The organism is Streptococcus himalayensis, from assembly GCF_001708305.1.
GTDB classification, from domain to species: Bacteria; Bacillota; Bacilli; order Lactobacillales; family Streptococcaceae; genus Streptococcus; species Streptococcus himalayensis.
The window spans coordinates 75,001-305,686 of sequence record NZ_CP016953.1; the positions used below are offsets into that span (position 1 = coordinate 75,001).

The 230,686-nt window shown below is 41.3% G+C and carries 225 protein-coding genes, 2 tRNA genes, 2 rRNA genes and 9 pseudogenes (2 of these 238 running past the window's edge); 48 read left to right on the top strand and 190 right to left on the bottom strand.

Annotation, left to right across the window (positions count from 1 at the left end; all coding sequences use genetic code 11):
• The 20 genes and pseudogenes from BFM96_RS00305 to BFM96_RS00395 all read right to left on the bottom strand — a co-directional run.
• Positions 1-1,044: ribosomal RNA gene (locus BFM96_RS00305) — 23S ribosomal RNA — on the bottom strand; it reaches 1,861 nt to the left of the window's first position.
• A gap of 133 nt (positions 1,045-1,177) precedes the next feature.
• Positions 1,178-1,250 (bottom strand) — tRNA-Ala (locus BFM96_RS00310).
• Between the two features lie 54 nt (positions 1,251-1,304).
• A 16S ribosomal RNA gene (locus BFM96_RS00315) occupies positions 1,305-2,852 on the bottom strand.
• Together the 16S and 23S rRNA genes with 1 tRNA gene alongside form the textbook arrangement of a ribosomal RNA operon.
• A 276-nt stretch (positions 2,853-3,128) precedes the next feature.
• Positions 3,129-3,269 carry a hypothetical protein gene (locus tag BFM96_RS11175; protein WP_188595324.1) on the bottom strand — a complete coding sequence of 47 codons (141 nt, stop codon included), beginning with the start codon at positions 3,267-3,269 and terminating at the stop codon, positions 3,129-3,131.
• 27 nt (positions 3,270-3,296) lie between these two features.
• Positions 3,297-3,767: a sigma-70 family RNA polymerase sigma factor gene (locus tag BFM96_RS00320; RefSeq protein ID WP_373283974.1), complete on the bottom strand. Its 471-nt coding sequence runs from the start codon at positions 3,765-3,767 to the stop codon at positions 3,297-3,299.
• 378 nt (positions 3,768-4,145) lie between these two features.
• A pseudogene (locus BFM96_RS00325) lies at positions 4,146-4,346 on the bottom strand (transposase domain-containing protein); the annotation flags it as partial.
• A gap of 634 nt (positions 4,347-4,980) precedes the next feature.
• Positions 4,981-5,220, bottom strand: coding sequence for a membrane protein insertion efficiency factor YidD (yidD, locus tag BFM96_RS00330; RefSeq protein WP_068988909.1), 240 nt, complete (start codon positions 5,218-5,220; stop codon positions 4,981-4,983).
• Entirely contained in the window at positions 5,217-5,942 is a 726-nt protein-coding gene (locus BFM96_RS00335; RefSeq protein ID WP_068988911.1) for a pseudouridine synthase, read from the bottom strand. Before BFM96_RS00335 ends, yidD begins: the two co-directional genes overlap by 4 nt.
• Entirely contained in the window at positions 5,929-6,498 is a 570-nt protein-coding gene (scpB, locus tag BFM96_RS00340) for an SMC-Scp complex subunit ScpB (RefSeq protein ID WP_068988913.1), read from the bottom strand. The genes BFM96_RS00335 and scpB overlap by 14 nt, the downstream gene beginning before the upstream one ends.
• Positions 6,491-7,201, bottom strand: coding sequence for a segregation/condensation protein A (locus BFM96_RS00345; protein ID WP_068988916.1), 711 nt, complete (start codon positions 7,199-7,201; stop codon positions 6,491-6,493). The genes scpB and BFM96_RS00345 overlap by 8 nt, the downstream gene beginning before the upstream one ends.
• Positions 7,201-7,932: a site-specific tyrosine recombinase XerD gene (gene xerD, locus BFM96_RS00350; protein WP_068988918.1), complete on the bottom strand. Its 732-nt coding sequence runs from the start codon at positions 7,930-7,932 to the stop codon at positions 7,201-7,203. Before xerD ends, BFM96_RS00345 begins: the two co-directional genes overlap by 1 nt.
• The gene (gene cbpB / locus BFM96_RS00355) at positions 7,929-8,390 is read right to left on the bottom strand and encodes a cyclic-di-AMP-binding protein CbpB (protein WP_068988921.1); all 462 of its coding nucleotides are present in this window, start codon (positions 8,388-8,390) and stop codon (positions 7,929-7,931) included. Before cbpB ends, xerD begins: the two co-directional genes overlap by 4 nt.
• Positions 8,387-8,908: a metallophosphoesterase gene (locus BFM96_RS00360; protein ID WP_068988926.1), complete on the bottom strand. Its 522-nt coding sequence runs from the start codon at positions 8,906-8,908 to the stop codon at positions 8,387-8,389. Before BFM96_RS00360 ends, cbpB begins: the two co-directional genes overlap by 4 nt.
• Positions 8,884-9,879, bottom strand: coding sequence for a nucleoside-triphosphate diphosphatase (locus tag BFM96_RS00365; protein ID WP_068988929.1), 996 nt, complete (start codon positions 9,877-9,879; stop codon positions 8,884-8,886). Before BFM96_RS00365 ends, BFM96_RS00360 begins: the two co-directional genes overlap by 25 nt.
• A gap of 162 nt (positions 9,880-10,041) precedes the next feature.
• On the bottom strand, positions 10,042-10,836 hold the full coding sequence (gene racE, locus BFM96_RS00370) for a glutamate racemase (RefSeq protein WP_068988932.1): 795 nt from the start codon (positions 10,834-10,836) through the stop codon (positions 10,042-10,044).
• Positions 10,837-11,029: 193 nt separating this feature from the next.
• Entirely contained in the window at positions 11,030-11,272 is a 243-nt protein-coding gene (locus BFM96_RS00375; RefSeq protein ID WP_068988933.1) for a YneF family protein, read from the bottom strand.
• A gap of 49 nt (positions 11,273-11,321) precedes the next feature.
• Positions 11,322-12,572 (bottom strand): diaminopimelate decarboxylase, encoded by a 1,251-nt coding sequence (locus tag BFM96_RS00380; protein ID WP_068988936.1) that lies wholly within the window; start codon positions 12,570-12,572, stop codon positions 11,322-11,324.
• Between the two features lie 441 nt (positions 12,573-13,013).
• Positions 13,014-13,697 carry a Bax inhibitor-1/YccA family protein gene (locus BFM96_RS00385; protein ID WP_068988939.1) on the bottom strand — a complete coding sequence of 228 codons (684 nt, stop codon included), beginning with the start codon at positions 13,695-13,697 and terminating at the stop codon, positions 13,014-13,016.
• A gap of 18 nt (positions 13,698-13,715) precedes the next feature.
• Positions 13,716-14,204 carry an HDIG domain-containing metalloprotein gene (locus BFM96_RS00390; RefSeq protein ID WP_068988942.1) on the bottom strand — a complete coding sequence of 163 codons (489 nt, stop codon included), beginning with the start codon at positions 14,202-14,204 and terminating at the stop codon, positions 13,716-13,718.
• Between the two features lie 47 nt (positions 14,205-14,251).
• On the bottom strand, positions 14,252-14,989 hold the full coding sequence (locus BFM96_RS00395; RefSeq protein ID WP_068988945.1) for a TrmH family RNA methyltransferase: 738 nt from the start codon (positions 14,987-14,989) through the stop codon (positions 14,252-14,254).
• Positions 14,990-15,020: 31 nt separating this feature from the next.
• Between BFM96_RS00395 and BFM96_RS00400 the strand changes: the two genes are divergently transcribed.
• Positions 15,021-15,299: an acylphosphatase gene (locus BFM96_RS00400; RefSeq protein ID WP_068988946.1), complete on the top strand. Its 279-nt coding sequence runs from the start codon at positions 15,021-15,023 to the stop codon at positions 15,297-15,299.
• A gap of 78 nt (positions 15,300-15,377) precedes the next feature.
• Positions 15,378-16,301, top strand: a complete 924-nt coding sequence (yidC, locus tag BFM96_RS00405; protein WP_068988949.1) for a membrane protein insertase YidC — start codon at positions 15,378-15,380, stop codon at positions 16,299-16,301.
• A 62-nt stretch (positions 16,302-16,363) separates the two neighbouring features.
• Here yidC and BFM96_RS00410 read toward each other — a convergent pair whose 3' ends face one another.
• From BFM96_RS00410 to BFM96_RS00420, 3 genes are all read right to left on the bottom strand, one after another.
• A complete protein-coding gene (locus BFM96_RS00410) occupies positions 16,364-17,620 on the bottom strand; it encodes an ISL3 family transposase (RefSeq protein WP_068990592.1) in 1,257 nt (418 codons plus the stop codon).
• Between the two features lie 175 nt (positions 17,621-17,795).
• The gene (locus tag BFM96_RS00415) at positions 17,796-19,052 is read right to left on the bottom strand and encodes an ISL3 family transposase (protein WP_068988952.1); all 1,257 of its coding nucleotides are present in this window, start codon (positions 19,050-19,052) and stop codon (positions 17,796-17,798) included.
• Between the two features lie 169 nt (positions 19,053-19,221).
• Entirely contained in the window at positions 19,222-20,127 is a 906-nt protein-coding gene (locus BFM96_RS00420; RefSeq protein ID WP_068988955.1) for a DMT family transporter, read from the bottom strand.
• 345 nt (positions 20,128-20,472) lie between these two features.
• On the opposite strand from BFM96_RS00420, the gene BFM96_RS00425 reads away from it, so the two are divergent.
• Both BFM96_RS00425 and tnpB (BFM96_RS00430) read left to right on the top strand, forming a co-directional pair.
• Positions 20,473-20,658: a hypothetical protein gene (locus BFM96_RS00425; protein WP_068988958.1), complete on the top strand. Its 186-nt coding sequence runs from the start codon at positions 20,473-20,475 to the stop codon at positions 20,656-20,658.
• The gene (gene tnpB / locus BFM96_RS00430; protein WP_068988960.1) at positions 20,639-20,989 is read left to right on the top strand and encodes an IS66 family insertion sequence element accessory protein TnpB; all 351 of its coding nucleotides are present in this window, start codon (positions 20,639-20,641) and stop codon (positions 20,987-20,989) included. Before BFM96_RS00425 ends, tnpB (BFM96_RS00430) begins: the two co-directional genes overlap by 20 nt.
• 36 nt (positions 20,990-21,025) lie before the next feature.
• On the opposite strand, the pseudogene BFM96_RS10705 reads toward tnpB (BFM96_RS00430), so the two are convergent.
• From BFM96_RS10705 to BFM96_RS00480, 9 genes and pseudogenes are all read right to left on the bottom strand, one after another.
• A pseudogene (locus BFM96_RS10705) lies at positions 21,026-21,841 on the bottom strand (IS630 family transposase).
• Between the two features lie 57 nt (positions 21,842-21,898).
• Complete coding sequence (gene tnpB / locus BFM96_RS00445; RefSeq protein ID WP_068988960.1) at positions 21,899-22,249, bottom strand: IS66 family insertion sequence element accessory protein TnpB; 351 nt, start codon at positions 22,247-22,249, stop codon at positions 21,899-21,901.
• Entirely contained in the window at positions 22,230-22,415 is a 186-nt protein-coding gene (locus BFM96_RS00450; protein ID WP_068988958.1) for a hypothetical protein, read from the bottom strand. The genes tnpB (BFM96_RS00445) and BFM96_RS00450 overlap by 20 nt, the downstream gene beginning before the upstream one ends.
• Positions 22,416-22,767: 352 nt before the next feature.
• A complete protein-coding gene (gene gatB, locus BFM96_RS00455; protein WP_068988962.1) occupies positions 22,768-24,207 on the bottom strand; it encodes an Asp-tRNA(Asn)/Glu-tRNA(Gln) amidotransferase subunit GatB in 1,440 nt (479 codons plus the stop codon).
• The gene (gene gatA, locus BFM96_RS00460) at positions 24,207-25,673 is read right to left on the bottom strand and encodes an Asp-tRNA(Asn)/Glu-tRNA(Gln) amidotransferase subunit GatA (protein ID WP_068988967.1); all 1,467 of its coding nucleotides are present in this window, start codon (positions 25,671-25,673) and stop codon (positions 24,207-24,209) included. Before gatA ends, gatB begins: the two co-directional genes overlap by 1 nt.
• On the bottom strand, positions 25,673-25,975 hold the full coding sequence (gene gatC, locus BFM96_RS00465) for an Asp-tRNA(Asn)/Glu-tRNA(Gln) amidotransferase subunit GatC (RefSeq protein ID WP_068988970.1): 303 nt from the start codon (positions 25,973-25,975) through the stop codon (positions 25,673-25,675). Before gatC ends, gatA begins: the two co-directional genes overlap by 1 nt.
• A 761-nt stretch (positions 25,976-26,736) precedes the next feature.
• Positions 26,737-27,297 carry a cysteine hydrolase family protein gene (locus BFM96_RS00470; RefSeq protein WP_068988971.1) on the bottom strand — a complete coding sequence of 187 codons (561 nt, stop codon included), beginning with the start codon at positions 27,295-27,297 and terminating at the stop codon, positions 26,737-26,739.
• Between the two features lies 1 nt (position 27,298).
• A complete protein-coding gene (codY, locus tag BFM96_RS00475) occupies positions 27,299-28,087 on the bottom strand; it encodes a GTP-sensing pleiotropic transcriptional regulator CodY (protein WP_068988975.1) in 789 nt (262 codons plus the stop codon).
• A gap of 219 nt (positions 28,088-28,306) precedes the next feature.
• The gene (locus BFM96_RS00480; RefSeq protein ID WP_068988978.1) at positions 28,307-29,521 is read right to left on the bottom strand and encodes a pyridoxal phosphate-dependent aminotransferase; all 1,215 of its coding nucleotides are present in this window, start codon (positions 29,519-29,521) and stop codon (positions 28,307-28,309) included.
• A 148-nt stretch (positions 29,522-29,669) separates the two neighbouring features.
• Here BFM96_RS00480 and BFM96_RS00485 point away from each other — a divergent pair, with 148 nt between their 5' ends.
• The gene (locus BFM96_RS00485; RefSeq protein ID WP_068988981.1) at positions 29,670-30,122 is read left to right on the top strand and encodes a universal stress protein; all 453 of its coding nucleotides are present in this window, start codon (positions 29,670-29,672) and stop codon (positions 30,120-30,122) included.
• A 99-nt stretch (positions 30,123-30,221) separates the two neighbouring features.
• Here the strand turns inward: BFM96_RS00485 and BFM96_RS00490 are convergent, their stop codons facing one another.
• A complete protein-coding gene (locus BFM96_RS00490) occupies positions 30,222-31,172 on the bottom strand; it encodes an IS30 family transposase (RefSeq protein WP_068988984.1) in 951 nt (316 codons plus the stop codon).
• A 527-nt stretch (positions 31,173-31,699) separates the two neighbouring features.
• On the bottom strand, positions 31,700-33,079 hold the full coding sequence (locus tag BFM96_RS00495; protein ID WP_068988986.1) for a Cof-type HAD-IIB family hydrolase: 1,380 nt from the start codon (positions 33,077-33,079) through the stop codon (positions 31,700-31,702).
• A 67-nt stretch (positions 33,080-33,146) separates the two neighbouring features.
• On the opposite strand from BFM96_RS00495, the gene BFM96_RS00500 reads away from it, so the two are divergent.
• Complete coding sequence (locus BFM96_RS00500) at positions 33,147-34,109, top strand: asparaginase (RefSeq protein ID WP_068988989.1); 963 nt, start codon at positions 33,147-33,149, stop codon at positions 34,107-34,109.
• 187 nt (positions 34,110-34,296) lie between these two features.
• Here the strand turns inward: BFM96_RS00500 and BFM96_RS00505 are convergent, their stop codons facing one another.
• The 9 genes and pseudogenes from BFM96_RS00505 to BFM96_RS00540 form a co-directional block, all read right to left on the bottom strand.
• Positions 34,297-35,142 (bottom strand): undecaprenyl-diphosphate phosphatase, encoded by an 846-nt coding sequence (locus BFM96_RS00505; protein WP_068988992.1) that lies wholly within the window; start codon positions 35,140-35,142, stop codon positions 34,297-34,299.
• A 99-nt stretch (positions 35,143-35,241) separates the two neighbouring features.
• Positions 35,242-35,499, bottom strand: a complete 258-nt coding sequence (locus BFM96_RS00510) for a DUF896 family protein (RefSeq protein WP_068988998.1) — start codon at positions 35,497-35,499, stop codon at positions 35,242-35,244.
• Between the two features lie 8 nt (positions 35,500-35,507).
• The gene (gene glyS / locus BFM96_RS00515) at positions 35,508-37,547 is read right to left on the bottom strand and encodes a glycine--tRNA ligase subunit beta (RefSeq protein WP_068989001.1); all 2,040 of its coding nucleotides are present in this window, start codon (positions 37,545-37,547) and stop codon (positions 35,508-35,510) included.
• 1 nt (position 37,548) lies between these two features.
• Positions 37,549-38,466: a glycine--tRNA ligase subunit alpha gene (glyQ, locus tag BFM96_RS00520; protein ID WP_068989004.1), complete on the bottom strand. Its 918-nt coding sequence runs from the start codon at positions 38,464-38,466 to the stop codon at positions 37,549-37,551.
• A 1,205-nt stretch (positions 38,467-39,671) separates the two neighbouring features.
• Positions 39,672-39,762 (bottom strand): annotated as a pseudogene (locus BFM96_RS11485) (MFS transporter); the annotation flags it as partial.
• An 18-nt stretch (positions 39,763-39,780) separates the two neighbouring features.
• Complete coding sequence (locus BFM96_RS00525) at positions 39,781-40,122, bottom strand: SPASM domain-containing protein (protein WP_068989008.1); 342 nt, start codon at positions 40,120-40,122, stop codon at positions 39,781-39,783.
• Between the two features lie 172 nt (positions 40,123-40,294).
• Positions 40,295-41,446 (bottom strand): N-acetylglucosamine-6-phosphate deacetylase, encoded by a 1,152-nt coding sequence (gene nagA, locus BFM96_RS00530; protein WP_068989011.1) that lies wholly within the window; start codon positions 41,444-41,446, stop codon positions 40,295-40,297.
• 567 nt (positions 41,447-42,013) lie between these two features.
• Positions 42,014-42,703 carry a gamma-glutamyl-gamma-aminobutyrate hydrolase family protein gene (locus BFM96_RS00535; protein ID WP_068989012.1) on the bottom strand — a complete coding sequence of 230 codons (690 nt, stop codon included), beginning with the start codon at positions 42,701-42,703 and terminating at the stop codon, positions 42,014-42,016.
• A 190-nt stretch (positions 42,704-42,893) separates the two neighbouring features.
• Entirely contained in the window at positions 42,894-44,525 is a 1,632-nt protein-coding gene (locus tag BFM96_RS00540; protein WP_068989017.1) for a Na/Pi cotransporter family protein, read from the bottom strand.
• A gap of 228 nt (positions 44,526-44,753) precedes the next feature.
• Here BFM96_RS00540 and BFM96_RS10710 point away from each other — a divergent pair, with 228 nt between their 5' ends.
• The 3 genes from BFM96_RS10710 (at position 44,754) to BFM96_RS00555 (ending at position 50,762) form a co-directional block, all read left to right on the top strand.
• Complete coding sequence (locus BFM96_RS10710; RefSeq protein WP_083201717.1) at positions 44,754-48,935, top strand: SSURE domain-containing protein; 4,182 nt, start codon at positions 44,754-44,756, stop codon at positions 48,933-48,935.
• A gap of 102 nt (positions 48,936-49,037) precedes the next feature.
• Positions 49,038-49,724, top strand: a complete 687-nt coding sequence (locus BFM96_RS00550; RefSeq protein WP_067090350.1) for a response regulator transcription factor — start codon at positions 49,038-49,040, stop codon at positions 49,722-49,724.
• Positions 49,725-50,762, top strand: coding sequence for a sensor histidine kinase (locus BFM96_RS00555; protein WP_068989018.1), 1,038 nt, complete (start codon positions 49,725-49,727; stop codon positions 50,760-50,762).
• Positions 50,763-50,876: 114 nt separating this feature from the next.
• On the opposite strand, the gene htpX is transcribed toward BFM96_RS00555, so the two are convergent.
• Both htpX and BFM96_RS00565 read right to left on the bottom strand, forming a co-directional pair.
• Positions 50,877-51,779 (bottom strand): zinc metalloprotease HtpX, encoded by a 903-nt coding sequence (gene htpX / locus BFM96_RS00560; RefSeq protein WP_068989021.1) that lies wholly within the window; start codon positions 51,777-51,779, stop codon positions 50,877-50,879.
• A 1-nt stretch (position 51,780) separates the two neighbouring features.
• Positions 51,781-52,341 (bottom strand): LemA family protein, encoded by a 561-nt coding sequence (locus BFM96_RS00565; protein WP_068989028.1) that lies wholly within the window; start codon positions 52,339-52,341, stop codon positions 51,781-51,783.
• A gap of 575 nt (positions 52,342-52,916) precedes the next feature.
• Between BFM96_RS00565 and BFM96_RS00575 the strand changes: the two genes are divergently transcribed.
• Entirely contained in the window at positions 52,917-53,636 is a 720-nt protein-coding gene (locus BFM96_RS00575; protein WP_068989033.1) for a Type 1 glutamine amidotransferase-like domain-containing protein, read from the top strand.
• Between the two features lie 48 nt (positions 53,637-53,684).
• Positions 53,685-54,398 carry a 16S rRNA (guanine(527)-N(7))-methyltransferase RsmG gene (gene rsmG, locus BFM96_RS00580; protein ID WP_068989035.1) on the top strand — a complete coding sequence of 238 codons (714 nt, stop codon included), beginning with the start codon at positions 53,685-53,687 and terminating at the stop codon, positions 54,396-54,398.
• 53 nt (positions 54,399-54,451) lie between these two features.
• On the opposite strand, the gene BFM96_RS00585 is transcribed toward rsmG, so the two are convergent.
• From BFM96_RS00585 to BFM96_RS00620, 8 genes are all read right to left on the bottom strand, one after another.
• A complete protein-coding gene (locus tag BFM96_RS00585) occupies positions 54,452-55,288 on the bottom strand; it encodes an energy-coupling factor transporter transmembrane component T family protein (RefSeq protein WP_068989038.1) in 837 nt (278 codons plus the stop codon).
• Positions 55,281-56,957 carry an ABC transporter ATP-binding protein gene (locus tag BFM96_RS00590; RefSeq protein ID WP_068989041.1) on the bottom strand — a complete coding sequence of 559 codons (1,677 nt, stop codon included), beginning with the start codon at positions 56,955-56,957 and terminating at the stop codon, positions 55,281-55,283. The genes BFM96_RS00585 and BFM96_RS00590 overlap by 8 nt, the downstream gene beginning before the upstream one ends.
• A 223-nt stretch (positions 56,958-57,180) precedes the next feature.
• Positions 57,181-58,167: an oxygen-dependent tRNA uridine(34) hydroxylase TrhO gene (gene trhO / locus BFM96_RS00595; protein ID WP_068989044.1), complete on the bottom strand. Its 987-nt coding sequence runs from the start codon at positions 58,165-58,167 to the stop codon at positions 57,181-57,183.
• A gap of 211 nt (positions 58,168-58,378) precedes the next feature.
• Positions 58,379-58,927, bottom strand: a complete 549-nt coding sequence (locus BFM96_RS00600; RefSeq protein WP_068989047.1) for an ECF-type riboflavin transporter substrate-binding protein — start codon at positions 58,925-58,927, stop codon at positions 58,379-58,381.
• Positions 58,928-58,944: 17 nt separating this feature from the next.
• The gene (locus BFM96_RS00605; protein WP_068989050.1) at positions 58,945-59,793 is read right to left on the bottom strand and encodes an SAM hydrolase/SAM-dependent halogenase family protein; all 849 of its coding nucleotides are present in this window, start codon (positions 59,791-59,793) and stop codon (positions 58,945-58,947) included.
• Between the two features lie 314 nt (positions 59,794-60,107).
• Positions 60,108-61,484 carry a M20/M25/M40 family metallo-hydrolase gene (locus BFM96_RS00610; RefSeq protein WP_068989053.1) on the bottom strand — a complete coding sequence of 459 codons (1,377 nt, stop codon included), beginning with the start codon at positions 61,482-61,484 and terminating at the stop codon, positions 60,108-60,110.
• Between the two features lie 152 nt (positions 61,485-61,636).
• Positions 61,637-62,464 carry an amino acid ABC transporter substrate-binding protein gene (locus tag BFM96_RS00615; protein WP_068989054.1) on the bottom strand — a complete coding sequence of 276 codons (828 nt, stop codon included), beginning with the start codon at positions 62,462-62,464 and terminating at the stop codon, positions 61,637-61,639.
• Positions 62,465-62,573: 109 nt separating this feature from the next.
• Positions 62,574-63,362 carry an amino acid ABC transporter substrate-binding protein gene (locus BFM96_RS00620; protein WP_068989056.1) on the bottom strand — a complete coding sequence of 263 codons (789 nt, stop codon included), beginning with the start codon at positions 63,360-63,362 and terminating at the stop codon, positions 62,574-62,576.
• Positions 63,363-63,486: 124 nt separating this feature from the next.
• Here BFM96_RS00620 and BFM96_RS00625 point away from each other — a divergent pair, with 124 nt between their 5' ends.
• A complete protein-coding gene (locus BFM96_RS00625) occupies positions 63,487-64,266 on the top strand; it encodes an aminoglycoside adenylyltransferase domain-containing protein (protein ID WP_068989057.1) in 780 nt (259 codons plus the stop codon).
• A gap of 194 nt (positions 64,267-64,460) precedes the next feature.
• Positions 64,461-65,717, top strand: coding sequence for an ISL3 family transposase (locus tag BFM96_RS00630; RefSeq protein ID WP_068989058.1), 1,257 nt, complete (start codon positions 64,461-64,463; stop codon positions 65,715-65,717).
• A 118-nt stretch (positions 65,718-65,835) separates the two neighbouring features.
• On the opposite strand, the gene BFM96_RS00635 is transcribed toward BFM96_RS00630, so the two are convergent.
• From BFM96_RS00635 to hrcA, 14 genes are all read right to left on the bottom strand, one after another.
• The gene (locus tag BFM96_RS00635; protein ID WP_068989059.1) at positions 65,836-66,552 is read right to left on the bottom strand and encodes a YebC/PmpR family DNA-binding transcriptional regulator; all 717 of its coding nucleotides are present in this window, start codon (positions 66,550-66,552) and stop codon (positions 65,836-65,838) included.
• A 75-nt stretch (positions 66,553-66,627) separates the two neighbouring features.
• Positions 66,628-67,716, bottom strand: coding sequence for a nucleotidyltransferase (locus tag BFM96_RS00640; protein ID WP_068989060.1), 1,089 nt, complete (start codon positions 67,714-67,716; stop codon positions 66,628-66,630).
• Positions 67,713-68,447 (bottom strand): class I SAM-dependent DNA methyltransferase, encoded by a 735-nt coding sequence (locus BFM96_RS00645; protein WP_068989061.1) that lies wholly within the window; start codon positions 68,445-68,447, stop codon positions 67,713-67,715. The genes BFM96_RS00640 and BFM96_RS00645 overlap by 4 nt, the downstream gene beginning before the upstream one ends.
• A gap of 143 nt (positions 68,448-68,590) precedes the next feature.
• Positions 68,591-68,941: a ribosome silencing factor gene (gene rsfS, locus BFM96_RS00650; protein ID WP_068989062.1), complete on the bottom strand. Its 351-nt coding sequence runs from the start codon at positions 68,939-68,941 to the stop codon at positions 68,591-68,593.
• 22 nt (positions 68,942-68,963) lie between these two features.
• Positions 68,964-69,548, bottom strand: coding sequence for a bis(5'-nucleosyl)-tetraphosphatase (symmetrical) YqeK (gene yqeK, locus BFM96_RS00655; protein ID WP_068989066.1), 585 nt, complete (start codon positions 69,546-69,548; stop codon positions 68,964-68,966).
• Positions 69,545-70,177 carry a nicotinate-nucleotide adenylyltransferase gene (locus BFM96_RS00660; protein ID WP_068994075.1) on the bottom strand — a complete coding sequence of 211 codons (633 nt, stop codon included), beginning with the start codon at positions 70,175-70,177 and terminating at the stop codon, positions 69,545-69,547. Before BFM96_RS00660 ends, yqeK begins: the two co-directional genes overlap by 4 nt.
• A 45-nt stretch (positions 70,178-70,222) precedes the next feature.
• A complete protein-coding gene (yhbY, locus tag BFM96_RS00665; protein WP_068989071.1) occupies positions 70,223-70,534 on the bottom strand; it encodes a ribosome assembly RNA-binding protein YhbY in 312 nt (103 codons plus the stop codon).
• A gap of 18 nt (positions 70,535-70,552) precedes the next feature.
• Positions 70,553-71,659: a ribosome biogenesis GTPase YqeH gene (gene yqeH, locus BFM96_RS00670; RefSeq protein WP_068989073.1), complete on the bottom strand. Its 1,107-nt coding sequence runs from the start codon at positions 71,657-71,659 to the stop codon at positions 70,553-70,555.
• Between the two features lies 1 nt (position 71,660).
• Positions 71,661-72,188, bottom strand: coding sequence for a YqeG family HAD IIIA-type phosphatase (locus BFM96_RS00675; protein WP_068989076.1), 528 nt, complete (start codon positions 72,186-72,188; stop codon positions 71,661-71,663).
• A 113-nt stretch (positions 72,189-72,301) separates the two neighbouring features.
• Positions 72,302-73,432 carry a molecular chaperone DnaJ gene (dnaJ, locus tag BFM96_RS00680; RefSeq protein ID WP_068994078.1) on the bottom strand — a complete coding sequence of 377 codons (1,131 nt, stop codon included), beginning with the start codon at positions 73,430-73,432 and terminating at the stop codon, positions 72,302-72,304.
• A gap of 473 nt (positions 73,433-73,905) precedes the next feature.
• Positions 73,906-74,811 carry a hypothetical protein gene (locus tag BFM96_RS00685; RefSeq protein WP_068989077.1) on the bottom strand — a complete coding sequence of 302 codons (906 nt, stop codon included), beginning with the start codon at positions 74,809-74,811 and terminating at the stop codon, positions 73,906-73,908.
• A 238-nt stretch (positions 74,812-75,049) separates the two neighbouring features.
• Positions 75,050-76,873: a molecular chaperone DnaK gene (gene dnaK, locus BFM96_RS00690; protein ID WP_068989079.1), complete on the bottom strand. Its 1,824-nt coding sequence runs from the start codon at positions 76,871-76,873 to the stop codon at positions 75,050-75,052.
• Positions 76,874-77,231: 358 nt separating this feature from the next.
• A complete protein-coding gene (gene grpE, locus BFM96_RS00695) occupies positions 77,232-77,744 on the bottom strand; it encodes a nucleotide exchange factor GrpE (protein WP_083201796.1) in 513 nt (170 codons plus the stop codon).
• Positions 77,745-78,121: 377 nt separating this feature from the next.
• Positions 78,122-79,156, bottom strand: coding sequence for a heat-inducible transcriptional repressor HrcA (gene hrcA, locus BFM96_RS00700; RefSeq protein WP_068989085.1), 1,035 nt, complete (start codon positions 79,154-79,156; stop codon positions 78,122-78,124).
• Between the two features lie 267 nt (positions 79,157-79,423).
• Here hrcA and BFM96_RS00705 point away from each other — a divergent pair, with 267 nt between their 5' ends.
• On the top strand, positions 79,424-80,680 hold the full coding sequence (locus tag BFM96_RS00705) for an ISL3 family transposase (protein WP_068989088.1): 1,257 nt from the start codon (positions 79,424-79,426) through the stop codon (positions 80,678-80,680).
• A 131-nt stretch (positions 80,681-80,811) separates the two neighbouring features.
• The gene (locus BFM96_RS00710; RefSeq protein WP_068989090.1) at positions 80,812-82,626 is read left to right on the top strand and encodes a DUF2207 domain-containing protein; all 1,815 of its coding nucleotides are present in this window, start codon (positions 80,812-80,814) and stop codon (positions 82,624-82,626) included.
• A 405-nt stretch (positions 82,627-83,031) separates the two neighbouring features.
• On the opposite strand, the gene BFM96_RS00715 is transcribed toward BFM96_RS00710, so the two are convergent.
• From BFM96_RS00715 to manA, 9 genes are all read right to left on the bottom strand, one after another.
• Complete coding sequence (locus BFM96_RS00715) at positions 83,032-83,844, bottom strand: M15 family metallopeptidase (protein ID WP_068989092.1); 813 nt, start codon at positions 83,842-83,844, stop codon at positions 83,032-83,034.
• Entirely contained in the window at positions 83,762-84,460 is a 699-nt protein-coding gene (locus BFM96_RS00720; RefSeq protein WP_068989093.1) for a histidine phosphatase family protein, read from the bottom strand. Before BFM96_RS00720 ends, BFM96_RS00715 begins: the two co-directional genes overlap by 83 nt.
• 613 nt (positions 84,461-85,073) lie before the next feature.
• Complete coding sequence (gene recG / locus BFM96_RS00725; protein ID WP_068989094.1) at positions 85,074-87,089, bottom strand: ATP-dependent DNA helicase RecG; 2,016 nt, start codon at positions 87,087-87,089, stop codon at positions 85,074-85,076.
• 27 nt (positions 87,090-87,116) lie between these two features.
• The gene (gene alr, locus BFM96_RS00730; protein ID WP_068989095.1) at positions 87,117-88,220 is read right to left on the bottom strand and encodes an alanine racemase; all 1,104 of its coding nucleotides are present in this window, start codon (positions 88,218-88,220) and stop codon (positions 87,117-87,119) included.
• Positions 88,180-88,578 carry a holo-ACP synthase gene (gene acpS / locus BFM96_RS00735; protein WP_068989098.1) on the bottom strand — a complete coding sequence of 133 codons (399 nt, stop codon included), beginning with the start codon at positions 88,576-88,578 and terminating at the stop codon, positions 88,180-88,182. The genes alr and acpS overlap by 41 nt, the downstream gene beginning before the upstream one ends.
• A gap of 89 nt (positions 88,579-88,667) precedes the next feature.
• Positions 88,668-89,696: a 3-deoxy-7-phosphoheptulonate synthase gene (locus tag BFM96_RS00740; RefSeq protein ID WP_068989101.1), complete on the bottom strand. Its 1,029-nt coding sequence runs from the start codon at positions 89,694-89,696 to the stop codon at positions 88,668-88,670.
• Position 89,697: 1 nt separating this feature from the next.
• Positions 89,698-90,729 (bottom strand): 3-deoxy-7-phosphoheptulonate synthase, encoded by a 1,032-nt coding sequence (locus tag BFM96_RS00745; RefSeq protein WP_068989103.1) that lies wholly within the window; start codon positions 90,727-90,729, stop codon positions 89,698-89,700.
• Positions 90,730-90,749: 20 nt separating this feature from the next.
• Positions 90,750-93,269: a preprotein translocase subunit SecA gene (gene secA / locus BFM96_RS00750; RefSeq protein WP_068989106.1), complete on the bottom strand. Its 2,520-nt coding sequence runs from the start codon at positions 93,267-93,269 to the stop codon at positions 90,750-90,752.
• Positions 93,270-93,478: 209 nt separating this feature from the next.
• On the bottom strand, positions 93,479-94,423 hold the full coding sequence (gene manA, locus BFM96_RS00755) for a mannose-6-phosphate isomerase, class I (RefSeq protein ID WP_068994081.1): 945 nt from the start codon (positions 94,421-94,423) through the stop codon (positions 93,479-93,481).
• 276 nt (positions 94,424-94,699) lie between these two features.
• On the opposite strand from manA, the gene BFM96_RS00760 reads away from it, so the two are divergent.
• From BFM96_RS00760 to BFM96_RS00780, 5 genes are all read left to right on the top strand, one after another.
• Positions 94,700-96,892 (top strand): C69 family dipeptidase, encoded by a 2,193-nt coding sequence (locus BFM96_RS00760; RefSeq protein WP_068989107.1) that lies wholly within the window; start codon positions 94,700-94,702, stop codon positions 96,890-96,892.
• Between the two features lie 78 nt (positions 96,893-96,970).
• Positions 96,971-100,549, top strand: coding sequence for a ZmpA/ZmpB/ZmpC family metallo-endopeptidase (locus tag BFM96_RS00765; protein WP_068989110.1), 3,579 nt, complete (start codon positions 96,971-96,973; stop codon positions 100,547-100,549).
• A 235-nt stretch (positions 100,550-100,784) separates the two neighbouring features.
• Entirely contained in the window at positions 100,785-102,962 is a 2,178-nt protein-coding gene (locus BFM96_RS00770; protein WP_068989115.1) for a C69 family dipeptidase, read from the top strand.
• Positions 102,963-103,099: 137 nt separating this feature from the next.
• On the top strand, positions 103,100-106,375 hold the full coding sequence (locus tag BFM96_RS00775) for a CocE/NonD family hydrolase (RefSeq protein ID WP_068989120.1): 3,276 nt from the start codon (positions 103,100-103,102) through the stop codon (positions 106,373-106,375).
• A gap of 174 nt (positions 106,376-106,549) precedes the next feature.
• The gene (locus BFM96_RS00780) at positions 106,550-107,806 is read left to right on the top strand and encodes an ISL3 family transposase (protein ID WP_068988908.1); all 1,257 of its coding nucleotides are present in this window, start codon (positions 106,550-106,552) and stop codon (positions 107,804-107,806) included.
• 100 nt (positions 107,807-107,906) lie between these two features.
• Here the strand turns inward: BFM96_RS00780 and mraY are convergent, their stop codons facing one another.
• The 4 genes from mraY to rsmH are packed head-to-tail and all read right to left on the bottom strand — an operon-like array spanning position 107,907 to position 112,453.
• Positions 107,907-108,890 (bottom strand): phospho-N-acetylmuramoyl-pentapeptide-transferase, encoded by a 984-nt coding sequence (mraY, locus tag BFM96_RS00785; protein WP_068989126.1) that lies wholly within the window; start codon positions 108,888-108,890, stop codon positions 107,907-107,909.
• Between the two features lie 5 nt (positions 108,891-108,895).
• Positions 108,896-111,181, bottom strand: a complete 2,286-nt coding sequence (gene pbp2x, locus BFM96_RS00790) for a penicillin-binding protein PBP2X (protein ID WP_068989129.1) — start codon at positions 111,179-111,181, stop codon at positions 108,896-108,898.
• 2 nt (positions 111,182-111,183) lie between these two features.
• On the bottom strand, positions 111,184-111,495 hold the full coding sequence (gene ftsL / locus BFM96_RS00795) for a cell division protein FtsL (RefSeq protein ID WP_068989133.1): 312 nt from the start codon (positions 111,493-111,495) through the stop codon (positions 111,184-111,186).
• A gap of 7 nt (positions 111,496-111,502) precedes the next feature.
• On the bottom strand, positions 111,503-112,453 hold the full coding sequence (rsmH, locus tag BFM96_RS00800) for a 16S rRNA (cytosine(1402)-N(4))-methyltransferase RsmH (RefSeq protein ID WP_068989136.1): 951 nt from the start codon (positions 112,451-112,453) through the stop codon (positions 111,503-111,505).
• 199 nt (positions 112,454-112,652) lie between these two features.
• Here rsmH and BFM96_RS00805 point away from each other — a divergent pair, with 199 nt between their 5' ends.
• The 5 genes from BFM96_RS00805 to BFM96_RS00825 all read left to right on the top strand — a co-directional run bounded on the left by BFM96_RS00805 (position 112,653) and on the right by BFM96_RS00825 (position 116,334).
• Positions 112,653-112,841 carry a helix-turn-helix transcriptional regulator gene (locus tag BFM96_RS00805; protein WP_068989137.1) on the top strand — a complete coding sequence of 63 codons (189 nt, stop codon included), beginning with the start codon at positions 112,653-112,655 and terminating at the stop codon, positions 112,839-112,841.
• Between the two features lie 12 nt (positions 112,842-112,853).
• A complete protein-coding gene (locus tag BFM96_RS00810; RefSeq protein WP_068989138.1) occupies positions 112,854-113,219 on the top strand; it encodes a hypothetical protein in 366 nt (121 codons plus the stop codon).
• A gap of 19 nt (positions 113,220-113,238) precedes the next feature.
• Positions 113,239-113,769, top strand: a complete 531-nt coding sequence (locus tag BFM96_RS00815; RefSeq protein ID WP_068989139.1) for a DUF3278 domain-containing protein — start codon at positions 113,239-113,241, stop codon at positions 113,767-113,769.
• 262 nt (positions 113,770-114,031) lie between these two features.
• Positions 114,032-115,597, top strand: coding sequence for an ABC transporter substrate-binding protein/permease (locus BFM96_RS00820; RefSeq protein ID WP_068989140.1), 1,566 nt, complete (start codon positions 114,032-114,034; stop codon positions 115,595-115,597).
• Positions 115,594-116,334 (top strand): amino acid ABC transporter ATP-binding protein, encoded by a 741-nt coding sequence (locus tag BFM96_RS00825; protein ID WP_068989141.1) that lies wholly within the window; start codon positions 115,594-115,596, stop codon positions 116,332-116,334. Before BFM96_RS00820 ends, BFM96_RS00825 begins: the two co-directional genes overlap by 4 nt.
• 670 nt (positions 116,335-117,004) lie before the next feature.
• Here BFM96_RS00825 and BFM96_RS00830 read toward each other — a convergent pair.
• The 6 genes from BFM96_RS00830 to BFM96_RS00855 form a co-directional block, all read right to left on the bottom strand.
• Entirely contained in the window at positions 117,005-117,220 is a 216-nt protein-coding gene (locus BFM96_RS00830; RefSeq protein ID WP_068989143.1) for a capsule biosynthesis transcriptional regulator, read from the bottom strand.
• 103 nt (positions 117,221-117,323) lie between these two features.
• Positions 117,324-118,220, bottom strand: coding sequence for an SPFH domain-containing protein (locus tag BFM96_RS00835; RefSeq protein WP_068989145.1), 897 nt, complete (start codon positions 118,218-118,220; stop codon positions 117,324-117,326).
• An 89-nt stretch (positions 118,221-118,309) separates the two neighbouring features.
• The gene (ilvA, locus tag BFM96_RS00840; protein WP_068989151.1) at positions 118,310-119,560 is read right to left on the bottom strand and encodes a threonine ammonia-lyase IlvA; all 1,251 of its coding nucleotides are present in this window, start codon (positions 119,558-119,560) and stop codon (positions 118,310-118,312) included.
• A gap of 232 nt (positions 119,561-119,792) precedes the next feature.
• On the bottom strand, positions 119,793-120,815 hold the full coding sequence (ilvC, locus tag BFM96_RS00845; protein ID WP_068989152.1) for a ketol-acid reductoisomerase: 1,023 nt from the start codon (positions 120,813-120,815) through the stop codon (positions 119,793-119,795).
• Positions 120,816-120,870: 55 nt separating this feature from the next.
• On the bottom strand, positions 120,871-121,347 hold the full coding sequence (gene ilvN / locus BFM96_RS00850) for an acetolactate synthase small subunit (RefSeq protein WP_068989153.1): 477 nt from the start codon (positions 121,345-121,347) through the stop codon (positions 120,871-120,873).
• Positions 121,340-123,040, bottom strand: coding sequence for an acetolactate synthase large subunit (locus BFM96_RS00855; protein WP_068989156.1), 1,701 nt, complete (start codon positions 123,038-123,040; stop codon positions 121,340-121,342). Before BFM96_RS00855 ends, ilvN begins: the two co-directional genes overlap by 8 nt.
• Before the next feature lie 683 nt (positions 123,041-123,723).
• Between BFM96_RS00855 and BFM96_RS00860 the strand changes: the two genes are divergently transcribed.
• Positions 123,724-124,980, top strand: coding sequence for an ISL3 family transposase (locus BFM96_RS00860; protein ID WP_068989088.1), 1,257 nt, complete (start codon positions 123,724-123,726; stop codon positions 124,978-124,980).
• 313 nt (positions 124,981-125,293) lie between these two features.
• On the opposite strand, the gene BFM96_RS00865 is transcribed toward BFM96_RS00860, so the two are convergent.
• The 15 genes from BFM96_RS00865 to BFM96_RS00930 all read right to left on the bottom strand — a co-directional run bounded on the left by BFM96_RS00865 (position 125,294) and on the right by BFM96_RS00930 (position 136,121).
• Positions 125,294-125,893, bottom strand: coding sequence for a response regulator transcription factor (locus tag BFM96_RS00865; protein WP_068989158.1), 600 nt, complete (start codon positions 125,891-125,893; stop codon positions 125,294-125,296).
• Positions 125,874-126,980 carry a sensor histidine kinase gene (locus BFM96_RS00870; RefSeq protein ID WP_083201718.1) on the bottom strand — a complete coding sequence of 369 codons (1,107 nt, stop codon included), beginning with the start codon at positions 126,978-126,980 and terminating at the stop codon, positions 125,874-125,876. The genes BFM96_RS00865 and BFM96_RS00870 overlap by 20 nt, the downstream gene beginning before the upstream one ends.
• A gap of 1 nt (position 126,981) precedes the next feature.
• Positions 126,982-127,710 (bottom strand): ABC transporter permease, encoded by a 729-nt coding sequence (locus BFM96_RS00875; protein WP_068989162.1) that lies wholly within the window; start codon positions 127,708-127,710, stop codon positions 126,982-126,984.
• The gene (locus tag BFM96_RS00880) at positions 127,710-128,591 is read right to left on the bottom strand and encodes an ABC transporter ATP-binding protein (protein ID WP_068989164.1); all 882 of its coding nucleotides are present in this window, start codon (positions 128,589-128,591) and stop codon (positions 127,710-127,712) included. Before BFM96_RS00880 ends, BFM96_RS00875 begins: the two co-directional genes overlap by 1 nt.
• Before the next feature lie 68 nt (positions 128,592-128,659).
• Entirely contained in the window at positions 128,660-129,688 is a 1,029-nt protein-coding gene (locus BFM96_RS00885) for an acyl-CoA thioester hydrolase/BAAT C-terminal domain-containing protein (protein WP_068989167.1), read from the bottom strand.
• A gap of 313 nt (positions 129,689-130,001) precedes the next feature.
• The gene (locus BFM96_RS00890) at positions 130,002-130,517 is read right to left on the bottom strand and encodes an SP0191 family lipoprotein (RefSeq protein ID WP_068989171.1); all 516 of its coding nucleotides are present in this window, start codon (positions 130,515-130,517) and stop codon (positions 130,002-130,004) included.
• Entirely contained in the window at positions 130,514-131,122 is a 609-nt protein-coding gene (locus BFM96_RS00895; RefSeq protein WP_068989175.1) for an SP0191 family lipoprotein, read from the bottom strand. The genes BFM96_RS00890 and BFM96_RS00895 overlap by 4 nt, the downstream gene beginning before the upstream one ends.
• A 213-nt stretch (positions 131,123-131,335) precedes the next feature.
• Positions 131,336-131,635 carry a DUF2200 family protein gene (locus BFM96_RS00900; protein WP_068989178.1) on the bottom strand — a complete coding sequence of 100 codons (300 nt, stop codon included), beginning with the start codon at positions 131,633-131,635 and terminating at the stop codon, positions 131,336-131,338.
• Between the two features lie 65 nt (positions 131,636-131,700).
• Positions 131,701-133,365, bottom strand: a complete 1,665-nt coding sequence (locus tag BFM96_RS00905) for a DAK2 domain-containing protein (RefSeq protein ID WP_068989181.1) — start codon at positions 133,363-133,365, stop codon at positions 131,701-131,703.
• A 2-nt stretch (positions 133,366-133,367) separates the two neighbouring features.
• The gene (locus BFM96_RS00910) at positions 133,368-133,733 is read right to left on the bottom strand and encodes an Asp23/Gls24 family envelope stress response protein (protein WP_068989183.1); all 366 of its coding nucleotides are present in this window, start codon (positions 133,731-133,733) and stop codon (positions 133,368-133,370) included.
• A gap of 212 nt (positions 133,734-133,945) precedes the next feature.
• Positions 133,946-134,134 (bottom strand): 50S ribosomal protein L28, encoded by a 189-nt coding sequence (gene rpmB / locus BFM96_RS00915; protein WP_001140948.1) that lies wholly within the window; start codon positions 134,132-134,134, stop codon positions 133,946-133,948.
• A 107-nt stretch (positions 134,135-134,241) separates the two neighbouring features.
• Positions 134,242-134,910, bottom strand: a complete 669-nt coding sequence (locus BFM96_RS00920) for a hypothetical protein (RefSeq protein WP_068989185.1) — start codon at positions 134,908-134,910, stop codon at positions 134,242-134,244.
• 3 nt (positions 134,911-134,913) lie between these two features.
• Entirely contained in the window at positions 134,914-135,360 is a 447-nt protein-coding gene (locus tag BFM96_RS00925) for a LytTR family DNA-binding domain-containing protein (RefSeq protein ID WP_145939739.1), read from the bottom strand.
• A 341-nt stretch (positions 135,361-135,701) separates the two neighbouring features.
• Positions 135,702-135,800, bottom strand: a complete 99-nt coding sequence (locus BFM96_RS11420) for a hypothetical protein (protein ID WP_229676530.1) — start codon at positions 135,798-135,800, stop codon at positions 135,702-135,704.
• A 248-nt stretch (positions 135,801-136,048) separates the two neighbouring features.
• Positions 136,049-136,121: transfer RNA gene (locus BFM96_RS00930), tRNA-Thr, on the bottom strand.
• 134 nt (positions 136,122-136,255) lie between these two features.
• On the opposite strand from BFM96_RS00930, the gene adhP reads away from it, so the two are divergent.
• The 10 genes and pseudogenes from adhP to BFM96_RS00980 all read left to right on the top strand — a co-directional run bounded on the left by adhP (position 136,256) and on the right by BFM96_RS00980 (position 145,044).
• Complete coding sequence (gene adhP / locus BFM96_RS00935) at positions 136,256-137,272, top strand: alcohol dehydrogenase AdhP (RefSeq protein ID WP_068989187.1); 1,017 nt, start codon at positions 136,256-136,258, stop codon at positions 137,270-137,272.
• Between the two features lie 287 nt (positions 137,273-137,559).
• The gene (locus BFM96_RS00940) at positions 137,560-138,549 is read left to right on the top strand and encodes a PTS sugar transporter subunit IIB (protein ID WP_068989191.1); all 990 of its coding nucleotides are present in this window, start codon (positions 137,560-137,562) and stop codon (positions 138,547-138,549) included.
• A gap of 80 nt (positions 138,550-138,629) precedes the next feature.
• On the top strand, positions 138,630-139,430 hold the full coding sequence (locus tag BFM96_RS00945) for a PTS mannose/fructose/sorbose transporter subunit IIC (protein ID WP_068989194.1): 801 nt from the start codon (positions 138,630-138,632) through the stop codon (positions 139,428-139,430).
• Positions 139,431-139,445: 15 nt separating this feature from the next.
• Complete coding sequence (locus tag BFM96_RS00950; RefSeq protein WP_068989195.1) at positions 139,446-140,357, top strand: PTS system mannose/fructose/sorbose family transporter subunit IID; 912 nt, start codon at positions 139,446-139,448, stop codon at positions 140,355-140,357.
• Positions 140,358-140,508: 151 nt separating this feature from the next.
• A complete protein-coding gene (locus BFM96_RS00955; protein WP_068989199.1) occupies positions 140,509-140,880 on the top strand; it encodes a DUF956 family protein in 372 nt (123 codons plus the stop codon).
• Between the two features lie 210 nt (positions 140,881-141,090).
• The gene (serS, locus tag BFM96_RS00960; protein ID WP_068989201.1) at positions 141,091-142,368 is read left to right on the top strand and encodes a serine--tRNA ligase; all 1,278 of its coding nucleotides are present in this window, start codon (positions 141,091-141,093) and stop codon (positions 142,366-142,368) included.
• A 598-nt stretch (positions 142,369-142,966) separates the two neighbouring features.
• Entirely contained in the window at positions 142,967-143,152 is a 186-nt protein-coding gene (locus BFM96_RS00965; protein ID WP_068989203.1) for a hypothetical protein, read from the top strand.
• Complete coding sequence (gene tnpB, locus BFM96_RS00970; protein ID WP_068989208.1) at positions 143,133-143,483, top strand: IS66 family insertion sequence element accessory protein TnpB; 351 nt, start codon at positions 143,133-143,135, stop codon at positions 143,481-143,483. The genes BFM96_RS00965 and tnpB (BFM96_RS00970) overlap by 20 nt, the downstream gene beginning before the upstream one ends.
• A gap of 49 nt (positions 143,484-143,532) precedes the next feature.
• On the top strand, positions 143,533-143,739 hold the full coding sequence (locus BFM96_RS00975; protein ID WP_068989211.1) for an IS66 family transposase: 207 nt from the start codon (positions 143,533-143,535) through the stop codon (positions 143,737-143,739).
• Positions 143,642-145,044 (top strand): annotated as a pseudogene (locus tag BFM96_RS00980) (IS66-like element short variant transposase). The gene BFM96_RS00975 and the pseudogene BFM96_RS00980 overlap by 98 nt, the downstream one beginning before the upstream one ends.
• A gap of 138 nt (positions 145,045-145,182) precedes the next feature.
• Here the strand turns inward: BFM96_RS00980 and BFM96_RS00985 are convergent.
• The 13 genes from BFM96_RS00985 to fabM form a co-directional block, all read right to left on the bottom strand.
• Positions 145,183-145,953, bottom strand: a complete 771-nt coding sequence (locus BFM96_RS00985) for an acetyl-CoA carboxylase carboxyl transferase subunit alpha (protein WP_068989214.1) — start codon at positions 145,951-145,953, stop codon at positions 145,183-145,185.
• Complete coding sequence (gene accD, locus BFM96_RS00990) at positions 145,950-146,810, bottom strand: acetyl-CoA carboxylase, carboxyltransferase subunit beta (RefSeq protein WP_068989217.1); 861 nt, start codon at positions 146,808-146,810, stop codon at positions 145,950-145,952. Before accD ends, BFM96_RS00985 begins: the two co-directional genes overlap by 4 nt.
• Before the next feature lie 61 nt (positions 146,811-146,871).
• Positions 146,872-148,239: an acetyl-CoA carboxylase biotin carboxylase subunit gene (gene accC / locus BFM96_RS00995; protein WP_068989220.1), complete on the bottom strand. Its 1,368-nt coding sequence runs from the start codon at positions 148,237-148,239 to the stop codon at positions 146,872-146,874.
• 14 nt (positions 148,240-148,253) lie between these two features.
• Entirely contained in the window at positions 148,254-148,676 is a 423-nt protein-coding gene (gene fabZ, locus BFM96_RS01000) for a 3-hydroxyacyl-ACP dehydratase FabZ (RefSeq protein WP_068989224.1), read from the bottom strand.
• On the bottom strand, positions 148,673-149,137 hold the full coding sequence (gene accB, locus BFM96_RS01005; protein ID WP_068989227.1) for an acetyl-CoA carboxylase biotin carboxyl carrier protein: 465 nt from the start codon (positions 149,135-149,137) through the stop codon (positions 148,673-148,675). The genes fabZ and accB overlap by 4 nt, the downstream gene beginning before the upstream one ends.
• Positions 149,138-150,370 carry a beta-ketoacyl-ACP synthase II gene (gene fabF / locus BFM96_RS01010; RefSeq protein WP_068989228.1) on the bottom strand — a complete coding sequence of 411 codons (1,233 nt, stop codon included), beginning with the start codon at positions 150,368-150,370 and terminating at the stop codon, positions 149,138-149,140.
• A gap of 10 nt (positions 150,371-150,380) precedes the next feature.
• A complete protein-coding gene (gene fabG, locus BFM96_RS01015) occupies positions 150,381-151,115 on the bottom strand; it encodes a 3-oxoacyl-[acyl-carrier-protein] reductase (protein WP_068989233.1) in 735 nt (244 codons plus the stop codon).
• Between the two features lie 5 nt (positions 151,116-151,120).
• Complete coding sequence (gene fabD, locus BFM96_RS01020) at positions 151,121-152,041, bottom strand: ACP S-malonyltransferase (RefSeq protein ID WP_068989235.1); 921 nt, start codon at positions 152,039-152,041, stop codon at positions 151,121-151,123.
• A complete protein-coding gene (gene fabK, locus BFM96_RS01025; protein ID WP_068989240.1) occupies positions 152,034-153,008 on the bottom strand; it encodes an enoyl-[acyl-carrier-protein] reductase FabK in 975 nt (324 codons plus the stop codon). Before fabK ends, fabD begins: the two co-directional genes overlap by 8 nt.
• Positions 153,009-153,166: 158 nt before the next feature.
• Positions 153,167-153,388, bottom strand: a complete 222-nt coding sequence (locus BFM96_RS01030; protein WP_068989243.1) for an acyl carrier protein — start codon at positions 153,386-153,388, stop codon at positions 153,167-153,169.
• Between the two features lie 48 nt (positions 153,389-153,436).
• Positions 153,437-154,411, bottom strand: a complete 975-nt coding sequence (locus BFM96_RS01035; protein WP_068994088.1) for a beta-ketoacyl-ACP synthase III — start codon at positions 154,409-154,411, stop codon at positions 153,437-153,439.
• Positions 154,411-154,845, bottom strand: coding sequence for a fatty acid biosynthesis transcriptional regulator FabT (fabT, locus tag BFM96_RS01040; protein WP_068989245.1), 435 nt, complete (start codon positions 154,843-154,845; stop codon positions 154,411-154,413). The genes BFM96_RS01035 and fabT overlap by 1 nt, the downstream gene beginning before the upstream one ends.
• Before the next feature lie 87 nt (positions 154,846-154,932).
• A complete protein-coding gene (fabM, locus tag BFM96_RS01045) occupies positions 154,933-155,724 on the bottom strand; it encodes a trans-2-decenoyl-ACP isomerase (protein WP_068989248.1) in 792 nt (263 codons plus the stop codon).
• Positions 155,725-155,915: 191 nt separating this feature from the next.
• Here fabM and BFM96_RS01050 point away from each other — a divergent pair, with 191 nt between their 5' ends.
• Positions 155,916-157,274 carry an aspartate kinase gene (locus BFM96_RS01050; RefSeq protein WP_068989251.1) on the top strand — a complete coding sequence of 453 codons (1,359 nt, stop codon included), beginning with the start codon at positions 155,916-155,918 and terminating at the stop codon, positions 157,272-157,274.
• Between the two features lie 176 nt (positions 157,275-157,450).
• Here the strand turns inward: BFM96_RS01050 and BFM96_RS01055 are convergent.
• The 3 genes and pseudogenes from BFM96_RS01055 to BFM96_RS01065 form a co-directional block, all read right to left on the bottom strand.
• Positions 157,451-157,774, bottom strand: a pseudogene (locus BFM96_RS01055) (methylase); the annotation flags it as partial.
• Positions 157,775-158,269: 495 nt separating this feature from the next.
• Positions 158,270-159,205, bottom strand: coding sequence for a peptide-methionine (R)-S-oxide reductase MsrB (msrB, locus tag BFM96_RS01060; RefSeq protein WP_068989253.1), 936 nt, complete (start codon positions 159,203-159,205; stop codon positions 158,270-158,272).
• Between the two features lie 11 nt (positions 159,206-159,216).
• Positions 159,217-160,155 carry a dihydroorotate oxidase gene (locus BFM96_RS01065; RefSeq protein ID WP_068989256.1) on the bottom strand — a complete coding sequence of 313 codons (939 nt, stop codon included), beginning with the start codon at positions 160,153-160,155 and terminating at the stop codon, positions 159,217-159,219.
• 278 nt (positions 160,156-160,433) lie between these two features.
• Here BFM96_RS01065 and gdhA point away from each other — a divergent pair, with 278 nt between their 5' ends.
• Entirely contained in the window at positions 160,434-161,780 is a 1,347-nt protein-coding gene (gdhA, locus tag BFM96_RS01070) for an NADP-specific glutamate dehydrogenase (RefSeq protein ID WP_068989259.1), read from the top strand.
• Positions 161,781-162,445: 665 nt separating this feature from the next.
• Positions 162,446-163,345: a cation transporter gene (locus BFM96_RS01075; RefSeq protein WP_068989261.1), complete on the top strand. Its 900-nt coding sequence runs from the start codon at positions 162,446-162,448 to the stop codon at positions 163,343-163,345.
• A gap of 323 nt (positions 163,346-163,668) precedes the next feature.
• Here BFM96_RS01075 and BFM96_RS01080 read toward each other — a convergent pair whose 3' ends face one another.
• On the bottom strand, positions 163,669-164,526 hold the full coding sequence (locus BFM96_RS01080; RefSeq protein ID WP_068989263.1) for a mechanosensitive ion channel family protein: 858 nt from the start codon (positions 164,524-164,526) through the stop codon (positions 163,669-163,671).
• Between the two features lie 195 nt (positions 164,527-164,721).
• On the opposite strand from BFM96_RS01080, the gene sstT reads away from it, so the two are divergent.
• The gene (gene sstT, locus BFM96_RS01085; protein WP_068989266.1) at positions 164,722-165,933 is read left to right on the top strand and encodes a serine/threonine transporter SstT; all 1,212 of its coding nucleotides are present in this window, start codon (positions 164,722-164,724) and stop codon (positions 165,931-165,933) included.
• 57 nt (positions 165,934-165,990) lie between these two features.
• Here the strand turns inward: sstT and lacG (BFM96_RS01090) are convergent, their stop codons facing one another.
• The 14 genes from lacG (BFM96_RS01090) to rlmB form a co-directional block, all read right to left on the bottom strand.
• A complete protein-coding gene (gene lacG / locus BFM96_RS01090; RefSeq protein WP_068989267.1) occupies positions 165,991-167,403 on the bottom strand; it encodes a 6-phospho-beta-galactosidase in 1,413 nt (470 codons plus the stop codon).
• Between the two features lie 12 nt (positions 167,404-167,415).
• Complete coding sequence (gene lacG / locus BFM96_RS01095; RefSeq protein WP_068989268.1) at positions 167,416-168,819, bottom strand: 6-phospho-beta-galactosidase; 1,404 nt, start codon at positions 168,817-168,819, stop codon at positions 167,416-167,418.
• Between the two features lie 11 nt (positions 168,820-168,830).
• The gene (locus BFM96_RS01100) at positions 168,831-170,498 is read right to left on the bottom strand and encodes a lactose-specific PTS transporter subunit EIIC (protein WP_068989269.1); all 1,668 of its coding nucleotides are present in this window, start codon (positions 170,496-170,498) and stop codon (positions 168,831-168,833) included.
• Between the two features lie 9 nt (positions 170,499-170,507).
• Positions 170,508-170,819, bottom strand: coding sequence for a PTS lactose/cellobiose transporter subunit IIA (locus tag BFM96_RS01105; protein WP_068989272.1), 312 nt, complete (start codon positions 170,817-170,819; stop codon positions 170,508-170,510).
• Positions 170,820-170,841: 22 nt separating this feature from the next.
• The gene (locus BFM96_RS01110; protein ID WP_068989275.1) at positions 170,842-171,675 is read right to left on the bottom strand and encodes a PRD domain-containing protein; all 834 of its coding nucleotides are present in this window, start codon (positions 171,673-171,675) and stop codon (positions 170,842-170,844) included.
• A 176-nt stretch (positions 171,676-171,851) separates the two neighbouring features.
• Entirely contained in the window at positions 171,852-172,838 is a 987-nt protein-coding gene (gene lacD / locus BFM96_RS01115; protein WP_068989278.1) for a tagatose-bisphosphate aldolase, read from the bottom strand.
• Between the two features lie 10 nt (positions 172,839-172,848).
• The gene (gene lacB / locus BFM96_RS01120; RefSeq protein ID WP_068989281.1) at positions 172,849-173,364 is read right to left on the bottom strand and encodes a galactose-6-phosphate isomerase subunit LacB; all 516 of its coding nucleotides are present in this window, start codon (positions 173,362-173,364) and stop codon (positions 172,849-172,851) included.
• A 10-nt stretch (positions 173,365-173,374) separates the two neighbouring features.
• Positions 173,375-173,800 (bottom strand): galactose-6-phosphate isomerase subunit LacA, encoded by a 426-nt coding sequence (gene lacA / locus BFM96_RS01125; protein ID WP_068989284.1) that lies wholly within the window; start codon positions 173,798-173,800, stop codon positions 173,375-173,377.
• A gap of 156 nt (positions 173,801-173,956) precedes the next feature.
• Entirely contained in the window at positions 173,957-174,715 is a 759-nt protein-coding gene (locus BFM96_RS01130) for a DeoR/GlpR family DNA-binding transcription regulator (RefSeq protein WP_068989286.1), read from the bottom strand.
• A gap of 397 nt (positions 174,716-175,112) precedes the next feature.
• Positions 175,113-175,724, bottom strand: coding sequence for a Fic/DOC family protein (locus BFM96_RS01135; protein ID WP_068989290.1), 612 nt, complete (start codon positions 175,722-175,724; stop codon positions 175,113-175,115).
• Complete coding sequence (locus BFM96_RS11045; RefSeq protein WP_145939697.1) at positions 175,724-175,900, bottom strand: hypothetical protein; 177 nt, start codon at positions 175,898-175,900, stop codon at positions 175,724-175,726. Before BFM96_RS11045 ends, BFM96_RS01135 begins: the two co-directional genes overlap by 1 nt.
• Positions 175,901-176,972: 1,072 nt before the next feature.
• A complete protein-coding gene (gene rpsI, locus BFM96_RS01140; RefSeq protein WP_067086676.1) occupies positions 176,973-177,365 on the bottom strand; it encodes a 30S ribosomal protein S9 in 393 nt (130 codons plus the stop codon).
• Between the two features lie 19 nt (positions 177,366-177,384).
• Positions 177,385-177,831, bottom strand: a complete 447-nt coding sequence (rplM, locus tag BFM96_RS01145; protein WP_067086679.1) for a 50S ribosomal protein L13 — start codon at positions 177,829-177,831, stop codon at positions 177,385-177,387.
• Positions 177,832-178,056: 225 nt separating this feature from the next.
• The gene (gene rlmB, locus BFM96_RS01150; protein ID WP_068989292.1) at positions 178,057-178,785 is read right to left on the bottom strand and encodes a 23S rRNA (guanosine(2251)-2'-O)-methyltransferase RlmB; all 729 of its coding nucleotides are present in this window, start codon (positions 178,783-178,785) and stop codon (positions 178,057-178,059) included.
• Between the two features lie 142 nt (positions 178,786-178,927).
• Here rlmB and BFM96_RS01155 point away from each other — a divergent pair, with 142 nt between their 5' ends.
• Both BFM96_RS01155 and BFM96_RS01160 read left to right on the top strand, forming a co-directional pair.
• A complete protein-coding gene (locus tag BFM96_RS01155; RefSeq protein ID WP_068989295.1) occupies positions 178,928-179,887 on the top strand; it encodes an aromatic acid exporter family protein in 960 nt (319 codons plus the stop codon).
• 105 nt (positions 179,888-179,992) lie between these two features.
• The gene (locus BFM96_RS01160; protein WP_068989298.1) at positions 179,993-180,952 is read left to right on the top strand and encodes an aromatic acid exporter family protein; all 960 of its coding nucleotides are present in this window, start codon (positions 179,993-179,995) and stop codon (positions 180,950-180,952) included.
• Between the two features lie 408 nt (positions 180,953-181,360).
• On the opposite strand, the gene BFM96_RS01165 is transcribed toward BFM96_RS01160, so the two are convergent.
• The 5 genes from BFM96_RS01165 to pnp form a co-directional block, all read right to left on the bottom strand.
• Positions 181,361-181,756: a Mini-ribonuclease 3 gene (locus BFM96_RS01165; RefSeq protein ID WP_068989301.1), complete on the bottom strand. Its 396-nt coding sequence runs from the start codon at positions 181,754-181,756 to the stop codon at positions 181,361-181,363.
• A complete protein-coding gene (cysS, locus tag BFM96_RS01170) occupies positions 181,749-183,092 on the bottom strand; it encodes a cysteine--tRNA ligase (RefSeq protein WP_068989303.1) in 1,344 nt (447 codons plus the stop codon). Before cysS ends, BFM96_RS01165 begins: the two co-directional genes overlap by 8 nt.
• A 274-nt stretch (positions 183,093-183,366) precedes the next feature.
• Positions 183,367-184,140 (bottom strand): nucleoside phosphorylase, encoded by a 774-nt coding sequence (locus BFM96_RS01175; protein ID WP_068989306.1) that lies wholly within the window; start codon positions 184,138-184,140, stop codon positions 183,367-183,369.
• A 15-nt stretch (positions 184,141-184,155) separates the two neighbouring features.
• Positions 184,156-184,740, bottom strand: a complete 585-nt coding sequence (gene cysE, locus BFM96_RS01180) for a serine O-acetyltransferase (RefSeq protein WP_068989307.1) — start codon at positions 184,738-184,740, stop codon at positions 184,156-184,158.
• Between the two features lie 171 nt (positions 184,741-184,911).
• Entirely contained in the window at positions 184,912-187,101 is a 2,190-nt protein-coding gene (pnp, locus tag BFM96_RS01185; protein WP_068989308.1) for a polyribonucleotide nucleotidyltransferase, read from the bottom strand.
• A gap of 262 nt (positions 187,102-187,363) precedes the next feature.
• Here pnp and pepF point away from each other — a divergent pair, with 262 nt between their 5' ends.
• On the top strand, positions 187,364-189,175 hold the full coding sequence (gene pepF / locus BFM96_RS01190) for an oligoendopeptidase F (protein ID WP_068989310.1): 1,812 nt from the start codon (positions 187,364-187,366) through the stop codon (positions 189,173-189,175).
• Between the two features lie 673 nt (positions 189,176-189,848).
• Here pepF and rpsO read toward each other — a convergent pair.
• The 4 genes from rpsO to BFM96_RS01210 form a co-directional block, all read right to left on the bottom strand.
• Positions 189,849-190,118 carry a 30S ribosomal protein S15 gene (gene rpsO / locus BFM96_RS01195; protein ID WP_068989311.1) on the bottom strand — a complete coding sequence of 90 codons (270 nt, stop codon included), beginning with the start codon at positions 190,116-190,118 and terminating at the stop codon, positions 189,849-189,851.
• Positions 190,119-190,259: 141 nt separating this feature from the next.
• Positions 190,260-190,730 carry a DUF6773 family protein gene (locus tag BFM96_RS01200; protein WP_068989312.1) on the bottom strand — a complete coding sequence of 157 codons (471 nt, stop codon included), beginning with the start codon at positions 190,728-190,730 and terminating at the stop codon, positions 190,260-190,262.
• Positions 190,720-190,929 carry a helix-turn-helix transcriptional regulator gene (locus BFM96_RS01205; RefSeq protein ID WP_068989313.1) on the bottom strand — a complete coding sequence of 70 codons (210 nt, stop codon included), beginning with the start codon at positions 190,927-190,929 and terminating at the stop codon, positions 190,720-190,722. Before BFM96_RS01205 ends, BFM96_RS01200 begins: the two co-directional genes overlap by 11 nt.
• A 124-nt stretch (positions 190,930-191,053) precedes the next feature.
• A complete protein-coding gene (locus BFM96_RS01210; protein WP_068989315.1) occupies positions 191,054-191,782 on the bottom strand; it encodes a pseudouridine synthase in 729 nt (242 codons plus the stop codon).
• 446 nt (positions 191,783-192,228) lie between these two features.
• Here BFM96_RS01210 and def point away from each other — a divergent pair, with 446 nt between their 5' ends.
• The gene (gene def / locus BFM96_RS01215; protein WP_068989318.1) at positions 192,229-192,843 is read left to right on the top strand and encodes a peptide deformylase; all 615 of its coding nucleotides are present in this window, start codon (positions 192,229-192,231) and stop codon (positions 192,841-192,843) included.
• Between the two features lie 415 nt (positions 192,844-193,258).
• Here def and BFM96_RS01220 read toward each other — a convergent pair whose 3' ends face one another.
• From BFM96_RS01220 to BFM96_RS10735, 46 genes and pseudogenes are all read right to left on the bottom strand, one after another.
• Positions 193,259-193,645: a PBECR3 domain-containing polyvalent protein gene (locus tag BFM96_RS01220; protein WP_068989320.1), complete on the bottom strand. Its 387-nt coding sequence runs from the start codon at positions 193,643-193,645 to the stop codon at positions 193,259-193,261.
• Positions 193,646-193,731: 86 nt separating this feature from the next.
• Positions 193,732-194,472, bottom strand: a pseudogene (locus BFM96_RS01225) (CHAP domain-containing protein); the annotation flags it as partial.
• Entirely contained in the window at positions 194,444-194,578 is a 135-nt protein-coding gene (locus BFM96_RS11425; RefSeq protein ID WP_262981928.1) for a hypothetical protein, read from the bottom strand. The gene BFM96_RS11425 and the pseudogene BFM96_RS01225, both read right to left, overlap by 29 nt.
• Before the next feature lie 13 nt (positions 194,579-194,591).
• On the bottom strand, positions 194,592-194,795 hold the full coding sequence (locus BFM96_RS01230; RefSeq protein ID WP_068989329.1) for a phage holin: 204 nt from the start codon (positions 194,793-194,795) through the stop codon (positions 194,592-194,594).
• A 2-nt stretch (positions 194,796-194,797) separates the two neighbouring features.
• A complete protein-coding gene (locus BFM96_RS01235) occupies positions 194,798-195,181 on the bottom strand; it encodes a hypothetical protein (RefSeq protein WP_068989332.1) in 384 nt (127 codons plus the stop codon).
• A gap of 10 nt (positions 195,182-195,191) precedes the next feature.
• The gene (locus tag BFM96_RS01240; RefSeq protein WP_068989334.1) at positions 195,192-195,458 is read right to left on the bottom strand and encodes a hypothetical protein; all 267 of its coding nucleotides are present in this window, start codon (positions 195,456-195,458) and stop codon (positions 195,192-195,194) included.
• A 67-nt stretch (positions 195,459-195,525) separates the two neighbouring features.
• Positions 195,526-197,622 (bottom strand): DUF859 domain-containing protein, encoded by a 2,097-nt coding sequence (locus BFM96_RS01245; RefSeq protein WP_068989337.1) that lies wholly within the window; start codon positions 197,620-197,622, stop codon positions 195,526-195,528.
• Positions 197,622-201,458 carry a phage tail spike protein gene (locus BFM96_RS01250; protein WP_068989340.1) on the bottom strand — a complete coding sequence of 1,279 codons (3,837 nt, stop codon included), beginning with the start codon at positions 201,456-201,458 and terminating at the stop codon, positions 197,622-197,624. The genes BFM96_RS01245 and BFM96_RS01250 overlap by 1 nt, the downstream gene beginning before the upstream one ends.
• Before the next feature lie 3 nt (positions 201,459-201,461).
• Positions 201,462-202,961: a distal tail protein Dit gene (locus BFM96_RS01255; protein ID WP_068989342.1), complete on the bottom strand. Its 1,500-nt coding sequence runs from the start codon at positions 202,959-202,961 to the stop codon at positions 201,462-201,464.
• Positions 202,958-206,671, bottom strand: coding sequence for a tape measure protein (locus BFM96_RS01260; RefSeq protein ID WP_068989343.1), 3,714 nt, complete (start codon positions 206,669-206,671; stop codon positions 202,958-202,960). The genes BFM96_RS01255 and BFM96_RS01260 overlap by 4 nt, the downstream gene beginning before the upstream one ends.
• A 20-nt stretch (positions 206,672-206,691) precedes the next feature.
• Complete coding sequence (locus BFM96_RS01265) at positions 206,692-207,279, bottom strand: Gp15 family bacteriophage protein (protein WP_068989345.1); 588 nt, start codon at positions 207,277-207,279, stop codon at positions 206,692-206,694.
• Entirely contained in the window at positions 207,279-207,647 is a 369-nt protein-coding gene (locus BFM96_RS01270) for a hypothetical protein (RefSeq protein WP_068989347.1), read from the bottom strand. The genes BFM96_RS01265 and BFM96_RS01270 overlap by 1 nt, the downstream gene beginning before the upstream one ends.
• A gap of 2 nt (positions 207,648-207,649) precedes the next feature.
• Positions 207,650-208,108: a phage tail tube protein gene (locus tag BFM96_RS01275; protein ID WP_068989350.1), complete on the bottom strand. Its 459-nt coding sequence runs from the start codon at positions 208,106-208,108 to the stop codon at positions 207,650-207,652.
• Positions 208,109-208,112: 4 nt separating this feature from the next.
• A complete protein-coding gene (locus BFM96_RS01280; protein WP_068989353.1) occupies positions 208,113-208,520 on the bottom strand; it encodes a minor capsid protein in 408 nt (135 codons plus the stop codon).
• On the bottom strand, positions 208,520-208,870 hold the full coding sequence (locus BFM96_RS01285) for a minor capsid protein (RefSeq protein WP_068989354.1): 351 nt from the start codon (positions 208,868-208,870) through the stop codon (positions 208,520-208,522). The genes BFM96_RS01280 and BFM96_RS01285 overlap by 1 nt, the downstream gene beginning before the upstream one ends.
• The gene (locus BFM96_RS01290) at positions 208,870-209,196 is read right to left on the bottom strand and encodes a putative minor capsid protein (RefSeq protein ID WP_068989357.1); all 327 of its coding nucleotides are present in this window, start codon (positions 209,194-209,196) and stop codon (positions 208,870-208,872) included. The genes BFM96_RS01285 and BFM96_RS01290 overlap by 1 nt, the downstream gene beginning before the upstream one ends.
• A complete protein-coding gene (locus BFM96_RS01295) occupies positions 209,186-209,575 on the bottom strand; it encodes a hypothetical protein (RefSeq protein WP_068989360.1) in 390 nt (129 codons plus the stop codon). The genes BFM96_RS01290 and BFM96_RS01295 overlap by 11 nt, the downstream gene beginning before the upstream one ends.
• A gap of 36 nt (positions 209,576-209,611) precedes the next feature.
• The gene (locus tag BFM96_RS01300; RefSeq protein ID WP_068989363.1) at positions 209,612-209,866 is read right to left on the bottom strand and encodes a hypothetical protein; all 255 of its coding nucleotides are present in this window, start codon (positions 209,864-209,866) and stop codon (positions 209,612-209,614) included.
• A gap of 15 nt (positions 209,867-209,881) precedes the next feature.
• The gene (locus BFM96_RS01305; protein WP_068989366.1) at positions 209,882-210,766 is read right to left on the bottom strand and encodes a phage capsid protein; all 885 of its coding nucleotides are present in this window, start codon (positions 210,764-210,766) and stop codon (positions 209,882-209,884) included.
• Positions 210,767-210,783: 17 nt separating this feature from the next.
• Positions 210,784-211,347, bottom strand: coding sequence for a phage scaffolding protein (locus BFM96_RS01310; protein WP_068989369.1), 564 nt, complete (start codon positions 211,345-211,347; stop codon positions 210,784-210,786).
• A gap of 157 nt (positions 211,348-211,504) precedes the next feature.
• On the bottom strand, positions 211,505-211,717 hold the full coding sequence (locus BFM96_RS01315) for a hypothetical protein (protein ID WP_068989372.1): 213 nt from the start codon (positions 211,715-211,717) through the stop codon (positions 211,505-211,507).
• A 364-nt stretch (positions 211,718-212,081) separates the two neighbouring features.
• A pseudogene (locus BFM96_RS01320) lies at positions 212,082-213,224 on the bottom strand (phage minor capsid protein); the annotation flags it as partial.
• Positions 213,225-213,226: 2 nt separating this feature from the next.
• Positions 213,227-213,481: a hypothetical protein gene (locus tag BFM96_RS01325; RefSeq protein ID WP_373283960.1), complete on the bottom strand. Its 255-nt coding sequence runs from the start codon at positions 213,479-213,481 to the stop codon at positions 213,227-213,229.
• Positions 213,465-215,054 (bottom strand): phage portal protein, encoded by a 1,590-nt coding sequence (locus tag BFM96_RS01330; RefSeq protein WP_083201719.1) that lies wholly within the window; start codon positions 215,052-215,054, stop codon positions 213,465-213,467. Before BFM96_RS01330 ends, BFM96_RS01325 begins: the two co-directional genes overlap by 17 nt.
• Positions 215,055-215,065: 11 nt before the next feature.
• Positions 215,066-216,379: a PBSX family phage terminase large subunit gene (locus BFM96_RS01335; protein WP_068989375.1), complete on the bottom strand. Its 1,314-nt coding sequence runs from the start codon at positions 216,377-216,379 to the stop codon at positions 215,066-215,068.
• Positions 216,366-216,809, bottom strand: coding sequence for a KGG domain-containing protein (locus tag BFM96_RS01340; RefSeq protein WP_068989377.1), 444 nt, complete (start codon positions 216,807-216,809; stop codon positions 216,366-216,368). Before BFM96_RS01340 ends, BFM96_RS01335 begins: the two co-directional genes overlap by 14 nt.
• A 283-nt stretch (positions 216,810-217,092) precedes the next feature.
• Complete coding sequence (locus tag BFM96_RS01345; protein ID WP_068989379.1) at positions 217,093-217,488, bottom strand: hypothetical protein; 396 nt, start codon at positions 217,486-217,488, stop codon at positions 217,093-217,095.
• Between the two features lie 30 nt (positions 217,489-217,518).
• On the bottom strand, positions 217,519-217,917 hold the full coding sequence (locus tag BFM96_RS01350) for a hypothetical protein (RefSeq protein ID WP_068989382.1): 399 nt from the start codon (positions 217,915-217,917) through the stop codon (positions 217,519-217,521).
• The gene (locus BFM96_RS01355) at positions 217,917-219,014 is read right to left on the bottom strand and encodes a DUF4417 domain-containing protein (protein WP_068989385.1); all 1,098 of its coding nucleotides are present in this window, start codon (positions 219,012-219,014) and stop codon (positions 217,917-217,919) included. Before BFM96_RS01355 ends, BFM96_RS01350 begins: the two co-directional genes overlap by 1 nt.
• 67 nt (positions 219,015-219,081) lie before the next feature.
• Positions 219,082-219,462 (bottom strand): hypothetical protein, encoded by a 381-nt coding sequence (locus BFM96_RS01360; protein ID WP_068989388.1) that lies wholly within the window; start codon positions 219,460-219,462, stop codon positions 219,082-219,084.
• A 133-nt stretch (positions 219,463-219,595) separates the two neighbouring features.
• Positions 219,596-219,850, bottom strand: coding sequence for a DUF1372 family protein (locus BFM96_RS01365; protein ID WP_068994096.1), 255 nt, complete (start codon positions 219,848-219,850; stop codon positions 219,596-219,598).
• Between the two features lie 245 nt (positions 219,851-220,095).
• Positions 220,096-220,410 carry a hypothetical protein gene (locus tag BFM96_RS01370; protein ID WP_068989392.1) on the bottom strand — a complete coding sequence of 105 codons (315 nt, stop codon included), beginning with the start codon at positions 220,408-220,410 and terminating at the stop codon, positions 220,096-220,098.
• A 50-nt stretch (positions 220,411-220,460) separates the two neighbouring features.
• Positions 220,461-221,209, bottom strand: a pseudogene (locus tag BFM96_RS01375) (DNA-methyltransferase).
• A gap of 11 nt (positions 221,210-221,220) precedes the next feature.
• Complete coding sequence (locus BFM96_RS01380; protein WP_068989394.1) at positions 221,221-221,655, bottom strand: helix-turn-helix domain-containing protein; 435 nt, start codon at positions 221,653-221,655, stop codon at positions 221,221-221,223.
• Positions 221,652-221,855 carry a hypothetical protein gene (locus BFM96_RS01385; protein ID WP_068989396.1) on the bottom strand — a complete coding sequence of 68 codons (204 nt, stop codon included), beginning with the start codon at positions 221,853-221,855 and terminating at the stop codon, positions 221,652-221,654. The genes BFM96_RS01380 and BFM96_RS01385 overlap by 4 nt, the downstream gene beginning before the upstream one ends.
• Before the next feature lies 1 nt (position 221,856).
• Positions 221,857-222,132 (bottom strand): hypothetical protein, encoded by a 276-nt coding sequence (locus BFM96_RS01390; RefSeq protein WP_068989398.1) that lies wholly within the window; start codon positions 222,130-222,132, stop codon positions 221,857-221,859.
• 15 nt (positions 222,133-222,147) lie between these two features.
• On the bottom strand, positions 222,148-222,642 hold the full coding sequence (gene ssb, locus BFM96_RS01395) for a single-stranded DNA-binding protein (RefSeq protein WP_068989400.1): 495 nt from the start codon (positions 222,640-222,642) through the stop codon (positions 222,148-222,150).
• Positions 222,636-222,905 carry a hypothetical protein gene (locus BFM96_RS01400; RefSeq protein ID WP_068989403.1) on the bottom strand — a complete coding sequence of 90 codons (270 nt, stop codon included), beginning with the start codon at positions 222,903-222,905 and terminating at the stop codon, positions 222,636-222,638. The genes ssb and BFM96_RS01400 overlap by 7 nt, the downstream gene beginning before the upstream one ends.
• Positions 222,898-222,987: pseudogene (locus BFM96_RS11300) on the bottom strand (MazG-like family protein); the annotation flags it as partial. The pseudogene BFM96_RS11300 and the gene BFM96_RS01400, both read right to left, overlap by 8 nt.
• Complete coding sequence (locus tag BFM96_RS01405) at positions 222,981-224,003, bottom strand: DUF1351 domain-containing protein (protein WP_068989406.1); 1,023 nt, start codon at positions 224,001-224,003, stop codon at positions 222,981-222,983. The gene BFM96_RS01405 and the pseudogene BFM96_RS11300, both read right to left, overlap by 7 nt.
• Before the next feature lie 11 nt (positions 224,004-224,014).
• Positions 224,015-224,722 (bottom strand): ERF family protein, encoded by a 708-nt coding sequence (locus BFM96_RS01410; RefSeq protein ID WP_068989409.1) that lies wholly within the window; start codon positions 224,720-224,722, stop codon positions 224,015-224,017.
• 8 nt (positions 224,723-224,730) lie between these two features.
• Positions 224,731-224,871, bottom strand: coding sequence for a hypothetical protein (locus BFM96_RS11180; protein ID WP_188595261.1), 141 nt, complete (start codon positions 224,869-224,871; stop codon positions 224,731-224,733).
• A 262-nt stretch (positions 224,872-225,133) separates the two neighbouring features.
• Positions 225,134-225,424, bottom strand: coding sequence for an HTH domain-containing protein (locus tag BFM96_RS01415; protein WP_068989411.1), 291 nt, complete (start codon positions 225,422-225,424; stop codon positions 225,134-225,136).
• Between the two features lie 112 nt (positions 225,425-225,536).
• On the bottom strand, positions 225,537-225,872 hold the full coding sequence (locus tag BFM96_RS01420) for a hypothetical protein (RefSeq protein ID WP_068989413.1): 336 nt from the start codon (positions 225,870-225,872) through the stop codon (positions 225,537-225,539).
• A 326-nt stretch (positions 225,873-226,198) separates the two neighbouring features.
• Positions 226,199-226,459, bottom strand: a complete 261-nt coding sequence (locus BFM96_RS01425) for a hypothetical protein (RefSeq protein ID WP_068994100.1) — start codon at positions 226,457-226,459, stop codon at positions 226,199-226,201.
• An 11-nt stretch (positions 226,460-226,470) separates the two neighbouring features.
• Entirely contained in the window at positions 226,471-226,599 is a 129-nt protein-coding gene (locus tag BFM96_RS10735; RefSeq protein WP_082815638.1) for a ribbon-helix-helix domain-containing protein, read from the bottom strand.
• A gap of 62 nt (positions 226,600-226,661) precedes the next feature.
• Here BFM96_RS10735 and BFM96_RS01430 point away from each other — a divergent pair, with 62 nt between their 5' ends.
• A complete protein-coding gene (locus BFM96_RS01430; protein ID WP_068989415.1) occupies positions 226,662-227,192 on the top strand; it encodes a hypothetical protein in 531 nt (176 codons plus the stop codon).
• Between the two features lie 32 nt (positions 227,193-227,224).
• Here BFM96_RS01430 and BFM96_RS11185 read toward each other — a convergent pair whose 3' ends face one another.
• The 3 genes from BFM96_RS11185 to BFM96_RS01435 all read right to left on the bottom strand — a co-directional run bounded on the left by BFM96_RS11185 (position 227,225) and on the right by BFM96_RS01435 (position 227,870).
• Complete coding sequence (locus BFM96_RS11185) at positions 227,225-227,365, bottom strand: hypothetical protein (protein WP_188595262.1); 141 nt, start codon at positions 227,363-227,365, stop codon at positions 227,225-227,227.
• Positions 227,366-227,382: 17 nt separating this feature from the next.
• The gene (locus tag BFM96_RS10740) at positions 227,383-227,511 is read right to left on the bottom strand and encodes a ribbon-helix-helix domain-containing protein (protein ID WP_082815638.1); all 129 of its coding nucleotides are present in this window, start codon (positions 227,509-227,511) and stop codon (positions 227,383-227,385) included.
• 203 nt (positions 227,512-227,714) lie between these two features.
• Positions 227,715-227,870 carry a DNA-binding protein gene (locus BFM96_RS01435; RefSeq protein ID WP_068994103.1) on the bottom strand — a complete coding sequence of 52 codons (156 nt, stop codon included), beginning with the start codon at positions 227,868-227,870 and terminating at the stop codon, positions 227,715-227,717.
• 826 nt (positions 227,871-228,696) lie between these two features.
• Between BFM96_RS01435 and BFM96_RS01440 the strand changes: the two genes are divergently transcribed.
• The 3 genes from BFM96_RS01440 to BFM96_RS10745 all read left to right on the top strand — a co-directional run.
• Entirely contained in the window at positions 228,697-229,416 is a 720-nt protein-coding gene (locus BFM96_RS01440; RefSeq protein WP_068989418.1) for a LexA family transcriptional regulator, read from the top strand.
• A 37-nt stretch (positions 229,417-229,453) separates the two neighbouring features.
• Complete coding sequence (locus BFM96_RS01445) at positions 229,454-230,419, top strand: DUF3644 domain-containing protein (protein ID WP_068989420.1); 966 nt, start codon at positions 229,454-229,456, stop codon at positions 230,417-230,419.
• 255 nt (positions 230,420-230,674) lie between these two features.
• Positions 230,675-230,686: the beginning of a tyrosine-type recombinase/integrase gene (locus BFM96_RS10745; protein WP_083201722.1), read on the top strand. 1,128 nt of this gene lie beyond the right edge of the window; only the first 12 of its 1,140 coding nucleotides appear in the window; the start codon lies at positions 230,675-230,677; the stop codon falls past the right edge of the window.

Sequence of the window (230,686 nt, forward strand, 5' to 3'; positions counted from 1 at the left end):
ATTTTGGGACCTTAGCTGGTGGTCTGGGCTGTTTCCCTTTCGACTACGGATCTTAGCACTCGCAGTCTGACTGCCGATTATATCTCGTTGGCATTCGGAGTTTATCTGAGATTGGTAATCCGGGATGGACCCCTCACCCAAACAGTGCTCTACCTCCAAGAGACTTAACATCGACGCTAGCCCTAAAGCTATTTCGGAGAGAACCAGCTATCTCCAAGTTCGTTTGGAATTTCTCCGCTACCCACAAGTCATCCAAGCACTTTTCAACGTGCCCTGGTTCGGTCCTCCAGTGCGTTTTACCGCACCTTCAACCTGCTCATGGGTAGGTCACATGGTTTCGGGTCTATAACATGATACTAATTCGCCCTATTCAGACTCGGTTTCCCTACGGCTCCGTCTCTTCAACTTAACCTCGCATCATATCATAACTCGCCGGTTCATTCTACAAAAGGCACGCTCTCACCCATTAACGGGCTCGAACTTGTTGTAGGCACACGGTTTCAGGTTCTATTTCACTCCCCTCCCGGGGTGCTTTTCACCTTTCCCTCACGGTACTGGTTCACTATCGGTCACTAGGGAGTATTTAGGGTTGGGAGATGGTCCTCCCAGATTCCGACGGGATTTCGCGTGTCCCGCCGTACTCAGGATTCTGCTAGGTACAGACTCTGTTTCGAATACGAGGCTCTTACTCTCTTTGGCTCTACTTCCCAGTAGATTCTTCTACAAAATCTGAGTCCACATTGCAGTCCTACAACCCCGAAGAGTAAACTCTTCGGTTTGCCCTCCTGCCGTTTCGCTCGCCGCTACTCAGGCAATCGCTTTTGCTTTCTCTTCCTGCAGCTACTTAGATGTTTCAGTTCACTGCGTCTTCCTTCGCATGACCTTAACAGTCATGGATAACATGCATTACATGTTGGGTTCCCCCATTCGGACACCCCTGGATCTTCGCTTACTTACAGCTCCCCAAGGAATTTCGTCGTTAGTCACGTCCTTCTTCGGCTCCTAGTGCCAAGGCATCCACCGTGCGCCCTTATTAACTTAACCTTATTTCTTAACCTAATTCTTTCAAATTAGAAAACTCATTAATTCACAGCGTTTTCGGTTTATTTTCTTGTTACTATTTGATATAGATATTCAATTTTCAATGTGCAAATCTCTACAACTGTCTCCAGTTGTATGGAGCCTAGCGGGATCGAACCGCTGACCTCCTGCGTGCAAAGCAGGCGCTCTCCCAGCTGAGCTAAGGCCCCACAAGACCTCTCAAAACTAAACATGACGACCAATATGCAGTTCCTTTTCCTTAGAAAGGAGGTGATCCAGCCGCACCTTCCGATACGGCTACCTTGTTACGACTTCACCCCAATCATCTATCCCACCTTAGGCGGCTGGCTCCTTACGGTTACCTCACCGACTTCGGGTGTTACAAACTCTCGTGGTGTGACGGGCGGTGTGTACAAGGCCCGGGAACGTATTCACCGCGGCGTGCTGATCCGCGATTACTAGCGATTCCGACTTCATGTAGGCGAGTTGCAGCCTACAATCCGAACTGAGACTGGCTTTAAGAGATTAGCTTGCCGTCACCGACTTGCGACTCGTTGTACCAGCCATTGTAGCACGTGTGTAGCCCAGGTCATAAGGGGCATGATGATTTGACGTCATCCCCACCTTCCTCCGGTTTATTACCGGCAGTCTCGCTAGAGTGCCCAACTAAATGATGGCAACTAACAATAAGGGTTGCGCTCGTTGCGGGACTTAACCCAACATCTCACGACACGAGCTGACGACAACCATGCACCACCTGTCACCTCTGTCCCGAAGGAAAACTCTATCTCTAGAGCGGTCAGAGGGATGTCAAGACCTGGTAAGGTTCTTCGCGTTGCTTCGAATTAAACCACATGCTCCACCGCTTGTGCGGGCCCCCGTCAATTCCTTTGAGTTTCAACCTTGCGGTCGTACTCCCCAGGCGGAGTGCTTAATGCGTTAGCTGCGGCACTGAGTCCCGGAAAGGACCCAACACCTAGCACTCATCGTTTACGGCGTGGACTACCAGGGTATCTAATCCTGTTCGCTCCCCACGCTTTCGAGCCTCAGCGTCAGTTACAGACCAGAGAGCCGCTTTCGCCACCGGTGTTCCTCCATATATCTACGCATTTCACCGCTACACATGGAATTCCACTCTCCCCTTCTGCACTCAAGTTAAACAGTTTCCAAAGCGTACTATGGTTAAGCCACAGCCTTTAACTTCAGACTTATCTAACCGCCTGCGCTCGCTTTACGCCCAATAAATCCGGACAACGCTCGGGACCTACGTATTACCGCGGCTGCTGGCACGTAGTTAGCCGTCCCTTTCTGGTAAGATACCGTCATACAATGGATTTTCCACTCCCATCGCTGTTCTTCTCTTACAACAGAGCTTTACGATCCGAAAACCTTCTTCACTCACGCGGCGTTGCTCGGTCAGGGTTGCCCCCATTGCCGAAGATTCCCTACTGCTGCCTCCCGTAGGAGTCTGGGCCGTGTCTCAGTCCCAGTGTGGCCGATCACCCTCTCAGGTCGGCTATGTATCGTCGCCTTGGTGAGCCTTTACCTCACCAACTAGCTAATACAACGCAGGTCCATCTGGTAGTGATGCAATTGCATCTTTCAAATGCTTACCATGCAGTAAGCACTATTATGCGGTATTAGCTATCGTTTCCAATAGTTATCCCCCGCTACCAGGCAGGTTACCTACGCGTTACTCACCCGTTCGCAACTCCTCCGCTCGGTGCAAGCACCAAGCTTCAGCGTTCTACTTGCATGTATTAGGCACGCCGCCAGCGTTCGTCCTGAGCCAGGATCAAACTCTCATTTAAAAGTTTGAGCTCTTCACTCATTCTGTCCACCGACAGATTTATTGTTTCTTGTGTTTGACTGACTAAGCTTTCGCTCAGTCGCCCTGCACATTGGTTCGTCTTGTTCAGTTTTCAAAGGTCTTTGTCGCTCTCTCGCGACAACTATCTTAGTATATCACCTATCCATCCCTTTGTCAACACTTTTTTTCTTTTTTTTTTGTTTTTTTTGAACTTTTTTTCATTCTTTTCTTCCATTAATTCTAATTCTCCCTCTAAAACAACTTCCCCATCACCCCCTTACCTTTCTTCTTCTTGGAGACTGATTTCAATAATCTTTTCAATATAGGCTCGATAACTTCTATAATCCATCCGTAAGTGTAAGCCGCTTTTGTAATAATAGCCTAAATAGCTCCCTGCGTGTTTGTCGTATCTTTTCATTTCTTCTTCTCCTTTCATCTCTACTGCCTACTCCCAATCCGATAGGTACTCTCGTAACTCTCGTAGGAGTTCCCGGCGCCCCTTGAAGCGTTCATCGGCTATGAGGCGATCGTATCTTTCTTGTGAGGCTTGACTGAGGCTGGAGCGATACCGAGTCAACTCTGCCTGTAATAGATACTGATCATCTGGTAGTAACCCTCCTTGGGTTAACTTATGTCCTATCTCGCTTACTTCTTCATAGGCCATTCTGTTTAATTTTCGTTTTTGGCTTTCTTGTTTGCGGATAACATCTAGCACGTGGTTGCGAAACTTTGTTTTATAGTAGACATACAATTTCTCTTCCCCTAACTCAGGATGTTGCTTGAGTAACTGATACAACACGAGCATCCCTTCTTGTTCCCAATCTTCTTGTTCCCACAACTGGACATAGTAGTCTTTTCGGCATCGTAGGACTATTCCTCTGACTTTGGCATACATAGCTTCAAACTGATCCATCATTTTCTGTCTCACTTTCTTATTCTGTGAAATCAGTATAGCATCCTATGGAGCGCTTTAGGGGTTTTGCCCTCTTCTGTTCCTTAAACTCCCCCTAAGGACATGCACGTAGACAAAGTTATACACTTCAGGCACACTTTGGGGCAGTTCAGAAAACTAGTCTAATACGCATGTAAGTTCAAAAATAGCTGTCTTATCTATGATTATTTATTTGTTCTATAAAATCGAGCAAGCTAAGTGAGGTAAATAAGATACATTTCCAGTAAATAAGATGAATAGACATAGAACACAGGTAGTTTACATCCAAACAATCGTAACCGCTCCATAACGAGGTATATTGAAAAAGTTCCAAAGTCTTGCTTGACTCTGGAACTTCTTCAATTTGCAGTTGTTCTGAATTTGTTCCGCCCGCGGTAAATAAGTCTCTAGAACCTCCTTTTTTGCGAGTGACTCCTCGTTTGGAAGATGTTCCAGAAGATAGGTCATATATTTCTCCGAATCAAGGCTGTGTCGCTTGGCTGTTTCCAATAAACTCAGAATGATGGCTGTTGATTTAGCTCCATCAAATTTCTGAGAGAACAGTTAGGGAGATTGTTTCGTATTTGAAGCTCTCTGCAAGATGGTGCCCAATGTGGAACTATCCAAAACAGCACAGCGTGTTAAAATAAGGCTTTGTCCGTATTCACCTTCACAAGAAGGGTGCACCGATTCGGTGCTTTTTTTGTTTCCGCTTTCATTGTAGCATATTTGCATTAGCTTGTGTAGTCTTTTTTGTAAAATTTAGATATTGTTGAGGTATGAAAATTCTATTTATACTCTAGTAGTTATATCATGTGCATACTTTCTAACAAATTGCCAGAGTCTTTTCTACAGTCACAACCACCCATGAAAACAGAGGGACTTATACACGGCTATAAGCCGTTCATCTACAGCATCTTCTAAAGATGCTTGCTAAACCTTGTTCCGGTTATGCGTCTATCACTTGACTATTGCTAGTCTCAACGAGCTTTTATCTTGCTCTAAATTCTCCACCAAAATGCTCCCTCCTATTCTCTTACACTCGAGAATCAAAAGCAATGTCATCTTTCTCTTACTCACAAATAAAGAACAATTTTCTCATGTTTATCTTCGAGAAAAATTGGCTCGAAGCCATAATACAAAAATAGACTGGGCAAGCCATTTATAGTAGCTGACCCAGTCTATTTTGTGCCGCATTTCATTTCCGATTCGCTTTTAAACTAAAGTGGTCTGGCACAGGATCCTCGCCAGTTTCGCTCCATGGATGACAGCGACTAATCCGTGCCAAGCCCATAAGAAGGCCTTTTAGCCCATGCTTTTCAATCGCTTGAATCATATAGGTCGAACAGGTCGGTTGATAGCGGCATGATGGAGGAAACAAGGGGGAGATAAAAGCTTGGTAAAAGCGCACAGGGGCAATCAATAGTCTCCGAATCATTTTTTCTTTGTCACAGCAAGGGTATGGAGCTGACTAACTTCTTTTTTATTGAGACGTCTAGCTTCACCTGGTCGTAGTCCTGTCAAGTCCAGATGGCCAAACTTGGTCCGAGATAGTTTGTCCACTTCAAGCCCCACTGTCTCAAACATTTTCTTAACTTGATGATTGCGCCCCTCATGAATGGTTAATTGGACAACAGAGCGATTTTTAACCGAATCGACCTTTAAAATCTCATAAACAGCTGGCTTGGTTTTCTTGCCATCAATCGCCACTCCACGTGTCAAGGGACGTAAGACTTCCTTATTGGCAATGCCTTTGACACGTGCCACATAAACCTTGTCAATCTCATTGCGGGGATGAATCATCTCATCGGTAAAATCCCCATCATTCGTCAAAATCAAGACCCCAGATGTATCCCAATCCAGACGCCCCACGGGGTAAATCCTCTCTGACACATGGGGAAGTAAATCCACCACCGTCTTTCTTCCCTTATCATCACTCACGCTTGAAATCACTCCGCGTGGCTTATTGAGTAAGTAATAAACCTTTTCTTCATTGTAAATCGGCTGACCGCTGACTTCAACCTTGTCGCCTGACTTGACAGTTGTCGCTAACTCGCGAACGATTTGACCGTTAATGCTCACTAAGCCTTGCTTAATCAGCTCTTCTGCCTTTCTACGGCTAGCTATGCCTGCATGGGCAATGTATTTATTGATTCTCATCTTCTTCTATCCTTTCAGCAAAGAGTTGACTCTCTTCTGTCACCACATCGAGCATTTCCACGACTGGTAATTCTTCAATATGATTGATTCCCATATAATCTAGGAAATAATCCGTTGTCGCATATAAATTGGGCCGTCCGATAACTTCCTTTTTCCCAGCTTCTTGAATCAAGTCAAAGGCAAGGAGTTTACTAATAGCACCGCTTGAATTCACTCCTCGAATCTCATCGATTTCTATGCGGGTGATAGGTTGTTTATAGGCAATAATCGACAGGGTTTCAAGGGCTGCACGTGACAAACTCTGATTGATCGGTGCTTTGGAATACTCTCGTAAAATATCCGCAAAAACCTTCTTCGTTACTAATTTATAGGTGTTCGAGGTTTCAAGGAGTTCTAAACAAGAATGTTCATCCTGCTGATATTTTTCCTGCAATTTTTCTAGGCTCTGCACCACCCCTGTTGGAGGAATGGAGAGTAGCTCTGCCAATTGCCTAGCCTTTAGACCTTCTTCACCAGCTACAAATAAAAGTGCCTCAAGCTCTGCTAATTTACTCATATTCTTTTCCTACTAGATAAATATTTCCAAAATTGTCATCCTGAAGCACCAAGATTTCCTGCACCTTGATGAGTTCCAAGGTGGCTAAAAAGAGGGTAATGACTTCATGGATGTCCCTTGCTTCTGTGAACAAATCTTGAAGAAGTAAGCGTCTGTCCGACTGGCAACGACTCCTCACCACGTCCATGAGATCCTCAATCTTGTACTCTTCCCGAACAATCGTTGTATGACTCTGCTTGAATTCCTCGCGTTTTTTTGTCATCAGCTTGGAAAAAGCGAGAAAGAGATCAATCGTTGTCTTGTCATGGAGGAGTTCTGCATCTTCATAAACCAATTCCAAACGAGGCTTGGAATAAAACTGAGCCCTTTTTTCATGTTGGTCTGCTAATTTTTCTCCCAAAAGTTTGAATTTTCGATATTCCTCGATTTGAGATAGGAGGTCTTGCTCCAGATCATCCTCGACGTCCACCTTGTCTACCATCTTGGGCAATAGTTTGCGGCTTTTGATTAGCATAAGCTGACTAGCCATGACCATATACTCGCCGGTTACTTCTAACTTCATGGCTTGCAGAGTTGATACATAGGCGAGATACTGTTCAATGACCTCAGTAATCGGCACATCATAAATATCCATCTGGTACTTGGATACCAGATGGAGCAAAAGGTCCAAGGGACCCTCAAAGTCCTTAATTTTTATATCCATTATCTATACTTTTCTAAGGTCACCATGGTTTTTAGTCCCAAACTTTTGGCGATTTGGGGCAAATCCACCCCCTTCTCTCGCTGGCGGAGAATGTACTGCTCACGCAGACTCTGGGCAGACAATGTAGGCTGTCCTTTTTCTGCCAAGAAAGCCTCTAGCTGGCGAAAGCCCCACTGGCGTGAATAGGCTTTTCCACTTTTTTCAAAAAGGTAGGTCCCTGTCATCCACTCTTTCAAGATGTTCACCAAGGAATCTGGAATCTCAATAATTCGACGCTGACCAGCTTTTTCAAGTCGAATAATCTGAAAATCCAAATGAATCTGCTCCACTTTTAAGGCCAAAATTTCACTGGGAAGAAGTCCCAATTCCATAATCATCAGGGCAATTAGCTGACCACTTCTATTCTCGCTATCTTCCCAAAAAATAGACAAGTCCAACAAGTCTGGCTCTTTTTTTTGAGGAGCACTTGCTCTTGGCACATCTAAATGGTAATAGTCTGCTAGTAAACGTTTGTCGTAAAGATAGTACAAAAACTGATTGACCGCAGAGAGCTTTCTTCGTTGCACTGCTGGCTTAAACTCTGCAAGAGAAGCCTTATAAATCCGTAGACTAGTCTCCGTGATTTTCTCCTGGGTTAAAGTCAATAATTGCTCTAAATCATAGGTATAGGCAGAACGAGAATTGCTGGATAGTCGTTTTTGCTCTAAAAAGAGACGAATTTCTTCTTTCATTTGGCAACGATGTCATACTCACTTGTAAAATTATGGAGAAGGGCATTGATGGCTTTGAGGATGGATTTTCGCGTGATAATTCCTTGGAAGCGATGCTTCTCATCGACAACAGGCAAGAAGGATTCATCCACTAGCTTGTGAAGAACCTCTGTCACTGTGAAATCCAAGCCCACTGTTGCTCGATTTTTCTCCACAATCGCTACAATGTCTGTCCGAAGAAACACCTCATCAGGAATGTACTGCTGCATTTGATAAGCTAAAATATCTGTGAGAGAAATCGTCCCTACAAATTCTTTATCTGCTGTGATAACAGGTACTCGTGAATAGGTAATCTGGCTCAACAACAAGATTGCATGGTCCACATTATGGGTATCAATCAAGACTGCCAAATTATCTGCTGGAGTCAAAAATGTCTCTTTCTGCTCCAATAAATAGCGTTCAAATGCTTTATCAATCATCGAGAAAACTCCTTTGACAGGCTCGGGTAGAGTTGGTGATCCCTTGTGTAAAAATCCACCTTGTAAGCCTCGGCTGTAATTTCCACCTTGGCATAGAGACGTTCATTGATTGCCCCACGTGGCTGGCTGACAGAGCCCGGATTTAAAAAGAGGGTCTTGCCTTCCATCCAAGCATCTGGCACATGAAGATGTCCGTAAAGACAGATATCTGCCTGCTCCTCCTGTGCCCAAAAATCAAGTTTTTGGAAGCCAAAGTTAATCATTTGTAAATGTCCATGAGTCTGGATAATGCGAGTCTCTCCTACAAGAGTTACCAAACGATCCTCATAGCCTCCATAAAAGTCCATGTTGCCTGCTACGACCCTAATCCCATCCCAGACAGGATCATCACTCGCCAATTCCGAATCGCCATTATGGAAAATAGCATCTACTTTTCCCACATACTGCTGCTTAATTTCCTCAACCACGGCACGATCACCGTGAGAATCACTCATTACAATGATGGTTTGCTTTGCCATGCTGGAAATACCTCCACTAATTTTTTAACTGCCTTCGCACGATGGGATTGCTCATTTTTTTCTTCAAGACTAAGTTCAGCTGCCGTTTGCTCGCTTTCTCCGATTAAAAAGAGCGAGTCATAGCCAAAGCCATTTTCACCCTTTGGCTCAAAGGCAATATAGCCCTCCCAGTCTGCTTCAACAACGAGGCTGTCCCTATCAGGACTAGCCACTACCAAGGTCGTATGGAACTGAGCCGAACGATTTTTCTTATCAAATACCATGGCCAATTCATGGCGAAGTTTGGCATTGTTTTCGGCATCAGTCGCATTATTTCCTGCAAAACGAGCGGACCAAACCCCTGGCAGTCCACCTAAAACATCGACTTTCAGCCCTGAATCATCTGCCAGAACCATTTTGCCGGTAAGTTTTGCAATCGTTTCTGCCTTTAAACGGGCATTTTCTTCAAAAGTCATGCCTGTCTCTGCTACATCAGGAAGGTCAGGATAGTCATTTAGATTTTCCACATCCAGTCCTAGTTTGTCAAACATTTTGCGAAATTCTGCTGTCTTGCCTTCATTTCGAGTCGCAATCAAAAGCGTGTCACGGACTTTTTCTTGGCCCAAAAAATCCTGCAATACAACGCCCCCCTTAGGCACATGTACATAGAGCAAACGACCATCTTCAGCCACCAAAATCGCCCCTTGGCGCTGCAAAACCTCAATGTTGCGATTCATATTCTCATTGATGATTTCAACAATAAAGGTCACCAGACGGAACATGGAAGAATAGCGGATAATATGCACATCATACCCACCTTGATTCCAGGCTTCCTCTGAGTAGGGCTCCAGCTCTCCCTCTACGATAGAGGAAAATCCAGGCAATAAATCGTGAGCTGCTATTTCACCCATTCCCACTATGAAATTATGGCCCTGCCAATTGCCAACATACCAGTCTTGGTCATCCTTGTATTCGTAGATTTTTCCTGTCATCTTTTCTATGCTCCATTTCTATCTAGCTCTCGCGTGCTTTTCGGATCTTGCTTCATACGGATTATAATAGCTCAACGGTCTAGTTGGACAAGACAATCGTCGCTGCGGTCATTTCCCTAATATGCTAGCCTACTTCGTCTTTACATTTCAAAACATCTTCTGTCAGAGCTCAATATGCTCCACATTCAGCTCCGCTCCCAGCCAAGCTGTCGCAATATCTGCAAAGCTCTTCGCATTGGCCGTTGTGTAAAAGGTATGGTGCAAATCCCTCTCCTGCCTGCTATGATGGATTTCAAAATAATTGAGGAGAACTGAAATATCCCGCACACATTCCGCACCACTGTCAATCAACTTGACATCTGGGCCCATGACATTCTGAATAATGGGACGCAAAAGTGGATAATGGGTACAGCCTAATACCAGCGTGTCTACCTGACCTTTCAAAGGAGCTAGGCTCTCATAGACTACCTTTTTCGTCACACTGGAAGTTAATTCATTAGACTCCACAAGAGGAACAAATTTGGGACAAGCCAGACTGGTCACCTTCATCTCAGGTGATAAATTTTCAATCTTTTGCCGATACGTATCAGAACTGACTGTCATGGGTGTTCCTATCACCCCAATATTTCCATTGGTGGTCGATTTTATCGCGGCGCTAGCCCCTGGCAAAATCACTCCCAAAACTGGAATGGAAAGCTCTGCCTTGATTTCTTCCCAAGCGACTGCCGTAGCTGTATTGCAGGCAATGACAATCATCTTAACATCTTTGGTCAAAAGAAAACGGACTAACTCCCAAGTATAATCTCGAATTTGCTCAGCTGGTCTAGGACCATACGGAGCACGCGCCGAATCGCCGATATAGATAACTTCTTCATGAGGAAGTTGACGCATCAATTCACGAACTACTGTCAAACCACCCACACCAGAATCTAAAAAACCAATTGGTCGATTATCCATATGCTCTTCCTTCTAAAGAAGGGACCGGTCTTCTACTCCTGAACTTCAAACCAATCCTTCGGGCTTTGCCAAGTATAACATCTCGTTTATCCTTGATCTTCTCGCCTCATCTGTTTTGATTTTCTTGAGTATTCATCCCAAATCCCTACTGTTTTATAAGAGGTCTATAACCTCATTTGACAAGCAACTGTTCTTATTTTTTCCCTTTTTGCAAGGCTGCTTTTTGTTGCTTTTTAATTTGATGGTAAACTTGTTGAACTTTTGCCTCGCTTGGCTTTTGGCCACTAGCAGACAACATCATACGCACAGCATCTACATTTAGGCGTGGATTATCCGCAAATTCCTTTTCTAGTTGCTTGCGAACCAAATACATTCCAGCTAGGATACCTCCAAAGAATGCCAATACTATTAAGAAAATAGCTAAACCAATATTCATCATCGTTCTCCCTCTATTTTACATTACCCTTTATTATACCATGAATCCTTTATTTTTCAAAATCAAATCCATACAAAGTCGCAAAGTAATCTTCTGGTTCCTCTTTCCGGCGAATCAAGCGACTAGAGCCATCTTCTTGCAGGAGAATTTCTGCCGACCGAAGTTTGGCATTGTACTGATAGCCCATAGAATAGCCATGTGCTCCTGTATCGTGAATCACCAAGGTATCGCCAATCTTGGTTTCTGGTAACTCACGGTTAACAGCAAATTTATCATTGTTTTCGCAAAGACTGCCGACAATATCGACAATCCTTGCTTCACCGTCTGGATTATCCATATTGGTGATGTGATGATAAGCCCCATACATAGACGGACGCATGAGATTGACTGCTGAGGCATCCACGCCGATATAGGTTCGATACGTTTCTTTCTTGTGAAGCACCTTGGTGACAAGAAGGCCGTGTGGTGCCAACATAAACCGACCTAATTCTGTAAAAATCTTCACCTGCCCTAAACCAGCAGGAGACAAGACTTCCTCATAGACCTTTTTCACCCCAGCACCAATCGCCAAGATATCATTGGCCTTTTCTTCTGGACGATAATTGATACCAATCCCACCTGAGAGATTGATAAAGTCCAAGTCCACACCCGTCTTTTCCACCACTTCGACTGCCAATTCAAACAACTGACGTGCTAGCTCTGGGTAGTAATCATTGGTTACGGTATTCGAAGCTAGAAAGGCATGAATGCCAAACTTCTTAGCCCCCAATTCTTTTAACTCCGTAAAGGCTTGAATTAGCTGCTCCTTGGTCATTCCAAACTTGGACTCTTCTGGATGGTCCATAATGTCCGTCCCTAACTCAAAAGTCCCACCTGGATTATAGCGGCAAGAAATCACTTCTGGAATACCTGCACTTGCTTTTAATCCTGCTAAATCTTCGTAGGCATCTAGGTTAATAGTCGCCCCAATCTCTCGTGCATAAACATACTCTGACAAAGGCGTATTGTTAGAAGAAAACATGATATCACTGCCTGAAAAACCCAGTTTATGGCTCATCAACAGCTCAACATAGCTGGCACAATCCACACCACATCCTTCTTCTTGCAAAATTTTCAAAATGGCTGGTGTTGGCGTAGCTTTCACGGCAAAATATTCTTTGAAACCTTCGTTCCAAGCAAAGGCTTGGTGAAGGGCACGTGCCGTTTCTCGAATTCCTTTTTCATCATACAAATGAAAAGGCGTTGGAAATTGCTGAGTAATGGTTTCTAATTGCTCTCGGGTCACAAATGGTTCTTTCATAGCTTAACTCACTTTCTTTTCTCTAACATGTTCTATAAGTATAGCATAAAATATGGGTAGCTGAAAAGAGAGTTGAACAAAAATTCACTCTCTCCTTTCCTTTTTTACTCTATCAAAATCAAAATATGACTAGGTTCAATTGAGAATTGTAGAAGGTGAGTTACCAACGTCAGATTTTGATTTTTGACGAGCACTAGCTTTTGGAAGCCAAGGATTGAAATAAATAGCCACTGATAAATAAAAGCTAATTACGCACCTTTTTTCTAGGCTCTACCAAAATCAAACAGCCAATGATGACCAAAAATACAAAAATCTTGCAGATAAACAAAAAAATAAGCACCTCCTCCTGTCTCGCTGAACAAGCCTCTACACCATCTTTTTCAAAATTGTTTCAGGAAAAAACAAGGATTGAGTTTCAAGACCCAATCCTACATTTTATTTCTAATCATTTCTTCCCAAAATCCGTAAGATACTGAGAAAGAGATTGACAAAGTCAAGATAGAGACTGAGGGCCAATGACACTACCCAACCAAGACCTGCCTGACCATTAGTTTGCTCATAGACAAGACGGATTTTCTGGTTATCCCAAGCAATCAAGCCTGCAAAAATTACCACCATGATATAGCTAATGAGATAGCTCAAACCGCTACTTTGTAAAAAGATATTGACCAAGCTAGCAAGCAATACCCCAATCAAGGCACCTGTCAGAGCACGCCCCATACCAGACAAATCTTTTTTGACCATCATGCCAAGTCCTGCCATGACAAAGAACATAAGAGCTGAGCTGACAAAAGCAGCCAGAACTGTCTGCTGGGTGTACATCGCAACAATGAAACTCATGGTAAAGCCGTTAAGGGCTGAATACGTCAAAAAGAGAGGGAGAGCTGCTGGACTATTTTTCATAGCCATATTAGACGCCATAAAGACAAGAGCCAACTCTAGGAAAATAGCCCCATAATAAATCACCCGATTGCCCAACAAAACAGCCTGTAAAACACCGCTTAAGCTCGTGAGCATGAGGGCAGCAACAATGGCCGAAATCCCAATCCCTAAACCGACAAATCCATAGATTTTAGCATAAAATTGATTGATTCCTTCTCGTTCTTGAATAATGGTATGGTTCATAGAATTCTCCTTTTTTTCTTATGATTTTAAGATTTTACGGTGAAACAGTTTGGTTTTTACTTTTTGACGCAATGGAGTCATCGCCTCCTTTACAGCCCAATACTTATCCACTATGGTCACAATATAAGACTCCTTGTACCGAGGAAATGCAAGCGTTGCTCCCCACATATGCTTGATGATAATATCTTCTTCGATTTTATTTAAATCGGTCACCTTGCGAGCATTTCGCACAGCTAGTCTGGGATGAACCCAAGCATGGCTTTTCTGAAATTTAGTCGTCCGCCAGTCATAATAAAACAAATCGTGCAAAAGCCCACCACGAGCTGCACTCTTTTCATCCCAGCCAAATTTTTTGGCAATCTTGTAGCTCGTATAGCTGACATGAATTGAATGCTCCAACCGATTGGAATAGATGTGATGCGGAATGGTTTTTAACTTTTGCACTCGCTCGTGCTGGATTAGCTGCTCAACATGGTCTAGGTAGTCTCGATCGTTTCGGTAAGGCATTTCCCCCACCTCCTTGCTTGTTTCTATTATAAGCCCTTTTCTGAAAATTAGCTTAAAGTAAAGATGAGAATGCCTGCTGCCACGGCAACATTCAAGCTCTCTGCCTGTCCCTTCATGGGAATATGGACCAACTGATCTGCTCTTTCTTTCACAATCGAGCTGATCCCCTGCCCTTCATTGCCCATTACCAGAAGGAATTCCTCTTCAGCAAGGCTCTTGTAATCCACTGAATCATGGGTCAAGGTCGTCGCTAAAATAGGTAGTTGCGATTGCTTAGCTAAATCCAGAATGTCTTGACTGTCTATTCGATAAATCGGCAGATGAAAATGGCTCCCCTGCATGGACCGAAGGGTTTTCAGATTGTAGAGATCTGCTGAATGCTTGGACAAAAACACACCAGAAAAACCGGCTGCATCCGCCGTTCGAATGATGGTTCCGACATTTCCAGGATCTTGGACATCTTCTAAAAACAGGTACTTGCCCCTCAGCTCTTGAGGAAAAAGCTGTTTTCCCAAAGCGATTTCAGCCACAATGCCTTGTGGCGTTTTTGAATCCGATAAATCTGCCAAAATTTCTGGGCTTACTACTATGGTCTGAGAGAAATCCTCTACCCTCTCTTTGTAGGCCTCTAAGACAAAAATACGCTTGATTTCCGCGTCCGCCTTGACAGCTTCTTCAAACAAATGCCAGCCTTCAATCAGATAGGAATCTTTGCGATATTTTTTTTGAAGTAATTTTTTGGTATTTTTCACCACTTGATTGGCTTTTGAGGTTATAATAGTCATAGAACCATTATAACACAAAAAGGAGTTACACATGCAAAAAGTCAGAATGATTGCCCAAGGTCGAGTGCAGGGTGTTGGATTTCGTTGGGGGGTCTATGCCCTGGCGACAGAAATCGGAGGCATTACGGGACGTGTCTGGAACAGGGAGGACGGTACCGTAGAAATTTTAGCTGAAAGTAAGGATTCACCTCTCATGGCAAAATTTATCCAAGAAATCAGAAAAGGACCTACTCCTTTTTCCAAAGTCACCTATTTGGACGTTACCCTTGCGAACTTTGAATCCTACAAAGATTTTAAAATTGCAAATTAGGTCTATAGAACTATTGTGTATTTTCTAAAAAAGAAGTAGAATAGATAGGTATAACTTTTAGAAAAAGGAAAGACTGACGTGAAAAAAATCAATCGTATTCTATTTGCAGGGCTGAGCTTTGTCTCGGTTCTCTTTCTGACAGGCTGTGTCCCTGTTGATAAAAGCGGGCAACCCTATGGTATTTTCTGGGATTTCTTTGGAAAACCTATGAGTTGGGGAATTGACTACTTTGCTAATAACCAGGCTCTAGGCTTTGGGATTGCCATTATCTTAGTGACAATTATCGTTCGCTTGATTATCTTCCCACTTGGGATTTATCAATCTTGGAAAGCTGCTTATCAGTCTGAAAAGATGAATTACCTCAAGCCTATTTTAGAGCCCTTCCAAGACCGTCTCAAGAATGCCCAAACCCAAGAAGAAAAACTAGTCGCACAGCAAGCCCTCATGGCTGCTCAAAAGGAGAACGGGGTTAGCGTCTTTGGTGGCGTTGGTTGCTTGCCAGTCTTGATTCAAATGCCGTTCTTCCTCGGACTTTTTGCAGCTGTTCGTTACACACCAGGCGTTGCTGAGAGCAATTTCTTAGGAATTCACCTTGGTAATCCAAGTATCCTTTTAACTGTCATCGTTGGAATTCTTTATTATCTACAATCGATGCTGATGCTCGTTGGAATAGACGAAAGTCAAAAAGAAATGATGAAAAAGACAGCCTACATGACCCCTATCATGATGCTCATCTTCTCCTTCTCTTCTCCTGCCGGCTTAACGCTCTACTGGGTTGTCGGAGGTCTGATCCAAATTATCCAACAAGTAGTGGTGAATTTCCTTGTTCGACCTAAGATGAAAAAGCAAGTAGCAGAAGAATTCGAGAAAAATCCACCTAAAGCCATGAAACAGGCTAACTCTAGAAAAGATGTCACTCCGCAGATGGATACTGCTATTGAAACCAAGCCTAAAAAACACAAGAAAAAAAATCGCAATGCTGGCAAACAACGGTCGCGATAAAGATAGAACTAAAAAAGCCTTATTTTGAGGCTCTTTGTCAACTGTAGTGGGTAGATGAAAAGCTAACACCTAGAGAGGACCAAATTGGTCTTCTCTCGTTTTATGTTTAAAGCAATGAAAATCCGCTTTTTAAAGTTTTCAAAGTTTCGAAAGCCAAAGGCATTGCGTTTGATGACTTTGATGAGATTATTCGTCGCCTCAAGTTTGGCATTTGAGTAAGGCAATTCCATGGCGTTGAGAATCTTATCCTTGTCCTTCAAAAAGGTATTAAATACGGTCTGGAAAATCGGGTCGACAGTCTGCCGAGTGTCTTGGATAAGTCCAAAAAACTGGTCAGCTTGCTTCTCCTGGAAGTGAAAAAGCAGTAGTTGATAGAGCTCGTAGTGTTCTCTCAGTTCTTGAGAATAGCCGAGCAGTTTAGCGACAATCTCCTTATTGGTCAAATGCATCCGAAAGGTCGGGCGGTAAAACCGCTTGTCACTGAGTTTTCGACTGTCCTGTTGTATCAATTTCCAGTAGCGTTTGAGCGTCTTGTATTCATGCGATTTGCGGTCAAAAGCATTCATGATTTGGGTACGGACACGGTTCATAGCACGGCTGAGATGTTGCACAACGTGGAAACGATCAAGCACGATTTTAGCATGAGGAAAAAGTTGTTTGGCTAGTTGATAGTAAGGGCTAAACATGTCCATAGTGATGAATTTAACGCGGTTTCTGACCTGTCTAGGGTATCTCAGAAAGTGATTTCGGATGGTTGCTTGCGTTCTTCCATCAAGGATAGCGATGACATTTAGGGAGTTGAAATCTTGAGCGATAAAGCTCATTTTCCCTTTCTTGAAGGCATACTCATCCCAAGACATGACTTCTGGAAGCTTAGACCACTCCGTTTCAAACTTAAACTCGTTGAGTTTTCGAATAACTGTAGATGTAGAAATGGAAAGTCTGTGTGCGATATGTGTCATTGCTTGCTTTTCGATGAGTAATTGTGCGATTTTCTGGTTGACAGCGACAGAGATTTGATGGTTTTTCTTAACAATAGGAGTTTCAGCGACCGCTATTTTCCCACATTCCTTGCATTTGAAACGACGCTTTCGAAGGCGGATAAGTAGCGGGTAGCCAGCAGTTTCTAAGTAGGGGATTTTAGAGGCTTTCTGGAAGTCGTACTTAGCCATTTGTCCCTTGCAGGAAGGGCATTTAGGGGCTGTGTAATCCAAGTGACCGTGGAGTTCTAAGTGAGTTCCCATGTCGCATTCATTAGTGATCGTGATATTTTTGTCTTTCATTTTGAGAAAATTTGTGATAAGATTTAGTTGTTCCATATGAGTCTTTCTAAATGATATTTTTGTCGCTTTTCATTATAGGTCATATGGGACTTTTTTTCTACACTGAAAAAGGCTCCATAATCTCCACAGTGGATTTACCCACTACAGATATTATAGAGCCTATTTTGAAGGCTTTTTTGGCTCTTTGTCAACTGTAGTGGGTAGATGTCAGCTAACATCTAGAGAGGACCAACTTGGTCTTCTCTTTTTTGATGTTTAAGGCAATCAAAATCCGCTTTTTGAAGTTTTCAAAGTTCCTGAAACCAAAGGCATTTCGTTTAATGACTTTGATAAGATTATTGGTAGCTTCCAATTTAGCGTTGGAATAAGGCAATTCCAAAGCGTTTAAAACCTTGTCCTTATCCTTTAGAAAGGTCTTAAATACCGTCTGGAAAATAGGGTTAACAGTGGCTCTTTCTTGCTCAATTAGGTCAAAGAAATGCTCTGAGTTCCTCTCTTGGAAATGGAATAAAAGAAGTTGATAGAGTTCATAATGTTGTCGTAACTCATCTGAGTAGGATAGGATCTTGTCTAAGATTTCCTTATTGGTCAAATGCATGCGAAATGTAGGGCGATAAAATCGTTTATCACTGAGTTTACGGCTATCTTGTTGTACCAGTTTCCAGTAGCGTTTTAAGACACGGTATTCCTGGGATTTTCTATCGAATTGATTCATGATTTGTATGCGGACACGGTTCATAGCACGGCTGAGATGTTGCACAACGTGGAAACGATCAAGCACGATTTTAGCATGAGGAAAAAGTTGTTTGGCTAGTTGATAGTAAGGGCTAAACATGTCCATAGTGATGAATTTAACGCGGTTTCTGACCTGTCTAGGGTATCTCAGAAAGTGATTTCGGATGGTTGCTTGCGTTCTTCCATCAAGGATAGCGATGATGTTATTTGTGTCAAAATCTTGAGCGATAAAGCTCATTTTCCCTTTCTTGAAGGCATACTCATCCCAGGACATGACTTCTGGAAGCTTATCCCAATCCGTTTCAAATTTAAACTCATTGAGTTTTCGAATAACTGTAGATGTAGAAATGGAGAGTCTGTGTGCGATATGTGTCATTGCTTGCTTTTCGATGAGTAATTGTGCGATTTTCTGGTTGACAGCGACAGATATTTGATGGTTCTTCTTAACAATAGGAGTTTCAGCGACCGCCATTTTCCCACATTCCTTGCACTTGAAACGACGCTTTCGAAGGCGGATAAGTAGTGGGTAGCCAGCAGTTTCTAAGTAGGGGATTTTAGAGGCTTTCTGGAAGTCATACTTAGCCATTTGTCCCTTGCAGGAAGGGCATTTAGGGGCTGTGTAATCCAAGTGACCGTGGAGTTCTAAGTGAGTTCCCATGTCGCATTCATTAGTGATCGTGATATTTTTGTCTTTCATTTTGAGAAAATTTGTGATAAGATTTAGTTGTTCCATATGAGTCTTTCTAAATGATGGTTTTATCGCTTTTCATTATAGGTCATATGGGACTTTTTTTCTACACTGAAAAAGGCTCCATAATCTCTACAGTGGATTTACCCACTACAGATATTATAGAGCCGCTTTTTTACATGAGCAGATTTTACCAGAACAATGATTCAAATCCCTAATCTTTCGAGCGAACTTCTTTTAAATCTCGATACGAAATAAGAAGAACCCCAAATAAAATGAAGGCCATTCCTAATAAATCAAGAGGATAAAAGCGGCTTCCCATGAGAGCAAAGGCAAAAAATACAGCAGAAACAGGCTCAATCGAAGCTAATAAACTGGCCTTGACAGGGCCAATCAGACTAGCCCCTGCCAAAAATAAGGTATAGGTCACAATCGTTCCAATTCCAATCATACCGATGAGAGCAAATAGGGTCATCAACTCGATATTCCAATTAAAAGAAAGCGGACGGCTGATGGGCATTAAACAGATTCCTATTAAAAACATACCTAGACCATTGACCGCAAGACTTCCCCAGCGTTGAATGAACTGAATCGGCAAGATAATATAGGCAGCATAGCTCACAGCTGCCACCAAGCCCCAAAATAAACCGGAAGGTGTGACTGCCAACTGAGTCACTTGCCCATGAGTGGCCATCAAAAAAGTTCCTAAAACCGCAGAGAGCATGGAGAACATTTCGATGTTGGTCGGAGCCGTTCGATGTTTCAAGCAGGTATGAATAAGAACCAAAATTGGACATAGATATTGCAAAACAGTAGCTGTCCCCGCATTGGTTTCGCGAATGGCTAATAGATAGGAAAATTGATTAAGAAGAAGTCCGATTGTAGAAAAAAGGACAATGGCGAGAATCACTTTTGGTTGCTTCAACAATTGTAAAAACTGATTTCCCATGGTAAAGAAAGCAATGCATGTCAGACAAAATCCTGCAATTCCCATGCGAACACTAGTCAGTAAAAAAGGCGGAAATCCTTGAGCCATCAAATATTGACCACAAGTACCTGATAGTCCCCAGGCTATGCCAGCCATCAAAACATAGAGAATTCCCTTTACTTCTTTTTTCATTGTTCCACCTCTCTTTTTCTCTATTGATTATAGCAGAATTTTTAGAAAGATTATACGCTTTCAAACAAAATCAACGAATTTCTAATACTCAATGATAATCAAAGTTAGTAATTTTGCGACTTTCTTAAATGTTTCCTACTTCTTTTTTTGTCACTGTCCTTTTCATTTACTGAAAAAACATCCTATTTAACTTACAGACCACTTCATTTCATAGTAAAGATATTTTTATATATATGTAGCAGCTATTTTTGAAATTAAATGTAACCGCCCAATAACGAGGTGTCTATGATATTTTCCACACCTCTAGTATACTGTTATCAGAAAACAGAACTGGAGGCTATTTTGATGTCACAACCTATTGTTCCCTTGAAAACACCACAATCTCGTCGATTTCCTCATAAATCCAGAAGTGATCTGATAATGAAAATGCGTATTGGAAAAGTTGAACTAAGCTTGTTCCCATCTCTTCATCAAGAAACACTGGAAACTATTTTAGATAAGGTACTTGCTTATGAGCATCCGACTCAGTGATTTAGGGCAGGTCTATCTGGTTTGTGGCAAAACTGATATGCGTCAAGGGATTGATTCGCTGGCCTATCTCGTTAAACGTCAATTTGAATTAGATCCCTTTTCTGGTCAAGTTTTTCTCTTCTGTGGTGGCCGCAAAGATCGTTTCAAGGCCCTTTATTGGGATGGACAAGGTTTCTGGTTGCTTTACAAGCGATTTGAAAACGGCAAACTCACTTGGCCTAATGATGAACATGAGGTCAAAGCCCTCACTTCCGAGCAAGTAGACTGGCTGATGAAGGGATTTTCGATAAGTCCTAAAATAAAATCTACAAAAAGTCGTGATTTCTATTGAAATCATGGCTTTCTTTTCGGTATAATGAAATAATACTCATTTAACATCAAAATCTGAAAAGAGCCAATTTCTATGAACAATGGGTTTTAACACAGACCAATGCAGACGTTGAATCACCTCTTGCAGCTTGTTAATGACATCGTCTAGCGTCTTAAAGGCCTTATTCTTGAAACCTCTCTTACGAATCTCAGCCCAGACTTGTTCAATGGGATTCATCTCAGGCGTATAAGGTGGAATGAACTCAAAGCCAATGTTGGTAGGTTTCTCTAACGTCCGTGATTTATGCCATACGGCGTTATCCATCACGAGTAAGATATAGTCATTAGGGTAGGCTTGGGACAGTTGTCTTAAAAATTCATTCATCCAATCGGTGTTACATCCCCCAGCAATGATAAAGAAAGATTCCCCTGTATGGGCATCGACAGCTCCATAGCAGTAGCGATATTCTCGAATATAGTGGCTGTGAACATGAGGTCGTACTCCTTTTGGCACTCAAGACTTCCCAATTTTAGTTTGGTAAGCCTCGTGCATTTCTGCAATAGTGACAAATTGTCCTGAAGCACTACCAACAAACTGTTCTTCTAAGAATGCTTTTTCTTCTTCGTAAGTAAGATAAGAACGATGACGCCCCCCTCGTGCATCATGGGTAAGGGCAGAGAGGCCTTCTTGTTCATATTTTTTCACCAAACGCCAAATCGTATCATGAGATAAACCGATTAAGTCAGAAATGGCCTTGTAGGTCAACTTTTGAGAGCGTAAATAGACCGCTTGAATCCGTTTGTGATAGGCAGAGAGGTGTTTAGCCTTGAGAGCTGATTTGAGTTCTGTGATTTGTTCTTGTGTAGCGTTCATAGGACTATTATACATCAGAATTTGATTTTTGTTAAGTATAAAAAGAAAGCCATGATTTCAATAGAAATCACGACTTTTTGTAGATTTTATTTTAGGACTTATCGAAAATCCCTTCATCAGCCAGTCTACTTGCTCGGAAGTGAGGGCTTTGACCTCATGTTCATCATTAGGCCAAGTGAGTTTGCCGTTTTCAAATCGCTTGTAAAGCAACCAGAAACCTTGTCCATCCCAATAAAGGGCCTTGAAACGATCTTTGCGGCCACCACAGAAGAGAAAAACTTGACCAGAAAAGGGATCTAATTCAAATTGACGTTTAACGAGATAGGCCAGCGAATCAATCCCTTGACGCATATCAGTTTTGCCACAAACCAGATAGACCTGCCCTAAATCACTGAGTCGGATGCTCATAAGCAAGTACCTTATCTAAAATAGTTTCCAGTGTTTCTTGATGAAGAGATGGGAACAAGCTTAGTTCAACTTTTCCAATACGCATTTTCATTATCAGATCACTTCTGGATTTATGAGGAAATCGACGAGATTGTGGTGTTTTCAAGGGAACAATAGGTTGTGACATCAAAATAGCCTCCAGTTCTGTTTTCTGATAACAGTATACTAGAGGCGTGGAAAATATCATAGACACCTCGTTATGGGGCGGTTACAATTAAATGAGCATAGTCTTTCAGTGTCTATTCCTCTCAATCTAGTTTAAGGATTGTATAAAAAGTGAGTTCCAAGGATGATTTGTTATCACGCTTGAAACTCACTTTTTTGTTTCTTTTATCATAAAGGACTTTTTTATGAACACTGGCATAGACCGTCTTTGCTTTCACTGCTAATTTCTCTAGTCTACACTTAATAGACTTAGCAGTGACAACATCCGCAAGTCAGCTGCATTCACCCGTATCTTGCACGCAAGTTGTGATTGCCTAATCTAGTAATTTCTGCAACTCTTGGGCTAAGAGTTGTTGAGCTACTTGCGGATTGGCTTGTCCTTTGGTTGCTTTCATGAGGAAACCAGTAAAGGCCTTGTCCGCATTGCGTTTGCCAGACTTGAAGTCTGCCACTGCTGCTTCATTATCTGCAAAGACTTGATGAATCATTGGAATCAAGACTGCAGGGTCGGAAATTTGTACGAGACCAGCTTTTTCCACATATTCACGTGCAGAACCGCCATTTTTCGCCAAATGAACAAAAACTTTCTTGGCAATCTTGGATGAAATGGTCCCATCTGCAATCAAGCTAATCATTTCCACCAAATTTTCAGGAGTTAGGGCAATTTCTGACAAGCTTTTTTGTTCTGCATTCAAGAATTGAGCTACCTCCCCTTGCAACCAGTTCGAGATTTGTTTGGCATCTCCACCAAGACTCAAGGCTTTTTCAAAGAAGTCTGACGTGACTTTGCTTGCTGTTAGCTGACGTGCATCATAATCAGACAGACCGTAGGCAGTCACATACTTGGCACGACGCTCTCTTGGAAAGGCTGGCAATTCTGCACGCATTTCTTCGATCCAGTCCTGATCAATCTCAAAATTTGGAATATCTGGCTCTGGGAAATAACGGTAATCAGCCGCCCCTTCCTTGACCCGCATGAGGATGGTTTCTCCTGTCGCCTCATCATACCGCCGAGTTTCTTGACGAATTTGCCCACCGGAACGTAAGATTTCTGCCTGGCGTTTTTCCTCATAAGCCAATCCTTTTTTAACATAGTTAAAGGAGTTCAAATTTTTCAACTCAGTTTTGGTACCAAAGGCTTCCTGACCATAGGGACGAAGCGAGATATTGGCATCGACCCGCATGGAGCCTTCTTCCATCTTGACATCTGAGATACCAGTATACTGGATGATTTCTTTTAGAGCCGTCAAGTAGGCATAAGCTTCTTCGGGGCTACGCATATCCGCTTCTGAAACAATCTCAATCAAGGGCACGCCCTGACGGTTCAAATCCACATAGGAATAGCCATCTGTCCCGTGGGTGTTCTTTCCAGCATCTTCTTCTAAATGCGCCCGTTCAATACGGATTTTCTTGGTAGATCCATCCTCTAGTTCAATCTCAATCCAGCCGTCATAGCCAATCGGTTCATCAAATTGAGAAATTTGATAGGCCTTGGGATTATCTGGATAAAAGTAATTCTTGCGGTCAAAGTGCATCTTTTGATGAATGACCATGTTCAAAGCCAATGCTGCCTTAATCCCCGAATCAATCACCCCTTTGTTCATCACAGGAAGGACACCTGGGAAGGACCAGTCAATGATATTGGTATTGGCATTTGGGTCTTCACCAAAATGGGCAGACGATGGAGAGAAAATCTTTGAATTCGTATTCAATTCAACATGGACCTCAAGTCCAATAATTGTTTCAAAGTTCATTACTTTTCACCTCCAAAAATCACTGGTTGTTGTTTATGATAATCCGTTGTTGCCTCAAAGGCAGCTGCGACTTGGTACAGGATTTCTTCATCGAAATGATTACTAATCAACTGCAGTCCGACTGGCAATCCTTCTACAAAACCAGCTGGAATGGAAATCCCTGGAAGACCTGCCAAATTGACTGGAATGGTCAAGATATCTGCCAAATACATGGCTACTGGGTCATGATTTTGCGAATTCAAATCATAGGCCACCGTCGGAGCTGTAGGCCCTAAAATCAAATCATAGTCAGCAAAGACCTTAGCGAAATCCTGCATGATTAAGGTACGGACCTGTCCAGCTTTTTTAAAGTAAGCGTCATAATAGCCAGAAGACAAACTAAAGGTTCCAAGCATAATCCGGCGTTTGACCTCGTCACCAAAGCCTTGACTTCGAGTTTTCACATATACATCATCCAGATTTTCAATATCTTCCGCCCGATAGCCATAACGAATGCCATCAAAGCGTTGCAAGTTAGAACTTGCCTCAGACGAAGCTACAATGTAATACACTGCCACTCCGTATTTACTGTGGGGAAGGCTCACTTCCTCTACAATAGCTCCTAGGCTCTCCAAGTGCTTGGCAGCCTTGAGAATTGTTTCCTTCACTTGTGTATCGATTCCATCTCCCATATACTCTTTTGGAAGTGCAATCTTCATCCCCTTAATTTCTTGCCCAATTTTTTGTGTAAAATCAGGCACAGCAAGTTGTGAAGAAGTTGAATCTTTCGTATCATGACCTGAAATCACATTGAGCAGCTGAGCATTTTCTTTAACAGTTTGAGAGAAAGGTCCGATTTGATCCAGTGAGCTTCCAAAGGCAATCAAGCCAAAACGAGACACTCGACCATAGGTTGGTTTCATTCCAACAATCCCATTAAAGGCAGCGGGCTGGCGAATGGAACCACCTGTATCAGAACCCAGTGACAAGCGTACCTGGCCAGAAGCTACCGCTGTTGCAGAACCTCCAGAAGATCCACCTGGAACCTTCCTTTTGTCCCAAGCATTTTTACTCTTTTTAAAATAGGAAGTTTCGGTCGATCCCCCCATGGCAAACTCATCCATGTTGGTCTTTCCGATGACAATCATATCTTTCCCATAAATTTTTTCAACACTTGTAGCATCAAAAATCGGAGTGTAATTATACAACATCTTTGAAGCAGCTGTTGTCAAAATTCCTTTGGTAGAAATATTATCCTTGATAGCAATCGGAATGCCGCTCATGACATTACTCGCATCAATCCCTTTTTCATCCACTTTTGCGGCTTGTTTAAGGGCTACATCGTGAGATACTGTAATAAAGCTATCAACTGCATCTTCACGTGCTTCAATATCCTCCAAACTTGCCTTGGTCAATTCCACTGCAGAGATTTCTTTTTTGACCAATAAATCATGCAATTCATCAACACTTTTCGTATGTAAAGACATTAGGCATCTCCTCCATCTTCTAAAATTGCAGGTACTTTAATATAATTTCTCTCCTTTTCAGGAACATTTTGGAACAATTCTTCCCTGTCCCAGCCTTTTTCTGCCTTATCTTCACGCATATAGTTCAGATTATTGGCGACATTTGATGTAAATGGAACGCCAGTCGTATCGACCTCGTCCAATAATTCTACCATGTCCACAATTTTAGACAGAGTTGTGGCAAATTCTTCCGTTTCTTCTGGTGAAAAGGCCAGCTTTGACAAATTCGCAACATGAGTTACTTCTTCTTGTGTGATTTTCATCTGTTCATCCTTTCTTGCTTCTACATCTCAAAACGTCAGAATAGCCGTTAGAAATCCCTTCCCTCCGCCCTACATTTGGCAAAGAGCACAAACGACCTATCTTAACATTTCCAAACTTTCAACGATATACTTTCTAATTTTCAAAAGTAGGATCTTCTTATTTTACCACAAATCTCCCTTCTTCTTCAATGATAAGAGCAAGCCTTCTCCCATCAACTAGAAAAAATCTGAGAAAAAGTCAATCCTATCTCCATTTTTCTCAAATACAGCAATCTAGGATTTCTTCTGCCAAATATATCCTTTATCAATCTGTTTCTAGGCCTAAAACCTTAAGCCTTTTATACTTCTGACTAGGCAACAAAACCGCAGGTAGAACTAGAGTTCAACAAGATGAGTTAAGGCCGTCAGATTTTGATTATTGTCGAGTGTTATACTCATCCAAAATCAAAGTTAGCATTTTTGCGACTTTCTTAGATGGTTCGAACGAAAACTAGCTATTTTTGATACCTATACTTTTCATCTACTAAAAACTCACCCTGTTCGACTTACTGAAACTGCTTCATTTTTAAATAAAAAATAAATATGTATTTACTTGATATGACCCACAAAAGTTAGAGCAAAATCTAACAATAGAGAGGTCGGTACAATCAAATGGTTATTTTTGAAATTACATGAGTATTAGATGAAAACGATTGCTCTGCCAAGCGTTTTTCTAATCTCTCATAAAAAAGCTTTCAGTATAAAAACATGAAAGCTCATTTTTATAATAAGTCTTCAGATACTGTGGCACCTAGGACATCCGTCATATGGTTGAGTGCAAATGCATGCTGAGTCTGCTCTATGGAAGCCACGGCAGATGAAATCACCTCAATCTGATACCCTAAGTTATAAGCATCAATCGCCGTATGTAGAACACAAATATCCGTCAAAACACCTGTCAAAATAACCGTATCCACTCGACGCTCTCTCAAGCGGATATCCAAATCTGTCCCTGAAAAAGCTGAATAATGCCGTTTGTCCATCCAAAAAACACGATTATTTTCTTTGGTTTCCTCAAAAAAACCAGCTAGAGGTCCATATAAATGACGGCCAGAGGTACCCATGAGATTGTGGGGAGGAAAGAGCTTGCTTTCCGGATGAAAAGAATCCTCTACCTCATGCCCATCCACGGCAAAGAAAATATAGTCTCCTCGCTGAAAAGCCTCTCTTGTCACCTGACAAATCCTCTCAGAAATAGCTTGGGCAGGTAATCCAGCCGTTAATTTCCCTTCATCCGCTACAAAATCAATCGTATAGTCAATCGAAATCAATGCTTTTGGCATTTTAGTAATCTCGTTTCTTAATTTCATCAAAAATGTCTGGAATTAAGACTTTCAGATATGTTCCTTTCATTCCCAAGGAACGGCTCTCAATAATCCCAGCACTCTCCAGTTTTCGCAAGGCATTGACAATCACAGAACGCGTAATTCCGATACGATCGGCAATAATTGAAGCTGTCAATTGGCCTTCGCTGCCATCTAATTCTTCTAAAATCGCAGATACCGCCCGCAATTCAGAATAGGATAAGGTATTGACAGCCATACTAACCGCCATTCGATGACGAAGGTTTTTCTCGTCTTCTTCACGTTGGAAGTTCAACAGCTGAATGCCGACCACTGTGCTCGCAATTTCCACCAAAATCAAATCATCATCATGAAATTGCTCGTCATTTCGCCAAATAATCAATGTCCCCAAGCGAATCCCAGTCACATGAATTGGGACAAGGGTCGTTAAACCATCTGGAAATTCATTCTTGGTTTCTATCGGAAAGACTGTCAATTCATTGTCAATCGTGATATTAGCTTCTGTATCATAGACCAGAGTCGCTGCTTTCACATACTCTTCTGGAAATTTCTGCGTTTGGAAAAATTCTTCTACCCGATCATTATTGGTCTTGTAGCGCATGAAATAACCCAGTAAGCGTCCTCTGCTATCAATGATACAAGCATTACAATCAATGACATCTGCCAACTGTTTGGCAATCGGATTATAGGGTAGGTCATCCTGAAGTTTTTCATCTGAACGTTTCAGAATGGCTGTAATTTTTCTCGTTTTTTCTAATATTGTTGTCATCTTTTACCTCAATTCAATCGCTTACATTATAGCATAAAACGCAACAATTTTCAACAATTATCTGAAAATTGTTTATTTTGCTACTTTTTTTGAGAGATATATCAAAGTAAATAAAAATATTGCTACACTTCCGATAGACCATTCATCTTACAGCTTAGCAATATTCTCGTTTATTTTTACAAACTTCTAACTCTGATAGGATTGGGATTAGGATGGAGTTTATCTAGCATATTGACGCAAGAAACGCGTCATCTTTTCCTGAATTTGTGCTAATTCGTCAACCCGAGGCAAATAAACGATACGGAAGTGGTCTGGCTCTTTCCAGTTAAATCCACGTCCATGTACCAAGAGAACCTTCTCCTGCTTTAAAAACTCCAAGACAAATTGCTCATCATCGTCAATCCGATACATGGTCCGATCAATCTTTGGAAAGACATAAAGACCAGCCTTAGGCTTCACAGTTGACAAGCCCGGAATCTCATTGATAGCCTTGGTGATAAATTCCCGTTGTTCATAGAGGCGCCCTCCTGGAATCAAGAGCTCATCCACCGATTGGTAGCCTCCAAGGGAGGTCTGCACTACTTGTTGAGACAAGACATTCGAGCATAGACGCATATTGGAAAGCATGTTCAAGCCTTCAATATAGCCCTTAACATGGTGTTTTGGACCAGACAAGACCATCCAACCCACACGGAAACCACAAATCCGATGCGATTTTGACAAGCCATTCATCGTCACACAGAATAAATCAGGTGCTAAACTAGCGATAGGAATATGGACTTCGCCATCAAAAACCATGCGATCATAAATCTCATCTGAGAAAATAATCAAGTCATTTACCCGTGCGATTTCCACGATTTCTTCCAACACTTCCTTAGGATACAAGGCACCCGTTGGATTGTTAGGGTTGATAAGGACAATCGCTTTAGTGTTTGACGTGATTTTGGACTTGATATCTGCCATATCTGGATACCAATCCGCCCCTTCATCACAGACATAATGCACCGCATTTCCCCCAGCGAGGCTGACAGCTGCTGTCCACAGCGGATAGTCAGGCATGGGCACCAAGACCTCATCCCCATCATCTAGCAGACCTTGCATGGACATAACAATCAATTCACTGACACCATTGCCTAGATAAATATCATCAATATCCACATTTGGAATCTTCTTGAGCTGGCAATACTGCATAATTGCCTTTCGAGCTGAGAAAATCCCCTTGGAATCTGAATAGCCCTCACTGTCTCTAGCATTCATAATCAAATCATGAATAACCTCATCCGGTGCAGTAAAGCCAAATTCAGCTGGATTTCCTGTATTTAAACGAAGAATTTTCTCTCCATTTGCCCGCATCCGCATCGCTTCTTCTAATACTGGACCACGAATATCATAGGCAACATGTTCTAATTTACTAGATTTATCGAATTGTTTCATCTTTGAACCTCATTTCATCATCATCTTTTCATTATACCGCAAATTGCCTTAAATTTCTAAAAAAAGTAGTTGTAAAACAAATGAAAACCCTTTACTTTTTTCATGGAAAGGATTACAATAAAGATAGAAAAAGAATGGAGGTATTCCGATGATTCAAAAGTATGAAAATATCATGGTAGCCGTCGATGGTTCACGCGAAGCAGATTTAGCTTTTGTAAAAGGAATCAATTCCGCCCTACGAAACCAGGCTCGGCTAACCATTGCCCATGTCATTGATACCCGCGCCCTCCAAAGCGTTTCTACCTTTGATGCCGAGGTTTATGAAGAGCTGCAGGCAGAAGCTAAGAAATTGATGGCAAACTATGAAGAAAAGGCTAGAGCTGCCGGCCTCAGTGACATCGTGACGATTATCGAAATGGGCAATCCCAAAACCCTTCTTGCCACGGACATCCCAGATGCCAATGGGGTTGATTTGATTTTAGTCGGTGCAACAGGCCTCACCGCCTTTGAACGCCTCCTTATCGGCTCCTCATCTGAGTATATCCTTCGTCATACCAAGGTTGACCTTTTAGTCGTTCGTGACAAGGATAAAACAATGTAAAACAAGCTTTCTCCCAAATCCGCTACCTCTTGGTGGCGGATATTTTTGGCAAAATTATCAAAAAATGACAAAAGAAATTCTTATAAACTCTTCTATTTGTCAAATTAAGTTAGACACTTTAAAATAACTCAGAAAAACTTGTAGAGGAGTTTGATAGTTTAATGACTTACGAGGAATGTTGTTTCTGTTATCAGCTATCGCTGATAACACTTCTTGGGAAATCTCATTGAAGTCTGTCTGCTTCGGAAGTCCGTGTCTTCGTAGTAGGCCATTTGAGTGTTCATTGAGTCCACGTTGACCAGGACAGCCAGGGTCCGAAAAGAAAATGTCGATATCATACTCATTTGACAATGACTTCCAATTTGAGAACTCTTTCCCACAATCAAAGGTCATCGACTTGAACAGGTTCTTTGGAAATTTCGTTAACCAATCCCTTAGTGACTGTTCGATATCTTGGGCTTTTCGTCCATTTGTTTGAAGCGCTATAATCACTTTTGATTGTCTTTCAACCAAGGTAATCGCAGCACTCTTACTATCCTTGCCAACGATTGTATCCCCTTCAAAGTGACCAAACTCCCTATCAAATGTTGGATAGCGTTCAGCCCGTTCACGAATGTCTCTACGAAATGCTTGTTTACCGCGCATTTCCTTCTTCCCATTGGGCTTTCGTTTCCCCTTCCATGGGAGATTTTCTTTTTTGAACACACCGCGATCGGCTAAACGATAGAGTGTTCTCATAGAGCAAGAAACTTTGTTTGGATACGTCCCTTTGATAACGTCTAAACTCCAGTCTTTTTCCAAATGAGATTGAATGAAGTCGGTTTCTTCCTTCGATAGCTGTGTGTTATACCTACCGCAGCGCTTCTTGTTCGCTTTATAATGCTCGTAGTAGTCATAAGCTGAATATCCTTGTTCAAGGTAAGCAACTACATTATAAATCGTTTGACGGGCTCGACCGAGGGATTTAGCAATAGCGGAGATTTTCTTTCCTTCTTGATGATACGCCTCTATCATTACGAGCTCATTTGTGGTAAGATGAGTATAGGTCATCTATGTTCGGTCCTTTCAGAAAAATGTGGTAGTTTATCTGAGCTTAACATAAATGGCTTTTTTTGTCTAACTTAATTTTACAAATTGGGCTCATAAAAATAAAAGTATATTGAAAAGTGTCACAATTTGGCAATACTTTTTTTAGCTGTTTTTTAATATAAGCTCAGATTTTTTCGATAGAATTGTACTCAGGTGAATAGCACAGGAGAGATAAAAGTTCACTACACATCGGACTTCTATCCCGCTACCTAACATTATCCAGCATGATGATTAATGGCGTATCTAACGTCGTACTCATGCAATTTCAAAGATATCCATTTGAGCTATACTTATTTATTTTTGCTATAAAATGAAATAGACTAAGTAAGTCAAACAGGATGATTTTTCAGCAGATGAACAGGATACTCATAAAAATTAGGCGTTTACGTCCGACCCTTCTAAGAAAGTCGCTAAAACGCTCATTTTGATTTTTGTTGAATATAAAACACTGATTTATCCTGCTAAAAAAGAGCAGTGATTTGCTCCTTTCACTGCTCTTGATGTTTTTGATAGGCTTTCATCTGCCGTTCTAATTCTTTTTGAATAGCTGGCTCTGGCGCATACTTTTCTTCCCAATCATCAGGTTTCAAAATTTTGTGCGTTACAGGGTCAAAATGAGCCTTACCATCTGGAAAGAGCTTCCCCATATTGGCCTGATGCACGATTTCAAAAATTCTCTCTGGATCAACTCCCATAAGAACAAACGTTCCATAGGTAAAATACAAGGTATCTATCAAGGCATCAACCTGCCCAACGAGAGAAACTTCAGCTGGGATCTTGGTTTTGACTTTCTCTGCCGCCTTATCCAGCGCAATATGCAAATGCTGAATCGCCTCTTCAAAAGCTGTCTCCGAAGGACTCGCTGCTCGCAGAAACTCCACCATTTCCTCTAGTTTAAAATCCGTGCGATGACTAGCTGCTGCTAAATTCCAAGCTCTAGGTTCTTCTTGTGTTGAAGTATCCATAACCTGATGGAATTCCTTGACTTTATTAAAATGGGGGTCACTACTGGTAAAGACCTTCTCACGTGCTAAAATTCCGAAATGCTCCAGAGCCTTGTGAATCCCATCTTGACTGTTGCTGGTCGTAATGTGTTTGGCAATCTCCTTGACACGATCGGTCCCATTTCCCATAGCAATCGACATGCCCACTCCTGCCAGCATTTCAAGATCATTATCCGAGTCTCCAAAGGCCATCACCTCATGAATTCCAAATCCGTATTCTTTCCCGACTAGACGAATTCCCTCAAGTTTTGACATACCTTGGTTAATCACATCAGCCGCAAATGGACTACTACGGGTAAATTTCAAATCAGGAAATTCTTCCTGAATCCTCTTACTTTCAGATGCTGTTGCAAGGAGTAAGACTTGGTAAATCGGTTCCTGAATCGACTGATAAAGATCCTCCACTCTCTGTGGAAAAGCCTTACTGATAATATGGTTAAAACCATGATTTACATAACGCGTTAATTTCTTAGGAATCAACCGGCTCGACCACTGAGGAACCTTGCTCATACCAAAGTTCATAATTTTTGAACCAATAACGCCGTCTTTAGTCCCGAAACAAATTTCCTTGCGGTATTTCTGTGCTACCTTAATCAATGATCGTAAATTCGCCTTATCAATAGGTTTAGCTGAAATAACCTTGTCTTTTGAGAAAATATATTGACCATTATAGGTTACTGCAAAATCCAAGTCTAGTTGCTCCATGAAGGAGGCTACAAAAAAAGGGCCTCGACCTGTCGCAAGACCTACTAAAATGCCCTGCTCTTTTAAACTCTGAATCGCTTGTTCGGTCGACTTTAAGACGGTCCTATTATCATTGACCAAGGTGCCGTCAATATCAAAAAAGACTGCTTTGATTTCCATTGGTTCCTCAACTCTCGTTTTTGTGATACAATCATTATAGCACAAATCTGAAGAAGGAGTTTATTTGATGACAAAGAAAATACTGGTTTTACATACAGGAGGGACGATTTCCATGCAGGCCGATGAAGCTGGCCAGGTTACAACCAATAGTGTCAATCCAATGCACCATGTCTCCGTCGGTTTGGAGCATATAGAGGTGACCAGTCTTGATTTTTTCAATCTTCCCAGTCCTCACATCACTCCCCAGCACATGCTGGCTCTTTACCATAAAATTCGCGACGCTTATCAATCCTTTGACGGAATTGTCATTACCCATGGAACTGATACTTTAGAGGAAACAGCTTATTTTCTTGATACCATGGATTTGCCTGATATTCCTGTCGTTCTCACAGGTGCTATGCGGTCATCTAATGAATTAGGAAGTGACGGTATCTATAATTACTTATCTGCCCTTCGGGTTGCAAGTGATACAAAGACTCATGGAAAGGGAGTTTTAGTGGTCATGAATGATGAAATCCATGCGGCTAAGTATGTCACTAAAACCCATACTACCAATGTCGGCACCTTCCAAACACCGACGCATGGCCCTCTCGGTTTAATCATGAAACACGAAATTCTCTATTTTAAAACAGCAGAGCCACGCGTACGTTTTCAACTGGAAGCTATTTCAGGTTTAGTGCCCATCATTTCTGCCTATGCAGGCATGCAAACGGAATTACTGGCTATGCTCAATCCAAATCAACTGGACGGCTTAATCATCGAAGCTTTCGGTGCGGGTAACCTCCCCAAGGAGGCTGCAGAAAAAATTGAAGAACTCATCCAAGCTGGAATTCCCGTAGCCTTGGTCTCTCGCTGTTTCAACGGAATTGCCGAACCTGTTTATGCCTATCCAGGTGGCGGTGTCGCCCTCAAAAAAGCTGGAGTTCTCTTTGTCAAAGAACTCAATGCTCCCAAGGCACGTCTCAAGCTTCTAATCGCTCTTAACGCAGGTCTAAAAGACAAAGAATTAGCAGAGTATATAGAAGGATAATGAAAAAACTAAAAAATAAATTCTAAAAAGCTGAGGCAACACGATTTTGATTTTTGAAATTTTCTATCCTCAAGTCTTAAATTTGATAAATTAGAGATAAAAAAAGCGAACAAAGTAGAATTCTGAAGATCAGAAAACTAATTTTGTTCGCTTTTTATATTTAGGATTGGACTTTCCCCAACCTGTTTTAGGCGATTACAAATTTATATACTGCATATATCAACAACAGGATTCCCAAGGCAATTCGATATTTTCCAAAGATTGTAAAATCATGTTTTTTGACATAATCCGTCAAGAACCGAATCACCAATAAACTAATTCCAAATGCGACACCCATGGCCACCAATAGTAGCATTAATTGAGAAAAACCTAAGCTATTACCCTTTAGCACAAATTTGAGAATCTTAATGGCACTCGCTCCAAACATGGCTGGAATTCCAAGATAAAAGGTGAACTCCGTCACAACTGAACGACTGGTCCCATTCAAAAGACCACCGACAATCGTCGCACCTGAACGGCTCGTACCCGGAAAAAGAGCTAATACTTGGAAAAAACCAATGAAAAGAGCGGTCTTATAGGGTAATTTCCCCAAGTCTGTAATTTTTGGTTCTACATCTTTATTCCGCTTTTCGAGTACAATAAAGGCTATTCCATAGATAATGAGCATGATAGCAACAGGAACCATATGATGAAAATGAGCTTCAAACCAATCATCGAGCGGTAAACCAATCACCAGAGCCGGAAGCGTTGCAATAACCACCTTCGCCCATAATTGCCATGTTTTTCGTACCTCACGTGCTGTTTTTCCACGCTTAAAGGGATTTAACTTGTCAAAATAGATAACTACCACTGCCAAAATCGCCCCTAGCTGGATGACAACGTTAAACATTTCTATAAAGGCCGGATTGTTGTCCTTATACTTGACAAATTCTTGCACTAAAATCAAATGACCTGTACTTGAAATCGGCAACCATTCCGTAATCCCTTCGACAATTCCAAAGAAAATGGACTTTAAAATTTCAATGATAAACATAAGAATCTCCTAAATCGTTCTGTTTCTATTATAGCACAAATGAGGTGCAAACAAGCAAAAAGGGTAGAGATTTTTCTCTACCTTTTTTAATAATTCAGTCTATGAATGGGGATCATCTAGGCTTCTGCCATGCAGTCCTTTTTCGCGTTGGACTTGTTTGAGTTTTTCTGGAGTTATATCGTTGCCTGCTTCATCGACAATTTTGATGCCTTCAAGATGGGCCCGAACACTACGACGATAACCTTCGATATACTCTTCTCGGAGGGCTGCTTGTTCTTTTACTTCCTCTTCTGTCAAGCCTGTTTCTTTTTTCTTTCTGGCCAATTCATTGATGCGATCAATTTTTGCTTGTTCCATTTTTTCTCCTACTTGGTATTGATTTGGTTAAATTGCGCAACTTTCTGTGCTTTTTGAGTTAGGGTTGCAAGCAAGGCCAAGCGATTATTTTTCACAGCATCATCGTCTACCATGACCATGGTATTGTCAAAGAAAGCGTCAATCAGAGGCTGAAGTCCAAAGAATTGTTGGATATTTCCTGCCAAATCTTGGGTGCAGGTAAGTCCTGCCACTGCATCTGCTAGGGCTGTTTCTGCTTCATTTTCAAAGAGACTGCTATCCACTGCAACATCTGATGCTGCTTTTTCTGCCAAATTAAAGACACGAGAAAGACTTTCAACGGCTGATTTAAAAGTAGCTGTTTTCGCCTGTTCTGCCAAGATACGAGCTGTTTCAACCATATCGCTGACCACAAAGTTTGTGCTATTTAAGACTGCTGTCACAATATCTTTCGGAACGCTCTTATCGATCATTTTCTCTACACGAGCACGGAAGAATTCAAGAACCTCTGCCTGATGTTCATAAGCAAGGCTATCATGCTCTAGGGCATAAAGTTTTTCAACCAATTCATCGATTGCAATCGTCCAGCCAAAGGCTTCCAAAATCCGCACCACACCTTGGGTTGCACGACGAAGGGCATAGGGGTCGTTTGAACCACTTGGAATAAGACCAACTGAGAAGAAAGACAAGATTGTATCCAGTTTATCAGCAAGCGCTAATACCGCACCGACCTTGGTTTCAGGAAGAGCACCTTCTGCACTATTTGGCAAGTAATGTTCCCGAATAGCGGCTGCAACGGCTGGGGTTTCGCCTGCAAGAAGTGCGTATTTCTCCCCCATAATCCCTTGTAATTCGTCAAATTCGCCAACCATGCCTGTCAATAGGTCAAATTTGTAGATGGCAGCTGCACGCGCAAGATCTGTTTTTTCTTCCTCAGAAAGTCCTGCTTGATCTGCTAAAAGGTTACTAATGGCAGCTGTACGTGCCATGTGTTCATACAATGAGCCAATTTTTTCATGGAAGGTCACAGCTTTTAAGCGTTCCACAAGGTCCGCAATCTGTAATTTCTGGTCTTCCCGCCAGAAGAATTCACCGTCTTCCAAACGTGCTACCAAGACTTTCTCATTTCCCTTAATGACATTGGCAAGAAATTCCGCATTTCCGTTACGAACAGAGATAAAGTTCGGCAAGAGTTTACCGTCCCTGTCTCGGACAACAAAGTAACGTTGGTGATTTTTCATGGAAGTCACCAAGACTTCTTCTGGAACATCCAGATACTTAGCATCAAAAGCTCCCATAAAAGCAGTTGGGTATTCGACCAAGTTCAAGACTTCGTTCAGTAACTCTTGATCAATTTCAACGACTACGTTTTGTGCCGTTTCAATCGCCTTGATTTGCTCCACAATCATTCTCTCACGCTCTGCGCTGTCTGTAATCACAAATTCCTTACGTAAGTCGTCTTCATAACTATCTGCTGTCGCAATTTCCGTTTCCTGTCCGAGGAAACGATGACCACGACTGACACGACCTGATGGAATATCAAGGAAATTCATCTCAAGTGCTTCATCGTCCAAGAGAACTGTCAAGGTATGAACCGGACGGATATAATCAAATGTATTTGAAGCCCAGTGCATGCTGACTGGGAAAGTCATCGAAGCAAGAACGTCTGGAATGCCTGCTAAAACTTCCTTAGCTGTCTTTCCTGTCTCATGCTTGGTCACATAGACATACTCTTCCCCCTTGATTTCACGGAAGGTAATATCAGCTGTTGTCAACCCTTTACCACGGACGAATCCTTCTGCAGCCTTGGTAAAATGACCATCCGCATCTAAGGCAATCTTCTTACTTGGCCCTTTAAAATCCTCTGTCAAATCTTCCTGCTGGTCTGCCAAATCACGCACACGCACTGCTAAACGACGAGGTGTCGAAAACATCTGGATTTCTTCAAAAGCCAAACGATTATCTGTTAAAAATTGCGCCATTTTGTTCTTCAATTGAACCATAGCAGGCATTACAATATAAGCTGGAATCTCTTCTAAACCAAGTTCTACCAGTAAATTTTTCGTCATCTTATTCTGCCTCCTTCTCTAATAATTGCACTCTTGTTGCCTCATCCAACAGTGGATAACCAAGGCGTTTTCTTTCTGCTACAAAGGTCTTTGCAACGACGCGCGCCAAATTTCGAATACGTGCAATGTAGCCTGCTCGCTCTGTTACTGAAACTGCACCGCGGGCATCCAGTAGGTTAAAGGTATGCGAACATTTCAACACATAGTCAAAGGCCGGGTGAACCAAATGCTCATCCAAACAACGTTTTGCTTCGATTTCAAATTTCTCAAAGTTGCTGAGCAATAAATCTTGGTCACTGATTTCAAAGCTGTATTTTGAATGCTCATATTCTGGCTGAAGGAAAATCTCACCGTATTTCACTCCGTCTGCCCACTCAATGTCATAGACTGAATCAACTTCTTGGATATAAGAAGCCAAACGTTCCAAACCATAGGTTACCTCAGCTGTAACTGGACCTGTCGCTAGACCTCCAACCTGTTGGAAATAGGTAAATTGTGTGATTTCCATTCCATCAAGCCAAACTTCCCATCCCAAACCAGCTGAACCAGTCGAAGGATTTTCCCAGTTGTCTTCTACAAAGCGAATATCATGTTCCAACGGATTGATACCAAGGCGTTCTAGTGATTCCAAATACAATTCTTGAATATTGCTTGGACTTGGTTTCATGACCACTTGGAATTGGTGGTGCTGATAGAGACGGTTTGGATTTTCTCCGTAACGACCGTCTGCTGGACGACGACTTGGCTCAACATAGGCTGCATTCCAAGGTTCAGGACCAATAGCACGCAAGAAGGTATAGGGACTCATCGTTCCCGCTCCTTTTTCTGTGTCATAGGCCTGCATCAACATACAGCCCTGCTCATTCCAAAATTGTTGCAAGGTCAGAATAATTTCTTGAAAGGTTAATTTTTTAGACATTGGTTTCTCTCTTTCTTAATGGTTATCATTTGCGACGTTTTCCTTTAAAAACAATCATCTTTATGAAAGGAAAACAAGTGCATAGTCTAGGCAATTCGCCATGGCGATTGCCGTTAGTTGCTCAAACCTTTAAGTTTGTTAGCAACGTTGGCTAGGTGAAAGGTTAGTTTTTTAGATATTTTGCTTCCTCTTTCTATTTGATAATGGACGATACGATTTGAAGAAATGTAGGATAGAGAGGTTTATGTATCCGTATCTGTAAAACATATATAGTGGACTAAGAGCTGTGTAAAAAAGAGACGCAGATGTTCCAGCTTTAGCTGGTTACAGTCGAGGCTCCCTTTAGGGATAAATCTCGTTGGTTGCAAACCAACCTGCTTCGATTTCCTATTTTGTCTAGGAGTTGCTTAACGCCCTCGTATCTTATGAAACTGAACACGGGCTAAGCACTGTGTGAAAAAGAGACGCAGATGTTCCAACTTCAGTTGGTTACAGCTGAGGCTCCCTTTAGGGATAAGTCTTCCTAGAGTCTGCCGGCTCTTCGTCAGACTTCCTATTTTCACTTTGTGCTTTATACGCCCTCATATCTTATGAAGGAATAGGACGAGGCAAGGAGTTGCAGATAGAACCGGCATTCATCAATACTCTATAAAAATCAAAATCTGACTAGCTTCCACAATTGAGAATTGTGGAAGGTTGGAAATAGAACGAGCACAGCTCGCCCCTTTGAACCACTAGTTCGGACTAATGGTAGCTGAGGATTATTGCATAATCCTTATTTCCAACCTTCAACAGTCCACAGGACTGTTGAAGCAAGGTGAGTTAACGACTTCAGATTTTAATTTTTGACGAGTGAAAGCGACTGAACGATGTCCTAACCTTTATTCATTCACTGTAGTACAGCAAAAAACGCGCCAACACTCCTATGTCTCCATAGGGGCGTTGAAACGCGGTTCCACCCTGATTTATTACTTCATTTTGTTCTTAAAAACAGCGAGAAAGTGCCATCTTTATCCACCTTGTATCTGGCTTTCACCCTCCCAGACTCGCTTCTACAATGCTTAAACAAAGAATTCTTTCCTACCTTGGTATTCTACCAAAAAAATCAAGAGCTGTCTATTATTTTATTAAAAATCTGTATTCATAACATTACAAGGTCCTTAAAATAAGACAAATGTGCGATAGTAGTGCAACAGCAACTTCAAAACCATCGAGGTAGCAATTGCAGATTTTGAGACTATGTAAATATTCGCAATGATTGTCACTCTGAAAAATAGTCAATAAATTTTCAAACAATTGATCAACTAAACTGCATCACCTCTTATCATATTCTCGTTTCAAAACAAATACCATGGCATAGCAACCTCCCCCACAATCCTTAAAAAGTTTATAGTCTTTACATTTACTATCATCTGACCCAGCAGCTTCATTTAATCTGTCCACACTAGAATTCCAAACTAATTCAAAATCATCGGTAATTAAATTTCCCATGAAATGTGTTTCATCATGTAAGAAAGGGCATGGATACACATCTCCATACATATCAATCTCAAGTTCTGTTTTTTGAGCTGGACAATAAAGTGGCGAATTATATTCCATTCCATTTTTAATTGCAAGTGACCATGGATGACAAAACAGGGATGTTGAAAATTTCATACCTTGATTACTAATATTCCATAAAAATCAAAATCTGACTAGGAGAGCTAACAACGTCAGATTTTGATTGTTGACAAGTATACATTCTTCCTATCATTCCAAGCGTTATTCATTTAAAAATGGATAGTTCCTCAAAAAAGAGGCCTAGGATGTTGTTCCTGGCCCCATCTTATTATGCTTGATAACGTTTCTCACCATCAAGATAAGTCGCTACTAACTCCAACTCTTTGTCAAGAATGATAAAGTCAGCATCATATCCTTCCTTGATTTGACCGCAGACATCCTCAATATGAACAGACTTAGCTGGAATCAAGCTCGCCATCATGACTGCTTGATGACGATTGGCAATTCCCCATTCAACCACATTTTTCAAACCATCTTTTAGTTTCAAAATAGAACCCGCTAGGCTACCACTTGATTTCAAACGAGCCGTACCATTTTCTACGATAACGGGGAATTCACCGAGCATGTAATCACCATCTTCTAAACCACCAGCTGTCATACAGTCTGTAATCAAGGCAATATTTTCATGCCCTTTTTGTTTGATGAGGATATCACATGCTTTTGGATCCACATGGTGACCATCACAAATCAACTCTGCAACCGTGTGAGGCAATTCATACATAGCGCCGACCATTCCAAGCTCACGGTGGGTCAAGCCCCGCATTCCATTATAGGCATGTACCCAGACACTTGCTCCTGATTCAACAGCACGTTTCGCTTCATCAAAGGTCGCATCAGAATGTCCCAACGCAACAGTCACACCCTCATCTGTAATGGTACGAACAAATTCCTCCACTCCTTCGCGTTCTGGAGCTAGGGCGATTTTATTGAGCAAGCCATTTGCAGCCTTTTGCCAAGTGCGAAATTCTTCCAAACTTGGGTCTTTCATATAAGACGGATTTTGTGCACCCTTGAATTTCTCTGTGAAATAAGGACCTTCAAAATACAAGCCACGAATCTTAGCTCCAGTTGCCTCCTGATAACGAGCACCGATATTTTCCGTTACAGCTAGGAGTAGTTCATAAGACGATGTCAAGGTGGTTGGCAAGAAGCTCGTTACCCCCGTTGTCAACAGTCCTTCGCTCATGGTATGAAGTGTTCCTTCGATGTTATTATCCATAACATCTACTCCACCAAATCCATGAATATGGGTATCCACAAGTCCCGGTGCAAGACTGTAGCCCGTGTAGTCCTCAACCTCCGCATCAGCTGGTACTTCTGTTAGATATTTCCCAAATTTTCCATCTATAATTTCCAAGTATCCTCCTTGGCGAATCCCTTGAGGATAGAAAAACTCATCTGCTTTAATATATTTAGGCATACGAAAACCTCCTTGTCTATTTCTACCCTTATTATAGCGCTTTCTTTTTGGTTTGTAAATGGTCTATACCGTATTTATTGTGTTAATATTTTGTTTCGGAAAATCCGAAAGGAACTAAAAAACACCCCAAGTGTTAGATTTTCGGTCTACCTTTTTGAGGGCGGTAGATCAATGTTCGCTAGCCTCTTCTACTAGAATGTCGATTGATCAACGTTTTACAAACCAGACAACTACTGCATCAAACTGTTAAAGCTCTAAAAGAAGCAAGGATGGACACTTTTTATACGTAATCTTATAGATTACATTATTTTGAGGGTTAGCACATCGTGCTCATCCTGGTTTGTCTCAGCCTCCTGCTGTTCACCAATTATAACCAACCATTAATCCTACAGACATAAGACACTCCTTCTAATCTCTCTTAAATATCACTTCTACATCCACTGAAATTTTATGGTTGATTGCTTCAAAAACGTCATTCATCCTATCATCAGAAACATTCTGATCTCGAATATCGACAGAAATAATCTAGCTACAATATAGCAAAAAAACCAAGTCTCGTGCTTGGTTTTACAATCGATGAACCAGATAATCAAATAAATCTTGGTGCTTCTTACTATGGTGGCGAAGAAATTCAGGGTGCCACTGAAGCCCTAAAATAGGAATGTCTCCTCGTCCCTCTACAGCTTCAATTGTCCCATCACGAGGGTCACGGGCCGTTGCAACCAAATCTGGGGCTAATTCTTTGATACTTTGACGATGGAAAGAATTGATGGAACTGCCTTGGTCAAATAATTGGCTCACTCGACTTTGGGGGCTCAGCTCCACTTCATGAGAAGTCCCTTCCAGATTTTCCTGCCAGTGGTCGGTTACCTCTTGCTCCAAACTGCCTCCCAAAGCTACATTGACCAACTGCATGCCTCTGCAAACAGCAAAAATGGGCTTCTTTTGCTTCAAAGCCTCTGCAATCAAGGCTAATTCAAATTGATCCCGAGCCAAGGAATAATCATCACTCTCTACTGTCTGTTTCTCTCCATAAAAATGGGGGCTAACATGCTGACCGCCAGACAAGATTAGCTTATCAATCATGGCAACATAGTCTTTTGCCATTGTTGGCTCTCCGACAGGAATGACAAGGGGTAACCCACCTGCCTCCCTCACACCATCTGCTAAATCTTTAGCTACGGCTACATAGGTCAAGCCAGACATCGGTGGCATTTCCTTTTCATTTCCCGTAATTCCAACAATCACCTTTTTCATAAACGACCACCTTTCCCATTTCTTTCCTATGATGATACCATGCTAAGACGAGCCTGTCCAATATAGATTTTCTATGGTAACTTTAAAAAATTTTATCAGTAAATGAATACTACTCTATAAAACAGCTTGCAGAGCACTTCCATCTCTAAAATAGCCTGCATAAAAAGCCAGAATCGAAATTCTAGCCTTGTTAAATTTGTTCAATTTGTACTTTTTCCGCTAAATTCATCGCATGGTCTGCCACCCGCGTGTAGTGAGAAATGATATCTATAAAATTAACTCCTGCTTGGGTCGTGCATTCCCCCTTGTTCAAACGGCTAATATGTGTCTTCCGCAAGGTCTTTTCCATTCGTTCAATCTCTGCATGACGATCTGCCAATTGATTAGCCAAGGCCACATCATTCGTCTCCACAGCTTTCAAGGCATCCTCAATCAAGGCCAAGGTCTTATGGTAGACAGCCTCTAGCTCATCCAAAGCCACCGCTGAAAACGTGATGTCCTTCTTGACCAAATAATCCGTCATCACTAACAAAGCCTCGCCATGGTCACCAATCCGCTCCAAATCCCGTGACGAATCAAGAATATTGGTCAGGATTTCACTTTCCTTCTGGCTGAGTGGCTCGCTGGATAGGTCAATTAAATAGCGGGTCAACTCTACATCAATACTATTGATGGCTTCTTCCGTCTTATGGCCTTTCTCTGCTACCTTTTCACCATGATTCCTGATATAATCATAGGCTAACTCAAAGGAAGACTTAGCATAATTTCCAAGGTGTAGAAGCTCTAATTTAGCATTTCCAAGTGCCAAAGAAGGTGCCTGCTTGATGAGAATGGTATCTAAATAGAGAGCTTGATATTTGACGACTTCATCCTCTCCTGGAATTAGCTTGGTCACAAGATAAGCCAAGGTTCCAATGAAGGGAAATTGAATCAAGGTATTGGTTACATTAAAGCTACCGTGAGCAAACGCAACGGTCATCTCTGGTGTCAGATGAAGGGTTGATTGGAACCAACCAATCATATTTGTAAATGGCCCTAAAAAGAGGAGACATAAAACAGTCCCAAGGACATTAAAGAGGACATGGGCCCCAGCCACTCGTTTCGCTGAAACATTGGCCCCTAAAACTGCTACAACAGCAGTCAAGGTCGTTCCGATATTGTCACCAAACAGCACAGGAAGCGCCCCTTGCAAGTCAAGCAATCCTCCTGCATAAAGACTCTGCAAAATCCCAATGGTCGCTGCCGACGACTGGATAATAATCGTAAGCATCGTCCCAATAAAGACCCCTTGAATTGGCTTGCCACTCAAGGTCGCCATGTAGTCTTTAAAAGCCGTCACCTCACGTAAGGGTGCCATGGCCGTACTCATCAGATTTAAGGCAAAGAAAATTCCTCCAACCCCAAATAAAATACGTCCAATATTGTTAATCGTTCGATTTTTGGTAAAGAACAGGCAAATGGCCCCTAAAAAGAGAATGGGCAATCCATAATCCCCTAGCTTAAATCCTATCAAGAAGGAGGTCACTGTCGTTCCAATATTGGCTCCCATGACAATCCCGATGGCTTGCCTCAGCCCTAAAAGATTAGCACTGACCAGACCGACAGTAATCACCGTTACTCCCGTACTCGACTGGATCAGAGCAGTCATGACAATCCCAACCAGAACCCCTAAAAAAGGATTGCTCGTATATTTATCAATGTAATAGCGGAGCTTATCTCCCGCAATCTGCTGCAAGCCATCTCCCATGTATTTAATACTAAAGAGAAATAGCCCCAAGCCTCCTAAAAATGAAAATAAAATTTGTTGCCAATTGATGGACATCCTACTTTTCCTCCGAAATATAACTAGCGGAAACCTCTCCCTCTCTATTGTAAAGAATTCCAACAAAAGGTCAAGGCTTTTTTCAAAAAAAGTAAAGATTTGCCCTCAGGTATTCTAGCTCACTAAGAAAGATATAATTTTTTCTTAAGAAATAATTAAGAATTAGCTTACAACTACTTAATAAATCCTTGCTATACTACATTCATCAAATGATAAAGGAGACCTTTTATGGCAAACAACGAACGATACAGTATCTTTTCCATTCGGAAATTCAAGGCAGGAGTTGCTTCTGTCTTAATTGCTAGCGGATTTTTCATAGCAGTTGGGCAACCAACCTCAGTCCTTGCAGAAGAAAGTACAGATCCTTCAACTACAATGACCTCATCAACTGGAGAGGCTTCTTCAACCTCAGATATGACACAAGCAGGTGAAGAAAACGCTAATTCTACCACGACAATGGCTCAACCAACAGCCGCAGCTCAACCAACTACTGCAGAAGAAGTCAAAACAGCTGTCGCTGAAAATATCAAGGAAAACACAGAAATCCCTGCCGCTTATCTTGAAAAAGCTAATGAAGACGGCTCTGGGCCTTTCCTTGCGGGAGTCAATAGTGTAATTCCTTTTGAAGCCTTTGGTGGAGATGGCATGCTTACTCGTGCCCTTCTGAAAGAATCTGACAAAGCACCATGGTCAGACAATGGCTCTGCTAAACATCCTGCCCTTCTCCCTCTTGAAAGCCTTACAAAAAACAGCTATTTCTATGAAGTAGCCCTTGATGGGCCTGCGGCTGGAAGAACTGGAAAAGATTTGATTGATACACTCAAATCAACTGGAACACACACCTATAAAGCAGCTGTTAAAGTTTATGCTGAAAAAGCTGGTATGCCTGATTTGACAAGCCAAGTCACAGAACGTTCGATCAATGTGACCATCAACGGACTAACGCCTGTGGCAGATGTGAAAAAGGCAGTTGACGAAAACATCAAGACAGAAACAGCTATCGCTGCTGCCTACCTTGAAAAAGCTAATGCCGATGGTTCTGGACCTTTCCTTGCTGGAGTTAATGGAACAATCCCATTTGAAGCCTTCGGTGGAGACGGCATGCTTACTCGCTTGCTCCTTAAAGCATCTGAAAATGCTCCTTGGTCTGACAACGGTGCAGACATGAACGCTCCTATCTTGCCTCTTGATAAACTTGCAAAAGGACAATACTTCTACCAAGTTGCTCTTGACGGAGAAGCTGCTGGTAAGACCGGTAAAGACTTGCTAGATGTCTTGAAGGACGGTTCACATGTTTTGAATGCAACCGTTAAAGTCTTCGGAAACAAAGACGGTAAAGCTGATGAAAGCAATGTAGTCGCAACTCGCCAAGTAAAAGTGAACATCAATGGATTGACTGCTGTTGAAAATGTGAAGAAAGCGGTTGATGAAAACATCAAAGCTGAAACAACTGTTCCTGCAGCTTATCTTGAAAAAGCTAATGCCGATGGTTCTGGACCTTTCCTTGCTGGAGTTAATGGAACAATCCCATTTGAAGCTTTCGGTGGAGACGGCATGCTTACTCGCTTGCTCCTTAAAGCATCTGAAAATGCTCCTTGGTCTGACAACGGTGCAGACATGAACGCTCCTATCTTGCCTCTTGATAAACTTGCAAAAGGACAATACTTCTACCAAGTTGCTCTTGACGGAGAAGCTGCTGGCAAGACTGGTCAAGAATTGATTACTGCATTGAAAGACGCTGGTACGCAAACTTACACTGCAATCGTTAAAGTCTTCGGAAACAAAGACGGTAAAGCTGATGAAAGCAATGTAGTCGCAACTCGTGAAGTAAAAGTGAACATCAATGGATTGACTACTGTTGAAAATGTGACAAAAGCTGTCGCTGAAAACATCAAAGCTGAAACAACTGTTCCTGCTGCCTACCTTGAAAAAGCTAATGCTGACGGTTCTGGACCTTTCCTTGCAGGTGTCAATGGAACAATCCCATTTGAAGCCTTCGGTGGAGACGGCATGCTTACTCGCTTGCTCCTTAAAGCATCTGAAAACGCTCCTTGGTCTGACAACGGTGCAGATATGAATGCTCCTATCTTGCCTCTCGATAAACTTGCAAAAGGACAATACTTCTACCAAGTTGCTCTTGACGGAGAAGCTGCTGGCAAGACCGGTAAAGAATTGCTAGATGTCTTGAAGGATGGTTCACATGTTTTGAATGCAACCGTTAAAGTCTTCGGAAACAAAGACGGCAAAGCAGATGAAAGCAATGTAGTCGCAACTCGTGAAGTAAAAGTGAACATCAATGGATTGACTGCTGTTGAAAATGTGACAAAAGCTGTCGCTGAAAACATCAAAGCTGAAACAACTGTTCCTGCAGCTTATCTTGAAAAAGCTAATGCCGATGGTTCTGGACCTTTCCTTGCTGGAGTTAATGGAACAATCCCATTTGAAGCTTTCGGTGGAGACGGCATGCTTACTCGCTTGCTCCTTAAAGCATCTGAAAATGCTCCTTGGTCTGACAACGGTGCAGACATGAACGCTCCTATCTTGCCTCTTGATAAACTTGCAAAAGGACAATACTTCTACCAAGTAGCCCTTGACGGAGAAGCTGCTGGCAAGACTGGTCAAGAATTGATTACTGCATTGAAAGACGCTGGTACGCAAACTTACACTGCAATCGTTAAAGTCTTCGGAAACAAAGACGGTAAAGCTGATGAAAGTAATGTAGTCGCAACTCGTGAAGTAAAAGTGAACATCAATGGATTGACTGCTGTTGAAAATGTGAAGAAAGCGGTTGATGAAAACATCAAAGCTGAAACAACTGTTCCTGCTGCCTACCTTGAAAAAGCTAACGCTGACGGTTCTGGACCTTTCCTTGCAGGTGTCAATGGAACAATCCCATTTGAAGCCTTCGGTGGAGACGGCATGCTTACTCGCTTGCTTCTCAAAGCATCTGAAAACGCTCCTTGGTCTGACAACGGTTCAGCTATGAACGCTCCTATCTTGCCTCTTGATAAGCTTGCAAAAGGACAATACTTCTACCAAGTAGCTCTTGACGGAGCGGCAACTGGTAAGACCGGCCTAGACCTCATCAACGCCTTGAAAGACGCTGGTACTCACACTTACACTGCAACCGTTAAGGTCTTCGGAAACAAAGACGGTAAAGCAGACGAAAGCAATGTAGTCGCAACTCGCCAAGTAAAAGTGAACATCAATGGATTGACTGCTGTTGAAAATGTGAAGAAAGCGGTTGATGAAAACATCAAAGCTGAAACAACTGTTCCTGCTGCCTACCTTGAAAAAGCTAACGCTGACGGTTCTGGACCTTTCCTTGCAGGTGTCAATGGAACAATCCCATTTGAAGCCTTCGGTGGAGACGGCATGCTTACTCGCTTGCTTCTCAAAGCATCTGAAAACGCTCCTTGGTCTGACAACGGTTCAGCTATGAACGCTCCTATCTTGCCTCTTGATAAGCTTGCAAAAGGACAATACTTCTACCAAGTAGCTCTTGACGGAGCGGCAACTGGTAAGACCGGCCTAGACCTCATCAACGCCTTGAAAGATGCTGGTACTCACACTTACACTGCAACCGTTAAGGTCTTCGGAAACAAAGACGGTAAAGCAGACGAAAGCAATGTAGTCGCAACTCGCCAAGTAAAAGTAACAATCAATGGTATCACAGCTGCGACAGATGTGTATAATGCCCTTGCTGAAAACATTAAGGCTAAGACACAAGTGCCTGCCGCTTATCTTGAAAATGCAAATGCCGATGGTTCTGGACCTTTCCTTGCAGGGGTTAACGGTGTCATTCCTTTTGAAGCCTTCGGTGGAGATGGCATGCTCACTCGCTTGCTCCTTAAAGCATCTGACAAAGCTCCTTGGTCTGACAATGGTGCAGCTATGAATCCAGCTTTACTAGCCCTTGAAAGTTTGACAAAAGGTCAATACTTCTACCAAGTAGCCCTTGACGGAGAAGCTGCTGGTAAGACTGGTAAAGACTTGCTAGATGTCTTGAAGAGTGGTTCACATGTCTTTAAAGCAACCGTTAAAGTTTACGGAAATAAAGACGGCAAGGCCGATTTGATGAATATCATCGCTCAACGTGAAGTTTATGTAGAAGTTCCTCAATTGAAAGAAGCTGCTATTATGCAACAAAATCATCAAATGATGGCACCAATGAAGACTTCACAAGGTCAAATGCAAGGCTACACTTCAATGCAAGCTCATCAGTCATCTATGCCAATGGCATCTCAAGCTGCTCTTGCAACTAAAAAACCAGCAGCCATGATGCAAGACAAGATGATGAAGCAAGACCTTCCAAACACAGGCGTTGAAAGCTCTACTGCCCTCAGCCTTCTCGGAATGTCTCTTAGCGCTCTTGCAGGCTATGGCTTACGCAAAAAATCAAAAAAATAAACCGTAGCCCACACTCTCTCAAGTTTTATTCTTGAAAGAATTGCTACAATAGTGTTATACTTGCAGAAGTATAACACTATTTTTCATAAAGGAGGAATTGTGATGAATAAAACAATCTTATTAGTCGATGACGAGATTGAAATTACTGAAATCAATCGCCGCTATTTGGCTCAGGAAGGTTATACAGTGCATATTGCCCACAATGGAGCAGAGGCGCTGGAGCTGTATAAAAAAGAAGTCATTGCCTTGATTATCACAGACATCATGATGCCTATCATGGACGGCTATGACTTGATCAGCGAAGTACAAGCAATCACGCCTGATCAGCCATTTTTGTTCATCACTGCCAAAACCTCCGATATGGATAAGATTTACTCGCTCAGCCTAGGAGCAGATGATTTTATCAGCAAACCTTTTAGTCCAAGAGAGTTGGTCTTGCGGGTCAATAATATCCTGCGTCGTATTCATCGAAATCAACAACAGGAAGAACATGTCCAAGTGGGCGATTTAAAAATTAACCATATCACACGCCAGGCTTTTATTCAAAACAAGGAATTAAACTTGACCAATAAGGAATTTGACTTGCTCTGGATTTTGTTGAGCAATCCGCAACGTGTCTTTTCAAAAACAGAGCTGTATGACCGGGTCTGGCAGGAAGAATACATCGATGATACCAACACGCTCAATGTCCACATCCATGGTCTTCGGAATGCTCTATCAAAATATGCGACGCCTGAAACTCCTACCATTAAGACGGTTTGGGGGCTGGGCTATAAGTTGGAGGTGTAAATGAAGTTAAAATATTTTATTCTTATCGGATACTTGACCTCTACCTTGATTATCCTCTTGTCCCTTATTTGGGCGGTTAATCGGATGCTAATTCCTGAAAAAGGAGAAATTTTTATTCTCTTGACAACGCTTGTTGCTAGTCTTGTGGGAGCTTTTGTCAGCCTAATGCTGATGAGGCGGGTCTTTACATCCTTGGAAAAATTAAGCAATCATATTGAAGGGATTTCTAAAAATCATTTTGAAACCATTGATGATGTTCGCAGTCCGCTTGAATTTCAAGAATTCGCTCAAACCTTAAATACTATGACTGTAAAGCTGGAAGAAAGTTTCCAGTCTGTAGAAGCCAGTGAAAAGGAAAAAAATATCATGATTGCCCAGCTCTCTCACGATATTAAAACACCGATTACCTCTATTCAAGCGACAGTTGAGGGAATGCTAGATGGTTTGATTTTAGAAAATGAACGGGATTATTACCTCAAAACCATTCGCAGGCAGACCGACCGCCTCAATAAATTGGTCGAATCCCTCAATAATGTCACTCTCAATACGCTTGAGCGAGAAGAAGGCTCCTTGCAAGCTATTTTCATCGACAAGCTCCTGATTGATACCTTATCCGAGTTTCAGTTAAAGCTAGACCAAGAAGGTCGAGAGGTGGATATTCAGGTCGAGCCTGCCTCTGCTAAAATCATAAGTGATTATGATAAACTCTTGCGGATTTTGGTCAATCTCGTCAGCAATGCACTCAAATATTCTCCAAGCGGATCGCCTTTGCAAATCCATGCTGTCTTAACGGATGACCAGCTCAAAATCACCGTTAAAGACCACGGACAAGGCATTCCTAAAGAAGAATTGCATCAGATTTTTAAACTCCTCTACCGCGTAGAATCTTCTCGCAACATGAGTACAGGTGGCTATGGCTTGGGCTTGTATATCGCACAAGAATTAGCCCATCAGCTCAATGGACAGATTACAGTTCAAAGTGAATTGGGACAGGGTTCGGCTTTCTCACTAACGATGAAAACCCAGCACCAAATCTAAAGGATAAAAAACGAGGCTGAAAGTTCTATGCAACCTTGCTATCTAGTACCAAATTTAAACGATGAAAACACATAAAAAAGTGAGATGAAGTATGGTAACTTTCATCTCACTTTTTTACATCTGTCTCAAACGCTCGACCCGCTCTGAAATCGGTGGGTGCGTATAAAAGAGCTTTTGAAGATTATTTTCTTTTTTGGGGGAGCTAATGTAGAGTGCAGCACTCGCATCATCAACTTCACGCTGCATAGGGCCGCCATTTTCTAGCTTGAGAAGGGCATGAATCATACCTTGTGGGTTACGCGTCAGCTCAACACTTGAGGCATCTGCTAAAAATTCCCGCTGGCGAGAAATGGCCAACTGGACCAAAGTCGCAGCCAAGGGTGCTAGGATAATGGCAAGAAGCGACAAGAGGAGCATAATAATTTCTACCCCTCCACCGCTATTTTCACGGTTATCATTACGCCTACGATGACTGCCACCAAACCACATCATCCGACCTGCCATACTCGATAGCATGGTCACTGCACTGGCTAAGGCAACTGCAATCGTAGAAATTCGAATGTCGTAATTGCGGATATGACTGACTTCGTGGCCGATAACAGCTTCCAACTCTTCCCGATTCATCAAGCGTAATAATCCAGTTGTTGCTGCAACAGCTGCATTCTGCGGATTGGAACCTGTCGCAAAAGCATTAGGTGAGGGATCCTCAACGATATAGACCCTTGGCATCGGAATCTGAGCCACCATTGCCATATCTTCCACAATGTGGTACAAATCTGGTGCCTCATCTTCTGTCACCTGTCTGGCACCATTCATGGACATAACAACCTCTGTCGATTGGAAAATCATGCTCATCGCATAAATCCCACCAATGATAAAGGCAAGAAGCATCCCTCCCCAGCCAGAACCAAGCCAAAGATAGCCGACTGCTGCTCCAATCATGGCTAATAGTGTGAAAAATGCCACCAACAAAAACCAAGTCCGCCGCTTGTTGCTCGCAATTTGTTCAAACAACATCTTAGTCACCTAATCCAGAAAAGTCCACTGTTGGCACTGCCTTTTCTTCTTCTGGCACTTGCAAGAAGTCTGCAGCTTTAAAGCCAAACATACCTGCAATAACATTGCTTGGGAAGGTCTCCAACTTCACATTATAAGAACTTGTCACGCTATTATAAAGCTGACGAGAGTAGGAAATTTTATTTTCCGTATTGGTCAATTCCTCCTGTAATTTGAGGAAGTTACTGTTTGCTTGAAGAGCTGGATAGTTCTCTGCTACTGCAAAAATGCCAGATACCTGACGGGAAAGAGCATCACTAGCCTGCATCGCTGCCGCTGGTGATGTCGCTGCTGCAACTTGATTGCGCAACTCGGTCACTTTTTCAAGGGTAGAACCCTCGTATTTGGCATAACCTTTGACCGTCTCAATCAAGTTTGGCAAGAGATCATTTCGACGTTTCAGCTGAACATCAATCTGACTCCAAGCTTCCTTTGTATGCATCCGGCTTTTGACCAAGCCATTGTAGCTTACGATGACAAAAATCACCAAAACAGCAAGAATTGCTAAAATAATCAACCACATATTGTTTCTCCTTTATATATACTACTGCTATTATACCAAATTTTTAGGATAATAGCAGAAAGAAAGGTAGAAGAAACTTGATTTCCCTTTTTAAAAAGAGTAAACTTTTAATTAAGCATCCTAGAAGAACGGAAGATAGCCAGGTTTGAAGCATTTTTCGCCCTAACCCAACTTCTCAAGTGCCAGCACGTCATCCCTCTTTTGATGAGATCGTTAGGTTTAGAATTTCGCACCCAAAAGAACTACGCAGCAAAAGACATTGATATATATATCCCTTACTATCCCGACTTTCTTTCCCATCTTATGGAGCAAAACGGCTATCAGTCAATTTCTGGCCACTCCTTTTGCAAGAAAAATATCTGTGTCGATTTCAAATTATATCAAGATCTGACAAACTATTTACCTATCCAGATCGCGGATATTCCGTTAGTTCACGTCAAACAGCACCAGTTTTATGTTCCTAATATCGATCAGTTTCTCTCCATCTACCAGTCCTCTCTCAAAGATCCTAGACGAAAAGCCAAAACTTCAGCCGACCAAGCAAAGATAAACGATTTATTAGAAAGGAAGCTATCATGACCTATTTCTTAGCCAGTCGTCCGTTCCATTATGAAACAAAAACCCTTATTCCTAACAATGCCTTTATAGAACGATTACAAGCCGCCCTTCCTCAAGAATCACGTGCTGTTTTCATCTCTTCTAGCCCTGATAAGGCAACTGCTAATGAGGCCTACGCAGCACTCACGAAGGACTGTTTTGCAGCTAGTCAGTTTTACTTCACCAGCTATGCTATCCTTGATCAACGTACACAAGACCAGGCTGCTAAATTGATAGCCACCGCTGATCTCCTTATCCTAGCTGGTGGTTATGTCCCAGAGCAAAATCGTTTTTTCCAAGAATTGGAACTGAAAAAGCTCCTCCACAATTTCAACGGCGTCATCGTGGCGTCCAGTGCTGGCTCCATGAACAGTGCTCAGATAGTCTATGCCCAGCCTGAACTCGAAGGTGAAGCTCTGGCCACAGACTATCAACGGTTTCTGCCAGGTTTAGCTTTGACAAAGACCATGATAATCCCCCATTACCAGGACTTAAAAGAGGAAGTCTTAGATGGGCTTCGGCTGTTTGAAGACATTACCTATACAGATAGCTATGGAAAAACCTTCTATGCCCTTGTTGATGGAAGCTATCTACTCGTCCAAGATGGCAAGGAATGGATTTGCGGAGAGGCTTACCAGATTAAGGATGGAAGCCTTAGGCAAATCTCAACGGAAAATCAACTTTTCCCGCTCTCTTAACCTAATTTTTGGTATAATAAGAAAAGAAACTCAACAGTTAGGATTTTTATGACACCACAAGAATTTTATGAAGCACTGAAACAGCAAGAAATCACCCTCTCTGATACGCAAAAAGCCCAGTTTGAACGCTATTTCGAACTCTTGGTCGAATGGAATGAGAAAATCAATTTGACCGCTATTACCGAAAAAAAAGAAGTGTATCTCAAACACTTCTATGATTCGATTGCTCCGATTTTACAGGGAAATATTCCAAATGAGCCGATTTTGCTCCTTGATATTGGGGCTGGAGCTGGTTTCCCCAGCCTTCCTATGAAAATCGTCTATCCAGCTTTGCAAGTCACCATCATTGACTCGCTCAATAAGCGAATTCAATTTCTTCATTTGTTGGCAGAGGAATTAGGCTTGACGGATGTTCATTTCTACCATGGGCGAGCTGAGGATTTCGCTCAGGATAAGGCCTTTCGGGCTCAATTTGACATCGTAACCGCTCGAGCCGTCGCCCGCATGCAAGTCCTCTCTGAATTAACCATTCCTTTCCTCAAAGTAGGTGGGAAACTTCTAGCCCTCAAGGCTAGCCATGCACAAAAAGAGCTGGAGGAGGCCAAAAATGCACTCCAAATTCTCTTTAGCAAGGTGGTGGATAACCAAGAATACCAACTCCCAAATGGTGACCCTCGCTTTATGACCGTTGTCGAAAAGAAAAAAGAGACTCCTAATAAATATCCTCGAAAAGCAGGACTGCCCAACAAAAGACCTCTATAAATGGATTATCAAAAAACGACTCTTGTGAACAAACCGAGAGTCGTTTTCAGCGATTATCGCCAAGGATTGTAAAAGCGACCACCATTCACCTTAAACAGGGCCAGACTGAGAATAAGGCTTAGCACAGCCCCTGCAATCACTAGATAATCCTTGGTCGTCAAGGCTTGATAGGTATACCAAGTCCGCTTTTTGTGCTTTCCAAAACGCCGCAGCTCCATAGCTGTCGCAATGCTATCAATGCGCTCCAAGGAGCCAAAAATCAAGGGAATGATGATTTTTAGATTTCCCTTCACACGCTGGCTTAGGCTAGCTTTTTTTGAAAGTTCCAAACCACGCGCTTCCTGCGACATCTTAATCACATAAAATTCCTCTTGTAAATCAGGAATATAACGCAAGGTCAAGCTGACAGAATAAGCAATTTTATAGGGTAACCCGATTTGATTGAGACTAGAGGCGAATTGACTAGGATGGGTGGTCATCAAGAAAATCAAAGCCAGCGGAATTGTACAAATATATTTCAACAATAAATTCAGCAGATAAAAGACTTCTTGAGAAGTGAGATTGTAATGTCCCGCACCTTGCAACCAAACCGTCTTTGCTCCATAAATCTCAACCCCATATTGTGGTGCAAAAAGATAGACCATGACAACATTGAGACAGGCAAAAGCTCCTGCAAATAGTAAGATAAAGGAAACCTGCCGCAATTGAATATGGGATACACGAAACAAAAAGAGAGAACCCAAGGCAACGGCCAGTAAAAAACGAGTATCATAGCTAATCATGGCTGCCATCGATACTAGGATAAAAAAGAGCAATTTACTACCACCAGACAAACTATGCAAAAAACTATTGCCTGCATGGTAACCGATTAACCTTTGTTGTTCAAGCATGGCTAACTCCCTTCCCTTTCTTGTAAAACTCCGTTAAGTGGAGGGGATTGACCCCCAAATGATTGGCTAAGGCAAAGATAGAAGTATCTTTCAAATTAGCTCTAGCCAGCAAATCCGAATCTGTCAAGATTTCCACAGGAGCACGATCAGCGACAATTTCCCCATCTACCAAGACAATTGCTCGCTCGGCATAATCAAGCATCAGCTGCATATCATGGGTAATCATGATGATGGTATGCCCCTTTTGATGCAGACTTGCCAAAAATTCCATAATTTCAGTATAATTTCGCTGGTCTTGCCCAGCGGTCGGCTCATCTAAGAGGATGACTTCTGGATTTAAGACCAAGATGGCTGCAATGGTCACCCGTTTTTTCTGCCCAAAAGATAGGGCTGAAATCGGCCATTTGCGAAATTCATACAAGCCGCAGGTCTTCAAAGCCTCATGCACCCGCACTTCGATTTCAGACTCAGCTACACCCCGCAGACGCAAGCCTAGGGCCACTTCATCAAAAATCATAGTCTCAGAAATCATCTGGTTGGGATTTTGAAGTACATAGCCAATCCGCTCAGCTCGCTCCTTAGTCGAATCTCCTTTGATAGCTTGATTCTTCCACAAATAAGTCCCTTGTGTTTCAATAAACTTGCAAAGGGCCTTGGCAAGCGTCGATTTCCCAGCACCATTTTTCCCGACAATGGCAATCATTTCCCCATGACCAATATCCAGATGCAATCCTTTCAATACTTCTTTTTCCCCATAGCCAAACCGAATGTCGCTCAAAGCTAATAAAGGCTCTTTCTTTTCTGAGGAATGTGTGAGCTTTTCAGAATTATCAAACTGCACATCAGAAAGATCCAATCGTACCAAATTTGATAAATGTTCAGCCTCATCCACCGCATAGCCTAGCTGACGAAGGGTCGTCACGTACAAGGGCTCACGAATTCCTGCTTGTTTCAAAAGAGTTGTTTTCAAAAGCTCATCTGGATGACCATTAAAGTGAATCTTTCCATCTTCTATCAGGACAATCCTATCCACGGAGCGGTATAAGACGTCTTCTAGCCGATGTTCGATGATCAGAATGGTCTGATTTTCCCCGTGCAGCTGGTCAATCAAGTCAATCGTATCCTGGCCGGACTTGGGATCCAGATTTGCCAAGGGTTCATCAAAGAGCAAAATCGGGCTTTCATCAATCAAGACACCTGCCAAACTGACTCGCTGCTTTTGACCTCCAGATAAGTCTTGAGGGCGGTGAGACAAGAGCGAGGTTAGCTCAAGACGACTTGCCCACTTAGACACACTGGCCTTCATGTCAGCTTGAGCGACTAAATCATTTTCCAATGCAAAAGCCAAATCTTCTGCCACACTAAGACCGATAAACTGACCATCCGTATCCTGTAAAACAGTACTGACCAAGGTTGATTTATCATAAACACTCAAATGGTAGGCAGGCTGACCTTGGATCAAAAACTCTCCACTCATCTGTCCTTGGTGAATATTAGGAATGATTCCATTCAAGCACTGGCCGAGCGTGGATTTTCCAGAGCCAGATGGGCCTACTATCAGGACCTTCTCCCCTTGATAAATGGTAAGATTGATATTCTTTAAGGTCGGCTCAGACTGAGCCTGATATTGAAAACTAAAGTTTTTAAATTCGATGACTGCTGGTTTCATAACGGTTGGTCTCTCATTTCTTCATAAATCACTCTCAGAGTAGGTGCTAGTCTTACTGTTAAACGCTTCCTATCCTATTATTTTACCATAAAATCAGCCCTCACTCTCATAGTTTTTAAGTATAGAGAGATATAAATTTCTTATCAAGCTATTGAAAAATCCAATGCCTGCTAATACTCTATAAACGATAGAAAAAAGACTGGAAATCCCAGTCTTTTCAAGCTTAATTTGCCACTACTTCATCAAGCGTTTCACCAATTACAGCCAAACGTTCGATTACTTCTTCGCGTGTCAATTGATGTTCTGCTACATAGCGATTGCGTGGGTGAACACGGCATTCGTGTGAGCAACCACGGAGGTATTTGTGCTCATTTTCTTCTGAGGTCAAGATACGAAGGTTACAGAATGGATTGCCACAGTTGACATAACGCTCGCATGGTGTTCCATCAAACCAGTCTTTTCCAACCACAACAGGGTCTACATGGTTGACATCGACAGCAATACGCTCGTCAAAGACATACATTTTACCATCCCAAAGTTCCCCGCGAACTTCTGGATCTTTTCCATAAGTGGCAATTCCACCGTGCAACTGACCAACATCTTTGTAGCCTTCACGCACCATCCAACCAGAGAATTTCTCACAGCGGACACCACCTGTACAGTAAACAACCACTCGTTTGTCCATGAATTTTTCCTTGTTATCACGGACCCATTGTGGCAACTCGCGGAAATTGCGGATGTCTGGGCGAATGGCACCACGGAAGTGACCGAGGTCATATTCGTAGTCGTTACGTGTATCAAGAACTACCGTATCTTCATCCAAGAGAGCTTCTTTGAACTCTTTTGGTGATAGGTAGGCACCTGTTGTTTCAAGCGGGTTGATGTCATTATCAAAATCATTGTCTTCTAAGCCCAAGTGAACGATTTCTTTCTTGTAACGTACAAACATTTTTTTGAAGGCTTGCTCTTCTTCTTCATCAATCTTGAACCAAAGGTCTTCCATACCAGGAAGTGAGTGAACATAGTCCATGTATTTTTGAGTTGTTTCATAATCACCCGAAACGGTTCCATTGATTCCTTCGTCCGCTACAAGGATGCGACCTTTTAAGCCGATTGATTTACAAAATGCTAAGTGTTCCGCCGCAAATTCTTGCGCATTTTCAATCGGAACGTATTTGTAATACAGTAAGACACGAATATCTTTTGCCATAAGATTTCTTCTCTCTTTTCTTTCTAAAAATTGTCTGAATTTGTAATTCATCCATTCTATTATACTTCCCAGATGGGATGGAAAGCAATTTATTTGACCGAAAGTTTATGGCTGCATAAAATAGCTATCTCTGCTTTCCAAAAAATCTGTTCAAACTGTATAAGAAAAAGGCTGCGAGCTTTCGTCCCAGCCTTTTGAACCGCATGGTTGACTAGTCTTCTTTCGAAAGACTACCTTGTTTACTTTGGCGTTTTGTGTAAGCTAAAATGAGGAAGGTTCCTGCAATTCCCACAGTCAAGCCATTCACAATAGTCGAAACAACTCCTTGTGCAAATACCTTTGTCGCTGCCTCTCCCAAAAAGAGAATGTCTCCTAATGAAGCAACCACAATCCAAACAAAGGCATTAGAAAGAATTTGAATCACATTAAAGCGAGTGATGTCTTTAGTCTCAAAAATCCCTTTTTCAACTTGGAAGCGCGAACGAAATAGTCCAATAATTGCCCCAAATAGGCCACTAGCAATCACCCAAGTCCACCAAGGATTTCCAAATTGGAGGGCATCTTTGACTGCATGGCCAATAAAACCAACAAGAAAGCCGACAACAGGGCCAAAAATGACCGCAAAGAGGGCTTGTACAGCATATTGTAGCTGAACGCTAGTATTCGGCACTGGTGTTGGAATGCTAATCAAGCCAATCACAACAAACAAAGCTGCTCCAATTCCTACTGCAACCACATTTTTAATCGAATTATTTTTCATATTCATCTCCCTTATTCTTAATTTTCAATCCGTTTAATCTCGATATGCCAGTTTTGACCGACACCGACGTTATAAGCCTTGGCAAAAGATCCTTGGTTAATCGCTAGACCAACTCGATAGAGCGAATTGATGTAAAGAATGGGTTGCCCAATCCGCACATCCGCAAAGGATTTGCCATACGTGACTTGATTTTGATAGACAAGCATATCATTGTTGTAAATCGTCACTTCAAAACGATCTTCAAAAGCTGGCTCTAAATGGTTAAACTCTTCACGCGTAATCGATGTCCAAAGTGACCCAAATCGCACATCCAAGATATCAATGGCTCCACTGACAAAGTTGTCCCCAAGCGTCGTTTCAACCACAGGGATTTCCACAATATCCTCTACCTTTAACTCCGGCCCGACTTCTTCAAAGCTGATATGACCGCTGGCTAGCTTGGCACCTGTATAGGCATAGACATCACGTCCATGGAAGGTATAGGAATGCTCTGTATTTTTTCGACGATTTTCAACTTCAGAAATCTCCCGAATAGCAACAATTCCGACATGCTTTTTGATAAAGGAAAGAGTTCCATTATCGGGGGTTACAATATAGTGATTTTGAGCCGTTTTTGCGACTACACTCTTACGCTTGGAGCCGACACCTGGATCCACCACTGATACAAACGTGGTCCCTGCTGGCCAGTAATTCACCGTTTGAAACAGTCGATAAGACCCTTCAAATATATTGTAGGGAGTAATATCATGAGTCAAATGGTGAATTTTCAGGGTCGGAGACTCCTCTAAAGCTACCCCAATCATAGCAGATACCGCACCATCGACCAAACCAAAGTCTGACTGTAAAACCAATACATTATTTTGCATATATTTTCCTCCTAATATCCCTAGTATATCACAAGTTGCTTCCTTGAGGCATATAGATTCTTTATCATCTTGATAGGTTTTCTCTATCAAAGAACATCAGTACAGCAAGCCTTATGCGACCCATTTTTATAGAATGATACGCCCCTATGTTTAATCCTCGGCCGTATGCTTTTCTGACGCTCATTCACAACTAAGCCAGCCTTGCAAAGACAGGCAATGATTGATGCGGCATACCCCAACTTCTTGAGGAACCTTGCTCAAGTTCTCCTTCTTAGAAGGAAAGTGGCAGCCAATCAATCCCTGCTTAAAAGTTCCTATTCTTCGTAACTTGCAATCAAGGCCTCAATCAGCTCGATATGGGTATAGTAATCCGCAATGGTCACATTTTCATCGCCCCCATGGTCACGGCTATTAGCATTTCCAAGACCAAAGGCAGCCATTGGTACTTCCAAGGCCTCATAGACCGTGTGCATCGGTCCTGTTCCAATCGTAGTTGGCAAGAGGCTAATGCCTTTTTCATAAAATTGCTCTGCCAATTGAACAACATTTACAATCGAAGGGGCACTCATATCACTACGATAGCTCTTCTCTCCCAAGGTATAAACCACCTCGACATGTTCAAAGCCATTTTTCACCAATTGAGCTTGGATTTGCTCGAGGACCTTATGAGGTTCTAAGCCAGGAACTAAACGAACCTCCATCTTGGCACTGGCTTCAGCAGGTAAAATCGTCTTAACCCCTTGTCCTTGATAGCCAGAAGAAATCCCTTCTATATTGATGGATGGTTCAAAAAAGAGACGGCGAAGCAAAGCTTGTCTTTCCTCTTTTAGCACAGGTAGCTCTAAGCCATAAATTGCCTTGAATTCCTCAGCTGTTCGGCTTGCGTATCGCTCGACTAACTCCAACTCCCGAGCATTCGGTGGAATAATTTTCTCATACAAGCCTTCGACTAATATGCGTCCATCTGGACTGCGTAAGCTAGTAAGTGCGTTGATAAGATACCAAGCGGCAGAATCAATCACACCCCCATAGCTAGAATGAATATCGACATCTGCACTTTTTACACGCACATCAAAGGTCACAATCCCTTTATTGCCACCAGAAATTTCCAGCTGACCTTTGGGATTTTTCGTCCCCTGCTCCCAGACTAATAAATCTGCTCCCCGTAAGCTTTTCTTATGTTTGTTTAGATAGTTGTCTAAGTCTGTTGAAGCTGATTCTTCTGCCCCTTCCATGATAAAGGTCACATGGACAGGAAGTTCTTTTTTTGCTGCCAGATATTTCTGAACAGCTGTCAGACGTGCTGTAATATGCCCCTTATCATCATCAACACCACGCCCCACCATTAGACCATCGCGAATTGATAAATGAAATGGATCTGCTGTCCATACCTGATCCCCATCTGCTGGCACCGTGTCATAATGCTGGTAAAAAATGACGGTCTTAGCAGCTGGATTTGAACTCCGAAATCTGGCAATGACAAAGGGAGCTGTATAGGATTCGTCTACCTCAACCTCCGCTCCTGCTTGCCGAAAGATCTCTCCCAAGTACCGAGCAGTCTCCTTTAGTCCAATCTGCTGGGCAAAGATAGATTTCTTTGCAATCAAGGTCCGCAAAATATCCAGATAAGTCTGGGTTATCTCATCTGCTTCAAACTTGGCTATCTGCTCTTCTTCTGTCGCAAAATGCATACAATCTCCTTCTTAACTCACAATCTACCTATCCAGTTTCTCACAAATTTCACCAACTGGCAAGTTCTTATTTTGTATCATGTGTTATAAATCCTAGCTATACCATCAAAAATAGGATGATTAGGTCTTAAAAACCTAGCCATCCTATTTTTTTATTTCACATCAGCTTCTGCTGGTAAATAATTCCCACCGAAGAACTCTTGCGATAGTTTTTCAAGTGTGCCGTCTTGGTACAATTCTTTGATACGCTTGTCCACAAATGATTTCAACTCATCTTGACCTTTAGCAAGAAGAGGGTACACATAAGGCTGCTGATCACTTGGTAGTTCAATCACTTTCAAATTATTCAAGTTTTGATTTTTAATAACCGTTTCTACACCGACTTTATCGAAAATCTTGTAATCAAACTTGCCATCACTCAAGCGTCCCATGATTTGTTGGAAATCAGCCTTGGTATAGTTGAGCACCGTTGGATTATCAGCATGCTCTTCATTGTATTTCTCTAATTGGCCAGCAGTCGTTGTTCCTTGAACCACCTCTGTTGATTTGCCACCGATGTCATCAAGAGACTTGATGGTGCTGTCATCCTTGTTCACGACCAATACATTAGGGTTTTTCGCTGTTGGAGCAGCATAGAGATATTTCCCAGCACGCTCTTCTGTATAGCTGATATTGTTCACCGCCATGTGGTAACGATCGCTGTCCAGTCCTGCAAAAATACCAGACCACTCTGTTGTTTCAAATTTGACTTCGTATTTGTCTGAATCCTTGAAAATTGCACGAACGAGTTCAATCTCATATCCAGTCAATTTACCATCTTCTTCATAGTTAAAGGGTTTTGGTGAAGCGTTGGTTGCGACCACAATTTCCTTTTTCCCAGAAGTAGCATTGTCAGCAGCTTTTTCATTTGAGCAAGCTACCAAAGTCGCTCCTGCAAGAACTCCTGCGATAACTGCTGTATATTTTAGAATTTTTTTCATCTTTTCTATATTCCTCCATCTAAAATCTATTCTTATCATACCAAATCTTTTCTTTTTTGCCTAGTAGAGAGTTTTTATAGCCGCAATAGGTTTTCTCTATCTATCATTTTTATTTCTCTTTCACAAGGTAATCGCCCTTTAGATAAGTTTGGCTCAAGCGTTCCAATGTCCCATCTTCTAATAATTCTTTCAAGGCTTGATTAAACTCCTTTTGAAAACCCTCTTCTCCCTTGGCAAAAATCAAGTAATTATTGGGATTGCTATCTCCCTCTAATTCTACAAGATGAAACGAATACCCTCGTTCTTGAATGAGGCTTTGAACTGTTACCTTATCAAAGATGAGAAAGTCCATCTCTTTATTGTCCAAATCAAGAAGACGTTTGCCAATATCTTCACCCGAATAGTCTAATACCGCAGGATTTTCACGATGTCCCTTGTTCCAATCCTCTATCAGCTGAGCGGTCGATGTCCCTGTATCATCCTCTGTCTTTCGTCCGCCAATCTCACTTAAAGAAGAAATAGGCTGATCACTTCGACTGACCAAAACCAAGGGATTTTGAGCAATAGGGAGCGAATACAAATATTTTTTTGCCCGTTCTTTCGTATAACTCAAATTATTGGCTGCAATCTGATAACGCCCTGCGTCTAAACCAGCAAAAATGCTCTCCCAATTGGTCCGTTGGTAAGAAAAATGAACCTTGTCCAATTTTTTATCCACAGCCTTTAAGACCTCAATATCATATCCTGTCAACTCTCCCTTATCCTCATACGAAAAGGGTTTGACATCTCCAGCCGTCGCAACGACCAATTCCCTATCTTCTCGTTCATTTGACGCTGGCTGACAAGCACTGAGCAAGATAGCCATTATTGCAACTAGACCTAACATGTATTTTTTCATAAATTTTTCCTCCTCTATCCAGCATAGCAAATAAATCTCGGCTTGACCAATATATTTTTTGTATCCTTGTGATAAAAAATACCTATACGAAGATTTATGCTATAATAACCTAAGGAGGTTTCCTATGACTACTATTCAAACTTGTTTAAAGCAATTACAAACGACTATTCCACCTATTTTGGGAGATAACATTCTAGGAATTTATATCCACGGTTCCTATGCTCTGGATGATTTTTATCCAAATAGTAGCGATTTAGATTACCTCATCCTTGTGAAAGAACCCCTAAACCTCTCTGAAAAACTAGCACTCATGCAAGAGACTATGAACGAGCTTTGGCCCCTAGCACCTGCTAAAAAGTTAGAATTTCATGTATTGCTACAAGAGAATTTACAGAATTGGGAAAGGGCTCATCATTTTGATTTCCATTTTTCTCCCTATCATCTCAATGCTTACTTGAAAAATCCTCGTGCATTTTGTACAAATATGAACGGAGTAGACCAAGATTTATGGACACATATCACAGTCGCTAAAACCTGCGGTATCACCTTATTTGGAATAGATAAAGAGCTTGTATTACCAGACATTCCACCAAAAATCTATCTGCAAAGTATCTTGACGGACATTGAAACGGCAGAAACAGATATTCTAGAGAAACCTATCTACACCATTCTAAATCTCTGCAGAACACTTGCATTTGTAGAACAAAAACTCCTGCTTTCTAAAACTACTGGCGGACACTGGGCACTAAATCACCAACCACAGCTTAATCAAGCCCTAATTCAGACCGCCTTAAAAGCCCATACTAAGTCCCGCTCCTTTCCCAGTCATGTCTCACCGCAAGCCTTGCAAAGCTTTGCTCTGGCTTGTTTAGAGCAGATTAGAGAAAAAATAGAACTTTGCTAGCCAAATAAGGTAAACTTGACCAAATCAATTCACTCAATCTCAGGATTTTGGATCTATTTGCCATTTATCAGGCTCTATAATATCTGTAGTGGGTAAATCCACTGTAGAGATTATGGAGCCTTTTTCAGTGTAGAAAAAAAGTCCCATATGACCTATAATGAAAAGCGATAAAACCATCATTTAGAAAGACTCATATGGAACAACTAAATCTTATCACAAATTTTCTCAAAATGAAAGACAAAAATATCACGATCACTAATGAATGCGACATGGGAACTCACTTAGAACTCCACGGTCACTTGGATTACACAGCCCCTAAATGCCCTTCCTGCAAGGGACAAATGGCTAAGTATGACTTCCAGAAAGCCTCTAAAATCCCCTACTTAGAAACTGCTGGCTACCCACTACTTATCCGCCTTCGAAAGCGTCGTTTCAAGTGCAAGGAATGTGGGAAAATGGCGGTCGCTGAAACTCCTATTGTTAAGAAGAACCATCAAATATCTGTCGCTGTCAACCAGAAAATCGCACAATTACTCATCGAAAATCAAGCAATGACACATATCGCACACAGACTCTCCATTTCTACATCTACAGTTATTCGAAAACTCAATGAGTTTAAATTTGAAACGGATTGGGATAAGCTTCCAGAAGTCATGTCCTGGGATGAGTATGCCTTCAAGAAAGGGAAAATGAGCTTTATCGCTCAAGATTTTGACACAAATAACATCATCGCTATCCTTGATGGAAGAACGCAAGCAACCATCCGAAATCACTTTCTGAGATACCCTAGACAGGTCAGAAACCGCGTTAAAATCATCACTATGGACATGTTTAGCCCTTACTACAAATTGGCTAAACAGCTTTTTCCACATGCCAAAATCGTGCTTGATCGCTTCCACATTGTGCAACATCTCAGCCGTGCTATGAACCGTGTCCGCATACAAATCATGAATCAATTCGATAGAAAATCCCAGGAATACCGTGTCTTAAAACGCTACTGGAAACTGGTACAACAAGATAGCCGTAAACTCAGTGATAAACGATTTTATCGCCCTACATTTCGCATGCATTTGACCAATAAGGAAATCTTAGACAAGCTCCTATCCTACTCAGATGAGTTACGACAACATTATGAACTCTATCAACTTCTTTTATTCCATTTCCAAGAGAGGAACTCAGAGCATTTCTTTGACCTAATTGAGCAAGAAAGAGCCACTGTTAACCCTATTTTCCAGACGGTATTTAAGACCTTTCTAAAGGATAAGGACAAGGTTTTAAACGCTTTGGAATTGCCTTATTCCAACGCTAAATTGGAAGCTACCAATAATCTTATCAAAGTCATTAAACGAAATGCCTTTGGTTTCAGGAACTTTGAAAACTTCAAAAAGCGGATTTTGATTGCCTTAAACATCAAAAAAGAGAAGACCAAGTTGGTCCTCTCTAGGTGTTAGCTGACATCTACCCACTACAGTTGACAAAGAGCCATTTATCATTGATAGCCTCCCATTCTTTCTGATACATCAAACAACCCCTTGGAAACACTCGATTTCCAAGGGGTATTGCTCATCATTAAAATCCTTCTACGTTGGTGTAGACCTTTTGAACGTCTTCGTCGTCTTCTAATACATCAACCAATTTTTCAAAGACTGCAAGGTCATCTCCTTCCAGTACAACTTCTGATTGAGGAATCATCTCAAGCTCTGTCACTTGGAATTCTTCGATACCAGACTCGCGAAGAGCTACGATAGCTTTGTGAAGGTCTGTTGGTGCCGTATAAACAGTGATTGTGCCATCTTCTGCTTCTACATCATCCACATCAACATCTGCTTCTAGGAGCAATTCGAAAATGCTATCTGCATCGTCGCCTGCAAAGACCACAACTCCTTTATTGTCAAAGAGATAGGATACAGAACCACTCGCTCCCATATTGCCACCATTTTTCCCAAATGCCGCACGGACATTGGCCGCTGTACGGTTCACATTTGAGGTCAAGGTATCGACAATCAACATAGACCCATTTGGTCCAAAACCTTCATAACGGCCTTCTGTAAAGGTTTCATCCGTATTTCCTTTTGCCTTATCAATCGCCTTGTCAATGACATGCTTTGGTACTTGTGCTTGTTTGGCACGGTCAACAACAAATTTTAAGGCTGTGTTGGTTTCTGGATCTGGATCCCCTTTTTTTGCTGCTACATAGATTTCAACACCAAATTTGGCATAAACTTTTGAGTTTGCTCCATCCTTGGCTGTTTTTTTTGCCACAATATTGGCCCATTTACGTCCCATTGGATACTCCTTTGTTCTAGTTTAAATCCTTTATATTATAACACAGGACATCAGAAAATGCACGAACTTGTTTGATTAAATTTGAATGGGAATTCGGCCAACATTCTGCTCGACAAGCTGAGGATTGCCCAGTTGGTAAATCCGATCTGCCTGCTGGGTAAGGGGGTCCCACGCTTCTTTTCCAATTCGGCTAATCAGTGCAACTTCTTGCTTGATACGAGCTAAGTGCTTACGCCCCTTTTCCGTAAAGCCTAACAAGTGGATGACTTGGGGAAGGGGCTTTTCCTGTGCCTGAACCAAGATGTAGGTCAACAGTCGTCGAACCCGTGCCTTAGTATAGCGTTTGGTCGCAATCTGCTCGACCAATTCTTCCATTGAAGTCGCCAACTTTATCGCTTCTCTGATTCGACTGGCCATTTCTTGGTTGACTTGGTAAATACTCGTCAAATCTGGATTGGAGAGAATTTGATAGCGGAGATAGGGGAAATAATTCTCCCATGACACATGGGGAACTTGCCTTAGTAAATCTCCACTTGGACTAAAAGTGGCTATAAAGTCTGCATCGTCAATGCGATGTCTCAAAGCCGTAGCTGAAGCAAATTCCAAATGTGAGGCAAGCGAATGAAACCCAGCTCCCTCTCGTTTAATCGGACACAATGCAATTCCTTTGCCTGCTACCGCCTTTGCATAGGCTAGAGCAAGAACATGATTGGGAGTATCGCCTGAAAAGCTCAAACCTGCAAAGGTCTCCCACATGGCCTGTGTTTTTTCAGGATAACTGAGTCGATCAGGTAAATTGGCTAGAAAATCAGCCATTTCAGCACTTTTTAACTCGTAGAGCTCTGCTATTTTCCCATAATCCAACATTTCTTCTGTCCCAAAGGAAAGCTGAGTCACTCCCAAACGAGCTAAGATATCCACCGCTCCTTGGGCAAAAAAATCTGCTGCCTGCACACTGACTAAAAAGGGCAATTCAACGACTAAATCTGCACCGTTCTCCAACGCCATCTGCGCTCTTGTCCACTTATCTACAATAGCAGGCTCCCCCCGTTGGGTAAAATTTCCACTCATGGCAACAACTTTCAATCCTTCGGCCTTAGAAAGTAGGTAGGCATGTCCATTATGAAAGGGATTGAACTCTGCAACAATGCCTGTCACTATCATTTTTCTGCTACAAAGAACCAGCGAGCACTGGTCTCTATTGGTTCCTTGTCCTCAAAGTCAGCATAGACCTTAACTTGTTTAAAACCAGCCTGCTCCAGTAACACATCATAGGTCAATAACTCATAGGTCCGCTCTTCATGAATCTCATCTACCCGGCTGAAACGACCATCTTCTTCCTGAACAAAGAAGGTCAGTTCATGCACAATAGAGTGTGGTGGCTCATCCGCATAGGTATCCCAAACAAAGGCAAAATCTTCCGCATTTTCATGATAGCTATAACCTGGAAAAACCTCGTCCATTTGGTAGGTCGAGTGGACATCAAAGAGAAAACGGCCCCCTTCATTGAGATGATTATAAACCTCTTGAAAGACCTGACCAACCTCGACCTCATCAGCCATGTAGCAAATCGAATCCGAATAACAGGTCACCATATCAAAGCTAGCAAGACCAGACAAGTCCAGCATATTGCCTTCTAAAAAGGGGATCTCCATTCCAGCTACTTGGCTACGTTTTTTAGCCAACTCAAGCATTTCTCGGCTCAAATCAAGACCTGTTACATCAAAGCCAGCTTCTTTGAAGCGGATGGATTGAATGCCCGTTCCACAAGCCAATTCAAGGAGTTTTGTTTTTCCTTTCGGAAAATGTCTCAAACTAAAATCCGTCCATTTGTCATACAAACTATCATCCATAATGGCATCATAGACTGAGGCAAAGGTTTCATAAGTCGCCATGTTATTTCCTTTCTTTTCTTGAAAAACTCAGTCGGCTCCCAACTGAGTTTTTCATATTTATTTCAGCTTATTACGTTCTTGTCATACAGATTTTGGGATGATAAATGTTCCGACTATCACATGAAACACTTATCAGACAAGACTTACAACCACTCGGAAATCTCAAGGTTATCCGCTTCGTGCCACAATTTTTCAAGATTATAATGCGTACGCATTTCTTCTGAGAAGATATGGACAACAACCCCACCTAAGTCGAGCAAGACCCAGCCTCCGGCTGCATCCCCCTCTAGTTGGCTCGCTGCAAAACCAGCTTCTTTGACTTTTTCACGAATATGCTCAGCAATCGCCTCTAACTGACGACTATTCATCGAGCTAGCAATCACAAAATAGTCTGTTACACTGGTCACGTTTGTTACATCCAGTGCGACAATTTCTTCTGCACGTTTTTCATCAGCCGCCTTGACGACCAATTCTACTAATTCTTTTTCTTTCACGTTTTACCTCATTATTGGTTACTTACTGCAAATATCCCACATAAGCATTATAGGTTTCAATTGTTTGGGGATAGATCGGAATCGCTTTTTTAGCCAAATGAGCAACTGTCTGCGCCGTCTCATAGGCAACCGCCAGTTCCAAACATTCTTTGGCTAATCTTCTTGCCTCATCTACTCCAGGAAAATCACGATTTGGCTCAATGTAATCCGCTACATAGAGAACCTTATCGAGCAAGGTCATCTGGGCTGCACCTACTGTATGACGCTGAATTGCCTGTAAAATTTCCTGATCTTCTATTCCAAAATCATGACGAATTTTATAGGCACCAACAATCCCATGCCAGACATTATTGCCCCAGACTTTCAAGTCCTCATCCAGTTGATGCTGGTCAATCAGGTCTAAAAATACCTGATCATCAACCTCTTTGGCATAATCATGAAGAAGAGCAGCAAGACTGGCTTTTCGTTCATCACAACCATACTGACGAGCCAACTCAAGTGCTGCTTTTTCTACCCCCAGAACATGACGAAATCGTTTCTCAGACATGGCAGAGCGAATTTTTTCTAGGATCTTCTCACGGTCAAAGGATAAATCAGCTGCTATCATATATAGAGACCTTCTTTCTCAATATAATCCAGAACAGACTGGGGCAAGAGGAAATTCGGACGGCGGCCATTCGCCAAACATTCCCGAATCATGCTCGATGAAATATCCATCAAAGGAACATCCACCCAGATTACAGGATAAGAGGTCCCTGCCTTATAGCGTGGACGTTGCACACCGACAAATTGCACCAGCTGAATCAGCTCATCAATCCGGTGCCACTTAGGCAAATAATCCACCATATCTGCTCCAATGATAAAGTAATAATCCGTATCGGGATGCTGTTCTGTCAGAGACTGCATGGTATCATAGGTATAGCTAATCCCCCCACGCTCCAACTCAATCGTCTCCAATCCAAGCCCTTCTACTCCTTCAATCGCAAGCTCCAACATCTTCAAACGATGTCTCTCGTCAATGGTTTCTTTTTTGTCCACATGAGGAGGTTCATATTCGGGTAGGAGTAGCACTTGGTCTAAGCCCAATTGCTGCCGCACTTGATCAGCTATGACTAGATGTGCATTGTGGACAGGGTTGAAATTCCCCCCTAAAATCCCTACTTGTTTGCGTTTTTTTTCCTTTACTTCTGGTTTCAAATCCACCTTCGTAAAGGGAGTTAAGAGTTCAATCGCCATCTCTACTCCTTCTCCATTATCCATCTGTCTTGGTAATGCAAATCGCTAGATTTCCTTTACTTTTACAGAAAGTTTTCGATTTTCTTTCTTGCTTGACTGCTTAAATAAAATCAGGGTTCGCCCAATTTTCTGTACAGTATCTACTCCGATTTCTTCTTCCAAGGTTTCTGCCACATCATGGATATTTTCATCCGTATTTTGAAGCAGCGTCACCTTAATCAGCTCTCGTCTGTCCAATGCCTGACGAACGCTGGTCTTAATTTGGTCGTTTAAACCGTATTTCCCAATTTGAATAATGGGTTTTAAACTGTGAGCTTGGCTATTTAAGAAAGCCCTTTGCTTTGATGTTAATGTCATTGTATTTCCTTTTTGTATTTATATAATTGCTTTTCGTGTAACAACTCCCACACCCTTTGGTGCCCACGCTGCTACTTTTGCTGCACTATTGAGCCGAATCCAGCCAAGACCTGAGAACACCACATCTGTCTTTTCTGTAATGGTGAACTCATGCCGTACCAACTCTGGAAAGGTTCCTAACTCTGCCTTGGTCGGCGGTACCAATAGACTTCCAGCGTGCTTTTGGTAAAACTCTGTCGCACCTTCTAATTTCGTACGGTGAAGTTTTAATTCATTGTCAAAAAATGCGGTAAAGCCTTGTTTGTCTCCTGCGATAAAGTCAAATCGTCCCAAACCAGCCAAAAAGAGGGTTTGTTCTGGATTTAACTGATAGGTCTTGGGTTTGATTTCCTTACGCGGACTGGCAAATTTCAGATTTTTCCCAGACAGGTAATGGGCCATTTGGTGACGATGGATAATCCCAGGCGTGTCATAGATATGGGCACCATCCGCAAGTGGAATCTCAATCTTATCCAAGGTTGTTCCCGGAAAACGTGAAGTCGTAATGATATCCTTATCCCCAGTAATTTCTTGGATAATAGCGTTGATAAGAGTTGATTTGCCGACATTCGTCACACCAACCACATAGACATCTCTACCCTGTCTCAGCTTTTCAATCTTGTCCATCAAATCCTTGATAGCGTCTTTTTGCTGAGCACTCGCTAGGATAACATCCACAGGTCTCAACCCTTCCTCATGTGCACGCTCAGCCAGCCATTGGGTTACCTTGCTTGCCTTCACAGATTTAGGAAGAATATCCTTTTTATTCCCCACCAGTAAAATATCATTCCTCGATACAAAACGAGGCAAACCAGGGATAATCGAGCCATTAAAGTCGAAAATATCAACGACATTGACCACCAAAGCTTTGCTATCTCCCACTTCATGCAAGAGTTTCAAAAATTCATCATCAGTGATTTGGACATCCGTGATTTCATTATAATGACGCAAGCGAAAACAACGCTGGCAGTACAATTCTCCAGTCTCTAAACCTTTTTCTAAAGCACTTTGGGGCGTATAGCCTAGCTCTTTTTTATGCTCTGTTTGAATCACGACTCCACAGCCGATACAAAGAAGTTCTTCCATCTTATATTCCTTTTGTAAATTGAATTGGGCCGTATTTCTCCTGAATTCGTTTGAGAACACGACGCTCCCGCGCTCGGTTGATTTGGGTATTGAGCGAATCATGCTGAACTAAAGGTTTCACCAAAATCGAACGAATCCCTGCTCGATGAGCAGCTCGAATATCCGTCATCAGCTGATCGCCAACCATGACAACCTCTTGTTTATCAATTGAAAATTTCTTGAGGGCACGGTCAATCCCAAAGGTAAAAGGCTTCAAAGACCAATAGACATAGTCAATCCCAAATCGCTCCACCGCACGGCGCACCCGCTTTTGCGTATTATTAGACACAACTACCACTTTCACCCCAGCATCTCGCATATCATGCAACCACTGGCGCATTTCCTTGGTGCCATCAGGATTGTTCCAAGCAATCAAGGTATTGTCTAAATCGACTAAAACCGCTCGAATACCGTGTTTTCCCAAACTCTCTACTGTCAAATCATAGACTGCCTCAATCGCAAAATCAGGCATGTAATTTTCAATTCCCACACTTCACTCCAAAAAATTCTACTTTCTTTATTGTACCATAAATCATTCTTCCTCGCACCTAGAATCTTTGAGGAAAGCAAAAATGCACCCAAATCAGGCACATTTTCACTGCTTTACATTTCTTCAAAAGCATCCTTCACCTTATCGAAAAATCCTTTTTTCTTTGGATGAACATTGATGTTTCCAGCAGCTGCAAACTGTTTCAAGGCTGCTTTTTGTTGCTCATTGAGATTGGTTGGAGTGACAATGTTTACCGTCACATATTGGTCACCGACAGCACCACCGCGAAGTTGTGGAGCTCCTTTTCCACGCAGACGGAAACGTTTCCCTGTTTGGGTTCCTTCTGGAATCGTCAGCTCGACATTGCCATGAACCGTTGGAATCTCGACACTATCCCCCAATGCAGCCTGAACAAAGTTAAGGTCTAATTTGTAGAAAATCGTAGATCCATCCCGTTCGAACTTATCACTTGCCTCAACCTGCACCACAACATACAAATCTCCGTAAGGGCCGCCATTAAAACCAGCTTCACCTTGACCGGACAAACGAATTTGTTGACCAGTTTCCACGCCAGCTGGAACTTTTACAGTAACTGTATGAGCCTGCTTTTCATGACCAGTACCGTGACACGTATGACAGGGATCTTTGATTTCTTTTCCACGACCATGACAGACATCACAGGTTACCTGGCGGCGCATCATACCAAGCGGTGTTTGGGTATCGACGTTAATGACGCCAGCACCATGACAACGACCACAAGTGACCGGACTGGTGCCTGGTTTTGCACCAGAACCTGTACAAGTCCGACAAGTCGCCTCACGATTGTAGCTAACTTCTTTTTCTGCCCCAAAAATCGCTTCTTCAAATTTCAAATTGATCCGGTATTGAAGATCGTCTCCTTGACGCGGTGCATTTGGATTGCGGCTTGCTCCACCACCTCCAAAGAAGCTAGAGAAAATATCCTCAAAGCCTCCAAAACCAGCACCGTCAAAGCCACTAAAGCCTCCGCCACCGAAACCACCTTGGGCACCAGCAGCCCCAAATTGATCATAGCTAGCCCGCTTTTGGGCATCACTAAGCGTTTCATAAGCCTCTTGAATGTCCTTATATTTTTGCTCCGCACCAGCTTCTTTGTTGATATCTGGATGGTACTTCTTGGACATTTTCCGATAAGCCTTTTTGATTTCATCCTGAGACGCATCCTTTGACACCCCCAGACGATCGTAAAATTCTGTATTGTTCATAATTAAGATACCAAGCCCGTAAACAGCAAAGTCAAAATAGCAAATGTGACGAAGACGCTTGCGTCTAGGAAACATTTGTTTTTTTTGACACAGACGTTAGGGCGGGTTCATTTCCTTTCTGTTAAGATACTAAGGGCGTTAAATGGACAAAGTCAAAATAGAAGATTTGACAACGGACCTTTACGTCCTAGGAAAATCTATACCTAAAGGTAGCCATATCTGTAAGCCAGCTATGCTGGAACAGCTATGTCTCTTTTTGGCACCGTCCGTAGCCCGTGTTCAATTCAGAACACTTGTATTCCTTTCTATAATTTTAGAAGGTTATTTTTTGATCACTTCCTTAATCAGTAGGGAGCAAACGATAACTCCATTTTTACACAATTTTTTGAGAAGAGTTTTCATGCTGTTTTATTTAGCTATGAATATTTTTTATTCACAAAAATCTAACTAACCTTTTCAATATTATTCATTTTTTAAAAATCTATAGATTTTACACCGTATTTATCAAGTGGAAGCTCATTCCTATTTTCGAAGAAACTTCCATCTTCGTTCTTAGTAATATAAAAGTCAAATTGAGGATCTCCACTCTTCTTATTTCTATACTTCATTTTTTGAGAAAGATCTTTTAGATTTTTCCCTAGAATTGATACTCCCGTATATCTTCCATCTATATTTGTAAAAAAGATTAGTTTTGCATCATCTTCTACATTTTTTATAAAACTTTCTCTTAAACTATACCACGTAGTCCATTTAAAATTATTTTCTTGAGTATAGTCTATGTAGTTCTTACTGTATTTTATATTGTTCACACTAGTATCATAAGTTTTAGAAATCTTATCTTTTATTTCATGTAAACTAAGTTTAGAAAAGTCATTTTCTCTATTCGAATTTTCAAAATTAGAAACTTTCTCAACTGTCTCTGAAGAAATTTCGTCATCACTAACGAAAATGACAGATTTTGAACTCTTAAATTGCTCCTCTTCGTTTTTTGAAGGATCCATCTTATCTTTTATATACAGTAAATATGTTTCTAAGAATGTTCCTTTATATCCTTCAATTTGTTCCAAATCATCTATATGGTTTTGAAGCCGATTGTTGATATTACGCTCATCAGGCTTATCCTTATAGTATTTCCCAATTTCATCAATATCCTTTAGCATATTTAAATTTTCATCACGTTCTCGGTCAGATTTATTACTTAACCAAGAATAGATAGCACCCACACCCACAAGAATTGTAGCCAATATTTCTGGAGATATAAATATATTGAATTTGCTGTCTTCAGCCACAGGATTAACAATCCAATAAATTACTACTATAGAAACTTCAATTACACCTAATATCCAATATTTCTTTAATAATTTTTTCCAATTTTCCATTATAACTCTATTTTCTGTTACAGCATATATTACTTACCCAAAAACAGAGGCTGGATTTCAACCTCTGTGATCGAGTTTTGATAGTTAATATTTTTGAGATTTACTGTTGACTGTTTTACGACGTGAGAAAAGCGTTTTGACATTAAATGCTTTTCGAGCTAGCAAGTCGTTTAGGCAATTCGTCATAGCAATTGCCGTAGAATGACAACCACGTTAGTGGTTAGTCATTCTTAACGAGTTATTTCTCCGTAAACTCTCCATCTACTACGTCATCGCCTGCTTGACCTGGGTTAGCCGCACCTTCTGCGCCCCCTGCTGCTTGTTGGGCTGCTGCTGCTTGTTCGTACATCTTAACAGCTAGGCCTTGGGCTTTTTCGTTCAGGTTTTCCAATTTCGCCTTCATGTCGTCCAAGTTGTTGGCTTCTTGAGCGGCTTTCAATTCGTCAAGAGCTGCTTGTGCCGCATCACGTTCTGCGTCAAAGCCTTTGCCTTCTGTTTCTTTGATTGTTTTTTCAGTCGCAAAGATTGCTTGGTCAACTTCATTACGAAGGTCAACTTCTTCTTTACGTTTTTTATCTGCTTCTGCGTTTGCTTCTGCATCTTTCATCATGCGGTCAATTTCTTCATCTGTCAAACCTGAATTTGATTGAATAACGATGGTTTGCTCTTTTTGCGTTCCAAGGTCTTTGGCTTTAACAGATACGATACCGTTTTTGTCAATATCAAAAGTTACTTCGATTTGAGGAATACCACGAGGTGCAGCTGGAATATCTGTCAATTGGAAACGACCAAGTGTCTTGTTGTCCGCTGCCATTGGACGCTCACCTTGAAGAACGTGAATATCTACCGCTGGTTGATTGTCTGCTGCCGTTGAGAAGACTTGTGATTTAGAAGTTGGAATGGTTGTGTTGCGGTCAATGAGTTTTGTAAAGACACCACCCATTGTTTCGATACCAAGTGACAATGGTGTTACGTCAAGAAGGACAACATCTTTAACATCACCAGAGATAACCCCACCTTGGATTGCAGCACCCATAGCAACAACTTCGTCTGGGTTTACAGATTTGTTTGGCTCTTTACCAGTTTCAGCTTTCACCGCTTCAACAACCGCTGGAATACGTGTTGAACCACCTACAAGGATAACCTCGTCAATTTCTGAGATAGAAAGTCCTGCGTCAGACAAAGCACGGCGAACTGGCTCTTTTGTGCGTTCTACAAGGTCACGTGTCAAATCATCAAATTTCGCACGAGTAAGCGTCATTTCCAAGTGTAGAGGTCCTGCTTCTCCTGCAGTGATAAATGGCAAGCTGATTTGAGTTGAAGTGACACCTGAAAGGTCTTTCTTAGCTTTTTCAGCCGCATCTTTCAAACGTTGCACAGCCATTTTATCTGCTGACAAGTCAATGCCGTTTTCTTTCTTGAACTCTGTAACCATGTGGTCGATGATTTTTTGGTCAAAGTCATCTCCACCAAGTTTGTTATCCCCAGCGGTCGCAAGAACATCAAAGACACCGTCACCTAACTCAAGGATTGAAACGTCAAATGTTCCTCCACCAAGGTCAAATACCAAGATTTTTTCTTCTTTGTCTGTCTTGTCAAGACCGTAAGCAAGAGCCGCTGCTGTTGGCTCGTTAACGATACGTTCTACTTCAAGACCCGCAATTTTACCAGCGTCTTTTGTTGCTTGACGTTGTGCATCGTTGAAGTAAGCTGGGACTGTAATAACTGCTTTGGTTACTTTTTCACCAAGATATTCTTCTGCATAGCCTTTCAAGTATTGAAGAATCATCGCAGAGATTTCTTGTGGTGTGTATTCTTTGCCATTTGCAGCAACTTTTTCAGCAGTTCCCATTTTGGATTTGATGGAGATAATCGTATCTGGATTTGTTACAGCTTGGCGTTTTGCTGCATCACCAACGATGATTTCACCATTTTTGAATGATACAACAGATGGAGTTGTACGATTTCCTTCTGGGTTTGCAATGATTTTACTTTCTGTTCCTTCGAGAACAGCAACTGCAGAGTTTGTAGTTCCTAAGTCAATACCAATAATTTTAGACATAATATAAGATACCAAGAACGCCGAGAACGCGACAAGAATTTTAGGAAATCAACGATGTGTGCTGGCACACGAGGCGATTTATCTACATTCCGAGCTTTCCGTTCGGGTTCCATTCCTTTCCTAATGTTTTTTTCTATTTTACTTTAGTGATCAATTTACAAATAGTTTACGGACATCTCGGTCCAGAATAGTCCTATTTTTTACCCAGCCATAACTAGCCTGTCATTTGTTTTAGACCTAGGCAATGCGGTATACATCAACTAGGCTAGATAGTTTTCTTTTAATCTAGGCAAGGCGCTGGCGGCTATACTGAGGTATGCCGATGCGACTTAACGACGAGTAAAAGGAAAATAGCAGACTAGTTGTACACGACTACCATAGCAGGTCGCAACACCCTCTCATGCAGTTTATAGCCTTTCTGGAAGACTTGTGCAATCGTATCAACTGGATGTTCGTCATCCGCTGGCATGGTTTGGATGGCCATGTGGAAGTTAGGGTCAAATGCCCCGTCCACTGCTACTTCTTCAATCCCTTCATCCTTCAGTGCTTGAATTAGGCTTTCTTGAACCATTTCAAGACCTTTTTTTACATCATCTGTTAGTCCTTCTACGGCTAACGCACGCTCGAGGTTATCAAGCGACGGCAAAATTGCCTTAGCTAAATCCTGACTGCGATAGCGTTGCAAGGTTTGACGTTCTTCGTTGCTACGGCGTTGGATATTTTGCATTTCGGCTACTGCTCGTAGATACTTGTTTTCAAAGTCCTCAGCACGTTCATTCGCAAGTTCTAATTCCGACTTTTCTTGAGTTGCTTCTTCTTGGACAACTTCTTCTGTCCCTTCCACTTCCTCAAGCTGTTCTTCTTTTTTCATTTCTTCGGTCACACGAAACCTCCTTTTTATTCATTTCAACTATTCTCTAAGATCTTTGTGTATTGTCCTTACTTTTTAACGCTCTCATGTTTTGGAGAACTGAGTTCGAGCTAAAAGTTTGGCTCCCTTTAGGGATAGCTGGCCTTGTAAGCACGGCTCACTACGTCAATCTCCTAGTTTTCTATAGCTGTTGCGGGCTTAGCCCGCTTTACAGATATGGATGCCCTTAGGGTATATTCCAACTTTTTTTAACGCTCTCACATCTTAATAAACTGAACTCGGGCTAAAATCTCGGAAAAAAGACAAACACTCCTAGAAGCCTCAGCTTCTTCGTCGTATTTCCTATTTTTCATTCGATTTTTTCACGCCCTCGTATCTTAATGCACCTCGTAATGGTTACTACTTAAGTAACGATAGAAGTCGGTTAACTTCATCATGAGAACTCGGTTCACGAGATTGATAAGACTCATCATGCGGTTGTAATCCACATTGATTGGACCGATGACAGCTAAGATTCCAAATCCACGATAAGGGATGAGAAACTTGGTTGTCACTACGGTCAGATGAGCAAGCGATGGTTCTCGACTGTCTGCCACCTTGACACTCTGCATTTCATCTTCAGCTAGATTGCTCCGCATTTCAAGGGCTACTTTTTGCGGAAATTCAAAGAACTGGTAAGCCCCAATATCCGCAAAATCAAGCAAGCGAATCTTTCCAGCCGTCACCACATTCTCGGTAAAAAGATCTGAGAAAATGTGTTCAAATAGATGCAAGACATTATCTGTCGTGACAAAATGCCGCTGGATAATCTGCGGAATTTCGGTCCTGAGTTTGTAATGAATATCTAGTACCGTTTTCCCCAGCAATCGTTCTAAGACCAGATTTCTGACTTCCCTTAAATCTTCACGGAGAAAATTCTTAGGAATGGCAAATTGTCTGGTCAGCGTTTTTGACTCATCTAAGGTCATCACAGCCAAAGCTGCATGCTGACTGAGAATGACGATGTCAAACGCTGTGAGTTTCTGCTGACTAGGTTCAACATCAAGCACCGCCACCGTACAGGACGTTAAATCCGACAAGATGGTCGCGGCTGTCTGCAAAATGTCATCCAGTCGGAAAAATTCTTGATCGAAACTCCTGACAACCTGATACATATCTTCTTCAGCTAGACTATCAAAGGTTAGGGAATGCTCCACAAAGTATTTGAAACCTTCTACACTAGGCATTCGACCACTCGAGGTATGAGCTTTTTCAAGCAATCCTTTTTTCTCTAGAGCCGCCATTTCATTTCGAATGGTAGCACTACTTGAAGAAATACTGTCTTGGAGAGCTTTTGACCCGACTGGCTCGTGCGTTTTCGTAAAGATTTCAACGATCAAATTTAGAATTTCATGTTGGCGTTCTGTTACCAAAACCTCACCTCCATTCGGAATTCTAGCATTAGCACTCTTGTCCCCCGAGTGCTAACTTATGATTCTATTATACACCGATTATTCTTAAAGTCAAGGGAAAAAACCAAAAAATTAGCACTCTTTTGTCTGGAGTGCTAAAAATCGGCTCTATAATATCTGTAGTGGGTAAATCCACTGTAGAGATTATGGAGCCTTTTTCAGTGTAGAAAAAAAGTCCCATATGACCTATAATGAAAAGCGATAAAACCATCATTTAGAAAGACTCATATGGAACAACTAAATCTTATCACAAATTTTCTCAAAATGAAAGACAAAAATATCACGATCACTAATGAATGCGACATGGGAACTCACTTAGAACTCCACGGTCACTTGGATTACACAGCCCCTAAATGCTCTTCCTGCAAGGGACAAATGGCTAAGTACGACTTCCAGAAAGCCTCTAAAATCCCCTACTTAGAAACTGCTGGCTACCCGCTACTTATCCGCCTTCGAAAGCGTCGTTTCAAGTGCAAAGACTGTGGGAAAATAGCGGTCGCTGAAACTCCTATTGTTAAGAAGAACCATCAAATCTCTGTCGCTGTCAACCAGAAAATCGCACAATTACTCATCGAAAAGCAAGCAATGACACATATCGCACACAGACTCTCCATTTCAACATCTACAGTTATTCGAAAACTCAATGAGTTTAAGTTTGAAACGGATTGGGCTAAGCTTCCAGAAGTCATGTCCTGGGATGAGTATGCCTTCAAGAAAGGGAAAATGAGCTTTATCGCTCAAGATTTTGACACAAATAACATCATCGCTATCCTTGATGGAAGAACGCAAGCAACCATCCGAAATCACTTTCTGAGATACCCTAGACAGGTCAGAAACCGCGTTAAATTCATCACTATGGACATGTTTAGCCCTTACTATCAACTAGCCAAACAACTTTTTCCTCATGCTAAAATCGTGCTTGATCGTTTCCACGTTGTGCAACATCTCAGCCGTGCTATGAACCGTGTCCGCATACAAATCATGAATCAATTCGATAGAAAATCCCAGGAATACCGTGTCTTAAAACGCTACTGGAAACTGGTACAACAAGATAGCCGTAAACTCAGTGATAAACGGTTTTATCGCCCTACATTTCGCATGCATTTGACCAATAAGGAAATCTTAGACAAGCTCCTATCCTACTCAGATGAGTTACGACAACATTATGAACTCTATCAACTTCTTTTATTCCATTTCCAAGAGAAGAACTCAGATCATTTCTTTGACCTAATTGAACAAGAAATAGCCACTGTTAACCCTATTTTCCAGACGGTATTTAAGACGTTTCTAAAGGATAAGGACAAGGTTTTAAACGCCTTGGAATTGCCTTATTCCAACGCTAAATTGGAAGCTACCAATAATCTTATCAAAGTCATTAAACGAAATGCCTTTGGTTTCAGGAACTTTGAAAACTTCAAAAAGCGGATTTTGATTGCCTTAAACATCAAAAAAGAGAAGACCAAGTTGGTCCTCTCTAGATGTTAGCTGACATCTACCCACTACAGTTGACAAAGAGCCTAAAAATCAGTCTCAAGTCTGAGCTGTTATTTCCTATAATAATCTAGATTTTTTGAAATTTTAGAGTATAATAGAAGATAAAAAGGGGGGAATGTCTCATGAAAAAATGGTTATTCAGCTGTGTCTTTCTACTAATCCTCTTTGCAATCCCTTCTGTTTTGGCAGAAGATTTACAAGTGAGCGACTACAATATCGATGTCTCTGTACAAAAAAATGGAGACCTAGTTGTCAGCGAAGAGATGACATTTCAAGCAAATAGGCAATATAACGGCGTCTACTATCAGCTAGACAAGCAAGAAACCAAGGGCAAATACACTCAGGTGACCGATGTTTCTGCTGCCGAAAAAACAGCTCAAGGTGAGCAAACCTTGAGTCAATCTGATAGCCAGCAGGAGCAAACCTATCAGCTTTCAGATACAGGTTCCTACTTGAAATTCAAACTTTTTTTACCTCTTAACAACAATAGTCGAACCGTCCTGCTTCGCTACACCCTTAAGCAAAGCGTCATTAACTACCTTGACGCTGCAGAAATCAACCGAAAATTTGTCGGACAAGGTTGGGAGATTGACCAAAAAAATATCCGAATTCATATTCGTTTTCCTGAAGCTCTGTCAGCTGAACACTTAAAAGCCTGGGGACATGCCAGCGATGAAGGACAAGTGACGATTGACCCTGATTATAAAGGAGTGACCTTTACAAGTCCCCACAATCAAGCAGGAGATTTCATTGAGGCAAGGGTTCTTTTTTCACCAGACCTAACAGCTGACAATCCCAATCAGGTATCAACTCAAGCATGGGATCGGATTACCAGTGAAGAAGGAAAGCGAGCTTATGAAACGTTACGACACCAAAAAGAAATTGAAGAAGAGAAAAAACAAGCCCGTATCCTCTCCATCGGACTGTTTCCAGTCCTAGGGGCAATCTTATTAGGAGTTTATCCCTTCGTCCACAAGCCTTACAAAAGATGGGAAGAAAAAATTCCACTCGTTCCTGAACATCTCTTTGAGATTCCACGAGATCTCTCTCCTGCAGTCGTGAATGTGGCTATCTTTCATCGACTAGACGGAGCAGACCTCGGAGCGACACTCCTTGATTTGGTTCGGAAGAAAAAAGTAGCTTTAGAGGCTCTGAGCAAGGACTATGGTTTTACCCTCCTTTCAAAAGAAGGGCTGCTCGCCCACGAAGACGTGCTCGTCTCCTTCCTCTTTGATACCATCAGCAGCGATAATAGTTGGCTTACACTAAATCAAATCAAGCGATACGCCAAAAAACATCCAAACAAATATGTCAACCATCTTCAACAATTTAAAACCGCTGCAAGCAATCAAGCTCCAAGTTATTCTGACAAAAACACACGTTTCTCCACAAGTTATACCTGGATTTCTAGTGTCATTGCTATCCTTGCACTTTTCATCAGCATTTGGACCTTGGATCTCTCGGCTGACTTTATTCCGTATACCATCGGAATTTCCGTGCTAGTGTGTGGAATTCTTCTATCCAATCGGCTCTTTCATCATCTTTTTCTCAAACGACGATCACAAAAAGAGGAATACGAATATCGTCAATGGAAGGCATTTCGGAAAATGCTCATAGACATTAGTCGTCTGGATCAGGCAGACATCGAATCCGTCATCATCTGGGACCATATTCTGGTCTATGCCGTATCACTCGGCGTTGCCAAAGAGGTCATCCAGCGCTTGAAACAGGTCTTCCCAGAAGGTCTTCCAACAACGAATTTCAATGCCGATTACCAGTCCTTTATCTACAATACCGCCTTTCTCAATCAGTTTAACCATTCCTTCCAGCAATCCTATCAAGCAGCCACCTCCATCAATACCAGTGGTAGCGGCGGTGGATTTAGTGGTGGTTCTTCTGGTGGATTTGGCGGAGGCTCTGGTGGTGGTGGATTCTAAACAAATCTAGGACAAACAGTCAAAACCGCACCCTAAAGTTAGACTACTGGCTAACGAACGGGCGCGGTTCTTTTTGGATTTATACGCTAGAAAAATAGGCTCATACTCATCCAAAATCAAAGTTAGCATTTTTGCGACTTTCTTAGATGGTTCGAACGCAAACTAGCTATTTTTTATGCCTGTGCTTTTCATCTGCTAAAAAATCATTCTATTAGACTTACTTAAACTGTTTCATTTTTAAACAAAGATAAGCATGCATACATCTGATGTGACCCTCAAAAGTCAGACCAAAATCTAACAATAGAGAGGTCGGTACAATCGAATAGCTATTTTTGAAATTACATGAGTATCATTGTCAACTGTAGTGTATTGACAATGAGCTAAAAAACGCCAGAATTCTGACGTTTACTGACCTGCTTTTTTCAAAAGCTCGATATATTCTTCTAAGACTAGCTGGTGGTCAACGATGTAGCGAGCTGACTCCTTCCCCACATAGCGGTAATGCCAATTCTCAAAGTCCACTCCAGTAATCTCGCTCTTATCCTTCGGATAGCGCAAAATAAAGCCATAATCTGGAGCCAAGGCCGAAATCTGTTCTGCCAATTCGTCCGATTGACCACTTGGTACACTAATATCCAAAGCCAAGCCTGTCTGATGTTCACTGGCACCAGGGACTTGAATTTGGTGACGCACCAATGCTTCCGCCTCTTCACGAGAAAGTCCTTCTAATTCAGCGGCTTCAACCGCTTCATTGTACAATTCTGTCTGGTTTTCTTTACTTCGATAGCCAGAAATCAAGGTTTCCTCTGGTTCAATCTGCCGAATAGCAGCTAGGAAATCTTTCGTTGCCTGCTCAATCCGACTATCTAGTTCAATATCCTCAACGGTAGCTAGTTTGGGAGGATTGACTTCTGTTGGGTAGGTACGATTGACCAAAATCAAATTCCAGTCAGAACTTGATACCGTCGGAAGAGAATCTGGTTGCTGACTGGCTACTTGCTGCATTTCCGGTTCTACTTTTGAAGCTTTCTTTTCACCAAATGAGGGTAACCAAGCAGGATTAAAGAAAAACACCATGGCAATCAAAGTTAGCAAGAAGAGACCTGAGAAAAATGGTAGCAATCGTCTGATATAGTTACTCACCGAATTCCTCCAATACTTTAGCTCCCTCTTTCCGATAAGACATGTCTCCAATACGGTCAATCTGAAAGACCCCATTTTCATAGTCAATCACTGTCACACTGCCATTGTCAAGCCCTAGCCCTCGAGGCGTGCTGCGGTCAATCAACCAAGCAAAGGTTCCAATGGTCATTCCATGACTCACAACGAGGGCATTGCCACCACCTTGAGCCTCCATTTCCTGTGCAATAGCTGTAAAGCCTTCGAGAATGCGGCTGCTAAGCTTCTCCCAAGATTCTGCCCATCCAGCTGTATCTACTTCCACCAGCCCTTCAGCCAATTCTGGATAACTTAATTGGTGGACATGCTCAACATTGAAAACGCGTGGAATTAAGCCCATAAATAACTCGCCATCATAGGCACCGTCAAAGCTCCCAAAACACCATTCACGAATTCGTTTGTCGTGTTGGTACGGGATTTTCCCATTTAACCCCAGCTCACTCAAGGCAATCCCCATAGTTTGAATGGTTCGTCCGCTATCGCTCGAATAAGCCCTCTCAAACGTCAAACCCGCTTTACGAAGTCCAATTCCTAATTCGTGAATTCCTCGCTCCCCCTCAGCTGTCAAGGGAGTATCACTCCAGCCTTGTGCACGCCCAATCGTATTAAACATTGTTTTTCCATGACGCACTAGGTATAATCTTGTTTTCCCCATTTTATATCCTTTCTACTTTACCATTCATCCGTCCTCTACTAGGAGAAACACCCTATTTCGTACCAATCGCTGTCTGATTACAGAAGCCAACCTTCTCAGGCTAAGAAGATTCCCTTGGATTGATTATTCTAGAAGTTTCCTCTGACTAATCAATCTAATACTCTATAACAATCAACATCTGACTAGCTTTCACAATTGAGAATTGTGGAAGGTGATAGACAAAACTAACGTAGCTTGTATCCTAAAAACCACAGGTAGAACTGGAGTTCAGAAAGGTGAGTTAACAACGTCAGGTGTTGATTGTTGACGAGTACAAAGAGGACTAATCCTCTCTATTATACCACAGTTCCTATGACTTAGCTGTTTTTATTGCCGTAAAAAAAGAATAAGACGCTCCTGCTTTATCTTATTCTTTTTATCTTTTTGTAAAATGGATTTCCTGGACAGCTAAACTACTAACTGCCGTACTTTTGCTTGGTTTGTGTTTGTTTTGAAAATCGCTTGTTATAGTTTACTTTGATGGTCTTGGTCATAGGAACTTCCTCCTCTTTCTTACTAGCTCTATGATACGCCCAAAACCTTAAAGCTGACTTAGAATTTTCTTACAGAAATCTTAATCCAAATGTTCCTTTTTCTCCAAATTCAGGGCTAAAATCTGCCAATCTGCCTGCTCCTGCCAATTAGGTTCAGAGACAATCTGTGCAGAGACTCGCCTTGCTTCTTCTAAGATTGGATAGTCTTCCACCAGATTAGCAACTTGGAATTCTGGAATTCCTGATTGGCGAGTGCCAAAGATTTCACCAGACCCCCGCATTTTCAAATCCTCTTCAGCCAAAACAAAGCCATTGGTCGTCTCTGTCATGATTTTCATGCGTTTTTGACCTGATTCCGTCTTAGGATTGGCTACTAAGATTGCATAGGATTGCTTGTCCCCACGACCTACGCGACCACGCAGCTGATGGAGCTGGCTTAGTCCAAAGCGGTCAGCATCCATAATCATCATCACCGTAGCATTAGGTACATTCACCCCCACTTCGATCACCGTCGTAGAAACCAAAAGATCTGTCTTTTTCTCCTTGAAATCCTGCATAATACGCTCCTTGTCCTCACTTTTCATCTTACCGTGAAGCAGAGCAATGCGTGCACGGTCTGAAAAATAGGCTTTTAATTCCTCTTCCAAGGCCAGAGCATTTTTCAAATCCAAGGCTTCTGATTCTTCAATCAAAGGAGAAATGACATAAGCTTGAGAACCTTTCTGGAGCTCTTTTAAGAGCCAGTCCAAAACAACTGGCAGCTGCTCATGCTTGACCCAACGGGTGACAATGGGCTTGCGTCCAGCTGGCAGCTGATCAATCACGGAGACATCCATATCTCCAAAAGCTGTAATAGCTAAGGTTCGCGGAATAGGTGTCGCTGTCATCATCAAAACATCTGGATTTTGGCCCTTTTCCCGTAAAATCCGACGTTGACCAACCCCAAATCGGTGCTGCTCATCGATGATAATCAACCCCAGCTTGGCATAATCTACTCCTTCTTGAATGAGGGCATGGGTTCCCACGATGAACTCCGCCTCGCCTGAAGCAATAGCAGCTAGCCGTTCACGCTTTTCCGCCACCCTCATACTCCCTGTCAACAAGACAAGATTCAGCTCGGGAAACAATTCTTTTAAACTTTCCGCATGTTGTTCTGCCAAGATTTCCGTAGGCACCATAAGGGCTGATTGAAAGCCCGCTGTATGAGCCGCATACATGCTAAGGGCTGCAACCACTGTCTTGCCACTCCCCACATCTCCTTGCAGAAGGCGATTCATATGAGAAGACGACCTCATATCTCCCAAAATCTCTGCCAAGCTCTTTTCCTGAGCCTCTGTTAAAGAAAAGGGCAGACTGGCCTTTTTCTCCTTGAGGGACTGCTCATCCCACAGCATGCTAAGGCCATTGCCCTCGTCCTTGGTTTGGGATTTCAAGACTTGTAACTGCATTTGAAAATACAGCAACTCTTCAAATTTAACGCGCCGAACGGCCTGCTTATATTCTGCTAAATCTTTGGGAAAATGCATGGCCCGCACAGCCTGACTACGCTCCATTAGTTGGTAGCGTTGTAGTAAAACCGTTGGCAGATTTTCTTCTAAAAGCAAATCCAAGCCCTCATCAAAAGCTATCTTAATCACTTTTACCAGACTGGCTTGACTAACGCCTTGCACCACTCGGTACACTGGCTGCAAATCATCCTCCACCTGCGCTAAGACCTTCATCCCTGTTAGGCTTGCTTTTTTCTTGTCCCATTTTCCAAAGACGGCGATGGTCTGACCCAGCTCGATCTTATCAACCAGATAGGGTTGGTTGAAAAAATTGACAGCCAGAACCACCTCTCCTTGCTTGATTGAAAAACGAAGACGATTTCGTTTAAATCCATAATACTGGACATTGGCAGGGGTCGCAACCTCACCAGCAATCACAGCCTTTTCTCCATCCTCAAGCTCCAAGACATTTTTTGTTTGAAAATCTTCATAGCGAAAAGGAAAATAGAGCAACAAATCCAGCAAACTTGCAATGCCTAATTTTAAGTATTTTTCGGCTGATTTAGGCCCCACTCCAGGAAGTACTGTCAAGGGCTGGTGTAAATTCATCAGATAGTCTCCTTTCCTTTACGATTTTTAAGGATATAGCCGAGGAATTCGATCACTCAGTAAGCACACCACTTCATAGTTAATCGTACCTCGATAAACTGCCACATCTGTCGCTGATACTTCCTTGCCATGACTACTGCCAATCAAAACCACCTTTGTTCCCAGTGGATAGGGCTTTTTCAAGGCAATGGTGATTTGATCCATTGACACCCGACCGACAATCGGACACCGCTCTCCCTCAACTAAAACCGCAAATCCCTGCATATCGCGGGTCCATCCATCTGCATAACCAATCGGTAAAGTAGCAATCCATTCTTCTTCCATGGCCTCATAGGTCGCCCCGTAGCCGATACAAGCTCCCTTTGGAACAGCCTTGACATGGACAATTTCTGTCTCCAACTGCAAAGCAGGTCGCAACTCATACGGCAAGGACAGAACCTCTCCACTTGGATTTAAACCGTAGAGAACCACTCCTAAACGAACTGCATTAAAAATCGTTTCTTGGTGCCACAAACTGGTCGCTGAATTACTAGCGTGGATCAAAAGAGGACAATCCTCCACTTCTGCAAGAATTTCCTTAAAGGTGTTCAATTGCTGATAAAAGTAACTTTCATCGCGTTCATCCGCTGTCGCAAAATGAGTGAAAATCCCTTCTACCAAGCTCCCTGCCTCTGTCAAACTTGCAATTGATTGATTGATATCGCTCGCATTTCTAAAGCCAATCCGCCCCATCCCTGAATCAACCTTGATATGGACACGCAATCCTGTGAGCTCTTGTCCCGTTTGCTTCAGTCGTTCTAGCCACTCTAGGCTCGCAACCGTTAGTACGATATTTTCTCTCAAAGCTAGATCAACAACTTGCACATCCGATACGCCTAAAACGAGCATATCTTGGGTGATGCCTGCATTTCGTAATTCCAAGGCTTCATCAATATTAGAGATGCAAAATCCATCCACTTGTGGTAGCAGAGCACGAGCCACTTGGACTGCACCGTGACCATAAGCATTGGCTTTGACAACCGCCCACTTTTCTACCTCTTGCGGCAAGTGGTATGCTACTTGTTCCAAATTATAGGTAATCGCTGATAAATCAATTACCGCCCTCGTTGGTCTGTGTGGACTTTTTTTCATCCTTTTCCTCCAAAATCACACTTGCAGTCACCAGATTTCCGGCATGGCTAATGGATACCCAGATAGTTCCTTCAAAGGGAGACTGGGTAAAGATTGGTGCCCCCATCTGATTGTTTAAAATTTCTAAATCCTGAAAACTTAGCTGGCGTGTCACTAGCCCCGTTCCCCAAGCCTTGCTAAACGCTTCTTTGGCAGCCCAACGCCCCGCTAAATATTCAAATTTTCGTTTGCCAGAAAGCTGGCTGAACCGTTCTTTTTCACGGTTGGTCAAAACCTTATCCACAAATCGAACATTTCGCTCATATGCCTTCTGAATCGAGGAAATTTCCTCGATGTCAATACCGTGTCCTCTTATCATCGTTTCAAAAAAAGAGCGGAACTCCCGATGATGATTCACCTGAGTACCACCCCAATATCCCTTTCAAGGGGTGACGCAAGCCCACCCTATTACTTTACCGTTTGGTAGATTTCCATAATCAACTGTTCCGTATTGTCCCAACCTAAGCAAGGGTCCGTAATGGACTTCCCAAATACCTCTGGCTGATCTTGGCGTCCATCTTCCAAGTAAGACTCAATCATGAAACCACGAACGGCTTGTTTAATTTTCGGATTCCAATCTCGATTGATCAAAACCTGACGGATAATTCGAACTTGCTCTAGATATTGCTTACCAGAATTATCATGGTTGGTATCAATGATAATGAATGGATTTTCCAGTTCCATTTTCTCATAGCGTTCAATGGCGTCCAGAAGATTTTCATAATAGAAATTCGGAACATTTTTGCCGTATTCATTGGTAGCTCCTCGTAAAATGATATGGGTCAATGGATTTCCACAGGTTTCCACTTCCTGAGCATGGTAGAGAAAACTCTGCTTGTTTTGTGCTGCATAAACAGCATTAAACATCACTCCCATATTGCCTGAGGTTGGATTTTTCATTCCCACTGGAGCATCAATTCCTGATGCCACAAAGCGGTGCTCTTGGTCTTCAACCGAACGTGCACCAATCGCATGGTAGCTGACCAAATCATCTACCAAAACAAGATTGGACGGATAGAGCATCTCATCTGCCGTCGTAAGACCTGTCTCTGTGATGACACGATAATGGAGCTGACGAACTGCTAAAATACCATTGATTAAACTCGGTGCTTTAGACGTATCTGGCTGATGAACTAGCCCTTTATAGCCATCCCCATTGGTCCGAGGTTTTGCCGTATAAACCCGCATCACCATAAAAATTTTATCTTTCACCTTCTCTTGAAGATCCGCAAGGCGCTTAGCGTATTCCAACACAGCCTCTTCATTATCGGATGAGCAGGGACCAATGACCAAGAGAATACGCTCATCTTCTCCACGGATAATCGCTGCTAGCTCCTCGTCACGTGCCTCCTTTTTAGCAAGGGCATCCGCTGACAATTGGCTAACTGATTTAATTTCCTCTATATCAATTTGTTGACCTTTTTCAATAAATACCATATTACTTCCCTAATGTTTCATAAATTTCACGTACCAACTGTTCCGTATGATCCCAGCCGAGACAAGGATCAGTGATTGATTTTCCAAATACATCTGGCTCATCTTGACGACCATCTTCTAAATAAGATTCAATCATAAATCCTCGAACATAGCGATGGATTTTCTCATTCCAAGCTCGGTTAATCAAGGTTTGACGGACAATTCTCACTTGCTCCAAATACTGTTTTCCTGAATTATCATGGTTGGTATCAATGATAATAAAAGGATTCTCCAAGCCCATCTTCTCATACTGGGCGATAGTGTCTAATAAATTATCATAGTAGTAATTTGGAACATTTTTTCCATACTCATTGATAGCACCACGCAAAATTGCATGAGCGTATGGATTTCCAGAAGTTTCTACCTCTGTATTTCCAAACAGGAAACTCTGTTTATTCTGCGCTGCATAAATGCCATTAAACATGACAGTTAAATTCCCAGACGTAGGATTTTTAAGCCCCGTAACCAAGTCTGCCCCACTCGCTACAAAACGATGTTGCTGATCTTCCACCGAACGAGCTCCCACTGCCATGTAAGAAATCAAATCATCCACCAAGGGTAGATTTTCTGGATAGAGCATTTCATCTGCTGTCGTCATGCCCGTCTCTGTGATGACACGATAATGGAGCTTACGAACAGCTTTAATCCCATTGATCAGACTCGGCGCAGCCGTTGCATTGGGCTGGTGAATTAAGCCTTTATAACCATCACCATTGGTTCGTGGCTTAGCCGTATAAACACGCATGACCATAAATATACGGTCTTTAACCGTTTCTTGAAGAGCTGCCAAACGTTTAGCGTATTCTAATACAGCTTCTTCGTTGTCTGATGAGCAGGGACCGATGACCAATAAAATTCGGTCATCTTCCCCACGAATAATGGCATTTAATGCAGCATCTCGTTCTTCTTTTCGTTGCAAAGAAGCCCCCTCAAGCTTATAGTTGCTTCGTACTTCTTTTACATTGATTGGCTGACTTAAGGCTTTAAATGTCATACTCTCTCCTGTATTGTAGCTTAGTTTCTCCGTCCGTGACAATTTTTGAACTTCTTACCAGAACCGCATGGGCACAATTCATTCCGGCGGATACTTTCAATTTTCACATCTTCTGGCAACATCGTATGTTGGGCGGCAATATTTCTGGTTGCCGTTGTGCTAATTTGGTGCTCTGCCCGTGGACGCTCTTGTTCATGAATTTGCGCCTTCATCATCAATCGTGTGACATCAAACTCGATGGAGCCAATCATGTCGTTAAACATACGGAAACCTTCAGATTGATATTCGACGATTGGGTTATTTTGGGCATAGCCACGCAAGCCAACGGAACTTCTCAATTGATCAAGAGCATCAATATGATCTGTCCATTTAGCATCAACCACACGTAAAATCAAGACTTTTTGGAATTCCTTAACAGCATCCTCATCTCGAAGTTTCGCAATCTGACTATCATAAACTTCGAGAGCACGCTCAAATAATTCTTCTTTGATTTGCTTGTCTGATAGACCTTTTAAATCTTCCTCACTAATCGAATCCTCAGGCAGGAGATTCATCTTAGCAAAATTAAGAATGGCTTCTAGCTTTTCTGCCTTATCCACATGATTATTCATATCCACCGTACGATTGATGGTCCGTTTAATCATGCCATGAATTTCAGGAGCTAAATCGCGGTCTGCCGTGATAACATCATACCGTTCTGCATAGATGATTTCACGTTGCTCACGCATGACATCATCGTATTGAAGGACTTGTTTACGCGTGTCATAGTTGTTTCCTTCGACGCGTTTTTGAGCACCTTCGACCTGACGTGTCAACATTTTCGACTTAATAACGGATTCTTCTTCGCTCAAATTCATACGATCTAAAACAGCCTTAATTCGCTCAGAACCAAAACGTTTCATCAAATCATCTTCTAAGGACAGGTAGAATTGTGATTCCCCTGGATCCCCTTGCCGACCAGAACGTCCACGGAGCTGATTGTCAATCCGACGGCTTTCGTGGCGCTCTGTTCCGATGACACACAGTCCACCGAGTTCACGCACGCCCTCACCGAGCTTAATATCCGTTCCCCGTCCAGCCATGTTGGTCGCAATAGTGACCGCACCTCGCTGACCAGCATTCATAACGATTTGAGCTTCTTTATAGTGGTTTTTGGCATTCAAGACCTCGTGAGGAACGCCTGCCTTTACCAACATCTTGGAAATATAGTCACTGGTTTCAACCGCAACTGTTCCGACAAGGACAGGTTGTCCTTTTTGGTAGCGTTCTTTCACATCTTGCACCACTGCCTTAAATTTGGACTCAATACTTGGGTACAACAGGTCTGGATGGTCAATACGAGCAACCGGGCGGTTTGTCGGAATTGGAATCACGCGAATATTGTAGATTTCACGGAATTCCTCTTCCTCAGTCTTACCAGTCCCTGTCATCCCAGACAATTTCTTATACATCCGGAAAAGATTTTGGTAGGTAATGGAAGCTGAAGTTTTGGTTTCATCTTGAACCGGCACTCCTTCTTTGGCTTCAATCGCTTGGTGAAGACCATCTGAATACCGGCGACCTTCCATTGTCCGCCCTGTAAATTGATCGACAATGAGGATTTCCTGGTCTTCACTAACCACATAATCAATGTCTAGCAACATGATATAGTTGGCACGGAGGGCATTGTCGATAAAGTGGGTCAAAGCCACATTTTCAATGTCATAAAGATTATCCAGCTTGAAGTAACTTTCTGCCTTATCAATACCTGAATCCGAAAGACCAATCGTCTTGGACTGAACATCAATGATATAGTCATCCTTGGTCAGTGATTTGACATAGTGGTCTGCCATGTGGTACAGCTGATTGGTCTCTGACGAAACAGGGCCAGATACGATCAAAGGTGTCCGTGCTTCGTCAATCAAGATAGAGTCTACCTCATCAACCAAGGCATAGTTGAGCGGGCGTTGTACCATGTTTTCTGCCCGAACCACCATGTTGTCCCGCAGATAGTCAAATCCAATCTCTGAGTTGGTTGAGTAGGTGATATCACAGGCATAAGCTTCTTTTTTCTCAGTTGGTGATTTTGCCGCTAGGTTAATCCCTACAGACAAGCCCAACCAAGAGTACAGTTCACCCATCTCCGTTGCGTCCCGTTCTGATAGGTATTCATTGACGGTAACAACGTGCACTCCTTTTCCAGAGATAGCGTTGAGATAAACTGGCATGGTCGCGGTCAAGGTTTTTCCTTCCCCTGTACGCATTTCAGGTACATCACCATGATGAAGGACAATTCCTCCCATAATCTGCACAGGATAGGGGAAGAGTCCCAAAACACGTTTTGCTCCTTCACGGACAACCGCAAAGGCTTCGTACAACAAATCATCCAAAGATTCCCCATTGCGGTGACGTTCCTTGAACTCCTCTGTTTTGGCTTTTAGTGCTTCATCTGATAAAGCAGCCATCTCATTTTCATAAGCAATGACCTTCTTGGCCATTTTCTCTAATTTTCGTAATTCACCTTTATCATTTTCAATGATTGTTTTTAATATATTCGCCATGTTGTTCCTTACTTGTCGTTAATCTTCTACTCCCAAATCCTCAAAAAGAGAGGGGATAAGGGGATAACCTTTCCATTTTTTGAGAGCATTATTTTTAAAATGTTCTTTTCATTATAGCATGTTTTCCTATATCTTTCAAGAACGAGAATGGGATTTAAACCGATGACGGCTTATCCAATCATCGGTTTCTTTGCTTAATTCCAACTTTATCAAGGATGACTAACAATCATCTCTAAACTCTCTCCCCGCAAGGTCCAATCAAGCACATTTGCTGGCAGGATAAAGTGGTCACCTTTTTTAATGGAATAGACCTGCCCGTCAATGACAAGTTCCCCTTGGCCCGCTAAGACACTAACCAAGTAATAGTCAGCTGTTCGTTGCATGTGAACTTGCCCTGTTATCTCCCACTTGTAAACACTGAAAAAGTCATTGGCAACAAGCAGGGTTGAACGCAAATCATCTGCGTAAAGGGTCACAGGACGGCTATTTGCTGGATCCCCAATTGTTGTTACATCAATGGATTTTTCCAAATGCAATTCTCGGAGATTGCCTGCCTCATCCTTTCGGTCAAAATCGTAGACACGGTAGGTGGTATCACTTGATTGCTGGGTTTCCAAAATCATAATGCCTTGTCCAATAGCGTGAATAGTGCCACTTGGCACATAGAAGAAATCCCCCGCCTTGACAGGAACCTTCTTCAACAACCCTTCCCAATCTTTCTGGTCAATCTTTTCACGAAGTTCTTCTTTTGAGAGGGCCTTGTGCCCATAGATAATTTCAGATCCTTCATCAGCTGCCAAAACATACCAGCATTCGGTCTTGCCAAGCTCTCCCTCATGTGCTAAACCATAAGCATCATCGGGGTGAACTTGTACGCTCAACCAGTCATTAGCATCTAAAATTTTCGTCAAAAGAGGAAAAACATCTTCTCTTCGATGAGCAAAAAGTTCACGGTGTTCACGGTACAAATCATCTAATTTCCAACCTGCATAGACTCCATTTTTAACCAAGGAAACCCCATTTGGATGGGCTGAAATCGCCCAGTATTCCCCGATATGGTCACTTGCACTTTCATAGCCAAATTCGTCCCGAAGCCTAGTCCCGCCCCAAATCTTTTCCTGCATAACCGATTGTAAAAATAGTGCTTCCGCCATCATTGTTCCTCGTTTCTACTGTCTGTATCTATCTTAGCAAAATTCTTCCAGAAAATCAGCTCACCACTGCTTTTTCTTCTCCCTCAAAAAATCTTGCAAAATACAATCAATTTCTCATAAATTTAGTGAAATATTTGGCATTTTTACTTAAAAAACAGATGTATAATGTAAGCGTAAACAAAGAGGGTCTAAAAAGAAATCTTCATAAGATAAAAAGGAGGCGAGCATTCACTTTTCAGACACTCTTTACTCAAAAATTCACAAAAGGAGAATACTATGCAATCCAAACATATCAAAACGCTCATCGCAGCCGCCTTGTTTTCAACCACCTTATTGGCTGCAAAATCTGCGGAAGCTTGCTCTGCTTTCATTATCGGAAAAGACCTGACCGAAGACGGCTCTTACCTCTTTGGACGTACAGAGGATTATCCTTTCCAAAGTGGAACTGCAGACCACAACAAAAACTTCATCGTCCACGAAGCAAAAGACTATCAACCAGGGGAATTTCAACACGATGGAGACACTGGCTTTACCTATGAACACGCAGCTCATGAGTACAAATACACCTCTACTCCTGACGCAGAACGTGGAGATCAGGAAGCAACCGATGCAGACAAGGCTAAACTAAGTGCCGAAGAAGGATTTGCAGAAAGTAATCTGAACGGAACCTACGGTGCGCACGGTTTCAATGAACATGGCGTATCCATGTCAGCTACAGTCACTGCAAGCCCAGTCGCAGGCTATGAAACAGGGAATTTCCAAAAGATTGAAAAAGTCGATCCATTCACCAGCGTGATCCAGCGTCAACGCCAAGAAGACTTGGAAGAAAACGCTAAAGCCAGCGTCAAATCAGAAGCAGATAAGGCCAGTGAAGACGCTAAAAAACAAGCCCTAGCAGAAGGCAAAACAGAAAAAGAAGCCAAAAAAATTGCCAAAGAAGCAGCTCAAGCCATCTATACAAAGGCTATTGAAACCGCAACAGAAGAGCAAAATAAAAAAGATCCTAGCTACCTCGCTCCTTTAGGTGGTCTTGGCGAATCAAGTATGATTGACTTGGTATTGCCACGCGTGAAAACAGCTCGCGAAGGTGTGGAGTTAATCGCTAAAGTCCTTGAAGAAAAAGGAGCTTATGACGGAAACGTCATCATGATTGGAGACAAAAAAGAACTCTGGTACATGGAAATCCTTTCTGGCCACCAATATGTTGCCATCAAGTATCCAGCAGACAAATATTCTGTTTTCCCAAATACTTGGTCACTAGGTAGCGTAGACTTCAACGATAAAGAAAATGTCATCGCCTCTAAAGACGTTGAAAAAATTGCAAAAGAGGCTGGCACAGCGACCTACGACAAGGATGGTAAATTCCTCATCGCACGCTCCTATGGTCCAGATAAAGACTCACCAGGTAACCGTTCTCGTGCCTATGCAGGTATCAAACTGCTAGATCCTGATTCACCAATTCAATACAATGATGATTTCTATGATTTGTTGCGTAGCCCAAGCAATCCAAACAAGAAATTCACTCTCCAAGATGTCTTTAACCTCCAACGCAATCGTTTTGAACATTTACCAGAATTCAAGCCAGATGACGAAGCCCCAGCAGATTTGAAATACAATCGTCGGATTGGACATGATGTCTATAAATATGCACTAGGAAACAAAAACGTTATCAATGCCCATGTTTACCAAATCAATCCAAATCTGCCAACAGAATTTGGCGGTATCGCTTGGCTAGGTTTTGGACAAACAAGAAACACTCCTTACGTTCCTTACTATGGCAATATCAACGAGACACCAAAGGAATTCCATCCTCAAACAACAGAATATGATACAAATTCCTGGTATTGGACTGTTCAAAATATTGATAAACTAACTTCTGAACATTACGATTTATTCGGAAATACCATCCAAAAACGTTGGAAAGCTATTGAAGAATTAGAAATCGCTCGTCAAGATAAGATGAATGCTTTCTATACACAGGCAGGTTTGAGCCCTGAACAAGCAAGCAGAATGGTTACAGCAGATTTCCTACGCCTTGCTGAAACAATGTTCAAAGAGATGAAATTGGTCGAAAGTAAGATTCAAGCAGCCATCAAAGGAGACAAGGAAGCACTGGCTTGGCTCCAAAGTCTTGATAATCTACCAATCCTACCAGAACCTCGTCTCTATCAATTAGAACCAACTGGTAGCAGACCACTAACCTACAATCCACCAAGTGCACCTTTGTCACACTTTGTCAATAGAGGTCAAGAAATCCCTCAAGCAGAACCATTAAGTGTCAAAGCAGGCAAGGAAATTAAAGGAGTACAACAAGCAAGTCAAGCTCCTTCATCACTTGGTAAAGCTGTCGCTAGCAAAGCAGCATTGCCACAAACAGGTTCCCATACATCTCGTATGATGGAAATGTTAGGGCTCGCTTTCCTTTCCCTTTCTGGACTCTTTATCACCAAAGGAAAGAAAGAACAGTAAGGAATAGGAGCGTAGCAAGGAGCTACGTTCCTATTTTGCGCCCAAAACTACCATTTTATAGAAAGGAAATTCTCAACCATGTCCTCTAAAAAGAATATTCTTCGCCAATTAACACTCAGTTCAACCATCCTTATCTTCGCAGCTAGCCTATCAGGATGGAGCTATGCTGATGAGGTAAGCGAAGCAAATAACCAACCACAAACCGGCACTACTAATCATCTCCAACCAGAGCTTGCAAATCCAACAACCGAAAACACCTCACCTCTTATAAATGATACCACTGAGCAAGAGGGCACCAGTGAGACGCAAACTATTGCCCTAGAAAATGCTAAGGTGCTTCTTCCCTACGCAGATGAATCTGAACAAGCTGCCTATGCTGAAAAAATTGCTGCTGATGACAAACTTGCCACAACCAAACTAACAGCTGCTGTCACTATGCAGGATAATGAGGTCATCACCGATGTCTACGGCAAGGAAAATAAAGTCAATAAACTCCTGCTTCACTACGAGGATAACTCCGTTGAATACAAGGATTTAATCTACAAAGAAACAGATGGAAATAAACATGCTCACTACCAATTAGACAAAGCACTCGCTTACACACCAAAACAAGTAGTCACCCCTTTGGAAGATGTGCTCAACCAATTAGAAAAACCACTTAAAGAGGTGCAATATAAATCTTCTGAAGTCTATCAAGCTCTAAACATAACGGAAAAACCAGAAGAAGTCATGGACTACCTTTACTTAGAGTCTTCTTTTGTCAATGTCCAACAAAACATTCGAGACTTTATCAAAAAAGTGCTCATCCACGACGAAAGCATTGATCTCACGAATGCCGAATCCGTTCAAACAGCTGTTGAAACTATTTTAACCAACAAAGAAAAAGTGCTGCTCAGCCTAGCCTATCTCAATCGTTGGTACGATGTCGCCTATGGTGATATCAAGTCCAAAGAGTTGACCATGTACCGCCAAGATTTCTTTGGCATGAAAAATCAACCATTAGAACTCCTCCTAAAAATTGGTAGTGAAGGTTCTAAAGGATACGATCCCCAAAACAATTACAAATACTATGCACGTTCCCTTGCTCCATTTACTGGAAAAGAAAATCTTCCTGCTTTTTTGGAATCCTATCGCGAAGCCTTCCTACCAGAGATGAGCAACAACGACTGGTTCAAGAGTGCTTCTAAAGCCTATATTGTCGAAAACAAGTCTCACCATGCCACAGACGAGTCAGGCAATCTTTACGACCGCCTCAAAGAATTATCTCGGAGAGACGAGTATAGTACCAAGAAAAATCGGAGACGCTTTAGAAACATGCTCCTCCCATTGCTCACTATTCCAGAACACAATGTCTATATCATCAATGTTCTTTCAAATATGATATTTGGAACCTACGATCGCTACATTGATGCCGGATTAAAAACAAGCGATCCAACGACTTATCAAGAAAAGATTGCTGCATTTGAACAGCAAATTACGGAGGCTGCCGAAAAATTCCGCAGACATTTTGATATGTGGTACCGTATCCTTCCTGAAGCCTACAAGGAGCAAATGAAACTCTATGTTCCTGTTTGGGATTCTCTCGGACAGTATCAAAAGAATCCTGACACTAATCGATACGAAGGAATCTGGTTCCCAGATCGTGGTGAAAATTCCCCTGCCTCTATCCAAAACTTCTTTGGACCAGTAGGGGCTTACAACCCTTATGGGAATATCAAATATGTAGGTGCCTTTGCAGATGCTCTCGAAAAAGAAGTCGTATTTGTTATTACTGGACTTATCAGCGAGCGAGGAATTGGAACCCTCACTCACGAAATGGTTCACATGTACGACTACTATACCTACCTCCTTCGCAATGGTAGGCGGCAATTTATGTGGCCAGAAGCTTTTCCTGAAGGATTCCTCCAAGCTCCAGACAATAGCGATGTCCCTATTATCGGAATTAATTCTGTCCTAGACCACACGAATAATACTGATCGTCAGCGGTTCCACAATCTCAATCCTGAACGTTTCCAAAACGCAGAGGACTTACATGAATATATGCATGGTATTTTTGATGTTGTCTACATGATGGAATATGCCGAAGGTATGGCTGTTCTTGAAAAAGATAAAGACATTCAAAGAAAATGGTTCAATAAACTAGAAACCATCAATATCCCTAATCCAGATGGCTACGATGAGGGACGTAATGTCAAACGACCATTTACCGAGGAAGAATGGCAAGAAATGACCTTAAAAACGATCGATGACTTGGTTGACCATAATGTAATGACCAATCGTGGCTACAATCCAACCTACGATCAAACCATTGAATTTGACGATGAACACCCAACCCATCTCCTTCAAAACGGTTACGACATGATTACGCCATTTGGACCGATTTATGCATCTGCAGAAAGCCCTTCTTCACCTGGTGATTTGTCCTTTAAACGAACTGGATTTGAGTTGCTTGCTGCTAAAGGTTTTGAAAAAGGTCTCGTCCCTTACGCGTCTAATCAGTACAAAGACGAAGCCTGGGCAGATGGAGTACAAGACTGGTCTGTGAGCGACCCATTTGTCTTTGGAAAACTCCTACCTGAATATAATGGTTCTTTTGCTACTTTCAAGAAAGCCATGTATCATGAACGGATTGACAAATTAGGTCAATTAAAACCAGTCACCATTCACTATTTGAACGAAGATGTCGCTGTCGATTCCTTTGATACCTTGATGAAACTCATGAAAGAGGCTGTTAATCAAGATATCGAAAAAGAGGTGATTGATAATAGTGAGCAATCGCAAGTCACCAAACTAGAAAAAGCCCTCTTAGACGCTTATCTCAAATCTACAGATGATTTCAGAAGTTCCATTTTTGACGACAGGAAGAAAGAAATCGACGAAAATGAAAACTCAGAAGTGTCCAATCAAGAGGAGACCCCTAATCATACAGAGGAGACAATAGAAGATCACTCTACAGAAACATCTGAAATCCTGCAAATTCCACACACAAGCGTCACTCCTGAGAAGACTGAAGAAAAGATACAAATAGAAACCAAGAAACCAGATACAGCTAGCACCCAAGCCTCACCTGCAGAGGAGGCAATCTTAAGCTTGGTTGATGAACGAACCAAGGTAAAAGTACTCGGTTCAGTTTCTGCTCTTAATGGCGCAGTCACTCTAACTGTACGCCCTCTCACTTCTCCTACTCTTATTGGACAAGACTATGACTTATACGATATTTCTCTTTATAATCAGAAAGGAGAACGTGTTTCTGTAACGGGCGAAGTGACTGTCCTTCTCCCAAGTAAAGGCAAGGTTGAAAAAGTTTACTATGTTCTGAATAACATGAAAGAAAGTTTGCCATTCTATCAAAATCAAGAACAGACCGAGGTCCTCTTTAAGGTGCCTCATTTTAGCCAATACGCTCTCATTTACAGCAAAAAGCAAGAAATCAAGCAGCCTGTGGAATCTCCAAAACCTCTTTCTATTCAATCTAATCCTTTCTTCCTTTCTACGAGCAGACAAGAAAAAATGCCTGTTCAAAGCGAAGTACAAACGAAAACTGACAAAAATACCCAAACATTGCCAAACACTAACTCATCTAATTCACTTCTTAGTGTCATCGGTCTTTTCCTAGCCAGCTTAGGCCTTTCTTCACTCATTCGAAAAAAGGACTAGAAGCCCTAGAAACCTCCAGATAAGCAGAAGAATTCACTCGCTCAACTCTCCTTAACGAGCAAACTCAAAAGCGCTTTTAGTCCATCTTTAAGGTGACTAAGGCGCTTTTTATAAAAATTTTATGTCATTCTAGTTAATTACTCTTGTAAATAGTGAAATATTTCTCACTTTTCTGAATTCATTCCCTGTATAATGAAAACGTAAACATTTTCAGAACTATAGAAAGGTCGTTTTTATGAAATCTACACACCTCAAAGCCATTTTTGCAACTGCCCTATTTTCTGCCGTAGTGCTATCTGCTCAGTCTACCGAAGCTTGCTCTGCGTTTATCATCGGAAAAGATTTGACAGAAGACGGAACTTATTTATTTGGTCGGACAGAAGATTTCCCATTCCAAGAAGAAAATGCTGCTCACAATAAAAACTTTATCGTGCATGAAGCTACTGATTATAATAATGGAGAGGTTATCCATGATGGTGATACTGGTTTCACCTATCCTCGCGCAGAGCACGAGATGAAATATACAGCAGTTCCTGATGCAGAACGAGATGAAGAAGAGAATTTGAATGGAACTTATGGTGCGCACGGTTTTAACGAAGCCGGGGTCTCCATGTCAGCTACTGTAACAACTACTCCCAACAAGTGGCAAACTGGAAATTGGAAGAAAATAGCTAGAGAGGATCCTTTCTTTAAGTATGAACCCTTCTTTAAAGAATACTATAAAGAATATGACAATGCCTATCAAGCAGAATTAGAGGCTGGAAAAACGACTGAAGAAGCTGAAAAGCAAGCAGACCAAGCCGCCTATTCTAAAGCTCAAAATGTCACAGATGAAAAACAAGGAGGACTTGGAGAATCAAGTATGATCGACCTTGTGTTGCCACGCGCCAAAACAGCTCGTGAAGGTATTGAAACGATTGCCAAAGCGATTGACGAGCACGGAGCTTATGATGGAAATACCATTATCATCGCAGATAAAAAAGAACTCTGGTATATGGAAATTCTATCTGGACATGAATATGTTGCCATCAAATATCCGGCCGACAAATTCTCTGTTTTTCCTAATACTTATTTTCTAGGCAGTGTTGATTTTTCTGATAAGGAAAATGTTATTGCCTCTAAAAATGTTGAGGCGCTCGCAAAGCGTGTCGGAGCAGCAACCTATGACAAAGATGGGAAGTTTCTCATTGCACGTTCCTACAGCACAAATGATTACGCTGCTGATAACCGTTCTCGAATCTACGCCGGAATCAAACTATTAGATCCACAAGCCAACATTAGCTACGACGATCCTTATTATGATTTCTTACGTTCTCCGACAGATCCAAGCCGTAAATATAGTATTCAGGACGCATTTGACATCCAACGGAATCGCTTTGAGCATTTACCAGAATACAAGCCTGATGATCAAATACCTGAAACCGAATCCAAAACATGGATTAATAACGATGTCGAATACAGCCATCCTGTCTATAAATATGCCCTCGGCAATAAAAATGTTATCGACCCTCATATTTACCAAATTTCCTCAGAACTGCCAGAAGGCTTTGGAGGCATTTCTTGGATGGCTCTCGGCCAATCTCGCAATACTCCTTATATTCCTTACTATGGAAACATCACAAAAACACCAAAAGAATTTCATTCTCAAGCTACTACATACGATAGTAATTCTTGGTATTGGACAGCCCAAAATATCGATAAATTAGTCTCAGAAAACTATTCTCTATTTGGAAATATCATCCAAAACCGTTGGAAAGCACTAGAAAAAGCAGAAATTGCAAGACAAAATCTACAAAACACTTTCTACAAGTCTGCCAATTTGACCGCGAAAGCTGCTAGTGAAAATGTCACAAAAGATTTCTTGGCTTTAGCCGATGTTGTTTTCAAAGAAATGAAGGTCGTGGAAGAAAAGATTCAGCTGGCTATCAACGGAGATCAGCAAGCACTAGCCTACCTCAAAGATATCTCCACTTTACCAGCACTTCCAAAGCTGCATTTTGCTAAAACAGGCGCTACGCCTACGGTCGTTCAAAAACCAACTTTATCTATCAAGGAAGCGAATGAAATGAATAAACATCAAAAAGATGACCCTCATTTTTCAGCTGGATTAGGAACTATCAACGACGAGAGACTACTGCTAGATGGAAAGCATCTGCCTAGCAACTCACAGGTGCAAATGAGCTCCCATGTTATTCCTTCTTATCAAGCTCAACCTGTCATCTCCCCTCTTGCAAGTCATATCAACCATGAGGCTAAAGTTGCCACTTCTGAAAAACTTGAACAAGCTCTAGAAACTACAAAATCGTCTTTACCAACAACTGGAAGCCATACCTCTAGACTCTGGACCAGTATCGGTTTTGCTTTTCTAGCCCTCTCTAGCCTATTTATAAAAAAGGGAAAAACAAACCATTGAGACAACTATATAGGAGTAAGGATTTATTCGGTGAAAATCAAGACAGATAAGATACATATCACCAATCTAGCTGATCATCATTATTTTGATGATCAAAAGCCATTTCTCCCACTCCTTCACGACAAAGGAAATGAACTATGAATAAAAAATATCTTCTCGCATCACTCCTTCTCGCTCCTTTTCTTCTCACAACCGTAAGTTTTGCCGAGGAAACAAGTGAAGCATCTCAAATCCTTGAAACAAAAATAGAAGAGGTAGCATTAAGCGATGATTCTGCTACTTCTCCAGAAACAAGCCTAATCTCTTCAGCTACATCCTCTTCTACTGCCAATACAGTTCCTCTTGCTACACAGCAAGATTTAAACTCTATTGTAGGAAAATCAACCGAGGAACATTCAACTGCTCCCCAAACTGTTTCGCATCAAGAAGCTGCTGAAACTCTTCTTTCCTGGGCAGCCACTTCTCCTAAACAAATCGGAAAAGAAGAATCGGACCGTCTGCATTTTGCAAGCAGTTTAGGGCTCATTCACGAAGATACCGATCTGAATAGCCCGGTTAGTTCAGAAAATCTGCAAAAAATGGCAGAAATAGCAACTCAACTCCATGATGCATATCGGGCAGAGAAAAAACAGCCTCTATTTATTAATGGAAAAGCCCAGCCAATCTTTCCTTTTTCAACCGGTGCTAAATCAACTGGCTACGACTACGATAAAAGTCAAATTGTCCGTTATGTTGTCTATGTTGAGACCGATTTTGATACAGATGGAGATGGAAAAAGAGATTTAGTCAAAGCACTTGTCCAAGTACCAAAAGCTGCTGTAAAAGGCGATTTTAAAGCCTCTACTATCTTTGAAGCCCTTCCTTATATTACCGGAACTACCGGAGCAGGAAATTTAGAAGACTTAGGCTTGCAACAGGGTGGAGATTTTGATTTATCAAAACTAAAGGAACAGCCAGATAAACGCACACCTATCAAAGAAATCACTTCAGAAGAGGCTGCTCGTTCCGCCTCCTCCTCTCAGTGGTATTATCAAAATCCACTGGAAGATAATAAATGGGAATATGAGGACTTAAATTGGTATAATTATTTCCTTGTTCGTGGATTTGCAGTCGTATCAAGTGCTGGACTTGGTTCCAAAGACTCTCAAGGTTTTAATACAGTTGGTTCGCCATTTGAAGTCGCAGCTTTCAAAGCGATTTTAGAATGGTTGGATGGTAAAAGAGTTGCATACACAGACAAGACAAGCAATATCGCTGTTACTGCCGATTGGGCAAATGGAAAAGTCGGCATGACCGGTCTATCTTGGGGTGGTACAACTAATTTCGCCTTGGCAAGAACTGGAATTGAAAACCTCAAAACCATTGTCCCACAAGCTGGAATCGCTAGTTGGTACGAGTACTTGATGAGCCAAGGAACCCCTTATAATGCTGAACCTTATAGCAATATTTCTTGGTTATCTACCTATGTATCTGGCCGTATCCTAGATGCCGAGGACTGGGACAGTATCAAAGAAACATATGCTGCCTATATTACTCAATTAGATAAGGCTCAAAAAGAACATGATTATGATTACAGCGATGTATTTAAAGAGCGAGACTATACATTAGAAACTGAAAATATTAAAATCCCTGCTCTGATTGTTCACGGTTTAAATGACGATATTGTAAAGACCAAGAATTTCGAACTCATGTACCAAGCCTTTAAAAAAGCAGGTCAATTAACAAAGCTCTACCTCCACCAAGGAAATCATATCGAACCCACAGCACTTGTTTCTACAGATGAAAACGGGAAAAATAAAAGAGTTTTCTTTGATTTACTCAATAGCTGGTTTTCTCACTACCTCTATGATGTTCCAAATGATGTCGAATCTTTGCCAGCTGTTACAGCCCAAAATAATTACAATCCAGACAAATGGACAACTTATGATAGCTGGGAAAGCAAACACCATTTGAACCTAACTACAAATGCCACTCAAGACGAGCGTGTCACCATTACTAGCGAATATGTCAACAAAGCCGGCATTGACTGGCGTTACCGTGATGCTGCGGTGGGATTCCATTCTTCTCCAGCTAATCTTACCTATATAACAGACGTGACAGAACCAACCACCATCAAAGGTTCTACTCCTGTACAGTTCAAGGCAGCGCTAGCTAGCGGAACTGGCAAGAATTTACCCGTCAATGTTTTATTAGTAGATATTGCCGAAGAGGAATTCGATGTTACTGGAGACAATGTCGATTATGAAACCTATGGTTATCGTTACACTTGGCAAGATAGCTATACGACTGATCCAAAAGGATTTTGGCAAGGAAGCAACCTAAAAAGCAAGCCATTGAAGCAATATGGGACATTAAAGCGGAACTATAAAGTCATTAGCAGTGGTTGGGTAAACCTAAGGAATCCTGAATCTGATTTTGCTCCTGCCACAGCAAGCAAGAGTATTGATCCCAACATCGGTGAATTTCACGATTACACAGTTTATCTTCAACCAACGGTTTATGACATCAAACCTGGACACCGACTAGCACTTGTTTTTACAACCTATGATACAAACAGTATTTTCATACCGGATGAATATAAAGTCACCTTTAGACCAACATCCATAAAAGCAAGCATTCCAATTGTCCAAGAAGCTAGGGACAAAAAGGCAAATTACAGCCCATCTCTCGGAGCTGAGCCTGAACGATTCGCCATTCCGACAGAGCACCTTCCGATTGTAGATAAGCCAACACTGGTCCTAAACAAGGCAGTCAAACCGGAAAATCTGATTTCAGAAAAACCTACATTATCCATAGAAGAAGTTGTAAAGCTCACAAAACAGCTAGAAGAATTGGAGCACAACAAACAACCTAAACATTTCAGTGTTGGTGAGGGGAATATTACAAAGGAAAAACCTACATTATCCATAGAAGAAGTTGTAAAACTCACAAAACAACTAGAAGAATTGGAGCACAACAAACAACCTAAACATTTCAGTCTTGGTGAGGGGAATATTACAAAAGAAAAACCTACATTATCCATAGAAGAAGTTGTAAAGCTCACAAAACAGCTAGAAGAATTGGAGCACAACAAACAACCTAAACATTTCAGTGTTGGTGAGGGGAATATTACAAAGGAAAAACCTATATTATCTATAGAAGAAGCCATCAAACTGACCAAAAAATTAAAAAATCCATCACAGCGCTTAGCTGTCAACTATCATCAACAGTCAACTATTCCATCTCAAGCTGAAATGAGGCAAGAAACATCTCCTTTAATAAAAACAGAGATACCTCAAAATGAGAATTCTGAGAAGCATGAAGCAACCTTGCCACAAACAGGTTCTCATACATCTCGTATGATGGAAATGTTAGGGCTCGCTTCCCTTTCCCTTTCTAGACTCTTTATCACCAAAGGGAAGAAAGGACAGTAGACTAGTCACACAACGATTTTAATCAATAGTAAGCAGATAGCAAAAAGGAGGGCTCTATAATTTCTGTAGTGGGTAAATCCACTGTGGAGATTATGGAACCTTTTTCAGTATAGAAAAAAAGTCCCATATGACCTATAATGAAAAGCGACAAAACTATCATTTAGAAAGACTCATATGGAACAACTAAATCTTATCACAAATTTTCTCAAAATGAAAGACAAAAATATCACGATCACTAATGAATGCGACATGGGAACTCACTTAGAACTCCACGGTCACTTGGATTACACAGCCCCTAAATGCCCTTCCTGCAAGGGACAAATGGCTAAGTATGACTTCCAGAAAGCCTCTAAAATCCCCTACTTAGAAACTGCTGGCTACCCACTACTTATCCGCCTTCGAAAGCGTCGTTTCAAGTGCAAGGAATGTGGGAAAATGGCGGTCGCTGAAACTCCTATTGTTAAGAAGAACCATCAAATCTCTGTCGCTGTCAACCAGAAAATCGCACAATTACTCATCGAAAAGCAAGCAATGACACATATCGCACACAGACTCTCCATTTCTACATCTACAGTTATTCGAAAACTCAATGAGTTTAAATTTGAAACGGATTGGGATAAGCTTCCAGAAGTCATGTCCTGGGATGAGTATGCCTTCAAGAAAGGGAAAATGAGCTTTATCGCTCAAGATTTTGACACAAATAACATCATCGCTATCCTTGATGGAAGAACGCAAGCAACCATCCGAAATCACTTTCTGAGATACCCTAGACAGGTCAGAAACCGCGTTAAATTCATCACTATGGACATGTTTAGCCCTTACTATCAACTAGCCAAACAACTTTTTCCTCATGCTAAAATCGTGCTTGATCGTTTCCACGTTGTGCAACATCTCAGCCGTGCTATGAACCGTGTCCGCATACAAATCATGAATCAATTCGATAGAAAATCCCAGGAATACCGTGTCTTAAAACGCTACTGGAAACTGGTACAACAAGATAGCCGTAAACTCAGTGATAAACGATTTTATCGCCCTACATTTCGCATGCATTTGACCAATAAGGAAATCTTAGACAAGCTCCTATCCTACTCAGATGAGTTACGACAACATTATGAACTCTATCAACTTCTTTTATTCCATTTCCAAGAGAGGAACTCAGAGCATTTCTTTGACCTAATTGAGCAAGAAAGAGCCACTGTTAACCCTATTTTCCAGACGGTATTTAAGACCTTTCTAAAGGATAAGGACAAGGTTTTAAACGCTTTGGAATTGCCTTATTCCAACGCTAAATTGGAAGCTACCAATAATCTTATCAAAGTCATTAAACGAAATGCCTTTGGTTTCAGGAACTTTGAAAACTTCAAAAAGCGGATTTTGATTGCCTTAAACATCAAAAAAGAGAAGACCAAGTTGGTCCTCTCTAGATGTTAGCTGACATCTACCCACTACAGTTGACAAAGAACCAAAAGGAGTAGAAAACGTATTTCCCAAGAAATTCACGTTTCCTACTCCTTTTCTGATAGCTTCAAACTTACAAATACAAAATGAGCAATGTCAATAGACTCATCAGCAAACCAACTCCCCAAAAGAGAGCGTCAACTTTCCACTCACTCCAGGGCTCACCCTGCCCACTAAAGCCTCCTAATTCAAAATGATGATGAAGAGGGGTCATTCTGAAAATCCTCTTTCCTCCTGTCCATTTGAAATAGGCTACTTGAAGCATAACCGAGCTGGTTTCAAAGACATAAATCAAACCAATCAATAAAAGCGTCCATTCTTGGTGCAGTGCCATAGAAATAGCCGCAAGCATTCCGCCTAATGCCAAACTCCCAACATCCCCCATAAAAATTTTCGCAGGCTTGTGGTTAAATAGAAAGAAGGCTAATAGGCCACCAATCATGCTAATCGTAATGAGCAAAATATCAAATCGATCTTGCATAACAGCGATAAAGCTATAAGCTAGTAAGCTAATCACCACTGAAATACTTGCCAAGCCGTCAATTCCATCTGTCAGATTCACCGCATTTGAAAAACCGACCAACCAAAACAAGACAAACGCTAGATAAAAATGCCCTAAATGAAGTGAAATCCCAAATACATTGAGCAAGTCACCGCCCCCATGTCTGTCAAAAAAGATATAAAAGACAATGCCTCCTAAAATTTGGAGGGCTAATTTTTGCTTCGGATTTAAGCCCTCGTTAATCTTACGGAAAACCTTCAAGAAATCATCTAAAAATCCAACAATTCCATACAAGGCAAGGATAAATAAAATCATCAAGACAGAACTAGTTAATTGGCCTGTCGCCAAAGCCAACAGGAAACTGACTACAATCGACGCCACCAAGAAAACAACACCTCCCATGGTCGGAGTTCCTGCCTTTTCTTGGTGCTGCTTGACATCTTCATGCATCTGCTGCCCCGAAATACGAGCTTTTTGGTAAAAACGGATAAAAGCTGGAATTCCTATGCAGGTTAATACAAAGGTGAAGATCCCAGCAACAATCGCTACAAACATTACAGTTAATCTCCTAACGTTACAGTTAATTCTTTAATCTTTTTCAGGGTTGCATTGACCTTGACACTCTGATCAACGACCTTAGACCCTTTCCCTTTAAAGCTGACTTCAATTCCTAGCCACTCTCCAAAGATTTCTACATTCTTCTTGGTCCAACCATACATGTCTGGCATCTCTGTAAAGTCATTGGTTAAGACTAACACTTGCTGATTTGCTTTCAGATTTTGACCCGGTTCGACCGATAATTTTTTAATTTTCTTACCGATTCCAAGAACAATCGGCTGCACAAGATTTCGACGCAATTCTGCTGAAAAGGCCCCTGGAGAGACATCTTGTTTTCCCTCCTTGGTTGGAGGCATTTTGTATTTCATTTCCTTTGAAAATGTCTCCAACACTTGCGGAGTTCTGGTCAAATCCAAAGTATCCTTCATCGCAACAGCTTCTTCTAATACAGGATTGACAACCTCCTCCCAAAAATTAATTTGAAAGGTTTCTTCGGGCTGTTGCAAGGTCACATACATGATAAAGTCAGGATCCTCGGCAGGAACCATAGCCACAACCGAGTTAATAACATTATTGCCCCCTTTTAGGTAACCTCCCCCTTCGTCAGCCGAAGCCGCAATCTGAGCTGTACCAGATTTTACAGCCACATTATACTCACCCACGCGAATAACTTGTCCAATCCCATAGCGATCATACAGGGTTCCAAAATAAGGGTCAGTCCCTACATTAATCATATATTTTCGTGTCTCTTGAGCTGCTTTTTTAGAAACCGGATGACCAACAATTTCAGTATCACTCTTGCGAACGGTCTTATTCTGACCATCATAAATAGCACTGATAAATTTCGGTTCTAGCATAACCCCATCATTTGCAATGGCAGAAAAGGCACGAAGCATTTGAACTTGTGTCACAGAAATCCCTTGACCAAAGGAACTCATGGCAACACTTACGACATTTCCATCTGGTAATTGACCAAAGGATTCTGAGCCCATCCCAAAACGCGTTGGCAACCCAAACTTAAATTTCGAAAGATAGTCTAACCACTTCTCTTTCCCCATTTCCTGCTCCAGAGTCACCATTCCGACATTACTTGAGAGAGAAAAACCTTGTGAAAAAGTGAGACTTAAAGGCGCATAAACGACGCCATCATTGACATCCCAATCACGAATCACAGCATCTGACACTTGAATTTCCGTTCTGTCGTAATACTTATCAGGAGAAAACGTCTTATTGTCAATAGCCGATGCCACTGTCATCACCTTCATAGTGGAACCCGGTTCGTATTGTGCCTGATAAAGGGCGCTACTTGAAGCCGTATTATTTAATTCTGCTAGTCCTTCTTTTGTATCTGGGTCAAAGGTTGGGCGCTGAGTCGTTGCCAAAATTTCACCTGTTTTGGCACTGACTACGGTCGCACTCGCAAATCGTCCCTTTAACTTTTCTTGAAAAAGGTCCATACGCGTTTCTAGAAAGTTCTGCAGGTCAGAGGACAAGGTTGTGTAGATGTCTTTTCCGTTTTCTGTTTTTACAGACACCTGATCAGACCCAGGAATGATATTTCCATTCTTATCTTTTTCATAGGTCACAACCCCATCTGTCCCCGCTAAGATGTGATTCATTGAAGCTTCAATCCCTGTTTGACCAACAAGTGTCTTACTTCCGTCTTCATTTTCTTGTAGTTGAGCAAGACCGACCAATAAAGAAGCAAAATTCCCATTTTTATAGCTCCGATTGGGACTGGTTGTAAAGGCCACCCCTTTTACTTTTGCTTTTTCCAAGGCTTCTTTAATGGCATTCATATTGCTAAAGGTAATCCCATTGCCCTTAGAGCCAAAAGAGACTTGCTGAAGACCTTTTTGAGATAACTGGCTTTTGACATAGTCTTTCTCCATATCTAAATATTTATGAAAGACATCCGCTACTTTATCAAATTGGGAATCCTCCACATAAAGAATCTCCCCTGTAGCTGATTTGTATTCTTTATTGATAACCGCATACACATTGTAGGACGTTGCGTCTTCTGCAATGGGAAAGCCATTACGGTCGTAGATAGTTCCTCGTTTCGCCGGGATTTTCACCTCGACCTGATGAACCTTCTTTGCACCCTCAGACAGCTTGACGCCAAATTTTTGATCGGTGCCGATAATAATCGCAAAATTAATCAAAAAGACGAGAAAAAGGAAAATAGTGACGAGACTCAGACTTTTTCCAACCTGTCTCCTATTTTCAGCTGGACTTTTCCGATTTTTCAAGGAATGCTTTAGAATGCTTTCTTGCCATTTTTTCATACTTATTCCACCGTTTTAATTTGGGTATTGCTTCTCGATAATTCCTGTGATTCTGCTAATTTTGACAGGCGATCTGCCCGACTGAGTTCATTGACCTCTTGCTTGGCATCATCCAATTCTGTTTGTTTCCTATTGATTTGGGCGTTGACATCTGTCAATTCATGCTGCACTTGCAACAGTCTCGTTTGCATAAAAATAATTGAAACTGCAACAATCAAGGCTGTCAAGACAATGGAACCATAGAAAACTTTCTCTGTCCTAGAAAATTGTTGAATACGGGTTTGAAGAACACCGCTACTTCTTCTATCTGGCATATTTCTCTCATTTCTGTACTTTTTTTGCCACGCGTAACTTGGCTGAATGGGCACGGTTGTTGGCTTCCAATTCCTCTTTGCTCGGTAAGATTGGTTTGCGATTGACCAATTCCAATTTCGGTTTCAACTCATCTGGAATAAACGGCAAACCCTTTGGAACATCGACTGTCGAAGCCTCTTTAAACAATTGCTTGGTCAAACGATCTTCCAAGGAATGAAAGGTAATCACGGAAATCCGGCCGTCTACCGTAAGCAGTTCAATAGCCTGCTGGATCGATTCATCTGCCGCACCTAATTCATCATTCACTTCAATCCGAATGGCTTGGAAAATCTGCTTGGCAGGATGACCCTTTTTCTTTAATTCCTTCGCTGGTTTGGCTGATTTAATCACTTCTGCTAATTCTGTTGTCGTCTCAATCGGCTTGATGGCACGCACCTGCTCAATCTTTCGTGCGATTTGCTTGGAGAATTTATCTTCCCCATATTTAAAGAAAATCCGCACCAAATCATGATAGTCATAGTGATTGACCACTTCATAGGCCGTGAGAGCTGCTGTACGATCCATCCGCATATCAAGCGGAGCGTCTTTTTTATAGGAAAATCCACGCTCACGCTCATCCAACTGAGGGCTTGACACCCCCAAATCATAACAAATCCCGTCAATTTCTTCTACTCCCTGCTCTTTCAAGCGAGCCTGTAAATGGCGGAAATTGTCCTTAATAAAGGTAACCATGCCCTTTTCAATATAAGGAGCCAAGCGTTTTTGGGCATTCAAAATAGCCGTCTCGTCCTGATCAAAGGCATAGAGATGACCCTTTTCGTTTAACTGGCTTAATAAATACTCACTGTGACCTGCTCCACCCAAGGTCGCATCCACATAGATGCCATCTGGCTTCACAGCGAGCTGGTCAATGGTTTCGTGAAGAAGAACTGTTACATGGTGAAATTCATTTATCATATCCTTACTATTATACCACATTCTCCCTTTATTCTCTCTTAAAAATCAATCAAAGAATTATTCCTATTTTTTGTCAAATATGATTGACATTTTTAAAAATAGGTGTTAGAATGAAAACGCAAACAAGTCAATTATAATTGACACATTTTCTTTTTTAGAATTTTGTGTCGTATCTATTTTACATAGATTGGAGGTTTAGATGAATCGCGTTGCCTTCTATCGCAAGGAATTAAAACTCTCGCAGCTAGAGCTCGCCAAATCTATCGGCGTTTCTAGACAAACCATAAACATGATTGAAAACAACAAGTACAATCCCACATTGGAACTCTGTATCAATCTCGCCCATGCCCTCAAAACAGACTTAAATGCTCTATTTTGGGAAGAATAGAAAGGAAAATCCATGGATCCTCACAACTACTCTTTTGTACCGAGCCTAAAAACACTTCTCGTGCTACTCATTTCTCAGATTATCCTAGGAAGTCTCATCGTCGACGGCTACCTTCACGGAAAATCCTATGTACTCTTTCCTTTATACATTCCCTTTATCGCCCTGTATACTGGAAAAACAGCTATTCTAAAGAACAATCCAGAAAAACTTCCCCTCTATAACCTGCACCAGATTGTGATAGAATTTACCCTCTTCACCATTTTGACTATCTGTATCGCAGCTGGTACATTCAAGCTGCCACTGCTTATTTTCCCAATCCTACTTGCTATCCATATCGTTAGCCTTGGCTACACCATCTGGAACATCAGCAAAAAATAACCAATGAAGGAGAAGAAACATGAAAAAAGAAACCTTTACTGACAAAATGATGAAACGCTTCTATGGCATCGTCGGTCCACTTGATGAGTATAAACGCCGAGAAATTGACCGTATCGGCAATATCTGCTTCATTCTTCTCTTTTCGATACTGCTATTTGGAAATCTGATTGCCCTACTTCTATCTGATCAGTATCCTAAAGCAGTCGCTTTTGCCTACCCTAGCATCCTCACTCTCTGTATCTTTGTCCTACTTAGTTTTATCATCTATCGCATTCACAAAATGCATCTCGTTGATTTTGATGAGGAAGAATTGACCAAGAAAGAACTAAAACAACTGCACTTTGCCGGACTAAAAGCTGGCTTGAACTTTGGAATACTCATGTGGCTCTTCAATGGCATTTTAAATCTTATTGACCACGTTCCTCTGCTACAAAGTTTCTTCTCTGTCAAATCTGGTGTCCTCTTTATCTTTCACACTGGATTTATGGGAGTATTGATGCATTTCTATCTCAAATTGCACAAAAAATCTACCAACAAAGAAAAGGATTAAATCCTATTCTCCTGATTGACTTTGGGCATCTTCAAATCATTTCATGTTTACACTTCAACGCCATTCAGCAACTCCAATGGAAATGTTTTCTCAATGTCAATCATGAAATATAGCCTATTTTTCTTCATCAAAAAGTGAAATTGCAAGCTCCGTTTTCTGAGATTGCTTTTTTACTCTTTTTTTATTTGTAAAGGATTTCCTTCATTGAAAAGCGTTCTATTTTACGGTAAAATAGAACCAACACTATATATAGGAGAAAACTATGAAGAAATTATTCTTATCCATATTGGCATTTCTCATGCTCGGTCTGGGATTGACCAATATCGCCCACGCAGATGACTATCTGCGCATTGGGATGGAGGCAGCCTACGCTCCCTTTAACTGGACGCAAGACGATGACTCCAATGGTGCTGTAAAAATCGAGGGCACCAATCAATACGCTAATGGCTACGATGTCCAAATCGCCAAGCAAATCGCAAAAGAATTGGGGAAAGAGCCTTTAGTCGTTAAAACCTCTTGGAACGGGTTAATCCCCGCCCTCACCTCCGGAAAACTCGACATGATTATCGCTGGAATGAGCCCAACAGCTGAACGCAAAAAGGAAATCGCCTTTTCAAACAGCTACTATACCAGCGAGCCTGTCGTTTTGGTCCGCAAGGACGGTGCTTTTGCCACTGCAAAGACCTTGGATGATTTTAAAGGGGCAAAAATTACCTCACAACAAGGGGTTTACCTCTACACTCTCATCTCTCAACTTTCTGGAGCTAAGCAAGAAACAGCCATGGGAGACTTTGCTCAAATGCGTCAAGCCCTTGAATCAGGTGTCATTGATGGCTATATCTCAGAACGCCCAGAAGCGTTGACAGCTGAAGCTGCCAACGCTGCCTTTAAAATGATTCAATTCCAAAAAGGCTTCGAAGCTGGTGAAGAAGACGCCTCCATCGCTGTTGGTATGCGAAAGGACGACAACCGCATCGCGCAGGTCAATACAGCTATTGCTCGCATTACCTCAGATAAACAAGTGGCATTGATGGATGAGATGATTACCAAGCAGCCTGTCGATACAGAAAACGAAGGGGAAAAACCATCTTTCTTTGCCCAAGTTGCAAAAATCCTTCAAGAAAACTGGCCACAATTCCTACGTGGAACAGGCACTACCCTGCTCATCTCCATTACAGGGACCATCGTGGGTCTCATCATCGGTCTTTTAATCGGTGTCTATCGGACAGCTCCCATCTCTAGCAATAAGGCACTTGCTTTCTTGCAAAAACTCTTTGCCTGGTTCCTCAATGTCTACATTGAAATTTTCCGTGGCACTCCAATGATTGTTCAATCTATGGTTATCTATTACGGTTCTGCCCAAGCTTTTGGCATTTCTATCGACCGTACTCTGGCAGCAATCTTCATCGTATCCATCAATACTGGTGCTTACATGAGTGAAATTGTCCGCGGGGGAATCTTCGCTGTTGATAAGGGACAATTTGAAGCCGCAACAGCTCTTGGAATGACACATAACCAAACCATGCGCAAGATTGTCTTGCCACAAGTTATCCGCAATATCCTTCCAGCAACTGGGAATGAATTTGTCATCAACATCAAGGATACCTCTGTATTGAACGTGATTTCCGTGGTTGAACTCTATTTCTCAGGAAATACCATCGCCACTCAAACCTACCAATACTTCCAAACCTTTACCATTATCGCTGTCATTTACTTCATTTTGACCTTTACAATTACACGAATTCTCCGTTATGTAGAGCGTCGTTTAGATACTGACACCTATACAACAGGAGCTAATCAAATGCAGATAGGGGAGATGAAAGCATGAGCCAAACCATTTTAGAAATCAAACACCTCAAGAAATCCTATGGCCAAAACGAGGTCCTCAAGGATATTTCCCTAACCGTTCACCAAGGGGAAGTCATCTCCATTATCGGGAGTTCTGGAAGCGGGAAATCAACCTTCCTTCGCTCCATTAACCTGCTGGAGACACCGACAGCAGGAGAAATCCTCTATCACGGAGAAAACGTCTTGGAAAAAGACTACGACCTGACGAGATACCGTGAAAAATTAGGAATGGTGTTCCAATCCTTCAATCTCTTTGAAAATCTCAATGTCTTGGAAAATACCATTGTTGCACAAACAACCGTGCTAAAGAGAGAGCGTGGAGAAGCTGAAACAATTGCCAAAGAAAATCTCAACAAGGTGGGTATGGGTGAGCAATACTGGCAGGCCAAACCCAAACAACTATCTGGCGGACAAAAGCAACGGGTCGCTATCGCACGTGCCCTCTCCATGAATCCAGACGCCATTCTCTTTGACGAACCCACCTCAGCCCTTGACCCTGAAATGGTCGGCGAGGTGTTGAAAATCATGAAAGAACTAGCCCAAGAAGGACTCACTATGATTGTTGTAACCCATGAAATGGAATTTGCACGTGACGTCTCTAGCCGCGTTATCTTCATGGATAAGGGCATTATCGCAGAAGAAGGAAATCCTGAACAGATCTTTACAAATCCCAAAGAAGAACGAACCAAAGAATTCCTTCAACGCTACTTACGCTAGAGCTATCCAAAAGAGAGAGCAACGGCTCCTCTGCTAGACTAGCCCTGTCACAAAGAATTATGCTATCATTTCATAGGCCAATCCATCCTGATGCCTGATGATTGCCTTAAAAAGGCTGGTACAAACAGCCAACCCTAAATATAAAAAAACGAACAAAACTAGTTTTCTGACCCTCAGAATTCTGTCTTGTTCGTTTTTATATCTCATTTATCAAATTTCATACTCACTGAAAATCAAAGTTAGCGACTTTGCGACTTTCTTAGATGGTGTGGACGTAATACTCTATAAACATCAACATCTATCATAGCTTGTGTCTTAAAAAACGCAAGGATAACGGAGGTTAGTTAACATGTCAGATGTTGACTTTTTGATGAGTATAAATTGATACTCACTGAAAATCAAAGTTAGCAATTTTGCGATTTTCTTAGATGTTTCCTACCTCTTTTTTTCACTGTCCTTTTCATTTGCTGAAAAACCATCATGTTTTTCTTACTTAGCCCACTTCATTTCATAACAAAAATATATTTTTATATATGGGTTGGCTATTTTTGAAATTAAATGAGTATGACCTCTTTTCTTTTGTGAGCTTATTCCTTTTCTCTATCAATTTTTCTGAAGCAAGCAACCCTTATACACAAAAAGCAGGTGACATCACCTGCTCTTTTAAAGATTAATCTTCAAATCTTTCATGGTTTTTATCATAGAAATCAATCAAGCCTAGTGCTGTTTCGAATGAGATATTCTTCACTTTTGCACGGCCTTGTGCAAGGGCAATGATAGACATTTCACGGGCATTGGTTTCTTTACTAATGCGATAGCCAGTGATTTTTTTGTCACGTACCCAGCTAACAACTGATTCTACTTTTTCAAAGTTTGACTTAGCCATTTCTTTCTCCTATTTTATTACTTCCTTCTTATTTTAAAAGTTTTTGGACGGTTTGTCAATAAAAAAACTTTGATGGATGAAAATTAATAATTCTGAATTTTCTCTACTTTGCCTTTAATGCTGACAATATTTGAGTGCGAATGCTCTCTACACCATCTGGATTTGCCGGTAGAAAAATTGTATTATTTCCCTGTTTATCTGCAAAATTATTCAAGGTATCTAAATATTGGTTGGTCAATAAAATCGACATGATTTGCTCTTCTGAGAGCTCTACATTTGCTCCGCGCAGTTCTTTGATAGAATCTGCCAATCCGTCCACAATGGCTTTCCGTTGTTGGGCAATCCCCACACCGTGCAGGCGGTCTTTTTCAGCTTCTGCTTCTGCGGCGGTAACAATCTTGATCTTGTCCGCCTCTGCCAATTCTTGAGCAGCAACCCGCTTTCTTTGGGCAGCATTGATTTCATTCATGGACTGCTTGACTTCGGCATCTGGCTCAACCTTGGTAATCAAGGTTTTCACGATAATGTAACCATAGGTTGACATTTCTTCTGCCACTTGTTTTTGCACTTCAAGAGCGATTTCATCCTTTTTCTCAAACAGCTCGTCCAAGGTTAACTTAGGGACAGAGGAGCGAAGAGCATCTTCAATATAAGACTTAATTTGTGCTTCTGGTCGAATCAACTTGTAGTAGGCATCGGTGACATTGTTTTCATTAACCCGATACTGGGTTGCCACATTCATGGTCACGAAAACATTGTCCTGAGTTTTTGTCTCCACCACAATCTCACTTTGCAGCAAACGAAGTTGCACACGCGCAGCAATATGATCAATCCCAAACGGCAAGCGGAGATGAATGCCACTATTGCTCAATTTTTGGTATTTCCCAAATCGTTCGATAATGGCAACGGATTGCTGACGAACCACATAAATCGAGCTGAGCCCCACTCCTACTATCAAAAAGATTAGCACCACCAACACTAGCAATACACTTAGTTCCATAGACAGTCCTCCTTTTCTATATGAGCTATTATACTCTTTTATAATTGATATTGCAAATAAAAAATAATAAAATAGAAATTTCTTACAGATTAGACTAATAAACTATAAAGGGTTTCATTTCCTCGTAAGTTGATATAGGATGGATCAAACTTTTCCATCCGTTCAATCAATCCTGCATAATCATGCTTGTCACCTAAAGCCACCCCAATCAAGACCGGACCTGTTCCCTTGCTAGCACGTTTGATGTATTCAAAACGCGTAATATCATCATTTGGTCCCAAGATATCTGTTACAAATTCTCGCAAAGCTCCGGGACGTTGAGGGAAATTGACAACAAAATAATGTTTGATACCGTCATAAATCAGCGCCCGCTCTTCCATTTCTGGCATGCGGTTGATATCGTTATTACCACCTGAGATAATGCAGCAGACAGTCTTTCCTTTGATGTACTCGCTCAAGACATCTAGGGCTGCAATACTGGCTGCACCTGCTGGCTCTGCCACAATTCCTTGTTTCGAATATAAATCAATTAAGGTTTCAGAAATCAAGCCCTCATCCACACCGATCAAATTTTCCACATGTTGGCGTGTCGCTTCGTAGGTTAATTGGCCTACTTTTTGTACGGCAATGCCGTCTGCAAATTTATCAATTTCCTTGAGCTTTACAGGACCTCCTGCTTCAAAGGCAGCCTTCATACTCCGAGCCCCTTCAGCTTCTACCCCAATGACTTCAATGGCTGGATTAGTTTCCTTGATATAGGTAGCAACTCCCGCAATTAAACCGCCTCCACCAACTGGTACTAAAACCGTATCAAAATCAATGGATTCACGCTCGGCTTCTTCCATGATTTCATAACCTACCGTACCTTGACCGGCCTGCACATGGATATCATCAAAAGGTGCAATGAAGGTCCGATTTTCACGCTCCGTAAAATCCTGTGCTGCTTTAGCTGAAGCATCAAACGTATCTCCGACCAACTTGATCTCCACCATCTCACCACCAAAGAAACGAACTTGACCAATTTTTTGTTGAGGTGTGGTAATCGGCATGAAAATCGTTGCAGGAATTCCTAACTCATTACAGGTAAAGGCAACTCCTTGGGCATGATTTCCCGCACTGGCACAGACCACCCCACGCTTACGCTCCTCTTCTTTCAGTTGCGAAATAGCGTAGTAGGCACCACGAATTTTGAAAGAACGAACACGCTGGGCATTCTCTTTTTTGAGATAGATTTTCGCTCTATATTTTTCTGACAAATACGGGTCATAATCAAGTGGGGTATACACCACCACATCCTTTAATACCTTATGAGCACGTACAATGTCCTTAGCTGTTAACATAGTTTCTCCTTATCCATCCATGAAAAAAGTGAGGAGCTGAGCATCTTGCTAGCCCCTTTCCTCACTTACTTTCTATCCTCATCAGATTATTGGGTATTTATAGTGGATTGAGAAAGGAATAAGACAAGGCAAGGAGCTGCAGATAGAACTGGCGTTCATCAAAGCGACTTAACGATGTCCTAACCTTTATTCCATTCACTATATATCCTATCTGACTTGACCAAGCTCCATCTTAATTGTAGATTTTGAAGGCATCGTCATCATTTTTACCAACAAATGGCATTGCTTTACGCAATTCAGCACCTACCTTTTCGATTTCAAGCTCCGCTGCTGCCTTGCGGTATTCTTCCATACGTGGGCGACCTGCCTTGTAGTCTTCAACAAAGTCATTGGCAAATTTACCTGATTGAATGTCTGCAAGAACAGCCTTCATGTTTTCTTTCACTTGCTCTGTAATCACACGTGGTCCTGATACGTAGTCCCCAAATTCTGCCGTATTTGAAATAGACTGGCGCATTTTCTTGAAACCACCTTCGTAAATCAAGTCTACAATCAATTTCATTTCATGCAATACTTCAAAATAGGCTAATTCCGGTGCATAACCTGCTTCTGTCAAGACTTCAAAACCAGCTTCCATCAAGGCCGTTAATCCACCACAGAGAACAGCTTGCTCACCAAACAAGTCTTCTTCTGTTTCTTCCTTGAAGGTTGTTTCTAAAAGTCCAACACGTGCTGAACCAACACCTTTTGCCCAATCCATCGCAATGTGCTTGGCATTACCCGTCGCATCTTGATAAACGGCATAGAGAGCTGGCACTCCAAAACCTTCTTCAAAGGTACGGCGCACCAAGTGACCTGGACCTTTCGGAGCACACATGAAAACATCCACATCTGCTGGAACTTTGATAAAGCCAAAATGAATGTTAAAGCCATGAGCAAAACCAAGTGCATTTCCTGCATCCAAGTTTGGTGCCACTTCTTCTGCATACAAATCTGCTTGAATTTCGTCTGGAGCAAGAATCATGATGACATCTGCTTGTTTTGCAGCTTCTGCTACTTCAAAGGTTTCAAAACCATCCTCTTTTGCCTTGTCAAATGACTTACCTGCACGAACACCAATAATGACATCATGGCCTGTATCACGCAAGTTTTGCGCATGGGCATGTCCTTGTGAACCATATCCAATAACGGCGATTTTTTTGCCATCAAGTGCTGCTACTGTTACATCTTTTTCATATTGCATTTCTACTGCCATAATCTATTCTCTCTCTTTTCTATTTCTTAATTTGCTACAAAACTACTAATCTTGCTTAATCTCGTGTAAAACCAGTGGCTCCTGTGCGTGCGATATTTTTAATCCCATAAGGACGAATGACCCTTAAAAGTGCCTCGCTCTTTTCGGCATCTCCCGTCATCTGAATGGTAATCGAACTCGGTGCCACATCAACTACTGTCGCACGAAATGGCTGGATAATAGCTAAAATCTCTGCTCGTTTGTTTGCAGGTGCTGAGATTTTCACCAAAATAACCTCGCGCTCCAAATGTGGTTTGTCTGTTATATCTCGAATGCGAATGACATCAATCTGGCGATTGAGCTGCTTGATGATTTGCTCGACTTCATTGAGCGAAGCAACGTCAATAATAATTGTAATCCGTGAGACATTTGGGTCTTCTGTTGCACCAACAGAGATACTTTCAATATTGACCTGACGTCTAGAAAGAACGCCTGTGAAACGATTGAGAACCCCTGAACGATTTTGAAGCTTGGCTGTCAACATTCTACGCATGGAACTTCACCCCCAACATCTCTGCATTGCTCTTACCTGCTGGTACCATTGGAAGAACGTGCTCTTTTCTGGAAATATCCACTTCTATCAGCATCGGTCGATTGTCCTGGATGACTTCTAAATCCTTGTACAGTGTCTCTGGATTGGCAAATTTATAGTGTTTAATGCCATAAGCAGCCGCTAAGAGTTGGAAATCTGGCTCGCTTTCAAAGACCGACTCACTCGTCCGTCCTTCATAGAAGGACTCTTGCCACTGACGCACCATTCCCAAGGAATGGTTATTGAGCAAAATAACCTTAATCGGAATGCCGTATCCATTTAAAATCGCCAATTCTTGATTGGTCATTTGAAAACCACCATCTCCGACAAATAAAACGACTTCTTTGTCTGGATTGGCCAATTTTGCACCAATCGCGGCCGGAATTCCAAAGCCCATCGTTCCTAGACCGCCTGAGGTGACCAACTGGCGTTCATTTTGATAAGGATAATACTGAGCTGCCCACATTTGATGCTGCCCAACATCCGTCACAACAATAGCATCGCCTTGAGTTAATTCACCAATACGTTCAATCACGGCTTGCGGTTGCACTACGCGTTCTTTCTTATCATAAGAGCGAACACGGTGTTTATTATCGGTTACACGCTCTAGCCACTTTTCCGTATTCATTTTCACCGCAGGCTCATTCAACAAGAGCTGGAGGGTCTGCTTGGCATCACCCACCACAGGAATATCAACGGCAATAATCTTACCAATCTCAGCCGGGTCAATATCCACATGCACGACTTTAGCATTTTTTGCAAATGTCTTAGGATTTCCAGTCAACCGATCATCAAATCGAGAACCAAGATTGATTAGAAAATCCGTTTCCGTCATGGCAATATTTGCCGCATAAGAACCGTGCATGCCCCCCATCCCTAAGAAAAGAGGATGACTTGTCGCAATAGTCCCCTGTCCAAGAAGGGTCGTCACGACTGGAATTTGGTACCGTTCTGCAAAAGCAAGTAGCTCTTCTGAAGCTCCTGCATAGCTAACACCACCCCCTGCTAGAATAACAGGCTTTTTAGCCTTGGCCAACTGCTTGGTAATCTTCTTAATCTGCAATTCATTTGGAGTCATCACTGGCTGATAGCTTGGCAAATCAATCCTTGTATCAAAGATGAAATCCGTCTCCTTGGCCGATACATCCTTGGGTAGGTCGATAACCACTGGCCCCGGACGACCTGTCGTTGCGATATGAATAGCCTCTGTAATCACGCGTGGAATCTCAGCTGTCTCACGAATTTGGTAATTATACTTGGTAATCGGCATGGTAATTCCGACAATGTCTGCCTCCTGAAAGGCATCTTTACCAATTCCTGAAATACCGACTTGGCCGGTAAAGACAAGCAGAGGTACGCTATCACTCATCGCATCCGCAATCCCTGTAATGGCATTCGTCGCACCCGGACCACTCGTCACAACGGCTACACCGATTTTACCCGTTGATTTTGCATAACCTTCTGCTTCGTGAAGACAACCTTGTTCATGGCGTCCCAAGATATGACGAATTCCCTTGAACTGATAAATGGCATCATAGAGGGGCAAAACCGCTCCACCTGGATACCCAAAAATAGTATCCACACCCAGTTCTACTAAGGTTTCAAGTAGCAATTCCGATCCTGTTTTAGGTGATTCAAGTATCCGTTTTTCCATACGTCTCCTTTCAGTAATTTTCAATTTTCTAAAAATTCTAAAATCTTTTTACTATGATACCATTTTTGAAAAAAATTGCAAGGGAATTTTATCGAAAATTCAGATTTTTTATTAAAATCCGAATTTTTGTCGCAAATCTTCGTGAAATAATCAACAAAAAAAGGCGAACTATTCATATCTGATCCAATACATCTTAGCTCTTAAACAGACTAAGCTTTATCCATCGTTAATCAAGTACCTGTACATGCCTGTTGCTAAAACCTAGATTTGCTTGACGTGTACTCTATAAACATCAACATCTAACTACCTTCCACAATTGAGAAGTGTGGAAGATGATGGATAAAACGAGCGTAACTTGCGCACTAAAAAATAAATGCAAAACAAGAGGTTACGCTGAGGATTATTTCATAATCCTTATTTCCAACCGACTGTTGAAACAAGGTAAGCTAACGACGCCAGATTTTGATTTTTGACCAGCATTGCAACTCTCACCCCAGCAAAATTTTATATTAAAAGACTAGCAATGATACATTTACTAGTCTTATTCCTAATTTTTAGGGCTCTATAATTTCTGTAGTGGGTAAATCCACTGTGGAGATTATGGAACCTTTTTCAGTGTAGAAAAAAAAGTTCCATATGACCTATAATGAAAAGCGACAAAACCATCATTTAGAAAGACTCATATGGAACAACTAAATCTTATCACAAATTTTCTCAAAATGAAAGACAAAAATATCACGATCACTAATGAATGCGACATGGGAACACACTTAGAACTCCACGGTCACTTGGATTACACAGCCCCTAAATGCTCTTCCTGCAAGGGACAAATGGCTAAGTACGACTTCCAGAAAGCCTCTAAAATCCCCTACTTAGAAACTGCTGGCTACCCGCTACTTATCCGCCTTCGAAAGCGTCGTTTCAAGTGCAAAGACTGTGGGAAAATAGCGGTCGCTGAAACTCCTATTGTTAAGAAGAACCATCAAATCTCTGTCGCTGTCAACCAGAAAATCGCACAATTACTCATCGAAAAGCAAGCAATGACACATATCGCACACAGACTCTCCATTTCAACATCTACAGTTATTCGAAAACTCAATGAGTTTAAATTTGAAACGGATTGGGCTAAGCTTCCAGAAGTCATGTCCTGGGATGAGTATGCCTTCAAGAAAGGGAAAATGAGCTTTATCGCTCAAGATTTTGACACAAATAACATCATCGCTATCCTTGATGGAAGAACGCAAGCAACCATCCGAAATCACTTTCTGAGATACCCTAGACAGGTCAGAAACCGCGTTAAATTCATCACTATGGACATGTTTAGCCCTTACTATCAACTAGCCAAACAACTTTTTCCTCATGCTAAAATCGTGCTTGATCGTTTCCACGTTGTGCAACATCTCAGCCGTGCTATGAACCGTGTCCGCATACAAATCATGAATCAATTCGATAGAAAATCCCAGGAATACCGTGTCTTAAAACGCTACTGGAAACTGGTACAACAAGATAGCCGTAAACTCAGTGATAAACGATTTTATCGCCCTACATTTCGCATGCATTTGACCAATAAGGAAATCTTAGACAAGCTCCTATCCTACTCAGATGAGTTACGACAACATTATGAACTCTATCAACTTCTTTTATTCCATTTCCAAGAGAAGAACTCAGATCATTTCTTTGACCTAATTGAACAAGAAATAGCCACTGTTAACCCTATTTTCCAGACGGTATTTAAGACGTTTCTAAAGGATAAGGACAAGGTTTTAAACGCCTTGGAATTGCCTTATTCCAACGCTAAATTGGAAGCTACCAATAATCTTATCAAAGTCATTAAACGAAATGCCTTTGGTTTCAGGAACTTTGAAAACTTCAAAAAGCGGATTTTGATTGCCTTAAACATCAAAAAAGAGAAGACCAAGTTGGTCCTCTCTAGGTGTTAGCTGACATCTACCCACTACAGTTGACAAAGAGCCATTTTTAGCCATCTGATAGTAAAAAGCTCTATTTCCCCTATCTCCAATAAGCTCAAGACTGCATTGGTAGAACCTGCACTTCTTTTATTTCCAACTTGTAACACTCCCTCGGACTGCAATGAAAGAAACCTCGTTTCTCTCATCTCCCACCTCCAATAAGCTCCCAGCTGCATTGACAGAACTTACAGTTCCGTTATTTTCAACCTCTAACAATCCACTGAACTGCATGGACAGAACCTACGGTTCTTTTATTTCCAACCTCTAACAATCCACTGGATTGTTAGAGCCACCCATTTTCTTTGGCGGTGTTGGCGGCTTCGGTGCGGTTTTCAGCACCTAATTTGCTGAGGATGGTGGTCATGTAGTTGCGAATAGTTCCGTTTGACAGGTACATTTGGTCGGCAATTTCTTTGTTGGATAGGCCTTGTGCGACTTTTTGGAGTAGGATTTGTTCCTGTTTGGTCAGGGGATTTTTCATGGTGAAAAAGCTTTCCATTAACTCTGGCGAATACTCTTTTTTTCCTTGGAGCACACGTTCAATGGTCCGCATCAACTCAGCAATGCTGCGTTCTTTCAAGACATAGGCATCCACATCTGCTCGAATTGCACGTTCAAAATAGCCCGGCCGTTTAAAGGTCGTCACCATAATCACTTTTAAGCTCGGGAACTCCTCTTTTGCCCATTCAAGGACATCGAGACCCGTCATCTCAGGCATCTCAATATCTAAAATGGCGACATCTACCTTTTCCTTTTGTAAAATAGCTTGTGCTTCTAAGCCATTTTGGGCTGGAAATACTTGGGCTACGCCGTCCTGTAATTCCAAGAGCTGACAGAGGGCGTCCCGCAACATGCTTTGGTCTTCAGCAACGAGTATGTTCATCTTTGTCTCCTTTTGGAATGTCTAGCTGAATTTGTGTCGGCTGTTTGCTAGAAATGATTTCCATCCTGCCTTGATAGCGAATGAGCCGGTCACGAATGGAGTGCAACTCCTCACCCGTCACCTGCTCAAAACCAATCCCGTTATCTTCTACTAAAACTCGCACCCAGCCGTCTTTTTCACTCAACTGAATGCGGCAACTGCTTGCTTGACTGTGCTTGATAAGGTTATTCCCCAATTCACGCAGGGCCATGGTCAAAGCGGTTTCTTGTTCTCGACCAATTGCTATTTCTTCTTTCTCAATGGTCAAGGCAATCCCTGCCAGCTCAAGCATATTTCCTAAAATCTGCAACTCTTCTTCAAGACTGTGTACTTTTACGGCTTGGACAATCTCTCTGACTTCCTGCATCGAATTTTTGGCAATATCCCGCAAGTCCTGTACTTCTTTTTGTGCCTTTTCATAGGCTCCATGCTCCATAAGGGTCAGGGCTAACTCACTCTTGACACTCATCATGGCAAAGACATGCCCCAAGGTATCGTGTAAATCTTGCCCAATCCGATTGCGTTCATTTTCTGCTAAAAGCAGGTTGATAGAGGCATTTTTTGCTGTTAATTCCTGTTCAATCTTTGTTTGCTTGATGATCTGCCTCATGGCATACAACATCCCTAGGCAGACCATATCCATAATTAAGAGAAAAATTTGTGTGGCAACATCTGTATCAGCCAGAACAGGGTAGAGGGTGGCGAGGAATACAAGATAAAAGCTCATATAGCGAAACCCTATCAGCTTATCGTCCCCAAAACGCCAGACCAAAATATTCGATAGGAAAAAATTGAACATAGAAATATTGGGGCTTCCATTAAAGGTAACGAAAACCACATAAAAGCAGAGATAGAGCCAAAAGAGGTTGACTACCAGCGGATGTTCCATCATCACAATACCAAGATAAGCAACGATAAACAAAATCGTCAACCAAAAGATATAAAATGGATAGCCACCGCTTAGCGAATAATAAAAGGGAAAAACCAAGTACAGCAAGGATACATAGTACATGATATGGATTTGTTTGAACTTATGCAGTAATCTCACCTTATCTCACTTCCTGTTTCTTTTTTAGCACCAAGGCTAGACCTGTTATTATTATAGTATACAATAAGACCATTAGTAAAGAGGTGACTTGCAGATGATGGTCGTTGATATAGCGGAGGACTAGTTGATTGGCATAGTAAGATGGGGTAAAATGAGCTACCGACTGCATCCAGTCAGGAAGAGCTTCATAGGGCAGCCAACTACCACCAAAAATCGCTAGCACAAAATACAAGAGATTGGCAACAACAGACAACGTTTGCCGATTTTTAAAGAGTGTCAAGGCAAGCCCAATCGCCAAATAAACCATGCTGGTTGCAAGCAATAAGAGGGCTGATACCAGCCACTGTTCCGTTGTCATTCTTACATCTCGAAAAATTGCCCCAACTGCAAAATTGACCATAATCGAGATGACAAACGAAACCAAGACATTTAGCACTTTGGCAAGGTAATACTGGGAAAGGGGAACGGGAGAATGCTGAATCTGCAAGATCCAGCGATTTCTCACATCCTCTTCCAGCATACTAGGAAAGCTAAATAAGCCAAAACTACTCATGCTAAAAGCCGTCATCGTCAGTAAATAATTTCTCGTAAGCAGAGTAGCATCCTCATAGGGAGAATCAAATATGGAAGAAAACAAAAGGAAAAAGAGGACAGGCATGCCAATTCCCATAATAAAGCCAAAGGCATTTCGCTTGGTTAAGAGGTATTCAATTTTTAACAGAGCTTTCATTATGCTTCCTCCTTGGTCGTATCAAATAGGGTATTGAGTAGGGTCTTATTGGTCATTTCAATCTCCATGATTGGGCAGTTGACTTCCTGTAACGCTTGCCAGACTACATCTGCTTCCTTGGTCATAAAACGGAGACGATCATGACTTGCTTCCATGCCATAGATATTCTCCCACGATTCCACCACCGCTCGATACTCTTTTGGAATAGTGAATTGCTTTTCCCGCTCCTCAGAGCGCATTTTAAAAGGAGTCGTATCCCGCAAAAGCTGTCCTTGGTGTAAGACTAAGATACGGTCTGCTGTATGCTCAACTTCTTCGATATAATGGGAAGAATACACAATGGTTACCCCCTTTTCTTTTAAGTCATGAACAATCTCCCAGAAACGCTGGCGGGTTGACGTATCCATAGCCGTTGTTGGCTCATCTAAAAAGAGAATGGACGGACGACCAATCAAGGTCAAAACAAAGGACAATAAACGCTTCTGACCGCCAGACAATTTCGCAGCCAGTTGCTGTTTCTGCTCAGGAGAAAAACGCAACAGAGCATCAATTTCCTGATTCGACAAGGAATTGGGGTAAATTTCCTGAAAAAAGGCTATCAATTCGCTGACCCTGAGATCGGTCGGAACAGCATTTTCCTGTGGCAAAATCCCCACTACCTTTTTCAAAGCTGGGTCTGCTACCTGACGCCCCTGAATGTGAATACTGCCACTTGTCACAAACCAATCTCCCAGTAAACAAGACAGCAACGTTGTCTTTCCAGCACCATTTGGCCCAATTAGAGCAACACACTCACCCTCCCCAATTTCAAAGGAAATATCTCGCAAAACCTGTTTTTCCTTTATCGTTTTTGAGATATTTTTGACTTCAATCATGCTCATTTCTGACCTCCTTTTGTAATTTGACTCATTTTCACTATAACAGCTTTTGCCTAAATTTTAAAAAAGAATTACTGATTTTCAATTGGTGCATGCCAGCTCGCTAAATACGAAAGTAGGCGACGGTCGCTATCTTCTCTCGCTTCTCGGTTAGCTTTTTCCGTTCCTCCAACCTTCATATACATTCCACCTGCATCAGCTACGCCATTTCCAATAAATATATGCCCTGCTTCTGGATAAAGGTGCACCATCGTCTTATCTGGTCGGCGAGCCTTTATCTCCTCTACCATCTTGCCACTTTCCCACACTTGATCATCCCCTCCTGCAAATAACACGATATCTGCTTTAGCTTTCTCAATTGGAATCCGTTTCATTGCTCGCTCTTCATCTATATCAACTGCTGTCTGATACAGTTTCAAGTAAGAGATAGGTGATTTGGTCACGAAATCCCAAAACAAAGCAAGAGAACCTGCCTTAGTCATATCAACGTAGGGAATCGGTTTTCCTGCTTGTGACCAAGATGACGAAATATTTTGAAAATCCAATCCTGCAAAGACATAGCTCGAGGGCGCATAAGCCACCACATGATCAATCGAATCATATAAAGAAGCCAGAAGAAGACTATACTCTGCTCCTTTTGAAGCCCCAATCAAGGTAATAGGTCCTAGCTCTCCTAAATCTTTACGGATATAGGTTTCCATTTCTTCATAATACTCAACTGGTACATCGACCAAGGTCTCCTGCTGATTGGGCATACCAAAGAAGAACAAGGCTAAGACCCTATAGCCGTTTTGGGCTAACATTACAGCTCTTTCATAGGCTGGACTTCCCTCCGAACCACCAAATGTGACGATGACTCCCTCATGCTTGCGAAGTTTCGGTTTCAAGGAAAAGCCATTGAGATAGTTTCCTTCAATATGCTCGATCGTGACCCCCTCAATAGTCGTATTATATAGGGAAATATCTTGGGGATTGCGATAATGAGATAGACTTCCCATTTCCTTTTGTTGATACTGTCGGTCGTTCCACATTCGTAGTCCAACGATACTCAGAATCCCTGTGAGAACAACGACAACCAATCCTAGCAAAAAACGTTTCATTTACTTATCCTCCTTTTGTAATTTCATGAGTTTCTTGAACAACTAACTCATCTGATCGAATATATAAACAGCAATCCCAAGAGTGGCATAGACTTCCCACGGGAAACCTCCTTCAAACTGTCGCCCTATAAAGTGATAGGTAGCAACTCCTGCAAGGGTTAGGACAATGACTTTTACAATCTACTGTCTCATTCTCCTTTTCTCTTTATAGCCAGTATACGCCTTCTCCCTTTTTCTCACTAGATAGATTTGTCATGGAAAAATGTGACAAATGTCATAAAAAAATTCCCTTCGATTGCTCGAAGAGAATGGGTTAGTGGACTTCTACTAGGCCTTCGTCTTTCAGACTTTCGATTAAATCGTCGGCTGTAACATTCATCAATTGATCCAAATCAAATTTTTTCAAAAGCTCTGACTGACGAGCTTCCTTGAGATTTAAGGTTTCCATATCAAAATGGAGGGTCAAGCGAAAAACTTGCTGGTCGGTCAATTCACTGGTCAAATCAAATCCTTCCAAGGCTTGCAAACGTTCAAATTCTCCCTGCAGGTCAAGTCCTGCCTCAATTAAAGCAAGAACTTCCGTTGCATCCAAGCGGGTAATATACTCTTTTTCCTGCTCACTCAAAGGCCTTTCAACGATAAGATCCAAAGTCAAGACTTTCGAGCCTCTGCTCGTGACTTTTGCCTCTTCTTCCAGACCTTTGACCGTCCCCTTAAAAACTCGCGTCACTTCTTCGGCCTGCACTGACGGTTTCACCTGCTCAAGCTTAGAACTACAAGCACCAAGCATTAAAAATGAAAATACGAGAAGCATCCCTAATCGTTTCATTGACCTTCTCCTTTTTCTACAGCTGAATCGTCTGTCACCTCACTAAGACCAATCACTTTTAGACCAGCAATATAGGTCACTGGGGACATTTCCTGGATTTCTTTCAAAGGAATATCACTAAACATCGGCAAGGATTTCAACTGACTGGTATCCATTTTATCAATATCCAAATCAATATCAGCTTGCAGTCGCCTATCTTCTGTAATCTGGTAAAGGACATTCACCCCTTCCATCGCAGCTACTGACTGGTAAGCCTCATTCTTTTCGACTCCTTCTTGAAAGACCTGTCGCAGCTGTTCCAATGTCAAATTATCAGCAACAGCCCTCATATTTTCTGGAAGATTGCCAATCAGTTTCAATTTCAGATGAAGAATTTTCTTCCCTTGATAAGTAATCATATCTTGACGAGTGGTGCCATTAACCTCACCTGCAAAGGTACGTGTCACCATCTCTTGCAATTCTTCTGTACTTGAAGATTCTGCCGTTTTCGATAAACTGGTCTCCTGACTAGAAGAAGTCTTTAAACTATTTTTTCCCTTGGCATTCAAAAAACAGCCCGTCAAACACATCCAGCCCAATAAGACTAAAGGAATAACTTTTTTCATACTATTCTCCTCTCCCCATTGAGCATATCATTTTAGGCTAAACTTGTCAAATCTAGCACTCTGATAGACTTTTCAGCTCATTTTCGATGAAAAATAGACTGCAAATCCTTCTCTTTTACCAGCTCGTCCACCACCTTATCCAAGTATCAAATGCGTCGCATCGTCAAATCTACAATCGTTTCAATCTGCACGCCACAGAGTTTCTCTCTGATTTTACTCGCATCTGGATGGAGATTGGAAAATGAAGAAAAAATCGCGTACGGAAACACCCCGACAAAGTTTTTCGATCAAACTCTTCTCATCATCCCCCATCAGCCAATAAATGACTTGAGCTAACTCTTCTTGCTTTCCTACTTTGTTTAGATAAGCATCGTAGATACTAGTAAAAACACATCTGATACTCTTTAAAATCAAACTCTGACCAGGCAACGAAACCGCAGGGATAACAAAAGTTAGCTGAGTTAGCCCGTCAGATTTTGATTTTTGACGAGTATGATACAATCTATCACTCATAGAAACTCTTTTTCAAAAGAAAAGACAAAGCTGATAGTCACGCCTATCCTGCTTTGTCAATTGTCTTATTCTACACTAAAGAGATATGGATAAACTGGCTGTCCGCCTTGGTAGATTTCCACTTCCACATCTTCAAATTGCTCCATAATATCTTGAGAGATTTCATTGGCCAATTCTTCGCTGCCTTCTTCTCCCACATAAATGGTTACAATTTCGCTGTCCGTATCTAACATCTTGCTGAAGGTTTCACGCAAGGATTCCTTGATATCTGGATTTGACACGACAATCTTACCATCTACCATGCCAAGATTATCGTTTTCATGAATATCTAGCCCATCAATCGTCGTATCGCGAACGGCTGTGGTAATGCTACCACTCACGACATCCTCTAGCGAAGCTGACATCCGCTCTTGATTTTCCTCGATAGACTTAGTCTCATCAAAGGCAAGAAGACTTGTCAATCCTTGTGGCAAGGTCCGCGTTTCAATCACTGCCGTCGGCTGCTCTAATACTTCTGCTGCTGACTGCGCTGCCATAAAGATATTTTTGTTATTTGGCAAAATAATGATATTGCGAGCATTGACCTGCTCAACAGCCTTGATAAAATCTTCTGTCGAAGGATTCATAGTCTGTCCACCAGAGATGATATAATCAGCTCCCTGAGCCTTGAAAATCTCTGCTAACCCATCTCCGGCTACAACTGCAATAATAGCATACTCTTTTTCTTCTGCTGGCTTCACAGCTTTTTCTTCTTTTTGAACTTGTGCTTCATGCTGATTGCGCATATTGTCGACCTTGACCTTGACAAGACTTCCGTATTTCAGACCTTCTTGCATGACAAGTCCTGGATCCTCTGTATGAACATGGACCTTGACAATCTCATCATCATTAACTACCAAAAGCGAATCCCCAAGATCATTGAGGTAGTTTCTGAAATGATCATAGTCAAAATCTTTGACATAGGTTGGCCCTTGACCCAGAGCTACCATGATCTCTGTACAGTAGCCAAATTGGATATCTTCAGTCGCAACATGCCCTGCTACAGACTTGTGGTGCTCTGCATTGATCATCTCTGTCATCGTGGCAGGCGTTGCTTCAAAATCATCAGAAGCGATATACTCCCCAGTTAACGCAGACAAAAATCCTTCATAGATAAAGACTAGCCCTTGACCACCTGAGTCCACCACACCAACTTCTTTCAGCACTGGAAGCATGTCTGGAGTCTTGGCAAGAGCTGTTTTCGCCCCCTCAAGTGCCCCTTTCATCACTTCAACTGCATCATTGGTTTGATCAGCTTTTTTCTTAGCTCCAATCGCTGCTCCACGAGAAACGGTCAAAATCGTTCCCTCAACAGGTTTCATGACAGCCTTGTAAGCCACTTCCACACCTGATTGGAAAGCGAGTGCCAAGTCTTTTCCATCCAATTCTTCTTTTTCTTTGACACTTTGAGAAAAACCGCGGAAAAGCTGAGAAGTAATCACCCCAGAATTTCCCCGTGCACCCATCAACAACCCTTTTGCAAAAATGCTAGCTACCTGACCAACCGTTGATGCTGAGTTATTTGAAACCTCTTTTGCTCCATTTTCGATGGTCATGCCCATATTGGTCCCCGTATCGCCATCTGGAACGGGGAAAACATTCAAAGAATTGACATATTCAGCTTGTTTATTTAAGCGAGTGGATGCCGCCTGCACCATTTCTTGAAATAAACTCGTAGTAATTTTTGACACAATTATTCTCCTACAACTTTGATATTTTGGATATAGACATTGACCGTATCGGCTGTAATGCCCAATTGGTTTTCGAGGCTAAATCTAACACGTTCTTGGATATTTTTTGACACTTCGCTAATCTTTGTGCCATAACTCAAGACGGTATAAACATCCACTGCAATGCTGCCTTCTTCCGTTGTTTTCACAACCACACCTTTTGAGAAGTTTTCACGACGAAGAAGCGCTTGGAAATTGTCTTTAAGCGCATTTTTGCTCGCCATTCCCACCACACCAAAAATCTCGGTCGCAGCTCCTCCAACAATTGTCGCAATGACATCATCTGTTAGTTCAATTTGACCATCTTTTGTATTGATTTTTACAGTCATTATTTGTACCTCAATTATTTTATACTTTATTCTACCATATTTTAAGCAAGCTGTAAAAAAGGAACGTGTCTAGGCGGATTTTATTGGAAAATCAGCACTAGATACTAAAATCACCCCGTCAGCCTAAACTCATCCAGCACCGCTCAGCTTGTAAAAAAGAGGTCCTAGAGACCTCCCTTTACTAGCAAAAAACAACCCCATCGGGCTGTTTTTTAAACGCGTTCTACTTTGCCTGATTTAAGGGCACGAGCTGAAGCCCAAACTTTTTTAGGTTTTCCATCAATCAAAACAGTTACTTTTTGAAGATTTGGTTTTACCGCACGTTTTGTTTGGTTCATCGCATGTGAACGGTTGTTTCCTGATACAGTCTTACGACCTGTAAAATAACATACTTTAGCCATGTGTATTCCTCCTCATTTGATCAAATATTACGGATGTGCTAGCACCACATACCAAACTATTCTACCAAAAAAAAGAACGCTTGGCAAGGGGATAACCTCATTTTTTATTAAATATAGATAATTTCCAAATGTCCAAAGGAAACATCACCTGTGACTAAAAGAGTTTTCTCAAAAACTCCATCTACTGGTCTGTAATCAACAGCTCCAAAAGAATTATCCACTCGTAAATCTACACACCAAATTCTAGGAATGTAAAGTGTGAGATTACCAAAAGAAACATCTACTACAAATTGTGCTCTGTTTTCTATTATATTAGCATTATCTAGGTAGACTGTCGCATCTCCAAATGAGACATCCGCACTACCCTCTCTAAAAGCGTCATCACTGATGTATTTGGTCGTCGAACCAAAGGAAACTTCCACATGATTACCAGAGCTTGCCTCTTGAAAACTTCTTTTTCTCAATCTCTTCTGCCATTTTTGGGGTTTAAAGAGGATATTAAGACCAATCACTGCACAGATGGTCGTAAGGATTAAAACAGAGTTTTCAATCGGTAAAAATCGATAAGTGCTATTAAGGGCAAAAATGCAGAGCAAGCCAAATATTCCTGTCACAATAAAATCTCTCTGCAGCAAGTGCTTTATCGCCACATAAGCTGTAAAAGCTACCCAAGCCCAAAGCCAGATAGTTATCTGAAAATCCTTCCACCAAAAACCTCCAATTAAAATCGTCACCGCTAACAGCAGAAAAAGAATTCCAACTATATTTTTTTTCATATCCTACCTCATTTCTCGTAATTTTTCTTTTAGCAATTGGTAATAGTGCCGTGATACATGCACTTGCTTATGGGTTTTGTAGAAACTGATTCGACTAGTTCCTGAAAAGGACTTGTCTAGCGAATAAATCGCTTGAGTATTGGCAATAGTGGACTTGGAAATGCGACAGAAATAATAGGGCAAGTAGTCCTCCAATTCATACAGTTTAAGCTTTACCTCGTAGGCATCCTCGGCAGAATGTGCAAAGATTTTACTGCCATCTGTTTCAAAAAAGAGAATCTCCTCCACTCTCAAGAAGTATTCGCTCGTGCCCTTGTAAAAAATAAGAGGCTTTGCTATCATCTGCTGTAAACTTCTCTGAATGAGGGCCAGCTCCTCTCCAAATTGCGCCGTCCGAATCACCACCTCCGTCTCCGACAATGTCTCATCTAACTCTACACGAATCCGCACACAGATCCCCCCTCTCACTGCTTCATCCTTTGCTACCATTATAGCACCCCATCGACACAATACAAGAGGTTCTACGTAAGTGGTTAAAAATAGCCAGTAAGTGGTTGGGGTGAGCATAGAAAAAGGATTGGATGTTTCACAACCGCAATCCTTATCTAATTTATTGCTGATAAAAATAGAAAAAGCAATCCGATGACTGCTTGTAAGATATTTCTCATAAATAGCACACGGAATATACTCTGCCCACAAGGTCGGAAAAATCTCTAGCAAATAAAATCCCATAGCTTGATAAAACGCGTTCGTCTGATTATAGGCTTCATAGCAGCCCTTAGCCACAGTTTTCACCTGTAAAAACAAACACTTTTCTTAGCCCGCTCCCCTAAAACAGCTAACAGCCTGCGTCCAACTCCACGACGGTGCCTATTTTTCTTGAGTGCCATACAGTGAATTTCTGCACAATCAGGACTTGGATAAGAAAGAGTGATGAAACCCACTGTCTAATTATGCTCATAGACGACCCTCATAGGAAGCTTTCGTGCCTCTTGGCAATAAGCCTCGCTACTCTCTGGAATTCCAAACCATTCCTGTAAATCCGCCAAAATTTCCTTTGCCAAAAGGTATTTTTCATCACTATCGTAACATTTGATAATTTCTACGGTTATCCAACTTTAATATAAGTCATAAAATATGCCGATTATAGGGCTCGAACCTACGACCTACGCGTTACGAGTGCGTTGCTCTACCAACTGAGCTAAATCGGCTTTTCAGTCATATTATAGCACTTTCATCTCGCATGTCAAGTGATTAAAACATAAAATATAATTTTTGCAACCGTTTGCTTTTTCAAAAAGTTTGTGATATAATGAACATATCAAAACAAATTGGAGGAACCGTTATGAAAGCTGTTGTTGTAAATCCCGAATCTACTGGTGTAGAAGTTGTTGAAAAAGAACTGCGTCCACTAGAAGCTGGCGAAGCTCTGGTCGAAATTGAATACTGTGGTGTTTGCCACACAGACCTTCACGTAGCTCACGGTGACTTTGGCCAAGTTCCTGGTCGTATCCTCGGACATGAGGGCATCGGGATTGTCAAAGAAATCGCTCCAGATGTGAAAAGTTTGAAAGTCGGCGATCGTGTCAGTGTAGCTTGGTTCTTTGAAGGTTGTGGTGCCTGCGAATATTGTAATACAGGTCGTGAAACACTCTGCCGTACTGTAAAAAATGCTGGCTACTCTGTTGATGGAGGAATGGCTGAGCAATGTATCGTAACAGCTGACTATGCGGTCAAAGTCCCTGAAAACCTCGATCCAGCCCAAGCAAGCTCTATCACTTGTGCCGGCGTAACGACTTATAAAGCCATCAAGGAGGCTCAACTCACCCCAGGTCAATGGATTGTGATCTTTGGAGCAGGAGGACTTGGAAATCTAGCCGTTCAATACGCGAAAAAAGTCTTCAATGCCCATGTTGTCGCTGTTGATATTAACAATGATAAATTAGAATTAGCCAAACAAGTCGGCGCTGATATCGTCATCAACGGACGTGAGGTGGAAGATGTGGCTGGTCTTATCCAAGAAAAGACAGGCGGTGCTCATTCAGCTGTCGTAACTGCCGTATCAAAAGTAGCCTTTAACCAAGCGGTCGACAGTGTCCGTGCTGGTGGTCGTGTCGTAGCCGTTGGTCTTCCATCTGAAATGATGGATCTCAGCATTGTCAAAACTGTCCTTGATGGCATTCAAGTCGTTGGTTCTCTTGTTGGTACTCGTAAAGATCTCGAAGAAGCCTTCCAATTCGGAGCCGAAGGCTTGGTTGTTCCCGTCGTTCAAACTCGTCCAGTGGAAGACGCTCCTGCTGTCTTTGACGAAATGGCTGAGGGAACTATTCAAGGTCGAATGGTACTTGACTTTACTCACTAATTTTGCTTATTTATCTAACTACACAGGGTTGTCAGCTTACAGCCCTGTTTTTCATTTCCTTTCAAAAATCATGAAAAAATCAAACAAAATTGAAAATATGTTCATATTATAATATATCTCGAATTCTTTATCTATCTATTTTTTAACTATTTTCAATCAGAAAAATTTTCAAAATTTTTACTTTTTTAGTAAAAGACTTGCAATTTTTTTGAAAACGTTTTATACTTAGTAAGTCTTAAAGTTTTCTTAAAACTTAGGTCAAACATTTTAAAGGAGGAAAGACAATAATGAGTATCGGAATCATTATTGCAAGCCATGGTGAATTTGCTGCGGGCATTCATCAATCTGGCTCCATGATTTTTGGTGAGCAAGAGAAAGTTCAAGTTGTAACTTTCATGCCAAATGAAGGTCCAGATGATTTGTACGCAAAGTTTAATGCTGCCGTGGCTGCTTTTGATGCGAATGACGAAGTTTTGGTCTTGGCAGACTTATGGAGTGGCTCTCCATTTAACCAGGCTAGCCGAGTAATGGGTGAAAATCCAGATCGTAAATTCGCAATCATCACTGGCTTGAATTTACCAATGTTAATCCAAGCCTACACAGAACGCATGATGGATGCAAATGCAGGTGTTGATGCAGTTGCTGCGAATATCATCAAAGAAGCAAAAGATGGTATCAAAGCTCTTCCTGAGGAACTAAATCCTATCGAAGAATCTAGTGCTCCAGCACAAGCTGTCGTAGCACAGGCTGCGATTCCAGAAGGCACTGTTATCGGAGATGGCAAGCTTAAAATCAATCTTGCTCGTATCGATACACGTCTCTTGCACGGTCAAGTCGCAACGGCTTGGACTCCTGACTCAAAAGCGGATCGTATTATCGTTGCTTCTGACTCAGTTGCAGCAGATACCCTTCGGAAAGAGTTAATCAAGCAAGCTGCACCAGGAAATGTCAAAGCCAATGTCGTGCCAATCAAAAAATTGATTGAAGTAGCAAAAGACCCACGCTTTGGAAATACCCATGCCCTCATCTTGTTTGAAACTCCTCAAGACGCTCTTCGTGCGATTGAAGGTGGAGTTCCTGTGAAAACATTGAACGTCGGCTCTATGGCTCACTCAACTGGTAAAACCATGGTCAACAACGTCCTTTCTATGGACAAAGATGACGTTGCAACCTTTGAAAAATTGCGTGACCTTGGCGTTGAATTTGACGTTCGTAAAGTACCAAATGATTCTAAAAAAGATTTGTTTGACCTGATTAGCAAAGCAAATGTCCAATAGTCAGTCATCTGATTTGTTCGAAAAAATCATTTAGAACATCAACCTTATATATTTCTATTTTTATATGAAAGGATAACAACATGTCATTTATCTCAATGATTTTGGTCGTTGTAGTCGCATTCCTTGCTGGTATGGAAGGAATCCTCGACCAATTCCAATTTCACCAACCAATCGTTGCTTGTACCCTTATCGGACTTGTGACTGGTAACCTTACTGCTGGGGTTATGCTTGGAGGAGCTCTCCAATTGATCGCCCTTGGTTGGGCAAATATCGGAGCTGCTGTTGCACCGGATGCTGCCCTTGCTTCTGTTGCAGCTGCAATCATCTTGATTAAAGGTGGCGACTTCTCACAAGGAGCTATCAGTGTTGCTCAAGGAATTGCGATTCCTCTTGCAATCGCAGGTCTTTTCCTTACCATGCTCGTTCGTACTGCTTCTGTCGCTCTTGTGCACGGAGCTGATGCGGCTGCTGAAAAAGGAAACTTTGCTGCTCTTGAGCGTTACCACTTAATCGCTCTCTCTCTTCAAGGACTTCGTATCGCTGTTCCTGCTGCTCTTCTTCTTGCTATTCCAGCTGAGTCCGTACAAGCTATGCTTGAGTTGATGCCTGAATGGCTCAAAGGTGGTATGCAAGTCGGTGGTGGTATGGTTGTAGCCGTTGGTTTTGCCATGGTTATCAACATGATGGCAACTCGCGAAGTATGGCCTTTCTTTGCTATTGGTTTCGTACTTGCTGCCGTAACAGACATCACTTTGATTGGTTTTGGTGCCCTTGGTGTGGCCATCGCCCTTATCTACCTTCACCTTTCAAAAACAGGTGGAAATGGTGGCGGAGGAGCTAGCTCTAACGATCCAATCGGCGATATCCTAGAAGACTACTAAGAAGGGAGATTTACAATGTCAGAAAAATTACAACTTTCCGTAAACGACCGTAAAAAAGTATGGTGGCGTTCTCAATTCCTTCAAGCTTCTTGGAACTACGAGCGTATGCAAAACTTGGGTTGGGCTTACTCTTTAGTCCCTGCCCTTAAAAAACTCTACACTAGTAAAGAAGATCAAGCTGCGGCTCTCAAACGCCACATGGAATTCTTCAATACGCACCCATACGTTGCTGCTCCTATCATCGGGGTAACACTTGCTCTTGAAGAAGAACGTGCAAATGGAGCAGATATTGACGATGCTGCTATTCAAGGGGTGAAAATCGGGATGATGGGGCCTCTTGCTGGTATCGGTGACCCAGTCTTCTGGTTTACTGTTCGTCCAATCCTCGGCTCTCTTGGTGCCTCTCTTGCCCTTTCAGGAAATATCATCGGACCAATTATCTTCTTTGTTGCTTGGAACTTGATCCGTATGTCCTTCTTATGGTACACACAAGAAATCGGCTACAAAGCTGGTTCTGAAATCACCAAAGACATGTCTGGCGGTATCCTCCAAGACATCACAAAAGGTGCTTCTATCCTTGGGATGTTTATCCTTGCGGTTCTCGCACAACGTTGGGTATCTATCAACTTTACCTTCAATGTCTCTGAAGTACCGCTTGCCAAAGGAGCTTTCATTGAATGGGATAAATTGCCAGCAGGCAGCGAAGGAATTCGCCAAGCCTTTGAACAAGTTGGTCAAGGACTTTCACAAACTCCTACTAAGGTCACAACCTTCCAAGATAACTTGAATGGCTTGATCCCAGGATTCATGAACTTGCTCCTTACCTTCCTATGTATGTGGTTGTTGAAGAAAAAAGTGTCTCCAATCACCATCATCATTGGCCTCTTTATCGTTGGTATCCTTGCTCGTGTAGCAGGTATCATGTAAACATGAATTCTACTAGAAGAAGGTTCCGGCCTTCTTTTAGTGTTTTTCATCCCAACTATCGACAAGATAGCAAGCAAACCTCAGAAACTGGAAATAAATCCAATCTATAAATGTGGTATAATAGAGAAAACAAGAACGATAAGGAATCATCATGGCACAATCACAAAATAAAACCGTTGAATTTCAGACAACTGGTGTCTCTTACCTCGGAATTGGAGGAAAGGTCGGCAAATTTTTAGTTGGTGACAAGGCTCTAGAATTCTACGCCGATGCCAATGTGGAAGACTATATCCAAATCCCTTGGGAAAATGTTCTACAAATTGGTGCAAACGTCTCTGGAAAAACGGTCAGTCGGCATTTCCAAGTTTTTACAGACAGTGGGAAATTCCTCTTTGCCTCCAAAGATGCTGGTAGCATTCTCAAACATGCTAGAAGCCATATCGGCAATGAAAAAGTCATCAAATTACCCACTCTTTTGCAAACAATCGGTCACTTTTTTAAAAATCTATTTGCAAAAAAGTGAAAAATCAAGTATAATAATTGCAACGGATAAGTAGTATCAGGCGTTTTTCAGAAAGTCTGCGGTCGCTGTGAGCAGATAAGCAAGGGATATGAAATTCTACCGTTTCATTTATTTTCATACAAAAACAAGTGCACTCATGTGAAGTTGGATGGAACCGTGGCTCTGTCACTCCAACACGTTCATGGGTGTATTTTTTATAGGAGGAAGAACATGTTAGATATCAAACGTATTCGTGCCGATTTTGACGGTGTCGCTGCAAAACTTGCAACCCGTGGAGTAGCAACTGAGACCCTCGCTCACATCAAGGAACTCGATGCCAAACGCCGTGAGGTCTTGGTCAAGGTAGAGGAGCTAAAAGCTGAACGCAATACCGTATCCGCTGAAATTGCCCAAGCAAAACGCAACAAGGAAAATGCGGACGATAAGATTGCAGCTATGCAAACCCTCTCTGCAACGATCAAGGAGCTCGATGCTGAACTCCTTGCCATCGACGAAGAATTGCAAGCCATTCTCGTCATCTTACCAAATACGCCACATGATAGCGTACCAGTTGGGGCAGATGAAGAAGAAAATGTTGAAGTTCGTCGTTGGGGAACACCACGCGAATTCGACTTTGAACCAAAAGCTCACTGGGATCTTGGGGAGGACTTGGATATTCTTGACTGGGAGCGTGGAGCTAAGGTAACCGGCGCTCGATTCCTCTTCTACAAGAACCTCGGTGCTCGCTTGGAACGTGCCCTCTATAACTTCATGCTCGATGAGCATATTGCTGAAGGCTATCAAGAAATCATCACTCCTTACATGGTCAACCATGATTCAATGTTTGGCACAGGGCAATATCCAAAATTCAAGGAAGATACCTTTGAACTAGACCAAACCAACTTTGTCCTTATCCCAACAGCGGAAGTGCCGCTTACCAACTACTACCGTGATGAAATTTTAGACGGCAAAGACTTGCCTATTTACTTCACCGCTATGAGCCCATCCTTCCGTTCAGAAGCTGGCTCTGCTGGTCGTGATACCCGTGGTTTGATTCGCCTACACCAATTCCATAAAGTTGAAATGGTCAAATTTGCCAAACCAGAAGAATCTTACGAAGAACTAGAAAAAATGACAGCCAACGCAGAAAACATCCTTCAAAAATTAGGACTTCCTTACCGTGTTCTTGCTCTTTGCACAGGCGACATGGGCTTCTCCGCTGCGAAGACCTACGATTTAGAAGTCTGGATTCCTGCTCAAAATACCTACCGTGAAATTTCTAGCTGTTCTAATACAGAAGATTTCCAAGCACGCCGTGCTCAAATCCGCTACCGTGATGAGGCAGATGGTAAGGTCAAACTCCTTCATACCTTAAACGGTTCAGGACTAGCTGTGGGTCGTACTGTCGCTGCTATTCTTGAAAACTACCAAAACGCAGACGGCTCTGTGACTATTCCAGAAGTCCTTCGACCATACATGGGTGGCGCAGAAGTCATTGCACCGAAATAAGACCGTTTATAGATAAAAATAGGTTGAGGCTTACTCAATCTATTTTTTAGACCAATATGGGCATAGGATATGAACTTTTCATTTAACACTCGGCAAAAATCAAAATCCGACTATGAAACAAAACCACAAGTAGAACTAGAGTTCAGCAAGGTGAATGATACTCATTAAATTTCAAAAACAGGTCTTTTACATATATCTATTTATCCGTGCTCTAAAATAGAGCAAGTTAGGTGAATGAAGTTGTGATGCTTTTTCAGTGAATGAAATGAACAGTAATAGAAAAGAGGACATTTATGTCCAAACCACCTAGGAAAGTCTCAAAAACGCTAATTTTGATTTTTGATAATACTCATTTAATTTCAAAAATAGCATTTTATCTATAAGTAGTCATTTTTTGCTATAAAATAGAGCAGGCTAAGTGGGGCAAATAGGATGCTTTTTCAGCAAATGCAATGGATAGTAATAAAAAATAGCAAACTATTTAAGTAAGTTGCAAAAATGCTGACTTTGATTGTAACCGCCCCATAACCAGGTGTCTATGATATTTTCCACGCCTCTAGTATACTGTTATCAGAAAACAGAACTGGAGGCTATTTTGATGTCACAACCTATTATTCCCTTGAAAACACCACAATCTCGTCGATTTCCTCATAAATCCAGAAATGATCTGGTACTGAAAATGGGTATTGGAAAAGTTGAACTAAGCTTGTTCCAATCTCTTCATCAAGAAACACTGGAAACTATTTTAAATAAGGTACTTACTTATGAGCATCCAACTCAGTGATTTAGGGCAGGTCTATCTGGTTTGCGGCAAAACCGATATGCGTCAAGGGATTGATTCGCTGGCTTATCTGGTAAAAAGTCAGTTCAACCTTGATCCCTTTTCTAGTCAAGTTTTTCTCTTCTGTGGCGGCCGCAAAGACCGTTTCAAGGCCCTTTATTGGGATGGACAAGGTTTCTGGTTGCTTTACAAGCGATTTGAAAACGGCAAACTCACTTGGCCTAATGATGAACATGAGGTCAAAGCCCTCACTTCCGAGCAAGTAGACTGGCTGATGAAGGGATTTTCGATAAGTCCTAAAATAAAATCTACAAAAAGTCGTGATTTCTATTGAAATCATGGCTTTTCTTTCGGTATAATAAAGAAAAATGGAGGGTGAGACTATGAAAGAGCTATTAGCCATTATTAAACAACAAGCAGCTGTTAACCAACAACTCACAAATGAACTTGCTCTCCTTCGTGAACAAGTAGCTTATCTGACACAAAAGCTTTATGGCAAGTCATCAGAGAAGGTTGTGTATCAACCTGGTCAGCTCAGCTTATTCGGTGAGGAAAGCCTACCTGAAGAAGAATCTGACTTGCCCAGGTGATACAGAAACGATTACCTATCAACGCAAGAAAACTAAGGGAGTTCGTCAGGCTGTTTTCAGTCAGTTTACTCCAGAGATGGTTCATCATGAACTAAAAGGCGAAGACTGCACTTGTCCAGACTGTCACGGTCAGTTGACAGAGATTGGCTCAACCGTCCAACGGCAAGAGTTGGTCTTCATCCCTGCACAATTGAAGCGGATTGACCATGTCCAACATGCCTATAAATGTCAAGCATGTAGCCAGAAGAATCTTAACGATAAGATTATCAAAGCTCCTGTTCCTAAGGCTCCTTTGGCACATAGCCTAGGGTCAGCCTCCATTATTGCCCACACCATTCACCAGAAATTCAATCTCAAGGTCCCCAACTACCGCCAAGAAGAGGATTGGAACAAGCTTGGCTTGCCAATCACACGGAAGGAAATCGCCAACTGGCACATCAAGTCTAGTCAGTATTATTTCGAGCCGATTTATGACCTTCTGCACGAGAAATTACTAGAACAACCTGTTCTCCATGCGGATGAGACTTCTTACAGGGTCTTAGAAAGTGATAGCCAGTTGACCTTCTACTGGACCTTCTTATCTGGCAAGCATGAAGAACAGGGCATCACTCTTTATCATCACGATAAAGGGCGGAGTGGCTTGGTTGTGAAGGAGTTTCTTAGAGACTATAATGGCTATGTCCATTGTGACATGTGGTCTGCCTATAGGCAGTTAGAACGAGCTCAGCTAGTTGGTTGTTGGGCTCATGTCAGAAGATCTTCTTCGAGGCGACGCCTAAAAAGGCAGACAGGACTTCCTTGGGTGCTAAGGGATTAGCCTATTGCGACCGCTTATTTGCTTTGGAGAATGACTGGGTTGACCTCTCTACTGAAGAGCGACTACATAAACGCCAGGCAGAGTTAGCCCCTTTGATGGACGAGTTCTTCAACTGGTGCCGCAATCAATCTATTTTACCTGGATCAAAACTTGGTCGTGCGATAGAGTATAGCCTTAAGTATGAAGAACTATTCAAGGCAGTTCTTCAAGATGGCCGCTTGGTTCTATCCAATAATGCAGCAGAACGCGCTATTAAGTCCTTGGTCATGGGACGGAAAAATTGGTTGTTTTCCCAAAGTTTTGAGGGAGCTAAAGCAACTGCCATTATCCTGAGTTTACTGGAGACAGCTAAGAGGCATGGTCTTGATTCAGAGAAATACATCACTTATCTTCTAGACAATCTACCAAACGAGGAGTCACTCGCAAAAAAGGAGATTCTAGAGGCTTATTTACCGTGGACTGAACGAATTCAGAACAACTGCAAATAGAAAAGTTCCAGAGTCAAGCAAGACTTTGGAACTTTTTCAATATACCTCGTTATGGGGCGGTTACGTTTGATTTTCACTGAGTATAAATATAAAAAATGAGAGCAGGCGAGTTCAATGAAATTACCTGTTCCTCATTTTTTAATATTTTCGAAAACGTGCGTAACGTTGTTCAAGTAATTCGTCCACGGATTGGCTCGACAAATGTTTTAGCTCTTCGATAAGGGCTTGTTGGATATCTGCAAGCAATTCCTGTCTCTTTAATCCTGTCTCCGAAAAGACACGATCGACAACTGCCATCTCTAGCAGCTCATGGGAAGTGATTTTCATCAATTCTGCGGCTTCCATTGCTCGTCTGCCATCCTTCCATAAAATCGATGCAAAACCTTCTGGACTTAAAACTGCATAAATGGAATTTTCTAACATCCAAACTCGGTCAGCTACAGCCAGAGCCAAAGCTCCACCTGAGCCCCCTTCACCAATGATAATAGCAATGATTGGCACCCTCAAATTACTCATTTCAAGAAGATTGCGTGCAATGGCCTCTCCTTGCCCTCGCTCCTCGGCTCCCACTCCTGGATAGGCTCCAGCAGTATTGATAAAGGTCACAATAGGACGCCCAAACTTCTCAGCCTGCTTCATCAAGCGGAGTGCTTTACGATAGCCTTCTGGGTGGGGTTGACCAAAATTTCGTTTTAAATTTTCTTGTAAGTTACGTCCCTTTTGAATGCCGATAATGGTCACCGCTTGCCCATTCAACCGAGCAAGACCTCCGATAACTGCACCATCATCGCGAAAAGAGCGATCGCCATGTAATTCCATAAAATCATCAAACAAGAGTTCAGCATAATCCAGAGCTGTCAAACGAGCCTGATCACGCGCCTCTTTGATAATCCGAGTAATCTTGGTCATTTTTTACCTCCATGAAAAGCCAGCAAACGGCCGATGGTTTCTCGCAATTCTCCACGTTTGACAATGGCATCGACAAAGCCATGTTCCAAGAGAAACTCAGCCTTTTGAAAATCATCTGGTAATTGTTCACGAACCGTAGATTCAATCACTCTACGACCTGCAAAGCCAACCAAGGCCTGTGTTTCTGCCAAAATAATATCTCCCTGCATGGCAAAAGAGGCTGTCACGCCGCCAGTCGTCGGATCGGTTAAAATCGTCAAATAAAACAAACCAGCGTCTGAATGGCGTTTCACAGCAGCTGAAACTTTGGCCATTTGCATCAAACTCATAATCCCTTCTTGCATCCGAGCACCCCCAGAAGCGGTAAAGAGAGTTACAGGTAATTGTTCTGCTGTCGCAATTTCAAACAAACGAGTGATTTTTTCTCCGACCACAGTACCCATACTGGCCATGATAAAGTTAGAATCCATAATACCTAGGGCTGTTTTCTGCCCAGCAATCTCGGCAATCCCTGTCAACACTGCCTCATCTAAGCCCGTTTCCTTTTGAATGGCTGTAATTTTTTCTTGGTAACGAGGAAAGGAAAGAGGATCCTTGGTTTCCAAACCTGTAAACCATTCCTCGAAAGTCCCCTCATCCACCGTCAAAGCTAATCGCTCATAAGCCGAAATTCGAAAGGTATAGTCGCAATTTGGACAAATTCGCTCACTGCCCAAATCCTTTTGGTAAATGATATGTTTGCAGCTTGGACACTTGGAAAATAGCTCGTCTGGCACCTCAGGCTTTACTTGAGGACGCCTATTCGAGCGATTGGGATTAATCCGAATATATTTATCCTTTTTAGCAAATAAAGCCATTTTCACTCCTTTTTCTATCAATTACTCCCTACATAGACTTGGAAACTATCTATAAATATTTCTACTGATCTGCTTGATAATTTGGTAAAAATTTCTCCATCAAGAAAGCCGTGTCGTAATCTCCAGTAATCACATTGGGAGAAGAAATCAAGTCTAACTGAAACTCACTATTGGTCACGATACCGTCAATTTCTAGCTCATAAAGAGCCCGTTGCATCTTCATCAATGCATCGAAACGATTTTCCCCATGCACGATAATTTTGGCAATCATACTATCATAATACGGCGGAATGGTGTAACCAGGATAAACTGCTGAATCCACACGCAGACCTACACCCCCACTTGGCAGATAGAGGTTTGAAATCTTCCCTGGACTTGGTGCGAAGTTATGGGCAGGATTTTCCGCATTGATCCGACACTCAATAGCATGGCCCTTTAGAACAATATCCTCTTGGCTAAGTGCTAAGTCCAGCCCTGCTGCAATGCGAATCTGCTCTTTTACAATGTCAACACCTGTAACAAATTCGGTTACGGGATGTTCCACCTGCACCCGTGTGTTCATCTCCATAAAGTAGAAATTTCCACTGCTTTCGTCCAGTAAAAATTCAATCGTGCCTGCATTTTCATAACCGACAAACTGAGCCGCTCGCACAGCTACATCCCCAATCGCCTTGCGCAGACTAGGGCCAATCGCCACAGACGGACTTTCTTCCAGCACCTTTTGATTATTGCGCTGAAGGGAGCAATCTCGCTCTCCCAAGTGAATCGTATGCCCCTTTTGATCAGCTAAAATCTGTACCTCAATATGACGAGCAGGATAAATCACTTTCTCGATATACATAGCTCCGTTTCCAAAGGCAGCCTTGGCTTCACTGGAAGCAGACTCGAAAGCCTCTTTTAAGTCTGCTTTCTGCTCCACCTTGCGAATGCCCTTACCTCCACCTCCGGCAGCTGCTTTTAGCATAATCGGATAGCCAATAGCATCCGCAACCAGCACGGCCTCATCTGCTGTTAAAACTTCGCCTTCTGAGCCTGGGATAACCGGCACACCAGCGGCCATCATTTGCTGCCTAGCATTGATTTTATCCCCCATCAAGTCCATGACTCGGCCAGACGGTCCAATAAATCGAATGCCAATCTCCTCGCACATGGTTGCAAATTTGGCATTCTCACTTAAAAATCCAAAACCTGGATGAATGGCTTCTGCCTCTGTCAACACAGCCGCTGACAAAATAGCATTGATATTGAGATAAGAATCCGTAGATTTGGCAGGACCAATACAAATGGCCTCGTCTGCTAAAAGAGCATGCAGAGCTTCTTTATCAGCCGTTGAATAGACCGCCACGGTACTAATGCCCAGTTCTCTAGCCGCACGGATAATGCGAACAGCAATTTCCCCTCGATTGGCAATCAAAATTTTACGAAACATCGAGTATGTCTCCTTTATTCTCCCAAGGCAAAGGTCAGAATGCCGCTTGCAGCAAGAACACCATCTACCTCTGCCTTAGCCTCTACTACCGCAATTCGTCCACGTCGCTTTACAAAACGAGCAGTCATGATGAGTTGGTCACCTGGAACGACTTGCTTTTTAAATTTCACCTTGTCCATCCCTGCATAAAAGACTAATTTCCCTTTATTTTCTGGTTTGGACAGCTCCAAAGCACCGGCTGTTTGAGCCAAAGCTTCCATGATAAGGACACCTGGCATAACCGGATAGGACGGAAAATGACCACTAAAAAATGGTTCGTTGATGGTCACATTTTTAAGAGCCACAATGGTATCCTCCGTCACCTCGAGCACCCGATCCACTAAGAGCATCGGATAGCGGTGGGGAAGAGCGTCTTGAATATCTCGAATATCCATCATGCTAAGCGCACCAATCCTTTCCCATACTCGACCATCTCTTCGTTTGCCACCAAGATTTCTGTGACTACTCCATCTCTCGGTGCTGGAACTTCGTTCATCACCTTCATAGCTTCGATAATAAGAAGCGTTTGACCTTTTTGAACCCGATCACCTACTTGGACAAAGGCTGGTTTATCAGGACCTGATGCTAAATATGCCACCCCCACCAAGGGGCTCTCTACCACTTCTCCTTCTGGCATCGTCGCTTCTACCTGGCTAGGTGTTGCCTCCACAAGCTCAGAAAGCTCTGAGTTTGTAGCTCCTGATTGAGGTACTGCTACTTTTTCCACTTCCTGCAGGGGTTGAAGTTTCGTTTCATTTTTTGAAAATGTAAGTTCAAATTCCTCTTGTTTATAAGAAAATTCTCTCAGACTTGACTGGTCAAATTGGGCCATCAAATCTTTGATATCATCGATCTTCATCTAATCCTCCCAGCGTTTGAAGGCCAGCACAGCATTGTGACCTCCAAAGCCAAATGTATTGGAAATTGCATACGGAATTTCCTGTGCTTTTCCTTGCCCGTAGATGACATTTGCTTCAATATCATCTGACAAGACCGTTGTTCCTGCTGTCATCGGCACAAAGCTATGATGAATGGCTTCAATGGTTGCAATAGCTTCTACAGCACCCGCAGCTCCGAGCAAATGACCTGTGAACGACTTCGTTGAGGAAACTGCCACATCTTTTCCAAGTGCCGCAACAATTGCTTGACTTTCCCCCTTTTCATTGGCAGGCGTTGACGTTCCATGTGCATTCACGTAAGCAACTTGATTAGGAGCCAATTCTGCTTCCTCAAGAGCCAATCGAATCGCCCGAATTGCTCCTTTTCCTTCTGGATGAGGCGAGGTCATGTGATAGGCATCACAGGTATTGCCATACCCAACAATCTCTGCTAAAATCTTAGCCCCACGTGCCTTTGCACTCTCTAAACTTTCCAAGACCAGCATCCCTGCACCTTCTCCCATGACAAAGCCATTTCTCTCCTTGTCAAAGGGAATCGAAGCTCGTTTTGGATCTTCTGTTGTAGAAAGGGCCGTCAAACTTTGGAAACCAGCAATGGCAAAGGGAGTAATCGTGGCTTCTGCTCCTCCAACTAACATCACATCCTGAAAACCAAACTTAATCGCTCGGAAGGCTTCTCCGATAGCATCATTTGATGAAGCACAGGCTGTATTGACTGATTTACAAATGCCCTCAGCTCCGACCCTCATCGCCACATTGCCTGCTGCCATATTAGGCAAGGCTTTGGGCAAGGTCATCGGTTTTACCCGCTTAGCTCCCTTTTCATGAAGTCGAATTACTTGCTCTTCAATCTCTTGAATGCCTCCAATGCCAGAGGCTACAATCACCCCAAAACGTTCTTTATCAAGATTTTCCAACTCAAGATTGGCATGTTCCACCGCTTCAAGAGAGGCATATAAAGCATACAAGGAGTACCAATCGTATCGGTTGGTATCTTTTTTTACAAAATACTTATCAAAAGGGAAATCCTTGATTTCAGCCGCATTATGCACGCTGTATTCACTGGTATCAAACTTGGTAATTGGACCAATCCCGATTTTTCCTGCTTCCAGATTTTTCCAAAACTCCTCTGGACTGTGTCCAATCGGAGATGTCAGCCCATACCCTGTCACCACAACACGATGTAATTTCATACAAACTCCTTTACTGCATCGTCAAACCACCATCTAAGGCGATTACCTGACCTGTCATGTACTCTTGCTTGGCAAGAAATACTGCAACCTCTGCGACCTCTGCTGGTTTCCCAAAGCGTTTCATGGGAATCTGTGCCAAGGTAGCATCCTTGACCTTCTCTGGCAACACATCTGTCATATCCGATTCAATCATGCCGGGTGCAATGACATTGACGCGGACATTGCGGCCAGCCACTTCACGCGCTACCGACTTACTAAAGCCAATCAAGCCTGCTTTTGAGGCTGCATAGTTAGCTTGCCCGATATTGCCCGTCAAACCGACCACACTAGAAATATTGATAATGCTGCCTTCTCTTGCCTTAGTCATAGCTTTTAAGACTGCCTGAGTCATATTAAACGCACCCGTCAGGTTCACTTTTAGAACTTGTTCAAAATCATCCTCAGTTAATTTTAACATAAGTTTGTCTTTCGTGATACCTGCATTATTGACCAAAATGTCCACAGAACCCAACTTTTCACGTGCTTCTTCGACCATCCGCTGGGCATCTCTGCTATCAGACACATCTCCAGAAATCGCTAGGACTTTCACACCGTAGGAAGCAAAGCCTGCCAACAGTTCTTTTCCCACTTCTTTTCGACCATTGACAATCACATTGGCCCCACACGCAGCAAACTGGTGGGCAATCGCAAGCCCAATCCCACGCGTAGAACCTGTGATAAATACGTTTTTTTCTTGTAAATCCATTTTTCTTACTTTCCTAGAAAATCCGCTAAAGTCTTTTCATCTTCCACATGATAAACCGACAAGGACTTGTCAATCTTCTTGAGAAATCCAGACAAGACCTTCCCCGGACCAATTTCAACAAAACTTGTCGCCCCTAATGCTTTCATACGGGCAATACTTTCATAAAATCGTACAGGTTCCATGACTTGGCGTTCAAGCAAGCTCTTGACCTGAGCTATATCGATAATGTCAGCTTCTGTATTTCCCACAACTGGCATTTGAAAGGCTGCAAACTCCACTTCTTTCAAGGTTTCTCCTAATCGACGACTGGCCTCTTTGAGAAGTGCCGTGTGAAAAGGTCCTGAAACCTTGAGCGGAATCATCCGCTTGACCCCAGCTTGAGAAAGAATCTCGACCGCCTCATCAACAGCCCCTACTTCCCCACCGATAACGATTTGAGAGGGCGTGTTGTAGTTGGCAGGCGTAACCACACCTTTATGCGACGCCTGCAAGCAGATTTTTTCAATCATCTCTACATCCGCATTTAGCACCGCCACCATCTTCCCAGAACCTGCTGGGGCAGCTTCTTCCATGAAAGCCCCTCGTTTAGCCACTAGAGCTAGGGCAGAGGCAAATGACAAGCTACCCGCAGCAACCAGAGCCGCATACTCCCCTAACGATAGACCTGCTGCCATATCAGGACGAAATCCATGTTCCTCTAAACAGCGGTAAATCCCAATAGAAGTCGTTAGTATAGCTGGCTGCGTATAGCGCGTCTGATGAAGCTTTTCCTCATCATGGTCAATCAACTCGCGCAAATCATAGCCCAAGATTTCACCGGCTTCTTTAAAAGTCTCTCGAACAATCGCATGATTTTCATATAAATCTCTTGCCATTCCTAGGTACTGGGCACCCTGTCCGGCAAATAGTACAGCTGTTTTAGTCACCTTTTCTCACCCCTGACCAGCGCTTAGCTTCCCGTTCAATCACACGAGCCGCACCATAATAGATATCTTGGATAATTTCCTCAACGGTCTCTTCTTTTGCAACGAGACCCGCAATCTGCCCCGCCATCACAGATCCATTCTCCACATCTCCACGGACAACAGCATTCGCAAGGCTACCTGCCCCCATTTCTTCAAACACGGTCAAATCAGGATTTTCCTGCTTAAAGGCTTCTTTTTCAGCTTGGTCAAATTGGCGGGTTAATTTATTTTTAATGCCACGAACAGCATGTCCAAAATGCTGGGCTGAAATCGTCGTATCAATATCTCTAGCCTTGAGAATCTTTTCCTTATAATTCGGATGGGCATTGGATTCACGAGCTACGACAAACCGAGTTCCCAACTGAACAGCCTCTGCACCTAGCATGAAGGCCGCAGCCGCACCAGCACCATCTGCAATCCCTCCTGCGGCAATCACTGGAATCTCCACAGCCTCTACCACTTGTCTCACCAAGGTCATGGTTGTCAGTTTTCCAATATGGCCTCCTGCCTCCATTCCCTCTGCAATCACAGCATCTGCACCAATTTTCTCCATACGCTTCGCCAGAGCCACGCTTGGAACCACTGGAATTACAGTAATCCCAGCCTCATGAAAACGAGACATGTATTTTCCTGGATTTCCAGCACCAGTCGTTACAACCTTGACTCCCTCTTCGATGACCAAATCAACAATATCCTCTACAAACGGAGAAAGAAGCATGATGTTAACCCCAAAAGGCTTGTCTGTCAAAGCTTTGATTTTATCGATATTGCTTTTCACGACTTCTTTGGGAGCATTGCCGCCACCAATAATGCCTAAACCACCAGCCTTTGATACACTACCAGCCAAGTCGCCATCTGCAACCCAAGCCATTCCTCCTTGAAAAATCGGATAGTCAATCTTCAACAATTCTGTAATACGCGTCTGCACCTGTTATCCTCCTATCTTTGCTTAGCTAATAGTTCCATTTATACTTTGAAAATCAAACTATTAGCCAAACAAGAAAGTGGAACCATTTGCTAGCCAAATCTCCTGCGAACATGACATCGGACTATTTTGTACCTGAGTTCCACTCCCTATTCTATTGGCTATGCACGTTGTTCAACGTAAGCAACCAAATCACCGACTGTATTCAAATCCTCTTCTGCTTCGATTTGGATATCAAACGCATCTTCGATTTCAGAAATCACTTGGAACAAGTCCAATGAATCCGCATCAAGATCATCGAAAGTTGACTCAAGTGTCACTTCTGACGCATCTTTCCCAAGTTCTTCAACGATAATTTCTTGTATTTTCTCAAATACTGCCATGATAGACTCCTTTAAATTTTTTTATCTATGTGTTTTCCACATAAGTAACTAAATAATCACAATGAGTGTCCCCCAGGTCAAGCCCCCGCCAAAGCCAGATAATAAAATTTTCTGACTTCCATCTAGGAAGATATCCCCTTTTTCGACACACTCAGATAGCAAAATTGGAATGCTCGCTGCACTTGTATTGCCATACTCCATCATATTAGCTGGCATTTTTTCTCGTGCAACCCCAATTTTTCGTGCCATTTTATCTAAAATTCGAACATTTGCCTGATGAAGCAAGAACCAGTCAATCTCTTCAGGAACTAAGCCACTTGCAGCAATCGTTTCCTTGATGGACTTGGAAACATCCCTCGTTGCAAAGTCAAAAACAGCTCGACCATCCATCTGCAAATATGGCTCTGTGATTTCTTTTTCAGAAAATGGAGATTGCAAAGACGTTTGACCAGAAGTCAAACAAGCTCCCCTAGAACCATCTGTCCCCTGACTTTCCGCAAGAAAATGCTGCTGGTGACTCGCTTCTAAAAGAACACCGCCAGCTCCGTCCCCAAAGAGGACTGCTGTTGATCGATCAGACCAATCCAGAGTCTTAGAAACTGTCTCGCTCCCGATAATCAACCCACGTTTGTAACGACCAGAAGCAATGAACTTCTCACCAGTAGAGAGGGCAAATACGAAACCACTACAAGCTGCGGTCACATCAAAGGCAAAAGCGTTTCTTGCCTTAATAGCAGCCTGAACCCTTGCGGCTGTTGATGGCATCATCGAATCAGGTGTCATCGTAGCCACAATAATAAAATCAAGCTCATCAGCAGTTATCTGCGCTTTTTCAAGTAATTGCTCCGCAACCTTTGCTGCCAAATCACTCGTCGTTTCTGTACGTGAGATATGCCGTCTTCTAATGCCTGTTCGACTGGCAATCCATTCGTCACTCGTGTCCATTATCTTTGCTAAATCATCATTAGTGATGACTTGCTCTGGCACATAATGGGCTACCTGACTAATCTTTGCATAACTCATCATTTCAAATCCTCGAGAAACTGATATAAATTTTTCAGACCCCTGTCCATCACTTGCATCTCAGCCTCATCCATGCCCTCGATAATCCTCTCAACCATGGCCTTGTGAAACCGTCGATGTAAACGATACACTAGACGCCCTTTTTTAGTCAGATGCAGATGAACCACTCGACGATCTTTTTCAGAACGAATCCGCTCAATATAGCCTTTTCGCTCCAGATTATTCAGACTGGTTGTCACAGTCCCTAATGTCACCATCAATTCTTTGGCTACTTGACTAGGGGTGCCATTAGGATTGTTCCCAATCACATCAATAGTATGCATTTCTTTAATAGAAATGTCTTTAAAGCGACTTCCACGAAGACTAGCCTCTTCAATCACCAACACATTATTAAAAATGGAAGTTAAATAATTATTGACTACCTGGTAATCCAAAAATCGGCTCCTTCTCCAAAACTTTTATCATCAAAACATTTGACCAGAAAATTGTATCAAACTTCAAATGAAATTGCAAGTATTTGCTTATTTGCCGATGAATTTAGGTCGTCGTTTTTCTTGGTAAGCCCTAACGCCTTCTTTAAAGTCCTCTGTGAAGGCTAAGGTCTTTTGCACCATCAATTCAAGCTCCCTATACTCCTTCCAAGCCGTGAAGTGGCTCTTCCAAGATAACTCTTTGATAGCCCGGTAAGAATTAGCAGAACCACGCCTTAATTTTTTCAGGAGTTGATTTAAATCCTTCTCTAGGCATTCTTTCTCAGAAACTTTATAAAGAAGTCCACAATCATAAGCTTTTTGAGCAGATAGACTTTCTCCTGTCATGGCTAACTGGACGGCCCGAGTAACGCCAATGGAGCGGCTCAACAAGAACAATCCACCAGCATCCGGTGCTAAGGCGACACCTACAAACGCTTGAATAAAGCGAGATTTCTCTGTTGCCAAACAAAAATCTGCTGCAACTGCCAGATTAGCAGCTGCTCCCGCTACTGCCCCGTCTACTAGCATAATCACCGGTTTTGAAAGACGTTTCATAGTATAAGAAATATCATTCACCAACTCTGCAATAGCTACTAAGGACTCAATCTCATCTTCCTCAACAGCCCGATACATCTCCGCTAAATCACCACCGACCGAAAAGACCTTGCCATTTGCCTTCATGAGACAAAAGCGAATCCTATCATCCTTTTGAATCTGGTCCAAAGCAGCTAGGATTTCTCGACACATGGTGACATTAAAGCCGTTTGACACCTCAGGCCGATTCAAGATAATCGTTCCGACATCGTCTAGCACTTCGTATAAAATTGTTGTAAAGTCCATCTTGCACTTCTTTTTGTTTTATTTGCTTTTAAAATAATTTGATAGTCAAAATTTAAAAGCTACTATCCATTTTAACACAGGATTTTCTCTTGTCAAGTCTATTTTCCGAAAAAACTTCCAATTCCCTTTCAAATTCATTGATAAGAAGTCAGAATTTTGCTATAATTTAAAGAAAAAATCAAGGAGATTCCATGAAAGTTGTTAAATTTGGAGGCAGTTCCCTCGCTTCTGCTACACAATTAGAAAAAGTCTTACAAATTGTCAAAGAGGATCCTGAACGTCGCTTTGTCGTTGTATCTGCCCCAGGAAAGCGAAATGAACAAGATACCAAGGTCACAGATGCCTTAATCCGCTACTACCGAGACTATGTCGAAGAAAATGATGTCACTTCTCACCAAGAATGGATTATCGAGCGCTATAGCGACATGGTCAAGGAATTAAACCTCAAACCAAGTATCATCGAAAAAATTTCCAAAAGCATTCTAAAATTAGCAACCTTGCCAATCGAGGATAACGACTTTCTTTATGACGCCTTTCTAGCCGCTGGGGAAAATAACAATGCAAAGTTGATTGCTGCCTATTTTAACCAAAATGGCATCGCAGCCCGTTATGTTCATCCAAAAGAAGCGGGAATGATTGTTTCAAGCGAGCCTGGAAATGCACAAATTCTCCCAGGAAGTTACGATAAAATCGAAGAACTGGCCAATGCACAAGAGGTCTTGGTAATCCCTGGATTTTTTGGTGTAACACAAGATGGACAAATCTGCACCTTTTCTCGTGGAGGATCCGATATCACTGGTTCAATCATTGCTGCTGGTGTCAAAGCGGATCTCTACGAAAACTTTACAGATGTAGATGGTATCTTTGCTGCTCATCCAGGAATTATTGCTCATCCGCATTCCATCCCTGAGTTAACTTATCGCGAAATGCGGGAATTGGCTTATGCTGGTTTTTCCGTTCTCCACGATGAAGCACTCATCCCAGCCTATCGCGGAAAGATTCCTTTGGTGATTAAAAATACCAACAACCCTAGTCATCCAGGGACCCGAATCGTTTTGCAGCACACGACACAGGCTTTACCAGTCGTTGGTATTGCAGCTGATTCACACTTCACCAGTATCAATATGTCCAAATACTTGATGAACCGTGAAGTTGGATTTGGTCGTAAGGTTCTACAAATTCTTGAAGATCTCAATATTCGCTGGGAACATATGCCAACAGGAATTGATGATCTCTCCTTGATTCTGCGTGATCGAGAACTTACTCCAATCAAAGAAGAAGAAATTCTTCGCCAATTACGACAAAAACTAGAAGTGGACCACGCTGAAATTGAACACGGCTTGTCCATCATTATGATTGTAGGTGAAAATATGAAGAGCCATGTCGGACTAACAGCCACCGCAACCAAGGCTTTGTCTGACCACCAAATCAATATCCAAATGATTTCTCAAGGCTCCAGCGAAGTCTCTATTATGATTGTCATCAATTCTGAACAGGAAAAAGCAGCTATCAAAGCCCTTTATCAGGCCTTCTTTTCTGAAGTTCATTGACAGATAGATACAATGGCATAAGAGTCTGCTTTTGATTTTTTGAAATTCTTTATTATCGAATCTTAAAGTTGATGAATGATACACAAAAAACGAACAAAACAGGATTCTGTGAATTAGAAAACTAGTTTTGGTCGTTTTTATATTTAGGGGTGGATTTTTTATGGGAGTGGGGCAGACCAAGATAAGCGCGACGCACTCATCCTGGCTTGTCTCAGCTTTTTTCTATCTTCTACTGTATAGATTGACGACAAGGCTATAAGCGATTTCGTTTTCCAATTTCGTTGATCGTATTGTTGAACAACGGCATTCAATTTTCGTTCTAAGATAGCCTCTAAAAAATTACCATCTCCAGCAGAAGGTTCTAAAAAAGTCGCATGGATATTTTCACACACTTCTTTTACACCAGGTGTATCTAACATTTTTTGAACCATCCATGAAGGGGTAAAGACCTCACCGTGCTTTTGAACACGATGTTTTGACTTAATTAAGTGTTCTTTCAAAGCCTACTCCTTAGTTACTCTATATCTAAAAACTATTATATCATGATTTTGACACCTTGAAAGCATAAAACCTCATTTCTTCTGCCCTATTCAAGAACGTCTAGTGCACGATGGCAAAAAGGACATAGCAAGACTCCAAATATTCTTCCAACAATTCTTTAAAAAGCTGGACTTAAGCTTAATTTGAAAAAAGTATATTTAAAGTATCCCCCAGAATTCTCTGACCAGCAGTTCAGAATTCCCTCTCTCACTAGAAATATTTATGAGAATTTTTCTCCCATCTCAAGAGTGAGTCTTTCCTATTATTGCCACCAAATGTAAAAAAGATTGAATCCAACAAGCGAAAGAATATATTGAATGGTATAACTGCAATAGATCTCAGGAAAAATGAAAAGGCATGACCCCCATGGAATTCAGGAAATCATACCTTATAAACAACTATTTTTTACTATTTAGTTTAACCAGGGCTTAACAAACTTGATGTTTTTTTAATAGTTACTGCATAGCTGGAAGCAGGTAGCCGTAGCCTTCTTCCTCCATTTTTTCTTTAGGGATAAAACGCAAAGCGGCACTGTTAATACAGTAGCGAAGGCCGCCTTCTTCTTTTGGTCCGTCAGTAAAGACATGACCTAGATGGGCATTACCAGAGCGACTTCTCACTTCAATACGCTCCATGCCATGCGTTGTGTCACGGTAATAATGGATGACTTCTTTTGCAATTGGGCGTGTGAAACTTGGCCAGCCACAGCCAGCATCAAACTTATCGCTGGCAAAAAAGAGTGGTTCCCCAGTCGTAACATCCACATAAATACCTTCTTCAAAAGTAGCAAAATAGGCATTTTCAAAGGGTTTTTCCGTTGCACTTTCTTGGGTTACTCGATAAGCTTCTTCCGTTAAGCGTGCTTTAAGCTCCTCTTGAGATGCTTTTTGATAGTCTTTAGGGTCAATCAAGGGCTGATAAGCATCGTTAACATTGATATGGCAATAACCATTTGGATTTTTCTTGAGGTAATCTTGGTGGTAGTCTTCTGCCAAGATATAGTGGCGCAAGGATTCTACTTCCACTGCAATTTTTTGCCCAAGCTGCTCTTCTACTTCAGCCACTACTTGGCTAATGGTGGACACTTGCTCCTCATCCTGGTAATAAATCCCTGTCCGATACTGGCGACCCACATCGTTTCCCTGTTTGTTCACTGATAGGGGATCGATAATACGGAAATAATAAAGTAAGATTTCTCGCAGGCTGACCACTGCCTCGTCATACTCTACATAAATCGTTTCTGCATGGTCTGTTTGTTTGATGAGTTGGTAATTGGTCGTTTCCACTTGACCATTTGCATAGCCGACTGTGGTCGCAATCACTCCGTCAATGCGGGAAAAATACTCTTCCACACCCCAAAAACAACCGCCTGCTAAATAAATTTCTGCCATTTTATTCTCCTTTATCCTTCTATATATTGCAATTTCCCACGGAAATCGTCTAAACTTTCGTAGCCTTTTTCTGCCATAATGACTTTCAATTCTGCCGTAATCCGCTCAAAAGCTGCGACCCCTTCCTTATGAAGGGTTGTTCCAACTTGCACCATACTGGCTCCACAAAGGATATGCTCAAAAGCATCACGACCTGTCAGCACTCCCCCTGTTCCAATGATTTGGATTTCTGGTTTTAACCGCTGGTAGAAAGCGTGGACATTGGCCAGAGCAGTCGGCTTGATATATTCGCCACCGATTCCTCCAAATCCATTTTTAGGACGAATAACAACTGACTCATCTTCAATGTAGAGACCATTTCCAATGGAGTTAACACAGTTGACAAAAGCGAGCGGAAATTGGTTGAAAATCGCTGCTGCCTGATCAAAATGCACCATATCAAAGTAAGGAGGCAGCTTAATCCCAAGAGGTTTGGTAAAGTAGCTAAACACCTCCTTTAAAATGGTCTCTGTCGTCTCAAAATCATAGGCAATTTGTGGTTTGCCTGGTACATTCGGACAGGACAAATTCAACTCAGTTAAGCCCTTAAACTCACTTTCTTCCACTTGTTTTAACAGCCTATGAGTTTCTTCCTGAGACAGTCCGACCAAGGAAAGGAAGAAAGTTTGATTTGGTTCTTTTTCCTGCAATTCCAAAAGATAGTCCAAATAATAATCCAAACCTTGATTTGGCAAGCCCATCGAGTTAATCGAGCCAAGCGGAACATCCTGATAACGGGGTTCAGGATTTCCAGCACGCGCTTCTAAGGTAGCGGTCTTAGTCACAAAGGTTCCAGCTTGGGACAGTCTTACTTCCTCTAACTCTGCAATCGTCATGCAGGCAACCCCCGCGGCATTCATCAAGCAGTTTTCAAATGGAAAACCAGCAATCTGTGTCTTGGTTGATGGCATAGCGTCCTCCTTATCGTCTTATCCGTTTGGCATTATCCATGCGTATTTTTTGAGATTATACAGCCTGAAAGCCAAGATAGGTGTTCTTTGCAAACATTCTTTTCCTCTAGTATACCATCTCTAGGCATTTTTTTGGAAATTTAACGCACATCCTTGGTCAAATGTTCGTTTTTTAATTGTCCGAATTTTTAGAAAACTCCTTTCTTTTACCTTTACAAGTCCAACTTTTTCTGCTATAATAGCCCATGTGAAAAAATATAACATACAAGGAGTATCCCATGACAACTGCTAAAGAATACATTCAAAGCGCTTTTGAAACGGTAAAAGCTAGAAACGGACATGAGGCAGAATTCCTCCAAGCTGTCGAAGAATTTTTCAGTACACTGGAGCCTGTATTTGAAAAACATCCAGAATACATCGAAGAAAACATCCTCGCTCGCATTACAGAACCTGAGCGCGTGATTAGCTTCCGTGTGCCTTGGGTAGACCGCGACGGAAAGGTTCAAGTCAACCGTGGCTACCGTGTTCAATTTAACTCAGCGGTTGGTCCTTATAAAGGCGGACTTCGTTTCCACCCAACTGTGAACCAAGGAATTTTAAAATTCTTGGGCTTTGAGCAAATCTTTAAAAATGTCTTGACTGGTCTACCAATCGGCGGTGGTAAAGGTGGTTCAGACTTTGATCCCAAAGGAAAAACAGACGCTGAAGTGATGCGTTTCTGCCAAAGCTTCATGACCGAATTGCAAAAACACATCGGTCCTTCACTGGATGTACCAGCAGGGGACATCGGTGTTGGTGGACGCGAAATCGGCTACCTTTATGGTCAATACAAACGCCTTCGTCAGTTCGATGCAGGAGTGTTGACAGGTAAACCTCTTGGATTTGGTGGCAGCTTGATTCGTCCTGAAGCAACTGGCTACGGACTTGTTTACTATACAGAAGAGATGCTGCAAGCTAACGGCCAAAGCTTTGCTGGTAAGAAAGTTGTCATCTCAGGTTCAGGAAACGTTGCCCAATATGCTCTCCAAAAAGCAACCGAACTTGGAGCTACGGTTATCTCTGTTTCTGATTCCAATGGCTATGTCATTGACGAAAACGGTATTGACTTTGACCTTCTTGTCGATGTGAAAGAAAAACGCCGTGCTCGCTTGACTGAATATGCTGCTGAAAAAGCCTCTGCAACTTATCACGAAGGTTCTGTATGGACTTACGCAGGCAACTACGACATCGCTCTTCCATGTGCGACACAAAACGAAATCAACGGAGACGCAGCAAAACGTCTCGTTGCTCAAGGAGTTATCTGTGTGTCTGAAGGGGCAAATATGCCGAGCGACCTTGAAGCAATTGCCATTTACAAAGAAAATGGTATCTTCTACGGACCTGCCAAAGCGGCGAATGCGGGTGGTGTAGCCGTTTCTGCTCTTGAAATGAGCCAAAACAGCCTTCGCTTGTCATGGACACGTGAAGAAGTCGATGGCCGCTTGAAAGACATTATGAAAAATATCTTTACAACTGCAAAAGAAACAGCTGAGACCTATGACCTCGGCAACGATTACCTTGCAGGAGCTAACATCGCTGCCTTTGAAAATGTCGCAAATGCGATGATTGCTCAAGGAATTGTTTAAAAATCATATTTCTTAAACCACACTCAGATTGAAGAAAAAAGCTAGGTTGCGATTTTCTTCAATCTTTTTTCATCCCTTAAAATTTAGAGAATTCCACTCTTTCCCCTTCTTATACTCATGTAATTTCAAAAATAGCCATTCGATTGTACCGAACTCTCTATTGTTAGATTTTTGTCTAACTTTTGAGGGTCACACCAGATGTATACATATCTATTTTTATTTGAAAATGAAGCAGTTTCAGTAAGTCAAACAGGATGATTTTTTAGCAGATGAAAAGTACAGGCATAAAAAATAGCTAGTTTACGTTCGAACTATCTAAGAAAGTCGCAAAAATGCTAACTTTGATGTTGGATGAGTATTATACTCAAAAATCAAAATTTGACTAGGCAACGAAATCGCAGGTAAGACTAGAGGTTATGCTGGGGAGTGAGACTCAATCGGTATTTCGCAGAAATCGATTTTGTCGTCTTCGCTTTCCAATTTTTAGGCTCAGTCTCTTACTTTCAACCTTCAACAGTCCGCTGGAGTGTTGAAGCAAGGTGAGTTAATGATAACAGAGTTTGATTTTTGACGAGTATTCAATCATCCCCTTCTATCTAAAACTTGATTCTGTCTGTCTTTTCCTTTATAATAGTACTATAAGTAAAATAAAGGAGGATAAATATATGCAAAAACAAATTGAGCAACAATCATTGACCATTAACTTTTTCATGACCTTCATCGTGGCCATTTCAGGAATTATTGTTTATTTTCTGACCAATATTCAGGCTTTACTTCTCGATGGATTTTTCTCATTTATCAGTTTTTTATCCGCCATTATTGGGATTTATATTTCTAGAATCAGCCACCGAAAAACCGCTCGCTATCCTCATGGACTACATTTTCTGGAACCCCTCTACGCTATTTTTAAATCTATTTTAATCCTTCTTCTACTCCTCCTTGCTTTAATCAATGCCTCAGAAACAGCACTCCAGTACTTTTTAGCAGGTGAAGGTGAGGTTCTTGATGTCGGACCCATCCTTCCTTATACTTTCTTTGTTGTTTCGCTTTGTTTTGCCCTCAGTTTTTACAATCATTATCAAAATAAAAAAATTCATGGCCTAAGTACCATTTTAGCAGCGGAAGCTAAGGGTAGTCTCATCGATGGACTTCAATCTTTAGGAGCTGGTTTGGCGTTCGCTCTACTCTATGTCATTCCTATCAAAGGACCTCTTGGCTTTCTCCACTATACAGGTGATTTCTTTGTAACAGCGATTTCTGTCATCTGTTTGATTTCTGAGCCCATTAAAATGTTCCATCAGGCCTTTATTGAGTTATCCCACGGACTAGCCCTTGATCAGGAAATCACGGAACCCATCGACGATCTGATTTTAAAGCATTTTCAGGATCTATTGCCTCATGTCAACTACGAAATAATCAAAATCGGAATGTCTGTAAAGGTGAAAATTTATATTGAGCACGAACAAACTGAAATTCTCGCCGAAACATTGGCTATCCGAACTCCTTTTCTGAAGGAATTGCAACAAACCTATAGCAACGCCCATGTAGAAATGATTTATACATAAAAACAAGCAGCCACTGGGTTGCTTATTTTATATTTCTACTACTCATTTCAAGAATAGCCATTCTATCTATACTTGTTTATTTTTGCTGTATAAGACAAGCTAAGTGAGCTAAATGGGACGCTTTCTCCGTAGACGAAATGAATAGTCGGGAAAAAGGGCATTTACACCTAAATCAGCTAATAAAGTCGCAAAAATGCTACCTTTATTTTCATTGACACTAAACGATTACCTGATACGATTTGAGAAAGTGTCAATCATTACATGATTTCTACTACTTATCCACCTTTCTCTCTTTTTAAGAACAGCCATCTGTTTACTTTTTCTCAACTTTTTGAGCCAGCTGTCAGTAGTTCAATTCCTTCCTCCAGCAAAGCCTCATAATACAAGCGATAAAACTCGTGGTAGATTGTGGTCTGCATTCCAGATTGTACCGTCATTGTCACACGGAATGAAAATCGCCCTGCGATGTCCATTTGTGGCCCCAATAAATTGGGCTCTGTCAATATTTCTCTATATTTCGCTACTTCTTTGCTATTGACCTCAGCAATGACTTGATAAACCTTATCTAAGTCTGTCTGCGTTGACAGGGGCAAATCAATCACCACCCGCATATCTCCTCGAGAAAGATTGCTCACAACTGTAATATTACGATTTGGAACGAAATGCAGCGTGCCATCTGAATCTCTTACCTGCGTCGTTCGAATTCCTACACTGACCACGGTACCAGCAATTTTAATCGAGCCATTGGTCAAACGAACGGAATCCCCCACATCTAGCTGTCTTTCTAAAAGAATAAAAAAGCCATTTACCAAATCCGACAAAAAGCCTTGAGCCCCCATCCCAATCGCAACACCAGCAATCCCAGCCCCTGCCAAAAGACTAGACACTGGAAGACCCAAAATCGATAAAATCCAGTAAATCAATAAAAAATAAAGAACATAATTCAAACTATTTTCAATCAGCCGAACCAAGGTCTTTTGCCTCGCCTCGTCATGACTGGACAATCGAAAGGAAGGGGTCAAAATTCGTGTAACCGCCACATGAAGTAGCTTTTTTGCGATATAAAAGAGTAGGAATAAAAAGACCAAAGATACAAATTTATCAAACAGTTCATCTACCAAGGTCACCCAATTTAGCTTCTCGACATACCTTGAAAAGAGATTACTCGCGATTTCTTTCATATAAATCCCTTCTATTTATACAGGTTTTCCTTATTATACCACAGTTTCTTTAAAAATGAGGCCTATCTTTTTCAGAAAACTTTGAAAAAATATACAATTCCATTGCTTTTTCAACTCATTTATTTTATAATGAAGAACGATTGTCTTTCTTTTCAAAGAACTCAAAAAAGAAATAGTATTCTCGGAGGTAAGCATGTGAAAAAAATCATTGAAGCTTGGAAAAAATCAAGTCTAATCAAACGAATTGCCATTGGAATTTTTATCGGAGCTCTGCTGGCTCTTTCCTTCCCTAAACTTTCTGCCATCGGAATTTTAGGGGATTTATTTGTGGGAGGTCTAAAGGCTATTGCACCGCTGCTAGTATTTGCCCTGGTTGCCAATGCTCTCTCCCAACATAAAAAAGGCCAAGAGACCAATATGAAGACCATTATTATCCTTTATCTCTTTGGCACTTTTGCAGCAGCTTTGGTTGCTGTGGCATCCAACTATCTGTTTCCATTAACTCTTGATTTGGCAGCCTCTAAAGGGACGGATATTGTACCCCCAGACGGCATTGGACAAGTCTTAAGCAATTTATTACTCAATCTTGTAGACAATCCTGTCCATGCCATTATCACAGCGAATTATATCGGGATTTTGTCTTGGGCAGTAGTCTTTGGACTTGCCATGCGAGAAGCCAGCAAGACCAGCAAGGAATTGCTTCAAACCATGGCCAGTGTTACCTCTAAAATCGTTGAGTGGATTATCAACTTGGCACCATTTGGAATTTTAGGATTGGTCTTTAAGACCATCTCTGACAAAGGCATTCAAGTTCTCGCAAGCTACAGTGTCCTCTTGGCAGTCCTTGTCGGCAATATGCTCTTTGTAGCCTTGGTCATCAATCCTCTTATCGCTTTTATCATGATGCGTAAAAATCCTTATCCGCTTGTCTTTCAATGTTTGAAAACTAGCGGAATTACAGCATTTTTCACGCGGAGCTCTGCAGCGAATATCCCTGTGAATATGAAACTTTGTGAAGACTTAGGCCTCAATAAAGATACCTACTCCGTATCCATTCCTCTCGGGGCAACCATCAATATGGCTGGAGCTGCTATCACCATCAACGTATTGACTCTCGCTGCGGCCAATACATTAGGCATTCATGTTGATTTTGCAACGGCCCTGGTTCTTAGCATCGTAGCTGCTGTATCTGCCTGCGGTGCCTCTGGAGTCGCTGGCGGCTCCCTCCTTCTAGTACCAGTGGCTTGCAGCCTCTTTGGAATTCCAAATGAACTCTCCATCCAAGTAGTCGGCATCGGATTTATCATCGGTGTCATCCAAGACTCTTGTGAAACAGCCCTCAACTCCTCAACCGATGTTCTTTTCACCGCCGTTGCAGAAATGAGTGCTTGGAAATCTAAAGCATAATTCATTATCTTTTTAACAAAGGCACGGAAGAAAATTTTCCGCGCCTTTTTATATTGATTAAGCTTCAATACAGTGACTTTCCGCAACTTGTTTGTACCAGTAAGCACTTTTCTTAGGATAGCGTTCTTGAGTTTCGAAATCAACATAGAATAGTCCATACCGCTTTTCATAGCCATTTGACCAAGAGAAAACGTCCATCAAGGACCATAAGAAATAGCCTTTGACATTGGCACCGTCAGCAATTGCATCTGCAATAACTTCTAAATGCTGTTTCACATAATCAATCCGAGCATCATCATAGACCGTACCGTCTACAAACTCATCTTTATAGCCCAAACCATTTTCTGTAATATAGATTTTTTTATAATTTGGATACTGAGTTTTCACGCGCATAATCTGATCATAAAGACCTTGCGGATAAATCATCCAATCCCAATCAGTCCTTGGGACATCTACATCAAATTCTCTGCGACCAACGCCTTTAATTTGATACTTGGATCCGCCTTTTTCTCCTTTTCCGTTATGAGTAATTTCCGTTTCTTCAACATCATCTCCTCTCATCCAATCACTCATATAGTAATTGATTCCAAGGAAATCATTCAAATCCTTTGCAGCCTGTAAATACTCAAAATCTTCATCCAGTAATTCGAGTTGACCTCCATTTACCGCTAGTATTTGTTCAACCCCTTGCATCGTCTCATCTGAATACTTTCCAAGGTAAGTCGCATCTAAAATAAAGCGATTGTGAATAATATCTTCTAACTCTGCCGCCCGAACATCGGCTGGATTTTCAGGATTGTAAGGATATTTTGTCGGTAAAGCATGGACTACCCCAATCTCGCCTGCATAGCCCTTATCCTTAAAAAGTTTAACTGCTCGCGCATGAGCCACCATCATATTATGGTGAGACTGAAAAACTTTTTCCAGATTGTACTGAATTCCTGGTGGAAATTTTCCAACCAAGTATTGCCCATCTCCAATCGGTCCAATCTCGTTAAAGGTTGTCCAAAATTTGACTTCTGGAAACTCTGCAAAGCAGAAGGCAGCATACTCCACAAAATAATCAATCGTATTGCGGTTCAAGAAATCACCTTGAGCATGCAGTGCCTCTGGTGTATCAAAATGATGAAGAGTTACAAAAGGTTCTACTTGCCGCTTCTGGCATTCCGCAAATAATCGATGATAAAACTCGACTCCCTTCGGATTCACCTTGCCATAACCTGTTGGAAAAATGCGAGACCAGGCAATGGAAATCCGAATACCATTCACTCCGAATTTCTCTGCCAATTCCAAATCAACTGGATAGCGATGATAAAAATCACTAGCAGGATCTGCACGGTACCAATAATTATCTTCTAAATATTTATCCCAGGCAACTGCTCCCTTGCCGTCAATCTGCGTAGCACCTTCTGCCTGATAGGCTGCTGTCGCTCCACCGAAAATAAAATCTTGCGGTAATTGTTTCGCCATATTTCATCCTTCTTATAATATTTTTTGTTCACTTAGTTTTTTGAACCAATAAGCACTTTTTTTCGGATAACGTTGCTGTGTTTCAAAATCAACATAAAATAGTCCATAGCGTTTATTGTAACCATTCGCCCAAGAAAATACATCCATTAAAGACCAAAGAAAATAACCTTTGATAACAACACCTTTTTCGATAGCTTCACCAACAGCTTTTAAATGTTCTCTGATATAGTCAATTCTCGGCTGATCATCAATTTCCTCATTTTCAAAGATATCTTTATACCCCATTCCATTTTCTGTAATATAAATTTTTCGATAATTAGGATAATCTTCCGAAATACGAATCAACATATCATACAATCCTTTAGGATAAATCAACCAATCCCAATCTGTACGCGGAATATCCATATCAAATTTATATTCTCCAATACCTTTAAAAGCATATATAGAAGTTCCTTTGTCACCTGTGCCATTTAATTGAATAAGATTTTCTCCATCATAATATTTGACAAATGTACTTTGATAATAATTCACTCCTAAAAAATCGTTTAAAGCAGCTGCCTTTTTCAATATATCTCTATCATCTTCTAAAACTGTATAGGAGAAATTATTTAATTGTAAAACAGCATCAATAGTTGTTTCCGTTAATTCAGTTGGATAACCTAAAAATGTCAAATCTAATAAAAATCGATTCGCTATTACATCATCTGTCTGAGCAGCCTTTTTATCCAGAACACTTTGTTCATCATATGCATATCTTTGTTCTAGAATATGAATAATTCCTATTTCTCCTTTGAGATTTTTATTCTTAAACTCCACAACTGTTTTAGCATGCGCTACCATCATATTATGCATGGATTGAATCATTTTATCCGTTTGAAATTGCTCCTTAGGAGGAAACTTACCTAACAAATACTGCCCTGCAGATACTGATAAAATTTCGTTAAAAGTAATCCAATATCTCACTTTATCTCCGTACTCATCAAAACAAAATCGTGCATAATTGACAAAGTGTTCGATTGTTTCACGATTAAGAAAATCCCCTTTATCAAACAGAACTTCCGGTGTATCAAAATGATGAAGAGTTACAAAAGGTTCGATCCCTCTTCGATGACACTCATCAATTAAATCGTGGTAAAAATTTACCCCTTTTTGATTGACTTTTCCAAATCCTTCTGGAAAAATTCGAGACCATGCAATAGAAATTCGAATGCCATTAATTCCAAACTTCTGACTCAATTCTAAATCAATGGGGTACCGATGATAAAAATCACTAGCTGGATTGCCTGAAAATCTTCCTTCTTGTGCTAGATAAGTATCCCAAGCTACCCGTCCTTTCCCATCAATATCTGTTGCTCCTTCTGCTTGATAAGCAGCGGTTGCACCTCCAAATATAAAATCATCTGGCAATCGTGTCATGACTCTGTCTCCTATTCTTTAAACTGATCCATTACATATTCTAATGATCCTTTAGGATCTCTGGTCAGATTAATATATTCCATTCCCTCTGTTTTTGTCAACTTAATTCCTAATCTATCTGTATCTTTTTTGATATCTTCGTAATTTGAAGCTACTTGTGGAGCTAAAACAACTAAATCATAATCTTTTAAAATATCTTGATGAGAGCCATAAGCTCCTGCTGCAGAACTAATATCTACTTGATATTCTTTAGCTGCTTTATTCAATGCATTAGACAATAATCCTGAAGTTCCTCCTCCGGCACACAAAACCAATACCTTTTTACTAATATTTCCCAAGGTCATTTCATTTGCAGATGGAACTGTTTCAAGCTTTTCTTCTTCCATCTCTTCCACTGGACTATCTTGATGACGTTGTGCTTCTTGAGCTAAAATTTGATTATCATAAACTTTAACAAATGGATAGTACATTAAAACATCCACAACTATCAAAAGAATGGCTAAAACAAATGCCATACCCGACAAGCCTGTGCCTAGAACTAGTCCTAGTGGTCCTGGAGTTGTCCAAGGTAGTACATATGAAAAACTATTCATTCCTAGGAATTCTACGAAGAATTTAAAAATCCAAACGTTTAAAATAGGAGTTACAATAAATGGAACCATAAACACTGGATTTAGCACTAATGGAGCTCCGAATAGAATCGGTTCATTCACTCCAAAAAATGTCGGAACAACAGCTGCTCTTCCAATTGCTCTATTTTGTTTCGCTTTACAAAACCACATAAACATGAAAGGAACAACCAAGGTAGCTCCTGTTCCTCCCATCGTAGCAACAAAATACTGCAAACCAGGTGTAATCAGATTTGTTGCTTGTTGTCCTTCTCCCAACAAAGCTATATTTTTGTCAATATTTAATAGCATAATTGCTGAAACGGCAGGTTCAACAATAGACGGACCATGTATTCCAATAAACCAAAACATAGCCATCGCACCATAAATAATAGCTAACCCAAGATAACCATCTGCAGCACTAAATAGTGGTTGGAAGAATTCAATAACTGCTTGAGCAAAACTATGACCCACGAGCTGTCTGACCAATAAATCTAAAATATAAGTTAATAAAACAGTAACTGATAAAGGAAAAATGTCTTTAAATGTTTGTGCAATATTTGGCGGAACTTCTGCTGGCATTTTTATCGTAATATTCCTCTTAATAAAGAAATTATAAATATTTACAGTCATAAATGCAGCAATAAAAGCTGATAGCAATCCTGCCGTCCCTAGATATCCTCTAGCAAATCCTGACTCAATCGGATCAGAAGATAAGAGTAAAAATGCAATGACAGAAGTAATTAACGTTGCAATATTATTAATTTGATTTGTCGCTGGTAAATCTCGGTTGAAAGAATCTGTTAAATTTTTAGCAGTTGTCCCTGCCACTAATAAGCCCAATATTCCCATCGAATAATTATAAGGCTTTACAATAAGAGATTCGATTTCAGGACTCCAATGAAATCCCCAAATATTTGGGACATAAGCAATAAGCATAAATATACTAGAAAAAATAATAATAGGCATACCTGCAATAAAACCATCTTTAATAGCTCGTAAATATTTATTTCTAGATACTTTCTCAAAAAATGGTTTCATTTTTTCTATTTGAACTACTAGATTATCCATAACCGTCTCCTATCTATTTTTATATAAGTAAATCAAATGTTGCATTAAATCTTTTAAAAGGACTGTCGTCATCAAATGATCCTGTCCATGCATTAAGGTTACACTAAATGCTAAATCTTCTCCAGCTGCTTCTTTTTGTAACAGACTTGTTTGGGCATTATGAGCTTCTACGATGCAGACATTTGCTGCTTCTACTAAGGCTTCTGCTTGGTCAAATTGACCTTTTTGAGCAGCTGCTAATGCCTCTAATAATTTTGAACGAGCATCACCGGCAAATGCTACAATTTCAAATCCTAATAAGGTTGATTCTTCACGATTCATATGCAAAACTCCTTTTCTATTTTTATAATAAGCGTTGAATATGAAGGACAATATAAAATTTCTCGCTTATTTTTTCTTCTAAACCTAGTTCACTGACAATAATGTGATAAATACGATTGCCCAAGGCATAAGCTTCAGGATAGGCTTTTTCCATCTGTAAGCTCATATCTATAATAAAAGGTGTTTCTTCTGTATTTCTATCATAATATTGGACAAAATAAGTCAAGTGAATCATCAATCGATCATAAAAATTACTATTCTCCTTCGTACGCTTGATCCCATTTTTCTCCAGCTCTGACTTAACAGAATCCAAAATCCCCCTCGTTGCTTCATCCTTCAAAGACTTATCAGAACTTGTTACTCCTTTTGCATTTATAAAATGAAAAGCAATTCTACTAATCTCATCATCCGGTAATTCCAACAACAGTTGCTTTCTAAACATTTCAAGCGCTTCTATTGCCATGTTATACTCTGTAGTATATTCCTCTGAAATATTTGGCAATCTACTTTCTTGATAGCAATTTTCCAAAACGGCTTGATAGGCACAATAGATATGATCAGTCAAAGTGACATAAACATATTCTTGGACAGGATAACTATATTTAGAGGAGACATGAGTTATTACATCATAGGTTGTTGTAATAAAATCTAATGGCACATCTCGCAACAACATAAGAAAATTTTCTTTAGATTCTGAATTTTTTAGAGAAAATGTTTTCTCAATCTTACTTTCAACGATTATATCTCCTTTTTTCTTTTGAAAGGTAATTCCTAAACCCATAATCACGAACTGCTGATCTTTTTCATCTTTTACCAGGGCAACATTATTATTTAAAGCCTGTAAAATTCTATACATGATTTCCTCCTTTTCTATCAATTTTTCGGTAAAAAAAGAGACCACAAATAAATGCAAGGAAAAATCCCTGTCTTCATTTGCAGTCTCGCCTAGTTTTTCTAGTCACGATCCACCGTATTTAACTATACATTGATTATAGCATAATTTTCCTCTCTTGTAAACCCTTACATCTGGTTTTAAAAATTTTTTTCTTTCCATGAGGTCGCCGTCTCTTTTAGAACTTCGTTTAAGCTCTGAATATTCTGATACCCCTTTGTTTTTAACCATGCAACCGCAGCTTCTGGGCCTTCTTCGATATAATCTTTAACACTACCTGACCAAGTTGCTCTCCCACAAAGAACACCGTTAAACTTGCTTCCAGCATCTTTAGCAAATTGCAGCGTTTTTTGGAAAAGCTCTGCAGAAACTCCCGCGCTTAAATAAATATAAGGAAGATGGGTTGCACCATCTTGTTCTTTGAACAAGGCTTTCGCTTCTTCCACGCTATATAGAGCTTCAATACCATCCTCTGTATAGCCTTCTACTAATTTCATATCAACAGGAACCTCTACTTTTAATACATCTACCCCAAAGTTTGGATTTGAAAAAAGTCTCATCGCCTCAATTACTTTCTTAGGTTTAAGTCTTGCATAATCTAAACTAGAGCTATTTTCCAACTTCTCATCATAAGCTAAAATTTCCAGGAAGAAAGGGATATCTTCTGCACGACACTCTGATCCGATTCGTTCAATGTAAGCTTGTTTTTGCCTATTTACAGACGCATCTCCATCTACATCATAATAAAGAAGAAATTTAATTGCATCCGCTCCTGCCTGTTTAAGACGCATCACCGACCAATCCTCTAAACAATCCGGTAAACGCTTTGTACTAGTGGTATCATAGCCTGTTCTTTCATATGCCAATAACAATCCGGCGCTCGCATCTAAGACCTGACTAGCAGGTAGACCATATTCGGGATCAAGTAGCATGGAAGAAGCATAGGGAGTCAATTCTTTTGATACCAACACTTTCAGTTCTTCCATTTGCTCACGAGTCGGCTCTTTTGTTTGAAACTGGGACATCAATCGTTTTAAAGCTCCGCGCTGATCAAAAGCCAAGGCAGAGAAAATTCCCCGCTCATCGCTTAATTTCTCTAATGCTTTGTATTTTTTGTCTGTTAGCATATTTATCCTCCTAATCGTGATATTCTCCACGGTCCCATTTATCCAAAAATTCTTGGAAGAAATCTGAATTTTCTTGGCCTGAGTGGACACTTTCAACTGCTTTAATTTTTTCAATCAAACGTTTGTTCTCTGGTGTCTCCTGGTATTCTGCTTGAATGAACGCCTCAATAATATCACACATCAGCAATTCTCCTGTGATTTTACCACCAAAACCGATAACATTCGCATTGAGTTCTTCTTTAGCATAAATGGCTGAAGTCATATCTCTCACTAAAGCAGAACGAATGCCTGGAACTTTGTTTACAGCATTATTAATTCCAACACCTGTGCCGCAAATACAAATTCCTAAATCTGCTTGACCACTGATCACTGCTTCACCAACCTTCTTCCCAAAGATTGGATAATGAGTCCGTACGTTATCATAAGTCCCGCAGTCTAACACTTCATAGCCCTGTCTCTTCAAATAGTCTACGACAGCAATTTTCTCATATGTTACAATGTGGTCACATCCAATAGCAATTTTCATCTTATTTCTCCTAACACATTTTATTTAACATATCCACACGAATCTGGTGGCGACCACCATCATACTCACCCTCTAAAAATCCTTTGACAATATTTTTAGCAAGACCTTCTCCAACAATCTCACTTCCTATCGTGATAATACGAGAATTATTATGGCCTCGTGTCATGTAGGCAGAACGTTCATCCGAGACCTCAGCAGCAATCATGCCTTTAATCTTAGTAGCAACCATAAAAGGCCCCACTCCATAAGCATCTATAACAATCCCCAGATTACTTTCATTTCTTACAACTTCCTGCGCAACCGCAAGGGTTGCATCAACAAAATCTTGATGAGAGATAGATACGTCAATAAATGAATAACCAGATTCTTCTAAATAATCTTTGATCTTCTCTTTCAAATCTTTTCCTCTTTGATCTGAAGCAATCACGACAACCATATTTTTTCTCCTTTTGTTTAATAGTGACTATATTTTGCAAAATATCTTTATATGTTCACATTATACAACGTAAACAACAAAAAGTCAACAAATATTTGCTTTTTTAAACAAAAAATAAACAACAATTCTGTTTAATTGTTGTTTATTTTAAATATTTCATACAATCACTTCTGTATAGGTAGTCAGATGCCCGTACTGTTCTTCATTTGAAGAATTATCTGTCACTACCGCTGTTAAATCTCTTAAATCACAAAAAGCCGTAAAATCATCCTTACCAATTTTTGAAGAATCTACTAATAAGTATTTTTCAATTGCATGTTTTAAAGCTAACTTCTGTGTATATGCTTCTGCCAGAGTCGATGTCATCACATCACTTTCCTTAACTCCATTAGCACTAAAAAAGACTTTACTAAAACGCATTTTATCCAGAATTGTATTGGTAATCTCTCCGACAAAAGATTCTGTAATCTGCCGAAACTCACCCCCCAAGAGGAACACTTGAAATTGATCTGTCTTTTTCTGGCTCAAAATTTGGAATACTGGAAGGCAATTGGTAATGACCGTTAATTTTTTATGTTGCAATTCCTCTGCTAAGCAGGCAATCGTTGTCCCAGGCCCTAAAAAAATAGTATCCCCCTCTTCAATTAACTGAGCTGCTTTCTCTGCAATAATTTGCTTTTCTTCTTTATGATGAACATATTTCTCTGCATGAGAAAATTCACGATACTGAAAAGCCTTATTGCTTCGTGCACCACCATGAATCTTGGTTAATACTCCCTGTTCTTCTAGTTCTGCAAAGTCTCTACGAACCGTCATATCTGTTACATGTAAAGAATCAACAATTTCTGCAATTCGAACAGTTCCTTTTTTATGAATCATTCGTGTAATTTCAGCTAAACGCTCCCTTTTGTTCATTTCAACTATCCTTCGCACATTTATTAATTTTATTATACCAAATATTCGTAGAAAATGTTCATTTCAACAAAAACATACACTAGTAAAATTTTCAAAATATTATAATAAATCATCAAAAAACACCCCATGGTATGAACCAAAAGGTGCTTGAAACGTTGATATAATCGTATTGATTAACGTTTACTGAATTGTGAATCTTTACGTGCTTTCTTAAGACCTGGTTTTGGGTGACCTAAGTAAAATACCTGTAAAAGACTATTAAATCACGCTTTTAAAGTCCATTTTCATTACAAATAAACACTTATAACCAAATCTTACAAACAATGGATTACCAAAAATCAGTTTATGGAGTTGAGAAATTAAATAATAGAAATCACACACTTCCAGTTTTATCTAATTATAATTTGACAAGAATTTTTTCAAACAACTCAGTCAATTTAACTTTATCTCCATAGACTGTACCGTCCATATACAAATTATAAATCTCATCATCATTACCAATAGAAATTTCACACTCATATCCTTTCATCAAAGCTAATGAACGGATAACTTCTCTCTGAGTACGCCCATTTCCCTCACGAAAAGGATGAAAATAATTAAGATCATCAAGAATGTCAACTAAGCCTGTCATTATTTCATCTCGTTTATGAGAGTTATGATGAAAATCAGCAATTAATCTGTCGAGATAAGGTATCGCTGTATGGAAAGATTGAATAGGCAAAAAGGCATTTCCGCTCTTTGAGATATTGACCTTCCTAAACTCTCCTGCCCAATGGTATATCCCTTCAAATAAAAACCGATGAATTTTTAAAATATCATCAACACCACGAACTTCAATCGGAGTCGCAAATAACTTCAAACTTTGACTTGCTACCATTCGATATTCAAGTTCACTAGCTTTCTGCCCATCAAGTTCATTAAATTTATTGATTAGAACTGATGAATCCTTATAAGTGTAAATATTATTTGGGTCAATATAATCATACCCTTCGTAACTTTTTCTTCCCATTAAACAATACCTAATGCCAGAGCTTCATCACGAAGTTTTTCAACATCCCCAACAGTGGGCTGCCAGCCTTCAATCATATTTGTACTCAATGCATACCAAACACTTTTGAATACTGACCGATTTTCAAAAACTACTCCCATAATTGTCATATTCTTTGTATTGATGTCTAGAGTCATCTGCCACCTCCGTTATTTAGATTATACCATGCTTTCCTGATAAATTCATAATTTCATTATTTATTAGGTCTGATAATTGAATATATCCAACTCTATATTTATTCCTCAAAAAAAGTGAAGATGGAAACAAATGATGAATATTCAAACCTTATAACTCCCTTTATACCAACATTGCAGAGTTTGAAACTTCCTTGAAAATGAGATTGGTACAAAAGTATGATTAGAAAAGTAAAAAAGTGCAAAAAATCCTCCCCTATGATATACTGTAAGTGAAAATTTTTAAAAGTATTAGATTGTTAGCTCGTTTCTAACAATCTTTTTTGTTGCTCGTATTCAGAACAAGTTCGATTCGTTGATAAGAGTTCATAGGCGAGTTTCAGTAAGTAATGTGCAATGACAATCGCTTTCTGTGCTCTTCTTCTAGCTCGTAAATCGTTGGGCTATTGGACTTTCTTTCTGTCGCTTGGCCGCAAAAGCAGTTTGACATAAGCATTTCTTCCAAATCCGAATCCTTAGCTACTGCGTATCTCAACACTATTATACCATGATTTTACTGCCTTGATGGATAAAAATTTATTTCTAACAATATGAGAAGATAAACTTATACTCATGTGATTTCAAAAATAGCCATTTGATTGTACCGACCTCTCTATTGTTAGATTTTGGTCTAACTTTTGTGGAGCATATCAGGTGAATACATATTTATTTTTGCTTGAAAATGAAGCAGTTTCAGTAAGTCAAACAGAATGATTTTTTAGCGGATGAAAAGTACAGGCATAAAAAATAGCTAGTTTACATTCGAACCATCTAAGAAAGTCGCAAAAATGCCAACTTTGATTTTGGATAAGTATTAGAAGCTATTTCAGAAGCTCAAACACACAGCGATACCCTCACAACCAAGACTTATATCAACACTTCAAATGTTATACCAATGGCTGTTGGTGAGATTGCCTATCGAAACCTTAAATATTAAATGGTGGGAATTTGGTGGCAATTTTCTCAAAAATGCACCTAAAAACACTCCATGGTGTGAACCATGAAGTGTTGATAAAAGCTGATATAAAGCCGTTTCTTAACGTTTTGAGAACTGGCTAGCTTTACGTGCTTTCTTAAGACCTGGTTTCTTACGTTCTACCATACGAGCGTCACGTGTAAGAAGGCCAGCGCGTTTAAGAGAGTCGCGGAAATCTGGGTCTACTTGAAGAAGGGCACGAGCGATACCATGACGGATAGCTCCTGATTGACCTGCATAACCACCACCTACAACGTTTACGAAAACATCGTAGCTTCCTACTGTTGATGTAACAGCAAATGGTTGGTTGATAACCAAACGAAGGTCAGCGTGTGGGATGTACTCTTCTACATCTTTTTTGTTAACAGTGATTTTACCAGTTCCTGGAACAAGGCGAACGCGTGCAACAGCGTTTTTACGACGTCCAGTACCTGCATATTGTGCTTGTGACATACTTTATTTGTTCCTTTCCTTAGATAAGTCCTGAAATATCAAGAACTTCTGGTTGTTGTGCAGCGTGGTTGTGCTCAGAACCAACGAATACTTTCAATTTCATCCCTTGAGCGCGGCCAAGAGTGTTGTGTGGAAGCATTCCTTTAACTGATTTTTCAATCAAACGAACTGCATTTTTTGAACGAAGTTCACCAGCAGTGATTGATTTCAATCCACCTGGGTACATTGAGTGAGTGTAGTAAACTTTATCAGTTGCTTTTTTACCAGTCAATTTCACTTTTTCAGCATTGATAACGATGACGAAGTCACCTGTATCAGTATGTGGTGTAAATGTTGGTTTGTTTTTTCCACGAAGAACGCTTGCTACAACTGCTGAAAGGCGTCCAAGAGGCACATCAGTAGCGTCTACTACATACCATTTGCGTTCAACTTCACCTGGCTTAGCCATGTATGTTGTTTTGTTCATGATTTCTCCTATATGAATGTCGTTTTTGTTTACAGGGCGGATGTTCCGGTCCGCAAGTTATTTGAAGGATTCCGGGGCCTTTCAAATGGGGTAAACAATACCGTCTACTATCATATCAAATTTATCTACCTTTAGTCAAGACCTTTGTCCTACTTTTTTAGAAGAAACTTGCCTTTTTTTTTGCCGTTCTCTCAGAAATCGTTTGCTTTTTTCTGTTAGATCTTTTTACGTGCGATTGCGGTAGACTTCATACATGAGGATGGCAGCGGCCACGCTAGCATTGAGGCTCTGCACATGACCACTCATCGGAATGGTAATCATCTCATCAACTTGTTTTTTGATATTCGCTGAAATGCCCTTTCCTTCATTGCCAATGATAAGAGCGAGCTTGCCAGCTGTATTCCACTTGGTGGAAGGGGTGCCGTTCATATCTGTTCCAAAAATCCAGAATCCTTGTGCTTTCAACGTATCCAAGGTTTGACTTAAATTGGTCACGCGTGCAATAGGAATGTGCTCTACTGCTCCTGTCGACGTTTTAGAGACGACTGGCGTTACTCCAACGGCACGGTGCTTAGGGATAATAACCCCTGTTACATTTGTTGCGTCAGCCGTCCGTAAAATAGAGCCTAGATTGTGCGGATCCGTTAGACCATCTAGGATGAGGAGCAAGGGATTGCTCTCCTGCTCTGCCTTTTTCAAAATCGTCTGCAAGTCACTATAAGCAAATTCTGATACACGAAGAACAAAGCCTTGATGCACAGCTCCTTCCGTCATTTCTTGGAGCGTTTTTTTAGGCGTCCATGAAATAGAAACCTTTTTTTCAGCTGCTAATTGCTTGACCTTATCTACATTTTTCCCCCGCAAATCTTCTTGGATATAGAGCTTATTGCCCGTATTTGCTAAAAGGCTCTCTGTCACTGCGTGAACACCATATACAATATCATTTTTTTCCATACTTCCAGTATAGCATAAAATCAAACTTTCCATCGCAAAGAGTTGCGATTTGAGGCCATTTTTTCATCAAGGAAGGAGAAAGCGATTCCGTTCGAATCTGTTTTTATGATACAATGAAATGAATACACGCAAGGAGTTTACTATGCCAATCTTTCAACGAACCATAAAACTTGCTCTAGCAACCTGTCTGGCTGTTTGGCTTGCTCATGTGTTACACTTGCTCTATCCAACTGCCGCAGGTAGTATCACCATTTTGAGTTTGCTAGATACTCGTCGTGCTTCCTTTAAAACTGCTTGGGATCGCCTGTGGTCGACTATTCTAGCCTTGATTATTGGAATGAGTGCCTTTACGCTCTTGGGCTTTAATCTCTGGGCTCTAGGGCTCTATCTATGTATCTATGTCCCTATTGCCTATCGGACGAATCTTTCTGCCTGGATTCCTCCTTGTACGGTTTTAGTCCTTCACTTCTTTCAGGAAAAAGCGATTAACCTTCCCTTGTTTACCAATGCCATGTGCCTCTTTTTTATTGGGGCCGGCCTCGCTCTTTTGGTCAATCTTTACATGCCGTCGCAAAATAAAAAAATTCAGGAATTTCACCGCACTGTGGAACTAGAACTAAAGACCATCTTGAAAGAGTTTGCTCATTTTCTTGGTGGAGCTTCTACAAATCCACAAGAAGCACTCATCCAGCAACTTGACCAAACACTTTCTGAAGCCCTCCATATCGTTTACCTAGACCGACACAATCAAGTCTTTCGTCAAACGGATTATCAGGTGCATTATTTTGAAATGCGACAAGCACAGAATCGTATTTTACGAGAAATAGCAGAAAGTCTAGCCCATTGTTCTTTCAATTCTCAGGAAGGGAAAGCTCTGGCAGAGATTTTTCAATTGACTGCCCAGCAACTCAGTCAAACCAATGCTGGCCACGAATTGCTCCATGCACTCACAAAGTTATGGGAGGATTTCCACGCCTGGCCCTTGCCCCAAAACCGACAAGAGTTTGAAACCCGTGCAAAACTCTATCAAATCCTCCATGATTTAGAGCACTTTGTTCAGTTAAAGGTTGATTTTTACCACCGTTATCCCAAAGAGAGTTAGGAGTAATCTCCCATCAAAAGTAGACCTCGGTCTGCTTTTACAGTCCACTCTTTTTTTGTGTTACAATAGAGAGACAATTTAAAACTTCATCTCAAGGAGGATTGCATGCCCTTACTGCACCGCACTATTAAGCTCGTTATCGCTACTTGTCTCGCTATTTGGTTGGCCCAACGTCTCCAGCTACTCTATGCTCCATCTGCTGGTATTATTGCAATTTTGAGCGTTTTAGATACCCGAAGAGCCTCGCTAAAAACCGCTTGGGCACGGCTTTGGTCTACTGTTTTAGCCCTCTTTATCGCTGTTATCTGCTTTTCGCTCTTTGGTTTTCACCTCGCTGCTTTTGCCCTTTATCTCCTTGTCTACGTTCCTCTCGCTTATCGATCCAATCTGACCGCAGGAATTGCTCCTTGCACGGTCCTTGTGACCCATCTCTTGGCCGAACAAAGCATCTCCCTTCCTCTTTTGGCAAATGAACTATCTCTGTTTCTCATTGGAGCTGGTCTTGCTCTTTTGGCAAATCTTTATATGCCTTCTCAAGACCAAAAAATTCATGATTTCCACAACCAAGTCGAACAAGGTTTAAAAGCCATTTTACTAAAATTTCACCATTTTCTCATCACAGGGGACGGCAGCAACGATGCTAGTCTCATCAAACAATTAGACAAAACATTGGCAGAAGCATTGCGAATTGTCTATCTAGATCGCCACAACCAAGTCTTTCACCAAACGGATTACCAAGTTCATTATTTTGAAATGCGTCAAGCCCAAAATCGAATTTTGCAAGATATGGCACAAATGATTGATGGCTGTCAACTAGAAAGCGAGGAAAGCCTGATTTTAGCCACTCTCTTTGTCAAGACCGCTTCCCAGCTCAGCCAGACCAATCCAGCCCATGAACTGTTAGAGGCCATAGAGGACTTTCTCACAACGTTTCGAAAACGACCACTGCCCAAAACGCGTATCGAATTTGAAACAAGGGCGACCCTCTATCAACTCTTGCATGATTTAGAACGATTTATCCAGCTGAAAGTCGACTTCTACGAACGCTACCAAGACGAAGCATAAACGATTGTAACTGACAAAAAGCTAAACTCAAAAATGCTAGGTCGCTGAAAAAATCAGAGAAATAGAAAATATAACGAATATTCTATACTCAATGAAAATCAAAGTTAGCATTTTTACTACTTTCTTAGATGGTTCGGACATAAATCACTTATTTTTTATTACTATCTATTCCATTTACTGAAAGAGTATCCTGTCTAACTCATTTAGTCCTCTACATTTTAAACCTAAAAATAAATATGTCTGGACAAAATGGCTATTTTTAAAATTAAATGAGTATACCATAAAATTTCGCATAAAAAACTAAAAACCGAATGATTGATACGCAATTCTCTTTTGAGAAAGCATCACCATTCGGTTTTTATTCTAAATTTTATCAAAGACTTTTCCAGTGGACTAGAAAATACTAGCCTAGTTTTCTAATCGCTCCACTTGAGTTGTGCACCAGTCAATCACTTCTTCCAGCCGCTCGATTTGCTCCGTCATGTGGAGGTAGCCAAGCACCGCTTCAAAACCAGTAGACATGCGATAAGTCACGACATCCGCATTTTTTGCCTTGGTATGACTGTTCGTATTGCGGCCACGTTTGTAGATGTCAACTTCCCTTTCGCTGAGAAATTCCTCGTCCAACATTTTAGAGATGAGCGCAGCTTGCGCCTTGGCAGAAACATAGCGGTTCGCTTCTCTGTGCAAGTGATTAGGCTTGGTCAAGCCTTTAAAAATCAAGTACCTGCGAATATACATGGAATAGACAGCATCCCCCTCAAACGCAAGAGCAATTCCATTGATGAGTGTCACATCAGTCACGTGTCCACCTCACTCCGTCCTTGGTATCAAGGAGCTTGATTCCTTGCACTGCTAGTTGGTCACGAATCTCATCTGCCTTTGCAAAATCTTTAGCTGCCCGTGCTGCTTGGCGTTCTTCAATCAAGGCTTCAATCGCACTATCTAACACCTCTTCCTCAAAAACAATCCCAAAGACGGCTACCATTTTCTCAAATGCCGTTTTTATGTCCGCATTATAATTTCCAGAATTGATCCACTTGGACATTTCAAAGACGACGGTAATCCCATTTGCCGTGTTAAAGTCTTCATCCATCGCTTGGCAAAATTTACTTTCAAATGTCGCTAAGCGTTCCATATCCACATTGTCAGTAAAGGATTGCTCATAAGTATTTTTCAAATACTTGAGATTGATTTCTGCGTCTAGCACCCCTTTTTCGGTAAAATTAATGGGTTTTCTGTAATGTTGAGTAGCAAAAAAGAAGCGCAAGACCTGTCCGTCAACCGTTTCAAGAGCATCGTGAACGGTAATAAAGTTACCCAAAGATTTGGACATTTTGACATTATCAATATTGACAAAGCCATTGTGCATCCAATAATTGGCAAAGGTCTGCCCTGTTTTGGCTTCTGACTGGGCGATTTCATTGGTATGGTGAGGGAATTCCAAATCCGCACCACCACCGTGAATATCAATCGTGTCTCCTAAAATTTCTGTCGCCATAACAGAACATTCAATATGCCAACCCGGACGGCCTGCTCCCCAAGGGCTATCCCATGAAATCTCACCTGCTTTAGCCGATTTCCAGAGGGCAAAGTCTACCGGATTTTCCTTACGAGCTGTCTCTTCATCTGTCCGACCACTAGCTCCTAGCACCAAATCTTCCAGCGTTTTATTGGCTAAGGCTGCATAGTTTTTTGACTTTTCAACACGGAAATAGACATCACCTGCAGCCTCATAGGCATAGCCTTTTGCAATCAATTCCTCGATAAAGGCTACAATTTCATCCATAAAGTGCATAACGCGAGGGTGTTTCGTAGCAGGTTTAACCCCTAATTTTTCCACATCTGCGGAAAAGGCTGCAATGTATTTTTCAGCGATTTCTTGTGGCGTAATTCCTTCTTCCTTGGCACGATTGATAATCTTATCATCGACATCGGTAAAATTCGAAATATAGGTCACCTCAAAACCACGGTACTCAAAATAACGCCGAATGGTATCAAAAGCAACGGTCGAACGGGCATTGCCGACATGGATATAATTGTATACAGTTGGTCCACAGACATACATCTTGACCTTACCTGCCTCTAAAGGCACGAACTCTCGGAGACTTCGTGTCATGGTATCATAAATCGTAATCATCGTTTTATTCTTGAGCGTTGGAATTCTTCCCCGCTCTTTCCTTTCTATCGGAAACTCTTTCATTCGCAATACGTTTTGTCGCTGGTGCTACATGAAGTGCCATCATTTGCGACCGTGCTTCTTGCGGACTGCATAAATGATAGTAGCCCAAACAAGCCCAGAAACTCCCCAGCCAATTGCTCCTTCTGTATAGCCTTTCCCAAGGTTTATCAACACCAGAATGATGCAACAAACAAATGTAAAATAGTAGTGCTAATAACGCTTGAAAAAAGCTCTACTCTTCATGATGCAACTCCTTGGCTATCGTAAAAGCAATCTCAAAAAAGGTCAGAGGATTGAGGCTTCGTTCTTCATGACGTGTATCCCATGTTTCTTGATGATGATCCACATAGTCTGCCGTATAGAAAAACTGATAGACTTTCGCCTTTCTAAAACGGCTCCAAGCCATGATGCTGGCTGCTTCCATCTCGACAACTTCTGCACCACTGGCCATTCGCCGTTTGACCTTGGCAGCCGTTTCTCGGTAAAAAGCGTCTGTCGTCCAGGTTTTGGTCCGAATATGCTCAATCTGGTGTTTATCTAGGATCTTTTCCATGGTGGATAGCAGAGCTGGCTCATAGCTAATTTCATCGCTTGAAGGGGCATAGTGGTAGCTCATTCCTTCATCACGAAGGGCTGCGCTGGGTAAAATCAACTTGTCTGCCGCAATCTGCTTGTCCAAGACCCCGCAAGTCCCAAAAATGATGAAATTCTCAAAGCCAAGAGCCTTATATTCTTCTAGCTGACCGACAGCCATTGGTGCTCCAATGGTTAAGAGAGCAACCGCAACCTGACAGCCATCCTGTTCGTAGACATACCAAGGATGGCGACCATTGAGACTCGTCAAAGCACCGCCTTCACGGACTCCCTTCATCTGCCGCACCTGATCAAGTACTTCTCCTGAAAAAGTAAGAATCATCGTCTGACAAACTTCTGCGTTGAGATGACGTTTCACCACTACTTCTGGCTCAATCACAGCTGTGGTCGGTTCAAATTCTTCTAAAAGCATAGCAATCTCCCTCACTTATAACTTTGATGAATAATAGCTTTGTTCACGAATTTCTTCTAAATGCTTGATTTCTTGCTCATCTTTTTGTCCGTGAATTCGCACGATTTTAGCAGGAATGCCCACTACTGTCACATCGCTTGGCACATCTGACACTACCACAGCAGAAGCCCCTACCTTGGCATTTTCTCCAATTTCAATCGGACCAATCAACTGGGCATGTGCTGAGATGAGGGCACCTTTTCTTACGGTAGGATGACGTTTGCCGACATCCTTTCCTGTTCCTCCTAGGGTCACCCCATGATAGAGCATGACACCCGTCTCAACCTCAGCAGTTTCCCCAATCACCAGACCTGCACCGTGGTCAATAAAGACCCCACTTGCAATCTTAGCACCTGGGTGAATCTCTATCTGCGTCCAAAAACGCCAAAATTGGCTGTGCATCCGTGCCAGCAACTTCAAATTGTGCCGCCATAGAAAATGCGATACACGATGAGCAGCAAGAGCCTTTAAGCCCGGATAAGTCAAGAGCACCTCTAACGATGTCCGCGCAGCCGGATCATACTGCTTAACAATGTCAATACTTTCTTTCCACCAGCCCATACGACCTCCTCTTCCTGGCAAAGAAAACGGAAATAACTGCTATCACCTCTCAGAGAGCAAATCCAAGCTAGGAACACACCCTTCGATGGTCAACGTTCTCCGTCATGGTTTGACATTCATTTGGCTTTAGTATGTCGTCTAGGAGCAATCACGGCTGGTTATCACTCTTTTTTATACTTCCGATTCTTTGTTTTCTTCTTTTGGTTTTCTTGTATGTTTTGGAGCACGGTGCTCCTTTTCTCCTTCTTTTTTCTCTGGACGCGGTGGTCGAGGAAGAAGAACTTTCATGGACGCATCCACGCGACCTTTTTCATCAATCTTGATGACTTTGACATCCACTTCATCGCCGATTTGTACCAAATCTTCGACCTTATTCACACGAGTCCAGGCCATTTCAGATACATGGACAAGGGCATCTGTCTTGTCAAAGAGATTGACAAAGGCACCGAATTTTTCAATGCGAACAACCTTAGCACGGTAGACTTCATCGACCTTAGCTTCACGCACCAAGCCTGCGATGATTTCTTTAGCACGGTTAATGGCATCGCGATCACTTGAGTAAATAGCAACATTTCCATCCTCATCAATATCAATCTTAACACCTGTTTCTGCGATGATTTTATCAATCGTTTCGCCACCCTTACCGATGACAATCTTGATTTTATCCACATCAATCTTAATGGTATCAATCTTCGGCGCAGTTGGTGCTAAATCTGGACGGACAGCTGGAATGGCTTCTTCAATGACATCCAAGATTTCAAAGCGAGCTTTCTTGGCCTGAGCAAGGGCTTCTTGCAAAATTTCAGCTGTAATTCCTTCAATCTTGATATCCATTTGAAGGGCAGTAATCCCATCACGTGTACCAGCCACCTTAAAGTCCATGTCGCCAAAGTGGTCTTCAAGACCTTGGATATCCGTCAAGACAGTATAGTTGGTCCCATCTGAAATCAAGCCCATAGCAATCCCTGCGACAGGAGCCTTAATGGGTACACCACCAGCCATAAGGGCAAGCGTTCCTGCACAGATAGAGGCTTGGGAAGACGAACCGTTTGACTCAAGCACTTCTGCCACTAGACGAATGGCATAGGGGAATTCTTCCAGACTTGGCAATACTTGCTCAAGAGCACGTTCCCCAAGAGCACCGTGACCAATTTCACGACGACCTGGCGCACCGTAACGTCCAGTTTCCCCTACAGAATATTGAGGGAAATTGTAATGGTGTAAGAAACGTTTTTTATACTCAGGATCCAAGCCATCCACAATTTGTGTTTCTCCCATCGGTGCCAAGGTCAAGACAGACAAGGCTTGGGTTTGTCCACGAGTGAAGAGACCTGAACCATGCACACGTGGCAAGAAGTCTACCGCAGCTTCAAGCGGACGAATTTCATCAACACGACGACCATCCGGGCGAACCTTGTCTTCTGTAATCAAGCGGCGCACTTCTGCATGTTCCATTTGTTCTAGGATCTCTGCCACATCTCGCATAATGCGGTCGTGTTCTTCATGGTCTGCGTATCTTTCTTCGTAAGCTGCAGTCACTTGCTCTTTTACCGCATTGGTAGCAGCTTCACGAGCTAATTTTTCCTCTACTTGAACCGCTTTTTGCAAATCGCTATTGTAGGCTGCGACAATCTCTGCTTGTAATTCTTCATCTACATGAAGAAGCTCCACTTCTGCTTTTTCTTTGCCGACTTGGGCTACGATTTCTTCTTGGAAAGCAATCAATTCTTTCACCGCTTCGTGACCCTTGAGAAGGGCTTCAAGCATGACATCTTCTGAAAGTTCTTTCGCACCAGACTCGACCATGTTAATAGCATCTTTGGTTCCAGCCACGGTCAATTCAAGTAGGGAACGTTCTGCCTGTTCTTGACTTGGGTTGATGACCAACTCTCCATCCACATAGCCGACTTGAACACCAGCGATTGGGCCGTTAAAGGGAATATCTGAAATAGACAAGGCAAGAGAGCTGCCAAACATCGCTGCCATTGGGGCACTTGCATTTTCATCATAAGACAAGACGGTGTTAATGACCTGCACTTCGTTGCGGAAGCCTTCAGCGAACATGGGACGAATCGGACGGTCAATCAAACGAGCAGTCAAGGTCGCATCCGTTGACGGACGACCCTCACGCTTGTTAAAGCCGCCTGGGAATTTCCCAGCCGCATACATTTTTTCCTCATAGTTGACTTGAAGAGGGAAAAAGTCTCCTGTTGCCATTTTTTTCGACATGACAGCCGCAGTCAGCACTGTACTTTCTCCGTAGCGAACAACGACGCTACCGTTTGCTTGTTTTGCAACCTGACCGACCTCAACAACGAGCGGACGGCCTGCAAAGGTCATTTCAAATGTTTGTTTTGTCATAGTAACTCCTATTTTCAAGAAACTCCTGATGTTTCTTGCTTATTTTTATACGACTGGCCTACAAAGATCAATGCAAAACGCTTTTACACTCATCTTTGTATCCAAGTTCGTATAGTTTCCATTTTACCATATTTTTAAGGAAAAGAAACCAAGGAGGAATAAGAATTTTAGGCAAAATTTCGATTTTTTTGATATACTGGATAAAAGAATGAAACTGCTTTCGCAATAGAAAGTAGATGAGACTAGCAAAAAGGAGAACGATATGCTTGAACAAAAATCAAGAGACCAATTCCCAGAGCAGGAACTTTGGGATCTCACAGCCCTCTACCAAGACCAAGAGGATTTTTTACGGGCCATTGACAAGGCTAAAGACGACATTCAGACTTTCTGCCGCAATTACAAGGGGAAGCTGACTACTTTTGCTGATTTTGAAGCAGCCTATGCCGAGATTGAACAAATCTACATCCAAATGAGCCACATCGGCAATTATGCCTTTATGCCACAAACAACGGACTTTGGCAATGAAACCTTTGCACAAATCGCTCAGGCTGGGGATGATTTTGAAACCTGGGCGAGGGTAGAACTCAGCTTTTTTGACGCTGCTGTTTTAGAAGCTGAGGATACGATTCTCGACCAGCTCCTTGCACTTCCTCACTTGACGAGCGAAATTCGTTTGGCAAAAATCCGGAAAAAACACTATCTGGGTGCTGAAGTTGAGAAATCTCTCACCAACCTCCGTGAAGTTTTTGGCAGCCCTTATGACATCTATGCCAAAATGCGGGCAGGCGATTACGCTATGGATGACTTTGAAATCGACGGAAAAGTCTATAAAAATAGCTTTATTACCTACGAAAACTATTACCAAAACCACGAAGACGCTACCGTACGCGAAAAATCCTTCCGTTCTTTCTCAAAAGGACTTCGCAAGCATCAAAACGCTGCAGCAGCTAGCTACTTGGCCCAAGTCAAATCTGAAAAACTCTTGGCAGATATGCGTGGCTATGATACCGTCTTTGACTACCTTTTAGCCGAGCAAGAAGTCGATCGAGCCATGTTTGATCGCCAAATTGACCTTATCATGACCGAATTTGCCCCTGTCGCACAAAAATATCTGAAGCATGTAGCTCAGGTCAATGGTCTTGAAAAAATGACCTTCGCTGATTGGAAGCTAGATATTGACAACGAACTCAATCCAGAAGTATCCATTGATGACGCTTATGACCTAGTTATGAAATCCGTTGCCCCACTAGGAGAAGAATACAGCCAAGAGGTCGCACGCTACCAAGAAGAACGCTGGGTCGATTTTGCAGCTAATAGTGGCAAGGATTCTGGAGGCTATGCGACGGACCCTTATCGTGTCCACCCTTATGTGCTGATGAGCTGGACTGGCCGTATGAGCGATGTCTATACCCTTATCCACGAGATTGGGCACTCTGGTCAGTTTATCTTCTCAGATAATCACCAAAGCTATTTTAATACCCACATGTCTACCTACTATGTTGAGGCTCCTTCTACCTTTAATGAATTGCTACTCAGTGATTACTTGGAGCACCAGTTCGACAATCCTCGTCAAAAACGCTTTGCCCTTGCCCATCGTCTGACAGACACTTATTTCCACAATTTTATCACCCACCTTTTGGAAGCTGCCTTCCAACGTCAGGTCTATACCTTGATTGAAAATGGGGAAACCTTTGGAGCAAGCAAGCTCAACAGCATTATGAAAGATGTTTTGACCCAATTCTGGGGCGATGCTGTGGAAATCGACGATGATGCAGCACTGACTTGGATGCGCCAAAGCCATTACTATATGGGCCTTTACAGCTATACCTACTCAGCAGGATTGGTACTTTCCACAGCTGGCTATCTGCATCTCAAAAATTCTGAAACAGGGGCCCGTGACTGGCTAGAACTACTCAAATCAGGCGGAAGCCGTACTCCACTTGAAACCGCAAAACTCATCGGAGCAGATATTTCAACGGATAAACCACTCCGTGATACCATCCAATTCCTTTCCGATACAGTGGATCAGATTATCGCTTATAGCGAGGAGTTGGAAGGGACAGTTTCTAAATAGTCTACTAAAAAATGAAACCCCATCCTTTCAGATTGAAGAAAAAGTCCATTTTGGATTTGTTTCTTCAATCTTTTTCTTTTACTTGAGAACTAAAAAACTCTTAGAAATACCGCTATATCAGCAATTCTAAGAGTTTCTGTTATAGGGTGGTTAACCCCAAAAATAAAAATTTTTCTATCTCTAATAAGGTTTGTCTACGGTCTGAAGAGGCCGAGACAGAAGTGTCTGACCTCAATTCCTTTATAGATTTAACAGTTTGACGCAATAGTTGTCGAGTTTGTAAAACGTCGTTCAATCAACATTCTACAAACCACGTCAACCCTTGCTGGGGGGATGAGACTAAAAATAAAGGAGTGAGAATAGTCGATTTCTGAGAGATACCGATTATCCTCACTCCCATTTTGATGTTTATAACGTATTATACTCATTTGATTTCAAAAATAAGCACAACCATATATAAAAATTTATTTTTTGCTATGAAATGGGGCAAGTAAGTCAAATAGGACACTTTTTCAGTAAATGAAAAAGACAGTGATAAAAAAGAATTAGGAAATATCTAAGAAAGTCGCAAAATTGCTAACTTTGATTTTCATTGAGTATTAGGTTTGTCTACGGTCTACTCCATCTATCGTTTTATCGGAACAAAAAAAGCAGCTCGAAAGCTGCCTGTTGATTAACGACGTAGTCCCAATGAATGGATCAATTCGCGGTAACGGTTAACGTCTGTCTTACGCAAGTATGCAAGGAAGTTACGACGGCGACCGATTTTTTTCATCAAACCACGGTAAGTAGCGTGGTCTTTTTTGTGTTGTTTGATGTGTTCGTTGAGGTGGTTGATTTCCCAAGTAAGGACAGCTACTTGAACCTCGATAGAACCTGTATCACCTTCGTGACGAGCATATTGTGCAATGATTTCATTTTTTTTCTCTTTTGAGATTGCCATGATTTTCTCCTTTTTTCCGCTTAATCCGAGTCTTAGGCTTGGCAGTCCTAAAACCAAGAAAAAGTTTTTTTGTCTGTACGACACTCTTATTTTACCAAGCTTGCAAGAATTTGTCAAATATCAATCTTGTAAATTCTTTCTTCAGTCGTCTTTGTCCAACTGGGCGAGCAATTTTTTCTGACTGTAACGACTGAGGAGATGTAAAGCCCCATAGAGCACAAACACCAACAGACTAGAAGAAATGAACAATATGAGCACAACTGCCCAGAAATGTCCGTCCATCAAACCATGATAATGACTGCCATAAGTCTGATAGTTATTCCAACTACAAATCACCGTGGTCAGTAGAGCCATCCCCAAACCGGATAACCAAACATTCGTCCCACGAGTCATATCTAGCCCCTTCATCACATAGCGAATAATCGCGTATATCAGAGCTACTAAACCTGCAATACTCTCAAAACTATACCTTTCAAAAGGTTGGTGTAGAATCGCTGACTTAATCAAAGCAGATACGGGCAATAAGACCAGCAAGATTGTCCCAATCTCAGCCATAATCTGATGTTCCAAACCAATCACACGTTCGTCTACAAGTGCTTTCTTAACTTTCATCCGAAGATTCCTCCCAAAATAATTGATCTAGTGTCTTTCCCAAGCGATGACAAATCGCCAAACAAAGGCTGATACTGGGGTTGTACTTACCAGCCTCAATCAAACCAATGGTCTGCCGTGTCACACCGATCTCATCTGCCAGCTGCCCCTGGGTCAAATCATGTTCCACACGCGCCATCTTTAAACGAAGATTTTTCATGCGACCTCCTTCCTCTTTTATTATACACTATATTTTATAAAATGCAATATATAACTTACTTTAAGTTCGATAAAATTTTCTTGATACTAAAAATCTTGGAAAAGTTCTTCCCCAAGATTTTTGATTATACTTCCACTCCAAAGGCAGTCAAGGTTTCCAATTCATCGGCAGTCAATCTACGATAGGCTCCCAGAGCAAGTTCATTGTCCAAAGTCAAGGGACCCATGCTAAGCCGCTGTAAATCCAGCACTTCTTTGCCACAGGCTGCGACCATTCGCTTGACTTGGTGGAATTTTCCTTCAGCGATACGGATGTGAACCAGCGATGTTTGTCTGTTTTCATCCGTTTCTACAATCTCCAAGTCCGCTGGCTGACAGGTAAAGTCTTTCAACTCTATCCCTCGGGCAAATCGATTGCGGTCTTCTGCCGTCATGATGCCTGTCACCTCCGCTCGATAGAGCTTATCTACATGTTTTTTAGGGGATAAAAGCTCGTGAGCTAGGGCCCCATTATTGGTCAAGAGCAAGAGACCATGGGTATCGATGTCCAGCCTTCCGACCGGAAAAACTTCTTTTTGCCGAGCCGTATCATCTAGCAGGTCGAGAACCGTCTTGTGCTTGGCATCTTCCGTCGCCGAAATGACGCCCTTGGGCTTATTTAAGAGATAGTAAACAAATTTTTCATAGGTCAATACCTGACCTTGATAGGTGATAGTATCCTCTTTTTCAGCAATCTGAGCCTTGGCAGATTTTTCGATGGTTTCGTTGACTGTGACCTTGCCTGACTTGAGGATTTTTTTGACCTCTGTCCGTGAACCAAGGCCACATTCCACTAAAAACTTATCCAAACGCATCTTCTACCCTCCTTTTCTTTTATGATACAATTTTTCCACCAGACAGGCAACTGCATTTGCTAAAAACACTCCTCATACTCTATAAAAATCAACATCTGACTAGGTTGAGGCTGAGACAAAAATGTCCAGCTTCAATTCCCTTATAGATTTAACAGTTTGACGCATATCAATAGTCAGGGGAGTGACTATTGATACCTGAGCCTAAAAATTGGAAAGCGAAGACGACAAAATCGATTTCTGCGAAATACCGATTTTTCTCTCACTCCCAAGATGATCGATAAAACTGGCCTAGTTTGTGTCCTAGAAACCGCAAGGGGTAATCAAGATTAGCTGGACTGTTGATGCAAAGTGAGTGAACGACGCCAGATTTTGATGGTTGACAAGTATCAAACTTTCTTTCTACGCCCATTTATGGTATAGTTATCAATGAGAAAAAGGAGAATACTATGTCTGTAATTGAACGATTAACCAAAGCTAGTCACTTAATTGATATGAACGATATTATTCGCGAAGGCCATCCAACCTTGCGAAAAGTAGCCGAGGAGGTGTCTTTTCCCTTGAGCGATGAGGACGTGATTCTTGGGGAAAAAATGCTACAATTCCTCAAACACTCACAGGACCCTGTTATGGCTGAGAAAATGGGGCTTCGTGGCGGGGTGGGACTCGCAGCACCACAACTTGATATTTCAAAGCGAATCATTGCCGTCCTTGTCCCGAACGCTCCTGACGAAGAGGGCAATCCTCCCCTCAATGCCTATGATCTAGAAGCTGTCATGTACAATCCAAAAATCATCTCTCATTCTGTACAAGACGCTGCTTTAGCAGACGGAGAAGGTTGTTTATCAGTCGATCGCGAAGTCCAAGGTTATGTGGTTCGTCATGCGCGAGTGACCGTGGAATATATGGATAAACATGGTGAAAAACATCGCCTCAAACTAAAAAGTTACAATTCTATCGTCGTCCAACACGAGATTGATCATATCAATGGCATCATGTTTTACGACCGAATCAACCAAAATAAACCCTTTGAAATCAAAGAAGGCATGTTGGTCATTGAATAGCAAGAACCAAAATCAAAGCTCTATTGGGATTGAAAGCACAACAAATTACTTTTTCATTTCGGAACATAACTCATATTTACAAACCCTTACAGTATCAGTAGTTTCTATGAATATACCTAACACATCATAACGCTGCTTCTCCTATATTTGCTATATTTTTGCCCCATTTTTGTCCCAAAAAATCCCCATCAAGAGAGGAGAGTGAGACAGATAAACTATTTTCTTTCTAATTTAGTTTGAGACTATTATAGTCTATTACTACTAACAAAATATCAAAAAAGCATCGGACTAACCGATGCTAATTGGTACATTAGAATAACCGGTGGGTCGGTGTACCCCACATCTCAGATACCTATTGCTAGGTGTGGCAGGAACCTTTCTGCCCTCAATTATTCTAACTCGTACCTTTATTCTACTACTTCTTCTCACTATTGTCAATCTTTTTCAATCGACCATTCTGATATCTTGATTGTAATTTATACTCTTGAATCTCATACATCGTCGGAATATAAAAGAAATCACCACTATTATGCAACTTAATCGCAACTAAAACATTTTTATCAAAGACTTTGATAAACTCCGTGCTTTTTCCTTTTTCCCTCGGATTAACTCCAATATAATCAGGATGAGACAAAATTTCCTCTAATCGATTGAAATACGGTAAAATACTTTGATGACCTCGTTTAATGATGTGAGCTTTCAGACCATCCACTTGTATTCTAACATCAGACGGACAATCTTCTAAGCCGATCATCGACTGGAATTCTTTTGATAAACTAAGTAATTTCTTATGTTTAGCCATTTATACTTCCCTTTTCTAATATACCAATTTTAATTATACCATACTATACACAAAAACCCCGCCCAGTTTCCTGAGCGGAGGCTATCTTATGCCAGCTCACCCCAAAGTGAGATACGATTTCCTGCCTCGTCTGTTTGGCCAATGGCCATATAGTTCCGCTTGCCAGAACCGCCAATATAGGAAATCCAACGATAGCCATTGGCTGAGCCTTTACTATCATACTTGACAGATTGGCCTGATTCATACACTGCTACAATTTCACCACTGAGATTTGGTGCACGGCGTACATTGATTGCTGCCTCGCCAACCGTAAAAGTTCCATTCTCTGGAATTAGCTCAATCTCATCACTTGTTGGCTCAAAAACTGGTTCTGGTGCTTGTCCGTCAGAATATGGAGGATAAAACCAGCCCGTGACCCCAGAAAAATCACGCGTATTAAAACGAGCTGGACCCCCAACGGTAAGAGCATCCCAGTTGCCATCAATGTTCTGCTCAACAGTCTGCATAGTATGACCATCACTATTCTCGATGACAATTCCTGTATGACCAAATGGATGACCATCTACCGCCATGACAAAGGTTGCCCCAGCTCTAGGATTTTCCTCAGTTGGCATTCGGTGAACCTCCCAACCTGCCCCAGATGCTGCATCTAGTAGGTCAATGGCATTGCCCCACAAATCTACACCAAACCAATTCTTTGCGATAAAACAAGGCAAATCAGCGCACTGCGTGCCCCACATACCGTCTTTATCCACTCCCATACCAGAGTTCGCTAGATTGATAGCGTATTGTACAATTTCATTTGCTACTGTCATTATTTTTCTCCTCTAAGATTATGTCTAAAAATGGGTCAAGCATGATAGCAATAAACCCAAGCGGTATCACTAATGGCACAAAAACCAATAGTAAAATGACTTTACCTATTGTTTTCATGCTTAACCTCCTATCATTTATTTTCTTGTTGGTAATTCTTGCTTGAAATACCAAGTACCGTACCAGCAAAGGTTGCTAGTAAAGCAATTGTTCCCGTAAGGGCTGTTGTGTCTACTTTATACAAAGCTCCTAAACCTGTTATCAATGTGATGGTGGCCGGTACCACCACGGTTACCATTTTCTTAGCCACATCATATTGTCCATTCGATAATTTCATATTCAATCCTCCACAATTGGAATTTTCTTATACATCTCATAGAGTGCTTCGATTTCACCATTTCCCCCAAGAGTTTGATAACTCTCAAAAAGGATACTTAATTCTCGAAAACGCTCAATCGTTGTGTGTCCCTGTAAGATTTCTACCTGTAAATCATGAAATAAACGATACCGCTGAATTTTCTTTGTTCCATCTTGCGTTTTTAGAGCGATTTCCTGAATTTCTTTTGTTGTCTGGTCAATCGTATCTAGACGCTCAATGATTTGCTTTTGCTGTACTTTTGTTTCGTCAGACTTACGATTAAAGATAGCTGTGATAAGTGTCCCAAATATCCCACCAGAAACGGTCACAATGGCTACAAGGACACTATCTGTTACCCAAGGCATAAATCACCCCCTAATCTGTCTCAGAGACTTCTTCTGCCTCTTGCTCGTCCAAAATCGCATCTTCAATAGCATAACGCATTTGTCGGAGAGCTGCCTCATCTTTACGCATATCCTTACGATGTTTAGAATACAGGTCTGGCTCATGCAAGGTTTCAAAAACAGTAGATACCGCGTTCTTATCTGTGTTGACTGTCGTAGTCTTGACCAAACGTTCCTCACCATTTTCTGTGACAAAAAATTCTGCCACCATCTGACGTGTCTTATTTACTTTCAACATAGTTTTTTCCTCCTTTTTTGTTGATACTCTGATTATCCCATTCTTAGCATGGGATTTTTTACGTTTTTTAACTAGGATAAGGGTCATTGGTTACATACGATACTGTTCCCATATAGACATTTGTCCCACCGTTACTAGTCAATCTCATAGAACCATCTGAGTTGATTAAAAGACTTCCTCCTCCAACAGCCCTATGGTGATTATTACCAATAATGGGTAAGACAGCTGCGCTATACGGCCTATACCCTACTGGAATGCGTTCCGAAACTCCAGCATTTTCTACCTCTGGCAAGTTTGTAATCCTTCTGTCAATTGTGACTGTTACAAGATTATCCTTTCTCACCAATGTTGCCGTCATAGCATAAGGAAAACCTTGCGTGATAGTTTTTAAAGCTTTTTCTTGTAAAATGACATCATCTTTAAATACAACCTCTCTCCAATTTGTTGGTTTCCACTCTTTTGGATGATTGTAAACCCTAATAAAATGCCTTCCGCTTCCAACAGTTGTAAAAAATTGAACTCCTTTCCAACTATCAAGCCAGTAATTTTGAAAAAGCCCCCATTCTCCATTTAATCCACTTGGATTATCTCTGTACTTACCACTCCGCCAACCTAATATCGTTGCTTGTTTATTCCAAACATCATCCCATTGATTTGAACCTCCTGAAAGTTGACCATTCGCATTCGTAAGTTGATACTGCTGAATAGGTTGCCCATTCGCATAGATGTTTCTACCAGCATGTACATCATTTTTAGCATGGATAGAGCCTGCGGCATCAATTGACCCTGCCTCTCCTTTTTCTATGATTTTACCAACTCCTAGTCGGCCTAGTTTATCATAGCTAAGAGTCACACTCTCAGTCCCTACGGTATAGGCAAATTCTGTACTTGTAAACTTATCTTCCAGAATCCCAACTACTCGATAGGATTTATTGGCTACATAAGTCCCTCCAAGATTGGCCGCATCATTCGTAAAACTATTCCTTGCTGTCCAACTCCCAGCCGCACTCCCTGTATCATTGATATAGTTATTACTTCCAAGCTCTGCTACTTTAAATCTCAAGGTCATCATGTTCTTTTGACTACCACCAACGGTCAATGGAGAAATACGCCCGTTTCGGTTGATTTGTAAAATGCTAGATGTTGCCCCTGTACGAATCACATCAAAGCTCAAAATAGGAGCAAAATACTCTAGTACATTGATTGTAATATCCCTTGTCGCACTTCTTCTACCCCTACTATCAATAACACTCGCTCGAATTGTGGCCGAACCATGAAAATTCATAACGCCTAGTGTACCACCATTGGCATTAGTCGATTGATTCTTATTCACAATTTCTGCATAGTAGCCTGTGATAGTAGAGCCATAGCTCCCCACTGCTCCATTAAAAGTTGTTCGGATATTAGAAATAATTTGAATAAAGCTATTACCTCCTACTAAGCTAGCAGCAACACCATGAGTATCTGCCAAGGTCACACTAGAAAAAGAAGGAACGACACTAGCTGGCACATTAGCCGTAAAAGTAACAGACTGAGTACCAATCCGACTACCTCCACTGTAAGTATCCACGTACAGAGTTCCTGAGCCAACCGTTGAATCTGGAATATCTTGACAGAAATCCATTGGCAATGTCCAAGAGTGACTTGTCCCCACATTAGAGGCTATTGTCCCCTGTTTATTTCCCCACTGATAACGGAGAGTATGAGTAAAGCCATTAGAAGCCCGATTGATGTTGATAGACACGGCACTCCCGATGGTTGCAACACCCACAGACACCTCACTAGAACGAGGAATAGTAGTCAGAGAAAATGTCCCTGAACCAATATTCAAAGAACCAGGAGACCAGCCACCACTGCCGTTGAAATGAGCCATAAAGCCAAACGATTTTGAACCATCCGCATTGTGATTAACCGTGATGGTTTGGTCAATCAACCAAGTCGTAGAGTTATTACTCAAAACCGATGGACTACCAGACCAGTTCAAACGTTGCCCATTCAAATCCACATAAGCAGAGCAACTGTATTGAGCAAAAGTGGTTGTTGTATTTATAAGAGCCAATCGCACTCTGACTTGACTAGTATTACTAGACACATTTTGAGAGGCCTGATCTAGCCACAAACGAATCCGATAGCCCCTGTCATTGTTACTCCAAAATTCTGCCATTATAATAGCCCTCCTACATATCTAATTACATTCATATCTGCATTTAAGTGATACTGTTCTTCGCGAAAACGCCCAATCTGCAAAGTCTTTGTAAATACCCCATTATCAATATGGATAACCCCTTGACTGATATACATGACTTCATTCCCAGCAGAAAACATGGAAATACGGTCTTGGCTGATTTTGATAGTCGCTGAACCATTATTCTTACCAAAAATCAAACCTTCATTTGACTGTGTAAAATAAGTATCAATGAAATCTGTTTGGATTTTCATATCACCAATCGTTTGTTCTAACAACGCAACTCTTTTAGAAGCAGCAATCAATTCTTTCTCCGATTTAGACACTGCTTTTTCATTGGCCTGCACAAAACTCTGATACGCCTTAATCCAGTTATCCAAGGTTTCCTTGCTGGCTTTTGCCTCCAGATTAGCCTGCAAATCCCTAGCCTGTTCACTCAGAGCGTTTAACTGTTCTTGAGTGAGAACATTGTCTGCTTTTGAATCAATTTGAAATTGTAAGTCCTCTGGATTAGGTTGCCACTTACGTTTGAAATTTCCTTTATAGAGATCAATTTCTCCAAAGTAAAAGTCTGCTTTAGTCGATGTATCTGTACCATTGTTATCAAATCTTATATAGGCATTATCTGCATCTCCAGAATTGAAAGTAACCGTAATATCTTCACAATTACTTGTTGACATTTTTCGTCTGCCTATCAAGAGATTAACAACCGTAAAATCTTTTGTTTCACCATTTTTACGTCCTAAAAAGAAAACATCAATATCCCTTGTCGCTGAATTAGCAAAACCTCGAAAATTCAAGGTATATGTTGTATTCTTTTCAACTTCAAAACGGTTGGTTCCAAACACAATTTCTCCAGAACCTCTATTTTCAATCATAAACATTGGCTTTTGAGAATTGTAATAAAAACCATGTGTAACAATTTTTGCAAATGCAGGAGTTTCATTAGACCAATGTTTGAAATCCAGTGGAAAAGCACTATTCCGAATTAGATTTACTCCTCCAACATCAACACTCCCCACCATATCTACCCAACGGTATCTCGTTGGATCTGTTGGGTCATTTTGAGTGTAATCCGTGCAAGTCCCCATATAACGCTTATTCCCCGTCTGGGTCAAACTAAAACCAGTACGACCATCTGCACTCTCTGCATAGGCAACGTGAAAATATGGTGTCCTACCGTCTGCTCCTTTTGCACCAGGTATCCCCTGTGCTCCATCTGAACCTTTCCATTTTGTCCATCTGTAAGCAGAAGGATTGTTACTATCTGCCATATTGAAATCTTGATACATACCAATATAAGCCTTATTTTGGTCTGTCTGGCTAAAGCCTCCACCAGCAGCATTATCCGCATAAGCAATATGCGTATATTGCGTTTTACCATCTGCTCCTTTAACACCAGCAATCCCCTGTTCACCTCTAGGGCCTTGTAAGCCTTGGAGACCACGGTCTCCCTTATCACCTTTTTCACCGTGGATACCAATCACAGCTGGAGTCGTAGTCTTGCTCGTACCATCTGTATATAGTTCCACGCGATAATGCCAATGATAACGGTATTGAGCAGTTGGAACTTGTGGCGTTTCAGACCACCCTGTCGTAGTAGTTGTAATACCAGTTGATAGAGCAGACAAAAGATAGTAGTTCGTTACATTAGCAATCCCTCTCCCATCGTCACCCTTGATAAGTGACCATGTGTATTTCTTATAATCAGTGCTATCAGCCATTGCATAGTCGGTATAAGTCCCAAGATACTTCTTACCCCTACTATCTGTCACAGAGAAATCTTGTCGTCCATCTGACGAATTAGCATAAGCCGTATGGAAATAAGGAGTACGACCGTCAGCTCCTGCCTTACCTGGTAAACCATTAGCCCCATCAGCACCCTTAATTAAGCTCCAAGCATAATCATCTGGATTCGTGCTGTCTTGTTGCGTAAAGTTTACACAGACCCCCATATAAAGACGATTGCTAGCACTGACTGAAAAATTAGTATGCCCATCGGCACTATCGGCATAGGCAATATGGGTATAAGAAGTACGACCATCAGCTCCTCTTACTCCGGGAATTCCTTGATCCCCTCTTGCCCCTTGAAGTCCGGGTAAACCTCTATCTCCTCGCTCTCCTTTATCACCCTTATCTCCTTTGTCTCCCTTTACCTTGACCCATTGATAGCGTAAAGGGTCTGTACTATCGGCAATCTCATAGTCCTTATACTCTCCTCGATACAGCATATTCACATCTGATTCTAAAGAAAAGTCTTTACGACCATCTGGACTATTTGCCCAAGCTGTATGAATATAGGTGGTGCGACCATCAACTCCCTTAGGACCAGGTGTTCCTAACTTTCCATCTAAAACATTGACAAAACTAATCTCATCAACCGCTACCTCAGTATTGCCTACATAGGCAGCAACTGTTAGAACAGAAGTACTTTCAATCATATTGCCTCTGACAGTATAAAACAGACCAGTCGCAACTTGACCATCTAATGACCATCGCCAAGTCACATTAGGAATTATCTTGTCTCCACGATAGAGGGTAGGAGTAACTGTTGATTCACCGATATTATTTTTAAACATCACTCCATTGTCTGTGGATAACTTGATACTGTATGGCTTGGCATTTTCAAATAAACGCTCAAGTGCTGATTGAATGCCACTGGATAACTGATTTTCTAAGGCCTTAAAATTAGCAAAAGTAGTCTTATTATTTTGGGGATTTGTAAAACTGATTTTCTGTTCAGAGACCCGAGCAACCACTAGCAAAATTGGACTAAAACCGTTATCTCGAATGTTAATCGTATCACCGATTTCCACATCCACAAAACCATCCACTTCATAGGTCAGAGCTGGATAGGCGTTTTTCTTTAAATTCCGAATACCAGCAGACCGAATCACCTCTGGACTTTCTGATTCAACTTCCAAATCTTTCCGAATCCATTGATCCGCCATTGTCTCCTTGGTAAATGCTGCTGGATAGAGCTGGACAGACAAAGGAGCATAAAGCATCTCACCAGACTGGTAAAACTCACGGATACCATCCGCATTGTTCTCAGAATAAGCAGACAAGCCCCCAATCGTCACAATAGTCCCATCCTCACGTTTGCCAGTCGGACGAACAGCATTGTAAATCCCAGTCTTATCAATCTTTCTCTTGATAGATTTGAGATTTTTCTTATACGTTAATTGGATGTCGGAACGTATTTTTCCCACCCCTTGATGGCTCTCATCATTCTCATGAAAGACATTTACCCTAAAATCCTTAATCGTACTATCAGCATTCAACTGAGTATCAAATTCAATCTCTGCATCAAATTTCTTGGCCAGAGACAGCAGACGAGCCAGTTTAGTATCTTGTCCTTCCCATTCCAAGGTTCGCTTATAATCAGAGATTTCATTGATTCCAATGGATAAAAGAGTGAAATTCAACAAATCCATGGCATCGCAATATTCTTTAAAACTCATTGGTTTAGTAGCCTTATAAGGATTAGCATACTCATTGATAAGTTCCAAATTCAAATTTTCACAGTAGCACTTAATCGTCTTTTCATTTTCCTCAACACTCATCACATTAAAGACATAACTTCTCCCTTTATACGTAAAGGATACAAAAGCTCTCTCATTCAAATAGTTATAAGTCTTTCGATGATTTGTATCTGACTGAATCGCTTTTTTATAAACCGTAAATTCAAAGGTGGATGAACCAGTTTCTAAACTCCGAAACCAAACATCATCATAATAATTCAGGGTCTTTTGCTTGCTATTATCAATAAAAGCCACCTTCTGCAAACTTGCATCATGAATGGTTAACAACATATCTTACAACCACCTTTCTTCAAACTCTATCTTAATTCTCGGCTTATCTCGTACAAAACTAGAAAAATAACACTCCAACTGACTCTTACCAGGAGGAATCGCCAACCACTCCGATCCATGAACGACATCTGAAATCTTGCTGAGACCATTGACGGTTACAGTGTCCACCTCACTATTGACAATAACCTCTGTCCCTGCTGGATAGCGATTAGGAATATCCCTGTACTTGGTTACAAAGTCCTTCACATAAAGCAAACTATCTAGATACATGTGAGTGACGATTGGAGCAGAACCAAGTGTACCAAGAGCCAAATGAATCTTAGCTGACTTTCTCCCCTTGATTTGAGGAATCACAATACGATGATAGCCGCCCCACCAATAAACAGTGACTACATCATCATTTCTTCGTAAATCCGACCAGCCTCTAGGTTCATTAAACGGATTTTGGTCATTCCTATGCGTTCCTGTAAATCTCCAACGTTTGAGCATCGTATAACCTCCCTTACCATCAGTAGCCATAAAGTTATACTCACACTCCAAACCATATTGGCGTTTATAGGTCTCCACTCCGTAAAGAAATTGGCCACTTTCATCAGATACCATGAGCTTGATAAAGCCCAACTGATTAGCAGAACCAAGCCAAAAAACCTGTCTCCACCAAATATAGTCATTCAAAGAACCTCCAGCACCAGAACTATCATTAGGAATATCCCACGTTAGACTAACCGCATTATTGCCAACCGTGCCTCCTCGATTGGCCAATTCAATATGTTTTCTACCCCAGTTATCCACAATCCTAGAAGTACTATTCAATCGTTGAACAGTGTCATTTAAAATGGCTACATTCTTTTGAGCAGCGCTATACCCTGTTACAATTCTTTGATCGCGATAATCAAACAAGGTTTCTGACTGCTGATAGACTTCTCTTTGTTCCCCTTCTCGCTTTCCTAATTCCATGGCACTATCCTTGTTCACAAGCCCAATATAGCCATTCTCAGCGTCATGGTTTACCGTGATAATCGGATAAGCTGGAGTTGTTCCATTATTGGTAATATCAAAGACCACCTTTTCACTCGTCACCGTAGCGTTGATAAAACTATCCAACTTCTTATACGTTGTACTATGTGCCACACCATCAGGAATTAGAAACTTAATTTCTGAACGCTGAAACCAACGTGTCAAGCTATCTGGTGTCACATCATCAATTGGAATACCAAGATAGTACTTATCTGGCTCATCATCAAACAAGATTTTCACAGGTTCATTGACATTCAAAACCCCTGCCAATTCATGCTTTAAAGTCTCCATTTCTTGTGGTGTACTTGTTTTCATATCAAATTTCACTGTGATAACCTTAGCATCAATTTTAATTTGCTGAATATTCACCCCAATATCAGGAGCATCATCTGTTGTGATGCTCCGACTATTTCCAATAGGGCGAATAATATCGGTTATTCTGAAATACTTTGACATATCTACTTTATTAAAAGTCATGGTTGTCATAGCGTAATCCCTCTCATTCTATCTCTCATTCTGGATTGTCTATCTTGATAATCTTTGTATTTGTCCCCAGTTTTAGCTACAAGGGTACCATCATCAAGCACAAGTTCTGATGGGCGTTCTACCGCCTTCTCAGCAATATCAAGTGCCCTCTCCACAAGGTTATTGCTTTTCTCTTTTGCAGCTTCAACTTTAGCTTTAATAGCGTTCTCAAAGTCTGATTTCACTTGTACTATCTTAGATAATTTAGTTTTACCAACTCCGATGATGTCCTCTGGCTTATAGCTAAAATCTTGAATTTGTCTGTAAACACTGCCCATGGCATCATCTACCTTGTACGCATCTTTCTCAATACCAACTGCCATACCTTGAGAGATGAAACGCCCGACATTATCTCTGAATAGTCGTGATGGTGAGTGGATTCTTGCCTTGGCTTGCGCTGCTCTCTCCGCTTGAGCTACAAGAGCATTAGCAGCCGCCGTAACAGCTCCCAAAGCTGACATCATACCAGCCGCCAAACCTTGTCCAATCATCGCACCAATGCTTCGCATAGAGCCAACTCCTGCCATACCAGTTGAACGTACAGCACTCACTAAGGCTTGCATGGCACTAGTTGATTGCCCAACGCCACCTCTAATACCTTGAGCGATATTTTGGGCTGTCTGCTGTCCAATTTGACGACCTTGTGACCTCATCTGACTACCAACAGACCTAACAACAGATAAAATGGCCTGCATCGATGATTGCACTTGCCCACTCATAGCAGTAAAGGCTGAAATAACAGCCTGAGTACTGCTGGCCATGGATTGTATTTGTCCACTAGTAGCAACGGCACTTGAACCAACGAGGATAAAAGCAGTAGATACACCATCAAGTCCTGTTCTCACAACGGTTATACCTGCACCAAGTACAGCAAAGGATGCTCCCACTGCCATTGCTTGAGATCCAAAACTTGTCACCCCTGCACTTGCCATCATGAAAGCTGGGGTTAATGTCATCATTTCAGTTTTAAGTGCCATCAATGGTGCATTGATAGCTGATAATCCGGCCATCCCTGCTACTGCCTGACTTGAAAACGTAGCAAATCCACTAGCTGCTAAAGTCAAGGTCATTGGTAAAGTGGTCATTTGAGTTGATAATTGAGTGATAGCTGTACCTATGGCAGTCATAGTGGTTACTGCCAACATCCCAGAGGTGGCAATAGTCGTTAATCCTTGGCCTAGCTGTCTCATACCTGCACCAACACTAGCAATCTCCCCACCTTTCCCAGAGATTTTTCCTATACCAATAGCAACAGCTCCAAGATGTGTGACCAGACTTCCAAGAGGTAAGCTAGTAATAGATTGTAATCCACTGGCAAGCTGTTTTGTTCCTGCTCCTGCATCTTTTGCACCTTGACCCATTTTCTTGACAGCTGAGGCCACAGGTTGCAATGCTAGACCAAAGGCAGCAACAGCAGCAGACACCACCACAATACCTGCAGCAAGGGCTACACCACCAGCAGCGGCTACCACTGCAGCCGCACCAAAAGCAACCAAGCCAGCAGATAAGACTACGAGGCCTGCACCAGCTATGGCCACACCTGCACCAAAAGCGATGATTGCAGCACTTAGGGCAAGAATAGCACCAGAGGCACTTGTACCATAGGCAGCAATAGTTGGTAGCTGACTTGCTAGCATGGCTAAACCTGCGGCCGCCATACCAATACCAGCACCAATAAGGGCAACAGCTGCACCAAAGGCAACCATACCAGCAGCCGATGCGGTTAAAGCTGGACCAAGAAGAGCGAACACACCAGCCATAGCCGCAATCCCCACACCAAGACCTGCAAGAGCGATAGCTGCACCACTACCAGCAGATGCCAATTGAATTGCCGCCTGTACCAAGACATAGATACCAGCACTAGCCAGAGCAACACCAGCACCAACCATAAGCATTGCCGCACCCATGGATAACCATTGAGCAGGGCTTGCCATAGCTGCCGCCGTACCAAATCCCTGAGCAACAGTTGATAAGGCGGTTGCTAAACCCTGTAAAACGGTTGAAATACCTTGAGCAATAGAGGTTATCAGTGATCCTAAACCAGAAAAGACCTGCTCTATAATGCCTTTGGATTGAGTGGCTTGTCCACTCGTTCCAGATAAGGCATTTTTAACGCTATCTAAAGCTGATTTTCCACCAGTTCCAAATGCTTTAAATGGATTCCAACCATTTAGCATTTTAAATACTGCAAAACCTCCTGCTACTGCTGCAATCGTAGCAGCCCAGCTTTTCATCCTCTCTGGATCAAGCCCATCAAGAAATTTCTTAACAGCATTAACAACACCATCAACCTTTGCTCTAAAAGTTTCACTTGTGTTATAAGCTGTTATAAATGCACCAACTAAAGCTCCAAGACCAACAACAGCAATCATAAATGGATTAGCACTTAATGCGGCTTTAATAAGCCCAAACGATGATGAAACTCCTTTCAAGATGCCAGATACCGTCTTAAAGCCTTTAAACGCTGCTACCGCTCCTAAAACAGCTCCCGCTATTGTTTGAATTGTCCCCGGTGGTAATGCTGAAATAAATTCAGCACCTTTTGTAACTGCGTCTGCAATCCATTTGACGATCTCGCCAAAAGCTCTACCTAGTCCTTCTACAAATCCTGTGTTTTGACCAAGACTTGAAAAGACATGCTCTAGTGCACCCTGTATAGCTGAAAAGGCTTGGGTTAGGGAAGTAACTGCCCCTGTATTTTTGAATGCCTCCCACATCCGTTTAGCAGCATCAACAACCCATGAAAGCACATCAACAAACTTACTAACATAAGGTGTGGCATTTGAAAAAGCAGAGTTAATACTTAACCTAAACTTATCCAATCCCTCGGTAATTGTTGGTAAGCCTTTGGCTTTAGCTGCCTCATCAAAAGATCTAATCACTCCCTCCATATTTCGGACAACTGCTGTCTTAATCCTAGACATAGCCGTAGCAATACCGTCAGAATTGATTTGGGCAAGTTCTGCAAAACCACCTACGCCCTCATTTAGCTCAATCAACTTATCACTAAATTGGTCAAAGGTGATATGCCCCTCTTTAAGTGCCGCATACAAATCATTTTTAGCTGATGCCCCTGTATAGCCAAACGCCTCTGCAACCTTGTTAAGACCTACTGGCATTGTTTCCATGAGGGTACGCCATGACTGCATATCTACCTCACCTTTTGCCATCATTTGGGTAAATTGAATAAGCCCACGACTAGCATCTCCCGCCGATGCCCCTGACGATAGAAAGGCATTGTTGAGGGCTAGGGTAAGTTTGGTTGATTTCCCTAAATCACCGTTCATCATTGTCAAACCTTGAGCGGTTGCAACAACTTCATCAAGAGCAGTAGGCAATCCATCAATTCCTTTTGACAGTTCACTAACTGCATTCTTTGCATCATCTGCTGAATAGCCCAGAGCTGACATCATCTTAGGAAATTTATTCATAGTGTCATAACGACTAATCGCTCCACCCATTGAGCTTGAAATGGCACTCATCCCAACAGATACAGCCTTACTAGCAATTGCCATAGCTGTACCAAAACCTAAAGCCGACTTAGTACCTGTGTTAAAACCACTAGATGAGCTTTCTCCTAGCCCTTGTAAAAGACCTTTTAATTGTTTCACACCCTGTTGGGCACTCGTTCCGTCTAGGTCAACGGTAATCGTAACCTTACCATCTGCCATCTAGAACCCTCCTTTCTCTGTTAAAAATTCGGCAATGCGTACTGTTCTTGTAACTCACGCATTCTTTGTTTTTCTTTAGGGCTTTCCCCTTTGGATGGTTTCCAAGCCCTAATTTTCATGACTTCAACAAACTTTGTACCATCTGGTAAACCAGATAATAAAGCGTTGAATTTCTGCCAATGTAATTTACCTTGTTGTTCAATCAAATCAATGTGATAGGCTTGCATAAACGATGAAAAAATGTACTCACCATCATATTTGATACTAAACAAGGGCTTATCATCGCTATCTAGGTTATCTTTAGGCTTTTTAGGCATCACATTTCCCTCAATGTCATACCTATCAACCTCATCGATAGCTCTAGTAACCTGTAAATGATTTTCAAAGACTTCTGTATAAAGCTCTAAAGCCTCCAATGTTTCCATATCCTTAAAAGTCATATCATCCGTTAGTTTGGCTAAAGCTAGTTTTGGTTTTAACTCTGGTGGGATAGCTTGGTTTCCCCACATATCAAAAACCCATAAGACCCTATCAAACGACAATAAAAGCTGATACTCTTTATCATTCAGTACCAGCTTGTCATCCATTTTTTTGGAAATATCAAACATTATTCAGCAAGATACTTCTTAAATGTTTCATCGTTTTCTTGTTTTCGTTTAACATCTATGACCGCATCCGCAATCTGTAAGAATATCTTGAGATAACTCCAAGTATTCTTACCAGCTGCATCATAGATTTTCTCTGTTACATCCGTATCAAACATCACCCCAAAGAAATCATCTAACAGCTCTTTAATAGTGCGGCGGTTTTCCCACTCATCACCCTCTGTAACATTATCTGCTTTTTCTTTTAGCTCAAGTGCCTTGTCTGAAAGTTCCTTTGATTTTTCATCTGTCGGTTGAAATTCTAACCTGAGATCTCCAAGGTTAAAAATCATAACATCATCATTGCCATTGAGATTAAAAATATTTGCCATGGTTATCCTCCAATACCTTTTTCAACAGGCTCTTTAATCCATTTGAGCGTGCAACCAAATTCTTCATAAGCTGTTGCATCTCCTGCACCAGCTTTGATTTCAGATACATTGGCAACCTGTGTATAGGTCTTTTTACCATCAGAGCTAGTCACTCGATGCCATACACGGCGGGCATCGCCTGTCTTGTACTTCATCGCTGCAATCATGGCTTGTGCTGCATCTTCTGGATCAAACAGTCCCTCAAATGAGTAGCCACCTACAACAGATAATACCGTTTCTTCTGGCGTACCATCTCCGTCATAGTATCCAGTATCGTCCGTATCTTCATCTGTTTCATCGTCAATAGTTTCAATGTACTTAGCTAGGCGTTTCCAAGCATCCCCTGTTGGTTCAACCATTGGATTTTTAGGGTCAAACGGCGCAATCTCATGTTTGCGTTTCGCATTTTTCATACGAGCCATCTATTCATCCTCCTGTAATTTCTAATGTTGCGATTACTTGCATAGAATAAACAAAGTAACCTTGTTCATCCTTACCGTTGATACCAGGCTTATCCACCTTCAACGATAGGAAAGTATAAGAGTTATCGCTACTAGGTAGTTCAATATCAAATGATGATAAATCACCATTGATGAGCCAAATGGTATCAATAGCTACTGCATTTGTCTTACTCTTTACAGCAATTTCAAATGGTAGTGATACCTCCCTAGTACCATCCATATACTCTTTTTCAATAATGCCCCCACTCAAAGCATTGATGACTAAATCATCTTGATTATCCTCAAAATAATCTAGCCTTGCTTTAAGCGGTATATCCTTGATGTTGTTAATGTGGGCTAGTAGCACCTCTTGAAAGTTTTTGTTGTTTTGCATTATCTAATACCCATTCCTTTAATAGCTGCTTTTTTCAGTTTTTCTATATTTGCTTTTAACGGTTTATCCCATCGCTTACCAGTACCAGGGGTCGTATATTTCCTAAAAACAACAATCCCATTAGTACCGTAAAACTGTGCTCTGGCATAAACTGTGTTATAGCTCACATCCCCATTAGGTTCTACACGCCCAGAGGCTCTTAATGCTCCTCCGCCAGCCCTAAGAGGTACAGAGCTATCCATAATCAGCAAAGCCTCGTTACCTGCGGCAATTTTGCCACGTTGCATAGCTTGGGGAGATACTTTTTTCTCCACTCCTGCTAAGTCAACGGCCACTCTGACATCGGCCATTAAGTAACCTCAACTTCATAACTAAAAATCTTGCCATTAAGGTAATTGGATTGATAACCTGTCACAAGGTAATCACGCACCCCATCATTTACGATTGCACCCAGCCAACTATCATCGACTGTCACACTCACAAACTTAGGGTAAATGTAAACAACACCTGCTTTCTGCCTGATTTTAGAGTTGTTAGTCCCTGTAATAGCCACTGACCTATCAAACCTTACTGGTTTAATATCCAGTGGCTCAGAATACGTTACATCTCCATAATCATCTTTTCCTTCAATCTTACGAACTGTCACAACATCTTGTAATAAACGCTTATCGATCATAATCAACCCCCACAATTAAGCTAAATCCAGCTTGTTTTAGGGCGTTTTCCGCATCCAGCGATAAGTTAAATAGCTGACCTGCTACTCCTTGATAAGAGCGACCATAATCAATCTTCGTTCGACCAATAGATAAGCTCGTCATAGACTGCTTATCATCTGCGGTCATCACACCAGAGACATCCAGATAAGCGATTTGAAAGGCCATAGCAAGCTTAACAGCCTTCTTACGATAGTCTATATCCTCCTCAAATTTCACCTCGTTGTAAAATCCATTAGTATATAAATCAATCGCAATTTTGGCACGCTTGCCTAACTTGTCAAAGTCTGTGACCTCATCAAATCCCATCTCGACAAACTCATCTTGTGTTAAATAAGTCATGGATAACCTCCTTATCACAAAGGGGCTAAACACCCCTTATTCTGTTTCGCCATCTTCTGCCACTTCTGGTGCAGCTTCTACTTTCTTATTCCGTGGAGACTTTTTAGGAGGCTTTTCTTGCAACACCTCATCCACAGGAACTAAGACAGCAGAAACATCTGGAAAAGTTAGCTTGAGATTTTCATTGACTTTATCCGCATAATCTTTATCAAGTTCAATCGTTTCACCTACGATGACTTCCTTGTCTAAACTTGAAAAAACTAGATTTTTAGTAGCTGTATAAATTGGCATATAATCTCCTCTCTATTAGTCCACAATTGAACCAGTGATTTTGACAATTGCCTTTTTATTGTCCTCAAGCACAAAAGTTCCGCCTTTAGCTGCTGCTTGCAATTTCACGCCGTCAAAATCTTCTGTCTGAATCGTACGAGCTGTTGAAATACCAACAAAAGGAATAACAATGCCATCTGGAGAAAATACAGCCAGAGTCCCTGTTGCAAAATATTGTGCTGGTGTTTCAACCAAAGTAAATCCTTTGTAACGAGCAAGTCCATTATTATCAATAGATACGCTAGACCCTTTTGCGGAGGTGTTGGCTGTCATATCAATAATGGCATTGTAAAGCTCTGGGCGAAGATAAACAGTGATAGAGGCAGTGACTTCTTGATTGATGTAATAAGCATTTATTTTGTTAAACAAGGCCTTGACCTTATCTTCCGCAAAATCAGCAAGTGCTTCCGTTTTACCAGCACTATCAGACAAGAATTTACCAATTCGTGTATTCATTTGGCGTGTTTGTGCCTCTGATTGCAATTTCAAACGGTCTGCAATAGCTGCATTCAAATCATTATTGACAGTGTACTGATCAAGTCCTTCATGGATTGCCAACGTATAATCATACTCAACATCTGTATTGTCATATTTGATTTCCGTCAATTTCCCAAAGCGTGATTTAGCTCCAGAACCATCCCCAAAACCTCCATCATTAGCTCCTGTTGCATAAGTGCCAATGACAACAGGTGTACTATTTGTTTTCAATGAGAATGCCTTAGAATTTTCCTGTACTCCATCCATCACTTGAATAGGAGCTAAAGCTCCTGTAAAGGCTGCACGCACTCCAAAAACTGTTTGTAAAATTCCTGCATACTGCTTTTCGTAGCGACGTACAGGATTGTTTTGATTACCTGACATTTGTAATCTCCTTTCTCTTATTTGTACCCATCAATAATTGCTTGAAATGGGTCTGATACTCCTGCACCGCTAGCGGCTGGATTGCCTGGCGGTACAATGTTTGGGTTAGGTGTGCTATCATCATCTGACTTAAAAAGATAGGGGTCACTTTCCTTTAAACCTGTGATAATGTCATCAAGTTTAGGCGTGCCATTTTCATCAAGTTCAACGGCATCAACATCAATAAACTTCATCAAGGTTGATGGATTGTGTGCGGTGGTATCTTTCAAAGCAAGATTGATAGCATTAACCTTTTTAGTTTGTGCAATTTCAGCAGCCGCATCAGCTTTAAACTTGTTATATTCAGCTCGCAATTTATCAAGAGCCTCTTTCTGCTCAGCACTTGTATTTGCATCTGCTTTCAATGTATCAAGCTGTGCCTCCGTGTTTTGCAACTGTGATTTAAGGCTATCTCGCTCTTGGGTTGCTGTCTCAAGTTCCGATTTAACAGCATTTAAGTCTTTACCATGTAAAGCAAATACATCTTTAATCTGTTCTTTCGTCAACCCAAATTCTTGTAACGCCTCTGTTGTAAATGCCATTTGTACCTCCTTAGTTCTTTTTTGAGCGGATAACTCCCGCTAAAAGCAAATATTATTTACTATTTCAGTTTACATTAGATGAAATGGGATTTTTTACGGTTTTTAAGACAACAAAAAACACCTAGATTTTTCTAGGTGCAATCAATACCAAGTTATTTTAATATTGTGGATTACTTCTCAGTTTATAAATCATATCCGAGATAAAAATACCTAAACTCGTTTCATATCCAAGTTCTTGATTTAAATTTTCTAGCTCCTCATCAAAAATATCTATTTCATCTTCCGAATATTCTCTAGTATATTCCCATTTAGATAGATACTTGTTAATTTTTTCAAATTCTGAACTTGAGAAAATGCTATTTAGTTTCATTCTTATAAACTCCATATTTTTTTCTAATATTTCTGCGTGTTGGATTAGTAGAAATAACATTACCAGTATCTGGATTAACAACAACTGTTGAAATTTCCCCTCTATACTGTTTGGAAGGCTGTCCCTTTTCGTCATATTTTACAGTTGTTACCTCTAATGGATAACATAAAGCATCTAGCATCGTTTGGACAGTGCCACCTCTTTCAATGGCTCGTTCGGCAATATGTTCTGATATGCCTTTAATCGTCAAATTATCTACTGTTTGTACCCCAATTATACCATTTTTTAACTCTCTACGCTTAACCAAAACCGCTTTTTTATACTCTAATTCAGCCTTATTGACATTATAAGATGTCGGCGTTGAAAATAACCGCTCCCTTGTATAATCACGGCTCAAAAAATCATGGCTATCAACAAGATTTCTGATTTTTCCTTGCAAATTACGCAATTTCAAGCGTTCTAGGGTAACTAGGTCATCATCTCCCAATTGTTTTGCAATATGCAAGCGTTCTTTTTGGTTTCTAATAGCTCTTTCCGTTGCTCTTTGTTTAGCCTCAAGCCTTGCATTCTCTTCTGCTTGCTCTGGCGTGAGGTCTTTTAGGTAATCTGGTAAGTCTGGCATAGTGTTCACGCCCACAATGAACGGTGTCAGATAATGCCCACAATGAACACCTAAACAACCACCAGCAGTGCCTAGACCATAATCTAGCAAGCTATAAATGGTCATACCTTTTTCTGTCCTACCAGTTCCTTTTGTAACAATCTTACCTTGCAATGGAGCACAAGCAGCCCTAGCACTTGATTTGATTGAGTAATAAAAGGTATCTATCCCCAGTTCTTCTGCTGGTCTTGTCCGCATTTCATTATAGACCTTATAAGTAGTGGATTTAATAATCGCCCTAGCATAGCTATCTGCTCGCCATTCTCTGCCAGCACTATCTGTAAAACCAGTAAAGCCCTTTTTCTGCCATGACATGATGGTATCATGCAAGGCTCTATCGCTTGTTTTAGTACCAGCTACCACTTGTGCCACTGTCTGCTCTACTACTGATTTAAAAACAGCCTGTATGCTTGCTGGCAAAGTGGAATTGATAAGATTAAGGTCGCTAATAGCTTGTCGTGTATAAGCCTCTAAGGCATCCGTCACACCATTTCTAACCTCGTCACTAGATAACCGATGCAATTCTTCCTCTAGTTGCTCCTTCGTATCTTGATAGACTTTCAGCCCCTCATTCTCGATAACCTCTCTCAAAAGACTTTCGGCAATCCCTGTACGCTCAACAATGATTTTCAAGTTTTCCTCATTGAGCATGTGCATATCATTTAGCTTTTCTAATTGCCAGATATAGGGATTTTCAGCAAGGTCAGCATTGCCACGCTCTTTAAGTCGTCTAATCATGCTATCAAATAGCTCGATTTGCATCTTAGCGTATATATCAGATACACCTTGCATTTGTAAAGAAAGCTGCTGGTCATTGATGGTTGGGCGTTTCTTTGTATCACTCATAGTTAAGCCTCGCTAACTACCTCATAGGTTGCATTGAAAATATCTGGCTTACATGGATAAAACTCACCTTTAATACCCTTGATAATATAATCACCTTTTTTAGCTATCATATCGCCCTCTAGTGTATCAATCCAGAGTGTACCTAAATCATCAAACCAAATATCAGTTTTAGCAAACTGGATAAGCTCACCAAAATTGTCACCTGTCCATTTTATAGCCTCGATTTCAACTGGTTTCTTTCTAAACTTTGGCATCATCTTCTCTCTCTACTGTATCTTTACTGTTTCCTACTGTATTTTGTTGACCTTTACTGTATAGAGCAAGCTCTATATCACTCTCTGGTGGTAATTCGCCATTGATTTCAGCAAGTTCTTTCTCCGCCTCCTCCTCTGTGATGTTGAGGGTCTTGGCAATTCCTCTTTTCTGTGTCGCAAATCCAGCCGCTACCATCTTCATCCAGTAATCAAGCTCTGCATGTCTATCAGTAAACACCCCATCATCAAGATTGACAGAAATATCATCCAGTTCTGGGATAGTCCCCTTATAAATACCAACAGCCTTACCAAGCTCACACATAGACACGCAAAGTTCTTTAATAGATTGCTCAACAAGTGCAACAATGCTATTTCTCATTTGGTAGGTATCAGAGTTCTCACTGACAATCTCTGTTGCTGTTTTGACCCCCTGACCGTCAAAGGTAAACATGCCGCTAGATACCCCAATCTGCATTTCAAAAAGTTTAAGCCCCTCTGAAATAGCTGAGATGTAATCTGATGATCGAATAGGTGTTGTAAGGTCAACAATGCCCCCACTATCCATATTTCCTGCCCCAACTTGCATATACACGTTCTGCTCAATATCAAAGCGGCGTTTAAAAGTGATATTCCCTTGGTTATCCTGCACCTTTAATTGTGTGAGCTGCTCTGGCACAATCACACGCCTTTGCCCCATCTTAATCTCCCACATGAACTCATCATAAGTACGATTGATAAAGTCAATGGTTGTCTTAGCATTATCAAAAATAGATAAGCCCAATGGGCTATTGATGTCTTTGTTATTCATGCCGGGCGTTTTTAAGTAGGTGAATAATGGGCGTGACAATCCTTGAATTGGTGTTACTGGTTGTAAGTCTGGATATAATTCATTCAAATGCACACGCTCCCCTAATGAGCTATCTGATGTTGATTTATAAAGCTCATTCGTGATACGGTATAGGCTCTTATCTTTCGTACTGCCTACTTCTTGCCCATCTGGTGTTACCCACTCATGGAACTCAACAAGTGTATAGTACACATTCTTTCTGTTTTCTGTCTTGATTGTCTTAGTCAAGATAGCGGCACTTGATACATCCTGAGTATTGCTTTGTAATGGCAAAAATACGGGTGCTTGAATAAATGCCACGCGGATTTTATCGCCATCAACGTAAGGCCGCATAGCAAGTCCACCAAGTGCCAAGGCACTCTCCAAATACCGTTCAAAGTTTTTATTGAACCTATCATTGCCCAGCATATCATTCAAAAACTCATTTAATGTTTCATCTTCTGCTGTGATTTCTGCTTGTTCATTGTAAACTAAGCTAGCAATCTTCTTAGCTGCTGTACGTGCGATTGGTAAATGTTGCATCTTTCTACGTTTTCTATCGCCATCTGTATTGATGTACTCAATATCATCAAACTTAGATTGATAATAGCTTAGATTGTGCTTTATCCTGCTAAATTCTGACGGTGTGACAGCTACCTTTGGATGGTCTAAGATACTGTTTAAATGTGATGTTTCCATGTTATACCTCCCACGATTAAAAAAGTCCTTTACTTTCTGTATTAAGTTCATTGTTGCCCTCCTTATGAATGACCCACGCGTAAACCAAGTATCTTAGCATTATCTAATACAAAATACTGGGCAACATCGCATGTGTGGTCATCGTCTTTAATGACATTGGGGTTATCCGATTGGATAGTCTTTTCATCCCACCGATACATCTTATGCTCCTCGATAAATACCTTGTTATTCTCAATATCAAAGTAATAAAAACGCCCCTCTGCCAACAGTGATTGAAAACTATCAATCATTGTCACTTTCTTTAGTTTAGCCACTGGATGCCAACGAATACCGAAATCAAGATACATCTGATTTCTCAATGCTCCCTCTGCGCTATCTATGGTGTACTGCAAAATAGGTACTTTATACTTGCTGATAACAGATTGTATAAATCTGTTAATATCCTGTGATAATTGGCTAGGGGCTTTCTTTACTGCTTGACCTGCTGGACTGTAATACCAAGTATCAAGTAAGATTACCTTGGCTTTAGCTGTGATACCAAAAGAACAACAAGCGGTGGCTGATTGTTGGTGTCCACCATCTAGGGCAAATGAAATACCAATAAGCCTATCATCACTTGGCAAAGCCTTGATAGCGTGAAACGTGGTCATATTATAAACATTATTTCCCAGACCAACCGCCTCACCTAAATAAAGGTAACGGTAATAATCAAAATCATTTGCCTTGATACGCTCGATGTCTGCCAGCATTTGAGGAGTAACAAAGCCTAGCTCATCATCAAGATAGGTGCTAGAGTGACACAAATAATCATCTTGCAATTTCATTCCCTCAAACCACTCATTTATCCAACTATAAGGATTTCTTGGCGGATTATAGCTCCAATAGAATTGCACAAAGTCAGCATCAGCGTGTTTCTGCCTCATAAAGGTTACGTTGGATTGGTCAAAATCCTCTTGGCTGTGAAACTCTGCCGCCTCCTCGTACCAAACCGCAATAATATTACCAATGTCATTTGATTTCAGCTTTTGAAAGTCATCCTGTCCATAGAAATAAAATGTTGAGCCTGTTTTTTTATGAATAATTTTGAATGGACTAACAGTTGTTTTAAATCGACCCATAATACCAAAAATGGTTAACGCCCATTGAATTTTATTGAACACACTATCACGGATTGTATTAGCTACTTTGCGGATAATAACCACGTTAGCTTGTTCCCCTTTTATGATGTATTTAATCATCATATAAACCAATTTAAGTGCAACAACCGATGACTTAAAAGAATTTCGCCCTCCTTTTAGAATGTTATAGGGTTTCTTAGATACCCAAACACTCTTGAAATGTGGATTGACATTATCTTGGATATTAACTATTTTCATCTTCTGCCTCCCATCTATCAGCCACTATTATTTTTTCATCCTCAACTAAGCTGATACTCTCACGCTCCTTGTTATCCAACTTGAGCGATTTGATACGCTCTCTTTGTTCCTGGATGTCGTACTTATCTTTGGTGTTAGTTAGCTTAATGATGTTCTCTGTGGCTTTCTGATTGCCCTTCACAGCCTGTTGAAACGTGGCAAATGCTAGTAAGGCCTCATTACTAGCATCCATACCCATATCTTCTAGCTGCTTTTTAATATTCTTGTCTGTGACATCTAATGCTAGTAAGGTCTCCATTGCTTTTTTGAGGTCTGCTTTTTTTCGTCTGGCTTTACCTGATGCCTTACCGCCTTTAGAACCAAGTTTCCTAGCTTCGTCCTTGCTTCGTTGGCTCATCGGCTTTAAATTCTCTGTTCCATCTCTCGGCAATTTATGACCTCCTTTCCAACAAAAAAATCACAAGTATTACTACTCATGATTTCAGTATAGGTTATAAAAAAGGGGTATTTTTACGGATTTTTTCCACATAAAACAAAAAAGCACCCGTTGGGGGTGCTGTAATAAATAGGCGAACGGACTCCAACCGCCATCTTGATAATAGAACCTGCTTCCCTTTCATTATACAAGTAAGCCATTACCCCACTAAAATACAAACCAGTTCCATCAGTGTTAACGTGTACTATACCATGTTTTAGCGTTTTAAACTACTTTCCTATTTCTTACCTCTATTATACCAAGAATTTACAGCTTTAACAACTATTCTTATATCTTTTTTAGATAGTCCAGTTGTTCCTAATTCATCATGATTATATCCTTTATGGGTATGTGGCAGAGTTCGGATACCATTAACCAAATGTACTCTACCCTCAAGGTCAATCTGCTTATTTCTTTTGTTGCTACTGTCATAAAATGTCAGAGATTTTAAAGCACCAGTTTCACTTATTGTGCCATAAATTCGCCCTTTAGTCATTGTCTCCATAGGAGTTTTAGCATTACCGCCCTTATATCTAACAAATTTTATATTTCCATCGATATGCAAAGTTTCATACTCTGTACCGTATTTCTTCCCCTGTTTGCTCATTCCAGAGCTTGCCCCTCTGCCACCCATGTATTACACCTCTTTCAATGTTTACAAGAATTACCACCAATACCAATTAGAATCCTTCATTTGAGAAAGTATCTTTGTATTGTGTGTTCGAGCATATGCTTTTACAATACCTAATTGCTCTAGTGGAGATTTATTATTAAGGTTTCTATGACCTTGTTTGTCTGCCCACTTAGCTATTGTGTAAGGCTCAAAAATATCACCGTGTACCCCATCAGCAAGATTTCTTTCAATTTTAGAAATAAAACGCTTAGAGTTTCTAGGAATATTCTCTTTCCGGTATTGTGCATCTCTAAATCTTTTATTTTCACCAGATCTATCAAAAAGGTTACTGTTAGATTTACTAGAATCCCCTGTCTTACCTTGCTTAATAGCTTGCCTTAATTTAGCGATTGCACTTGTATTTTTTAACTTTGCTCCACGTCCACCCATTATTTCTTACCTCCTTGTTTCATTCGTTCCGTTGTTGCATTGTCAAAATAAAGTACCTCGACATCTTGATAATCATAATCAACCTTACCACCATAAACTAATAAACGTTTAGGGGATAATCGTTTCATCATTTCATCAACTCCTTTTCTCCAAATATCTAATTGTTCCTTATTTTGCTTAACTCCGATAGTGCTAATCGCTAACGTTCCATTTGAGGGCAAACCATCAAAGCAAAAATCAAAACTATTCTCATAAGCCCATGATACCGTTGGAATAACTGTAATACCCCAATCTTGCATTATCTGGCCAATCAATCGTGAGCGGTAAATATTCCAGACCTGCATAGCAACTGGCATATCTAAGTAAAGGCTAAAATCTGGTGTTAACACGCAAGGGAAAGATGTTAACTTTTCAATGTAAAAATCTGGACGTTGCCAAACTCGTTCAAATTGGTAATCATCTAGGAAAAAATGCACTCCCGCCGTGTAATCTGGCTTATTGAGGATATAGTTGAAACCTTGCAAGGTGCGTGGTATATGGTCAACTGGCTCAAGGGTAGGCATGTTGTACTGACCTGAGGTGCGTGTCTCATCGTAATCATATAAATTGTACTGATTGATGGTGGTCTGCCTGTGAAATTCCTTGTTGCTATCCTCGACATCCTCGTCATCGTTGGGTAATTCCTCATCAACGGCATCTGTGCCAAAGTCTAGCCCTGCTATTTCTAACTCAAAGCCAAACTGTGACATGTCAATGGTTTCAAACTCTCCCATCTCGATAGTCAAAAGTTCTTTATCCCATGTTGAATATTCTGCTACTCTATTATCAGCTAGCCTATATGCCTTTATCTGCTCCTCTGTGAGATTTACTGCATGAGCTACTGGTATTTTATCAATTCCTAAAGAAAGCGCCGCTTTGAGCCTCGTATGACCTGTGATAATGATATTGTTATCATCAACTAAGATTGGTTGCTGAAAACCAAAAGCCTTGATTGAGGCTGCCACCTTTTCTGTCGCCTCACCGTCATTATGTCTGGCGTTTCTGTGGTATGGTTTTATAGATCTTATATCCACATATTTAATACTGAGATTATCCATGTTATCCCCCTAATAAAAAAACCTATGTACCCTGATTATAGATACATAGGTTAGGGTCTTTTTACGGTTATTTCCCTAACGGAATATGTTTATAAGTAGAAATAAAGTAATCATCAAACCACTTATTGATATAAGAGTAAGCTGGGCTAGAGCTTAGATAAAGAATCTTTTGACAAGCACCGATTACATTGATGTTCTCGTAAACATAAACCTCTTTTATCGCTTTCAACATCTTTTGGTCTGATTTTTGGATGTACTCATCTGTGACTGTTTTCAGATTAACCAAAAATATAGACTGCTCAATATTATTTTTTAAGAAAGCCTCATGTATCTTTTGCTCTAGTATTGTTCTTTGTGGATTTCTCTTATCCCTCAAAAAATACCACTTGAGCCAATTGATTTCTTTACGGTGGATAACCGATAGGCGCTCTATTTTCTTTTTGGTCATAATTTACAATTCATCCAATCTAAAATAATCTATCAATTCCTCTTTCAGCTCATCAAAGGTATTGCAAGGTTCAGCCATATCAGAAACATCACACATTGTACTCTCTTTATTCAACATGTTTTCTTCTACAGCATCAACTTCCCCTTTTCTTCAAATACTCTGGGGCATCGTCTCCGACTTTTATACTATCGTACTGCTCCTTGGTAACAAGAAACTTACCATAAGCTCCAATTGTGATAGTATAATGACCTTCAATAATCTGCTTACCTGTCACCTTTCCCACACTATCCATTAGGCCACCACGATTGTCCACATTATAGACAATCACTTTAGAACGCTCCAATTTTTTATCTAGCTGCTCCATTTTGTATAGGATAAGAACAGGCATTATTAGAATGGAGAAGATGATATAAGTATTTGTAAAAGTTGTTAGAACTGATTTTATTTTCTTCACTCTACCCTCCTATCAATCTATAAACTGCATAAAGCAAAATTAGAATATAAGCATCAACCAGGAGCCATGCAATCTTTTCTACTCTGTTGGCCTTAAAGGACTGCTTATCAGCATAACCTATGATAAGAGATAAAAACAAACAAGCACTGATTAAGACAAGTTTTAAAAATAGCTGCATATCACTCCTCCATCAATCCCTGACCGATTTTTTGGAGCAATCCCCAAAATTTCTTATTAAAATCGCCATCCTCCTTTTCATCCTCATCATCTTTAAAGACTTTTTCAAGAGCCTCAGTCTCTGATTTACCTTGTAAAATATCAATCAAGGCATGTGAAATGTTGTGAGTAAAATTGGCTAGTACAAAACACTCCTCATCTTTTACAATAAGGCTCTCAACCATCGCCTTTGTTGCTGTTTGATGCAATTCATCCGTAAATTTTTTCAAGTTGTCCACAATCGTTTCAGATGCTACTGTATTTTTGGTTTTAGTCATTGTCTATTTCCTCCAAAAAATCAAAAATTGTTGTTTGATAGTCATTAGTTTTAAAATAAGCTGGGTTGGTAGCTTGATAACATTTGCTCCTTAGCCTTTTTATAAAAATCTTTCTTAATTTCAAAGCCATAAGCATCACGATTCATCTCAATAGCAGCCCTTAAAGTTGAACCACTACCTGCTACTGGATCGATAACAACATCACCCTCATCTGTAAAAATTTCAATCATCTTTTTAGAACAGGGATAGGTTTTTGTGTTGGGTGAATGACTGAGTAGGAGCTGTCCTTTTCCCATGGTGCATGATTGAGTATCATTGCACCTCCATTGTTGAATTTCGGCAACTTGTCACGATACAACACAGTCGCTTCTTCAACAGCACCAACTATCTTCATGTTAGCTTTCAGCACTTGTGGACTAGATTTCTTTGTGAAATAAAGTGGATAAGCATTGCCGAATCCATGTCTCTTTCCACATTCTATGACCATATTACGTTGCTGCCAAGCATGAAAAACAATCATAGCTGGGGCTTTGCCCTTTTCTTTTGGCTCTTTCTTCAAAAGGCGACTACAAAAATCAAAGAAATTATTGATTTTAAAATCATTGTCTGTATCAAAAAATGATTTTCCCGCTAACTTACTTTCTCCGTTAGCATTATCCCCATCTTTATACCAGCGTGGGTCACTCGCATAGGCGTTATTTCCTAAATTATACGGAATATCCGCTATGATAAGCTGTGCCCTCGGTATGTTATACCTCTTGGAGTTCTCAAAATGGTCGTTTATAAGCTCAAATTTCACTCATGACCTCCTCATTTCAAAAAACTTTGCAACTGCTGCAAGCGTTTCTGATTTTCTAACAACTCTTTATAAACTTCTGCCCTGATAAGAATATAGCCTGTTAAGTCACGACCTATCAGAGCATCATCGACAAATAGCTCTAGCTGTTCTGACGAGCTATCCATTTTGACACTTTCAAAGCACTCTTTTTGCTCTGTGTCCTTTTTCTTCTTGGTGAAAGTGTTAGCAATTACCTCAATCTTTGTTTCATCATTCAAAAACGCTGAAACTTGGGTTTTTAGAGCATCTGCCAGGGCATCAATCTCACCAATGGTGGGTGTTGTAACGTTTCTTTCAATGTCACTTACCCGATTTTGAGATATACCAACCATAGGAGCAAGATCATACTGCGTAAGTCCTGCCTCTTTACGGATAGTACGCATTTTGGCACCGTCAAAAACTTTCATTTGAATACCTCTTGACCATTCTGTAACCAATTATTCTTCACTACATGCTGAGCAATTTTCACTTGCGTATCTGGTTGCTGATAATAGCTCACTTTTTCCTTGTACTGTCTAATTTTCTCCTTAGCATGGGCTGTCACAAAACCTGCCCAGCAGGCAAATACTCCTGCTACCACTGTTAAAATCATTTCATTGTATGTCATATTACTCTCCTCTAGTCTTAATTTTATAAGGAATATTCGATGGCAATCCACCAAACACATCTTCAAATTCTTTGTTAATCCTACGAATATTGAAAGGCTCATAAGCGTAGAAATAATATCCATACTCATCAAGTTCACCCTCAATACCAGTTGCCCAGCTCAAAAATACTGGTTGTTTGCACGTTGGGCAACTGATAGCTTTTTTGTATGGTGCTGTTTTTAAAATCTTACAAAATCCACAATACGGACATTGCAAGTCAACTTTTACTCTGTTCATCTAATCACTCCTATCTTAAAACGGCAAATCATCATCTGAAATATCCATAGGATTTGTGGTTTGTCCTTGGAAAAATGACCCTTGTTGCGGATTTGTATTCATTGATGGATTATAGCCTTGATTGTTTCCGCTTTGGAAATTGCCACCTTGATTATCATAATTTCCCTGCTGTTGTCCTTGATTTTGTTGATGTCTGCTTTCCAATAATTGGAAATGACTAGCAAGAACCTCTGTCACATACACGCGCTGCCCTTGTTGATTTTCATAGTTGCGTGTCTGGATACTGCCTGTAATGCCAATCAATGAGCCTTTCTTAGCCCAGTTTGCAAGATTTTCCGCCGCTTGTCGCCAGATAACACAATTGATAAAATCAGCCTCACGCTCGCCAGCTTCATTTTTAAAAGGGCGATTAACTGCAAGAGTAAAGGTGGCAACAGCCACATTTGAGGGCGTGTATCTCAGTTCAGCATCTTTTGTAAGTCGCCCCACTAAAACAACATTATTTAGCATTTACCAAATCCTCCTTGACTAAGAAATTTTTGATAATTATGCATTATTAATCTATCTTCTAACCGTACAAGGGTATGGCATCTTGCCTTTTTCTTTGTTTTGAATTTTCTACCATCAAGATAATATTTTCTAGTCGGCTTTGAACTTTTCCTATACCAGGAATTCCCTTTTTTGATTTCATGGATAGTCCCATGTTTCAATTGAAAACCGGTTAACCCCAACACATTTAGATGACTGTACTTTTTTCGTGTTCTCTTATTCATTTCCTAAATCCTCCTTTTTCACAAACACACCATCCACCATTTTTCCTTGTCGGTCTTTGATTTCATTCCATGCCATTACAAATCTCCCAAAGTCTCAAAACTAATAAAATTATCCTCAAGATACTCTTTAAGCTCATCTAGTTGTGGTTTGCCACCGTGCAAAGTTAGTACCATTGTGACTGTTACTGGCTCGCTAGGTACAAATTCTGCCACTTCTGGGGCTGTGTTTTGGGTCTGAGGTCTGTCTGCCCCCTGCCACCCACTCTCAAGCTCTGATGGGCTGTTTTCGATGATTTCCCCTGTCTCAGCATCAATTGCTTTAATGTTGGCATTTGCTTGTTCCTGTGCCATACGTTCAATTTCTGCTTTACGCTCTGCCTCTGCTTTAGCCCTCGCCTCTTGTTGCTCTTTGCGTAAAGCGATGGCATCACGGTCTGATTTCATTAGTTTTAGGACATCAACCAGTGACTTCCCATCCTCAAAATGTCTGATATAGCCCTCTGCTGGTAAATCGTACTCTTGAGCTTGTTCCTCGATAACCTGCTTATTAGCTTTGAATTGCTCCAATGCTTCAAATTCAGCAAGCACCAGAGCGTCCATTTCATCAAGTACTGTTTTCTTGAGTTCAAATTTACCTGTCTTGAAATGCTTTTTAAGACTGTACTCCTCGTACTTGTTTTCAAAGGTGGATTTTTCAAGACCTGCTACCATACACTTATCTTCAAATGTGGCACGGACAACATCCACACGCATCAATCGCTCATGCTCATCAACTGCATTTAGTCCTGCTGTGATAGTCTCAATAACCTCATCAAGAGGTTTCAAAGTTTTCTTATACCACTTTTCAAATTCTGCATAAGGGTTATTGATATTTGATTTAATTTCTTTTCGACGTGCCTCTAGTGCTTGTTTTAGCTTGTTAAGCCGTGTACGCTCATCATAATCAATTTTATAAGTTGAGGCTGTCACCTCATAATCAGTGTACTGTGCAACGATTGCTGCAAGTTGCTTTTCCACGCTAGCATAATCAACGTTGATGACCGCTGGTGTGAATTCTACCTGAATTTCTGTTAGTGTTGAATTTGTTACATCTTTCATTTCTGTTCTCCTTATTTTGCCTGTGCTATTTTTAGCTGTGTTTTCAAATATCCCAAGACAACCTCATAGCCTGCTGCTGTAACTTGATGAAAATCTGTAATCTTGTATTTACTCAAAACAAAGTTAGCTATTTGATCAACAGGAATTCCCTTGGCCTTTGCGATAGACTCGACTGTTCGGAAAATCGTCTGATATTGGATATTGTCAATAAATTGCCCCTGTTGGTTGTTTGGTTGCTGATTATTTTGAGGCTGTTGATTAGGTTTTGATTGCTGGGCTTGTTGTTTTTGTCCTTGCTTTTGATTGTTTTGTTGGTGATACTCATTGCTATCTGCATCTTTGGTATCGTCAATCAAGAAAAGACCATTTAAGGCGTATTTCCTAGCATAACTAGATGCTGCTCCTGTTATCTGTGAGCCATCCATCCCTTTTTTGATTTCTTCTTCTCTTGCCCTAGCCTTGACAGTGATTTTTTCACCGGTCTCAACATCAACAAATGAGATAGTTGCTACAAGATAATACCGCTGTCCAACGTACTCTATGCTATCATCCTCGATATAGGTGATTGCATTATTCTCAACAAGTAATGGCTTTAACGCCTCCATAATGTCCTCGGCATTACGATAACTATACTTACCAAAATTGTTGTACTGACCTTTGGGAGCTTTCAAATCACGTTGAATATTAAGCAACTTCCTGTAAATTGTTAATTCTGCCATCGCTCACCTCATGCCACATACTTTCTACCAAGCTTTTTCACCAAGTAGATGTACTTAGGTCTATTCGTCAGCCCTAGATTCAATAACTCCTCTTTCTCAGCTTGGCTCGCTCTCTGCCAAACCAAATCTTCTCGACTGTATTTTTTCATCACCAGTCCTCATGCTTTCTTTTTGATTTCTCCTTGTGGATAACCCCACTACCCCTATATTATTTAGTCTAGGATAAGGAGATTATTGTATTTGTTAGTCTTTATTATTCAGTTAGTTATTATTTATAAATTAGTATTTATTATTAAGTTAGTATTTATTAGTGGACAGTTTTTCACATTTGAATTTTTTAAATCTGAATTTTTCACATTTGAATTTTTCAAAAATGATTTTTTTCAAATCTGAATTTTTGAGATTTGAATTTTATTTTAAGTTTTCCACAGACTTATCCACAACTTGAGAAGGCACATACTCCTCCAGTTTTGGTAAAATGTAATCTTTAAAATACCAATCTGTTATCTTAAAATCAGCAGCAAATCTGAAAGTCTCTTTCCCCTTTTTATAGCCCCGACCTATCGTCACCGTACGAATATAGCCAAGCTCCTCTAACTGCTTAAAATACTTGTCAACCGTAGTCCTTGATAATCCCGCCCTCTTTGCAATTTCAGGCGGATAAATTTTCCAAGTCGACTTATTGCGTAAAATGACGAGCATGATTCCCAAAGCTCTAGCATCCAACCCAGGATCATCAATCAAATCATTATTGATAGTTGTATAATTTTTATCGCTATTTTTATGGAAAGATATATTGCATGTCTCTCATGCCTTATGCTCCTCTCTTCATTTTTATCTTTTTCTTGATTTCTCGCTTACCATCTAAAGTTTTTCGATATTTCAAAAACTTTCTAAAGCCCTCAATATCTGTACTTGTACCATAGACATATTCTGTCCACCCGGGCAAATTATCCATCAAACGACGAATATCTCCGACCTGACGCTCCGTCAAATCAAACTTCAAAGCCAAATTCTTATCACACATAGCCTCAAGCTCAAAACTCTTGTTAAATTTGCCATTCTCCAAGGCTCTGGTCACAATTTTAGTCACAGTTTCAACAATCAAACGTTTCACCTCTGCTTGCCAGTCCACACTGAATAATTCCATAGCCTTTTCTCCTTTCTTGTGATATAATTTAAGTAGTTAATTTTTGTAAGTCCCCTCCTACTGATTGCCGTCAGTGTTTTAGAACTATGTTGTTTCAAGCGTTCTAAAACTGGGGGCTTTTTTGCTATAATTGGCTTATCCTATTGAAAGGAGGATAAGCTATGATTACTTGTCATATTGTGATTGAGGGGCATACAGAACCTGTTCCAATGATATTGCCTACTATTCCCTCTATAGGCTCTGTCATTGCAAGGTCATCAGACCCTAAATCAGAACATTATTTAGTGAAATGTGTTGAATATGTTCACGGTCATGATACTGTTAATTTACATATTCAAGCATTTCCGAACCAGATCAGTGCTGTCAACGCTATTGATGGTTTCAGGAATAATAGATAATTCTATTACCTTAACCCAATAATTATCCAACACTTTTTTATCAATATAGACTGCTTGTTCGCACAAACCTCCATAATCATCAAAAAATATGGCTCGTCGAACAAGCAGTTCTTTTTCACTTTCTAGCTCAATACGACCAGCGATTTTGCCAGAAATTTCAAGATATTTACCCACCAAGTTATTTTCCATGCTGCTCCTTTCTACTCCCTCTCTAACTTCTCCACCACCGCCAAGCGAACAAAAGCCGACATGGACAAGCCCAAACGCTTGCATCGCTCTTCTAGTCGCTCTTTTAGGGGCGGTGACAACTGAACGTGTATAAACTTCATGATCAATACTCCTTTTTTCTACTTGTATGATATAATGAAAAATAAAATGACTGGAGAATAATATGCCAAATATAACAAATGATAACGTCCAAATCTGGACTCTATACATCACCGTAGCTATCGCTTTAATAGGATTCGTTTTTAACGTCATATCCTTGAGACAAACTAAAAAAGCTACTGAGGATATGGCAAAGCCTTATATCAATGTCTTTATAGATGTCTATGCTATAAAAAGCGATTATCGAGTCTATGTTTTCAAAAATTTCGGAAACTCTCCGGCCTATATCGATAAAATTGAAGTACTTGGTGAACTTGACACCGTCCATCAAAAACTCAAATTTCAATCATTAGTTGGAAATATGATTGCCCCAGGTCAGTCAATAACCTCAACGATTGAAAGAGGGTATCACGGTATAGCGACGCTTCACATCAAATATCATGACCAACACAATAACGATTACAAAGCCTCTTTTAGACTAGATGCCGATGCTTTCAATACATTGACCTATATAGTCCCAGATACTAGCAATAGTGACGATGTAGCAAGTGCTATCCGTCAATCAACTGCTGCCCTCATTCGGGATATGAAATAGCTATCATTTCCCCACCCCACGTCTTGATAATATCAAAATGCTTTGGCGTGGCGAAATCGAATTTGAACATCTTCATCGCTAAGCGTATTGGCGATGATTTTATTTTTGATGTCAATAGCCTCATCCTCGGACTTAACGATAAACTCATAACGTATTTTCAGTTTCGCATTCATTCAGCCTCTCTCCTTTCCTACTCCCTCTCTAACTTCTCCACCACCGCCAAGCGAACAAAAGCCGACATGGACAAGCCCAAACGCTTGCATCGCTCTTCTAGTCGCTCTTTTAGAGGCGGTGACAACTGAACGTGTATAAACTTCATAGTCTACTCCTTTCTACCCTTAGGTGTTAAATCTCTTGAAGAATGTCAAGAGATTTTATACAAGTATTGTATAAAGTTTGACCTTTATTTGACCAAATGCTTTTGCGTCAGCTATTCCTTGAATGGTAATTCTAAATCCATATTTTCCTCCTTGGTGAATAAGCTGTTTTTGTACGAATTTTCGTATATATAATTAAATTTTTTTATCCTGAAATACTTCCCTCAGAAAACAGAAAGACCATATCGTATTCAGGAAAAAATCTAGTCTGTATAGCTAACGCTTCTCCAAATTTAAAATCTGATTTTCCGTCGATTTTATCTCTGATAGTCTGATATTTCACGCCCAAAAAATCTGCCATATCTACCAAAGTTACATTTTTTTCCTGACGAACTCTTTCAATATTTAACAAAAAACCTCACTCCTTTCTTTTTCAAATGTGGTATAATACAGTTGGCACTAACGATATCGCCTTAGAAAAGGAGGTACCGCTTATGTGCGATTTCATCATATTTTTACTTACCGCAATCGTTGACGCCATCGTCAGCTGGTTGGTGGCTCGCTGGTTAGACGACCACTTCGGCAAGTAATCACGGTTAGTGTCTTCTAACCCACAACAAAAGCCCCTAGATTGCTGGAACAGTCTAGGGGCTTTGTGTAGCACTAATCTTAGTGCGATTTCATCTTCCCCTATATTATCCCACATACGAATGATATTGTCAATTATTTTTGATGATACCTAAAAACTAAAGACCTAGCAATTTCCAGATGATATTAACAATAGTGGCAGCACCTGTAGCAATTAAAAGAATAATCACCCAGTAAAGAATGTCATCTTTTTTGTTTTTCATTGTCTCTATCTCCTTTCTATGCTATAATGATAGTTAAGCGATGGGGCTTTCGCCCCGTCTCTTAACCGAGTAGCCAATCGATTAGCTTTGTGATGATCGCTGTAGCGACTGCTACTCCTAGCTCCTTTTTGTAGGAGCTTTTTTCTTTTTCAAGATGGATGTGAATTTCCGTCTTGTAAGGTTTTCGGTATCGCAAGTTATCACCTCCCTCAACCTTATGTAATTATTATATACGAATTTTCGTACATTGTCAATACTTTTTTTTAAAAAAATTATGTTTTTTTGTTTTACATACGATTTTTCGTATGATATAATGAGAAAAAAGAGGTTGAGAATATGAACGAAATTGAACTAAAAAGAATGATTGAGTACCGTTATAATAGTGTCCGTGCATTTGCTTTAGAAAATGAAATTCCTTATACAACAATGCGTTCTATTCTTGAACGTGGTATTATGAATGCAAAAGCAGAAACAATATTTAAGATATGTGCTGCGTTAGGAATTAAGCCTGAAATATTTGCCACCTCACCAGACGCAAAAAATGGCACCGTACAGGCGATAAATGACAAGGTGGTACAATTACACCCCGAACGCCAAGAAAACGTACTAGGCTACGCTACGGAGCAATTAGAGGAGCAAGAAAAGGAAGAGCAACCATCTTTAGAGATTAACGAACCCCTCTTTGAATACCGCGTCTATGAAAAAGCAGCCGCAGGAAACGGCTACGGCTACACAGGAGATAGAAACTACGACATCGCCTATTTTGACGAGGAGATCCCCCACGACTTCGCCACATGGATTTGGGGCGACAGCATGGAGCCGACCTATCTCAACGGCGAAGTAGCCCTTATCCGAGATGGCGGCTATGACTATGACGGTGCTGTCTATCTCGTTGACTGGGACGGACAATCCTATATCAAGAAAGTCTATAAAGAAAAAGACGGTCTCCGCCTTGTCTCTCTCAATAAAAAATATGCCGACAAATTCGCAGCATGGGAAGAAGAACCACGCATCATTGGAAAAGTCATCGGTAGCTTCCAGCCGATGGAGAGATGAGACAGAGCGGTTTATAGGGAATAATAGAGGAAAAACAATGAAAAATCTATCAAAACAACTAGTGGATAAGAGTGTTGAAGCGTTTATCATAGGCCTAGAAATCTACAATAAACCCACTATACGTTATAGGATTGAAGGGTTCAGCTTTTTTATCTGTAACGCATGGGAATTGATGCTGAAAGCTGAGTATCTAAATCGTGGAAAGTCTATCTACTTCAAAGATAATCCCGATAGGACGCTAAGCCTTGATAACGTTTTAAAGAAAATTTACTCCGATGAAAATACACGCATTCGTCTGAATCTTGAGCGGATTATCGAATTAAGAAATATCAGTACACACTATATCACAGAAGATTATGAATTGAAATATGCTCCGCTATTTCAAGCCTGTGTTATAAATTTCGTCAATGAGATTAAGAGATTCCACTCTGTGGATATTACTAAGTATATCGCTCACAACTTTCTGACGATTTCTGCAAGCTATGAGCCTCTAACAAACGAACAAATTAGGGTAAAATATCCACCAGAAATTGCTGAAAAATTTATCCAACAAGCTAATGAAATAGATGTACTCTCTGAGCAATATAATTCGGACAAATTCGCTATTGGAATTAGGCAAAATCTCTATCTGACTAAGAAGAAAGACGAAGCTGATTTCGTAGTTTCAATACAGCGTAACTCTCCATCTGGGGTCGCCATTGTCAAAGACTTAAAAGATCCTTCAGAAACTCACAAATATTCATACGGAAATATTATTTCCGTAGTGACCGATAAATTGAACAAGGATAATATAAAGCTTGGTTACAAAAATGGATTCAACCAATATGTGCTAAATCTAGTTATTGACTTTTACAGTATCAAGCAAGACGAAAAGTGGGCTTACTGCCACAAAATTGGCAAACTAGAATCTTACACCTACTCTCAGCAATTTGTTGATTTTATTGTATCCGAGATCAAAAAAGACCCTCAAAACTTCGTTGAGAGCCTTAAAAAATCAAAATAAAAAAGAAAACCCCAGGCACATAGGAATGCTCAGTACAAAGTACCTACCCCTTTCTGGGACCCAGCGTTAATCCTTCACGAGTTATTCTTTAAATACATTATAACACACAAAAAATTCCCTGTAAAGAATTAAATAAAAAACTCCCCACACTCGCCATCGCCAAACGTTGAGTGTGAGGAGAAAAAATGATAGTAAATAGGCATTAAAAAGCCCCTTTTACTATACCCATTTTATCAAGAAATGAGGAAAAATGCAATGTGGATAGAA

Bases quoted from the DNA above. Each gene is read 5' to 3' on its own strand.
- gdhA (WP_068989259.1), top strand. From the start codon at position 160,434: ATGACAACTGCTAAAGAATACATTCAAAGCGCTTTTGAAACGGTAAAA.
- ilvA (WP_068989151.1), bottom strand. From the start codon at position 119,560: ATGTTAACAGCTAAGGACATTGTACGTGCTCATAAGGTATTAAAGGAT.
- BFM96_RS00490 (WP_068988984.1), bottom strand. From the start codon at position 31,172: ATGACCTATACTCATCTTACCACAAATGAGCTCGTAATGATAGAGGCG.
- rsmH (WP_068989136.1), bottom strand. From the start codon at position 112,453: ATGATAAATGAATTTCACCATGTAACAGTTCTTCTTCACGAAACCATT.
- tnpB (WP_068988960.1), top strand. From the start codon at position 20,639: ATGAGCATCCGACTCAGTGATTTAGGGCAGGTCTATCTGGTTTGTGGC.
- BFM96_RS01345 (WP_068989379.1), bottom strand. From the start codon at position 217,488: ATGGGTGGCAGAGGGGCAAGCTCTGGAATGAGCAAACAGGGGAAGAAA.
- BFM96_RS11045 (WP_145939697.1), bottom strand. From the start codon at position 175,900: ATGACTCTAGACATCAATACAAAGAATATGACAATTATGGGAGTAGTT.
- fabZ (WP_068989224.1), bottom strand. From the start codon at position 148,676: ATGATGGATATTCGAGATATTCAAGACGCTCTTCCCCACCGCTATCCG.
- tnpB (WP_068988960.1), bottom strand. From the start codon at position 22,249: ATGAGCATCCGACTCAGTGATTTAGGGCAGGTCTATCTGGTTTGTGGC.
- BFM96_RS01155 (WP_068989295.1), top strand. From the start codon at position 178,928: ATGCCAATCTTTCAACGAACCATAAAACTTGCTCTAGCAACCTGTCTG.
- BFM96_RS00645 (WP_068989061.1), bottom strand. From the start codon at position 68,447: ATGGCGACTTATGAAACCTTTGCCTCAGTCTATGATGCCATTATGGAT.
- ssb (WP_068989400.1), bottom strand. From the start codon at position 222,642: ATGCTAAATAATGTTGTTTTAGTGGGGCGACTTACAAAAGATGCTGAA.
- BFM96_RS00890 (WP_068989171.1), bottom strand. From the start codon at position 130,517: ATGAAACGATTAGGGATGCTTCTCGTATTTTCATTTTTAATGCTTGGT.
- manA (WP_068994081.1), bottom strand. From the start codon at position 94,423: ATGGCGGAAGCACTATTTTTACAATCGGTTATGCAGGAAAAGATTTGG.
- BFM96_RS01435 (WP_068994103.1), bottom strand. From the start codon at position 227,870: ATGGCAGATTTTTTGGGCGTGAAATATCAGACTATCAGAGATAAAATC.
- BFM96_RS01420 (WP_068989413.1), bottom strand. From the start codon at position 225,872: ATGGAATTATTCAGTGTGGACTGGCAAGCAGAGGTGAAACGTTTGATT.
- rpsO (WP_068989311.1), bottom strand. From the start codon at position 190,118: ATGGCAATCTCAAAAGAGAAAAAAAATGAAATCATTGCACAATATGCT.
- BFM96_RS10710 (WP_083201717.1), top strand. From the start codon at position 44,754: ATGGCAAACAACGAACGATACAGTATCTTTTCCATTCGGAAATTCAAG.
- def (WP_068989318.1), top strand. From the start codon at position 192,229: ATGTCTGTAATTGAACGATTAACCAAAGCTAGTCACTTAATTGATATG.
- BFM96_RS01330 (WP_083201719.1), bottom strand. From the start codon at position 215,054: ATGAACTTAATACAGAAAGTAAAGGACTTTTTTAATCGTGGGAGGTAT.
- BFM96_RS01030 (WP_068989243.1), bottom strand. From the start codon at position 153,388: ATGGCAGTATTTGAGAAAATACAAGAAATTATCGTTGAAGAACTTGGG.
- BFM96_RS01220 (WP_068989320.1), bottom strand. From the start codon at position 193,645: ATGGCTAAACATAAGAAATTACTTAGTTTATCAAAAGAATTCCAGTCG.
- BFM96_RS00410 (WP_068990592.1), bottom strand. From the start codon at position 17,620: ATGGAACAACTAAATCTTATCACAAATTTTCTCAAAATGAAAGACAAA.
- BFM96_RS00975 (WP_068989211.1), top strand. From the start codon at position 143,533: ATGAAAGAGCTATTAGCCATTATTAAACAACAAGCAGCTGTTAACCAA.
- BFM96_RS00395 (WP_068988945.1), bottom strand. From the start codon at position 14,989: ATGACTATTATAACCTCAAAAGCCAATCAAGTGGTGAAAAATACCAAA.
- BFM96_RS01410 (WP_068989409.1), bottom strand. From the start codon at position 224,722: ATGGCAGAATTAACAATTTACAGGAAGTTGCTTAATATTCAACGTGAT.
- BFM96_RS00660 (WP_068994075.1), bottom strand. From the start codon at position 70,177: ATGGCGATTGAACTCTTAACTCCCTTTACGAAGGTGGATTTGAAACCA.
- BFM96_RS00885 (WP_068989167.1), bottom strand. From the start codon at position 129,688: ATGAAACGTTTTTTGCTAGGATTGGTTGTCGTTGTTCTCACAGGGATT.
- htpX (WP_068989021.1), bottom strand. From the start codon at position 51,779: ATGTTGTTTGAACAAATTGCGAGCAACAAGCGGCGGACTTGGTTTTTG.
- BFM96_RS01275 (WP_068989350.1), bottom strand. From the start codon at position 208,108: ATGGCTCGTATGAAAAATGCGAAACGCAAACATGAGATTGCGCCGTTT.
- BFM96_RS01355 (WP_068989385.1), bottom strand. From the start codon at position 219,014: ATGGATAATCTCAGTATTAAATATGTGGATATAAGATCTATAAAACCA.
- BFM96_RS00590 (WP_068989041.1), bottom strand. From the start codon at position 56,957: ATGAAACCAGCAGTCATCGAATTTAAAAACTTTAGTTTTCAATATCAG.
- racE (WP_068988932.1), bottom strand. From the start codon at position 10,836: ATGGATAATCGACCAATTGGTTTTTTAGATTCTGGTGTGGGTGGTTTG.
- BFM96_RS01310 (WP_068989369.1), bottom strand. From the start codon at position 211,347: ATGGCATTTACAACAGAGGCGTTACAAGAATTTGGGTTGACGAAAGAA.
- codY (WP_068988975.1), bottom strand. From the start codon at position 28,087: ATGACAACAATATTAGAAAAAACGAGAAAAATTACAGCCATTCTGAAA.
- BFM96_RS00375 (WP_068988933.1), bottom strand. From the start codon at position 11,272: ATGAATATTGGTTTAGCTATTTTCTTAATAGTATTGGCATTCTTTGGA.
- BFM96_RS11185 (WP_188595262.1), bottom strand. From the start codon at position 227,365: ATGAATGCGAAACTGAAAATACGTTATGAGTTTATCGTTAAGTCCGAG.
- BFM96_RS00705 (WP_068989088.1), top strand. From the start codon at position 79,424: ATGGAACAACTAAATCTTATCACAAATTTTCTCAAAATGAAAGACAAA.
- BFM96_RS00745 (WP_068989103.1), bottom strand. From the start codon at position 90,729: ATGACATTTAAAGCCTTAAGTCAGCCAATCAATGTAAAAGAAGTACGA.
- BFM96_RS01405 (WP_068989406.1), bottom strand. From the start codon at position 224,003: ATGAAAGATGTAACAAATTCAACACTAACAGAAATTCAGGTAGAATTC.
- BFM96_RS00425 (WP_068988958.1), top strand. From the start codon at position 20,473: ATGTCACAACCTATTGTTCCCTTGAAAACACCACAATCTCGTCGATTT.
- BFM96_RS01255 (WP_068989342.1), bottom strand. From the start codon at position 202,961: ATGACAACCATGACTTTTAATAAAGTAGATATGTCAAAGTATTTCAGA.
- gatC (WP_068988970.1), bottom strand. From the start codon at position 25,975: ATGAAAATCACACAAGAAGAAGTAACTCATGTTGCGAATTTGTCAAAG.
- BFM96_RS00950 (WP_068989195.1), top strand. From the start codon at position 139,446: ATGTCAGAAAAATTACAACTTTCCGTAAACGACCGTAAAAAAGTATGG.
- BFM96_RS00740 (WP_068989101.1), bottom strand. From the start codon at position 89,696: ATGGTATTTATTGAAAAAGGTCAACAAATTGATATAGAGGAAATTAAA.
- BFM96_RS00540 (WP_068989017.1), bottom strand. From the start codon at position 44,525: ATGTCCATCAATTGGCAACAAATTTTATTTTCATTTTTAGGAGGCTTG.
- BFM96_RS00805 (WP_068989137.1), top strand. From the start codon at position 112,653: ATGAATCGCGTTGCCTTCTATCGCAAGGAATTAAAACTCTCGCAGCTA.
- BFM96_RS00815 (WP_068989139.1), top strand. From the start codon at position 113,239: ATGAAAAAAGAAACCTTTACTGACAAAATGATGAAACGCTTCTATGGC.
- accB (WP_068989227.1), bottom strand. From the start codon at position 149,137: ATGAAGATCGATGATATCAAAGATTTGATGGCCCAATTTGACCAGTCA.
- BFM96_RS11180 (WP_188595261.1), bottom strand. From the start codon at position 224,871: ATGAAAAAATACAGTCGAGAAGATTTGGTTTGGCAGAGAGCGAGCCAA.
- BFM96_RS00625 (WP_068989057.1), top strand. From the start codon at position 63,487: ATGACTACTATTCAAACTTGTTTAAAGCAATTACAAACGACTATTCCA.
- BFM96_RS00450 (WP_068988958.1), bottom strand. From the start codon at position 22,415: ATGTCACAACCTATTGTTCCCTTGAAAACACCACAATCTCGTCGATTT.
- BFM96_RS00955 (WP_068989199.1), top strand. From the start codon at position 140,509: ATGGCACAATCACAAAATAAAACCGTTGAATTTCAGACAACTGGTGTC.
- BFM96_RS00320 (WP_373283974.1), bottom strand. From the start codon at position 3,767: ATGATGGATCAGTTTGAAGCTATGTATGCCAAAGTCAGAGGAATAGTC.
- BFM96_RS00895 (WP_068989175.1), bottom strand. From the start codon at position 131,122: ATGAAAAAAGTTATTCCTTTAGTCTTATTGGGCTGGATGTGTTTGACG.
- BFM96_RS00875 (WP_068989162.1), bottom strand. From the start codon at position 127,710: ATGAAAGCTCTGTTAAAAATTGAATACCTCTTAACCAAGCGAAATGCC.
- BFM96_RS00720 (WP_068989093.1), bottom strand. From the start codon at position 84,460: ATGGGGAAAACAAGATTATACCTAGTGCGTCATGGAAAAACAATGTTT.
- BFM96_RS11425 (WP_262981928.1), bottom strand. From the start codon at position 194,578: ATGAAAACAATAGGTAAAGTCATTTTACTATTGGTTTTTGTGCCATTA.
- lacD (WP_068989278.1), bottom strand. From the start codon at position 172,838: ATGCTAACAGACAAAAAATACAAAGCATTAGAGAAATTAAGCGATGAG.
- BFM96_RS00500 (WP_068988989.1), top strand. From the start codon at position 33,147: ATGACAAAGAAAATACTGGTTTTACATACAGGAGGGACGATTTCCATG.
- scpB (WP_068988913.1), bottom strand. From the start codon at position 6,498: ATGAGTAAATTAGCAGAGCTTGAGGCACTTTTATTTGTAGCTGGTGAA.
- trhO (WP_068989044.1), bottom strand. From the start codon at position 58,167: ATGGCAAAAGATATTCGTGTCTTACTGTATTACAAATACGTTCCGATT.
- BFM96_RS01430 (WP_068989415.1), top strand. From the start codon at position 226,662: ATGCCAAATATAACAAATGATAACGTCCAAATCTGGACTCTATACATC.
- BFM96_RS01080 (WP_068989263.1), bottom strand. From the start codon at position 164,526: ATGAAAGAAATCGCGAGTAATCTCTTTTCAAGGTATGTCGAGAAGCTA.
- BFM96_RS01360 (WP_068989388.1), bottom strand. From the start codon at position 219,462: ATGACCAAAAAGAAAATAGAGCGCCTATCGGTTATCCACCGTAAAGAA.
- ftsL (WP_068989133.1), bottom strand. From the start codon at position 111,495: ATGCCAGATAGAAGAAGTAGCGGTGTTCTTCAAACCCGTATTCAACAA.
- glyS (WP_068989001.1), bottom strand. From the start codon at position 37,547: ATGACGAAAAATTTACTGGTAGAACTTGGTTTAGAAGAGATTCCAGCT.
- lacB (WP_068989281.1), bottom strand. From the start codon at position 173,364: ATGAAAATTGCTATTGGATGTGACCACATTGTAACATATGAGAAAATT.
- alr (WP_068989095.1), bottom strand. From the start codon at position 88,220: ATGAAAAAAAGTCCACACAGACCAACGAGGGCGGTAATTGATTTATCA.
- BFM96_RS00920 (WP_068989185.1), bottom strand. From the start codon at position 134,910: ATGAAAAAAAATATAGTTGGAATTCTTTTTCTGCTGTTAGCGGTGACG.
- BFM96_RS01075 (WP_068989261.1), top strand. From the start codon at position 162,446: ATGCAAAAACAAATTGAGCAACAATCATTGACCATTAACTTTTTCATG.
- BFM96_RS01245 (WP_068989337.1), bottom strand. From the start codon at position 197,622: ATGGCAGAATTTTGGAGTAACAATGACAGGGGCTATCGGATTCGTTTG.
- glyQ (WP_068989004.1), bottom strand. From the start codon at position 38,466: ATGTCTAAAAAATTAACCTTTCAAGAAATTATTCTGACCTTGCAACAA.
- BFM96_RS01175 (WP_068989306.1), bottom strand. From the start codon at position 184,140: ATGCTTTTAGAAGAATTTGAACCGACCACAGCTGTGATTGAGCCAGAA.
- BFM96_RS01130 (WP_068989286.1), bottom strand. From the start codon at position 174,715: ATGAACAAAAGGGAGCGTTTAGCTGAAATTACACGAATGATTCATAAA.
- BFM96_RS01300 (WP_068989363.1), bottom strand. From the start codon at position 209,866: ATGCCAATTTATACAGCTACTAAAAATCTAGTTTTTTCAAGTTTAGAC.
- BFM96_RS01380 (WP_068989394.1), bottom strand. From the start codon at position 221,655: ATGAAAGTTTTTGACGGTGCCAAAATGCGTACTATCCGTAAAGAGGCA.
- BFM96_RS00345 (WP_068988916.1), bottom strand. From the start codon at position 7,201: ATGGATATAAAAATTAAGGACTTTGAGGGTCCCTTGGACCTTTTGCTC.
- BFM96_RS00400 (WP_068988946.1), top strand. From the start codon at position 15,021: ATGCAAAAAGTCAGAATGATTGCCCAAGGTCGAGTGCAGGGTGTTGGA.
- secA (WP_068989106.1), bottom strand. From the start codon at position 93,269: ATGGCGAATATATTAAAAACAATCATTGAAAATGATAAAGGTGAATTA.
- BFM96_RS00600 (WP_068989047.1), bottom strand. From the start codon at position 58,927: ATGAAAAATAATTCGATTAAAAATGTGGTTGCAGTAGGAATTGGAGCA.
- BFM96_RS00360 (WP_068988926.1), bottom strand. From the start codon at position 8,908: ATGGCAAAGCAAACCATCATTGTAATGAGTGATTCTCACGGTGATCGT.
- rpsI (WP_067086676.1), bottom strand. From the start codon at position 177,365: ATGTCACAAGCACAATATGCAGGTACTGGACGTCGTAAAAACGCTGTT.
- BFM96_RS01315 (WP_068989372.1), bottom strand. From the start codon at position 211,717: ATGAAACTAAATAGCATTTTCTCAAGTTCAGAATTTGAAAAAATTAAC.
- BFM96_RS00380 (WP_068988936.1), bottom strand. From the start codon at position 12,572: ATGAAAGAACCATTTGTGACCCGAGAGCAATTAGAAACCATTACTCAG.
- BFM96_RS01200 (WP_068989312.1), bottom strand. From the start codon at position 190,730: ATGAAAGTTAAGAAAGCACTTGTAGACGAACGTGTGATTGGTTTGGAA.
- nagA (WP_068989011.1), bottom strand. From the start codon at position 41,446: ATGCCTAAATATATTAAAGCAGATGAGTTTTTCTATCCTCAAGGGATT.
- BFM96_RS01035 (WP_068994088.1), bottom strand. From the start codon at position 154,411: ATGAGTTATGCAAAGATTAGTCAGGTAGCCCATTATGTGCCAGAGCAA.
- acpS (WP_068989098.1), bottom strand. From the start codon at position 88,578: ATGATAAGAGGACACGGTATTGACATCGAGGAAATTTCCTCGATTCAG.
- BFM96_RS01280 (WP_068989353.1), bottom strand. From the start codon at position 208,520: ATGCAAAACAACAAAAACTTTCAAGAGGTGCTACTAGCCCACATTAAC.
- BFM96_RS01260 (WP_068989343.1), bottom strand. From the start codon at position 206,671: ATGGCAGATGGTAAGGTTACGATTACCGTTGACCTAGACGGAACGAGT.
- BFM96_RS00945 (WP_068989194.1), top strand. From the start codon at position 138,630: ATGTCATTTATCTCAATGATTTTGGTCGTTGTAGTCGCATTCCTTGCT.
- BFM96_RS00775 (WP_068989120.1), top strand. From the start codon at position 103,100: ATGAATAAAAAATATCTTCTCGCATCACTCCTTCTCGCTCCTTTTCTT.
- fabF (WP_068989228.1), bottom strand. From the start codon at position 150,370: ATGAAATTACATCGTGTTGTGGTGACAGGGTATGGGCTGACATCTCCG.
- yidD (WP_068988909.1), bottom strand. From the start codon at position 5,220: ATGATTCGGAGACTATTGATTGCCCCTGTGCGCTTTTACCAAGCTTTT.
- BFM96_RS00760 (WP_068989107.1), top strand. From the start codon at position 94,700: ATGCAATCCAAACATATCAAAACGCTCATCGCAGCCGCCTTGTTTTCA.
- BFM96_RS00880 (WP_068989164.1), bottom strand. From the start codon at position 128,591: ATGAGCATGATTGAAGTCAAAAATATCTCAAAAACGATAAAGGAAAAA.
- BFM96_RS00495 (WP_068988986.1), bottom strand. From the start codon at position 33,079: ATGGAAATCAAAGCAGTCTTTTTTGATATTGACGGCACCTTGGTCAAT.
- BFM96_RS01160 (WP_068989298.1), top strand. From the start codon at position 179,993: ATGCCCTTACTGCACCGCACTATTAAGCTCGTTATCGCTACTTGTCTC.
- BFM96_RS11175 (WP_188595324.1), bottom strand. From the start codon at position 3,269: ATGAAAAGATACGACAAACACGCAGGGAGCTATTTAGGCTATTATTAC.
- tnpB (WP_068989208.1), top strand. From the start codon at position 143,133: ATGAGCATCCAACTCAGTGATTTAGGGCAGGTCTATCTGGTTTGCGGC.
- BFM96_RS01440 (WP_068989418.1), top strand. From the start codon at position 228,697: ATGAACGAAATTGAACTAAAAAGAATGATTGAGTACCGTTATAATAGT.
- yqeH (WP_068989073.1), bottom strand. From the start codon at position 71,659: ATGGAAGAACTTCTTTGTATCGGCTGTGGAGTCGTGATTCAAACAGAG.
- BFM96_RS00835 (WP_068989145.1), bottom strand. From the start codon at position 118,220: ATGGAACTAAGTGTATTGCTAGTGTTGGTGGTGCTAATCTTTTTGATA.
- cysE (WP_068989307.1), bottom strand. From the start codon at position 184,740: ATGGGCTGGTGGAAAGAAAGTATTGACATTGTTAAGCAGTATGATCCG.
- dnaJ (WP_068994078.1), bottom strand. From the start codon at position 73,432: ATGAACAATACAGAATTTTACGATCGTCTGGGGGTGTCAAAGGATGCG.
- BFM96_RS01205 (WP_068989313.1), bottom strand. From the start codon at position 190,929: ATGAAAAATCTTCGTTTAAAGATGGCGCGTGTGGAACATGATTTGACC.
- BFM96_RS00820 (WP_068989140.1), top strand. From the start codon at position 114,032: ATGAAGAAATTATTCTTATCCATATTGGCATTTCTCATGCTCGGTCTG.
- BFM96_RS00605 (WP_068989050.1), bottom strand. From the start codon at position 59,793: ATGCAAAATAATGTATTGGTTTTACAGTCAGACTTTGGTTTGGTCGAT.
- BFM96_RS01105 (WP_068989272.1), bottom strand. From the start codon at position 170,819: ATGAATCGTGAAGAATCAACCTTATTAGGATTTGAAATTGTAGCATTT.
- BFM96_RS01290 (WP_068989357.1), bottom strand. From the start codon at position 209,196: ATGATCGATAAGCGTTTATTACAAGATGTTGTGACAGTTCGTAAGATT.
- BFM96_RS00365 (WP_068988929.1), bottom strand. From the start codon at position 9,879: ATGACAGGAAAAATCTACGAATACAAGGATGACCAAGACTGGTATGTT.
- BFM96_RS00485 (WP_068988981.1), top strand. From the start codon at position 29,670: ATGATTCAAAAGTATGAAAATATCATGGTAGCCGTCGATGGTTCACGC.
- BFM96_RS01230 (WP_068989329.1), bottom strand. From the start codon at position 194,795: ATGAAATTATCGAATGGACAATATGATGTGGCTAAGAAAATGGTAACC.
- pnp (WP_068989308.1), bottom strand. From the start codon at position 187,101: ATGACAAAACAAACATTTGAAATGACCTTTGCAGGCCGTCCGCTCGTT.
- BFM96_RS00855 (WP_068989156.1), bottom strand. From the start codon at position 123,040: ATGGAAAAACGGATACTTGAATCACCTAAAACAGGATCGGAATTGCTA.
- cysS (WP_068989303.1), bottom strand. From the start codon at position 183,092: ATGATTACGATTTATGATACCATGACACGAAGTCTCCGAGAGTTCGTG.
- rplM (WP_067086679.1), bottom strand. From the start codon at position 177,831: ATGAACAAAACAACATACATGGCTAAGCCAGGTGAAGTTGAACGCAAA.
- BFM96_RS00940 (WP_068989191.1), top strand. From the start codon at position 137,560: ATGAGTATCGGAATCATTATTGCAAGCCATGGTGAATTTGCTGCGGGC.
- BFM96_RS01425 (WP_068994100.1), bottom strand. From the start codon at position 226,459: ATGGAAAATAACTTGGTGGGTAAATATCTTGAAATTTCTGGCAAAATC.
- BFM96_RS01065 (WP_068989256.1), bottom strand. From the start codon at position 160,155: ATGCCATCAACCAAGACACAGATTGCTGGTTTTCCATTTGAAAACTGC.
- recG (WP_068989094.1), bottom strand. From the start codon at position 87,089: ATGAATTTACACCAGCCCTTGACAGTACTTCCTGGAGTGGGGCCTAAA.
- BFM96_RS00780 (WP_068988908.1), top strand. From the start codon at position 106,550: ATGGAACAACTAAATCTTATCACAAATTTTCTCAAAATGAAAGACAAA.
- BFM96_RS01110 (WP_068989275.1), bottom strand. From the start codon at position 171,675: ATGTATAGAATTTTACAGGCTTTAAATAATAATGTTGCCCTGGTAAAA.
- BFM96_RS00635 (WP_068989059.1), bottom strand. From the start codon at position 66,552: ATGGGACGTAAATGGGCCAATATTGTGGCAAAAAAAACAGCCAAGGAT.
- dnaK (WP_068989079.1), bottom strand. From the start codon at position 76,873: ATGTCTAAAATTATTGGTATTGACTTAGGAACTACAAACTCTGCAGTT.
- BFM96_RS00390 (WP_068988942.1), bottom strand. From the start codon at position 14,204: ATGCCTTACCGAAACGATCGAGACTACCTAGACCATGTTGAGCAGCTA.
- BFM96_RS01305 (WP_068989366.1), bottom strand. From the start codon at position 210,766: ATGTCAGGTAATCAAAACAATCCTGTACGTCGCTACGAAAAGCAGTAT.
- BFM96_RS00825 (WP_068989141.1), top strand. From the start codon at position 115,594: ATGAGCCAAACCATTTTAGAAATCAAACACCTCAAGAAATCCTATGGC.
- BFM96_RS01135 (WP_068989290.1), bottom strand. From the start codon at position 175,724: ATGGGAAGAAAAAGTTACGAAGGGTATGATTATATTGACCCAAATAAT.
- BFM96_RS01210 (WP_068989315.1), bottom strand. From the start codon at position 191,782: ATGCGTTTGGATAAGTTTTTAGTGGAATGTGGCCTTGGTTCACGGACA.
- BFM96_RS00555 (WP_068989018.1), top strand. From the start codon at position 49,725: ATGAAGTTAAAATATTTTATTCTTATCGGATACTTGACCTCTACCTTG.
- BFM96_RS01390 (WP_068989398.1), bottom strand. From the start codon at position 222,132: ATGAACAGAGTAAAAGTTGACTTGCAATGTCCGTATTGTGGATTTTGT.
- rpmB (WP_001140948.1), bottom strand. From the start codon at position 134,134: ATGGCTAAAGTATGTTATTTTACAGGTCGTAAGACTGTATCAGGAAAC.
- BFM96_RS00900 (WP_068989178.1), bottom strand. From the start codon at position 131,635: ATGAGTGATAGATTGTATCATACTCGTCAAAAATCAAAATCTGACGGG.
- rsmG (WP_068989035.1), top strand. From the start codon at position 53,685: ATGACACCACAAGAATTTTATGAAGCACTGAAACAGCAAGAAATCACC.
- BFM96_RS00505 (WP_068988992.1), bottom strand. From the start codon at position 35,142: ATGTTTATCATTGAAATTTTAAAGTCCATTTTCTTTGGAATTGTCGAA.
- BFM96_RS00385 (WP_068988939.1), bottom strand. From the start codon at position 13,697: ATGAACCATACCATTATTCAAGAACGAGAAGGAATCAATCAATTTTAT.
- BFM96_RS01400 (WP_068989403.1), bottom strand. From the start codon at position 222,905: ATGAATAAGAGAACACGAAAAAAGTACAGTCATCTAAATGTGTTGGGG.
- yqeK (WP_068989066.1), bottom strand. From the start codon at position 69,548: ATGATAGCAGCTGATTTATCCTTTGACCGTGAGAAGATCCTAGAAAAA.
- BFM96_RS01295 (WP_068989360.1), bottom strand. From the start codon at position 209,575: ATGACTTATTTAACACAAGATGAGTTTGTCGAGATGGGATTTGATGAG.
- pbp2x (WP_068989129.1), bottom strand. From the start codon at position 111,181: ATGAAAAAATGGCAAGAAAGCATTCTAAAGCATTCCTTGAAAAATCGG.
- BFM96_RS00535 (WP_068989012.1), bottom strand. From the start codon at position 42,703: ATGAAAAAGGTGATTGTTGGAATTACGGGAAATGAAAAGGAAATGCCA.
- BFM96_RS00525 (WP_068989008.1), bottom strand. From the start codon at position 40,122: ATGAAATTTTCAACATCCCTGTTTTGTCATCCATGGTCACTTGCAATT.
- BFM96_RS00630 (WP_068989058.1), top strand. From the start codon at position 64,461: ATGGAACAACTAAATCTTATCACAAATTTTCTCAAAATGAAAGACAAA.
- gatB (WP_068988962.1), bottom strand. From the start codon at position 24,207: ATGAACTTTGAAACAATTATTGGACTTGAGGTCCATGTTGAATTGAAT.
- yhbY (WP_068989071.1), bottom strand. From the start codon at position 70,534: ATGACATTAACATCAAAGCAAAGGGCTTTCTTAAATAGCCAAGCTCAC.
- BFM96_RS00830 (WP_068989143.1), bottom strand. From the start codon at position 117,220: ATGGCTAAGTCAAACTTTGAAAAAGTAGAATCAGTTGTTAGCTGGGTA.
- BFM96_RS00335 (WP_068988911.1), bottom strand. From the start codon at position 5,942: ATGAGAATCAATAAATACATTGCCCATGCAGGCATAGCTAGCCGTAGA.
- grpE (WP_083201796.1), bottom strand. From the start codon at position 77,744: ATGAAAAAAGAAGAACAGCTTGAGGAAGTGGAAGGGACAGAAGAAGTT.
- BFM96_RS01265 (WP_068989345.1), bottom strand. From the start codon at position 207,279: ATGTTTGATATTTCCAAAAAAATGGATGACAAGCTGGTACTGAATGAT.
- serS (WP_068989201.1), top strand. From the start codon at position 141,091: ATGTTAGATATCAAACGTATTCGTGCCGATTTTGACGGTGTCGCTGCA.
- BFM96_RS00685 (WP_068989077.1), bottom strand. From the start codon at position 74,811: ATGGAAAATTGGAAAAAATTATTAAAGAAATATTGGATATTAGGTGTA.
- lacG (WP_068989267.1), bottom strand. From the start codon at position 167,403: ATGGCGAAACAATTACCGCAAGATTTTATTTTCGGTGGAGCGACAGCA.
- BFM96_RS00585 (WP_068989038.1), bottom strand. From the start codon at position 55,288: ATGCTTGAACAACAAAGGTTAATCGGTTACCATGCAGGCAATAGTTTT.
- rlmB (WP_068989292.1), bottom strand. From the start codon at position 178,785: ATGGAAAAAAATGATATTGTATATGGTGTTCACGCAGTGACAGAGAGC.
- lacA (WP_068989284.1), bottom strand. From the start codon at position 173,800: ATGGTTGTCGTGATTGCTTCAGATCAAAGAGGAAAAGATTTGAAAGAG.
- BFM96_RS00910 (WP_068989183.1), bottom strand. From the start codon at position 133,733: ATGACTGTAAAAATCAATACAAAAGATGGTCAAATTGAACTAACAGAT.
- BFM96_RS00575 (WP_068989033.1), top strand. From the start codon at position 52,917: ATGACCTATTTCTTAGCCAGTCGTCCGTTCCATTATGAAACAAAAACC.
- accC (WP_068989220.1), bottom strand. From the start codon at position 148,239: ATGTTTCGTAAAATTTTGATTGCCAATCGAGGGGAAATTGCTGTTCGC.
- BFM96_RS00565 (WP_068989028.1), bottom strand. From the start codon at position 52,341: ATGTGGTTGATTATTTTAGCAATTCTTGCTGTTTTGGTGATTTTTGTC.
- BFM96_RS00860 (WP_068989088.1), top strand. From the start codon at position 123,724: ATGGAACAACTAAATCTTATCACAAATTTTCTCAAAATGAAAGACAAA.
- BFM96_RS00510 (WP_068988998.1), bottom strand. From the start codon at position 35,499: ATGGAACAAGCAAAAATTGATCGCATCAATGAATTGGCCAGAAAGAAA.
- BFM96_RS00480 (WP_068988978.1), bottom strand. From the start codon at position 29,521: ATGAAACAATTCGATAAATCTAGTAAATTAGAACATGTTGCCTATGAT.
- pepF (WP_068989310.1), top strand. From the start codon at position 187,364: ATGCTTGAACAAAAATCAAGAGACCAATTCCCAGAGCAGGAACTTTGG.
- BFM96_RS00710 (WP_068989090.1), top strand. From the start codon at position 80,812: ATGAAAAAATGGTTATTCAGCTGTGTCTTTCTACTAATCCTCTTTGCA.
- gatA (WP_068988967.1), bottom strand. From the start codon at position 25,673: ATGTCTTTACATACGAAAAGTGTTGATGAATTGCATGATTTATTGGTC.
- BFM96_RS01415 (WP_068989411.1), bottom strand. From the start codon at position 225,424: ATGCTCGTCATTTTACGCAATAAGTCGACTTGGAAAATTTATCCGCCT.
- BFM96_RS01385 (WP_068989396.1), bottom strand. From the start codon at position 221,855: ATGACATACAATGAAATGATTTTAACAGTGGTAGCAGGAGTATTTGCC.
- BFM96_RS00965 (WP_068989203.1), top strand. From the start codon at position 142,967: ATGTCACAACCTATTATTCCCTTGAAAACACCACAATCTCGTCGATTT.
- BFM96_RS01285 (WP_068989354.1), bottom strand. From the start codon at position 208,870: ATGGCCGATGTCAGAGTGGCCGTTGACTTAGCAGGAGTGGAGAAAAAA.
- BFM96_RS00810 (WP_068989138.1), top strand. From the start codon at position 112,854: ATGGATCCTCACAACTACTCTTTTGTACCGAGCCTAAAAACACTTCTC.
- BFM96_RS01370 (WP_068989392.1), bottom strand. From the start codon at position 220,410: ATGACTAAAACCAAAAATACAGTAGCATCTGAAACGATTGTGGACAAC.
- BFM96_RS00610 (WP_068989053.1), bottom strand. From the start codon at position 61,484: ATGCATTTTGCGACAGAAGAAGAGCAGATAGCCAAGTTTGAAGCAGAT.
- BFM96_RS10740 (WP_082815638.1), bottom strand. From the start codon at position 227,511: ATGAAGTTTATACACGTTCAGTTGTCACCGCCTCTAAAAGAGCGACTA.
- BFM96_RS01350 (WP_068989382.1), bottom strand. From the start codon at position 217,917: ATGGGTGGACGTGGAGCAAAGTTAAAAAATACAAGTGCAATCGCTAAA.
- fabG (WP_068989233.1), bottom strand. From the start codon at position 151,115: ATGGATTTACAAGAAAAAAACGTATTTATCACAGGTTCTACGCGTGGG.
- accD (WP_068989217.1), bottom strand. From the start codon at position 146,810: ATGGCTTTATTTGCTAAAAAGGATAAATATATTCGGATTAATCCCAAT.
- BFM96_RS01240 (WP_068989334.1), bottom strand. From the start codon at position 195,458: ATGTTGAAAGTAAATAAGACACGTCAGATGGTGGCAGAATTTTTTGTC.
- adhP (WP_068989187.1), top strand. From the start codon at position 136,256: ATGAAAGCTGTTGTTGTAAATCCCGAATCTACTGGTGTAGAAGTTGTT.
- BFM96_RS01335 (WP_068989375.1), bottom strand. From the start codon at position 216,379: ATGAAAATAGTTAATATCCAAGATAATGTCAATCCACATTTCAAGAGT.
- xerD (WP_068988918.1), bottom strand. From the start codon at position 7,932: ATGAAAGAAGAAATTCGTCTCTTTTTAGAGCAAAAACGACTATCCAGC.
- mraY (WP_068989126.1), bottom strand. From the start codon at position 108,890: ATGTTTGTAGCGATTGTTGCTGGGATCTTCACCTTTGTATTAACCTGC.
- BFM96_RS10735 (WP_082815638.1), bottom strand. From the start codon at position 226,599: ATGAAGTTTATACACGTTCAGTTGTCACCGCCCCTAAAAGAGCGACTA.
- BFM96_RS00715 (WP_068989092.1), bottom strand. From the start codon at position 83,844: ATGGGGTCTTTCAGATTGACCGTATTGGAGACATGTCTTATCGGAAAG.
- BFM96_RS00550 (WP_067090350.1), top strand. From the start codon at position 49,038: ATGAATAAAACAATCTTATTAGTCGATGACGAGATTGAAATTACTGAA.
- BFM96_RS01325 (WP_373283960.1), bottom strand. From the start codon at position 213,481: ATGATGCCAAAGTTTAGAAAGAAACCAGTTGAAATCGAGGCTATAAAA.
- BFM96_RS00985 (WP_068989214.1), bottom strand. From the start codon at position 145,953: ATGACCAAGATTACTCGGATTATCAAAGAGGCGCGTGATCAGGCTCGT.
- BFM96_RS01100 (WP_068989269.1), bottom strand. From the start codon at position 170,498: ATGGATAATCTAGTAGTTCAAATAGAAAAAATGAAACCATTTTTTGAG.
- BFM96_RS11420 (WP_229676530.1), bottom strand. From the start codon at position 135,800: ATGGCACTCAAGAAAAATAGGCACCGTCGTGGAGTTGGACGCAGGCTG.
- BFM96_RS00420 (WP_068988955.1), bottom strand. From the start codon at position 20,127: ATGAAAAAAGAAGTAAAGGGAATTCTCTATGTTTTGATGGCTGGCATA.
- lacG (WP_068989268.1), bottom strand. From the start codon at position 168,819: ATGACACGATTGCCAGATGATTTTATATTTGGAGGTGCAACCGCTGCT.
- BFM96_RS00415 (WP_068988952.1), bottom strand. From the start codon at position 19,052: ATGGAACAACTAAATCTTATCACAAATTTTCTCAAAATGAAAGACAAA.
- cbpB (WP_068988921.1), bottom strand. From the start codon at position 8,390: ATGATTGATAAAGCATTTGAACGCTATTTATTGGAGCAGAAAGAGACA.
- BFM96_RS01050 (WP_068989251.1), top strand. From the start codon at position 155,916: ATGAAAGTTGTTAAATTTGGAGGCAGTTCCCTCGCTTCTGCTACACAA.
- BFM96_RS00470 (WP_068988971.1), bottom strand. From the start codon at position 27,297: ATGCCAAAAGCATTGATTTCGATTGACTATACGATTGATTTTGTAGCG.
- BFM96_RS00865 (WP_068989158.1), bottom strand. From the start codon at position 125,893: ATGAACATACTCGTTGCTGAAGACCAAAGCATGTTGCGGGACGCCCTC.
- fabM (WP_068989248.1), bottom strand. From the start codon at position 155,724: ATGGACTTTACAACAATTTTATACGAAGTGCTAGACGATGTCGGAACG.
- BFM96_RS01445 (WP_068989420.1), top strand. From the start codon at position 229,454: ATGAAAAATCTATCAAAACAACTAGTGGATAAGAGTGTTGAAGCGTTT.
- BFM96_RS00765 (WP_068989110.1), top strand. From the start codon at position 96,971: ATGTCCTCTAAAAAGAATATTCTTCGCCAATTAACACTCAGTTCAACC.
- ilvC (WP_068989152.1), bottom strand. From the start codon at position 120,815: ATGGCAGTAGAAATGCAATATGAAAAAGATGTAACAGTAGCAGCACTT.
- BFM96_RS01270 (WP_068989347.1), bottom strand. From the start codon at position 207,647: ATGGCAAATATTTTTAATCTCAATGGCAATGATGATGTTATGATTTTT.
- BFM96_RS00620 (WP_068989056.1), bottom strand. From the start codon at position 63,362: ATGAAAAAATACATGTTAGGTCTAGTTGCAATAATGGCTATCTTGCTC.
- BFM96_RS01365 (WP_068994096.1), bottom strand. From the start codon at position 219,850: ATGCCTGTTCTTATCCTATACAAAATGGAGCAGCTAGATAAAAAATTG.
- msrB (WP_068989253.1), bottom strand. From the start codon at position 159,205: ATGGCAGAAATTTATTTAGCAGGCGGTTGTTTTTGGGGTGTGGAAGAG.
- BFM96_RS00640 (WP_068989060.1), bottom strand. From the start codon at position 67,716: ATGATAGTGACAGGCATTGTTGCAGAGTTCAATCCCTTTCATAATGGA.
- BFM96_RS00770 (WP_068989115.1), top strand. From the start codon at position 100,785: ATGAAATCTACACACCTCAAAGCCATTTTTGCAACTGCCCTATTTTCT.
- BFM96_RS01250 (WP_068989340.1), bottom strand. From the start codon at position 201,458: ATGTTGTTAACCATTCATGATGCAAGTTTGCAGAAGGTGGCTTTTATT.
- ilvN (WP_068989153.1), bottom strand. From the start codon at position 121,347: ATGCGTAGAATGTTGACAGCCAAGCTTCAAAATCGTTCAGGGGTTCTC.
- BFM96_RS01235 (WP_068989332.1), bottom strand. From the start codon at position 195,181: ATGCCTTGGGTAACAGATAGTGTCCTTGTAGCCATTGTGACCGTTTCT.
- BFM96_RS00615 (WP_068989054.1), bottom strand. From the start codon at position 62,464: ATGAAAAAAATTCTAAAATATACAGCAGTTATCGCAGGAGTTCTTGCA.